Source organism: Streptomyces litchfieldiae (assembly GCF_031845365.1).
GTDB lineage: Bacteria > Actinomycetota > Actinomycetes > Streptomycetales > Streptomycetaceae > Streptomyces > Streptomyces litchfieldiae.
On the sequence record NZ_JAVREL010000013.1, the window covers coordinates 55,809 to 241,549 of the forward strand.

Below are 185,741 nucleotides of genomic sequence, written 5' to 3' on the forward strand. Positions count from 1 at the left end.
GCCGGCTGTCGTCGCAGACGCCCTGCGCCGCGATCGCCGCGTGGTACTGCCCGGTGCGCTCCCGGCCCTCCGTGACGCACAACTCGGCGGCGCCGGCGGGGTGGATGCGGCTGAGTCCGGTCGCCGGCGCGTCCTCGGGATCGACCTCCGGCAGCGAGACGGCACCGGGCGGGGCGTCGTCGGGCGGGTCGGAGGAGTCGCTGCCCAGCAGGACCCACGCGCCGCCCGCCAGCATCAGCAGCGCCGCCGCCAGGACGGCGGCCAGCCGCGCGGGCCGGCGCCACCACCGCGCCACCGCGCCGGGCCGCTCGTCCCCGCCGCCCGGCTCCGCGGCGGGACCGGCCGCGGCGATGGCGTCCCGGGCGGCCAGCCAGGCGTCCACCCGGTCGCCGTCCCCGCAGGCGCGGACGAACGCGGCCAGCAACTCCGGCCGGGGCAGCGCCGACCGGCGCAGCACATCCGCCACGGTGGACCGGGCCAGCACCTCGCCCCGGCTCTCGGCGGCCTCCTCCAACTGCCGGTAGGACAGCCCGGACCGGTCCTTCAGGCGCTGCATCAGTGCCACGAACTCGGCGGCCCCGGCTGCCTCTTCGGGCCGTATGTCTCTCGCACCCTCCATGGGGCACATCCTCACCGGCGTTCCGGCCGGACCACAACAGCCCTGCGGAGACAACGCCGCTCAGTCGGGGGTGTGGCCGCCGCGCACGGCGAACACCGCCAGGTGCACCCGGGTGGGGCAGCCCGTCTTCCGCAGCAGGCTCGCCACATGGGTCTTCACGGTGGTGAGCCCGACATGGATCCGGGCGGCGATCTCCGCGTTCGTCAGACCGGCGCCCACCAGCGCCAGCACCTCGCGCTCCCGGCCGGTCAGCTCCTTCACCGGCCCGCACGACGGCTCCCTGCTGGTCCAGGCGCGGGTGGCCTCGCCGACCAGCCGCCGGAGCACGTCGCCGCTGAACGGGCTGCCCCCGGCCGCGGCCTGCCGGACGGCGTCCAGCAGCTCCCCGGGGGCCGCGTCCTTGGCGAGGAAGCCGCAGGCCCCGGCGGCGAGGGCCGGATACAGGTGCTCGTCGTCGTCGAACGTGGTCAGCACCACGACGCGAGTGGCCGGCCGGGCCTGGAGGATGCGCCGGGTCGCGGTGGTGCCGTCCATGCCGGGCATGCGCAGGTCCATCAGCACCACGTCGGGCCGGGCGGCCTCGGCCCGGCGCACCGCCTCCGCGCCGGTGGCCGCCTCCCCCACGATCTCGATGTCCGTGGTCGACTCGCACAGCATCCGCAGCCCGGCGCGCACCAGTTGCTGGTCGTCGACCAGCAGCGTCGCGATCACGGGGCCGCCTCCGCCGGCGCCTCGGCCAGGGCGACGCGCGCGGGGAAGACGGCCAGCAGCCGCCAGCCCCGCCCGTGCGGCCCGGCGGTCAGCGTGCCGCCGACCAGGTCGACGCGCTCCCGCAGCCCCACCAGCCCATAGCCGGGCCCGGCCTGGGGATACGCTCCCCCGGCGTCGGCGGGCGCGCCCTCGTCGCGCACCTCGATCCGCACGTCACCGGCCACGATCGCGACCTCGACCCGGGCGCGCGCCCCGGCCCCGGCGTGCTTGACCGCGTTGGTCAGGCCCTCCTGGACGACGCGCAGCACGGCCAGGCCGCGCACGGCGTCCAGCCACACGATGTCCGGGTCGAGGTGACGCTCCACGACGAGCCCGGCCGCGACGCTGCGGTCCACCACCGTGGCGACGGCGGCGGGCAGTTCGGCCGGGTCCACCAGCAGCGAGCCGGTGGTGTCCTGAACGGCGGCCGGGTCGCGCAGCACGCCGACGAGGCGGCGCAGGTCGGTCAGGGTGGTGGTGGCGGAGGTGTGCACGTCGTCCAGCACCGCGGCGACCTTGGGCTCCAGGCCGGGCAGCACGGCGCGGGCCACCCCGACGCGCAGCGCCATAGACGCCACATGGTGCGCGACCAGGTCGTGCAACTCCCGGGCCAGCTCGGTCCGTTCGGCGAGCCGGGCGCCGCGCGCGACCAGCTCGCGGCGCTCCTCCGCCTCCCGGGCGCGGGCCCGGGCCTGCGCCAACGCCTGGCCGGCGGCCCGCAGATAGGCGCCGAGCAGCAGCGGCGCGGCGGTCACGCACACGATCCGGTAGCCGACGGCGAGCACTCCGGAGGCGGTCTCGTGCTCCTGGACGACGACCAGGTACGCCGCGATGAGCGCGGCGGTGCCCGGCACGGCGGCGCGCAGCGGGCGGCGCACGGCCAGCTCCAGCAGCGCCACGCTGGCAACGACCTTGGGGACCACGGGCGTTGCCTCGATGAACGGCTGCCCGGCGACGATGAGCGCGGCCTCGGCGCAGACGACGCCCAGCGGCCAGACGCCGCCCGCGAGGAACACCGCGCCCGCCGCGAGCGTCACCGCCCAGTCCCCGCTGGTCGGCTCGCTCCGCTGCACGAACAGCAGATATCCGGGGCCCAGCAGCAGCGGAAGCAGGCGCGCCGGACCGAACCGGTCACCGACCGCCCTGCTCAGCCACGTCATCAGCACGGGCCGACAGTAACCGCTGATGGCCGGGCGGCCGTACTCCGTGAGGAGGAGGCCGGTCTCCGCCCGGAGGCCGCCGGGTGCGGCCGGAGCGCGGATGCCCGGCCCCGGGCGGCGCGGTGATCGTGTGGGCAGGCCGGGCCGCGCCAGGGGTCCGGCGTTCGCCCCCTGTTGGAGACACTGATGCCCGAGCATTCCGAACGTGCCCTTTTCATACGGGAGTTCGCCCGCAGCCCGGTCCGGACGGCGTCGCTGCTGCCCAGTTCGCCGGCGCTGGCCGCGCGGATGGTGGCCGCCCTGCCGGAGCACGGCGACCCGGTCGTCGTCGAACTGGGCCCCGGCACGGGCGCGTTCACCGAGGCCATCCAGCGGCGGCTGGCCGGCCGGGGCCGCCATCTGGCGGTGGAGGTGAACGAGCGGATGTCCGCGCACCTCTTCCGCCGCTTCCCCGGCGTGGAGGTGGTGACCGCCGGGGCCGACGACCTGCCGGACCTGCTCGCGCGGCGCGGCATCCCGGCCGCCGACCTGATCGTCAGCGGGCTGCCGTGGACGGTGTACTTCGGCGGTCCCCGGCCGCTGGTGGAGACGATGGCGTCGGTGCTGGCGCCGGCCGGCGCGCTGACGCAGTTCACCTACGCGTGGACGAGCTGGACGCCGCCCGCCCGGCGCCAACGGGCGCAGTTGCGGGCGGCGTTCGAGGAGGTGGTGCTGAGCCGGACGGTGTGGCGCAACGTGCCGCCCGCGTTCGTCTATGTGGCGCGCCGGCCGCGGGTGTCCTCGGCGGCCACCGCCGCCGCGGTGCCGGTGGGCGGCTGAGCCGGGCCGCGCGCACGTCCGCGCCCGCGGTCCATCTCGCGCCACTCGGGGCGCAGCCCGGCCAGCACGATGGTGAGGAAGTACACCGTTCCGGCCGTGAGCAGGGCGGGCGCGAGGCCGAGACCGCTCACCGCGGCACCGGCGAGCAGCCCGCCGAAGGGCATGCACGACCAGGCCGCGGCGGTGGTCAGGCCCATGACCCGGCCGCGCAGCGCGCGCGGCACGCGTTCGAAGAGGAGCGCGCTCAGGATCGGGTTGAGGAAGCCGGCGCCGAACCCGCTGGCCCCGAAGATCACGATCACCGTCCACCGCGGCAGCCCCGACGCGGTGTCGCCGGCCAGGACGACGAACCGCGGCGCGCTCGCTATCAGGAAGCCTGCGAAGAACACCGGGCGGCGGCGCAGCCGGTGGGCCGTGGCCGTGGCGATCAGGCTGCCGCAGACGGCCGTCGCCCCGCCGACGGCCGTCAGCAGGCCGATGGCCGAGGGGCCCGCGCCGCTCTCCCGGGCCCAGACCGGCAGCAGCAGCGTGTTGAGCGCGGTGTCCAGCATGTTGGTGACGGCGACCATGAGGACGATGGTGAGCAGCAGCCGGTCGGCGCGCACGAACGCGAGGCCGTCGCCGAAGCGGCGCCAGTACCCGCCGCCTTCCGCCTCCCCCGTGCCGCCGGCCGCCCCGCGCCCCATGCCGACCGGCAGGGTCGCGGCGATGACGAGCGAACCGGTTACGAAGCAGAGGGCGTTGACGCCCAGGGTGGTCGGCGCGCCGAGCAGCGCCACCAGCGCGCCGCCCGCGGCCGGGCCGATCGTGGAGGCGAGGCGTTCGATGACGCCGGACAGCCCGGTGGCCCGCTCCAGCGGGACGCCGCCGCGCTCGGCGGCCTCCGGCACCATGATCTGCTTGGCCAGGTCGCCCGGGCCGCGGGCCGCGCCGACGAGCGCGACCAGCGGCAGCAGCAGCCCGAACGGCAGCAGTCCGGCCGCGTGCAGCAACGGGACCAGGCCGACGGCGGCGGCGCTGACCAGGTCGGTGGTCCAGGAGACGACGCGCGGCCCGAGCCGGTCCACCAGCGGCCCGGCCAGCGCCTTGACCAGCACATAGGGCGCGATCTCCGCGAACGCGACCAGGCCGGTGAGCACCGCGCTGCCGCTGCTCACCAGCACGAACCAGGGCAGCGCGATGGCCGCCAGCCCGGTCCCGGTGTTGGCGAGGACCAAGGCCGACAGCAGCCCGGCCAGCGCCCGGCGGCCGCCGGTGTCCGGTGCCGTCACGGTTCGTCCGCCGGTTCGGGCAGCACATGCGTCATGAGGCTGACCGGCCCGGCCCCGGCCGGGGCGCCGGCCGCCTCCTCGGGGACGTTCCGCCGGTAGCGGCCGACGACCTCCCAGATCTCCCGGTGCAGTTGGTCCGCCTCGTCGGGGGTCAGGAGCAGGCCCGTGTCGCTCAGGTTCAGGACGCGCCGCCAAGGGGCCGGCAGGGTCTCGGCCTCGTCCACCGCCTGCTGGACGCGCAGGGCGTAGGCGGTGGCGACCGACCGCAGATAGCCGAGGGCGGCCTCGGGTTCGCGCTCGACCAGCGCCGGATCGTTGAGCCGGGTCATCCGGTGCGCCGCGCGCCACCAGCGGTCGCGGGCGTTGCCCCGGGAGGTGTCCTCCTCGACAAAGCCGGCGGCGCCCAACTGCCGCAGGTGGTAGCTGGTCGCGCCGGAGGTGAGGCCCATCCGCTGGGCGAGCTGGGTGGCGGTGGCGGGCCCGTAGCGACGCAGCAGGCCGAGCACCTGCACGCGCACGGGGTGGGCCAGGGCACGCAAACCGCGTGCGTCGAGAACGACTTCGGGGGCGGGGTCGGATGACTGGCTCATAGCGGCACCCTAGACTCCCAAGACTTCTTTGCAAAGGATTTTTGCAAAGAAGTCTTGGGAGTTCTCCTGATATCGTTGCAAGGGCGGTACAAGAGGAGGCAGACATGGTGACGCGACGCACTCCGCTGCCCGGCGTCGGCACCCAGTACGACATCGCCACCCGGGAGGGGCGCCACATCTCCGTGGTGGCGCACGAGGACGGGCGGCGGTTCATCGGCTTCTACGACCCGGAGGATCCCGACGCCTGTCAGGGCACCGTTCCCCTGGAGGCGGAGGAGGCGGCCAAGCTGGCCTCGATCATCGCGCCGGACCGGGCCGAAAGCACGCTGCCCGACTGCGAGTTCGAGCTGAACCTGGTCACCGAGCGGATCCCCGTCGAGCCCGACTCCCCCTACCGGGGGCGGCCCATGGGCGACACCAAGGCCCGTACCCGCACCGGGGCCTCCATCGTCGCCGTGCTGCGCCGGACCGGGGCACACCCCTCCCCCGGCCCCGACTACCGCCTGGAGGCGGGCGACACGCTGCTGGTCGTAGGTACCCGCGAGGGCGTCGACGACCTGGCGGACATCATCGCCGGCGCGTGACGACCTGGCGGACATCATCGCCGGCGCGCAAGGAGCACCCGTCGAGACGCCCAGCACCGCACCGCCGCGGGAGCGACGGCGCCCGGGTTCGACCCACAGAAAGGTGCTGTGTTCGTGCACGACACCACGTCCATGCTCCTCGAGCTGGGGGCCATCGTCCTGGGCCTCGGGCTCGTCGGGCGGCTGGCCGGCCGGCTGGGGCTGTCCCCCATCCCGCTCTACCTGCTCTCCGGGCTCGCGTTCGGCCACGGCGGGCTGCTGCCGCTGTCCGCCACCGAGGGGTTCATCGAGGTCGGCGCCGAGATCGGCGTCATCCTGCTGCTGCTCATGCTGGGCCTGGAGTACACCGCCACCGAGCTGGTGGACAGCCTGCGCACCCAATATCCGTCCGGCGCGGTCGATCTGGTGCTCAACGCCACCCCCGGCGCGGTGGCCGGGCTGCTGCTCGGCTGGGGGCCGGTGGGCGCGCTGGCGCTGGCCGGCGTCACCTACATCTCGTCCTCGGGCGTCATCGCCAAGGTCCTCACCGACCTGAACCGGCTGGGCAACCGCGAGACCCCCGTCGTCCTCGGCATCCTGGTCATCGAGGACCTGACCATGGCCGTCTATCTGCCGATCCTGTCCACGGTGCTGGCCGGGGTGGGCCTGGCCAGCGGCAGCCTCACCCTCGCGATCGCCCTGGGCACCGCGGGCGTCGCGCTCTTCCTGGCGCTGCGGCACGGCCGCGTGATCAGCAAGGCCGTCTCCTCGGACAACCCGGAGATGCTGCTGCTGGTCGTGCTCGGGCTGACCCTCCTGGTGGCCGGCGTCGCCCAGCGCCTCCAGGTGTCCGCCGCGGTCGGCGCGTTCCTGGTGGGCATCGCGCTCTCCGGGGAGGTCGCACACAACACCCGGCGGCTGTTCACGCCGCTGCGGGACCTGTTCGCCGCCGTGTTCTTCGTCTTCTTCGGGCTGTCCACCGATCCGACCGAGATCCCGCCGGTGCTCCTGACCGCCCTGGCGCTGGCCCTCGTCACCACCGGGACCAAGATCGGCACCGGCTGGTACGCGGCGCGGCGGGCGGGGATCGGGCCACGCGGCCGGTTCCGGGCCGGTGGGGCGCTGGTGGCGCGCGGCGAGTTCTCCATCGTCATCGCGGGGCTGGCCGCCGCGAGCGAGCCACGGATCGCGCCCGTCGCCACCGCGTATGTCCTGATCCTGGTCATCCTGGGGCCGTTCGCCGCGCGCTGGACCGAGCCGGTCGCGCGGAAGCTGAGCGAACGCCGCCGGGCCCGCCGCGCGCCGGCCGCCGAGGTGGTGGCCGATGTCCGGCCGGCCGGGTCCGGAGTCCTGCCCGCGCCCGCTCCGGCCGGCACCTCCCCGGAACCGTCACAGGACTGATCGCGGACTGTCACGATGTGACCATATGGTCCGCAGGTCCGAATGGATGAGGCATCATCGGTTCTCATGGGATTGGTCGCCGGTCTTGACAGCTCGTCCGTATACACCCGCATCGTCGTCTGCGACTCGGAGACCGGGCAGGTCGTCCGGCACGGGCACGCGGACCATCCGGACGGCGAGGCGACCCCCGAGGCGTGGCTGCTGTCCCTCGGCGAGGCGGCGGACGGCGGCGTCCTGGAGGAGGTCACGGCCATCGGCGTGGCCGCCCAGCAGACCAGCGTGGTCGCCCTGAACGCCGAGGGCGCCCCCGTCCGGCCCGCGCTCACCGGCGACGAACGGGCACAGGCCGCCGCCCTCGGGCTCGTCGACGCCCTCGGCGGCCGGTCGGCCTGGGCCGAGGCCGTCGGCTGCGTGCCGCAGCCCGGCCAGCCCGTGTCCCAACTGCGCTGGCTCGCCCGCGAGGAGCCGGAGGCGGCGAAACGGGCCACCGCCGTGCTCCAGGCGCAGGACTGGCTCGTCTGGCAGTTGCTGGGCCGGCCCCGGCGCTGGACCACCGACCGGGGCGGCGCTTCCACCACCGGCTACTGGTCGGCCGTCTCCGAGTCCTGGCGGCACGAGCTCGCCGAGCTGGCCATCGGGCACCCCGTCGCGCTGCCCGACGTGCTCGGCCCGGCCGAGCCCGCTGGCCGCACCCCCGAGGGGCTGCTCATCTCCGCGGGCACCGGCGAGACAATGGCCGCCGCGTTCGGCCTGGGCGTCGGCCCCGGTGACGCGGTGATCTCGCTGGGCGCCTCCGGCTCCGTCTGCGCCGTGCACGACGAGGCGCTGACCGACCCGACCGGCACCATCACCTGCTACGCCGACGCCACCGGCCGCCATCTGCCCGTGGTCCGCACCCTCAACGCCACGCGCGTGCTGCGCGGCACCGCCGAACTGCTCGGCCGCGACCTGCCCGGCCTGTCCGAGCTGGCGCTCCAGTCCACGCCCGGCGCCCACGGCCTGGTCTTCTTGCCCTATCTGGCGGGCGAGCGCACCCCCGAACTCCCGCACACCGCGGGCACGCTGGCCGGGCTGCGCCGGGAGAGCATGAAGCCCGAGCACCTGGCGCGGGCCGCGTTCGAGGGCATGCTGTGCGGACTCGCCGACGCGGCGGAGGTGCTGCGCGGCCGGGGCGTGCGCATCGACCGGGTCTTCCTGCTCGGCGCCGCCGCCGATCTGCCCGCGGTCAAGGAGCTGGCCCCGGCCCTGTTCGGCGCCGAGGTCGTCATCCCCGCCCCGGCCGACTACACCGCGCTGGGCGCCGCCCGGCAGGCGGCCTGGGCCCAGGGCGTGGCGGACGGCACGCTCGGCGAGGACGAGCCGCCGGCCTGGCCGTCGGCGCCCGGCGAGACACTGCACCCGGGCGACGCGGCGGCGGTCGGCACGGCCGTCCACCAGCAGTACATCGCGGTGCGGGACGAGACCCACCCGGGGGCGTTCGACTGACGGGCCCGGGCGTTGCGGCGCGTGGTCAGAGCTGCCGCCAGCGCACGGCCAGCTGGGTGCGGCTCGCCGCGCCCGTCTTGGCCAGCGCGCGGGTGAGGTGCTTCTTGACCGTGCCGACCCCGATGAACAGCCGGCCCGCGATCTGCTGGTTGGTCATGCCCTGTGCCGCCAGCGCGGCCACCTCCCGCTCGCGGGCGGTCAGCCCCAGGTCGCGGCAGGCGGCGGCGGTGGCCCGGTCGGCGGCGAGCACGGCCTCGGCCGTCGGCGCCAACTGGCGGCGCAGCGCCCGCATCACGGCCACGTCCCGGGCCCCGACGACCTGCGCGCCGCGGACGACGACGCCGACGTAGAAGCAGCCCTCGGCCCCGGCGTCGATGATCATGCTTACCTTGTCGTGGATGCCGTTGGGCCGCAGGAACAGCTCGACGTACTCCCGCTGCTCGGGCACGCTCTCCGGGCGCAGCTCCCGCAACGTGACCACGCCGCGCTCGGCGAGCAGCCGGTGGGCGTGTCCGGTCATGAACGGGTCCGCTCCGATCCAGCGGCGGGCGTACTCGTCCAGGAACGCGCGCGAGTAGCCGCTCTTGATCCCGCGGCCGTCCAGCAGCGCGTCGCCGACCGTCGGGCCGTGCAGCACGGCGATCGTCGAGTAGCCGAACCACTCCTCCAGCGCGCGCAGCAGCCGCTCCCGGAACGCGGCCAGGTCCGGGGCGCGGTCCACCGCCTCGAAGACGCCGAACAGCCGGCGGTAGTCCTCCGGCGGCAGCGGCTCGCCGTCCGGCAGCCGCCGGGGCGTGCCGGGCACCGAGACGACGGCGTGGGCGGCGGCCCGGGGCCGGGGAGCGGAGGTCACCTCGTGTTTATAGGCGGGCGCCGGGCGGCCGGGCAAGGCGGTTCCACCTTCGGCCCATGCCGCGCGCCCGGCGCCCTGCGGCATCGTCGTGCGTGCCAGAACAACCAATGAGCAACAGGAGCAGGAAACGTTGAACACCACCCCCGCACCCGAGGCGCGCCGCTGGCTGATCACCGGCGCCAACAGCGGCTTCGGCGCCGCCTTCACCGCCGCCGCGCTGGCCGCCGGTGATCTGGTGGTGGCCGCGGTGCGCCGCCCGGAGACCCTGGCCGCCCTGGCCGCCGAGCACCCCGACCGGCTGACCGTCGTGCCGCTGGACGTCGCCGACGCCGAGCAGTGCCGGCTCGCCGTCCAGGCCGCCGAGGCCGCGTACGGCCACGTCGACGTGCTGGTCAACAACGCCGGCTTCGGCACAGTCGGCGCGGTCGAGGAGACCACCGAGGACGAGCTGCGGCACGCCATGGAGGTCATGTTCTTCGGGCCGATCCGGCTGACGCGGCTGGTGCTGCCGGGCATGCGCCGCCGCCGCGGCGGCACCATCGTGCAGCTCACCAGCATGGGCGGGCTGCTGGCGTTCTCCGGCGTGAGCAGCTACTGCGCGGCCAAGGGCGCGCTGGAGCAGGCGAGCGAGGCGCTGGCGGCGGAGGTCGCGCCGCTGGGCATCCGCGTGCTGATCGTCGAACCGGGCGCGTTCCGCACCGAGTTCAACGGCGCGCTGCAAACGGCCGCGCCCATCGCCGACTACGAGGCGACGGTCGGCGCGGTCCGCGAGAACCTGGCGGCGGACAACGGCAAGCAGCCCGGCGACCCGGCGAAGGCGGCGCGCGCCCTGCTGGCCGCGCTGGACCTGCCCGAGCCGCCGCTGCGGCTGGCGCTCGGCGACGACGCGGTGTCCGCCATCCGCGACAAGCTCGCCAGCGTGGCCGCCGACCTGGACGCCACGGCGCGTCTGGGCACCGGCGACGCGATCAACTTCGCCTGACGGAACCGGTTTCCCGCCACCTCCGTCCCACCGGCATGACTTCGGACTGGTGGAACGCGGTGGTGGCGGGGGTACTGGCGACGGTCGGCGGGCTGCTGACCGCCGGCTGCGCGGACGACGCCGCGGGGGCGGGCGGGGGCCGGCCCGCTGAGGGCACGATGGTCGAGGGGGCGGACTGGCGGGGCGTGCTGCTGACGTCGCGGCACGACGAGTTGAGCCTGCCGGGCCACCCCACGGTGGAGGCGGAGTCGCTGGTGCCGTACGAGGCGGACGTCGAGCGGTTCGAGGAGGCGCTGCCCGCCACGGAGGTCTTCGAGTACCCCGGCGGCGAACCGGAGACTGTCGACCTCTCCGAGCACACCCGCCAGTACACGGAACTGTCCGGCGGCGGCCTCCGCGAGTTGCTGGTGACCGGCTTCTGCGACCCGTCGTGGGTGGACGGCTGGGAGGAGGAGTGGATCCAAGTGGCCGACGGCGGCTCCTGCTTCTTTGACGCGTCGATGGACCTGGACAGCGGCGAGATCGTCTCGTTCACGTTCTATGGCATCGGCTGACCGGTCCGGGCACAGGATTTTCCGTTCATGTACGCCCTGTAGCATGATCAGCTCGATTATGTGAAGGGGCTTGGGCGAAGCGGCATCCCTGAAGCTCGCATTCCTGGAGCGTACTGTCACCACCTGCATCGACGGTGGCCAGGTCGTTCATGATCCGCCGGACAGGCCCTGGCCGGGGAGCGCCGGCCGCCGCGTCAAGCCACCGTGTAGCTGAGGTCCTTGGCGACCAGCGAGTCCGGCCGCAGCCGCAGCCAGATGGTGCCGATCCGCGCGGGGTCCTCGTACAGGTAGTGGCGGAAACGCTCGTCCCAGGCGTCCTCGTCCGGGCCGAGGTATCGGCTGAGCTTGCGCCGGCCGCGCGGGACGTCGAACGGCAGCACCTCCGCCCGGCCGTTCGCGATCACCTGCCGGACCAGGCCGGTGGCCGGCTCGCACACGTCGACGACCAGCGCGATCGCCGGGGCCGTTCGCACATGGCCGAGCAGTCGCGCCCAGGGGCCGGTCAGGATCCAGAACGCGCCGTCCTCCCAGAGGAACCACGTCGGCCGCACCGTCGGCCGCGGCCCGCCGGTCGCCACGCGGGCGGTGAGCGGCTGGGCCAGAAAGGCGTCCACATCGAACTTCCTTGCTGTCATGGGCCGATCCTCTCCCACGCCCCCATGACCGATCCCGGTACGCTGCCCGCCGGGAGGGTGAGCGCATGGACGCGGCGAGTATTGGGTTGCGGCTGGGGTCGAGCGCGGTCGCGCCGCTGGTGAAGAGGCTGTTCCGCACACAGCCGCCCGGCGCCGGCCTGGTGTCGCGACCGGTACGGCTCGACGCGCTGGTGGCGTTCGGGGGCGAGAAGCGGACGCTCGGAGCGGAGGACCTGGGGAAGCTCGCCGGGGAGCTGGTCGACCGCGCGATCAGAGCCATGGGCCCGGAAGGTTCCGCGTACTCCGAACACCGCGTGCGGGTCTGGGAATCACTGGCCATGAACCTGTGGACCCTGGGCGACCTCGACATGGACGATGTGCAGGCCGTCCAACTGGGCGCCGACGGGCTCGCGCGGGCGCTCGAAGCCCGGGACCGCCTGCTCCTTCACTTGCCCGCCGACGCCGAAGAGTTGCGCCGGTCGCTGCTGCGGCTCGCCTGCCTCCACATCATCGACTTCTTCACCAAACGCTCGACGTTCATCGCCCGGACGCTGGTGGAGCAGACCCGCCAGAACGAGCGGATGATCACCGTCCTGGACCTGCTGGTCGAACGCCTCCCCCCGCAGTCGGCCGTCGACGGCGCCTTCGAGGAGCGTTACCGGCGGTATGTCGCCGGACGGCACGGCCGGCTGACCATCTTCGGTCTCGATCTCGACGACGAATGGCCGCTGGACGACGCCTACATCCATCTGGAGACCACCCGAGGCACCCCCAGCGGCAACGACCAGCCGCTTCTCCCGCCCCAGCGCGCGGAGGTGGCACTCCGCGGAGCGAAACGGGTCCTGCTGCGCGGCGGCGCGGGTTCCGGCAAGACGACGCTGATGCAGTGGCTGGCCGTCACCACGGCCGAACACCGCCTGCCGGAGCCCCTGTTGCACCTGCTGGGCCAGGTCCCGTTCGTGCTGCCGCTGCGCACCCTGACCCGCGCCGGTCGCGAACTCCCCGCCCCGGACGGTTTCCTGGCCGCCGTCGGCTGCCCCCACACGCCACCGCCCGGCTGGGCGGAGCGCGTTCTGGCCGCCGGGCGCGGCCTGCTGCTGGTGGACGGCGTGGACGAGATACCCGAGGAGAGCCGCCCCGCCGCCCGCGCCTGGCTGCGGGAACTGCTCCGCGAGTTTCCCGGGAACGCGCTGCTGGTGACCGCCCGCCCGTCCGCCGTCGCCGAGGACTGGCTGGCCGCCGAGGACTTCGGGGAGCTGTCCCTCTCGCCGATGAGCAGGCAGGACGTGGCCACGTTCATCCACCGCTGGCACCGGGCGGCGCGGGCCGACGCGGACGACGTGAACGAGCTGCTCGAAGCGGTGCGCGGGCGCCGGGACTTGGCCCGCCTGGCCACCAACCCGCTGATGTGCGCGGTGATGTGTGCCCTGCACCGCGCCAGCCACGGCTACCTGCCGCACGGCCGCGCCGCCCTGTACGAGGCGGCGCTGCGCATGCTCCTAGAACGCCGCGACCGGCAGCGCAAGGTGCACCACGGCATCCGCCTCGACGCGCCGACGCAGACCCTGCTCCTCCAGGAGCTGGCCTACTGGCTGATCCGCAACGGGCATTCCGAGATGGACCGCTCCGACGCCGAGGCGCTGATCGAGAACGCACTTCCCTCCATGCCGCAGGCCGCCGAGCAGGGCAGCGCCCAGGACATCTACCGCCACCTCCTGGAGCGCTCCGGCCTGCTGCGCGAACCGGCCGAAGGGCTGGTCGACTTCGTCCACCGCACCTTCCAGGACTATCTGGCCGCCCGCCAGGCGATCGAGTCCCGCGACATCCCGCTGCTGGTGCGGAACGCGCATCGCGACCAGTGGGAGGACGTGATCCGGATGGCCGTCGCCCACGCCCGCCCCGAGGAACGCGCCCGTATCCTCAAGGCCCTGGTGAAACGCGGTGACGACGTCAAACGCGACCGCATCCGGCTCCACTTGCTGGCCACGGCCTGCCTGGAGCACGCCCCCCGGCTCGACCCCGACACCCGCCACCTGGTGACCTCCCGGGCCGCCCAACTCCTGCCGCCCCGAACCAGCCGGGAGGCCCATGCGCTCGCCGGTGCCGGGCGCGTCGTCCTGGAGCTGCTCCCGGGCCCCGAGGGGCTCGCCGACCACGAAGCCGCCGCGGTCGTGGACACCATCGGCTTCGTCGGCGATGACACCGGCCTGCCGCTGCTGGCCCGCTTCTGCTCGCCGGACGCCGGTGACGACCTGCGCTTGAGCCTCAAGAACACATGGCACTACTTCGACGCCGCCGCCTACGCGAAAACCGTTCTCCCCCACCTCCCCGGCGATCTGCGACTGGTCGCCACCACGCCCGACCAGTTCGGCGTCCTGGGCGCGGCCGGCCGTCCCTTCAACGCCATGAGCGCCACCCCGCACGACCTCATCGCCGCCGGAGCCGCGCGGACATGCGTGGGCATCAATATCGACGAGCCCTGCGACCTCGCCGACCTCCGGCACCTGACGGCCCTGGAGGGGCTGACCCTGATGCGCGGCGCGCAGGTCCGGGACGTCTCGTCCCTGGCCCAGTATGGGCTGAAGAGCATTAACGTCCAGCTCACCGCCGGGCAGTCGGCCCAGGGGCTGGAGCGACTGACGGCCGTCGAAGAGCTCATCGTCTTCACCAATGGCGTCGAGCAGCCGCTGGCCCTGCTGCCCCCCTACCCGCCGGTCACCTGGCTCCACTGGTCGGACCGGGTGCGTGGTCTCACGCCGCTGCGCTCCTGGCCACGCCTGCGGACGTTGGCCCTGGGCGGCACCCGGCCCAAGCTGGGGTGCGAGGACTGGGAAAGCGTCCACGCCGCCGGTGTCACCGCCCTGTTTCTGACAGCCCCCGTGGCACGCACGCTGCTGGCCTGCGAAATCACCTTGCCGCACGTCGTCTCCCTGACGGTATGGAACCCCGACCACGATTTCGATCTCGCCGGCCTGGCGGAAGCGACCCCCAACCTGGAGCGGCTCACCCTGACGAATCCCCCCACGGTAAAACTGCGCGAGCTCCGGCGCCTGGCGTCACTGCGCGAGGTCTTCGTCCGGAGCCCGGGGGACGTCACCGGCGCCGATGAGCTGAACGGCGTGACCGTCACCACGCGACCGAGACCCCGCTACGGAATGGGCACCGCGTCCTGATCCCGCCTGTGCGCCGTGCCGCCGCGCGGCATGAGCACCGCCGCGAGCACCAGCGCCACCGCGCCGAAGCAGGCGGCGGCCAGGAACGCGTCGTGGTTGGCCGCCGCGTGCGCCGCCCGGATCAGCGCCGGGTCACCGCCGGCCGCGGCCAGGTCTGCGGCCGAACCGCTGTACGCGATGGTCGTGATGACGGCCAGCCCCAGCGCGCCGCCGGCCTCCTGGCTGGTGTTGATCAACCCGGCGCCGACGCCCGCCTCCTCCTCGCCGATCCCGACGAACGCGGCGATCTGGAGCGTGACGAAGACCATGCCGCAGCCCAGCCCGAGCAGGACGAACGGCGCCAGCAGGTGCACCGCGTAGTCGCCGTCGGCCGGCGCCCGCCACAGCATCAGCAGCCCGGCGATCGAGCTGACCAGCCCGGCGATGAGCACGGGCCGCGCCGCCACCTTTGTGATCAGCCCCGAGGCGATCCCAGCGCCGGCCGCCACGGCGACGGCCAGCGGCACATAGGCGAACCCGGCCTTCAGCGGCGAGTAGCCGTGCACATGCTGCATGAAGAGGCTGGCGAAGTAGAACAGCGCGGCGAAGGTGCCGAAGACCAGGACAGCGGACAGGTTCGCGGTGCGCATCGTCCGCAGCCTCAGGATCCGCGGCGGCATGATCGGCTCACCGACGCGCGACTCGATCACCGCGAACGCCACCAGCAGGACCGCGACACCGGCCAGGCTGCCGAGCGTGCGAACGGTCGCCCAGCCCACGGTGGTCGCCTCGCCCAGGGTGAAGATCAGCAGCAGCAGCGCGGCCGTGAGCGTCAGCGCGCCGAACGTGTCGAACGGACGGCGGCGTTCGGCCGCGCGGCTCTCCGGCACGACGCGCGGGGCCAGCGCGGCGGCGCCCAGCCCGATCGGCACGTTGATCCAGAAGATCCACTCCCAGCCTGGCCCGTCGGCCAGCAGCCCGCCCAGGATCACGCCGGCGATCGAGGCGATCCCCGCCAGCGAACCCCAGACGCCCAGCGCCTTGTTGCGTTCCGGCCCCTCGGCGAAGGTGCCGGTCAGGATCGACAGGGCGGCCGGGGCGATCAGCGCGGAGCCCAGCCCCTGGAAGCCGCGCGCGGTGATCAGCGTCGCGCCGTTCTCCGCGAGGCCCGAGGCGAGCGACGCCAGCGCGAACACCACGAAGCCGGTCCGCAGCATCCGGCGGCGGCCGAACGTGTCGGCCAGCCGCCCGCCCAGCAGCAGGAAGCCGCCGAGCACGGTCGAGTACGCGGTGACGATGTAGCCGAGGCTCACCTCGGACATGCCGAGGCCGTCCTGGATGGACGGCAGGGCCAGGTTCACGATGGACACGTCGATGAAGACCATGAACTGGCCCAGGCACAGAAAGGCCAGGATCGCTCCGGCACTTGAACGGGCCGCCCTCAAGTCGGTGTGGGACATTGCGTTTCTCCTCAGCTCTGCTCAGCGTGGGATCCGAGTGCGGGCGCGCCCCTGTCACATCGACCCGGGTTCATACGTCAGACCCATGACGGAACGCGACGAGGGAATGTGACCGATGGCCGAACACGAATTTCTGGCGGAACGCTTCGAGGAACACCGCGCCCGGCTGCGGGCCGTGGCCTACCGCATGCTGGGGTCCCTCAGCGAGGCGGAGGACGCCGTGCAGGAGGCGTGGCTGCGGCTGAGCCGTTCCGACGCCGCCGCCGTGACGAACCTGGGCGGCTGGCTCACCACGGTCGTGGGCCGCGTCTGCCTGGACATGCTGCGTTCACGGACCTCGCGGAACGAACAGCCGCTGGACGCGCGGCTGCCCGACCCGGTCATCAGCCCCGAGGACGGCCTCGACCCCGAGCACGAGGTGCTGCTCGCGGACTCGGTGGGCCTGGCGCTGCTGGTCGTGCTGGAGACGCTGGCCCCGGCCGAGCGGCTGGCGTTCGTGCTGCACGACATGTTCGGCGTGCCGTTCGACGACATCGCGCCGGTCGTCGACCGCTCCCCCGCCGCCGCGCGGCAGCTCGCCAGCCGCGCCCGGCGCCGGGTGCGCGGCGCGGCCCCGGTGCCCGAGACCGACACGGCCCGGCAGCGCCAGGTCGTCGACGCCTTCCTCGCCGCGGCGCGCGGCGGCGACTTCGACGCGCTGCTCGCCGTCCTGGACCCCGACGTCGTCCTGCGTGCCGACACCGGCGCCATGCGGGTCGTCCACGGCGCGACCGCCGTCGCCGGACAGGCGATGCTCTTCCGGCGCCCCGACCGGTTCGCCATGCGGGCCCTCGTCAACGGCACGGCGGGCATGATCTCGTTCGCGGCCGACGGACCGGTGTCGGTCCTGGGGTTCACGATCAGCGGCGGCAAGATCGCCGCGATCGACATCCTCGCCGACCCGGAACGCCTCGCCCGCCTCGACCTGACGCTCCTCGACGGCTGACGGGCCACCCGTGCCATCGGCGTCGACCCGCCGGAACGGAGCCGCGATGAACGGCCTTTACCGACACCTCGGGGCAGAGAGGGCCATGCGAGAATCGCACACATGACTGATCTTTCCCCGCGTCCCGACCGGGAGTTGCTGGTCTCCGACGACGAGCGGGACCGCATGGCGCAGCGGTTGCGGGAGGGCCTCGCGCAGGGACGGATCGAGATGGCCGAGCTGGATCAGCGGCTCGCCGAGGTATACCGGGCCCGGACCCGCGCCGAGTTGGAGCTGGCCAGCCGGGGCCTCCCGGAGCCGGGCAGCAGGGACGCGCTCGTGGTGGACGAGCGGCCCACCTCCCGTTTCGCGCTGGGCGTCTTCAGCGGGTTCGAGCGCGACGGGCAGTGGGTCGTGCCCAGCACGTTCACCGCGTGGTCCATGTTCGGCGGCGGGCGGATCGACCTGAGCGAGGCCAGCTTCACCGGGCGGGAGACCCGGGTCCTGGCCGTCGCCCTGTGGGGCGGCACCGAGATCGTCGTCCCCGACGACGTCGAGGTCGTGGTCAAGGGCTTCGGCATCTTCGGCCTGTTCGGCAAGCACGGCCGCCGACCGGCCCGGCCCGGCGCCCCGCGCATCGTCATCCGCGGCGTCGCCCTGTTCGGCGCGGTCGTCACCAAGAGCAAGCCGCCGTGGCGAACTCCCTGGCGGTAGGCGGGCGTTGCCCCGGAGCATCCTCCCCGCGCGGGGCGTACGCCCCCCGGTAGCCCGGTGGGAGGGTCAACCGACCCCGGTCGGCGCGTCGTCATCTTCGACGAACCGCCGCAGGTCCATATTCTCCAGGACGTCGGCCTCGCCCACGCGCGCCGCCAGGTCCGCCAGCGTCTCGTAGTGGGCGCGGGTGAGCGACAGACCGAAGTGCTCGATTTCCATGCACAGGATGAGGACAACCATGTCCTTTTCGCGAGGAGCCAACTCCGGTAGCGAATCCAGGCTCTCAGCCGCCTCGCCACCGGGATTGCGCGCGACGATCTCCGAGACCAGGGAGGCGAACCGCGCAAGCCACTCGTTGTCCGGCTGTCGGGTCCTCCTGCGTAACCATCTCATCACCGGTCGGCGTCCCGCACGCGCTCGCTCTTCGCGGCCAGCTCAGTCATGCGCGTGATTCTCGCATGTTCCCCTTTCCCCCGGGCTGCCCCCAAAGGGCGTTGCCGCACGGCGCGTTTCGTGCCAGCACCTGCCCGGCGGGACAGGGAAGGATCCGCCGGGCAGGTCCCGAGGGGGTTCACCCGTCAAAAATGGACGGGCCGGGATCCGCTGGAATCGCCGAGGGGGTCAGCCGAGCCAGCCGAAGAACGAGTCGCGCACCGTCCTCAGCACCGCCTCGGCCGGCGCCGCGACCGGGGCCTGGGCGTGCGCCGAGTGGTCGGCGTGCTCGCCGTGAGCCGCGTGCTCCGAGTACTCCGCCTGCGCCGCCGCGTTCGTCGCCTCGGCCGCGTCGCTCGCCTCGGCGACCTCGTCGGCGCTCATCGTCTGCCCGTCACCGAAGGTGACCTGGCCGCTGCCGCCGTCGAAGACGATGTCCGAGCAGGAGTAGAAGTTCTCCTGGCTGTCGGACCGGATCCAGTGCACGAAGAGCAGGTGCTGGCCGGACCGGCTCGGAAGCTGGACGTTCCAGTAGTAGTGGTCGCTCCGCTGCGGCGGGTTGGTCACGGAGCTGATCTTCTCCAGGTTGCCCCAGCCGAGCTGCTGGGTCGGGGACCAGCCGCTCTTGGTGATGTAGACGTCGAACCGGCCGGGGTGGTGCGCCCAGTTGCTGTGCCGCAGCTCGATGGTCTGGCCCGAGGTGAGGTGCGTCTTCGGCCAGTCGCTGCGGGCCGCGTTGTACGCGGAGAAGTTGTACGGGCCCCGGTTTCCGCCGCTGCACAGCGTGCCGTCCGGGATGTAACCGGTCGTCCGGCCGCCGCCGTTGGAGTCGAGCACGGCGAACCAGTTGTACAGCGGGGTGGTACCGCTCTGCTGCACCGCGGCGCGGCACGCCGGGCTGTCGGGCATCTGGGTGCTGCTGTTCTCCAGCAGGTTCAGGTAGCACAGGTAGCTGCGCGAGCCCGGCATCATCGTGGCTCCGTGAGCCGCCGCCGGGGTCGGGATGGACGCCAACAGCAGAGCGAACAGCCCGGCTCCCAGGACGCCCAGGAGGCGGAACTTCCTGACCGGAGACTTTCTCCGGGCGGGGGGTTGATTGGACACGGGATCTCCTCTGGAAGAGTCGTCTTCCGCGCGGGCAGCCGAACAGCACCGGCCACAGACTCCGGTCGGTGCACCGACGGCCCGTCGCCGGTAGTACAGCCGCGCATGGGAGCGCTCCCGTGGGCAAGGTAGCGCCGACCAGATCATTGCGAAAGCACTTGTTCCAGCCGTAAAGCTTCCGGAGGCGACGAGGTTCGGCCATCTACCCGTGTCAAGTGGTCCGATCCCTTGTGCGGGGCGGCCGGGTGTGGCATGGCCGCCGCCCGACGGCCGCGTCCACCGCGGGTCGTCCCCGGCCGGCCCGCCGTCGCCGTTTGCTGGATGCCAACGCCCGCGCGCCTCGGCGCGCGGGCCCCGGCTTCACTGGCTTCTCCGAGGAAGGCCCGGCCTTCGGGCCGGGGGAGGAATCGGACTCCTGCGGAGCGGGGCAGGGGTGGCCGGATCGCCTTCGGGGTGATCCGGCGTTCACCGTCCATGGGCGTGCGGCAGCCTGCAGTGGTCAAGAGATCTCAACTGTCAGTCCTTCCGGATAGGTTCAGGGCTATGGCGACAGAAGCGGTCACGGAGGGTGCCGGGCATGCCCGGTACACCTATCGTGTGCGCCTGTCGTCCGCGGCGCGGCGCGCGCTCGAAGCGGAGTGGGACCGGTGCAGATGGGTCTGGAACGAGTGCGTGGCCGAGTCCATGGCCGTCCACGTCCGTAGTAGGGCCACGGGCGAGAAGGAGACGTGCGGGCCGGCGCAGCTCGACAGGATGCTGACGGAGGCCCGCGCACGCACGCCGTGGCTGCGTGCGGGCTCCTCGGTTGTCCAGCAGCAGGTCATCCGGGACTTCGGTAAGTCGCGCGCGAAGGCGTTGAAGGACATCAGGGCCCGGTTGCCGATGCGGCAGCGTGCCGGGATGCCCCGGTGGAAGAAGAAGCGTGACGCGTCCTTGAGCCTGAACTACACCCAGCGCGGCTTCCGCCTCAAGGACGGGCGCCTGCACCTGGCGGGCGGGATCGTCCTTACGGTGGTGTGGTCCCGTGATCTGCCCAGGCATCCTTCCAGCGTGCGCGTGTACCGCGACAGCCCCGGACACTGGTACGCCAGTTCCGTGACGGCCGTCGCGGTCGAGGAACTGCCCGCCACCGGCGCTGTGATCGGTATCGACTGGGTGTCAGGGAGACCGCCACCACCACCTCCGACACGCACGACCTTCCCCACCCCAGCATGGCAGGACGGCCGCGCGACGCCTCGCGAAGTACCAGCGGATGATGGCCCGGCGTAAGCCGAAGCGTGGCCAGGCGGCATCCGCCGGCTACCGCGAAGCGAAGCGGCAGACGGCGAAGGTCCACAAGAAGACGGCACGGCAGCGGCAGGACACCGGCCGCAAGTGGGCCAAGCGCGTGGTCCGCGACCATGACGCCCTGGCTGTGGAGGACTTCCGCCCGAAGTTCCTCGCGAAGTCGACCATGGCCCGCAAGGCGGCCGACGCGGCGATCGGCGCGACCAAGCGGACGCTGGTCGAGATGGGCCGCAAGCACGGCCGGACCGTGCACTTGGTGCACCCGGCTCACACCACCATGGAGTGCGCGGACTGCGGAGCGAGAACCAAGCACGCACTGCCGCTCTCAGAACGAACCTATACGTGCACCGCGTGCGGAGTCTCCCGCCCCAGGGACAAGAACTCCGCCCGCGTCATGCTCGTCCGGGCTGGTCTCTGTCCCGGCTAGGGCCTGTATCGAGTGCCCGGTCGGATCAGCCCGCGGCGTCAGACGCGGTGCATCGCAAGGCACCGGATCGCAGCTCATACCCGGCCGTATTCGCGCGATTCGGCTGGGGGCACCTCCCAGACGGAGTCTGGGGGAGCGGCGAGGTGCCGTGACTGGCGTCGCGGGCCCGGGCGGGAACTCGATACAGGCCCTAGCGCTGATCGTGCAAGACCTGCCGGACCGCCGGTCCGCAGGCAACGTGAGCTAGGAATCCCCTCCTCCAGGACTCCGTTGGGGAGTCCTGAAGGAGGGGAGGTTTCAACACCTGTAGTCGAGGAACTTGCCGTCGAAGGTGACCACGACGCGGTCCCCGTCGGGGTCCGGGCGACGGGAGATGTCCACCCGGAAGTTGATCGCGCTCATGATCCCGTCGCCGAACTCCTCGTGGATCAGCTCCTTGAGGGCCGGCCCGTACACCGACAGCGCCTCGACGAACCGGTAGATCGTCGGGTCGGCCAGTTGCGCCTGGTCGGCGCCGCGGTAGGGCTGGAGCTGGAGGCTCTCGGCGACGTCCTTGCCCAGTTCGAGGAGCCGGCAGACCTGCTGGGCCTGGGTCTGGGTCATCGGGTGCTGGCCGAGCAGGGCGGCCGTTGTCCACACGATCGGGGCGCCGATCTCCTCGGCGATCTTGGCCCAGGTCAGGCCCCGGCGTATCCGGGAGGCGACCACCAGGGCGGCGGCGTCTGACTTGCTCATGATCGGGGTCATGTCGAACTCCTTGAGATGGACGAGCAGCACTCAGGCTGTCGCCCGGTGCCGCGTCAGACCATCCGCGGGGCGCCCTGGACATCAACTCTTTACGCCGGAGACATGCCGATTGCCCCGGCGGGGGCACACCGTAACGCAGCCGAAACCCGGGAGGGGAGAGCGGCCCAAAGCTCGATGAGCGCGACGTGATCTGATGCTTTCCTCCTCGTCACAGAGATGAAATCTCCGGTGCTCAGGCTCAACCCGGCTGCCCCCTGCGAAAGAGCGACGCATGTCCTATCTGAACCCATCCGAGTTCGCCAAGAAGATGATCGACGCCGGCGAGGCGAAGGTCTTCATGTCCACGCGTGACACGCTGATCCGCGCGTTCATGGCCGGTGCCATCCTCGCCCTGGCCGCCGCGTTCGCGGTCACCGTCACGGTGGAGACGGGCCAGCCCATCGTCGGGGCCCTGCTCTTCCCGGTCGGGTTCTGCATGCTGTACCTGCTGGGGTTCGACCTGCTGACCGGCGTCTTCACGCTGACCCCGCTCGCACTGATCGACAAGCGGCCGGGTGTCACACCGCGATCGATTCTGCGCAACTGGGGCCTGGTCTTCGTCGGAAACTTCGCCGGCGCGATCCTCGTCGCGGTCATGATGGCCGTGATCTTCACCTACGCCTTCTCCGTGGACCCGAACGAGGTCGGCCAGCGGATCGGCACGATCGGCGAGGGCCGGACGGTGGGCTACTCCGACCACGGCGCCGCGGGAATGCTGACCCTCTTCATACGCGGCGTGCTGTGCAACTGGATGGTCTCCACCGGCGTCGTCGCCGCGATGATGTCAACGTCCGTGTCGGGCAAGGTGATCGCCATGTGGATGCCGATCCTGGTGTTCTTCTACATGGGCTTCGAGCACTCGATCGTCAACATGTTCCTGTTCCCGTCCGGCCTGATGCTCGGCGGTGACTTCTCGGTCATGGACTACGTGATGTGGAACGAGATCCCGACGGTCGTAGGCAATTTGGTGGGCGGCGTGACCTTTGTGGGGCTCACCCTGTATGCAACGCACGCCCGCACCGCCGAGACCCGGACCCGCCCGGACCCGCAGCCGGCCGACGCCCCGGCCAAGTGAGCGGGCGCCCCGCTCCGCCCCGGCCGGGCGGAGCGGGGCGGGGCGGGGCGGGGCGGAGCGGGGCGGAGCGGGGCGGAGCGGGGCGGGGCCGTTACCCCGGCACGCGGTCGGCACGCCGCCCGCGAACGGCGGCGGTCACCCCGGCCAGGTCCGAACCGGCCAGGAAGACACCCGCCCCGGGGCTGGCGTAGCCCGGGACGAGGTCCAGGGTGGCCCCATCGGCCCAGGGCAGACGGAACGCAGCGGCAGCGGGCTCTCGTCGGAGGCCACCAGGTCGGGCCGCCCGGGGCCGTCCACTCAGATACGTCCCATGAGCCGTGGGAAAGCCTTCCCCGCACCGGCGGGACCCGCACCGGCGGCGGGCGGGATCGGCGGATGCGGGTGGCGGACCGGGCGGGCAGGATGGCGTTCATGAGAAAGCGTCCCGAGCTGTGCCGGCGCCGCGCCTCCTCGGCCTCCCCGCTGTCCCTGTGGTCGCAGGACTCGGTGCTGTCCATCGGCTCCACGGGGTCCGTGCTCTCCATCGGGTCCGTCGGGTCCGTCCTGTCCGTCGGCTCGGTCGGCAGCGTCCTGTCGGCCGGCTCGATCGGCTCGGCGCTGTCGGTGATCTCGGCCGGTTCCTGGCTGAGCACGGGCTCGCTGTTCTCCGCCCAGTCCCGCTGGTCGGCCCTGTCCTGGCGCGGCTCCCGCGGCCTGCTGTCCGCCGGGGCGGTGACGGGCGCCGCGTTGCTGTGCCTCACTCGGGCCAGCTCTCGAACCAGTGGGCACGGGACGTGACCGGAAGGTGGAACGGGCTCGGGTGATTCAGCGGGGATCGGTGGCGAGGACGGAGTGGACGACGGAGTCCCGCCAGGCGCCGCGTACATGCACGTGGGCGCGGATGCGCCCCTCCTCGACCATGCCGACGCGGTCCAGGACGACGCGGGAGGCGGCGTTGTCGGGGGACCGCGCGGCCCAAATCCGGTGCAGCCCGAGGGAGTCGAAGCCCAGGGCCAGGAGTTCGCGGACGAGCTCGGTTCCGTAGCCGTCGCCCCAGACCTCGGGGTGGAGGGCGAATCCGATGGTCGCGGCCTGCTGGCCTTGGGCGTCCAGGGCCAGGCGCGCGTAGCCGATCAACTGCCCGCCGGTGAGTCGGCAGACGGCCAGGCAGTACTCCTGCCGGGGGATCGCGATGGCGGACACCATGGAACGGGCCACGATGTGCCCCACCTGGTCGCGGGTGCGCGGCTCGAACGAGAGGTGCTGGGTGGCCCGGGGGCTGCCGTAGATCGCGTGGACGGCGTCCACGTCGTCCACGGTCAACTCCCGAAGGGCCAGGCGCTCGGTGGTGTGGCTGACCGGATGCATGCCCGGACTGTAGTGTCAGCGATTCGTCGTGTGTGGCCGGACAGCACAACGGCCCCGCCGGTGGCCTGGAGGGGTGAGGCCGTTTGCTGTTCCCACGGGCTGTGACGGGGGTAGCGTTCCGATTGTCCAGATCAGGAACGGAGCCATACCGCCATGCCGGACACAATCGGCGACAGGCTGCGCAAAGCAAGGAAGCGCGTGGGCCTGAGCCAACGTGATCTCGCCCGCGAATCGGGCGTCTCCTACTCCCTCATCACCAAGATTGAGCAGGGCGAGCGGCAAGACGCCCGCCTGGAGACTCTGCACCGTTTAGCCCGGGTTCTCGATACGACCACGAGTGCCCTCGTCGCAGGAGATGCCTCCCAGGGTCCGGGAATCCCGGCCGCCGCGCCAACGGCTCAGTGGGACGGCGTTCGCGCCGCCCTTGCCGATACCGCCACCGACGTGGCCGAGGCTCCGACGGTGCGCGGAGTCCAAGCGGCGGTGGATGCCGTGACCCAGGGCTATCGGGGTGGAAACTTCACCGAGCTGGCCACTTTGCTCCCCGCCCTGATCCGGGACACGCACGCTCTGGCGGACTTTGCCCCAGAGGGGGCTGCGCTGCGCATGCGTGCCCTGACCATGACCGGCCGCCTGCTGACCCAGACTCGCCAATACGACCTGGCGGAACAAGCGCTCGACCGCGCGTTGCGGCATGCGCCGGACACACGTCACGCGGTCGCGTCCGCACCGGCCCCGGACGAGGCGCGCGAGCTTCTCGACCGTCTCGGCGCGGAACTGCTCGACGCCGACGCGTTCCTGTTCGCGGTGCCGATGTACAACTGGAATGTCCCGGCGCAGGTCAAGACCTGGCTCGACCTGATCCTGAATCACCCCCGGCTGGGGGTGCACGGTGACTGGCCGCTCAAGGGCAAGCCGGCGGTCCTGGTGTTGAGCCGGGGCGGCGGCTACGGGCCCGGCACCCCGAAGGAGGGCTGGGACTACGCCACGCCCTACCTGCGCAGGATCCTGGCCGAGGTCTTCGGCCTCGACCTGCACGTCGCCGAGGCGGAGCTGACCCACGCGTTCTGGAATCCGGAGATGGCGGAGCTGCGAGGGCTGGCCGAGGAGTCGCTGAGGGTGGGGCACGAGCAGGCCGCCGAGCACGGGCTGCGGGTCGCCCGGCTGTGCAGGGCCTGACCGCCGCGTACTCCGCCGGTCTCAGGCCGCTGCGGCCGCGCGGGACCGGGCATGAGCCGGGGTCGGACAGCCGCGGATCTGGCGGTGATGCTCGCCGATGGCGGCGAGACCGTCACGGATCTGACCGTGCTGGGATTCAGACCCGGTCCAGCGGCCGGTGCGGCTCGGCCGGGAGTTCTGCGCGGATCATGTCGCCGGGGCGGATCTCGCCGCCTTGAATCACGATGCTCATGATCCCGGCCTTCCGCACGACGTTGCCGGACTCGTCGCGGCCCACCACCTGCTTCAGCAAACCGTGCTGGAAGTTGTCGATCTGGTGGCAGGGGTTGCGCAGGCCGGTGACCTCCACGATCGCCGTGTCGCCGATGTGCAGCAGGGTGCCGGTGGGCAGGCCGAGGAGGTCGATGCCGCTCGTCGTGATGTTTTCTCCGAGCTGACCGGGCAGGACCTGGAATCCGGCCCGGCCGAGCTCGTCGAAGAGCTCTTGGTGCATGAGGTGGACCTGGCGCAGGTTCGGCTGGGTGGGGTCCTGTGCGACCCGTGAACGGTGCTTGACCGTGGCCCCGGCGTGGACGTCTCCCGCCACGCCGAGTCCGGCGAGCAGCGTGATGCTGTCCCGGTTCGGCTTGGTGAACGAGTACTCGCCGTTGCTGCTGACGGCCGTCACCGTTCCGCTCATGGCCACGCCCTCTCTTCCGTACTGTGTTCCTCAGTGAGCCTACGGCGCGGGCAAACGGGCGGAACGCCCCGGTCCGGTCGCATACTCGAAGAACGGTCGATCGTTGGGGGGATCCATGAGTCTCACGGGCGCGTATCTGGACATCGCGGCTCAAGCGGTGACCTCGCTGGGGGCGCCGGAGGTGGCCGCTTCCTGGGAACGGCCCAGTGCGCTCGCGGAGTTCACGGTCGCCGGGCTGGCCGGGCACCTCGCCTACCAGATTGTCAGCGTGGACCCCGCACTTCAGGATCCCGCCTCAACGGCCATGCCGATCCCGCTTCTTGAGCACTACGCCCGCGCCGCCTGGATCGGCGCGCCGCTCGACGGCGAGGTGAACGCCGGCATTCGGGCGAAGGGCGAGAACATCGCCTCGGACGGTGCGCCGGCCCTGCTGGAACGGGCCCGAACGGCGCTCGCCCGGCAGCGCGTTGACCTTCCGGCGGTCCCGGACGACTGGGTGGTGTTCATGCCCCAGACGGGGTGGGCGCTGAGCCTGGACGACTTCCTCGTGACCCGGATGATGGAACTCGCCGTGCATCTGGACGACTTGGCCGTCAGCGTGGGCATCGCGACGCCGGAAATCCCGGCCGCCGCGTTCGATCCCGTGCTGACGCTGCTGAGCCGACTCGCCGCCCGCCGGCATGGGCAGGCCGCGCTGCTGCGTACCCTGGCCCGGGCGGAACGCGCGCCCTCCGCCGTCAACGCGCTCTGAAACCGTTCGGGCCCCGAAACTTTCGGCGGGCGGATCCGGCACGAACGGCGCCCGGGACCATCAAGCACCAGGCCCCGCAGGGGTCTTGGCCTTCGAAAAGGTCGGAATCGGTCCACTACACTCGCGGCATGTGCCCCGCCGACGACACCCCAGACGGGCCGCTGACCTCCGCGCAGATCGCCGAGCGCGCCGGGGTCTCGGTCACGACGGTCTCCAAGGTGCTCAACGGCCGGGCGGACGTCGCGCCGGAGACCCGCGCCCTCATCGAGGGCGTCATCCACCGGCACGGCCATCTGCGGCAGAAGCGGCGGGCCGCCGCGCCGGCCGCCCTGCTGGAGCTCGTTTTCCGGCAGATGCGGGACACGTACGCCATAGAGATCATCAAGGGCGTCCAGCGGGTGGCGCGCGAACACCGGCTGGCCGTGGTGCTGTCCGAGCTCCAGGGCCAGGACACGCCCGGCCGGGGCTGGGTGGAGGAGGTGCTGGCGCGTCGGCCGACCGGCGTCATCTCGGTGTTCGCGGGGCTCACCGACGCGCAGAGCGGCCAACTCCGCAGCCGCGGCATCCCGTTCGTGCTCGTCGACCCCGGCGGGGAGCCGGCCCACGCGTCCCCGTCGGTCGGCGCGGGCAACTGGGGCGGCGGGCTGGCGGCCACCCGGCATCTGCTGGAGCTGGGTCACCGGCGCATCGCCGTGATCACCGGGCCGGAGAGCTCTCTGGCCAGCCGCGCCCGGCTGGACGGCCACCGCGCGGCGATGGACGCCGCAGGCGTTCCCATGGATCCGGCGCTCGTGCGCGTCGGGGACTTCCAGACCATGGGCGGCCTCACCCGCACGCGGGAACTGCTGGCCCTGCCCGACCCGCCCACCGCCGTGTTCGTCTGCAACGACGCGCAGGCGCTGGGCGTGTACCGGGCCGCCGCCGAGGCCGGGTTGCGCATCCCCGACGACCTGAGCGTGGTGGGGTTCGACGATCTGCCGCCGGCGCGGTGGACCATCCCGCCGCTGACCACGGTCCGCCAGCCGCTCACCGAGATGGCCGCCACCGCCGCCGCCATGGTGGTCACCCTGGCGGGGGGCGAACCGCTGCGTCAGACCCGGGTGGAACTCGCCACCGAACTGGTCGTCCGCGACAGCACCGCGCCCCCGCGCCGGGGTTGATCACGCGGGGTGCGGTCAGCGGCGGGCCCGGCGGCCGTCCGGTTGCGGGGGTGCGGCACCCGGCCGACGATGGCGGGCATGACGCCCCGCTGCACGCTGGCCCTGGCCGGCGACACCATGCTCGGCCGCGGTGTCGCCGAGGAGCTGCCGCGCACCGGGCCGAAGCCGCTGTTCGACAGCGGGGTCCGCGCGGCGGTCGCGGACGCCGACGCGTTCGTGCTCAACCTGGAGTGCTGCGTCTCGGCGCGGGGGGAGCCCATCCCCATCCCCGGCAAGCCGTTCCACTTCCGCGCGCCCCCGGTCGCCGCCGAGGCGCTGGCGGACCTGGGCGTCCGCGCGGTCACGCTGGCCAACAACCACGCCCTGGACTACGGCCCCGAGGCGCTGCTGGACACCCTGTCGCACCTCGCCGACGCGGGCATCGAGACGGTCGGCGCGGGGGCCGACCTGGACCAGGCCCGCGCCCCCGTCCTCCTTTCGGCGGGGGGCCTGCGGATCGGGCTGCTCGGCGTCACCGACCACCCGCCGGAGTACGCCGCGGGCCCCGGGAAGCCGGGCGTGGCCTTCGCCGACCTCGGGCAGGGGGTCCCCGACTGGCTCACCGAGCAGATCCGCGACCTGCGCGAACACACCGACATCGTGCTGGTCACCGTGCACTGGGGCCCCAACATAGTCGGCGAACCCGTGGACCACGTCCGCCGGGCCGCGCCCGCGCTGCTCGACGCCGGCGCCACCCTGATCGCGGGCCACTCCGCGCACGTCTTCCACGGCTACACCCGGCATGTGCTGTACGACCTGGGCGACTTCATCGACGACTACGCGATCCACCCGGCCCTGCGCAACGACCGCAGCCTGCTGTGGCTGGTCGCCCTCGACGAGAACGGCCCGCGGCGGACGGAGGCCGTTCCCCTCAGCCTCGACTACTGCCGGACGCGGCTCACCGACCCGGACACCCCCGACTGGGACTGGACGGCCCGCCGCCTCATCGACGTCTGCGCGCGGCTGGGCACCGACGTGGAACAGCGCGACGGCCGGGTCGCCACCGACTGGACGCGTTGACGGCACCGAGCCCGGAGAAACCGGGAACGTGCGCGGGTGTTAGCTTCCCTTCCCGTGATGGATCACCAGCAGGAGACCAGGGCGGCCTACGACGGGGTCGTCGAGCTGTACGCGTCGATGTTCGCTGATCGATTGGAGACGCACCCGTTCTCGCGGAACATGATCGGCACCTTCGCCGAGTTGGTGCGCGGGACGGGGAACCTGCGGGCAGCCGACGTCGGCTGCGGGCCCGGACATCTGACGGCCATGCTGCACGACCTCGGGCTGGACGCCTTCGGGCTCGACCTCTCCCCGGGCATGGTCGACCACGCCCGGCGGGCCCATCCGTCGCTGCGGTTCGACGAGGCGCGGATGGAGGCCCTGCCGGTCGAGGACGGCGCGCTCGGCGGCGTGCTGGCCCATTACTCGATGATCCACACCCCGCCTGGGGAATTGCCCGCGCTGCTCGCCGAGCAGGTACGTGTCCTGGCACCGGAGGGCCTGCTCCTGGTCTCGTTCTTCGCGACCGACGGACCGGAGCCGGTCCGCTTCGACCACAAGGTGACGCCCGCCTATAGCTGGCCGGTGGACCGGTTCGCCGAGCTGCTGGCCGGGGCCGGGCTCGTCACGTTCGCCCGGCTGCTCCACGACCCGGCCTCCGAGCGGGGCTTCCTCGACGCCCACTTGCTGGCCCGCCTTCCCTAGAGTCCTGGCCGGTCGCTGGAGTCAGGCCGTCAGGGGCAGGAGGTGTCCTCGGCCGGCAGCCGGCCGCCCGCCAGGTAGTCGTTGACGGCCTCGTCCACACAGGGGATGGGCGTCTTGCCCTCCGCGCCACGGCCGTAGACGCCATGGCTGCGGATGTCCGCCGTCACCAGCCGGGAACCGGTCAGGGCCTCGTGGAGCGCGACGCCGCCCGGGTAGGGGGTGTTGATGTCCCGCAGCGCGTGCAGCATCAGGACCGGGGTGTCGTTGGCGATCACGGTGCCCGGCTCACGGGGTTCGCCCGGCCAGAACGGACAGGGCCCGATGGCGTTGGCCAGCGGACCGAAGACGGGCTGTTCCGCGCGGCTTTCCCGGATGGCGTGCCAGTAGTCCTCCGGGGCATCGGGCCAGCCGCCGGCGGGCCAGCCACCGTCCGCGCAGAACGTGTAGGCCGGGGCGGCGAAGACCGGGTCGAGGTCGGGCGAGTTGAGCACCCGCAGCCACATGTCGAGCAACGGATCCGGCTCGACCTGGTGTCCGGCCGCCGCGTCCACCAGGTTTCGGACGGCGCGGGCCAGCGCCGCGTTGTCCTCCTGGTGCTGCACCAACTGCCGTAGGACCAGCCGTAGCTGGGTGGCATCCACCTGGTAGCCGCCGATGGCCACCGGACGCCGCTCCGCGCGGGCGACCAGCCGCTCGACGGTCGCCCGCACCTCGTGGGCCCTGCGGCCGAGCCGGTACTCCGCGTGGCGCGCCGCCGTCCAGCGGGCCCACTCGTCCAGGCCCGCCTCGGCGGCCGGGCCCGCGTCCTGGAAGAGCTGGTACTGGGTGCGCGAAGGGTCGGTCGAGCTGTCGAGAACGATGCGGTCGGCCCGCTCCGGAAACATCTGGGTGTAGACGGCACCCAGGTCGGCGCCGTAGGAGACGCCGTAGTAGGACAGGGCCGGCTCGCCGAGCGCGGCCCGGATCGAGTCCATGTCGCGGGCGACGTTCCGGGTCGAGGCGTGTGCCAGCAGCTCGGCGTTGCCCTCCGGCGTGGTGCAGCGCTCGGCGAGATCGGCGGCGCCGCGCACCGTCGCGTCGAAGATCTCGCGCGGCGAGCCCGTCATCGGTGCCCGGGGACCGGCCGGGGCGCAGGTGACGGGGGAGCTCTCACCGATGAAGCGGGGATCGAAGCCGATGAGGTCATAGCGGTCGGCGACGTCGCCAAGTGCGGGCCGCAGGGCGAGCGGGTAGTCCAGACCAGGTCCGCCCGGGCCGCCCGGGTTGGCCAGCAGGATCCCGCGCCGGTTCTCCTGATCCGCCGCGGGGATCCGTGAGATGGCGATCCCAACGGTGTCCCCTGCCGGGTTCGTGTAGTCCAACGGCACCGTGATGAGGGCGCATTGGGCTCCGGCGGCCGCCAGTTCCTCGTGGCCCTCGCCGCAGTCCTCCCAGCCGATGCCGGAAGGGCCGGTGGACGGCGGGGCGGCCGGGGCCGCGCCGGCCGCGGCGAGGCCCGCGACGCCGAGGCAGGCCGCGATCAGGGGGCGGAGGCGCATGGTGTGCTCCTTTGACGGCTCATCGGTTCAGGGGCAATCACCTGTGAACCTATGAACGCACCATGCGCCGCACCATCGGGCTTCCCGGTCGGCCACGGCGGGGGTTAACCCCACCGCGGCCGGGGTGAGCGTGTCAACGCGCGATGTAGCCCACGAACTCCCGCCAGGCGCCGGCCGGAACGACCAGCACCGGGCCCGGCGCCTTGCTGTCCCGCACCGGAACCACACCGGGGAAGCCATCGGCGACCTCGACGCACTCGCCGCCGTTGGGGTTGCTGTAGCTGGACTTCCGCCACCCGGCGGCACTCAGGTCGAGGGATCGCATGATCCGTGCTCCTCCATCATTTGGCCGATCAGCGCCGCCGATTCACGGGGCGACAGGGCGAACGCCCGCACGTCATCGTACAGTCGCTGCCACTTGCCGACCTGCTGCGAATCCTCGTAGAGACGGCTGGTCTCGTTGCCCTCCTCGTATGCCACATCACGGCTGTTGGGCAGCTTCAGCAGGGTCAGCGAACCGCCCAGCAGGGCATGCGCGCCATGCCCGAACGGCAGCACCTGAATCTTGGTGGTGCGGGTGTCAACCAGGGGCAGCAGCGCGGCCAACTGCTCGCGCATGGCCGCGGGACCGCCGATCGGCCGCCGGAGGGCGGCCTCGTCCAGCACCGTCCAGTGGAACGGCGGGCGCTCCGACGTCAGCCGCTCCTGTCGGCTCAGCCGGGCCCGCACCAGCGTCTCCACCTCGTCGTCCGGCGTCTCAGGGTCGCAGCTCAGCACTTCCCTGGCATACGCCTCGGTCTGCAACAGCCCCGGCACGATGTGCGCGGCGTAGAACGAGATGAACTCGGCCTCGGCCTCCAGCTTCATGAACTCCCGGTACTGGTCCGGGTGTTGCACCTCGTGCTTCATCAGGGCGTAGAGGCGCGTGAAGTGCCCGTCCGTGCCGAAGACCCGGTCGAACTCCTCCGACAGGCCCGGCGGGACCGTGGACTCGGCCGTTTCGATCCTGGCCAACTGGCTCTTGCTGCACGGCACCTCACCGGCCAGCTTCACCAGCGACCAGTCCCCGTTCGCGCGATGGCGGCGGAGATCGGCACCGTAGAAGTGCCGCACCGACCGATCGGGGGTCAACTCACTTGGTTCGAACGTCATATGTCTCCTCGTCCCGAACCCCCACATGGGACAGCGGCCTGCTGGCCGGTGCACTCACCGAGGGCGCATTCTTGTAGCGGGACGGTCACCATCAGCCACCACGTGACCTTACCGGACGGCGGAGGGAGACGGACGACAACGGAGGAAGACCCCTGGATCCGGGCCGGACCTGCACAGGCTGCCCCGGTGCTACGGTCGCGCGTATGGCGCTCTCGGCATCCGCGACTCGTGTCGTCGACCTGCGGGTTGAACCCGTTGATGAGGTTCTTGAACGTGTTGAGCGATCTCTTCAGGTGCGCCTCGACCGGGACACCGTGGTACGCAAGCGCCGCTCGGTTGGGGCGCGGACGGGCCGGGACACATGGGTACGCATCGAGAGACGAGGGCTCGACAAGATCGGCGTCCAAGGCTGGAACGGCACCGAGTGCGCCGCACGTCTGGAGGGCATCGCCCAGCCCGCATGGCAGGGATGTGTGGTCTGGCGGGACGCGGACGAGCCGGTGATGTGGAGGGCCGATGAGACCGAGGTCCTGCCAGGGACTCCCATCGGCACCGCCGTCCTGAGCCAGGACCCGAAGCTGCCGGATGAGTGGTGGCAGGCGTTCAACTCCTCAATGGACACGCTCGCGGCTCAGGACACGAGGCGCGCCGCCACGCCGGACGCCGTCACCATCACGCAGAATCTCGTCACCGAGTCCATCCGTGGCGCGTTCGCCAGTGATTTCGACACGGCCGTTGAGCGGTGGGTGCCGGCCCACGCGGATCTGAACTGGGCCAACATGACCGCGCCGACGTTCTGCCTATTCGACTGGGAGGACTGGGGAAACGCGCAGCGGGGTCTGGATTCCGTCTCGCTGTGGGGAAGCTCCCTCGCCGTCCCGGCTCTGGCCGATCGCGTACGGCACGAGCGGCGCCGTGACTTCTGAGAGCCGGGATGGCAAGCTGATGACCCTGTTCGTGTGCGCGAAGATCCTTGGGCCCGATGCCCATCCCGAGGACCCTCGACTTGAGCCCGCACGCCGCATGGCGGAGCAGGTCGTCGCGGAGCTTCAGACGGCCTGACCGCGCGACCGGTCCCGGAGGAGGCTCCGGTACCGGTGGATCGCCTGCTCGTCGATCTCGCCCGCCAAAGCGCCGATCAGTTCTGCCTAATGGGCGGGTTCATCGGTGCCCACGGCAAGGACATCGACCTCGGGGAGGTGGTGGGCGGCCAGGAAGGCCGCCTGTACGCGGGAGAGTCCGGCGCTGTCGCGGAGGAAGACTCGGGGGTCGATCCTGTCCCACACCGGCGCACTTGCGCTGCCCCCGAAGGAGCTCATGCGCTCAGTCCAGATAGCCGCGCAACTGTTCCGCGTAAGCGTGGTCCCGCAGCTTGCCCAGCGTCTTGTGCTCGATCTGCCGGATCCGCTCACGGGTGACGCCGAACAGGCGGCCGATCTCCTCCAGGGTGCGGGGGCGGCCGTCGACCAGGCCGTAGCGCAGCTCCACCACCCGGCGCTCGCGGTCGCCGAGCGTGGACAGCACCGCCTCCAACTGCTCGCGCAGCAGCAGGAACGCGGCCGACTCCGCCGGGGAGGGGATGTCGGCGTCCTCGATGAGATCGCCCAGGTTGACGTCGTCCTCGTCGCCGATCGGGGCCTGCAGGGAGACCGGGTCCTGGGCCAGCCGCAGGATCTCGCTGACCCGGGCCGGCGTCAGGCCCAGCAGGACCGCGACCTCCTCGGACGTCGGCTCGTAGCCGCGCTCCTGGAGGACCCGGCGCTGCACGCGGATGACCCGGTTGATCAGCTCGACGACGTGCACCGGCACCCGGATGGTCCGGGCCTGGTCGGCGATCGCCCGCGACATCGCCTGTCTGATCCACCACGTCGCGTACGTCGAGAACTTGAAGCCACGCGTGTAGTCGAACTTCTCCACCGCGCGGATCAGTCCCAGGTTCCCCTCCTGGACCAGGTCCAGCATGGTCAGGCCCCGGCCGATGTAGCGCTTGGCGACGGAGACGACCAACCGCAGGTTGGCCTCGATGAGGTGACGTTTCGCCAGTCGGCCGCGCACCACCAACCGGTCCAGATCCAGCGCCAGTTGCTCATCGATCCCGTCCGCGTTGAGCAGCCGCTCCTCCGCGAAGAGCCCCGCCTCGATCCGGCGGGCCAGCTCCACCTCGTCGGATGCCGTCAGCAGTGGTATACGACCGATCTCGCGCAGGTACTGCCGGAAGAGGTCGCTGGATGCCCCGTTGCCCTCGGGCCGTAGGGTGACCCCCGACTGCGGTGCCGGGGCCGTACTGGTGGCGGGGAGGGTCGGGGTTTGCACGGGAACGGCCTCCTGAGAATCGCGGCAGGTGGGGAGACGGAGACGGGGAGGAGGAGCGGCACCGCCCCCAGTGTGGGGTACGGCGAGCTCCGGCCACGAGATGCGTGCGGGGACTTTTTGCACAGCGGCGACTACACAGTGCCTTTGCCCAACTGCCTCGGCGTTACACAGAATCAACGTCCGACGGTCACGAACGCGCCCGCAAATCGCCCATAAGCGCCCCCACGCGCCTACGCACGCCTACGCCCGGTCCTACGAGTAGAGCGCAGCGACGCCCCGCTCCTTCAAGGCCGTGCGGTACTGCTCCAGGGCCCACAGCTCCTGGCGCACCTCGGCCGCCCGCGTGTTCCCGTGCTGGGCCTCGGCACGCCGCGCGGCCGACTCCAGCTCCCGGATGCGCCGGTCCACCGCGGCCAGCCGGACCTGGACCAGCCGCCGCCCGGCGTACACGTCGGCCTCCTGCTGCCGACGGCGCGGCATGTTCAACGGCTCGACGGCCAACTCCCTGATGAGCGTGCGCACTCCGTCGTCCGGCGCGGCCTCGGCCACCCGCTCCAGATAGCCGTCGTCGGCCGCCCCCGCGCCGCCCGCCTCCCCGATGGCGCGGCGGACCACCGCGTAGGGCGCCGCCGTGAACTCGTCCTCGCCATAGGCGTCGAACGCCGGTGAGACCAGCGCCGGGAACTGGAGCGCCAGCTTCAGCAGCTCGCGCTCCTCCAGGAACGCCGGGCTGCGCAGATTCAGCGGCGGCCCGGCGGGACGTGGCGCCGGCGCGCTCGGGGCGACGGGCGCTGCGGCGGACGACCGGACGCGGGTGCCGGCCGGCGCGGGCGCCCCGGCGGCGCGCTGCCGCTCCCGCCCCCACTGGTTCACCTGGCTGATCCGGCGCACGACGAAACCCTCGTCCAGGATGCCCAGCAGCCCGGCGAGCCGCACGGCGTAGTCGCGCCGGATGGAGGCGTCCTTGATCTGCGCGATGATCGGCGCCGCGAAGTCCAGCGCCGCCGAACGGCCCTCCGCCGTGTCCACGTTGTGCTGTCTGACGACCGACTCGATCGCGAACTGGAACAGCGGCGTCCGGGAATCGATCAGCTCGCGCACGGCCTCGTCGCCCTTGGCGATCCGCAGCTCGCACGGGTCCATCCCGCCCGGCGAGACCGCGATCCAGGTGCGGGCGACGAACTTCTGATCGTCCTCGAACGCCCGCAGCGCCGCCTTCTGCCCGGCGGAGTCGCCGTCAAAGGTGAAGACGACCTCGCCCGCGCTGTGCGAACTGGAGCTGTCCATCAGCACCCGGCGCAGGATTTTGACGTGCTCGCCGCCGAACGCGGTGCCGCAGGTCGCGATCGCGGTGGTCACGCCCGCGAGATGGCAGGCCATGACGTCGGTGTACCCCTCGACGACCACCGCCCGGTTGTCCTTGGCGATGTCGCGCTTGGCCAGGTCGATGCCGTACAGCACCTGGGACTTGCGGTAGATGGGCGTCTCGGGGGTGTTGAGATACTTCGGCCCGTTGTCGTCGTCGCGCAGCTTGCGGGCGCCGAAGCCGACGACCTCGCCCGTGATGTCCCGGATCGGCCAGATCAGCCGGCCGCGGAACCGGTCGATGGGCCCGCGCCGCCCGTCCTGCGCGATGCCCGAGGTCAGCAACTCCCGGTCGGTGAAGCCGCGTCCGCGCAGGAACCGCACCAGGTGATCCCACCCGGCCGGCGCGTACCCCACGGCGAACCGCTCGGCGGCGGCCTGGTCGAAGCCCCGGTCGGCCAGGAAGCGGCGCCCGATCTCGGCCTCCGGCGAGGCGAGCTGCTCGGCGTAGAACTGCGCGGCGACCTTGTGCGCCTCGATCAGCCGCGTCCGCTCACCCTGCAGCCGCCCCGGACTGTACCCGCCCTGCTCGTACCGCAGCGTGATCCCGGCCTGGGCGGCCAGCCGCTCCACGGCCTCGGAGAACGACAGGTGCTCCATCTTCATCACGAAGGCGAGGGTGTCCCCGCCCTCCTGGCAGCCGAAGCAGTTGCCCGTGAGGATGTTGTCCTCCAAGACGAAGGCGTGCCCCTGCTCCACAGTGGCGCAGAACACCTCCTCGACACGCTCCGTTTCCTCAACGGCTTTGACCACCCAGCCACGACGGGAGAAGCTCTTCCGGGCGTCCGCGAAGCGCTTACGGTGTTCGGTGTGGACGAAGAATTCCTCCGTCAGGTCCTCATTGACGAAGTGAACGCGGAAAAGAGAGCTGGGCTCCCGGCCAGGAAACCCTTCCCTTACCTGCTCGGTAATTCCGTAGGTGCCGATCCCCAGTCGTGTGCAGACGGTGCGTACGTATTCCAGCGTGTCCCGGTCGGCACTGTTCAGCATCACTGTCCCGTCCTTCGCCACATGGCCGTCGGCGGCGACATAGCCGGCCAGCCAGCCGTAGAGGTAGGGGACTGATTCGCTCAGTGGCGGCGGCGACTTGAAGAACTTGGGAAGGTGGTGGATGCGGATCTGCCGCTCGGTGTGCACCTGGTCGCTGAGATGGAAGTACTTCAACAGCTCGCCATCCTTGACCGGATCGAGCTGAGCCATCGATCCGGTGCCGTTCAGCGTACCGTCACCGAACGTGATGCCGTGCGCGATCCCGAAAGGCGAAGGCGTCGTCTGCTTGACGCGCGAACCAGGGAAAACATAACTCAGCCGGCGACCGGGCTTCAGTTCGCTGGTGACACACTCGCTGACCTTGTACCGGCTCCGTCCCGACCACACGAACCATCGATGCTCCGGCGTCGCGTGGATGATCTTCGTCTGATGATTCCGCCCGATCGTGATCTTCATCAAGCGCTGCACACCAAATGACCGGAACGGCGCCTCGTACCAGTTGCCATTGCGCGTAAGGACGCGATGGGTGCCACCGGCCAGCTCACGGATGGGCTTCACCCCCTCCCAGGTGAGCACACGCGTCTCCCCGGCCAGGCAGTGGTAGAGGCCCTTGCTCGGACTGACGTGGAACGAGGGCGACTTCTCGTCGTGGAACGGGCACAGCCCCTTGAGATTGCCCCCGCCCGCGGGGCGGAGCTGGAGGTACTCGGACACGACGGCGTCGATCGGGACCGCGTCCCGCACCGCCTTCACGTCCTCGTCGTTGATCCTGCCCGCCACGCCAGAAGTCTACGGCGGCCCCCCGACAGGCCCGCCGGGCGCTCACCCGGATCCGTCGGGCACCCGGTGCGGGTGTCCCGTGAAGGAGTCATGTCGGATTCGTTTACACGATGAAAGCCTGCCGGTACCCTCGCGGCTTGGGAGCGCTCCCACACCCCCATACTGTGTGGAGAGTGGATTGTGAGCCGTAATCCGTATCTGTCACTCCGAAGACGGCTGTCCGTCGTGGTCGGCGGCGTGCTCGTCCTGCTCGCGGGCGTGCTGACGCTGGCCCTGCCGCAGCAGGCCGCGGCCGATCTGCCGTCCGGGACCAGCTTCTACCGGGACCCGAACTCCCAGGTCGCGCGGTGGACGGCCGCGAACCAGGGCGACTCCCGGCACGCGGTGATCAGCCAGGTGATCGACAGCCGCCCGCAGGGCATCTGGTTCTCCAGCTACCGGCCGTCTACGGTCACCGCGGATGTGCGGGCGGTCACCGATCCGGCGGCGGCCGCCGGCCGGACCCCGGTGCTGGTGGTCTACCAGTTGCCGTACCGCGACTGCGGCGGCGCGTCCTCCGGTGGTGCCCCGGACCACGCCGCCTATGACCGCTGGATCGACGGCTTCGCCGCGGGGCTCGGCGACGACCCCGTCGTGGTCATCCTGGAGCCCGACTCGCTGGCGCTGACCACCTGCCTGGACAGCTCGCAGTTGGCCGGGCGCAACGCGTCGCTGTCCCGCGCCGGTTCCGTGATCCACGCCGCCAACCCCAACGCGCGGGTCTACTACGACGCCGGCCACTCCGCGTGGCACAGCCCGTCGGCCATGGCGAGCCGGCTGCGCGCGGCCGGGGTGACGACGAACGGCGACGGCATCGTCAGCAACGTGTCCAACTACCGGACCACCTCCGACGAGGTCGTTTACGCGAAGGCGGTGCTCGGGCAGTTGGGCGACGCCGACCTCGGCGCGGTGATCGACACCAGCCGCAACGGCCGGGGCCCGGCCGCGGACAGCGAGTGGTGCGACCCGCCGGGCCGCGGCCTGGGCCGGGCGCCCACCGCCAACACCGGCGACTCGCAGATCGACGCCTTCCTGTGGGTCAAGCCCCCGGGCGAGGCGGACGGCTGCGCCGCCGCGGCGGGCCAGTTCTCCGCGCAGGTCGCCTATGAGCTGGCGCTCAACGCGGGCGACGGCGGCGAGACGGACGGCGGCGCCACGGTCGGTGGCGAGACGGACGGCGGGACGACCGACGGCGGAGCAACGGACGGCGGCGCCACCATCGGCGGCAGCGCCGACGGCGGGACGACGGACGGCGGCACCGGCGGCGGCTGCACGGCCGAGTACCGCGTGATCAACGACTGGGGCAGCGGCTTCACGGGCGAGGTGACCATCACCTGTGACGGCGACTCGCTCAGCGGCTGGACCGTGAGCTGGACCTTCTCGGGCAACCAGCGGCTGAGCCAGGCGTGGAACTCCACCTGCACCCAGCAGGGCACCACGGTGACGTGTCGGGACAGCGGCTGGAACGGCACCGTTCCGGACGGCGGCTCGGTCACGTTCGGCTTCAACGCCACCTACACGGGCAGCAACCCGACCCCGGTCATCGTCCTCAACTGACGGTCCCGCCCCCACCGCCGGCCCACGGCCCCACCGCGGGCCGGCGGTTCTCACTCGGTCTCGAACCCGGGCGGCTCGAAGCCCGTGGTGTCCAACTCAAAACCGAACGGCTCGGGAATGGGCAACGCCTCCCCGAACGACACCGTGCGCCGGGCCCGGTAGCCGTTCGGGGACGGCCGCCAGAAGGCCGTGATCTCTTGAGTCTGCATGTCCACCAGCAGGTACACGGGCACGTTGCGACCGTAGACGGCGAGCTTGTCCTCCCAGTCGGCGTCCCTCGTGGATTCCGACGTCATCTCGGCGACCAACGACAGCGCGGCCCCGGCCACCGCGCCGCGCGTCTGCTCGAAGGCGGCCTCGTCGGCCACGTGCAGATCCGGGCCGAAAGCCCGCTTGGCGGCGGGAAAGGCGAAGAGAAACGGCCCGACGGACGCGTCGTGCCCCGCCGGGACATGCGGAGCGAGACGCTGCTGCAGCAGCTTCAGCGCGCGCTTGTAGTAAGGCCGCTGCCACGGCGACACGACGATCTTTCCCCCGATGATCTCGGCCTTGTAGCCGGCGGACGTGTTCATTTCCAGCAGCTCCCGGAGGAGATCCTCGAACTCCCCGGGGTTGGGGCCCTCTATCGTCGTCGGCCGCTCCATCGCCATCACGCTCACCGCGGTCTCCTGCGTGCCATAGATCGTCTGCTGTCCATCCTCACGCTAGCCCGGGTCGCTGTCACCCCCGGCCCCCTCGCCTCCGGCTCACCCGCGTGAGTGACCCGGGCGGGCGCAGGCTCCGGGCCCCGCTGTCACGGCCGGGGGACGTTGCGCAGGTTGGAACGGGCCATCTGGACCATGCGGCCGACGCCGCCCTCCAGGACCATCCGGCTGGCGGACAACGCGAAGCCCGTGACCATCTCGGCCTTGATCTTGGGCGGGATGGACAGCGCGTTGGGATCGGTGACGACGTCCACCAGCACCGGACCCCGGTGGCGGAACGCCTCGCGCAGCGCGCCGCGCAGGTCCTTCGGCTTCTCGACGCGGATGCCGTGCGCCCCGGCGGCGCGGGCGATGGCGGCGAAGTCGGAGTCGTGGTTGGTGGTGCCGTGGGCGGGCAGGCCCGAGACCAGCATCTCCAACTCCACCATCCCCATGGAGGAGTTGTTGAAGACGACGACCTTCACTGGCAGGTCGTACTGGACGAGGGTGAGGAAGTCGCCCATCAGCATGGCGAATCCGCCGTCGCCCGACATGGCGACGACCTGCCGGCCGCGGTCGGTGAACTGGGCGCCGATCGCCTGCGGCAGCGCGTTGGCCATCGAGCCGTGGCTGAACGAACCGATCACCCGGCGGCGGCCGTTGGGTGTGAGGTACCGCGCGGCCCAGACGTTGTTCATGCCGGTGTCCACGGTGAACACCGCGTCCTCGGCGGCCTCCTCGTCCAGCACCGCCGCGACGAACTCCGGGTGGATCGGCGTGCGCTTCTCCACCTTGCGGGTGTAGGCGTGGACGACGCCCTCCAGCGCGTCGGCGTGCTTCTTCAGCATCCGGTCCAGGAAGCGGCGGTCGGTCTTCTCGGTGACCAGCGGGGTCAGGCAGCGCAGCGTCTCGCGCACGTCGCCCCACACGGCGAGGTCGAGCTTGGAGCGGCGGCCGAGATGCTCGGGGCGGACGTCGACCTGGACGATGCTCACGTCGTCCGGCAGGAACGCGTTGTAGGGGAAGTCGGTGCCGAGCAGGATCAGCAGGTCGCACTCGTGGGTCGCGTCATAGGCGGCGCCATAGCCGAGCAGGCCGCTCATGCCGACGTCGAACGGGTTGTCGTACTGGATCCACTCCTTGCCGCGCAGGGCGTGACCGATGGGCGCCTTGACGCGTTCGGCGAAGCGCATGACCTCGGCGTGCGCCCCCGCCGTGCCGCTGCCGCAGAACAGCGTGACGCGTTTGGCGGTGTCCACCATCCGGGCCAGCTTCTCGATGTCGGAGTCCGAGGGCCGCACGGCCGGCCGCGTGGTGACCAGGGCGTGTTCCTCGGCGCGCTCGTGGATCTGCTGGGCGGCGATGTCGCCGGGCAGGGCGACGACGCTGACGCCGCCGCGGCCGATGGCGTGCTGGATGGCGGTCTGGAGCACGCGGGGCATCTGCTGGCGGTTGGAGATCAGCTCGCAGTAGTGGCTGCACTCCTGGAAGAGCTGGTCGGGGTGGGTCTCCTGGAAGTAGCCGCTGCCGATCTCGGAGCTGGGGATGTGGGAGGCCAGCGCGAGGACGGGCGCCATCGAACGGTGCGCGTCGTAGAGGCCGTTGATGAGGTGCAGATTGCCCGGACCGCAGGACCCCGCGCAGGCGGCGAGCCGGCCGGCGACCTGCGCCTCGGCCCCGGCGGCGAAGGCGGCCGTCTCCTCGTGCCGGACCTGGACCCACGCCATCTCGCGGTGCCGGCGGACGGCGTCCACGACGGGGTTGAGGCTGTCGCCGACGACCCCGTAGAGGCGGCGCACGCCGGACTTGGCAAGGATGTCGACGAACTGTTCCGCCACGGTCTGCTTGGCCATCGCTCAGTCACCTTCCTCGGCCCCCGGGGACGACATGAGCAATTTAGTCCCTTATAGGGAAATTTTCCGGGCGAAGACGTAGTGCGGCCCGACACCCTCGATCTGGAACTCCTCCCCCTGCACGGCGTAGCCCTGCCGCTCGTAGAAGCCCCGGGCCACCGACCGCCCGTTGCACCACATGAGCTCCGCCCCGCGCGCCGCCGCCTCGGCGGTGGCGGCCTCCAGCACGGCGGCGCCGAAGCCCCGCCCGCGGGCGCCCTCGGCGGTGGCCATGCCCCGGAAGCGGTAGGCGACGGCCCCCTCGGCACCGGTCATCAGGTCAGGGAAGACGGTGATGCAGCCCAGCGCCTCGGTGCCGTCGCCGTCATAGGCGGCCACATGGAACGTTTCCGGCCGGTCGTCCTCGGCGAACGCGGCGGATTCGAGCGGCAGTCCGGGGCGCAGAATCCGGTGCCGCAGCGCGACTATCTCGGACAGGGGAACGAGGGCGGTGCGGATGGTCATGCCGGCCAGGGTAGGCGGCGCCGGCGGCCCGGCCGGTCCGGGGGCGGCCCCGCTCACTCCACCTGAAGCACCTGGGCCACCGGGCGGCGGGGGGTGGCTGGGGCGCGGGGGCCGTAGCCCAGGCGGAGGACTACGTGGACCTGGCCCATCGGGGACATCGGATCGCGGTCCGCCCAGCGGGCGTCGGACCAGTCGACGGGGGCCGAGCTGAGGCCGGCCGAGACGCCGCGGCGGGTGGCCACCAGCAGGACCCGTTCCATCGCCTGGCCGGCCCGGAGCCAGTCGGTGGGGCGGTCCTCGGCGGTGCCCAGCAGCGCGAGCTGTGGCTCCTGTTCGAACGGGGATTCGCCGGGGGTGCGTTCGGCCGGGGTCATGCGGCCGGCGAAGTCGTGGCCGTCGGGGGTGCGTTCGGGATCGGTCCACTCGGCCAGTTCGGCGGCGCGGCCGGGGTCGGCGTGGTCGCGGCCCTCGGCGTCGTGGACCAGGTCCAGCACCGTGCGGACGTGCCAGGCGGAGGGGTAGTGCAACTGGGCGCCCTCGCTCTCGGCCGCCTCGCGCAGGGCGGCGCGGACCGGGTCGGCGACGCGTTTCTCGGAGAACGGCAGGCGGCTGGTGCGGCGGCGGCGGATCGCGGGGTGGAGGGCGGCCAGGTCGGGGTCGCCGTCGGCGCGTTCGAGGCGGACGGTGGCCAGCAGCCGGGGGTCGTGGGGGTCGGGCAGCAGCCGGGTGACCGGCCGCCAGCCGGCGTGGGCCGCGGCGACGCGCAGGTTGAGCAGGGCCGCGCCGCAGCCCATGTGGAGGGCGCGGCCGTGCGGGTCGGAGTGCGGCAGACAGCGGTCGAGGGCGGCGCGGATCTGGAAGAGGGCGCTGTCCCGGGTGTAGCGGAACCGCCAGGGCTGGGCGTTGTGCAGGGAGGGGGCAGCGGTGGCCGCGCGGACCAGGGCGGTCACGGTCTGCGGGCGCGGCTTGTCGGTCGGCACCTGGCTCCCTCCGGCTCCGGCTCGGCTGCCCCCGCACCCATCACCATAACGCGGACATATCGGGCAGGCGCTAGCTGGCGGCCGGAGTGGGCAGTGGGGTGCCTCGGTCGGCGAGCGCGTCGGGGTCCACGGGGGTGCCGGTCCTGACCAGGTGCTGGATGGCGTCGGTGACGTCCCAGACGTTCATGTTGAGGCCGGCGAGCACCCGGTTCTCCCGCAGCCAGAACGCGATGAACGCGCGCTTGGCGACGTCGCCCCGGAAGACCACGCGGTCGTAGGTGCCGGGCGGGGCCCAGCCGGAGTATTCGAGGCCGACGTCGTACTGGTCGGAGAAGAAGTACGGCACCCGGTCGTAGGAGATCTCCTGGCCCAGCATGGCGCGGGCGGCGGCCGGGCCGGAGTTCAGGGCGTTGGCCCAGTGCTCCACGCGGCGGCGGGCGCCGGTGTCCGGCGCGGCGACGGAGGCGACGTCCCCGGCGGCGAAGATCGCGGGGTCGCTGGTGCGCAGCGCGGAGTCCACCGCTATGCCGCCGGACGGGGCCAGGTCGAGGCCGGCGTGCTCGGCGAGCGCGGCGCGCGGCCGGGCGCCGATCGCGGCGAGCACGGCGCGGGCGGGGAGTTCGCGGCCGTCCTCGGTGCGCACGCCGGCGACCATGCCGTCCCGGCCGGTGATGGCGGCCAGCCGGGTGCCGAAGTGGAACGTGACGCCGTGCTCGTGGTGCAGCGCGGTGAACACCTCGCCCACCTCGGGGCCGAGCACCGCGTGCAGCGGAGTGGCCTCGGGCTCCACGACGACGACCTCGGTGCCCAGGGCGCGGGCCGCGGCGGCGACCTCCAGGCCGATCCAGCCGGCGCCGGCGATCACCAGCGGTTCGCCGGCCGGGGCGCGGCTGGTCAGCACGCCGCGCAGGTGGTCGGAGTGGGCGAGGCGGCGCAGGTGGTGAACGCCGGCCAGCTCGGTGCCGGGTATGCCCAGCCGGCGGGGCTCGGCGCCGGTGGCGAGCAGCAGCGCGTCGTAGGGGACGCGGGTGCCGTCGCCGAGCCGTACCTCGCGTCTGTCGCGGTCGACGGCCACGGCGGGCTGGCCGAGGTGCAGTTCGATGCGGTGGTGGGCGTACCAGGCGGGGTCGTGCACGAAGACGCTGTCGCGTTCGGCCCGGCCGGTCAGATAGTCCTTGGACAGCGGGGGGCGCTCGTAGGGCTGTTCGTGCTCGTCGCCGATGAGGATCACCCGGCCGGCGAAGCCCTCCTCGCGCAGGGTCTGGGCAGCTTTGGCCCCGGCCAGTCCGCCGCCGATGATGACGAACGTCCGGTGTGTGGCGTCCACGCAAGTCCTCCTGATCAGGTTCCCCGTCCGGAAGGAGCCTGCCCCACCGGGCGCCCGGCCGGAAGGGGGCAGGTCAACGCCGGGCAGGTCAACCTCTCGGCCGGTGGACGGGGACGAGGCGGGCATGCAGCGAGCGGGCCGCGGCGTCGGTGAGCGCGGCGAGCTGGTCGACGATCACCCGCAGCCGCGCGGCGTCGTCCGGCGCGGTCTCGAACAGCGCCCGGTACTGCGGGTCGAGCCCGTCGGGGGCGCGGGCGGCGAGCGCGTCGCCGAGCTCGGTCAGCATCGCGCGCTGCCGGGCGCGCAGCCGCTCCTGGTCGGGGCGCCGCACGACGTGGACGTGGGCGACGGCCTTGAGGACGTCGCACTCCAGCCGGGTCTCCGGCGGCAGCACCAGCTCGGCGGCGTACCGGCGCAGCGGGCCGGGCCCGAACCGTTCGCGGGTGGCGCGCTCGGCGGCCAGGCAGAACCGGCCGATGAGCTGGCTCGTGGCGTCCTTCAGCCGGGCCTGGGCGGGCGCGCCGCCGTCGTAGGTGTGCGGCCACCACTCCTGGGCGCGCAACCGGTCCAGGGCGGCGGCCAGTTCGGCGGGTCCGGTGCCGGGCGGCGCGTAGCGTTCGGCGGCGACGGCGAACACCTCCTCCCGCTCCGGGCCGGCCCGCAGCGCGGCCGGGTCCAGGTGGCCGGCGTGCAGCCCGTCCTCCAGGTCGTGCACGGAGTAGGCGACGTCGTCGGCCCAGTCCATGACCTGGGCCTCGAAGCAGCGGCGGGCGCCGGGCGCGTCCTGCCGCAGCCAGGTGAAGACGGGCATGTCGTCGGCGTAGACGCCGAACTTCGGGGAGGCGGGCTCGGTGGGGTGACCGCCGCGCGGCCAGGGGTATTTGGTGGCGGCGTCCAGGGTGGCGCGGGTCAGGTTGAGCCCGACGGACCGGCCGTCGGTGTGGGCGAAGCGCTTGGGCTCCAGGCGGGTGAGCAGCCGCAGCGACTGGGCGTTGCCCTCGAACCCGCCGCAGGGCTCGGCGATGACGGCCAGCACGCGTTCCCCGTTGTGGCCGAACGGCGGGTGGCCCAGGTCGTGGGCGAGGCAGGCGGCCTCCACGATGTCGGGGTCGCAGCCGAACGCGGCGCCGAGATCGCGGCCGATCTGGGCGCACTCCAGGGAGTGGGTCAGCCGGGTGCGGGGGGCGGCGTCGGCCGCCGGCGCGTCGGGGGTGACGACCTGCGTCTTGCCGGCCAGGCGGCGCAGCGCGGCGGAGTGCTGCACCCGGGCGCGGTCGCGCTGGAAGGCGGTGCGGCCGGGCCGCTTGTCGGGCTCGGGGTCGAAACGTTCTGCGGCGGCCTCGTCATGGCCGGCGGCGGCGTGCATGCCTCGACGATAGGACCCTGGCGCGAGAACCCCGGCGCCGGAACGTTACGCCGTGACGGCGAGGGCGGCGCCCGGGTAGGGCTGGGTGCGCACGCCCAGCGCCTGGTCGTAGCGGTGCAGCAGCAGCCGGGCGAGCGCCGGGTGGCTGCCCAGCGGGGCGGCCACCACACCGGGCGCGGCCTCGGCGCAGCGGGTGTGGAACAGTCCGGGGGCCACGAAGCACGAGGCCACGGATATCTCCCGGTGGCCGGCCTCGCGCAGGCCCTCGATGGCCTCCGGCACCGTGGGCCTGGCCGCCGAGGCGTAGGCGGGCAGCACGGGGACGCCGCCGAGCCGGGCGGAGAGCATGTTCGCGGTGTACTGGGTGCCGGCCGCCGACTCGGGGTCCAGCGAGCCGGCCGCGGCCAGCACGACGGCCGAGCCGCGCCGGTACCCGGCCTCGGCGAGGCGGCTGTGCAGCGCCTCGGCCAGCAGCGGGTGCGGGCCCAGGCAGCCGGCGGTCACCGCGTCCAGGTGCGGGGCGAAGCGGGCCAGTACGGACGGGATGTCGTGCTTCACGTGGTAGCCGCGGCTGAACAGCAGCGGCACCAGGACGGCCCGGCCGCGCAGCCCGGCGAGCGTGTCGGCCAGCAGCGGCTCGTCGGTCTCCAGGTGGCCCAGTTCCACGCGCAGCCCGGGCCGCAGGGCCCGGACGAGCCGGATCAGCGCGGTGACGGCCCCGGCGGCCCGGGGGTCGGGGGACCCGTGGGCGACGGCGACCAGCGTCGGGGCTGCGGTGGTGAGGGCTGCGCTCATGCGGCCAGCCTGCGCCCGGCGCGTTGCCACCGTGTTGCGCCGGTGTCACGTGTGGCCGCCCCGTTCCTCACGGGCCCGCTCGCGCCGGGTTGAGACCGCCGCCCCGGCCGGGTAACGCGGCGGGCCCCGTTGTGTAACACGCGCGAAGCATCATGGCCGCATGACCGCTGAGACCGCCGCCGCCACGGACACCCACTGCCCGTACTGCGCCCTGCAATGCGGGATGCGGCTGCGCCCGCTGCCGACCGCGCCCGGGGGCCTGGAGGTGGAGGAGCGCACCGCGTTCCCGGTCAACCGCGGCGCGCTGTGCGGCAAGGGCCGCACCGCCCCCGAGGTGCTGGCCGGCGGGGTGCGGCTGACCGAGCCGCTGGTCCGCCGGGACCGCTCGGGCGAGCTGGAGCCGGCGACCTGGGACGAGGCCCTGGACCGGATCGCCGCGGGCCTCAAATCCACCCGGGAGACCCACGGCCCGGACGCCGTCGGGGTGTTCGGCGGCGGCGGGCTGACCAACGAGAAGGCGTACACGCTCGGCAAGTTCACGCGCCTGGTGCTGGGCAGCTCGCAGATCGACTACAACGGCCGGTTCTGCATGTCCTCCGCCGCGGCGGCCGGCACCCGCGCGTTCGGACTGGACCGGGGGCTGCCGTTCCCGCTGGCCGACATCCCGCGCACCGGCTGTGTGATCCTCGTCGGCTCCAACCTCGCCGAGACCATGCCGCCCGCGCTGCGCTACTTCACCGAGCTGCGGGAGAACGGCGGCACGCTCATCGTCGTCGACCCGCGCCGCACCCGCACCGCCGAGCAGGCCGATCTGCACCTCGCGCCCCGGCCGGGCACCGACCTGGCGCTGGCGCTGGGCCTGCTGCACCTGGTGGTGGCGGAGGGCCGGGTGGACGAGGCGTTCGTCGCCGAGCGCACCACCGGCTGGGAGCAGGCCCGCGCCGCGGCCATGGCGCACTGGCCGGAGCTGGTCGAACGCGTCACCGGCGTGCCGGTGCCGCAGTTGCGCGCGGCCGTGCGGATGTTCTGCGAGCCGGAGGCGGCGATGGTGCTGACCGCGCGCGGCCCCGAGCAGCAGTCGAAGGGCACCGACACCGTCGGCGCCTGGATCAACCTGTGCCTGGCCACCGGCCGCGCCGGCCGCCCGCTGTCCGGCTACGGCTGCCTGACCGGGCAGGGCAACGGGCAGGGCGGGCGCGAGCACGGCCAGAAGGCGGACCAGTTGCCCGGCTACCGCATGCTGGCCGACCAGGCCGCGCGCGAGCACGTGGCCGGGGTGTGGGGCGTGGACCCCGAGGTGCTGCCGGGCCCGGGCCGCAGCGCCTACGAGCTGCTGGACGCGCTGGGCCGCGATACCCCGGACGGGGTACGGGCGTTGCTGCTGATGGCCTCCAATCCGGTGGTCTCCGCGCCGCGCGCCGCGCATGTCGAGGAACGCCTGCGGGCGCTGGACTTCCTCGCGGTCTGCGACGTGGTGCTGTCGGAGTCCGCCCGGCTCGCGGACGTGGTGCTGCCGGTGACGCAGTGGGCGGAGGAGACCGGCACCCTCACCAACCTGGAGGGGCGGGTGCTGCTGCGCCGCAAGGCCGTGGAGCCGCCCGCCGGCTGCCGCAGCGACCTGGCCGTGCTGAACGCGCTGGCCGCGCGGCTGGGCTGGGAGAAGGGCTTCCCCACCGACCCGGAGGAGGTCTTCGACGAGCTGCGCCGCGCCTCGGCGGGCGGCAAGGCCGACTACTCGGGCATCACCTACCGGCGGATAGCCGACGAGGACGGCGTGTTCTGGCCCTGCCCGGAGCCGCCGGTGCCGGCCGGGACGGCGGCGGCCGACGACGACCCGTCCAACGACCACTCGGCGCCGGTCCACCCCGGCACGCCCCGGCTGTTCCTCGACCGCTTCGCCACCCCGGACGGCCGGGCCCGGTTCATGCCGGTCAGCCACCGGCCGTCGGCGGAGGAGCCGACCGCGGACTACCCGGTGTACCTCACCACCGGCCGGGTCCTCGCGCAGTACCAGTCCGGCGCGCAGACCCGCCGTGTCGGGGAGCTGAACGCGGCGGCGCCCGGCCCGTTCGTCCAGCTCCACCCGCGGCTGGCCGAACGCCTCGGCGCCGCCGAGGGCGACCGGCTCGCGGTGATCTCGCGCCGCGGGCGGGCCGTGGCACCGGCCCGCATCAGCACGGACATCAGGCCCGACACGGTGTTCATGCCGTTCCACTGGCCGGGCGAGGGCCGCGCCAACAACCTCACCAACCCCGCGCTCGACCCGACGTCCCGCATGCCGGAGTTCAAGGTGTGCGCGGTGCGGGTCGAGCTGGCGGACCAGTAGTCGGGTTGCGGTCGGCTCCGCACCCGGCAGCATGGATGCCATGAACGACCTGACCCTGCTCGCCGAGCAGCACCTCGCCCTGGCCCGCCAGGCGGAACACGGCCGCAGCGCGCATCTCTTCCTGCACGACGGCCCGTTGCGGCAGAGCGTGATCGCCCTGGTCGGGGGCGCCGAGCTGGAGGAGCACAACGCGCCGCCCGCGGCCAGCCTGCACGTGCTGCGCGGCCGGGTCCGGCTGCGCTCGGCGGCCGGCGACATCGAGCTGGACGCCGGGCAGGTGATGCGGATCCCCCAGGCGCGGCACGGCCTGACGGCGCTGGACGACTCGGTCCTCGTCCTGACGTCCGTGACCGCGACCCCCGAACCGGTCGTCGTATACGACACGCGCCGGGTGCGCGACCCCGCGTAGTCAGGGGTGCGGCGGCTCAGCCGGAACGGTGCTCGCGCGGGCTGATCCCCCGCTCCCGTTTGAACGCGGTGCTCAGCGCGAACGCGGTGCTGTAGCCGACCCGGCGCGCCACCGACTCCACGGTGACGTCCGGCTCGCGCAACAGGTCGGCCGCCAAGTCCAGCCGCCAGCGCGTCAGATACGCCATCGGCGGCTCCCCGACCAGCGCGGCGAACCGGCGTGCCAGCGCCGCCCGCGAGACGCCCGCCTTCTCGGCCAGCGCGGAGACGGTCCAGGGGTGCCCGGGGTGGTCGTGGATCAGCCGCAGCGCCCGGCCCACCACGGGGTCGCCGTGCGCCCGGTACCAGGCGGGGGCCTCGGCCTCGGGCCGGGCGAACCAGGCGCGCAGCACCGAGATCAGCAGCAGGTCCAGCACGCGGTCCAGCACCACCTCCTGGCCCGGGTCGGCCCGGGCCATCTCGGCGGCGAAGACCGGCAGCAGGCCGCACTCCCAGTCGTCGGCGCGCAGCACGGCGACCGGCGGCAGCGCCCGGAACAGCCGCCCGCCCACCTCGTGCGGCAGCCGGTAGGTCCCGATCAGCAGCTCGGTGGGGCCCTCGGGATCGGTTCCCCAGGTGCGGACGCCCAGGTCCATGGCCTCGCACAGGTCGGTGCCGTCCGGGGCGAAGCCGCACCCGCCGGGCCGGATCTCCGCCTCCGGCTCGGTGGCCGGGTCGTCGGCCACGGTGTAGGGGTCGGGCCCGCGCACCACCGCGATGTCGCCGGGCGCCAGCGCGATCCGTTCCCCGTCGGCCGCGTCGGGCAGGATCCAGGCCGAGCCGCGCGTGGCGCACAGCACGGTCAGCGGCGCCTCGTCCCGGACCCGCACGGCCCAGGGCGGGGTGAGGATCGCGCGCAGCAGGAACGCGCCCCGGGCGCGGGGCCCGTCGAGCAGGCTGGTGAGAGCGTCCATGAGCGCGAGGGTAAACGCACGCGTAGACGCACGCGTATGCGCGTGCGCCGACCGGCGATGTGGCGCGCGTCCTGGGCCGGCCGCCCCGGGACTTCGGTGACTACGCCCGCGCGGCGGCGGCGTCCGGGGCCTGGGGCTGAACGCCCCCGGTGCTCAGCGGCGGGCCAGATCCGGTGCGGCCGGCCGGCCCGCCAACGGCTCACTGGGACGGGGTCCTGGGTCTCGGAGCCGGTCCCGCGCAGGTCGGTGCCGGACGTGACGGGGCTGAACGACACGACTCCGCGCTCAGCGACGGGCCAAGTAGCCCTGCATCGCCCGGTGCAGGGCCCGGTTCACCGCGCCGTTCAGCGGCAGCTCCCACTCGCCGAGCATCTCCACCACGTCCCCGCCGGTGCCCAGCTTCCAGCGGGTCAGCCCGAACGGCCGGTCGTCCGGGTCGAGCGTCTCCGGCACGCCGCGCATGTCGTACACCGACGCGCCCTCCTCGTGCGCGTCGCTGATCATGCGCCACTGAAGGGCGTTGCTCGGCCGCACCTGCCGCCGGTGGTCCGCCGAGCCGCCCGTCTGGTACCAGAAGCGGGCGCCGTCCGGGGAGCGCAGCAGAGTGTGCGCGGCGAGCACCTCGTCGTTCCAGGCGGCCGTATACAGCCGCATGGAGCCGCGCTCCTGGGCGTTCAGCATCTCGAACTGCCGCTGGTAGTACGCCAGGGAGCGGCCGAGCCGGAAGCCGTCGCGGCGTTCGGTGACGCCCAGCAGGGCGTGGAAGGCGGGGAGTTCGGCGGGGCCGGACAGGCTGGTGGCGACGCCCGCCCGGGCGGCGCGTCGGACGTTGCGCCGCCACTCCTGGCTGAGGCCGGCCCACAGTGCCTCCGGGGACCGGCCGGCCAGCGGGATCTCGAAGACGAACCGGGGCTGCGCGTCGCCGGCCGCGCCGCCGTCGTCCCCGCAGCGCCGCCAGCCCGCGTTCCGCAGCCGGTCGGCGACCGCCGCGCCCAGCGGCTCCACCAGATCGGGCAGCACGTCGCCCACCTTCCGGCCGGGTCCGGTCGCCGCCTTCAGGGTGGCCGCGTGCCAGCGGCGGTAGGCCAGCGGCGGGCCGAGCCGGACGGCGAACGCGCCCGCCTGGCGCAGCCGGTCCAGCAGCGGGGCCAGCCACCGGTCCAGGTCCGGGGCCGACCAGTCGATGACCGGCCCCTCGGGCAGGTAGGCGAACGACCGCCGCAGGCCCGGCAGCATCCGGTACAGCACCAGCGCGGCGCCGACCGGCGCGCCCGACTCGTCGAACCAGCCCAGGCTCTCGGCGGCCCAGCCGTGCTTCACCCGCCCCCAGGCGGGCGTCTGGAGGAAGCTCACCCGGCCCAGGCCGGCGTCGCTCCACGCCCGCCGGCCGCGCAGGAACGCCAGGTGCTCATCGGCGGACAGCACGCGCAACGCCGGGGCGGCGGGCTCAAGTTCACGGGGCCGCCGAAGCGGCGTCGGAGTCGTCAACGGGGACACTTCCCTCCGGGGGCCGGGGAGGGTCCGGACGGACCCACTCGCCTCCTGCACGCCCGGGACCCCCGGGAGGTGACGATGAGATTCGCGACAGGCCGCGCGGCTTCCCCGCGCGCCCGGCCAGCGGGCAGACTCCCCTGTTCGTGGAGCAGTTGAGGACCGGCGGCAACGCCGCCGGGGAACGGAGCGACCGCCCGGGCGGCGACGCGCCCGGCCGGGGCAGCGCGGTCATGGCCGCCGGGTCGCTGGTCTCGCGCGCCACCGGCTTCGTGCGCAGCGCCGTCGTGGTGGCCGCCCTGGGCACCACGCTGCTGGGCGACGCGTACCAGATCGCCAACACCGTTCCCAACATCGTCTACTTCCTGCTGCTCGGCGGCGCGCTCAACGCGGTCTTCGTGCCCGAGCTGGTGCGGGCCGCGCGGGAGCACCCGGACGGCGGCCGGGCGCACTCCGACCGGCTGCTCACCGTCTGCGCGGGCGGCCTGCTGGCGCTCACCGCCGTCGCCGTGCCGGCCGCGCCCTGGCTGGTGACGGCCTACGCGCCCGACTTCACCGGCGCGCAGCGGGACTTGACGGTGGCGCTGGCCCGGTACTGCCTGCCGCAGATCCTGGCCTACGGGCTGTTCACTCTGCTCGGCCAGAGCCTCACCGCGCGCGGCCGGTTCGGCGCGATGATGTGGGCGCCGGTGCTCAACAACCTCGTGATCATCGGGGTGTTCGGGCTCTACCTGGGGATCGCGGGGCAGGCGCGCGAGGCCGGGCAGGTGACCGACGGGCAGGCGCTGCTGCTGGGCCTGGGCAGCACGGCCGGGGTGGTGATCCAAGTGGCCGCGCTGATACCGGTGTTGCGGTCGGCCGGGGTCCGCTGGCGCCCGCGGTTCGACGTGCGCGGCGCGGGGCTGGGCGCGCCGCTGCGGGCGGGCGTGTGGACGGTGCTGCTGGTGCTGGTCAACCAGGCCGCGTACTGGGTGGTGACCAGCCTGGCCACCTCCGCCGGGGTGCGCGCCGCGGCGGCGGGCGCGGCGGCCGGCGTCGGCTTCGCCGCCTACACGGGCGCGTACCTGCTGTGGGTGGTGCCCCAGGGGGTGGTCACCGTCTCGCTGGGCACCGCCCTGCTGCCGCGGATGAGCGCCGCCGCCGCGCGGGACGACCTGGCGGCGGTGGGCCACGACCTGGCCTGGGGGCTGCGGCGCAACGCGGTCGCCGTGGTGCCCGCGACGGCCGCCTTCCTCGCGCTGGCCCCCCAACTGACCGGCGTGGTCTTCCAGTACGGCCAGACGGACGAGGCGGACACCCGCGCGCTGGCGTGGATCCTGATGGCGTTCGCCCCCGGGCTGCCCGCGTTCGCCGCGCAGTACCTGCTGGCCCGCGCGTTCTACGCGACCGGCGACACCCGCACGCCGTTCCTGCTGAACCTGGTCATCGCGGGCGTGGGCACCGGCCTGGTGCTGCTCGGCTACGCGGTGCTGCCGGCCAGGTGGGCGGTGGTCGGCATGGCCGGGGCCTACGCGGTGGCCTGCGCGGTGGGCCTGGCGTGCACGACAGCGGCGCTGGTCCGGCGGATCGGCCGCTGGCCGGGGACGTGCGGCGCGCATCTGCGGGTGCTGGCGGCGGTGGCGCCGGGCGCGCTGGCGAGCTGGGGCCTGGCGCGGTGGTGCGGGAACGCGCTGGGCGACGGGCCGGCCGGGGACGCGGCCGGGCTGGCACTGGGCGGCCTGGCGCTGGTGGTGTCGCTGGCCGCGCTCGCCCGGCCGCTGCGGGTGCCCGGGGTGCCGGCCGCGGTGCTGAACCGGCTGCCGGGGCGGGCCCGGTGAGCCCGGCCGAGGAGGCGTGGCGGGACTACGAGACGTTCTACGCGTCCACCGCCCGCCGCCTGGTCACCGCCGTCTACGCCCTGACCGGCGATCTCGCGGACGCCGAGGACGCGGTGCAGGAGGCGTTCGCCCGCGCCTGGCAGCGCTGGGACAAGCTGAGCGCCGAGGGCGACCCGGCGCCCTGGGTGCGGACCGTCGCCGTGCGGCTGGCCGTCAGCACCTGGCGCAAGGCCCGCAACCGGCTGCGCGCCCAGCTCCGGCACGGCCCGCCGCCGGCCGTGCCGTCACTGGCGCCCGACCATGTGGCGCTGGTCGCAGCTCTGCGGGAGCTGCCGGCCGAGCAGCGCGTGGCCGTGGTGCTGCACCATGTGCTGGACCTGCCCGTCGCCCAAGTGGCCCGGGAGACGGGCGTGTCGGAGCCGGCCGTGCGCACCCGGCTCAGCCGCGCCCGGAAGGCCCTGCGGGGCCGGCTCGACGACGACCGCGCGCCGCGCCGGCGCCCGGCGTTCCCCACGTCCCCCGAGGGGGTCTCACAGCCATGAGCGACCCGTTGGACGAGCGGCTGCGGGACTTCACCCACGAGGTGGACCCCGCGGTCACCCTGGCCGGCCCCGGCGACGCCCGGCGCCGGGCCGGGCGACGGCGCGCCCGGCGGCTCCGCGCGGGCGCCGCGGTGGCGCTGGTCGTCGCGGCGGCCGGGGTGTGGCGGTTCGCCCTCCCGGACGGAACGGACGGCGGCGAGGCGTCGCCCCCCGCGGGCGTCGTCGAAACCGAACCGGCGCCGCCGCCCCCCACCGCGCTGCCCTGGGACGAGAAGCTGCTCTGGGAGCCCGCCCACGCCGAGGCGGTGCAGCCGTCGATGGACGCCTGGTACACGCACTGCGGCTGGTTGGCGGCCACCACCGAGGCGAGCGGCGCGCGGGCCGAGGCGTCGTACTACACGGGCCGCGGCGGCGCGGTGGCCACCTTTGTGACGCTGGCGTTCGCCACCGCGGCGGAGGCGAAGTCGGCCGAGGAGCAGTTGCTGTCGGAGGGGAAGTGCGAGGGGCTGGTACCGGAGGAGTTCGCGGCCGTGCCGGAGGAGTACCCGGGCGCGTCGGAGGATCCGCTCGTCACCGTGCTCGACTACGGACCGGAGAGCGCTCTCCCGCTCAGCGACTCCCGGCTCTACGTGGGCCGCGAAGGCGAACGCCTGGACGTGCTGCGCGTGCTGACCGACTCCTCTCGCCAGGAGACCGAGGAGGCGGAATCGGTATGGCGCGGGGAGGACAACACCGCGACGTGCCTGCGGGAGCTGCTGGCGGAGGCCGCCGGCGCCTGCGAGGCGACGGCCCACCGCGCGCCGTGACGAACGGCCCGCGCCGCGCGCCTCACCACACGTCCCCGTCCCGCCAGTCGCAGACCAGTTCGCCCGCCGGGGCCAGGGAGGTGGTCACCGGGAGGACGTACACCCCGCCGTCGTCCTCCTCGGTGCGGGCTATGCCCAGCGGGGTCAGTGCGAACGTCGGGCCCTGCCAGGCCAGCCAGCCGCGTGCCGCGTACAGGCTCCGGCCGCCGTCGCTCGTGGACAGCGCGCCCAGGTCGTAGGCGCGGTGGATGACCCGTTCCACCGCGGTCATCAGCGCGGCGCCCAGGCCCCGGCGGCGGTGGGCGGGGTGGACCGCGACGCCCTCGACGTAGCCGGCGCGCAGCGCTCTCCCGGCGTGCAGCATCCGGCGCTGGACGACCGACGCGTGTCCGATCAGCTCGTCGCCGTCGAAGGCCAGCGCGTGTATGCCGCCGAGGGCGTGTTCCCAGTCGTGATCGGTGAGATCCCCTTCGAACGCGTCGTCCAGCAGGGTGTGCGCCGCGACCAGCGTGGCGGCGTCCAGGTCGGCGGTGTGGGCGGTACGCACCTCGTTCATACGATCATTCCTTGCTCTCACGCGGGCACGGGCGCAGCGTAGCGGGCTCACAGCGGCCGGGCCGGTGCGCTGAGGGCAGCGTTGCCTATGAGAAACGGCAGTGATGCGGACGGGTAACAGCCTCCCCGCACCCTCAGTGCATGGGATCGAAAAAGCGTGTGGTGGTCGTCGGCGGCGGGATGGCCGGCGCCCGGCTCGCCCAGCAGCTCGGCGCCGCGGACGGGCCCGCGGTCACCGTGCTCGGCGAGGAGCCGCACGCCGCGTACAACCGCGTTCTGCTGGCCGATGTGCTGGCCGGGCGGTACGCGCCCGAGGTGATCGAGCTGCCGCGCCCGGGTGACGCCGTCGCCTGGCGGGCCGGGATCAGGGTGGTGCGCGTGGACCGCGCCGAGCGCGTGGTCGTATGCGATGACGGCTCGCTGGAGCCCTACGACGCGCTGGTGCTGGCCACCGGGTCCAACCCGGTGCTGCCGCCGCTGCCCGGCCTGTTCCGGCCGGGCGAGGGCGAACTCCCGGACGGCGTCCACGCGTTCCGCACGCTGGACGACTGCCTGGCGCTGGCCGGCGCGGCCGCCGAGGGCACCCCGGCCGTCGTGATCGGCGGCGGGCTGCTCGGCGTCTCGGCGGCCCGGGCCCTGGCCCGGCGCGGCGCCCGGGTGGTGCTCGCCCACCAGGGCGAGCACCTGATGGAGCGCCAGCTCGACCCGGGCGCGGCGGCGCTGCTCCGGTCCCACCTGGGCGACCTGGGCGTCGAGACGCACACCGAGTGCCGGGTCCGCCGCGTGCGGACCGCGCCGGGCGGGCGCGTCGAGGGCGTCGAACTGGCCGACGGCTACCGGCTGGACGCCGAGCTCGTCGTGCTGGCCTGCGGGGTGCGGCCCCGCACCGGGCTGGCGCGGGCGGCGGGGCTCGGCATCGGCGCGCGGGGCGGGATCGTCGTGGACGACCGGCTGCGCTCCGCCGAGGACCCGCACGTGTACGCCCTCGGCGACTGCGCGGAGCACGACGGCGTGCTCTACGGCCTGGCCGGCGCGGCCCAGGACCAGGCCGATGTGCTGGCCCGGGTGCTCGCGGGCGACGACGGCGCGCGCTACCGGGGCACCCGCGCGCTGGTGCGGCTGACGCTGCACGCGAGCCCCGGGCCGCGTCCGCTGGACGTCGCCGCGTTCGGGCAGACGACGCCCGCGCCCGGCGACGACGTCGTGCAACTCGCCGACGCCACCACGGGCGCCTACCGGAAGATCGTCGTCCGCGGCGACCGGCTGCGGGGCGGGATCCTCGTCGGCGACCTCGGCAGCGTCGGCACCCTCGCCCGCGCCTGGGAGGGCGACGAACCGCTGCCCGCCACGCCTCTGCTCCACCTGCTGACCCACGACGGAGGGTACTGATGTCCACCGCCACCGAGACCATCGTCCTGATCGGCCACGGCATGGTCGGCCAGCGTTTCCTCGAGGAACTGGCCGACCGGGGGGTGACCGAGCGGGCCCGCGTCATCGTGCTGTGCGAGGAGCCGCGGCCCGCCTACGACCGGGTCCACCTCACCTCCTACTTCTCCGGCACCTCCCCGGAGGAGCTGTCCATGGTGCCGGCCGGGTTCACCGAACGGCACGGCATCGACCTCTACGTGGGCGACCCGGCCGTGGCGGTCGACCGGGAGGCGCGGACGGTGACCTCGCGGTCCGGGAAGACGTTCTCCTACGACACGCTCGTGCTGGCCACCGGCTCCTACCCGTTCGTGCCGCCGGTGCCCGGCAAGGACGCCACCGGCTGCTTCGTGTACCGCACGATCGAGGACGTGCTCGCCATCGAGGAGTACGCGAAGAACTCCGGCACCGGCCTCGTCGTCGGCGGCGGGCTGCTCGGCCTGGAGGCGGCCGGCGCGCTCAAGGGCCTGGGTCTTCAGACGCACATCGTCGAGTACAACCCGCGCCTGATGTCGATCCAGGTGGACGAGGGCGGCGGCGCCGCGCTGCGCCGCACCGTCGAGGACCTCGGGCTCATCGTGCACACCGGCGTCGGCGGGCAGGAGATCACCACCGGCGAGGACGGCACGGTCACCGGCATGGTGCTCTCGGACGGCTCCACGGTCGAGACGGACCTGGTGATCTTCTCGGCCGGCGTCCGGCCCCAGGACCAGTTGGCGCGCGAGAGCGGCCTGGAGATCGGCGAGCGCGGCGGCGTCGTCATCGACGAGCGGTGCCGCACCTCCGACCCGGCCGTCTACGCGATCGGCGAGTGCGCCCGCGCCGTGGACGGTATGGTCTACGGCCTGGTCGCGCCCGGCTACGAGATGGCCGCCACCGCCGCCGAGGCGATCGCGGGCGCGGGTGACGAGGGCGCGGCGGCGTTCACCTCGGCCGACACCTCCACCAAGCTGAAGCTGCTCGGCGTGGACGTGGCCTCGTTCGGCGACGCGCACGGCAAGGCGGACGGCTGCCTGGACGTCGTCTACTCCGACTCCCGCTCCGGCGTGTACAAGAAGCTGGTCATCGGGCAGGACGGCACGCTGCTGGGCGGTGTGCTGGTCGGCGACGCCGACTCCTACGGGCTGCTGCGCCCGCTCACCGGCAGCGTGCCGCCCGCCGCGCCGGAACAGCTCGTGCTGCCCGCCGGGCTCGCCCCGCCCACCGCGCTCGGCCCGTCCGCGCTGCCGGACGAAGCCGTCATCTGCAGTTGCCACAACGTCTCCAAGGGCACGATCCGCGCGGCCGTCACCGACCAGGGCTGCGCGACCGTGCCGGAGGTCAAGAAGTGCACCAAGGCCGGTACGGGCTGCGGCAGTTGCCTCAAGGTGCTGGGTCAGCTCGTCAACGACGAACTGGCGGCCGGCGGCGTCGAGGTGGACACCGGGCTGTGCGGCTGCTTCTCGCACACCCGGCAGGAGCTGTACGAGATCGTGCTGGCGCTGCGCATCACGTCCTACCGGCAGTTGCTGGACGACCACGGCCGCCCGGCGGCGCGCGGCGGGGACGGCTGCGAGATCTGCAAGCCGGCCGTCGCCTCGATCATCGCCTCGCTGGCGGCGTCGATCGGCGCCAACGGCTATGTGCTGGACGGCGAGCAGGCCGCGCTCCAGGACACCAACGACCACTTCCTCGCCAACCTCCAGAAGAACGGCTCCTATTCGGTGGTGCCCCGGGTGCCCGGCGGCGAGATCACCCCCGAGAAGCTGATCGTGATCGGCGAGGTGGCGCGGGACTTCGGCCTCTACACCAAGATCACCGGCGGCCAGCGCATCGACATGTTCGGCGCCCGGGTGGACCAGCTCCCGATGATCTGGGCCCGGCTGGTCGAGGCCGGCTTCGAGTCCGGGCACGCCTACGGCAAGTCGCTGCGCACGGTGAAGTCCTGCGTGGGCTCGACCTGGTGCCGCTACGGCGTGCAGGACAGCGTGCGGATGGCGATCGACCTGGAGCTGCGCTACCGGGGCCTGCGTTCCCCGCACAAGCTGAAGTCGGCGGTGTCCGGCTGCGCCCGCGAGTGCGCGGAGGCGATGGGCAAGGACTTCGGAGTGATCGCCACCGCCAACGGCTGGAACCTGTACGTCGGCGGCAACGGCGGCGCCACCCCGCGCCACGCCGACCTGCTCGCCCAGGACCTGTCCGACGCCGAACTGGTCCGGCTCATCGACCGGTTCCTGATGTTCTACATCCGCACCGCCGACCGCCTGGAGCGCACCTCGGTGTGGCTGGAGCGCATCGAGGGCGGCCTGGAGCACGTGAAGGACGTGGTGGTGCACGACTCGCTCGGCATCTGCGACGAGCTGGAGGCGCTGATGGCCGCGCACATCGCGAACTACCGCGACGAGTGGGCCGAGACGATCAACGACCCGGACAAGCTGCGGCGCTTCGTCTCGTTCGTCAACGCCCCCGAGGCACCCGACCCCACGGTCCGGTTCGTCGCCGAGCGCGACCAGATGAAGCCGGACCTGACGTTCCTGGCCGGCCCGGAGCTGCCGGTCCGCACCCTGGAAGGGAGCAACGCGCGATGAAGGTGGAAGTGGAAGCGGCCGGCGAGTGGATCCCGGTGTGCGGCCTGGCCGATCTGATCCCGGGCCGGGGGGTGGCGGTGCTGCTGCCGGACGGCGGGCAGGCGGCGCTGTTCCTCGACCGGCACGGCAAGACGTACGCCATCGGCAACCGTGACCCGTTCACCGGCGCCTATGTCCTCTCCCGGGGGCTGGTCGGGTCCACGGGCAACGAGGCCCCGTTCGTCGCCTCGCCCCTGCTGAAGCAGCGGTTCGACCTGGCGACGGGCACCTGCCTGGACGACCCGGACCCGGACAAGGCCGTGCCGGTGTACGCCACGCGGCGCCGGTAGCTCGGCCGAGCGACGGTCCGGGCGCGCATCGCCTCGCCGAGGAGCCGGAAACGCGGGACAGTGGACGTATAGACCCCCATATGTCCACTGTTCCGCTTTCGATCCGGATCCCGAGATCCCGAGGGGATGACCATGACTCGTCCCATCACCGCCGGCGTGGACGGCTCCCCCGAGGCCCGGGCCGCCGCGGACTGGGCGGCCGTCGAGGCCGAGCGGCGCGGGCTGCCGCTGCGGCTGGTGCACGCCTGGATCACCGAGCCGATCTTCGTGCCGCCCATGCCCGACGAGGAGGCGGCCCGCGCCCTGCTGGACGAGACCAGCGACGCGCTCGCGGCCACCCACCCGGGGCTCACCATCACCACCGAGATGGTGCCCGAGGTGGCCACCACCGGGCTGATCAACAAGGCCGCCGACTCGGAGATGCTGGTCCTGGGCTCGCGCGGCCACTCGGCCATCGTCGGCTTCCTGCTCGGCTCGGTCGGCCTGCCCGTGATCGCCCACACCCGGCGGCCGGTCGTGATGGTCCGCTCCGGCACCCGCGAACGCGCCGACGAGGGCGACGAGGTCGTCGTCGCGATCAAGGACGCGGGCCCGGCCGCCCAGCCGCTGCTGGACTTCGCCTTCACCGCCGCGGTGGCGCGCGGCGCCACCGTGCGCGCCGTCCGGGCGTGGGGCACGCCGTCCCTGTTCGGCGCCGAGGTGCCCGGCAGCGTGGAGGAGAACGCCGCTGCGGCCGTCGATCTGGAGGCCGTGGAGAGCGGGGTGCTGACGGACGTGCTCATGCCGTGGCGGGAGCGCTACCCGGACGTCCCGGTCGTCGAGCAGGCCCGGTTCGGGAACGCGGCCGAGGTGCTGCTCTCGGCCGCCGCGTTCCGGGCCGGGCTGGTCGTCGTCGGCCGCCGGCTGCACCGCCCGGTGCTGGGCATGCGCGTCGGCCCGGTCGTGCACGCGGCGCTGCACCACGCCCGTTCCCCGGTCGCGGTCGTGCCCTACGACAACGAGCAGGAGGGGCCCGGGGAGGAGTGAGCCGGCCCGGGCCGGCTCAGGCGTGCGGCAGCGGCAGCAGCCGCTCCTCGCCCGGCGCCACGAGCACGGTGTCCTCGGCGAGCACCACCCGCACGGGCGACTCCTCCGTGGGCGGCACCCCGATCCACAACTGCCCCGGCTTCATCCGCACCCGCACGCCCACGCCCCGGTGCCGGATGGAGAACCCGAACTCGGACAGCTCCGGCAGCGGCGCCGGGTTCAGCCAGAGCGAACCCTCCCGGGTCTCCAGCCCGGCCAGCCCCCGTTGCACCAGGTCCAGCGTGCCGGCCATGGCGCCCAGATGGATGCCCTCCGCCGTCGTGCCGCCCTGGAGGTCGGCCACGTCGCCGGCCAGCGCCTCCTTCACATGCGTCCAGGCCCGGCCGGGCCTGATCCGGGCCAGCACCCAGGCGTGCACGACGCCGCTGAGCGTGGAGCCGTGGCTGGTGCGCGCCAGGTAGTAGTCCACCGTCCGCCGCCACAGGTCGTCGTCCAGTGCGTAGCCGAGCCGCGCGAACATCTCCGCCAGCTCGCCCGGCGAGAACAGGTAGCCCAGCATCAGCACATCGGCCTGCTTGGACGCCTGGTAGCGGTTGACCGTGTCGCCCTCCGACTCCAGGATCCGGTCCAGCCGCCGGATGTCGCCGTACCGCTGCCGGTAGCCGTCCCAGTCCAGTTCCGCCAGCTCGCCATAGCCGTCGAACTGGCTGACCACTCCCCGGTGGAACGGCACCCGCAGCCGCCGCGACACCTCGTCCCACCGCTCCAGCTCCTCCGGGCCCAGCGCGATCCGTTCGAACAGCTCGCGCCGGCGCGCGGCGGGCAGCGTGCGGGCCAGGTCCAGCGCGCGGGCCAGCACCCAGGCCGCCGTCACATTGGTGTACGCGTTGTCGTCCAGGCCCGGCCCGGAGGCGTCCGGGTAGCCCTCGTGGTACTCGTCGGGACCCACCACGCCCTTGATCCGGTACCGCTCGTACGCGCCGTCGTACTCGGCCGTGCCCGCCCAGAACCGGGCGATCTGGAACAGCATCTCGGCGCCCCGGGAATGCGTGAACTCGGTGTCCCCGGTGGCCTGTCCGTACCGCCACACGTTGTACGCCACGGCCGAGCCGACATGGTGCTGGAGCCGGGAGTTGTCCGGCAGCCAGCGCCCGGAGCGCGGGTTCAGATGGACCTGTGGCGTCTCCTCCCGCCCGTCGCTGCCGCTCTGCCACGGGTACATCGCCCCCGGCCGGCCGGCCGCGCGCGCCGCCCGGCACGCCGCTGGCAGCCGCCGGTGCCGGTAGGACATCAGCGCCCGGGACAGATCCGGGAAGTGCAGGTTCAGATACGGCAGCACGAACAGCTCGTCCCAGAACACATGCCCCCGGTACGCCTCCCCGTGCAGCCCGCGCGCGGGCACCCCCACGTCCAGCTCGGTGGTGTGCCCGGGCGACAGCGTCTGGAGCAGATGGAACAGATGCAGCCGCAGCACCCGCCCCGCCTGCCCCGGCACCTCCAGCTCCGACCGCCGCCACAGCCGGTCCCAGGCGCCCGCGTGCGTGTCGAGCAGCCCCGCGAAGTCCGGTGCCTCCCGCGCCCGTTCGACCGCCGCCTCCAGCGGGCTGCCGATCGCCCGGTCCCGCGAGGTGTGCAGCGCGACGGTCTTCTCCACCGTCACCGGCCGCCCCGGCGCGATCGGCAGTGTCAGCCGGTGCCCGGCCCGGAAGTCCCCCAGCCGCGTGCGGACGTCCTCCGGCGCGCCTTCCGGCACGGACCGCGTCCGCGCCGCCAGCACGATCCGCACGTCCGAGACGCTGCTGCGGCACCGCAGCCACACGATGTCCGGCTCCGCGCTGCCCGTGCCCATCCGCGTCAGATGGCGGCTGGCCAGGTCCCGGTAACGCGCCACGCCCGTGTTGCCGACCATGCCGTCGATCGCCGAGTCCACCTCGATGGTGCCCGTCCAGTCCTCGGCGGTGAACGTCGTCCGCAGCGCCGCCAGATGCGGATCGGCCATGTGCACCAGCCGGGACTGCTCCACGCCCGTGTGCCGCCCGTGCCGGTCCCGGTACCGCAACCGCCGCGTCAGCGTGCCGCGCCGCAGGTCCAGCGCCTGCCGGTAGCGCAGCAGCCCGCCGATGTCGTGGTCCGGCGTGAACCACTCGCCGTCCGGCCCGTCCGCGGGGTGCGGCCGGAAGCCCAGGACGAGCCAGTTCGGCAGGTTCACCATCTCCTCGTGTTCCAGCCGCCGCCCGGCCAGCGAGGTGCCCAGCCGGTTGTACAGGCCGGCGGCGTAGGTGCCCGGGTAGTGCGCCGGGCCCGCCACGGTCTCGGGCGCCGCGCCGCGCGTGGCGAAGTAGCCGTTGCCCAGCGTGCACAGCGCCTCCCGCAGCCGCTCGGTGCGCGGGTCGTACCCCTCGTACTCCCACGTCCAGTCAGCCACGCCGCGCCTCACTCCCCACCAGCTCGCCCAGGTCGTCGACCACCACGTCCGCGCCGTGCTCGCGCAGGTCGTCGGCGCTCGTCGGCCCGGCCGCCCGGTCCACGCCCACCACCAGCCCGAACCCGCCGCGCCGCCCGGCCTCCACCCCGGCCAGCGCGTCCTCGACCACCGCCGCCTCGCCGGCCGGCACGCACAGCCGCCGCGCCGCCTCCAGGAACAGCCCCGGATCCGGCTTGCCCGAAAGCCCCAGCCGCGCCACGTCGTTGCCGTCCACGACCGTCTGGAGCAACGACCGCACCCCGGCGCGCGCCAGCAGGTCCCGGGCGTGCCGGGACGCGGAGACGGCGGCGCACCGCACGCCGGCGCCGTGCAGCGCGATGAGCAGCCGGACGGTACCGGGCCACACGTCCACGCCCTCCTCGCCGAGCATCCGGACGAAGGCGCGCTCCTTGCGGGCCGCGACCTCGCACACGGTGTCCGTGCCGGGCCCGTCGTCCGGGTCCCCGGCCGACAGCCGCAGGCCACGCGCGGCGAGGAAGGCGGTGGCGCCGTCCAGTCGCGACTTCCCGTCCACATAGCGCCGGTAGTCCTCGCGCACGTCGAACGGCGGGTCCACCCCGGGTACGGCGTCGAACGCCTCTTTCCAGGCGGCGGCGTGCACCCGGGCCGAATCGGTGATCACCCCGTCGGTGTCGAACACCACCGCGCGGCACGTCCATAGCTCGGGCACAACGACCACCACAGCCTCCCGGGGGTCTGTCGGGGCCACTCCCCTCCATGGGAACGCAGCCGCCGCCCGCCCGCAAACGGGTGGCCCTCGGGCGGGCCTCAGCCCAGGTGGACGCGCCGCCCGGTGACCCGCCCCGGGATCAGCCGCACCCACAGGTCGCGCTTGCCCGGCTCCCACTCCTCGCCGAGGCGCCCGGCGACCTCCCGGATCTCCGCCGGGTCGGTGATCCGCCGCGTCGCGCCGACGAGCAGCACGCTCCAGCCGACGCCCTGGGTCTCGTCCAGGTGGTCCACCTCGAACGCCGTCTCCCCCGCCTCGTCCGCGAACGACGGCCCGGCGGCGGGGTCCGTACGGAAGACGACGTCGCTCGCGACGAGCGCGTAGGTCACCGGCACGATCGCCGGCCCCTCCGCCGTCTCCAGCGAGACCCGCCCGACGCGGTGCTCGGCGGCCAGCGCGTAGCACTGGTCGGGGTCGAGCTCGACCATCTCCCCCCGCGGCGCGGCCCGCCCGGCCGCCGGGGGTGTCTCGGAGCCCGTCAGCTCCGCCACGCTCATGTTCAGCGCCCGTGCCACCCGGGTGAGCGAGGCCGGGCTGGGCGAGGCGGGCCGTTCCTCCAGATACCGCAGATACTGCGGCGCGATCCCGGCCCGCTCGGCCACCGCCTGCCGGCTCAGCCCGAGCTGCTCCCGCCGCTGCACGACCCGCCGCCCGATATCGCTGCGAGGATCCCGCGTCTCGCCGGCCACCGGCATCACCTCCGACCCAACCCCCAGGATCCCCGCACCGGGCCGAGACCGCTCGTCGGACACCGCGGCGCGCAGGCCCAAAGCCGGTACGGGTACCCGAACCGCGGATGCCGTAACGTCCCCAACTCCCGGGCGCGCACGCCCAGATAGCCGCCGCACAGCGCGCAGTGCATGCCCATGAGCTGGTACGGCCCCAGCCGCTCGAGCTCCGGCAGCGGTTCCTCGTTCACCATGCCCCACCCCCGGGCGAATCCAGCCATGTCCCGCACAGTGAATATCTGCCCACAGATCCCGTTCCGGACCCTTCCGGCGGGGGCGCGGTCGGGGTCGTTCAGCGCAGTACGGCACGGCGGCGCTCTTCCTCGGCATCGGCAACCAGGCATGGCCGGCCGCCCACGCGGCTCTCGTGGCCACGGTCGCCCACGGCCGGGAACGCGACGCCGCTCTCGCGGCGGGCCGCGCCCTGCGCAACGCCGGCCTGGGCGCGGGCGCGCTCCTCGCCACCGCGCTGCGGGCGCTGGCGGCCGTCGCCGGGCTCGCCTATCTCGTCGCGGCGGCCCTGGCGTGGCCGGTCCGCCTCCACGCACACCCGGCCGCCGCCACCCCGGCCGAGGACGGGAACGACGGGCCCGCACCCCGGATGCGCGCGCTGCTGGCCGCCAACGTGATCTACGTCTTCTGCCTCAACGTCCCCGAAATCGCGCTTCCCCTCGTCCTGGTAACGCAGTTGCACGCGTCCCCGGCGTGGTCGGCGGCCATCTTCGTGGCCAACACGGTGCTGGTGGCCACTCTCCAAGCCCCGGTCACCGCCCCGCTGTCCCGCTTCCCCCGGCGGACGGTGCTGGCTCTCGCCGGCGTGGTACTCACCGCTTCCTACCTCGGCTTCCTCGCGGCCACCTCACTGGGACACGGCCGGGGCCCCGCGGCCGTCGCCGCGGTGTCCGTGGTGTCCGTGGTGTGCGCCATCGGCGAGATCATCTACGCTGGCAGCGCCACCGCACTCGTCACGGCCCACGCACCCCACGGCCGCCAAGGCCGCCCGCAGGGCCGTTCAGCCGAGTGGCAACGACCCGAGTGGGCCGCCGGCTATGGAGTCGCGGCAGCGTTCGCAGTCCGTGTTGGCGCAGTGCGTGATCGTCTGGTCGGCGGCCATCGTGGCGGATGCCGTGGCCAGTGCCTCGTGGGCCGGGAAGGCCGTCCATGGCGACGAGCCGACGCGGGTGGTGCGGGCCAGGGGGCGCAGGTGGTCGGTGAGGCGGGGGAAGCCGTCGGAGCAGGAGCCGGCCTCGACCGGGGCGGTCCTGCCGTCCGCCGTCTTGGCCCAGCGGACGAACAGGCGGCGACCGGACTGCCGTTCGGCCAGGTGGAGGGCCGTCATCCGGTCGAGGCCGACGCCGATCAGCAGCACCGTGCCCCTTCGTTCCGCCAGGGCCCGGACGGGGCCGTACACGTCGGCGGGGCTCTGCGCCGCCGTGAGTTCGGCGGCCAGTGGGCCGAGTGCGGCGAACGAGTCGAGCGGGTGGTCGCCCCGGTGCGCGCCGGGGCGTGCGATCAGGGTGGCGGGCAGCGTTCCCATGCTGCGGTCGATCAGGCCGCAGTCGACGCTCCAGCCCCGGGGCACGGACGGCGGCGGATACGGGTGGTCGTAGTCGATGCCGTTGCGCTCCAGGCGGCGGTCCTTGGGCGCCGGCATCGAGAAGTGGCTCTCGGTGAACGAGGGGACCAGGACGGTGCAGCCGCGTTCGAGCAGCGCGTCCAGCACGCCGTCCGCGCCACCGTCCACCGGCTCGCCGAACGACCGCAGCGACGAATGCGTCATCACCGGCCGACCGGCCAGGTCCAACGCGTCGATGGCCGTGGCGAGTTGGGCTGCTGAGATCGCCATGGCGGCAACGTAGCCTGCCGGGATGAGCCATGTCGACGGGGTTGTCCTGCGCCCACTGGACGAGGAACTGCTGGAGGCGCTGCTTTCGGCGGCTGTCGCCGGGGCGGACCCGGCCGAGGTGATGCCGCCGGTGCCCGGCCCGGAGGGGTGGACGGCCGAACGGCGAGCGGCGTTCCGGCAGTTCCACCGGACGCGGTCGCTGTCGGCCGCGCCGGTGGAGCGCACCTGGGCCGTCGTGGTGGCCGCGCCGGAACGCGTCGTGGGCGCCGCCCGGCTGGCGCCGCTGCCGGACGGCGCGGTGGAGGCGGGTCTGTGGCTGGCCCGCGCGCACCGGGGCGCCGGGGTGGGCGGCGCGGTGCTGCGGCGCCTGGTGGAACTGGCCCGCGCCGCCGGCGCCGCCGCGCTCGTCGCGGAGACGACCGCGGACAACGCCGCGATGCGACGCATCCTGGCCGGCCTGGGCGCGACGGCGACCGTCCGGGGCGGCGCGGTGACGGCGCGCCTGCCGCTCAACGGCCGTGCCTAGCCGTGCCGTTCGCGCCAGGCGTCCAGGAGGCGGGCGGTCGAGCCGCCGATCGGGCCGACAGCGTCGGCCAGCGTGGCCGGGTCGGGCAGCCGGGCCTCGGCCACCGCGGCGACCGCCGCGCCCGGGTCGGTGATGGTGCTGGAGCAGACCGACAACAGGTAGTCGGGCACGGACAGTTCGGGGTCGGCGCAGCCGACCAGCGGGGTGCCGACCGCCGCGACCAGCGGGAAGACCGTGCCGGGGATGCCGATCGCGGCCTCGGCGCGGGCGGAGGCGGTGACGGACGGCACGGCGCTGATCTCGTAGCGGTCCCACAGCGAACGGTCCTCGCGCGGGTGCAGTCCGACGAGGATCCGCCGGCCCGCGGCGGCGAGCTTCTCCGCGCCGGCCAGCAGCAGTTCGGTGCCGGGGGCGGCGTCGCCCGTGGCGTCGGGGTGGGTGACGCTGGTGAGCACGAGCACCAGGCCCGGCTCGGGGCGGCGCGGCGGCAGGCCGTCGGTCTGTGGGGAGCCGACGACCCGCACCGGGCGGCGGGTGCCGAAGTAGGCGCTGAACGCCCGGCCCTCCGCCGCCGAGGAGGCGGTGAACAGGCGTATGCGACGGCGCAGTTCGCGGGCGCGCGGGGCCTCGATCGGCCGCTGGTAGGCCAGCGCGGACGCGATCAGCGGGAGCCGGCGGAAGTGCGCGGCGCAGTCGGCGGGCCAGTCGCCCGCGCCGGTGACGACGAGCAGGTCCGCCTCCGGCGCGTCGGCCGGCGTGGCGACGGGCACGGGGTCGCCGGGCGCGACGCCCGCGTAGTCGGGGACGAGTTGGGTGATCTGCCAGCGGCGCCGGGCGGCCTCGGCGAGCAGCGGCCTGACGTGGTAGGTGCCCCAGGGCTCGTTGGTGGCGACGAGAACCCTGAGCGGCCGGGCGGGGTGGGCGACGGCGGTTCCGCCGAGGGTGACGGCGGCGGTCCCGCCGAGGAGACCGCCGAGCACGGCGCGGCGTGAGAACGGGCCTTCGATCATGAACCGCACCGTAGTGGCCGGAATCGACCGGGGCGTTAACACCCGGGAACACCCCACCGGACGATGCGCCACCGAGTCCCGCAACCGGTCGCTGACCTGTGACAATTCGGCGGTTGAAGCGCGCACCGTCCCCCAACTACGGTCGGTTCGGCACATGAACGAGCCACGAACGAGCCACCACCACCGGATCGAGGGACGCATGGCCGGCCTGGCCGCCGAGCACCGCGGGGCGCCCGCCCCGCCCAAGCCCCCCGTACGGCCCGGGACCGGCGGCACCGACCCCGCCGCGGCGCGCGGCCTGGATCCGGCCACCGGGAGCGTGGTCCTCGGCGCGGTCGACATCGAGCTGCCCGGCGTGCTGCCCCTCGTTCTCGAACGGCACTTCCACGGCCGGCGCCGGTCCGGGCGGCGCTTCGGGAAGGCGTGGGCCTCGACGCTCGACCAGTGCCTGGTGCTGCGCCCGCGCGGCGTGCGCCTTCTCACCGAGGACGGCCGGGTGCTGGAGTACCCCGTGCCCCCGCCCGGCACGGCGGTGCTGCCGGTGACCGGGCCGCGCTGGCCGCTGGAGTGGGACGGGGCGCCCGGCGGGCCGATGACCGTGCGGCGGCCGGAGACCGGCCGCGCCCTGCGGTACGCACCGGTGCCGGGGGCGCCCGGCGCCGCGCTGCCGCTGATCGCCGTCGAGGACCGGAACGGCAATGGCGTCCGCGTCGAGTACGACGGGGACGGCCTGCCGTGCGCGGTCGCGGGCACCGACGGGCACCGCGTCGCCGTGGGCACCGAGGACGGCCGCGTCACCGGGCTGTGGCTGCCCGGCGAGCCGGGCGAGCCGCCGCTGCGCCGCTTCCACTACGACGCGGCCGGCCGGCTCTGCGCGGTGGAGGGGCCGAACGGCCCGGCGGCAAAGCTGAGTTACGACGCGAACGGGCGGCTGACCGGCTATGCGGACGGCACCGGCGAGGGCTGCCGCTACACCTACGGCGGCGACGGCCGCGTCACGGCGGTCGAGGGGCCGGACGGCCGGGGCACCGCCACGCCGGCGCACGACCCGGGTGAGCGCCGCACCAGCCTGACCGACTCGCTGGGCCACACGACGGTGTACGCGTACGACGAGCACCGCCGGATCGTGGCCGTCACCGATCCGCTCGGGCAAACGACGCGCTGGGAGTGGGACGAACTCGGCCGGCCCGTCGGCGTGATCGACCCGCTGGGCCGCGCCACGCGGTACGCCTACGGCGCGTCCGGCGGCGTCGCGTCCGTCACCCACCCGGACGGCACGGTCGTCCGGGCCGAGTACGACGCGCTGGGCCGGGTCACGGCCGTTGTCCAAGAGGACGGCGAACGCTGGGAGTTCACCCTGGACGAGCGGGGCAACCGGCGCTCGGAGCGCGCGCCGGACGGCACCGTCACCACCTTCGGGCTGGACGCGCGCGGGGCGCGCGTCGCGGTCACCGACGCGCTGGGCGGGGTGTGGCGGATCGAGCCGGACGCCGCCGGGCGGCCCGCCGCCGTCACCGATCCGACGGGCCGGACCACGCGCGCGGCGGCCGGACCGGCGCCCGCGCCACGGCCGGCGGACGACGTCGAACTGACCCGTGTCACCGACTCCGAGGGGCGGCCGACCTGCCTCACCGACGCGCGCGGTACCTCCTGGACCTACGCGTACGACCCGGCCGGCCGCCTGGTCGAGGAGTCCGACTCGACGGGCCACTCGGTGCGTTACCGCCATGACGCCGCCGGGCAGCCCGTGGGCTGGACCAACAGCGCGGGCCAGCGCGTCTCCCACACCTTCGACGGGCGCGGGCGGCTGGTCGAGCAGCGCTCGGACTCCGACATCGCCCGCTTCCGCTACGACGCGGCCGGCCGCCTGGTCTCGGCGGCCAACGGCGAGACCGAGGTGAGCTGGGAGCGGGACGCCGCGACGGGCGCGGTCCTCGCCGAAACGTGCAACGGCCGTACGGTGCGCTTCCGTTACGACGCGCTGGGGCGGCTGACCGAGCGGCAGGCGCCTTCGGGTGCGGTCGGCCGCTTCGAGTACGACGGCGCGGGGCGCCCGGCCTGCTTGCGCGCCGGTGAGCTGTGCCTGGAGTTCGCGTACGACGCCGGGGGGTGCGAGACCGAGCGCCGCCTGGGCGGAACGGAGGCGGCGCTGCGGCAGGAGTGGAACGCGGCGGGCCGGCTCGTCGCGCAGGTGCTGCCGACGGGGGCGCGCCGGGTCTTCCGGTACCGGGAGGACGGCCTGCCGGTCGCCGTGGAGGATCCGGCGGCGGGCACGCTGGCGCTCTCGCTGGACGCAGGCGGGCGGGTGCTGGCGGCCGAAGGGCCGGGCGGGCGCGTGGAGTTCACCCATGACCCGGACGGCGGCCTGGCCGGTGCCGGGTCCCGCACGGACGGCCAGGGCCGGGTGGTCCAGGCGGCGGGCGGGCGCGGCCTGAGCTGGGACGCGCTGGACCGGCTGACGGACGTGGTGACGCCCGAGGGGCAGCACTGGCACTACGTGTACGACCCGCTGGGGCGCCGCGTCGCCAAGCAACTGCTGGACGACTACGGCTCGGTGGTGGAGCAGACGGTCTTCGTGTGGGAGGGCGTCAAGCTGGCCGAGGAGATCGCGCCGGACGGCTCGGCGGTCGGCTGGCACTGGGCGCGCCGGGGGCACCGGCCACTGGCCCGGACCGAACACGGCGACGGCGGGCGGGACTTCGCGATCGTGACGGATGCGATCGGGACCCCGAGCGAGCTGGTGGACGCGGCGGGCGGGGTCGCCTGGCGCCGCCGGGCGTCGTTCTGGGGGGCGCCGGAGGGCGGGGCGGACGCGATGGCGCTGTGCCCGTTCGGCTTCCCGGGCCAGTATCTGGACGGCGAGACGGGGCTGTTCCACAACGGCCGCCGCTACTACGACCCGGCCGCCGCCCGTTATCTGTCCCCCGACCCGCGGGGCCTGGGCCCGGCGCCCTACGCCTATGTGACCCACCCGCTGGCCTTCGCCGCGCCCCTCGGCCTGCCCGGCGGAACGCCGGAGCGGGCGCCGGCGTTCACCCCGGGTGATGTGCCGGGGCCCGACCAGGTGCTCAGGGCTCGATGGTGACGCGGAAAACGGGGTGGTTCGGCGCGATGCGGCGCAGGTCCTCCTCCGGGGAGTCGGGGCCGACGCCGTTGAAGAAGACGCCGACCTCGGCCTTCCACCGCTTGAGGTAGGCGCGCAGCAGCTCCGGCTTCTCACTGTCGGCCACCTCCTCGGCGGTGAAGGTGTCGACCCGCTTGCCGAGGAGGAGCCGGCCGCCGCCGGCCGCCCGCATGTTGTGCGTCCACTGCACATGGCCGCGCGGGGCGACGAGATACTGACGGCCGTCCACCGTGAGCAGGTTGACCGGGGTGGTGCGCCATTCGCCGCTCTTCCGGCCGCGCACGGCGAGCACCCGGGAGCCCCAGACGCTCAGCCCGCGCCGGGTGAGGAAGGCGACGAACGGGTTGAAGACCTTGTTGGTGATCCAGCCGGGCTTCTTGACGTGGGCCTGGGCGCTCATGAGGGGCTCCTTCAACTGTGAGCAGTGCTCTCGGTTGCGAACAGCCTGCCGGAAGCGCCGCTCGAAAGCAAGAGCAGCGCTCTCGTTATTGTTCAGCGCTCCGGGCGAGTGGCAGACTGAGGGCATGACTGCGATCCAAGGGGCCAGGGAGCGGGCCAGGCGCGAAGTGACCGCGGCGATCAAGGAGGAGGCGCGGCGCAGGATCGCCGCGGAGGGCGCGGCCAAGCTGTCGCTGCGGGCCGTGGCCCGCGAGCTGGGCATGGCGTCCTCGGCTCTCTACCGGTACTTCCCGAGCCGTGACGACCTGCTGACCGCGCTGATCATCGACAGCTACGACGCCCTGGGCGAGGCCGCCGAGGCCGCGCTCGCCGCCGTGCCGCCGACCGAGCCGGCACGGCGGTGGACCGAGGTGTGCCGGGCCGTGCGCGCCTGGGCGCTGGCGCACCCCCACGAGTACGCGCTGATCCACGGCACGCCCGTGCCGGGCTACGCCGCGCCCGCGGACACCAACCGGGCGGGCGCGCGCGTGCCGTTGGCCCTGCTGACCGTCGCCAGGGACGCGCACGGCGCGGGCCTGCTCGGCACGCCGCCGGGCGAGCCGCTGCCGGAGCCGGTGCGGGCGGAGGCCGCGGAGCTGGCCGGGGAGTACGCGCCGGGGCTGCCGGCCGCGGTGACGGCGGCGGTGGCGGCGGCCTGGGCGCAGCTCATCGGGCTGGTCAGCTTCGAGGTGTTCGGGCAGTTCAACGGCGTGGTGGAGCGGTCCCGCCCGGACTTCTTCGCGCACACCGCGCGCGGCCTGGCCACCGCCGCCGGACTGCCCTAGGCCCGGACTTCGCGGGTCACCCGATCGTGAAGATCAAGCGGTCCGAGCTGATCGCTCGCCGGTCGGAACCGTAGCGGTGGTGGCGGTCCCGGTCCGGCCCGGTCGAGATCGGACGCCGGGAGAGCGCTGCGGCGAACCTATTCAGCGATCTGCGAAGTCCGGGGCTGGGGGAGGTTGGGGGAGCCATCCGCCACTCGCTGATCCCCCGCGAATCATCAGACTGGCCCTGGGCCGCCGGCTAGCACGCCTCCGCGCGCGGGCGCACCATGGAGGGGTGGCATCCGACGAGGCTCGGCCCGGGCCAGGACTCGGGTACGCCCCGAGGGGCGGCCCCGGGCCGCTTGAGGTGGCCAACGCCGCCACCGTCGTGATCGGCCCGGGCGGCACGATCCTGGGCTGGACCCGGGCCGCGGAAGAGCTGCTCGGCTATCCGGCGGCCGAGGTGGTGGGCCGCTCCGCCGCCATGCTGCTGACGGCGCCCGGTGACCGGCTGCGGGCGGCCGCCGTGGCCCGCCGGTGCCGCACGGGGGCGAGCTGGGCCGGCACGGCGACCGTCCGCACCAGGGACGGGCGACGCGTCGAGGCCCAGCTGCGGGTCTCCCCGCCCTTCTCCCTCGACGACCGGGAGTGCTTCCTCGTCTCCGCCGGCGAGCGCCAGCCGTCGCACACCGTGAGCGAGTCGGTGCTCGAGGGGCTCCTCACCCGGTCGCCGATCGGTATGGCCGTGATGGACACCGAGCTGCGCTACGTGTGGATGAACGACACCCTCGAACGCGCCGGCGGCGTGCCGCGCGAACAGCGTCTCGGGCGCCGGCTGAGCGACCTGCTGCCCGGCCTGGACGCCGAGCAGCTCGAGGCGCTGATGCGCGAGGTACGGGACACCCGCACGCCGGTGATCGACCACGAGTACACGGGCTGGAGCTGGGCCGATCCGCAGCGCCTGCACGCCTACTCCACCTCGTTCTTCCCACTTGTCGACGACGAGGACCGGGTGATGGGCGTGTGCTACCTGGTCATGGACGTCACCGACCGGTGGGAGGCGCGGCAGCGCCTGGGGTTGATCAACGAGGCGAGTGGGCGCATCGGGAGCACGCTGGACATCGAGCGCACCGCGCAGGAGCTCGCCGACGTCGCCGTCCCCTCGCTGGCCGACTTCGCCGCCGTCGACCTGCTGGAGCCGGTGCTGCACGGCGACGAGCCGGCCGTCCTGCCCGTCGACCCCCGGCCCCTGATGCGGCGCTGCGGCCTGCGGTCGGTGCACGAGGGCGCCCCGGAGGCGGTCGCCAGGCTCGGCGAGCAGGTCGGCTTCCTGCCGCCACACCACGACAGCCGGTACCTGGCGGACGAGGACGCCATGCTGATCCCCTCACTGGACCCCGACGACGAGGCGTGGGCGCGGGAGTACCCGGAGCGTGCGCGGACGATGCGCGAGTTCGGACTGCACTCCCTGCTCGCCGTCCCCCTGCGGGCCCGCGGCGTGGTGCTCGGGCAGGCGGTCTTCCTGCGGTCGCGCAATCCCGCCCCCTTCGTGCCCGACGACCTGCTGCTCGCCCGCGAGCTGGTGGACCGGGCGGCGGTGTGCGTGGACAACGCCCGCCGCTACAGCCGGGAACGGGCCGCCGCGCTCGCCCTGCAGCGCAGCATGCTGCCGCGGCATCTGACCGGTGGGATCGCGCTCGACGTGGCGTCCCGGTACCTGCCGGCCCGGATCCGCGAGGGGGGAGGAGGCGTGGGCGGCGACTGGTTCGACGTGATCCCGCTCTCCGGGGCCAGGGCAGCCCTGGTCGTCGGCGACGTGGTGGGCCACGGCGTCACCGCGGCCGTGACGATGGGCCGGCTGCGGACGGCGGTGCGGACCCTCGCCGACATGGAACTGCCGCCGGAGGAGCTGCTGGCCCACCTCGACGACTGGGCGATCCGCGTCATCGAGGAGGAGGCGGGTGACCAGGCCGCCGCCGCGACCGTGCTGGGTGCCACCTGCCTGTACGCCGTCTACGACCCGATCGCGCGGCGGTGCACGTTGGCGAGGGCGGGCCACCCGCCGCCCGCCGTTGTCACCCCCGACGGCGACGTCACCTTTCCCGAACTCCCGGCCGGGCCTCCGCTGGGTCTCGGCGGGCTGCCCTTCGAGCCGGCCGAGTTCGAGCTGCCCGAGGGGAGCCTGATCGCGCTCTACAGCGACGGACTCGTCGAATCCCCAGACCAGGACATCGACGCCGGGATGGCCCGTCTCGGGCGGGTTCTGGCCCGCCCCGGACTGTCGCTGGACGAGCTGTGCACAGCGGCGACCCAGAGCCTCGGGCCCGGCCCGCCGTTCGACGACGTCACGCTGCTGCTGGCCCGCACCCACGCGCTGACCGCCGAGCGGGTCGCCTCCTTCGAGTTCCCCTCGGATCCAGCCGTGGTGGCCCAGGCCCGCGCCAGGACCGGGGAGCAGCTGGCGCACTGGGGCCTGGAGAACCTGACCATGACGGTGGAGCTGCTGGTCAGCGAGCTGGTCACCAACGCCATCCGGTACGCGAGCGGGCCGGTCAGACTGCGGCTCATCCGGCAGTCCGTCCTCACCTGCGAGGTGGCGGACGCCAGTAGCACCTCGCCGCGGCTGCGGCACCCAAGGACGCTGGACGAGGGTGGTCGCGGCCTGTTCCTGGTGGCCCAGCTCGCCCGCCGCTGGGGCACGCGCTACGTCGGCGACGGCAAGATCATCTGGGCCGAGCTGGACGTCCGCCCGGCGCAGCCGGGTGACGACCGTCCCGCGCGGGAGCGGGTCGCGGCCTGAGCCACGCGTGACCGTCCGAGAGCCCGGGCCTAGCTAGGGTCCGTCTTCGAAGGGGGCGTCCGTCCGCCCGCGGCTCCCCCAGGCCCTTGGGGCCTGGGAGGTACCCCCAGGTGCGTGCGATCGCAAGGCGCCGGATCGCCACTCGTACGAATGGGGGCACCTCCCAGCCGCCAGGCTGGGGGACGTACTTGGGCGGGCAGGGCGGCCTCTTCGAAGACGGGCCCCAGCACGGGAGACGCCCGGCGGTGGCGGGGAGCCACCGCCGGGCGGCGGGGGGTGGGAGGGATTGGACAGTGACGGTCAGGCCGCCTCGCAGGCCGCCCCGTTCAGACTGACCACGGGGGCGCTGTACACCGCTCCGCTGTTGGTCTGGAAGCCGAAGCTCAGGGAGCCGCCGGCCGGAATGCTGCCGTTGTACGACGCGTTCCGGGCCGTGACCGTGGTGCCGCTCTGGGTGAGCTGCGTGTTCCAGGAGCTGGTGACCGACTCCCCGGCCGGCAGGCTGAAGGTGACGGTCCAGCCGCTGACCGCCTCGTCCACGGTGACGCCGACCTGGACCACCGATCCGGCGTTCCAGCGGCTGGTCACCTGGTAGCTGGCGAGGCAGCCCTCGACCGGGTCGGGGTCCGGGTCGGGGTCGGGGTCCGTCGTGCCGCCGAGCGCGGTGAGCACCCCGTTGTACGAGGGCTTGGCGTTGTAGTTGTCGTCGTAGAGGCAGGCCGCGCCCTGGCCCGGGAAGACGCCCGGGACCCAGGAGTCCGCGTCGCCGAAGCCCCAGACGGTGACGCCCTGGCAGGCCGAGACGGCCAGGCAGGCGCTCACGACATTGCCGAACTGCGTGGCCTGCCGCTGGAGTTCGGCGCTGTCGGCCGGCATGTTGATGCGGATGTCGAGCTCGGTGATGTTGACTTCGAGCCCGAGCGCGGCGAACCGCTGCATGTTCGCCTGGAGGGTGCTGGGGATCTGGTCGAGGATGAAGTGCGACTGGAGACCCACGCAGTCGATGGGCACGCCCTGGCCGAGCAGCGACTGCACGAGGTTGTAGAGACCGTCGCTCTTGGCGTTGTCGCCCTCGACGTTGTAGTCGTTGATGCACAGCTTGGCGTTCGGGTCCGCGGCGTCGGCGGCGCGGAAGGCGTTGGCTATGTAGCTCTGCCCGATCGTCTGCTGGAACACCGACTGGCGCAGCGTGCCGTCCTCGTTGAACACCTCGTTGACGACGTCCCAGTACTCGACGTCGCCCTCGTAGTGGTTCATGACCTCGGTGATATGGGTGGTCATGATCGTGTTCAGCTCGGTGGCGTTGAACCCGCCGTTGGACACCCAGCTCGGGAGCTGGCTGTGCCAGACGAGGGTGTGGCCGTAGACCTGCTGGCCGTTCGCCTGTGCGAAGTCCACCAGGCGGTCGCCGGCCGCGAAGTTGAACGAGCCGCGGGACGGCTGGATGCTGTCCCACTTCATCACGTTCTCGGCCGTGACGCTGTTGAACTCGTTGGCGGCGATGTTGTTGTAGCGCGAGTCGCTGAGCCGGTGGTCGGCGACGGCCGTCCCGATGAACTTCCCCTTGGCATCGGCCGCTTCACGGAGCGTGGCGGCCTGGGCCGAGACATCCTGGGCTTGCGCGCTGCCGTGCATCACGGCGCCGGAGAGCAAGGCCCCGGCCGCGACGACGACTGCGGCTCTGCGCACCAGGGATAGCATTTTGTACCCCTTTCCTTGTCATGCCCCCGCAGGCTGACGGGGTCCGTTCTATGACCGACCCCTGGAGGCGTCAAGCCTTCCGGAATAATGTTGAAAAACTTCCGGAGTGCGGAACCCGACTGAAGAGGTGCTCATGACCGAGGAACGCAAGGTGACCATCACCGCGATCGCCAGGGAGGCGGGGGTCTCCGTGCCCACCGTCTCGCGCGTGGTGAACGGGCGGTCCGACGTCGCACCCGAAACCCGCGCAAAGGTCGAGGAGCTGCTGCGACAGTACGGTTACCGCCGCCGCACGCAGGCGCCCGGCGACCGGGCGGCGCTGCTCGATCTGGTCTTCAACGACCTCGACAGCCCCTGGGCGGTGGAGATCATCCGGGGTGTGGAGGAAGTGGCGCACGCGTCGGGGGTCGGCACAGTGGTTTCGGCCATTCACGACCGCGCCGGAGCGGCCCGGCAGTGGATGACGAACCTGCGGGCGCGGGCCTCGGACGGTGTGATTTTGGTCACCTCTGCTCTGGAGCCGGTGTTGCACAAGGAGCTGCACCGGCTCGGCGTTCCGATCGTCGTGGTGGACCCCGCGGGGGCGCCGGCGCTGGACGCGCCGACCATTGGCGCGACCAACTGGGCGGGCGGTCTGGCCGCCACCGAGCATTTGCTCCAGCTCGGCCACCGGCGCATCGGCTTCATCGCCGGGCCGCCGCGGCTGCTGTGCAGCCGGGCCCGGATGGACGGCTACCGGCAGGCGCTGGAGGCGGCCGGCGTGGGCCTGGACGAGGCGCTGATCGCGCCGGGCGACTTCTACCACGAGGCCGGGTTCAACGGCTGCCGGCGGCTGATGGAGCTGGCCGAGCCGCCGACGGCGGTCTTTGCCGCCAGCGACCAGATGGCGATGGGCGCGATCGAGGCGCTGCGCCAGTTCGGGCTGCGGGTTCCGCAGGACGTCAGCGTGGTCGGTTTCGATGATCTTCCGGAAATGCGCTGGTCGGCGCCGCCGCTCACCACGGTCCGGCAGCCACTCGCGGAAATGGGCAAAGTCGCCGCCCGCACCGTGCTCCGTCAGGCGCGCGGCGAGGAAATCGACTCCCCCCGGCTGGAGTTGGCGACCGAGCTGGTGGTGCGGGCCTCGACGGCACCCCCGCCGGCCTCGGCCTGAGCGCCTGCCTTAACCGACTTGTTGCCGTCCGCCCCGTTGACGTGGCGCACACATGTCCGTAACTTCCATCGGCATCTGCCCGATAATTTTCGGCGAGTTTCCGGAAGGTGTGCGATGCGAAGCCCTAACCCCTGGCGTTCCCGGCGAACCAGAACGTTGGCGGCGGCGGCCGCGCTGGCGGCGGCCGCCCCCCTCCTCGCGGCCTGCGGCAGCGACGGGCCGAGGAGCGGCGGTGGCGGCGGTGAGGCTCTGGAGGTCTGGGTCTACCAGGACGGCTCGACGACGATCCAGGAGGAGTTCGTCGAGAAGTTCAACGAGACCTCCGACATCGACGTCAACCTGACGCAGATCGCGGGCGACAGCTACCAGGAGCGGGCCCGCACCGCCATGGGCACGCCCAACGCCCCGGACATCTTCTTCAACTGGGGCGGCGGCAGCATCAGCGACTTCGTCGCCGAGGACATGCTGGTCGACCTCACCGACATCGTGGCCGAGGAGCCGGAGCTCCGGGACGGCTTCCTGCCCACCATCATGGACGCCGGCGCGGTGGACGGCCGCTACTACGGCGTCCCGATGCGCGGTGTGCAGCCCGTGATCCTCTTCTACAACAAGACCCTCTTCGCCGACGCCGGCCTGGAGCCCCCGAGCACCTGGGAGGCGTTCACCACCGCGGTCGAGACGTTCCAGGAGCAGGACGTCACCCCGGTCGCGCTCGGCGGGGCCGACATCTGGCCGAACATGATGTGGCTGGAGTACCTGCTGGACCGCGAGGGCGGCTCCGAGGTCTTCGACCGGATCCGCAACGGCGACGCCAGCGCCTGGGGCGACCCGGCCATGCTCGCCGCGGCCGAGACCGTCACCCAGCTCCTGGACGACGGCGCCTTCGGCAACGACTTCCGCTCCGTCGCCTACACCAACGACGGTGCCCCCACGTTCTTCGCGCAGGGCGAGGCCGCCATGCACCTGATGGGGAGCTGGGAGTTCGCCAACCAGCTCACCAACCAGCCGGAGTTCGCCGAGAGCGACCTGGGCTGGACGACCTTCCCCGCCGTCGAGGGCGGCGCCGGTGACCCCAGCGCCGTGGTCGGCAACCCCACCAACTACTGGTCGGTCAACTCCCAGGTCGAGGGCGAGCGGCTGGACGCCGCCGTGGAGTTCCTCAAGCTGCACGCCAGCGAGGAGTACGCCCAGGCCCTGATCGACAACGGTGACATCCCCGCCACCACCAACGCCGAAGAGCTGATCGGCTCCGCCCCGAACCCGGAGTACGCGCAGTTCCAGTGGGACATGATCTCGGGCGCCTCCAGCTTCACCCTCTCCTGGGACCAGGCCCTGCCGGCCTCGCAGGCCACGCCGATGCTCGACAGCATCGACAAGCTGTTCGGCGGCCAGCTCACGCCCCAGGAGTTCGTCGACTCCATGCAGGATCTGTAGGACCCATCTCGTGAAGCAGCGCACTTCCACCAAGCCGCGCGCCGGACGCCCAGGCATCGCCTGGGCGGTTCCGGGCGTGCTTTTCTTCGTCTTCTTCGCCGCCGCCCCGATGGCGATCGTCGCCTATCTGTCCTTCACGGACTGGGACGGCCTCAGCAACCCCTCCTGGACGGGTCTCGACAACTGGTCGAAGCTCTGGGAGGACGACAGCATGCGCAACGCCGTCTGGCTCAGCCTGCTGCTGACGGCGTTCACCTGGCTCACGCAGACCCCCGTCACCCTGCTCCTCGGAGTCTGGGCCGCGGGCCGGCAGCGCAACCGGGCCGTCCTGTCCGCGATCTTCTTCCTGCCGCTGCTGGCGTCCTCCGTGGCGCTGGCCCTGCTGTGGCGGACGATCTTCGACCCGAACTTCGGGCTCGCGCCGGACATCGCCGACCTGTTCAACCTGGACAGCGCCGACCTGCTGGGCACCCCGCGCGGGGCGTTCGCCGCCATCCTGTTCGTCACCGGCTGGCAGTTCGTCCCGTTCCACATGCTCATCTACCAGGGCGGCGTCCGGCAGATCCCCAGGTCCTTCTACGACGCGGCGGCCATGGACGGCGCCGGGACCATCCGGCAGTTCTTCCACATCACGCTGCCCCAACTGCGCAACACCATCGTCACCTCCACCGTGCTGATGGTGGTGGGCGCCCTGACCTACTTCGACACCGTGCTCATCCTCACCAGGGGCGGCCCCGGCGACTCCACCGAGATCGTGCCCTTCCTGATGTACGACACCGGCTTCCAGGCGTTCGACCTCGGCTACGCCAGCGCGATCGCCTGCGCCCTGGTCGCCGTGGCCACGGCCGCCTCGCTGCTGCTGGTCCGCCTCACCGGGTTCACCAGGATGCGCAGCACCCGGGAGGGGTTGTGACCCAGATCCTCGACAAGCGGCAGTCCGGCCACCAGGACAGCGCGCCCGGCGCGCGCCGGCCCGCCAGGCGAACGTTCCGGCTGCCCCGCCGCGCCAACTACGCGGCCGGAGCCGGCGCGCTGGTCTGGCTGGTCATCGTCGTCGTGCCGCTCTACGTCCTGGTCGCCTCGACGCTCCAGGACCGGCAGTCGTACCTGGACAACGGCCCGCTGTCGCTGCCCACCGACCCCAACCTCGACGCCTACCAGACCGTTCTGGAGGGCGACTTCCCGCGCTACCTGCTCAACACGCTGATCGTCACGGCCGCCTGCGCGGCCATCGCGATCACGCTGGCGGTCACCATCAGCTACAGCGTGGTGCGCACCCGTTCGCGGCTGTCCCAGCGGGTGTTCCAGCTCTTCCTGCTGGGCCTGGCGATCCCCGCCCAGGCGGTGATCATCCCCGTCTACCTGATCATCACCGAACTCCAGCTCTACGACACGCTGCTGGCGATCATCCTGCCGACGGCGGCGTTCTCCCTCCCGGTGGGCGTGCTGATCCTCGTCGGCACCATGCGCGACATCGACGAGGAACTGTACGAGTCGATGGCTCTCGACGGCGCGAGCCAGACCCGGATCCTGCTCCAGCTCGTGGTGCCGGTCTCCCGGGCGGGTATCTCCACGGTAGGGGTGTTCTCCGCCCTGTCCGCGTGGAACGGCTTCCTCTTCCCCCTGATCCTCACCCAGTCACCGGAGACGCGGGTGCTCACGCTCGGCCTGTACGACTTCGTCGGCGAATTCCGCATCGACATCCCGGCGCTGCTCGCCGCCGTCGTCCTGTCGATCGTGCCCATCTTCACTGCCTACCTGTTCGCCCGCCGTCAGCTGATCAACGGCCTGATGGGCGTCGGCGGCCGGTAACCATGGCCGCCCAGACAAGGAGCCTTATGCACCGCCCCTGGCAGGACACATCGCTTCCGGCCGAGACCCGCGCCGGTGAACTGCTGTCCCTGATGACTCTTGAGGAGAAGCTCGCGCAGCTCGTCGCCATCTGGCCGGGCTCGGAGACCGACGGTGACGAGGACGGCGGCGTCGCGCCGATGCAGGACGAGGTCAACGCCCTGCCGCCCGACCTCCAGGCGCTGCTCACAGTCGGCCTCGGCCAGCTCACCCGGCCGTTCGGCACCAACCCGGTGGAGCCCGCCGAGAAGGCGCGGGCGCTCGCCGACGACCAGCGCCGGATCGCCGCCGCGAACCGGTTCGCGATCCCGGCCCTGGCCCACGAGGAGTGCCTGACCGGCTTCGCCGCCTGGCAGGCCACCATCTTCCCCACCCCGCTGGCCTGGGGCGCCTCGTTCGACCCGGACCTGGTGGAGCACGCGGCCCGGCTCATCGGCGACTCGATGCGCTCGGTCGGCATCCACCAGGGCCTGTCCCCGGTGCTGGACGTGGTGCGCGACCCGCGCTGGGGGCGCACCGAGGAGAGCATCGGAGAGGACCCCTATCTGGTGGCCACCATCGCCACGGGCTATGTGCGCGGTCTTGAGGCGGCCGGCATCGTGTCCACGCTCAAGCACTTCGCGGGGCACGCCGGCTCGCGCGGCGCCCGCAACCACGCCCCCGTCTCCATAGGCCCGCGCGAGCTGGCGGAGATCGTGCTGCCGCCGTTCGAGATGGCCCTGCGCGAGGGCGGCGCCCGTTCCGTCATGGCCGCCTACAACGACCTCGACGGAATGCCGGCCACCGGCGACGCCGGGCTGCTGACCGAACTGCTGCGGGACCGCTGGGGGTTCACCGGCACGCTCGTGTCCGACTACTTCGCCATCTCCTTCCTCGAACTCACCCACCGCGTCGCCGGCTCCCCCGCCGAGGCCGCCGCGCAGGCCCTGGCCGCCGGCGTCGACGTCGAGCTGCCCGCGCAGCGCTGCTACGGCGACCCGCTGCTGAAGGCCGTGCAGTCCGGCGACGCCCCGGAGGAGCTGGTCGACCGCGCGGTGCTGCGCGTGCTCACCCAGAAGGCCGAGCTCGGCCTGCTCGACGCCGACTGGTCCCCCGAGCCGCCGGCCCTGGCCGACGGCGACGGGATCGACCTCGACCCGCCCGCCATGCGGGAGGTGGCCCGGCGCCTGGCCGAGGAGTCCGTGGTGCTCCTGGCCAACGGCAACGGCGCCCTGCCGCTGGCCCCGACCGCCCGCATCGCGGTCGCCGGCCCGCTGGCCGACGACGTCGCGCCGCTGATGGGCTGCTACACCTTCCCCCGCCACGTCGGCGTCAAGCACGCCGACCTCCCCGTCGGGGTGGAGATGGCCACGCCGCTGGCCGCGCTGCGCGACGAACTGCCGGACGCCGAGATCACCCTCGTCACCGAACCCGCCCAGGCCGCCGGCGCGGATGTCTGCGTCCTGTTCGCCGCCGACCGCTCCGGGCTCTTCGGCCGCGGCACCTCGGGCGAGGGCTGCGACGCCACCGACCTGGACCTCCCCGACGGTCAGGGGGAGTTGCTGGAGGAGCTGCTGGCCACCGGGACCCCCGTGGTGCTGGTGCTGCTGACCGGACGGCCCTACGCCCTGGGCCGTTACGCGGACCGCCTCGCCGCCGCCGTACAGGCGTTCTTCCCCGGCGAGGAGGGCGGGGGCGCGGTCGCCGGCGTGCTCTCCGGACGGATCAACCCCTCCGGACGACTGCCCGTCGGCGTCCCGCGCCTCCCCGGCGCCCAGCCCGCGCCCTACCTGGCGCCGCCGCTCGGCCAGAAGGGCGACGCCAGCAACATCGACCCGACGCCGCTCTACCCGTTCGGCCACGGCCTGTCCTACACGGCCTTCTCCTGGGAGGCGGCGGGCAGCGACGCCACCGCGCTGGAGACGGACGGCGAGACGACGATCCGGCTGACGGTGACCAACACCGGCGACCGGGCCGGGACCGAGGTCGTCCAGCTCTACCTGCACGACCCCGTCGCCCGGATCGCCCGGCCGGTGAACCGGCTCATCGGCTACGCCCGGGTCGACCTGGAGGCGGGCGCCTCGGCCGAGGTGCGGTTCGCCTTCCACGCCGACCTCGCGGCCTATCCGCTGGACCGGGACCGGCGCCTCGTCGAGCCCGGCGCGCTGGAGCTCCGCCTCGGCGCCTCCGTCGGGGACATCCGGCACACCCTGCCGGTGACCCTGACCGGCGCCGAACGGATCATCGGTTACGACCGCCGTATGCGCTGCTCCGCCACCGTGGACCCGCGGCAGCACCCGAGCCCATACGGAAAGTAACCGTCTCGCCACTCGCCGCGGTGCGGGCCTACCCTGGGGACATGGGCTGGACCGTACGCGACATCCCCGATCTCAAGGGCCGCACCGCGGTGGTGACCGGCGCCAACAGCGGTCTCGGCTTCGTGACGGCCCGCGAGCTGGCCCGCCGTGGGGCGCGCGTGGTGCTGGCCTGCCACAGCCAGCAGCGCGGGCAGGCCGCGCTGGAGCGGCTGCTCGACGAAGTGCCGGAGGCCAGGGCCGAGTTGAAGCTACTGGATCTGGCGGACCTGGCGTCGGTGCGGTCGTTCGCCGCCGACTGGGGCGAACGCCGCCTCGACCTGCTGATCAACAACGCCGGGCTGATGGCCGTTCCGCACGCCCGGACGGCCGACGGCTTCGAGATGCAGTTCGGCGTGAACCACCTGGGCCACTTCGCGCTCACCGGACTCCTGGTCCACCGGCTGCTGGCCAGCCCCGGCGCCCGGGTCGTCACCGTCTCCAGCCTGCTGCACCTCCTCGCCAACATCGACCTGGACGACCTCAACTCCCAGCGCCGCTACCGTCGCTGGGTCGCCTACGGCCGCTCCAAGACGGCGAACCTGCTGTTCACCCACGAGCTCGCGCGCCGGCTGCGCGGCCGACAGGTGGTGGCCGCGGCCGTGCACCCCGGCTACGCCGATACCGCCCTGCACACCCGCGGCGCCCGGCTGGCGGGCAGCGCCTGGCAGGAGCGGCTCGCCGCGCTGGGCAGCCGGCTGCTGGCCGCCCCGCCCGAGATCGGCGCGACGCCGTCCCTGTACGCCGCCACCGCGCCCCGGGTCTCCCCCGACTCCTTCACCGGGCCCTCGGTGCTCGGCGCCCGCACCCTCCGCGGCGGCCCGGGCGGCCCCTGGCGCGCGCCCTGGACGCGGAACGACGTGACCGCCGCCCGGCTGTGGCACGCCTCCGAGGAGCTGACCGGGGTGTACTGGGACGCGCTGAAGTCGGCCGACTGACGGTGAACGCGGCCTGCTACGCGAGCAGTTCGGTGCCCAGCGGGGTGAGGGTGTGCACCACCTCGCTGCCGTGCCGGACCGAACGCACCAGGCCCGCGTCCCGCAGCACCCGCGCGTGCTGGCTGGCCGAGGCCGGTGACACCCCGGCGCGGTGGGCCAGTTCGCCCGTGGTGGTGCCGTGCTCGATGGCGCGCAGTACGCGCGCCCGGGTGCCGCCGAGCAGCTTGGCCAGCGCCGTCGGGTTCGGCGGCGGGGGCGGCGCGTGCTCTATCGGGTAGACCAGGACAGGCGTAAGGGTGTCGTCGGCGTAGGTGACGGGCAGCCGGCCGCAGAAGTAGGACGGCACCAGCAGCAGCCCCCGGCCGCCGGGCCGCAGCTCGCGGGCCACCGGGTAATCGGCCTCCAGGACGGGCGGGTTCCAGCGGAGCACCGGGCGCAGCCCGGTCAGCAGCCCCTCGGTGCCGCCCGCCAGCAGATGCCGCAGGCGCACCGCGCGATCGGCGGCCACCCCGGCCTGGACCCGCGTCCACACCGCGTCGCCCAGCAGCGCGGCGCGGTAGTAGCGCTCCAGGTCGGTGACCAGCCGGACCACCGCCGACCGGTCGCCGTCGGCCAGCGACCGCACCCAGCCGGGCACCGGCTGCCCGGTCTCCAGCAGCGCGATGTCGGCGGCCAGCCGCCGCCGGGGCGTGCCGCGCAGCGCCTCGATGGCGCTCTCCCAACTCTCCTGGGACTCGGGCGGGTTGAGGAAGTCGGGGAAGTAGCCGGTGAGCGGGATCAGGGCGCGCAGGGTGGGCGGCGGGGCCCCGATGCGCCGGCGGACGCCCTCCCGCCAGGCGCCGTACGCGTGCCGCCCGCGCCGGTCGCGGAAGCGGTGACAGCTCAGGACGGTCTCCCACAGGGGGTCCGGTCGCTCCGCGACGCGGACGCGGGCCAGATCCTCGCCGGTGAGGTGGATCCGCAGCACCGTGCAACCTCCCTTGCATCGCCGCACCGCGTTGACCATGGATTTTCAGCCTACGCCGAAATGGTTCGCATGATCGGCCCGCTGTCCGTCAGGGTGGGCGAAGACCGGCACCCCCTCGGGGGCCGGACGGGGGGATCCCGAGGGGAAGCCGGCCCGCACGCACAGGTGTTGGGGGCGGCGCCACCGCACCGGCGCCGCCCCCGGGGGATCCCCGCGCCGGCCGCCGGGCCCCGTCCGCCGGTGAGGGTGCCGGGGAGGGGAGTTGAGGCCCGGACGGGCCGACGGCGGCGTGGGCTACGCCGCCGCTGCCGCCCGGCCGGCCTCCAGCCGGGCGACGGGGATGCGGAACGGCGAGCAGGACACGTAGTCCAGGCCCGCCGCGTGGAAGAAGTGCACCGACTCCGGGTCGCCGCCGTGCTCGCCGCAGACGCCGAGCTTGAGGTCGGGACGGGTGGCCCGGCCGGCCGCCGCGGCGGCCCGGACCAGGGAGCCGACGCCGTCGGCGTCTATGGTCTCGAACGGGGAGACGCCGAAGATCCCCTTCTCCAGGTACGCGGCGAAGAAGCTGGCCTCGACGTCGTCGCGGGAGAAGCCCCAGACGGTCTGGGTGAGATCGTTGGTGCCGAAGGAGAAGAAGTCGGCCGACTCGGCTATCTGACCGGCCGTCAGCGCGGCCCGGGGCAGCTCGATCATGGTGCCCAGCGGGATGGCCAGCCGCACGCCGCGCGCCCGCTCGACCTCGGCGACGACCGCCTCCGCCTCGTCCCGCACGAGCTCCAGCTCCTGCACCGTGCCGACCAGCGGGATCATGATCTCCGGCAGGGGGTCGCCGCCCGCCAGCCGGCGTTCGCTGGCGGCCTCGGCGATGGCCCGCACCTGCATGGCGAACAGCCCCGGCACCACCAGGCCCAGGCGCACCCCGCGCAGGCCCAGCATCGGGTTCTGCTCGTGCAGCCGCCGCACGGCCGCCAGCAGCCGGACGTCGGCCTCGTTCCGCTCCAGCGCCACGCGCACCGACAGCTCGGTGAGGTCCGGCAGGAACTCGTGCAGCGGCGGGTCCAGCAGCCGCACCGTCACCGGCAGGCCGTCCATCGCCAGGAACAGCTCGCGGAAGTCGGCCCGTTGCAACGGCAGCAGCGCGTCCAGCACCGCCCGTCGCTCCTCGTCGTCCGCCCCGGCCAGGATCAACCGCTCGACCAGCTCGCGCCGTTCGCCCAGGAACATGTGCTCGGTGCGGCACAGGCCGACGCCGGTCGCGCCGAAGCGGCGGGCGCGGGCGGCGTCCAGCGCGGTGTCGGCGTTGGCCCGCACGCCCAGCCGCCGGGCGGCGTCCGCGTAGCCCATGATCCGGTGCACGGCCGCCACCAGGTCGTCGGCGTCGGGCGGCGCGGTGCCCTCGAAGTACTCCATGACGGCGGACGGGACGACCGGTACCTCGCCCCGGTACACCCTGCCGGTGGTGCCGTCCAGTGACAGCACCTCGCCCTCGGTGACCACCGTGCCGTCGGCGGTGGTCAGTTCGCGCCGGGCGGCGTCCACCCGCAGCTCCTCGGCGCCGCACACGCAGGTCTTTCCCATGCCGCGGGCGACGACGGCGGCGTGCGAGGTCTTGCCGCCGCGCGCGGTGAGGACGCCCTGCGCGGCGAGCATGCCGTCCAGGTCGTCGGGGTTGGTCTCGCGCCGCACCAGCACGACCCGCTCCCCCGCGGCGGCGCGGGCCACCGCGGTGGCCGAGTCGAAGACGGCCGCGCCGACCGCCGCGCCCGGCGAGGCGGCGATGCCCGTGGCCAGGTGGCCGGCCGCGGCGCCGGCGTCGAAGCGCGGGAACATCAGCGTCGCCAACTGCCCGCCGGTGACCCGCCGCAGCGCCTCCCGCTCGTCGATCAGCCCCTGGTCGACGAGCTGCGCGGCGATCCGGAACGCGGCCGCCGCGGTGCGCTTGCCCACGCGCGTCTGGAGCATCCACAGCGTGCCGCGCTCGATGGTGAACTCGATGTCGCACAGGTCCCGGTAGTGGTTCTCCAGGATCTCCATGATGCGCAGCAGCTCGTCGTAGGAGTGCCGGTCCAGCCGCGCCAGCTCGGCCAGCGGCACCGTGTTGCGGATGCCGGCCACCACGTCCTCGCCCTGGGCGTTCGGCAAGTAGTCGCCGTACACGCCCTGGTGGCCGGTGGCCGGGTCGCGGGTGAACGCCACGCCGGTGCCGGAGTCCGGGCCGAGGTTGCCGAAGACCATGGCGCAGACGCTGACGGCCGTGCCCAGATCGTGCGGGATGCGCTCCTGGCGGCGGTAGAGCCGGGCGCGGTCGCCGTTCCAGGAGTCGAAGACGGCGCGGACGGCCAGGTCGAGCTGCTCGCGCGGGTCCTGAGGGAAGCCGCGGCCGGTGCGCTCGCGCACGATGTCCTTGAAGTCCTCGGTGAGGCGACGCAGTTCGCCCGCCGTGAGCTCGACGTCGGTGGCCACGCCGGCGAGGCGCCGGGCCTCCTCCAGCCGGTCCTCGAAGAGGTCGCCGCCGATGCCCAGCACCGTCCTGCCGAACATCTGGATGAGCCGCCGGTAGGAGTCCCAGGCGAACCGCTCGTCCCCGGCCTGCGCGGCGAGCGCGGTCACGGAGTCGTCGGTGAGGCCGATGTTGAGGACGGTGTCCATCATCCCGGGCATGGAGAACTTGGCGCCCGAACGGACCGACACCAGCAGCGGATCGGCGCCCCGGCCCAGCTTCCGGCCCATGCGCCGCTCCAGCGCGTCGAGGTGCGCACTCACCTCGTCGCGCAGGGCGGGCGGTTCGGCGCCTGAGGCGAGGTACTCCCGGCACGCCTCGGTGGTGATCGTGAAGCCCGGCGGCACGGGGAGGCCGAGCCTGGTCATCTCGGCCAGGTTGGCGCCCTTGCCGCCCAGCAGGTCCTTGAGCTCCCGGCGGCCCTCGCCGAAGTCGTACACGTACTTCACGGAGGGGGCGACGGCTATGAAAGGTGGTGGTGCGATGAGGGATGGAACGTGCGTATCCGGCACGGGACTCGACTCCTCGTGAACGGCTGCCCTGACAGCGGGAGGCTACCCCGCCGACCGCTCATCTGAGCGTTTACATCATCATACGTGGCGGGCATCACGCGCACAAAAGGAACAAGTGCCCCAAATAACCAGGAAAGCCGGGGCGTTGGCCCGGACGTCACTCGCGGGGCGCGCCCGCCGCCAGCCGGGAGTCCGCGCGGTCCGGCGCGTACAGCGACTCCACCACCATGGCCCCGGCTCCGGCCAGGCCCGCGCGGTCACCCAACCGCGAGGTGACGACCTGGAGGTAGGCCGTCGTCCGCGGCATGGCCCGCTGATACAGCAGCTCCCGCACCCCGGTCAGGAACGGCGGACCGCTCAGATCGCCCGCGATCATCAGCACCCCCGGGTTGAGCAGGGTGACCACCGTCGCCAGCACCCCGCCCACCAACTGCCCGGCCTCCCGCGCCAGCCGCACCGCGTCCGGCTGCCCGATCGCCAACTGGTCGCGCACCCCCGAGCCGGACGCCGTCGGGACGCCCGCCGCGGTGAGCTGCTCGGCCAGCGCCCGCCCGCTCGCCACGGCGGCCAGACAGCCGTAGGACCCGCAGCGGCACAGGGCGTGCGGATGGTCGCTGAGCCGTATGTGACCTATGTCGCCCGCCGCGCCGTCGATCCCCCGGTACATCTCGCCGTCCACCACAACGCCGGCGCCTATCCCCGTGGACACCTTGACCAGCAGGAACGCCGAGCAGTCCGGGTAGCCGAGCCGCTGCTCCGCATAGGCCATCAGATTGGCGTCGTTCTCCACCAGGACGGGGATCTCCGGCCCGCCGCCGCTCACATGAGCCGCGAACGCCCGGCGCATCCGGTCCGGCATCGGGTAGCGGTCCCAGCCCGGCATGATCGGCGGCTGGACGACCTGCCCGGACACCACGTCCACCGGACCCGGCACCGAGAGACCTATGCCACACACCGCGTCGCCCGTAAGGCCCACCTTCTCCAGCAGCAGGGCGAACCACTGCGCCAGCCGGTCCAGCACCTCGTCCGGCCCCTGGTTGATCATCAGTGACCCCGAGTGCTCGGCGAGCATCGCGCCGCCGAGGTCGAGCACGGCGGCGCGCGCGTGCCGGGTCTCCAGGTCGGCGACCAGGACGACCGCGTGCGAGGCGTCGAACTCCAGCCGCAGGGAAGGGCGTCCACCGGTCGGGGCGTCCACCGGGTCGCCCGCCGTCTCCCGGATCCAGCCGGCGCGGAAGAGCTGGTCGAGGCGGTGCGCGACGGTGGACCGGGACAGCCCGGTGACCCGCTGAAGCTCACCGCGCGTAGTCGCCGTGCCGTTGCGGATCAGCTGCAGGAGGTGCCCCGCGCTCGCCTGATTCATGACTGCCTTCCCGGCCGCCGGTACGGTTTTTCTCCCCCTTCAGCTTGTGAAGTAGATATTACAGCGGTACTTTTGCGTGTTAAGTAGACGTAACTCTACGGTACCTTCGACAAAACAACCGGTGCAGCCGCATGACGGCGGCGAAGCCAACGTCCTCGGAGCCCACGTGGAACGCGCTGACCAGCCCTCCAGTCTGTCCTCGATCGCATACAACGGCGCACGCCGCGTACTCGGCGGCAACTGGACCGGAGGCTCCACGGTCCCGTCCCGCACGCTCTACCCGCACCAGTGGAGCTGGGACTCCGGCTTCATCGCGATCGGCCTGCGCCATCTGTCGCCCGAGCGGGCCCAGCGCGAGCTGGAGACGCTGCTGGGCGCCCAGTGGGCCGACGGACGCGTTCCGCACATCGTCTTCAACCCGGCCGTGCCGCTCACCGCGTACTTCCCGAGCCCCGACTTCTGGCGCTCCTCGGCCGCGGGCCACCGCGCCGGGGCGCCGGAGGCCGTCGAGACCTCCGGGATCGTGCAGCCGCCCATCCACGCGGTGGCCGCCTGGCTGGTGCACCGGGCCGACCCCGCCGCCTCCGCCCACCGGGGCTTCCTCCGCCGCGTCTACCCGCGCCTCGTCGCCTGGCAGCGGTACCTGACCGAGCGCCGGGACTTCGGCGGCCGGGGCCTCGCGTCAATCGTGCACCCCTGGGAGTCCGGCATGGACAACAGTCCGTGCTGGGACCCGCCGCTGTCCCGGATCGAGCCGGCCGCCACCGCCTCGTTCCACCGCGCCGACCTCGACCACGGCTGCCCGTCCGACCGGCCCACCGACCTGGACTACGGGCGTTATGTCCGGCTTGCCGAGCACTACCGGGACCAGGGCTACGCCGACGAGGTCGACGGGCACCGGTTCGCCGTGGAGGACCCGGGGTTCAACGCGCTGCTCATCGCCTCCGAGCACGCCCTCGCCGACATCGCCGCCGCGCTCGGCGCCGACCCCTCCGACCACCAGGTTCGCGCCGAGGAGCTGACCACCACGCTGCTGAAGCGGCTGTGGAGCCAGGACGACGGGCTGTTCCTCGCCCAGGACGTGATCGGCGGCGAGCCCGTGCCCGAGCGCAGCGCGGCCGGGCTGCTGCCGCTGATACTGCCGGGCCTGCCGGAGGACGTGACGAGCACGCTGCTGCGCACCGCCGGCGGCGAGCACTTCGGCCTGGGCGGCGCCACCCGCCTGGTTCCCAGCTACGACCTGACGGGCCACGCCTTCGATCCGGCGCGATACTGGCGCGGTCCCGCCTGGTTCAACGTCAACTGGCTGCTGGAACGTGGCCTGCGGCGACACGGCGCGACCGGCCGGGCCGACGCGCTGCGCACCACCCTGCTCCAGGCCGCGGTCGCGTCCGGCTTCGCCGAGTACGTCGACCCGTTCACCGGCGAAGCGCGCGGCACCCGCGACTTCAGTTGGACCGCGGCACTGACCATCGACCTGCTCGCGGAGGTAGCGCGTTGATCACGCCCAGCCACTGTCTGCTCGTCCGTGACGGCACGTTCGCCACGGTCGGCCCGTCCGGCGACATCACGGCGGAACGCGGCACCCAGCCGCACGGGCTGTTCGCGCGCGACGCCCGGCACGTCAGCCGCTGGCAGCTCACCGTGGACGGCTCGACCCCGACCGTTCTCCAGCCGGCCACCGCCGACGGCCCCTCGGCCACCGTGGTGCTGACCCCGCCGGCCAGCCGGGCCGAGGCGCCGGCGCTCACCGTCTTCCGCGAGCAGCGCGTGGCCGACGGCGCCCTGGTGGAGCGCATCCGGCTCAGCAGCAACCGCGGAGCGGCCTGCGCCGTGCTCGTCGCGCTGCTCGTGGACGCGGACTTCGCCGATCAGTTCGAGCTGCGGTCCGACCACCGCTGGTACGAGAAGCCGCACGCGGTGCGCACCCGCACGGCGCTGCCGGACGGCGTCGAGTTCGGCTACCGGCGCCGCGAGTGGCACTCGCGGACCGTGATCACCGCGCAGCCCGCGCCGGACGCGGTGGAGGAGACCGGCAGCGGCGCCCGCCGGCTGTGCTGGCAGCTCGAACTGCCCCCGCACGGCTCGGCCGAGCTGTCGCTGCGCGCCGAGGCGCACCCGCACGGCGTGCCGGAGCCGGCCGCCGAGGCGGCGGATGTCTTCCCGGCCGCCCCGGCGGTCCTGCCGGCCGCCCCCGAGGACTGGCCGGAGCTGGACCGGGCCTGCGCGCAGGGGCTGGCCGACCTGTCGGGGCTGCGGGTGGCCGCCACCGGGCCGGACGGCGAGGCACTCCGGGTGCCGGCCGCGGGTGTGCCGTGGTTCCTGACGCTGCTGGGCCGGCACGCGGCGATCACCTCGCTGTTCGTGCTGCCCGGCCGGCCGGAGCCGGCCGCCGCCACCCTGCTGGCGCTGGCCGCCGCGCAGGCGACGGCCCAGGACGCCGACCGCCTCGCGCAGCCCGGCAAGATCGTGCACGAGCTGCGCCACGGGGAGCTGGCGTACTTCGGACAGGTGCCCTACGGCCGGTACTTCGGCTCGGTGGACAGCACCCCGCTGTTCCTGATGCTGCTCGGCGCGCACGCCGAGGCGACCGGGGACGACAAGCTGGCGCACCGCCTGGAGCGGCACGCGCGGGCCGCGGTGGACTGGATGTTCCACGACGGCGGCCTGGCCGACCACGGCTATCTGCTGTACCGGCCGGACGACGGCGGCCTGGCCAACCAGAGCTGGAAGGACTCCGCCGGCGCGATCTGCTTCGCCGACGGCACCCCGGCCCGGGGCGTGATCCGCGCCGCGGCGGCCCAGGGGTACGCGTACGACGCGCTGCGCCGCACGGCCCGGCTGGCCCGGAGCGCCTGGGGCGACGCGCGGTACGGCGAGCGGCTGGAGACGGCGGCCGGTGAGCTGCGGGACCGTTTCCTGGCCGACTTCTGGCTGCCCGGACAGGACTTCCCCGCGCTGGCCCTGGACGGCGCGGGCCGCCGGGCGGACGCGCTGGCCTCGGACGCCGGGCACCTGCTGTGGACCGGGATCCTGGACCAGGAGCACGGCGAACGCGTGGCCGACCGGCTGCTGTCGCCCGAGTTCTTCACCGGCTGGGGCATCCGGACGCTGGCGGCCGGGCAGGACGCGTACCACCCGCTGTCGTACCACCGGGGCAGCGTCTGGCCGCACGACAGCGCCATCGCGGCGCTGGGCCTGGCGCGTTACGGACTGCACGACCAGGCCCGCACGCTGGCCCGCGGGCTGCTGGACATGGCGGCCCGGCACGGCTTCCGCATGCCGGAGGTGATCGCGGGCTACGCGCGCGCCGAGCACCCCGAGCCGGTGCCCTACCCGCACGCCTGCTCGCCCCAGGCGTGGTCGGCCGCCGCGCCGTTCGCGCTGCTGACGGCGGTCACCGCCGGGACCTGAGCCGCCCGGCTCAGTCAGCCGCCCGAGGTGTCGGCCTCCGCCTCCTCGGGCGGCGTCACGTCCTCGTACGGGTCGCGCAGCCAGCCGTCGGGCAGGACGACGCGGCTCTTGCCGGAGGTCCGCCCGCGCGGGCCGTCGGCGCCCGCCGGCCAGGGCTGGTCCAGGTCCAGCTCGGCCAGCAGCCCCTCCAGCTCGGCCAGGGAGGTGGCCACGGCCAGCCGCTGGCGCGCCTGGGAGCCGACCGAGAAGCCCTTGGTGTACCAGGCGACGTGCTTGCGGAAGTCGATGACGCCGCGCGCCTCGTCGCCCAGCCACTCGCCGAGCAGCCGGGCGTGCCGCAGCATCACGGCGGCCACCTCGCGCAGCGACGGCCGCGCGTAGCCCTCGGGCCCGGTGCCGTCGAACGCGGCGACCAGGTCGCCGAACAGCCAGGGCCGCCCGAGGCACCCGCGGCCCACGACCACGCCGTCGCAGCCGGTCTCCCGCATCATGCGGACCGCGTCGCCGGCGGACCAGATGTCGCCGTTGCCCAGAACGGGGATCTCGGGCACGTGCTCCCGCAGCCGGGCGATGGCCGACCAGTCGGCCTGTCCCCCGTAGTGCTGGGCGGCTGTGCGGCCGTGCAGCGCGATGGCCGTCACGCCCTCCTCGACGGCGATGCGACCGGCGTCCAGATACGTCAGATGGTCGTCGTCGATGCCCTTGCGCATCTTCATGGTCACCGGCAGCCCGCCCGCGTTGCCGACGGCGGCGCGCAGGATGGCGCGCAGCAGCGGGCGCTTGAACGGCAGCGCGGAGCCGCCGCCGCGCCGGGTGACCTTGGGGACGGGACAGCCGAAGTTGAGGTCGACGTGGTCGGCCATGTCCTCGTCGGCGATCATGCGGACGGCCCGGCCGACCGTGTCCGGGTCGACGCCGTAGAGCTGGATGGACCGGGGCTTCTCCGCCGCGTCGAAGTGGATGAGCCGCATGGTCTTGTCGTTGCGCTCGACCAGCGCCCGCGTGGTGATCATCTCGCTCACGAACAGGCCCGCGCCGCCGGTGAATTCGCGGCACAGGGTGCGGAACGGCGCGTTGGTGATGCCCGCCATGGGCGCGAGCACCACGGGCGGGGACACCGTGTGCGGTCCGATCTGGAGCGGGGACGGCGGCTGGGTCATGACGTCCATTCTCCCCGCTCGTCGGCGAGCGCCAGCGCGTGCAGCCTCGCCAGCCGTTCGCGGGACTCCTCGTCGGCGGGCACGTAGGCGACCAGCCGGGAGCCGGCCTGCGGGGCGAGCCACAGCCGGGTGCCGTCCAGGTGCAGCAGGCCGACGTCCGCGTTGCGGAAGCGCTTGACCTTGCCGCTGTGGCTGCGGACCACCTCGTGGCGATCCCACAGCTCGCAGAACTCGGCCGACTCGCGCTGGAGCCGCTTGAGCATGTGCTTCCAGGCGGGCTCGGCGATGTGCTCGGCCATGTACGCGCGGAAGTTGGCCGTCATCAGGCGGATGGTCTCCTCGCGGTCCACCAGGGCCGCCTGCCAGTGGGGGTCGGTGAAGGCGAGCAGCATGCAGTTGCGGTTCTCGGCGGGGACGTCGTCGAGCGGGCAGAGCAGCCGGCCGTAGGTGCGGTTGTAGGCGAGGATGTCGTAGCGGCCGTTCTGGACGCAGGCGGGGAGGGGCTCGAGCTGGCGCAGCATCTCGCGCAGCGCCGCGGGGACCTGGGCGGAATCGGCGTCGGGCGTGGGGTCGGCGACGCCGGCCAGGGTGAACAGGTGCGAGCGTTCGCCCGCGTCGAGGAGCAGCGTGCGGGCGATGGCGTCCAGCACCCCCGCGGAGACCTGGATGTCACGGGCCTGCTCCAGCCACGTGTACCAGGTGACGCCCACGCTGGACAGGTGCGCGACCTCCTCGCGGCGCAGCCCGGGGGTGCGGCGGCGCCGGCCGCGGGAGAGGCCGACCCGTTCGGGGGGAATGCGCTCGCGGCGGCTGCGCAGGAACGCCGCCAGCTCGCGGCGGCGGATGTCCGCGCCGGTTTCCTCCACGGTTGCCATGCCACCAGCATGCCATCGCGTCAGCCGGTTGCCAGGTAGTGGGTGTACCAGGATAAAGACACTCTGGTACCAGGCTTATGGGCGGCGCACCGTCGGACGTGTGACTGATTCCACGACACGAACCCTGCCCGGGAGCCCGTCGGTTCCGGCCGCGCCCCGGCCGGCCGCCGCGCTGAGCCCGCTGGGGCTGTTCACGGTGCTGTTCGGCGCCGCGCTGCCGACGATCGACTTCTTCATCGTCAACGTCGCCCTGCCCACCATCGCCCGCGACCTGGACGCGGGTCCGGCGCTGCTGGAGCTGGTGGTGGCCGGCTATGGCGTCGCCTACGCCGTGCTGCTGGTGCTGGGCGGCCGGCTCGGCGACATGTTCGGCCGCCGCCGGCTGTTCCAGACCGGCCTGGTGGCGTTCGGTGTGACCTCGCTGGCCTGCGGCCTGGCGCCGGACGCCTGGTCGCTGGTCGCCGCCCGGGTGGCGCAGGGCGCCGCCTCGGCGCTGATGCTGCCGCAGGTGCTGGCGACGATCCAGGCCACCACCTCGGGGCCGCGCCGGGCGCGGGCGCTCGGGCTGTACGGCGCGACGGCGGGTCTGGCGATGGTGGCCGGGCAGATCCTGGGCGGCGTGCTGGTCGCCGCGGACGTCGCGGGCACCGGCTGGCGCTCGGTCTTCCTGGTGAACGTGCCGGCCGTGGTGGTCGGCCTGGTGCTGGTGGCCCGTTCGCTCCCGGAGACCAGGTCGGAGCGCCCGGCGCCCATCGATGTGCCGGGCACCGCGCTGCTGGCCGTGGCGCTGGTGACGCTGCTGGTGCCGCTGACCGAGGGGCGGGCGGCCGGGTGGCCGGCCTGGACCTGGGTGCTGCTCGGCCTGTTCCCGGTGGCGGCCTGGGCGTTCTTCGCGGTGGAGCGCCGCGCCGAGCGGTCCGGCCGGGCGCTGCCGCTGGTGCCGCCGGCGCTGCTCGCGCTGGGCGGGATGCGGCGGGCGCTGCCGCTGCTGATGCTGAGCGTGGCGGGGTTCGGCGGGTTCATGTTCGTGCTGGCGGTGGCCTTCCAGGACGGGCTGGGCTTCGGGCCGGTGCGGGCGGGGACGGCGCTGGTGCCGTACGCGGCGGCGTTCTTCGCGGCGTCGCTGGCCGGGCCCCGGCTCACCGCCCGTCACGGCACCCGGGTGGTGACCGCGGGAGCGGCCCTCCAGGCGCTGGGCCTGGCCGTGCTGGTGGCGACGGTGCTGCGGTCCTGGCCGGAGCTGGACTTCCCGGCGCTGACGCCGGGACTGACCGTGGCCGGGTTCGGCCAGGGGCTCTACCTGCCGGTGCTGCTCCGGTACGTGCTGGCCGACGTGCCCCCGCCGCAGGCCGGCGTGGGCGGCGGCGTGATGGCCACCGCGCAGCAGTCGTCGATCGCGCTGGGGGTGGCGCTCCAGGGCGCCCTGTTCCTCACGCTCACCTCCACGGAGGGGATGCGGGACGCGCTGGCCGCCTCGCTGAGCACGCAACTGGCGGCGGTGCTGGTGACGGGGGCCCTGAGCCTGCGACTGCCGGGCGGACAGAACAGCGACTGACAGATATTGAAATCTGTCAGTCCATATGGCACGCTGGGCGGCATGACGACTTCGACATCGCATTCCGCCGCCCTCCCCACCCGCACCCTGGGCACCCCCGGCCTCGCCGTCTCCGCGCTCGGCCTGGGCACCATGGGCATGTCCGCGTTCTACGGAGACTCCGACCGGGCGGAGTCCATCGCGACCATCCATGCCGCGCTGGACGCCGGGGTCACACTCCTGGACACCGGCGACTTCTACGGCATGGGGCACAACGAGATGCTGATCAACGAGGCGCTGCGCACCGCCTCCCCGGCCGCTCGTGAGCGGGCCCTGATCAGCGTGAAGTTCGGTTCGCTGCGCACGGTGGAGGGCGGCTTCACCGGATTCGACGGCCGCCCCCTCGCCGTGAAGAACTTCGTGGCGTACTCGCTCCAGCGGCTCGGCGTGGACCACATCGACATCTACCGGATGGCCCGGGTCGATCCCGATGTCCCGGTGGAGGAGACCGTCGGCGCCATCGCCGAGCTGGTGGAGGCCGGGCACGTGCGGCACATCGGACTGTCGGAGGCCGGCGCGGACACCATCCGCCGGGCCGCCGCCACGGCGCCCATCGCGGATCTCCAGATCGAGTACGCGCTGATCTCCCGGGGCATCGAGCGGGAGATCCTGCCCACGCTGCGCGAGCTGGGGATCGGCGTCACCGCCTACGGGGTCCTCTCCCGGGGCCTGATCAGCGGCCACTGGAGCGCCGACCGCACCCTCGCGGCGAACGACTTCCGCGGCATGAGCCCTCGCTTCTCCGGCGAGAACCTGCGGCACAATCTGGGCCTGGTGGAGACGCTGCGGGAGCTGGCGGAGTCCAAGGACGCCACCGTCGCGCAGCTCGCCATCGCCTGGGTGCTCGCCCAGGGCGAGGACATCGTCCCGCTCATCGGGGCGCGGACCAGGGGGCGGCTGACCGAGTCGCTGGGCGCGCTGCGCGTTAGTCTCGACGCCGACGATCTGGCCGCCATCGAGAAGGCCGTCCCGGCCGACTCGGCCGCGGGCGAGCGGTACCCGGCGGCGCAGATGGCCTACCTGGACAGCGAGAAATAGCAGAAACAGAGGCGATATGACCGAGGCGCTGACTCCCGAGCGCATCCTCGAAGCCACCGAGGAGGTGCTGCGGCGCTACGGCCCGGCGAAGGCCACCGTGGTGGACGTGGCCCGGGCGCTCGGGGTCAGCCACGGCACGGTGTACCGGCACTTCCGCACCAAGTCGGCGCTGCGCGAGGCGGTCACCAAGCGCTGGCTGGACCGCACCAGCGAGCAGTTGGCGGCGTGCGCCGAGGACCCGGGCCCGGCGGGCGAGCGGCTGGAGCGCTGGCTGACGGACCTGTTCAGCGCCAAGCGGCACAAGGCGGGCGACGATCCCGAGCTGTTCGCCACCTACACGGTGCTCACCCGCGAGCACAGCGGCGTCGTCGACGAGCACATCAGCGAGCTGGAGGGCCAGCTCGCCCGGATCATCGAGGACGGCCGGTCCCAGGGGATATTCACCGGGGCCGGCACCGACGCCGCCGCGACGGCCCGCGCCGTCTTCCAGGCCACGGCCCGATTCCACGACCCGGCGTACGCCCCCCAGTGGTCCCGCCCCGAGGTGGACGCCGACTTCACGGCGGTCACCGAGCTGCTGCTCCGGGGACTGACCGCCTGACCGGGAAGCTTCACTGTCAGTGACCGTTCATACACTGGGCGCGTGACTGGATCAGCCGCCCGAGGAGGCGCATCATGACAGTGATGATGGAACGACCGAGCACGATAAGCACCCCCGAGCAGACAGAGTTCGAGAAGCTCTGCCGAACGCTGGAGCAGTTGGACGTGCCGGTGGGGTACCGGGCGGAAATCATCGGGGGAAGTATCGTCATGACGCCGTGGTCCCAAGGGTTCTACCTGGATGTCATGGAGTCTCTGGCCGATCAGCTCAGGCCGCACGCGCCGAAGGGCCACCGGGTCAGCGTCGCACCCTGCCTGTACGTCTTCCCCCAGTGGGAGCGCGGATTCGGGCCGGACCTGCACGTCGCGGACGCCGGGGCGACGCGCGTTCGCAGCATCCGCCTTCCCGGTGAAGCCCTTTCCCTCGTGGCCGAGTTGACCTCGGAGTCGACGGCCGAGCGGGACCGTTCGGACAAGGTCGAGCGGTATGGGAAGGCCGGCGTCCCGGTGTATGTCCTGGTGGACATGCTCACGTTCCGGGTCGTCGTCTTCTCCCGGCCGGGCGAGGACGGCTACCGGACCCACAACGAGTTCAAGTTCGGCGAGACGGTGCGCATCCCGGAGCCGTTCGACTGCAAGTTGGACACCTCGGGCTGGGAAAGCTGAACGCCTCGGCCCGGCCGCTCCATCCGGGGCGGCCGGGCCGGGGTCGTTACGGGGTGGTCAGCAGCCGATGAGGCGGGTGGCCAGGTAGGACTCGATCTGGTCCAGGGAGACGCGCTCCTGCTTCATGGAGTCGCGCTCGCGCACGGTCACCGCGTTGTCCTCGAGGGTGTCGAAGTCGATCGTCACGCAGAACGGCGTGCCGATCTCGTCCTGGCGGCGGTAGCGGCGGCCGATCGCGCCCGCGTCGTCGAACTCGATGTTCCAGTTCCGCCGCAGGGCCGCAGCCAGGTCCCGGGCCTTCGGCGAGAGCTGCGGGTTGCGCGAGAGCGGGAGCACGGCGACCTTGACCGGCGCCAGCCGCGGGTCCAGGCCCAGCACGACGCGCTTCTCCATCTTGCCCTTGGCGTTGGGCGCCTCGTCCTCACGGTAGGCGTCCAGCATGAACGCCAGCATCGTGCGGCCCACGCCCGCGGCCGGCTCGATGACGAACGGCGTCCAGCGCTCGCCCGCCTCCTGGTCGAAGTAGCTGAGGTCCTGGCCGGACGCCTTGGAGTGGGCGTTCAGGTCGTAGTCGGTGCGGTTGGCGACGCCCTCCAGCTCGCCCCACTCCGAGCCGGCGAAGTTGAACCGGTACTCGATGTCCGCCGTGCGCTTCGAGTAGTGGGACAGCTTCTCCTTCGGGTGCTCGTACCACCGCATGTTGGCCTCGGACATGCCCAGATCGCGGTACCAGTTCCAGCGCTGGTCCATCCAGTAGCCGTGCCACTCCTCGTCCTCGCCCGGCTTGACGAAGAACTCCATCTCCATCTGCTCGAACTCGCGCGTGCGGAAGATGAAGTTGCCCGGGGTGATCTCGTTCCGGAAGGACTTGCCCATCTGCGCGATGCCGAACGGCGGCTTACGGCGCGAGGTCTGCTGCACGGCGGCGAAGTTGGTGAAGATGCCCTGCGCGGTCTCGGGGCGCAGATACGCCACCGAGCCCGAGTCCTGGGTGGGGCCCAGGTGCGTGGCCAGCAGCCCGGAGAACTGCTTGGGCTCGGTAAAGGTGCCCTTGTTGCCGCAGTTCGGGCAGTTGAGATCGGCGAGGCCGCCCGTCGGCAGATGACCGTGCTTGGCCTCGTACGCCTCCTCCAGGTGGTCGGCGCGGAAGCGCTTGTGGCAGGAGGTGCATTCGGTCAGCGGGTCGGTGAACGTGGCGACGTGCCCCGACGCCTCCCAGACCTCGGTGGCCAGGATCACCGAGGAGTCGATCCCGACGACATCGTCGCGCGAGGTGACCATGGCGCGCCACCACTGCCGCTTGATGTTCTCCTTCAGCTCCACGCCCAGCGGTCCGTAGTCCCAGGCGGCACGCTGCCCGCCGTAGATCTCGCTGCAGGGGTAGACGAAGCCACGGCGCTTGCTGAGGCTGACGATAGTGTCGATCTTGTCGGCGGCCACGGTGCTCTCTTCAGGACGAAGGACGACATGGAATTGCCTCAGGTTACCGGCGTACAAGGGGGCCGCAGCAAATCGGTGAGGGGGATTCCCGGCGCCCCCGCCGTGTCCCCCTGGAGGAGGCGCCGATCACATCACTGTTGACACATTTGACAATGATTTCCAAATGACTTGAAAATGGCTGTCATGACCGCAAGACGCCGCTCACGCTCCCGAATATCCGCCACCGCCCTGGCCGCCGGCGCCACGGCGCTGAGCCTCCTCACCGTCGCCGGCTGCGGCTCGGACGACGACGGTGGCGGCGGCGGGAGCGCGGACGGGAAGCTCGACGTGATCGCGTCGTTCTACCCCATGGAGTTCCTGGCCGAGCGGATCGGCGGCGAGCACGTCTCCGTCAGCACCCTGGCCGAGCCGGGCGCCGAGCCGCACGACCTGGACATCAGCCCGCGCCAGACCGCCGAGCTGACCGAGGCCGACCTCGTGGTCTACCTCGCGGGCCTCCAGCCCGCCGTCGACGAGGCCATCGAGCAGTCCGGGGTGGAGCACGTCGCCGAGGCCACCTCGTTCACCACGCTGCGCGACCAGACGGAGCACGAGGAGCACGAGGAAGAGGGCCACGAGGAAGAGAGTCATGAGGAGGAGGGCCACGAACACGACCACAGTGGCCAGGACCCGCACCTCTGGCTCGACCCGGCCAAGTACGCCGAGGTCGCCGAGGGCGTCGGCGCCGCGCTGGCCGAGGCCGACCCGGACCACGCCGCCGACTACGAGCGGAACACCGACGAGCTGACCGCCGAACTCACGGCCCTGGACGAGGAGTTCACCGAGGGCCTGGCGACGGCCACGACCGGCACGTTCATCACGACCCACGCCGCGTTCGGCTACCTCGCCGACCGCTACGGCCTGCACGAGGAGTCCATCGCCGGCCTCGACCCGGAGTCCGAGCCGAGCGCGGAGCGCATGCGGGAGCTCCAGGACATCGCCGAGGCCGACGACGTGAGCACCGTGTTCTTCGAGACACTGGTCAGCGACGAGACGGCGCGCACGCTCGCCGGCGACCTCGGCCTGGAGACGGCCGTGCTGGACCCCGTCGAGGGAATCACGGAGGACTCCCCCGGCGCTGACTACTTCGAGGTGATGCGCGCCAACCTCCAGGCCCTGCGCCAGGCGCTGGGCGCGTCCTGAACGAACCACGGAAGCGGTGACCCATGGAGCCCGTCATATCCCTGACCGGCGTGACCGCCGAGCTCGGCGGCCGGCCGGTGCTGCGCGGCATCGACTTCGACGTGCGCCCGGGCGAGGTGGTGGCCCTGCTCGGCGCCAACGGGTCGGGCAAGTCGACGGCGGTCCGGGCCACGGTCGGGCAGGTGCCGGTCACCGGCGGTGAGCTGAGGCTGTTCGGCACCCCGGTGCGCCGCTTCCGCGACTGGGCCCGGCTCGGCTACGTTCCGCAGCGCTCCACCGCCGCCGGCGGGGTCCCCGCGACCGTTCGCGAGATCGTCTCCGCCGGCCGGCTGGCCCGGCGCGGGCTGCGCCCGCTGGGGCGCGCCGACCGGGCCGCGGTGGACCGCGCGCTGGACCTGATCGGCCTTGCCGACCGGGCCGGGGACTCGGTGAACGCCCTCTCCGGCGGCCAGCACCAGCGGGTGCTGATCGCCCGCGCGCTCACCGGCGAGCCGGACGTGCTGATCATGGACGAGCCGCTGGCGGGCGTGGACCTGGCCAGCCAGCGCGTGCTGGCCGAAACGCTCCGGGCGCAGATCGCGGGCGGCACCGCGGTGCTGCTGGTGCTGCACGAGCTGGGCCCGCTGGAGCCGTTGATCGACCGGGCCGTGGTGCTGGCCCATGGCCGGGTGGAGCGCACCGTCGAGCACCCCGCCCAGCTCCCCGAGGCCCACGCCTGCCATCCGGAGGACGAGCTCGAACCGTCCGCCGTGGCCAAGCTCCAGACCGGGATCCTGTGATGTTCTTCTTCGAGGTGCTCGACTACCCCTTCATGCAGCGGGCGCTGCTGGCCGCGGTGCTGATCGGCGTGGCCGCCCCGGCCGTCGGCATCTACCTCGTGCAGCGCCGGCAGGCGCTGATGGGCGACGGCATCGGCCATGTCGCGCTGACCGGCGTGGCGCTCGGCTTCCTGCTGAACACCAACCCGGTGTGGATGGCGGTGGCGGTCTCCGCGCTGGGCGCGGTGATCATGGAGCTGCTGCGCTCCTGGGGCCGGGCGCGCGGCGACATCGCGCTGGCCATGCTGTTCTACGGGGGCATGGCGGGCGGCGTCATGATCATCAACCTCGCGCCGGGCGGCTCGACCGCGAACCTCACCTCCTACCTGTGGGGCTCGGTCACCACCGTCTCGCCCGGGGACATCACCGCGATCCTGTGGCTGTCGGGGTTCGTCCTGCTGATCTGCCTGGGCCTGCGCCGCCAGCTCTTCGCCGTGTGCCAGGACGAGGAGTTCGCCCGGGTCACCGGCCTGCCGGTCCGCACGCTGAACCTCCTGCTCGCCGTCACCGCCGCGGCCACCGTGACCGTCGCCATGCGGGTCGTCGGCCTGCTGCTGGTCAGCGCGCTGATGGTGATCCCGGTGGTGGCCGCCCAGCAGGTCACGCGGAGCTTCGCGATGACGCTGGGCGCCGCCGCCTTCATCGGCGTCCTCGTCTCGGTCTCCGGAACGGTCACCTCGTACTACCAGGACGTCCCGCCGGGGGCCACGATCGTGCTGATCGCGCTGGGCCTGTTCGTCACGGTCTCCCTGCTCGCCCTGCCCCTGGCCCGCCGCCGCGCCCGGCGCGCGGCGGAGCGCGAAACCGTCGCCGCCCCGGCGCCCGTTCCGGCGGCCCGCCCGTGAGTGCCGGGAAAGCCGCTACCCTGGCCGGGGCAGGGACGGCAAACGCAGGGAGGCGACTCGTGGGGACGGCAGAGCCACCGGTGCGCGGCAGGTCCACACGCCAGCGCGCGGCGGTCGCCGCGGCGCTCGCGGAGGTGGACGAGTTCCGCAGCGCCCAGGAGCTGCACGACATGCTCAAGCACCGGGGCGACTCGGTGGGACTGACGACCGTCTACCGCACGCTCCAGTCCCTCGCCGACGCCGGCGAGGTCGACGTCCTGCGCACGACGGACGGCGAGGCGGTCTACCGCCGGTGCAGCACGGACGGCCACCACCACCATCTGGTCTGCCGCTCCTGCGGCAAGGCGGTGGAGGTGGCCGGCCCGGCCGTGGAGAAGTGGGCGGACGCGATCGCCCGCGAGCACGGCTTCGTGGACGTCGATCACACGGTGGAGATCTTCGGCACCTGCGGCGACTGCGCGAAGTAACGGCCCGCGGCTCAGGGTTCGGCCAGGACGTCCGAGGCCAGGTGGGCGTAGAGCACCCGGCCGCAGGGTGTGTTGCCCGTGCAGGACGGGTCGGTGATGTTGGCGCGGTGTTCGGAGACCGACCACAGGCGCGGGGCGCGGCCGGTGCCCGTGCCGTGCTCGTAACCGAGGTCCTCGGGGCCCACCGCCGTGCGGATCTCCCCGCCGTTCAGGGCGAGTTGGCCGCTGGTGACGCGGGCGCGCCAGAGGCTGCCGTTGCTGTAGCGGTGGCTCTGGTTGATGAACCAGTCGCCGTTGTAGCGGGCCACGCCCTGGACCTGGTGGGTGGGCAGGAAGTACGTCGAGCCCGAGGCCGCGGCGACCGTGCCCGTGGTGGCGGCCAGCGCGGCCACCGGGTAGGCGCCGACGCGGCCGGTGGACGGCTGGGCGGCCGACGGCTGGCAGTACTCGCCGAGCAGCAGCTGGTCGGTACCGCTGCGGTCCAGGGAGAGGTAGGAGGCGCGGGGGGCGCCGGTGTCCGCGCAGGAGGACGAGGAGCCGGAGTTGTACTGGGTGGAGCTGAACGTCCACGAGGCGACCTGCGGCATCACATAGCGGTAGCCGTAGCTGTACCAGACGCCGCTCTGCCGGCCGACCTTCCGGTTGTCGCGGACGTTGCTGGTGAGACCGTCCGGGGTCGGGTCGTCGCGGGCGGCGTCCTGGTCGGGGTTGAGGTCCATGATGTAGCGCATGTCGAAGACCCGGATGCCGTTGAACGTGTCGGCGACGTACAGGTAGTTGCCGTACCAGACCATGCCGCCGGCGTGGATGCCGTTCTGCCGCGGGTTCTCGCTGGCGTGGACGGCGTCGAAGGAGATGTTGCCGTAGCTGTTGTAGTACGGCCACACCAGCAGGACGTGCCGGTAGGTGCGGGTCGCCGGGTCCACGAACGAGACGCGGACGCCCTTCTCGTTGCAGGCGTCGGACTCGGCGGCGGTGCAGCCGTCGTCGCGGCCGGGGTTGGTGCTGTCGTACCAGCCCGTGAGCACGGGGCGCGCGGACTCTCCCCAGGTCTCGTCGGCCTGGGCGTCCCAGACGCCGGTGACGGCCTGCGGTATCCACTCCTGGCTGAGCGAGTCGTCGCTCTCGAAGCAGTAGAGCTCGACGGGGGCGAGCGGCGGCTTCAGGGTGGGGTCGGTGCCGGAGACGGGGTCGCCCGCGCCGAACGGGTCGGCGCAGGCCGAGCCGGTGCCGAGGGTCCGGTTGGCCTGGGCGAGCAGGTTCTGCACGCCCTGCTTGGGCAGGGCGGCGTCGAGGTCGGCGATGCGGCCGCTCAGATCGCTGCCGGCCCGCAGGGCGAACTCGCCCACCGGGGCGGGCCGTCCGGGGCCAGGGAAGGCGAGCGGGGCGGCGTCCCGGGTGCCGCGTTCGGCCAGGGGCTCCTGGGAGCCGGAGCCGGGTGGGGGGCCGGGGCTGGGCGCGCCGTGCGCGGGTGAGACGGACATACCGGCCAGCAGGGCGAGCGTCGCGGTCAGGGCCAGACCGGCGGCTCGCAGAGATCGTCGGTTCAACGTGCGCCTCTCGTGGGGGAGTTGTCGCCGACGAGAGGGTGGCATGTTCGCGACAGAGACGGAAGGGCGCCTCGGGGCGCGCGCGTCAGCAGGGTGTGCGCGTCAGAAAACGAAGGCGTGCCGCGTCAGGAAGACGGCGGCGGCGGCAGCTCGTTGGGCAGCGCCCCGCCGAAGCGCCGGTCGCGGGAGGCGTACTCGACGCAGGCGTCCCACAGGTTCCGCCGGTCGAAGTCCGGCCACAGGACGTCCTGGTAGACCATCTCCGCGTAGGCGCTCTGCCAGATCAGGTAGTTGGACGTGCGCTGCTCCCCCGACGGCCGCAGAAACAGGTCCACATCCGGCATATCCGGGAAGTACAGGTACTGGGACAGCATCTTCTCGTTGACCTTCTCCGGCGCTATCCGGCCCGCGCGGACATCCGCCGCCAGCCGGGCCGCCGCGTCCGCGATCTCCGCCCGGCCGCCGTAGTTGACGCACATGTACAGCGTCATCGCGTCGTTGTCCCGGGTGCGCTCCTCGGCGGTCTGGAGCTTGCGGATCACCGACTTCCACAGCTTCGGCTCGCGCCCCGCCCAGCGGATCCGCACGCCCAGCGCGTCCAGCTCGTCGGTGCGGCGGTCGATGACGTCGCGGTTGAAGCCCATGAGGAAACGCACCTCGTCCGGGGAGCGCTTCCAGTTCTCCGTGGAGAACGCGTACAGCGACAAGTTCCGCACGCCGAGCTCCAGGCAGCCCTTGACCACGTCGAGCACGACCTGCTCGCCGATCTTGTGCCCCTCGGTGCGCGGCAGTCCGCGCTGCTTGGCCCAGCGGCCGTTGCCGTCCATCACGATCGCCACATGCCGCGGGATCAGCTCGCCCGGCAGCTTGGGCGGGCGGGCGCCCGAGGGGTGCGGGTCGGGGACGCGGTACTCGCGACGCTGCCGGGTCGACAGCATTCCGCGGCGGGCCATAGGAGAACTCCGTACGTCGTTGCGATCGAGTCCGAGGGTATCCCGGTCAGCCCTTCTCGACGAACCGCAGAGACCGCAGCCCTCGTTCCAGATGCCAGTGGAGATAGGCGGAGACCAGCCCGCTGCCCTCCCGCACGTGCCGGGCCTGCGCGGCGTCGGCCGTCACCCAGTCCCCCGCGAGCAGGGCGCCGAGCAGCCGCAGCGCCTCGGGGGACGGCACGACGCTGCCCGGCACCCGGCAGTCCACGCACACCGAACCGCCGGCCGCCACCGAGAAGAACCGATTCGGCCCGGGCAGCCCGCACTTGGCGCAGTCGCCGAAGCTCGGCGCGTACCCGCCGACGGCCAGCGAGCGCAGCAGGAACGCGTCCAGCACCAGGCCCGGCGCGTGCGCGGCGGCGGCGAGCGTCCGCAGGCCGCCCACCAGCAGCAGATACTGCTGGACGTTCGGCTCACCCTCGTGGTCGGTGAACCGCTCCGCCGTCTCCAGCATCGCCGTCCCGGCGGTGTACCGGCCGTAGTCGTCGACGATGTGCCGGCCGTAGGGCGCGATCGTCTCGGTCTGGGTGCACAGCGGCAGCCCGCGCCCGACGAGCGCGCTGCCCCGCGCGAAGAACTGCACGTCCACGTGCGAGAACGGCTCCAGCCGCGCGCCGAACTTCGACTTGGTGCGCCGCACCCCGCGCGCCACCGCGCGCACCCGGCCCTGGGTCCGGGTGAGCAGCGTGATGATCCGGTCCGCCTCGCCCAGCTTCTGGGTGCGCAGCACGATGCCGTCGTCGCGGAACAGGCTCATGCGAGTCATTCTCACCCATCCGCCGTTCGGCCCACCCCCGCCGGGCACGGCCGGTCCGGCTCCCGGATGGTGGACGCGTGGACCCCACGAGGACGCCCCGCCGCCCGGGGTGGCGCCGCCGGCTCCTGATCCGGCAGGAACCGGGCCTGCGCATCGGCCGCTGGAACGTCTCCTGGCTGCTGCCCGCGGCGGTGCTGGCCGCCATCGCGATCGGGGACTGGAACTCCTCGGGGGACTTCCGCATCGCCACCTGGATCGTGCTGGTGCCGGGGCTGGCGGCGGCCCTGTGCGGGGTGCTGACCACCGCGCTCTTCGGCGTCGCGGCGGCCGTCGTCTACTGGCTGCTGGACAGCGCCTGGGGATACCAGTACCAGAAGGGCGCGGCGGACTTCGTGCTGGTGATCGGGGGCGGGGTGCTGGCCGTGCTGTCCTCCTGGCTGCGCGGCTGGGCGCGCGGCTACCTCAGGCGGGTGGAGAGCGCGGCCGACGCGATCCGGCTGGCGGTGCTGCGCCCGATCCCGCCGGGCGACGGGGGGCTGGACTCGGCGAGCAGCTATCTCACGGCGGACGTCGAGACCCGGGTCGGCGGCGACTTCTTCGAGATCCAGCCCTCGCCGCACGGCGCCCGGGTGCTGCTGGGCGATGTGCAGGGCAAGGGCACCTCCGCGGTGGACGCGGCGGCGGCGGTGCTCGGCGCGTTCCGGGAGGCCGCGTACTACGAGCGGGACCTGGCGGTGGTGGCCGAGCGGCTGGAGAACCGGATGCGGCGGCACAACGAGTACGCCGCCACGCTGGGGCAGACCGACGAGCGCTTCGCGACGGCCGTGCTCGTCGGGTTTCCGGAAACGGACACCGGCTGGGTGAAGCTGGTCAACTTCGGTCACAGCGGGCCGCTGGTCATCGGCCCGGCCGGGGTGCGCGCGCTGCCGGAGGGAACCGGTCCCCCGCTGGGGCTGACCGGGCTGACCGGCGAACGGCCGCCGGTGGTGCGGGTGCCGTTCGCGGCCGAGGAGACGCTGCTGATGGTGACCGACGGGGTGACCGAGGCCCGGGACCGCACGGGCGCGTTCCTGCCGCTGGAGGACCACCTGGCGCGGGGGTGCGACGATCCCGCGCCGCGCCAGGTGGTGAACTTCGTGGTGAACGCGGTGCTCGACCACACGCGCGGCCGGCTGGCGGACGACACGGCGCTGCTGGCCGTGCGGCGCATGCCGGCCACCCCGGCGGACCTGGCGAAAGACGAGGCCGACTAGGGCCTGTATCGAGTTCCCGCCCGGGCCCGCGACGCCAGTCACGGCACCTCGCCGCTCCCCCAGACTCCGTCTGGGAGGTGCCCCCAGCCGAATCGCGCGAATACGGCCGGGTATGAGCTGCGATCCGGTGCCTTGCGATGCACCGCGTCTGACGCCGCGGGCTGATCCGACCGGGAACTCGATACAGGCCCTAGGGCGTCCCGCCCGGGGTGACCAGGCCCGACTCATAGGCGGCGATGACCAGTTGGGCCCGGTCGCGGACGGCCAGCTTGCCCATGATGCGGCTCACGTGCGTCTTCGCGGTGAGCGGGGAGAGCCCCAGGACCTCGGCTATCTCCGCGTTGTTCAGGCCGCGCGCCACCAAGGCCAGGACCTGCCGCTCGCGGTCGGAGAGGCAGTCCAGCCCGGGTGGCACGGCCAGCGGCTCGGGCACGTTCAGGGCGCGGGCGATCAGGCGGGCGGTGGGGCCGGGCGAGAGCAGCGCGTCGCCGGCGGCCACGACGCGGATCGCGTCGAGCAGGTCGGCGGGGCGGGTGTCCTTCACCAGGAAGCCCGAGGCCCCGGCGCGCAGCGCCTCCACCACGTGCTCGTCGGTGTCGTAGGTGGTGAGCACGAGCACCTTCACGCCCGCCAGATCCTCGTCGGCGGCGATGAGGCGGGTGGCCTCGATGCCGTCCAGGTCGGGCATCCGGATGTCCATCACGACCAGGTCGGCGCGGGTGGCGCGGGCCAGCTCCACGGCCTGGCGGCCGGTGCCGGCCTGGCCGACCACCGCCATGTCGGGCGCCGACTCGATCAGCATCGCGAACGCCGAGCGGACCAGCGTCTGGTCGTCGGCAAGCAGGACCCTGATCGACTCGCGGTCTGTCATCGGACGGCCTCCTCGGCGGGCAGTTCGGCGGTGACGACGAAGCCCGGCGCGTCGCTCCGCGGCCGGGCGGCGAGCGAGCCGCCGATGCTGGTGGCGCGCTCGCGCATCCCGGCGATGCCGTAGCCGGGCGGCCCGGCCGGGTCGGCGGGCGCGCCGGCCCGGGGCCCGCCGTCGTCGGCGACGCGGATGCTCAGTGTGGGGCCGTCCCGCCGGACGGCCACCCGTATCCCCACCTGGGGGCCGGCGTGCCGGACGGCGTTGGTCAGCGCCTCCTGCACGATCCGGTACGCGGCGGCGCTGACCACCGGCGGCAGCGTGTCGTCGGCGTCGACGGACAGCTCGACGCGGGCGCCGGCCGTCTCGGCCGCCCGGGCCAGGTCCAGCAGGCCGGCCAGGCCCGGCAGCGGCCCGCTGCCCGGCTGGTCGTCGCCGCGCAGCACCTGGAGCGTGGTGCGCAGGTCGGCGCGCGCGTCGCGGCAGGTCGCGGAGATGCTCTCCAGCGCCTCGGCCACCGCGTCCCGGTCCAGCCGGCCGGGGTCGGTGACCAGCAGGTGCGCGGCGACGGAGGCCCGCACGCCGATCAGCGTGATGCTGTGGGCGAGCAGGTCGTGCAGGTCGCGGGCGATGCGCACCCGCTCCTCGGCCACCCGCCGGGCGGCCTCCTGCTCCCGGGTGCGCTCGGCGCGTTCGGCCCGCTCCCGCATGGCCGCCAGGTACTGGTGGTGCAGCCGCACGGCCTCGCCGAACGCGATGACCGCCAGGATCCAGCCGGAGGACTGGAGCATGTCCCGGCCGGCGACCGGGGTGGCCTGCGTCCACACGACGGCGATGACGGCCATCACCACGCCGGCCATGGCGAGGGTGCGCCGGCGCGGCCCGACCGCCGCGACCGTGTAGACGGCCAGAGCCGAGGCGAGGAACGGCGCCACGTGGTTGTAGTCCATGCGGTGGTAGGTCGCGGCGAACGCGAGTCCCACGATCAGCACCGGCATCGGCCGCAGCCGCCGCCAGGCGAGCGGGACCACCGTGCCGGCCAGCAGCAGCCAGCCGAGCGGGTCCAGCGCGTTCCCGTCGTGCTCGACCGCCGCCCCGAGGAACGCGCACAACGCGCCGACGCCCAGGGCGATATACGTGTCCCGGCGGAGAATCCGGTGTTCCGGTTCCTCCGACCGCAGCAACTCCCTCACAGTGAGCACGCGCTCATCATGCGGCATGCCCCTCGCGGCGAACCGGGGCCCCCGGTGTCCGCGCTGATGGCCCCCATCGCCCGCCTCCTCGGTCCGCCCGCACATCGGCCGACCTCCAGCCTTCCGGCGGGCGGGGGCCGTTTCGTCGCCCGCGTGACCGAGGTCGGGGGTACTGCGGGCGGCGGCCCGGCGGGCCCGTTACTCCCGGGGGAGTACATGTGGCATACGTCTCGGATGCTGATACGGCGGGGGCCGGTGACGCCCGGGAGGTTAGGCTTGGCCCGCGATGCGATTCGGGATTCTTCTCCTTAGCCGCCGCGGCGAGGGTCTGTAGTTCATACGGCCGACCCCCTCCCCGCGGAGTTCGGCCCTGCCGTCGGCCCTCACCAGCCATCGCCCAGGGAGATCCACGCATCATGAGCAAGCCGACTCCGCTGACCGCCGCGACCGTGCGGCAGCAACCCTCCGGGATGCCGATCCACAAGTACCGCCCCTACGAGGCGGTGGACATCCCCGACCGCATCTGGCCGAACAACCGGATCACCGCCGCCCCCCGCTGGCTGTCCACCGATCTGCGCGACGGCAACCAGGCCCTGATCGACCCGATGTCCCCGGCCCGCAAGCGCGCGATGTTCGACCTGCTGGTGCGCATGGGCTACAAGGAGATCGAGGTCGGCTTCCCGTCCTCCGGCCAGACCGACTTCGACTTCGTGCGCTCCATCATCGAGGAGGACGCGATCCCGGAGGACGTGACCATCTCCGTGCTGACGCAGGCCCGCGAGGAGCTGATCCAGCGCACGGTCGAGTCCCTGGTCGGCGCCCGCAACGCGACCGTCCACCTGTACAACGCCACCGCCCCCACGTTCCGCCGCGTGGTCTTCCGCGGCGGCCGGGACGAGGTCCGGCAGATCGCCGTGGACGGCACCCGGCTGGTGATGGAGTACGCCGAGAAGCTGCTGGACGACCGGACCGTGTTCGGGTACCAGTACAGCCCGGAGATCTTCACCGACACGGAGCTGGACTTCGCGCTGGAGGTCTGCGAGTCGGTGATGGACGTCTGGCAGCCCGCCGAGGGCCGCGAGATCATCCTCAACCTGCCGGCCACCGTGGAGCGTTCGACGCCCTCCACGCACGCCGACCGCTTCGAGTGGATGTCGCGGCACCTGTCCCGCCGCGAGTTCGTCTGTCTGTCCGTGCACCCGCACAACGACCGGGGCACCGCCGTGGCCGCCGCCGAGCTGGCGCTGATGGCCGGCGCCGACCGGGTGGAGGGCTGCCTGTTCGGGCAGGGCGAGCGCACCGGCAACGTCGACCTGGTCACCCTCGGGATGAACCTGTTCTCCCAGGGCGTCGACCCCCGCATCGACTTCTCCCGGATCGACGAGATCCGCCGCACCTGGGAGTACTGCAACCAGATGGAGGTCCACCCGCGCCACCCGTACGTCGGGGACCTCGTCTACACCGCCTTCTCCGGCTCCCACCAGGACGCCATCAAGAAGGGCTTCGAGGCGATGGCCGAGGCGACCGACGACGTGTGGGACGTGCCGTACCTGCCGATCGACCCCAAGGACGTCGGCCGCAGCTACGAGGCGGTCATCCGGGTCAACTCGCAGTCCGGCAAGGGCGGCGTGGCCTATGTGCTGAAGAACGACCACCACCTGGACCTGCCGCGCCGCATGCAGGTCGAGTTCTCCCGGATCATCCAGGAGAAGACCGACGCGGAGGGCGGCGAGGTCACCCCGGCGGGGATCTGGGACGTCTTCACCGACGAGTACCTGCCGGCGCCGGGCTCCAACTGGGGCCGGATCGCGCTGCGCGAGGCGCAGACCTCGACGACCAGCGAGGGCGAGGACGCGCTGACCGTGGAGGCGGTCGTGGACGGCGAGGACACCGTGCTGACCGGCACGGGCAACGGGCCGCTCGCCGCGTTCTTCGACGCCCTGGCCACGGCCGGGGTGGTCGGCGAGGAGGTCCGGCTGCTGGACTACGTCGAGCACACGATGAGCGAGGGCGCCGGGTCGCAGGCCGCCGCCTACATCGAGTGCGCGATCGGCGACCGTGTGCTGTGGGGCGTCGGCATCGACGCCAACATCGTGCGCGCCTCGCTCAAGGCGGTCGTCTCCGCCGTGAACCGCGCCGCGCGGTAGGGCGGTCGGCGAGGTCGCCGTCGTCCGTTTGTGCGTACGCCCTACTGACGTGGAGGGCGGAGTGTGGTTAACATCACGCCCACGGCAGAGTTGCCAGCGGGTAACGGAGGTACGGCGTGGTGCACTCCCGGTTGGCGGGCGTCCGCACGGTCTGGCGTGTGGAGGACGACGGCGACTTCTTCTGCGCCGCCTGCGGCGGCGACCGCTGCTATCAGCGGCTCGGCGGGCGGCGCCGGCTGACCGTGCTCGGCCTGCCCGTGCTGCCCCGGGGCGCCGCGGAGCCCGTCGTCCAGTGCGTGTCGTGCCGCGGCCGGTTCCCGCTCGGCGCGCTGGACCGGCCGACCACCACGCGGCTGACGGCGCTGCTGCGGGACGGGGTGCATACGATCGCGCTGGCGCTGCTGGCCGCGGGCGGCGGCGACTCGCCGGTCGCCCGCCGGACCGCGGTGGAGGTCGTGCGGTCGGCCGGCTTCACCGACTGCACCGAGGAGCGGCTGCTGACGCTCCAGGCCGCGCTGGGCGCGGGGAGCCTGCCCGCGCTGGACCGCGAGGTGCGCGACACGCTGGCCGCGCTGACCCCGCACCTGGCCGCGCCGGGCCGGGAGAGCCTGCTGCTGCGCGGGGCGCGCATCGCCTTAGCGGACGGCCCGTACCACGCCGGTGAGCGCGCGATGCTCACCGCCGTCGGCGAGGCGCTGCACCTGCCGCCCGCCGACACCGAACGGCTGCTGGCCGAGGCGCTGTCCGCGTAACGGCATCAGGCGGTACCGCGTCACGCGGTGCGGCGGCGCAGGGTGACCGCGCCCAGGGCCAGCACGCCCAGCGCGACGCACAGCACGACGACGACATCGCGCCAGAAGTCGCCGGTGACCTCCGGGTTGCCCAGCACCTCGGTCATCGCGTCCACCGAGTAGGACATGGGCAGCACGTTGGAGGCGTACTCCAGCACGGGCTGCATGCTGTCGCGCGGCGCGAACAGCCCGCACAGCAGGATCTGCGGAAAGACCAGCGCGGGCATGAACTGCACCGCCTGGAACTCCGAGGCGGCGAACGCCGACACGAACAGGCCCAGCGCGATCCCCAGCAGCGCGGTGAGCAGCGCCGCGACCAGCAGCAGCCAGGGCGAGCCGGCGATGTCCAGATCCAGGAACCACAGCGCGACGGCGGTCGCCAGCCCCGCCTGGAGCACGGCGAACGCCCCGAAGGCCAGCGCGTAGCCCAGGATCAGGTCGCCCTTGCCGATCGGCATGGTCAGCAGCCGCTCCAGCGTTCCGGAGGTCCGCTCCCGCAGCGTGGCGATCGAGGTGACCAGGAACATCGTGATGAGCGGGAAGACGCCGAGCAACGAGGAGCCCACCCGGTCGAACAGCCCGGGGTCCGCCTCGAAGACGTAGTGCAGCAGCACCAGCAGGAACAGCGGGATCCCCAGCAGCAGCGCGATGGTGCGCGGGTCGTGGCCCAACTGGCGCAGCACGCGCCGGGCGGTGGCGAGGGTACGGGCCGCGCTCATGCCGTTCACGCCTCCTCCTCGCGCCGCTGGTCGTCGGCCACCAGGCGCAGGAACGCGTCCTCGATCGTGTCGGTGCCGGTGCGTTCACGCAGTTCGGCCGGGGAGCCCTCGGCGAGGACGCGGCCGGTCCGCATCAGCATGAGCCGCTGGCAGCGGTCGGCCTCGTCCATCACATGCGAGGAGATCAGCAGCGTCGCGCCGCGCTCGGCGGCCAGCCGGTGGAAGAGATCCCACAGGCTGCGGCGCAGCACCGGGTCCAGCCCGACCGTTGGCTCGTCCAGCACCAGCAGCTCCGGGGTGCCCAGCAGCGCCACGGCCAGCGAGGCGCGGGCCCGTTGCCCGCCGGAGAGCGTGCCGCCCAGCGCGTCGGCGTGCGAGCCGAGGTCGACGTCGTCCAGCACCGCGCCCACCGCCGCGCGCCGGTCGGCGCGCCCGATGCCGAGCACGGCCGCGTAGTAGGCCAGGTTCTGCCGGACGGTCAGGTCCAGATAGACCGAGGGGGACTGGGTGAGATAGCCCAGCCGGTGCCGCAGCTCCGCGCCGCCCGCCGGGCGGCCGAGCACCTCCAGCGTGCCGGTGACCCGGGCCTGGGCGCCGACAATGGCGCGCATCAGCGTCGTCTTCCCGCACCCCGACGGGCCCAGCAGCCCGGTGACGCTGCCGCGCGGCACCGCGAAGTCCAGCCCCTTCAGCACCTCTGCGCCGCCGCGCACCACGCGCAGCCCGTGCGCGAGGACGGCGGCCTTCGCGTCGTTCATCCCTCCATTGGACCCGCCGCGGCGCGATCCCGCGCGCCGAGGGGACTTGTGGGGGTCAGAAGCCCAGCCGGCGAAGCTGCTTGGGGTCGCGCTGCCAGTCCTTGGCGACCTTCACATGCAGGTCCAGGAAGACCGGCGTGCCCAGCAGGGCCTCGATGTGCTGCCTGGCCTTGGTGCCGACCTCCTTGAGCCGCTGGCCCTTGGGCCCGATGACGATGCCCTTCTGGCTGGGCCGCTCGATGAAGAGGTTGGCGTGGATGTCCAGCAGCGGCCGGTCGGCCGGCCGGTCCTCGCGCGGCAGCATCTCCTCGACCACCACGGCGATGGAGTGCGGCAGTTCGTCCCGCACGCCCTCCAGCGCTGCCTCCCGGATCAGCTCGGCGATCATGACCTGCTCGGGCTCGTCCGTGAGGTCGCCCTCCGGATACAGCGGCGGCCCCTCGGGCAGCAGCGGCACCAGCAGGTCGGCCAGCAGGTCCACCTGCTTCCCGGCCACGGCCGACACGGGAACGATCTCCGCCCACTCGAAGCCGGACTCCTTGCCCAGTCGGTCCACGGCGATGAGCTGCTCGGCCAGCCCGTCGCCCGCCACCAGGTCGGTCTTGGTGACGATCGCGACCTTGGGCGTCCGGGTGATCTGGGCCAGCTCCTTGGCGATGAAACGGTCGCCGGGGCCGATCTTCTCGTTGGCGGGCAGACAGAAGCCGATCACGTCGACCTCGGCCCACGTGGTGCGCACCACGTCGTTGAGCCGCTGGCCGAGCAGGGTGCGCGGCTTGTGCAGCCCGGGGGTGTCCACCAGCACGAGCTGGGCGTCGGGCCGGTGCACGATGCCGCGCACGGTGTGCCGCGTCGTCTGCGGGCGGGTGGAGGTGATGGCGACCTTCGTGCCCACCAGGGCGTTGGTCAGCGTGGACTTGCCCGCGTTGGGACGGCCGACGAAACAGGCGAATCCGGAGCGGTGGGCGGAAGATGCGGTGCTCATGACGCGGCGATCGTCGCACGGAGCCGGCCGTCGGGGCCAGCCAGCAGGACCGGAACGCCGGCCCCGCCGAGGTCGCGCACCGCGGCCAGGTCCTCCGGCGGCAGCGAGTCGGCCTCGGTCACCACGGCGGCGGCTTCCAGGGAGGCGGCGCCGCTGGCCACGGCCATCGCCACGGCGGTCCGCAGGGCGCTCAGCCGCAGCGAGTCGAGGGTGACCGTGGCGGCCGCGTAGGTGCGGCCGGTCTCGTCCCGCACCGAGGCCCCCTCCGGGACCCCGATGCGGGCGCGGGCGCTGCGCGCCAGCGTGATGATCTTGCGGTCCTCGGGGTCAACGGCGTCAGTCATGCCCTTGAGCTTATGCGCTGTTCGGGGGTCACAGTTCCGTGGTGCCCGGCTGGTCGGGGCGGGGGGCGGGGGTGCCGCCCGCGGCGACCTGGCGCAGCTTCTCCACGGCGCGTTCGGCGATGCCGCTCACGCTGCCGGTGGACTCGTCGTCGCGCCCGGCCTGGGCGATCCGGACGGTCTGCGCGCCGACCCGGGCGATCACCAGATCCGTGACGACGGGGGTGGCGGTCGTCTCGCCCTCCACCCGGCGGTGGAAGCGGATCGCCACGCTCTCGTCGCCGAGCTGGTCGGCCGTCTCCAGGAGCTCGGCGTCATAGGCGACCATGACGCCGCCGCCCTCCGGCCCCTCCAGGGTGCGGACCGTGGCGCAGTCGTCCTCGACCGCCTCCCGGACCGCCGCCAGGTCCCCGTGGGCGGCGGCGTCGTCCCGGTGGGCGGCGGCGACGGTGGTGACGAACGGGCCGCTGCGGGTGCGGGCGAACCCGGCCCGGACGGCGCCGTCCCGTTCGCTGTCGAACAGCCCGTCGCAGGCGGGCTCGGTGGGCCGGGGCACGCCGAAGCCGCGTTCGGCCGCGGACCGTTCGCTGTCGCTGGCCCAGCCCTCGGGGAAGTCCACGGCGTCCAGCAGCGCCTCGCGCAGTTGCTGCTCGCTGAGCGCGTCGGCGACGGCCGGCCGGCCCGGTGCCAGGGCCAGGCTCAGCGCGGCGATGCTCGCTATGGCGGCTGTGCGTAGGTGCGCGTACATGCCTTCCATGGCGCCAGCCGAACGCTCGTACGGCCACCGACGCACCCCCATTGGAGTGAGCCCCACCGAGGGAGCCCGCGTCAGTCCCGCTCCTCCTCCTCCGCGCGCAGCGGCTGGACGAGCACGCGGTCGATACGGTTGCGCCGGCCGGCCGGCGATTCCGCGGTCAGCCGCAGTCCGGCCAGCGGGGGCACGGTGCGGTCCCGGCCCTGCTCGGGCGTGATCTCCACGACCGCGCTCGCGCCGGCCAGCGGCACCCGGCCCAGCGCCTTGGCGAGCATGCCGCCCACCGTCTCGACGTCCTCGTCCTCCAGCCGGAGCCCGTACAGCTCGCCCAGCGCGCCGAGGTCGAGCCGGGCGGTGACGCGGTAGGAGTCGTCGCCCAGCTCCTCCACCGGCGGCAGCTCGGTGTCGTACTCATCGGTGATCTCGCCGACGATCTCCTCCAGGATGTCCTCGATCGTCACCAGCCCGGCCGTGCCGCCGTACTCGTCGATGACGACGGCGAGATGGATGTGGTCCCGCTGCATCTCGCGCAGCAGGTCCCCGGCGTTCTTCGTGTCGGGCACGAACGTCGCCGGCCGCATCACCGCCTCCACCGGCTCGGCCTCCGCCTCGCGGCTGACGTGCACCTTCCGCGCCAGGTCCTTGAGGTAGGCGATGCCGACGATGTCGTCGTCGCTCTCGCCGGTGACCGGGATCCGCGAGAAGCCCGAGCGCAGCGCGAGCGTGAGCGAGCCGCGGACCGTCTCGTGCCGGCCGATGGAGACCAGGTCGGTGCGCGGCACCATCACCTCGCGGACCAGGGTGTCGCCGAGCTCGAAGACGGAGTGCACCATGCGGCGTTCCTCGTCCTCGATCAGCGACTCCCGCTCGGCCAGGTCCACCATCGCGCGCAGCTCGGCCTCCGAGGCGAACGGGCCCTTGCGGAAGCCCCGGCCGGGGGTCAGCGCGTTGCCCAGGATGATCAGGCCCTGGGTGAGCGGGCCCAGCACCCGGGCCAGCGGCACCAGCACATAGGCCGCCGCGGTCGTGGTGGCCAGCGGGTGCTGGCGGCCGATGGTGCGCGGCGAGACGCCGGCGGCGACGAACGACAGCAGCACCATCACGCCGAACGCGACGGTCAGCGCCTGCCAGACCTCGTCGAACTCCTTGAGGCAGGCGTACACCACCAGCACCCCCGCGCCCATCTCGCCGGCGACGCGCAGCAGCAGCGCCAGGTTGAGATAGCGGGTGGGGTCGGCGGCCACCACCGACAGCCGCGCCGCGCCGCGCCGCCCGGCGCGGACGGCCTCCTCGGCGCGGTAGCCCGTGATGACCGCGAGCCCGGCCTCCGCGCAGGACGAGAGCCAGGCCAGGCAGAGCAGCCCCAGCACCGCGACCAGCAGCGAACCGGTCATGTCGTGGTGGGGGCCGGGGACGGACCGGACAGGCCGCGCTCGGCGCGCCAGCCGTCGACGATGGCCTTCTGGAGGCCGAACATCTCGGCCTTCTCGACGGGCTCCTCGTGGTCGTACCCGAGGAGGTGCAGCACGCCGTGCACCGTCAGCAACTGGAGCTCGGCGTCCATGGAGTGCTTCGTCGGCGCCTGCTCACCCTGGCGGCGGGCCACCTCGGGGCACAGCACCACGTCCCCGAGGAGGCCCTGGACGGGCTCCTCCTCGTCGCGGGAGGGCGGCCGCAGCTCGTCCATGGGGAACGACATGACGTCCGTCGGCCCGGGCAGCTCCATCCACTGGAGATGGAGCTGCTCCATGGCCGCCTCGTCCACCGCGATCACCGAGAGCTCGGAGAGCGCGTGGATCCGCATCCGCGTCAGGGCGTAGCGCGCGATGTCCAGGATGGCCCGTTCGTCGATCTCCACGCCGGATTCGTTGTTGACCTCGATCGCCATGGGCGGGGCGGCTACTTTCGGGTCCGGTCGTCGAAGCGGTCGTAGGCGTCCACGATGCGGCCGACCAGCTTGTGCCGGACCACGTCCTGGCTGGTGAGCCGAGAGAAGTGAACGTCCTCGACGCCGTCCAGGATCTCCTGCACCTGGCGCAGGCCGCTCTTCGTGCCGCCGGGCAGGTCGACCTGGGTGACGTCGCCCGTGATCACGATCTTGGACTCGAACCCGAGCCGGGTGAGGAACATCTTCATCTGTTCCGGGTTCGTGTTCTGCGCCTCGTCCAGGATGATGAAGGCGTCGTTCAGGGTGCGGCCCCGCATGTACGCCAGCGGCGCGACCTCGATCGTGCCCGCGCTGAGCAGCCGCGGGATGGAGTCGGGGTCGAGCATGTCGTGCAGCGCGTCGTAGAGGGGACGCAGGTAGGGGTCGATCTTCTCGTAGAGGGTGCCCGGCAGGAAGCCCAGCCGCTCCCCCGCCTCGACCGCCGGCCGGGTCAGGATGATGCGGGTGACCTGCTTGGACTGGAGGGCCTGCACGGCCTTGGCCATCGCCAGATACGTCTTGCCCGTGCCCGCGGGGCCGATGCCGAAGACGATGGTGTGCCGGTCGATGGCGTCGACGTAGTGCTTCTGGTTCAGCGTCTTGGGCCGGATCGTCTTGCCGCGGTTGGACAGGATGTTCTGCGTGAGGACCTGCGCCGGGCTGGCCCCGCCGTTCCCCTCGGTGCCCCGCAGCATCGAGATCGACCGCTCGACGGCGTCCTCCGTCAGCGGCTGGCCGGTGCGCAGGACGAGCATCATCTCGTCGAAGAGACGCTGCACGAGCTGCACTTCGGCCTGCTCGCCGGTGGCGCTGATCTCGTTGCCCCGGACGTGGATGTCGGTACCGGGGAAGGCCCGCTCGATGACGCGCAGCAGCGCGTCGCCGGAACCCAGCACCGTCACCATCGGATGCTTGGCCGGCACGGTGAACCGGGCGGTCGCCTCAGCAGTCGGGGCTGCTGGCTGGTGTGTGGGTGTTTGTGTCATGGGCGGCCCGCTGCGGACCTGCTCATCCCTCTCTGCGCTGAAGTACCGGGAATCCCAGGGTACGACGCGGAACCGACAGACCCGTAGGAAATTACCCAGTGCGATCGGCCCTGTTCGCCGTGGTCTTGACACGGGTGGCCGCCGCGCCGGTGACCGCCGTCGCGAGCATGACGGCGCCGCCCGCCAGCAGCGCCCAGCCCGCGTTCAGCCTGATCAGCGCGGCCCCGGCGGCGGCGCCGGCGGCCAGCAGGCCGATCGCGCCGGCCCGCCGGGGCCAGGGTCCGCCGGTGCCGTCGGCGGCCAGGCCGGTGAGGGTGGACGTCACCACGACGGTGGTCACGTCCTTGACGGCCAATTGCCGGGCGGCCGCCGCCTGGAGGCCCATGCCCAGGGCCAGCACCCCGGCGACCAGCGGCTCGGCGGGCCGGCCCAGCGGCTCCTCGCCGGCGAACAGGACCGGGGCGGCGCCGGCCGTCAGCAGCGCGACACCGCCGATGAGCGCGGTGTGCCGGGCGCCCCAGGCCGGTGGCGCGGCGGCGAGCAGCCGGCCGGCCAGCGCGGCACCGGCCGCGTAGGCGGCGAGGGTGACGGCCGGGCCGAGGGTGGGCAGGTGGCCGGCGCCGGTGAGGGCGGCGCCGAGGATGATGACGTTGCCGGTCATGTTCCCGGCGAAGACGCCGCCGAGGGACAGATAGCTGACGGCGTCGACGACACCGGTGGCGAACGTGAGGGCGAGCAGCAGACCCAGGGGCAGCCGGGCACTTCGGCGGTCGGTCGGGCGCATCACCCAGCACTACCACGCCGGGGGCCCGCGGGCCCGGTCACAGGACGGCCGTCAGGGCAGCGCGCGAAAGCCGAGCGTGGGCACCGCCCGGCGGCGCGGCCAGGGGTGGGCGGGCTCGGGCAGCAGCCCGGAGAGGAAGCCGTAACGGTCCAGGCTCGCGGCCAGCCGCCCGTCCGCCGGTGTCAGGTCCCGCACCCGCCGCCACCAGGCCGCCACCTCGTCCCAGCCGGGCGCGGACAGCGAACCCCCGAACTCCTGCACCGACAGCGCGGCGGTCAGCCCGGCCAGCGCCAGCCGGTCGCCCAGCGGCCAGCCGGCCAGCGTGCCGGTGACGAAGCCCGCCACGAACACGTCCCCGGCGCCCGTGGTGTCCAGCGCCTCCACCAGGATCGCGGGCACCTCGGCGGTCTCCCCGGTGCGGCCGTCCGCCGCGTACGCGCCCTCCGCGCCCATGGTCACCACGGCCAGCGGCACGATCTCGGTGAGCGCGCGGGCGGCGGCCCGCGGGTTGTCGGTGCGGGTGTAGCGCATCGCCTCGGCCGCGTTCGGCAGGAACGCCTCGCAGTGCGCGAGATCCGGCAGCGCGGCCAGGTCCCAGGCGCCGGTGTCGTCCCAGCCGGTGTCCGCGAAGACGCGGCTCCCGGCGCGGGCCGCCGCCGCGATCCACTCCTGGGGCGCGCCCGCGCGCAGCGAGGCGACGCAGGACCTGGCCGGCGGCGGGCCGGGCAGTGCCTCGGACACGGGGGCCTCGTGGCCGTGGGAGACCATGGTCCGCTCGCCCTCGTACGCCATGGAGACGGTGACCGGCGAGTGCCAGCCCGGCACGGTGCGGGACAGCGACAGGTCGATGCCCTCGCCGCGCTCCAGCGTCTCCCAGCAGTACTCGCCGTACTTGTCGTCGCCGAAGGCGGCGGCCAGGCTGGTGCGCAGGCCGAGCCGGGCCAGCGCGGTGGCCATGTTGGCCACGCCGCCCGGGCTGGAGCCCATCCCCCGCGCCCAGGACTCGGTGCCGCGCACCGGCGCGGAATCCAGCCCGGTGAAGATGATGTCCAGGAAGACGGTCCCCGTCAGATACACATCGCAGGCCGGGTCGCCGGGCGCGCGCACCCCGGCCAGTGGGTCAACGTTCTCGGTGGTCACAGGGCTCCCGGTCATGGTGACGTTCACTTCTACGGTACGTTCCGGGCCATGAGGCTCACGATCATCGGCGGCGGTGGGTTCCGTGTCCCCCTGGTATACCGGGCACTGCTGTCGGACGCCGCCCGCGAGGCACCCGATCGGTGTACGGAGGTAACACTGTTCGACACGGATCCGGCCCGGGTCCGGGTGATCGCCTCGGTGCTGGCCGGGCAGGCGTCGGGGGTGGCGGGGGCGCCCGCGGTGCGCGTCGCCGAGTCGCTGGACGAGGCCGTGCGCGGCACCGACTTCGTGTTCTGCGCGGTGCGCGTGGGCGGCACCGCCGGCCGGGTGCGGGACGAGAGAGTCCCGCTGGACGAGGGCGTGCTCGGCCAGGAGACGGTCGGCGCGGGCGGCGTGCTGTACGGGTTGCGCACGATCCCGGTGGCGCTGGAGATCGCGGCCCGGGTCCGGACGCTGGCGCCGGACGCCTGGCTGATCAACTTCACCAACCCGGCCGGCATGGTGACCGAGGCGATGTCCACCGAGCTGGGCCACCGGGTGATCGGCATCTGCGACTCGCCGGTCGCGCTGGTGCGGCGGGCGGCGCGCGCGGCGGGGGTCGATCCGGCGGCCGTCGGCTACGGCTATCTGGGGCTCAACCACCTGGGCTGGCTGCGGTCGTTGACCCATCGCGGCCGGGACCTGCTGCCCGGCCTGCTGGCGGACGACGCCGCGCTGGCGACGTTCGAGGAGGGCCGGCTCTTCGGCGGCGACTGGCTGCGGGCGCTGGGCGCGCTGCCCAACGAGTATCTGCACTACTACTACTTCGGCCGCGAGACGCTGGCCGCGTCCCGCGCCACGGCCCGCACCCGCGGCGAGTATCTGAACCGCCAGCAGAGCGCGTTCTTCGCGGCGGCGGAGCGCGACCCCGGCCGAGCGCCGGCGCTGTGGGAACGCGCGCGCCAGGAGCGGGAGTCCACCTACGGCGCCGAAGGGCGCGCGGCGGCCGGCGGCTGGCAGCGCGACGGCCAGGACATGGCGGGCGGCGGCTATGAGCGGGTGGCGCTGGACCTGATGCGGGCGATCGCCGAGGACCGGCGCACCCGGCTGATCCTCAACGTCCGCAACGGCGGGGCCGTGCCGGCGATGCCCCACGACGCGATCATCGAGACGGTGTGCGAGGCGGACGCCCAGGGCGCCCACCCGGTGCCCTGTCTGTCCCCCGGGCTGGCCGAACTGGGCCTGATGCTCCAGGTCAAGGCGGTCGAACGCGCCACCATCGAGGCCGCCGCCACCGGCTCCCGCCGCGCGGCGCTGCGCGCCCTGGCCCTGCACCCGCTGGTGGACTCCCCCGCGGTGGCCGCGCGGATCCTGGCCGCGCACGACTGACGGTCAGCGCCGCCGGGGCACGGGGATCCGCATCAGGTCCTCGGCCACCGTCAACTCGCCCCCGAAACCGGCCTCCCGCGCCTGGTGGGCGAACGGTTCCGGCTCCGGGTAGCGCTGCGAGAAGTGCGTCAGCACCAGATGGCGCACCCCGGACTCGGCGGCGACGCGCCCGGCCTGGCCGGCGGTGAGGTGGCCGAACTCGGTGGCCAGCGCGGCGTCCCGGTCCAGGAAGGTGGACTCGATGACCAGCATGTCGCACCCCTGCGCCAGCGCCCACACGCCGTCGCACAGCCGGGTGTCCATGACGAACGCGAAGCGCTGCCCGGGCCGTTCGACGCTGACGTCCGCCAGCGACACGTTCCCCAGCCGCCCCTCGCGGGCCAGTTGGCCCACGTCCGGGCCGGCGATCCCGTGGGCGGCCAGCCGGTCGGGCAGCATCCGGCGGCCGTCCGGCTCCGCCAGCCGGTAGCCGAACGCCTCGACCGGGTGGGACAGCCGGCACGCGCTGAGCGTGAACTCCGGGGTCTCCACGAGCACGCCCTCGCCGGTGACCGGGCGCTCCAGCACCTCGGTGGTCGCCCGGTAGGGGGTGGCCTGCCGCAGCCGGTCGTAGAACTCCTGCCCGCCGGCCGGGTAGTGGGCCGTGATCGGATGCGGCACCCGGTCCAGGCTGATGCGCTGGAACACCCCGGCGAGGCCCAGCGCGTGGTCGCCGTGGAAGTGCGTGACGCAGATCCGGGTGAGGTCGTGCGCGCTCACCCCGGCCAGCAGCATCTGCCGCTGGGTGCCCTCGCCGGGGTCGAAGAGCAGGCCCTCGGTGTCCCAGCGCAGCACATAGCCGTTGTGGTTGCGGTGCCGGGTCGGCACCTGGCTGGCCGTGCCGAGCACGACCAGCTCGCGTGCGGACACGCCGTCAGCCGGGGGGCCACTGGAGGCCGCGGCCGCCCAGCACATGGGCGTGCGCGTGGAAGACGGTCTGCCCCGCGCCCGTCCCGGTGTTGAAGACGACGCGGTAGCCGGTGTCCGCCACCTTGCACTGCGCCGCGACCTCACCCGCCTCGCGCAGCACGTCCGCCGCCAGGGCCGGCTCGGCGGTGGCCAGCGCCGCGGCGTCGTGGTAGTGCGCCCGCGGAATCACCAGCACATGGCAGGGCGCCTGCGGGTTGATGTCCTGGAACGCGACGGTCGTCTCCGTCTCCCGGACAATCGTCGCCGGCACGTCACCCGCCACGATCTTGCAGAACAGGCAGTCGGCCTGCGCTTCTCCCGCCATCGCCTGGGGCCCTCCTCGGGCGTCGTCGCCTCGTCCGGTACGCGTACGCACGGGATGCTACCGGGCGGCCTCCGGCCGAAGGGGGTTCGGCGGGCGGGGGAACGGGTAGCCGGGCGGCCGTTACCGGCGCCGCCGGGTCGAGAACGGCTGAACCGACTGGTAACGTGCGCCGGGCTCGTATACAAAAGGATCGCAAACAAGGACGCTCGACCATGGCTCAAGAGCCGCAACGGGAACAATGGGGAACCCGCGCGGGATTCCTGATGGCCGCCATCGGCTCGGCCATCGGACTCGGCAACATCTGGCGCTTCCCAGCCGTCACTTATGAAAACGGCGGCGGCGCGTTCATGGTGCCGTATCTGCTGGCGCTGCTCACGGCCGGCATTCCGCTGCTCATCCTCGAATACACCCTCGGCCGCAAGTACCGGTCCTCACCACCCGGCGCCACCCGGCTGCTGGCGCGCCCCGCCGAGGCCATCGGCTGGTGGCAGGTGGCCATCTGCTTCGTCATCGCCACCTACTACGCCGCCATCCTCGCGTGGGCCGTGCGCTATGTGGGCTTCTCCTTTGACCAGTCCTGGGGCGACGACCCCGAGGGCTTCCTGTTCGGGGAGTTCCTGAAGGTCTCCGACGACCCGGGGTCGATCTCCACGTTCGTGCCCGGGGTGGCCTGGCCGCTGATCGCCGTGTGGGTGGCCGTGCTGGTGATCCTGGTGCTGGGCGTGCGGCGCGGCATCGAACGCGCCAACACGATCTTCATCCCGCTGCTGGTCGCGTTCTTCCTGGTGCTGGTGGTCCGGGCGCTCACGCTGGACGGCGCCGAACTCGGCCTGGACGCCCTGTTCGCGCCGGACTGGGGAGCGCTGGACAACGGCAGCGTGTGGGTCGCCGCCTACGGGCAGATCTTCTTCTCCCTGTCCGTGGGCTTCGGCATCATGATCACCTACGCGTCGTACCTGCACCGCAAGTCCGACCTCACCGGGTCGGCGCTGGTCGCGGGCTTCGCCAACAGCTCCTTCGAAGTCCTCGCCGGCATCGCGGTGTTCGCGACGCTCGGCTTCATGGCGCAGGACGCCGGGGTCGGGGTCGACGAGGTCACCAGCAGCGGCGTCGGCCTGGCGTTCGTGGCGTTCCCGCAGATCATCTCCCAGATGCCGATGGGCGCCCTCTTCGGCGTCCTCTTCTTCAGCTCGCTGGTGATCGCCGGGCTCACCTCGCTGATCAGCATCGTCCAGGTGATCGTCGCCGCGGTCGAGGACCGGACCGGCATGCGCCGCGTCCCGGCCGTGCTGACCGTCGGCGGCGCGGTGGCCGTTGTCTCCGTCCTGCTCTTCTCCTCCGACAGCGGGCTGCACTTCCTCGACGTCTCCGACCACTTCATCAACCAGTACGGCATCGTGCTCGCCGGCCTGGCCCTGGTGGTCACCGTGAGCTGGGTGCTCCGCAAGCTGCCCGCCCTCCAGGAGAACGCCGACGCCACCTCGGCGATCCGTCTGGGCATCTGGTGGCGCGTCTGCCTGGGCATCGTCACGCCGCTGGTCCTCACCTGGATGATGATCGACAGCCTGACCGACGAGTTCGACCAGAACTACGGCGACTACGAGACGTCGTTCCTGCTCTGGTCCGGCTGGGGCGTCGCCGGCGCGGCGCTGGCGGTGGGCGTCGTCCTGTCGCTGGTGCGGTGGCGGCGGAACCCGGTGCTCCCCGAGGAAGTCGCCGACACGACCGACACGACGGAAGACAGGAGCCGCTGATGTCCGCCGGAGCCATCGTCATGATGATCGTCGCCATGGTCGTCGTCTGGGGCGGCCTGATCGCCGCGATCCTCAAGCTGCGCGGTCACCCCGACGAACTGACGCCGAACTGACGCGGTAACGGCCCGGGGACCGGTCCCCCTCCGACAGCGATATCCTCCAACCACCTGCGGATCACCGTGTCCTTGGCCACACTGGGACCGGACCGCGGCGGGGTGGCCGGGGAGACGGCTTGTCGGAGGGGGAACGGCACATGCAGGGCGGGCACGTCATCCGCGGCTACCGCTTCACCCTGAACCCGGACCCCGACACCGAACTGCCCACGGCCACGCGGCTCGCCGGCCCGGAACCCGCGCCCGACGCACCGCTGGAGCCGCTGATCGCGGCGGCGGCGCCGGCCCCCGGGGACTCCCTCGCCTTCGCCCGGCTGCCGGAGAACGGCGGCGCGGTGGTGTGCCACACGCCGCGCGCCGGCCTGGTGCACGCGCTGCACCTGCCGGGCGGCGCGGCCGGGCTGCCGCGGATGTGGCCCATCGACCTGTGGCGCTCCCCCACCTGGGGCGCCGACTGGGCCGACGGCGGGACCGCCGTCGGCCCCGAGCCCGGGACCGAGTTCACCGAGGAGGGGCTCGCCGACTTCGCGCGGGCGCGCGCCGACCGGCTGGTGCCGTTCCTGACGGATGTGCGCCGCCTGTTCGGCGACCCGGCCGGGCGCCAGATCGTGGTCGCCGAGGCCGAACAGGCCACCGTGGCCTGGTGGATCGCGCTGGCCTGCCGGTTCCTCGACGGCTGCGGGGACACCGCGCACGCCCGCGCGCTGACGTTCACCACGGGCACCCACCACCCGCGCCGGGCACCCCAGCAGATCCTGGGCATCGGCCCGGACGCCGACTTCGACCGCGGTGACCCGGACCTGCTGCGGCACCGCTACCGGGTGCACGACGGCGTCGGCGGCGAGGGCAGCCCGCCGGAGCACGCCCCGGAGGCGGTCCGCGCGGTGCGCGACTGGCTCGGCCGGTTCACCGGCGAGCGCCCGCCGCCGTTACCCCCGGCCCCGCCCGCCCCGCCGCTCGACCTGCGCGCCCGGCTGACCCGCGCCGCGGCGGAGCTGCGCCAGCCGCCGCGCGAACGGCGCGACGCCGCGCTCTACCGCAGCCTGCTGGGCCTGCTGCCGGACGGGCAGCCCTTCGACGCCGACCTGCTCACGCTCCTCTACGAGCTGGTCTGGCACAAGGCCGATCCCGGCCCGCCGGGCGCCCTGGAGCTGGCCCGCACCTTCCCGCCCGCGGTGCTGGTGGCCACCCGCGTCCATCTGCGGCTCACCAACCTGCTCACCAGCTCCGGCGTCATCAACCGCGACCGGTGCGCCCTCGCCCGTGAACTCCTGGCCCACCACGAGACGTTCGGCCTCGACTCCGTCAAACGGACGGCGGCCGAGCTGCTGGTCCGCGGCCAGGACGTCACCGCCGGCGGCCCGGCCGGCGCCGCCGCCGCACACTTCCTGCGCACCGAACTCAACCGGCAGGACTCGCTGCTCCGCCCCGAGCTGCTGGCCTGGGCGCGGCACCAACTGCGCAGCTACGAACTCAGCGCGGGCCTGCCGCCGCCGCCCGAGCGGCCACCGCACTACTTCCCGCCGTCCAACCGTTTCTGACTCGTCCCCCCTCCGGAGAGGTTTCCCCGTGAGCGACATTCCCGGTGGCCCCATGGCCAATCGCCCCCTCCACTTCATCTGGCTGCTCGACTGTTCGGGCTCCATGGGGGTCAACGGAAAGATCACCCAGCTCAACTACGCGATCCGGGAGGCCATTCCGGAGATGCGCAAGGCCGCCGAGGACAACCCCGGCGCCGAACTCCTCGTGCGCGCCATCACGTTCAGCGCCGGCGCCACCTGGCACCTGGCCGCGCCGACCCCGGTCCGCGACTTCGACTGGGACGACGTGTACGCCACCAGCACCACGGACCTGGGCGCCGCCCTGCGGCTGGTCTCCGAGGCGCTGAAGACGCCCCCGATGCCGGGCCGCGCGCTGCGCCCGGTGCTGGCGCTGGTCTCCGACGGCCTGCCGACGGACGACTGGCGGTCCGGGCTGCGGGCCGTGGACGCCACCCCGTGGGGCAAGCGCGCGGTGCGGGTGGCGATCGGCATCGGCGAGGACGCCGACAAGGCGATGCTCAAGGAGTTCCTGGCCAACCCCGAACAGGAGCCGCTGCGGGTGAAGAACCCGAAGCAGCTCGTCGCCGCCATCCGCTGGGCCTCGACCGTGGCGGTGGCCACGGCGTCCACCCCGGTGGTGGGCGGGGAGCGGCACCTCACCACGCCCCTGGACCGTTCGCCCACGCTGACCGTCCAGGACGACGGCGACGACGTCTGGTGAGCGACGGACGCGCGGCCGCCGGGCCGCAGACGACGATGAGACCTTGCCGTCGCCGCGCGGCCGGAGAAGCTCACGAGGAGGCCCAGTGAGCGGGGCGGTGAACGGGGGCTGGTATCTGCTGCACCAGGCCGTCACCGGCTGCGGCAAGGCGTTCTGCCAGGACCACCACGTGGCGTTCACGGCGGCCGGCGGCCGGGCGGCCGTGCTCGCGGTGGCCGACGGGCACGGGTCCGCCCCCCACTTCCGCAGCGACCTCGGCGCGCGCTGGGCGGCCGAGGAATTCGCCGCGTGCGCCCGGTGCTTCGTGCGGCGCGCCGAGGGCGGCCCGGGCGCGAACGACAAGCCCGCGTCGTTGCCCACGCTGCGCGCGCTGGCCCGCGAGCTGCCGCGCCAGCTCGTGCGCGGCTGGCGGCAGCGCGTCGCGCTGCACGAGGCCAACGCGCCCGCGCACGGCCGCCGCCCGGAGACGCCCGCGTTCGACGTGTACGGCACCACGCTGCTCGGCGCGGTGATCACCGGTGAGCTGCTGGTGTGCTGGCAGCTCGGCGACGGCGACATCGTCCTGGTGGACACGGCGGGCCGGACGGACACCCCGCTGGACGCCGGGCCCGACCTCGGCGACGAGACCGAGTCGCTGTGCCTGCCCGAGGCGTGGCTGCGGGCCCGCCTGCACTGGCAGCCGCTCACCGGCGGTCCGCCGCCCGCCGTGCTGCTGTCCACCGACGGCCTGTCCAAGAGCTTCACGGACCGCGGCGGCTTCCTCGCGTTCGCCCGGGGCGTGCGCGAACGCGCCGGGCAGGAGGGCCCGGACCAGGTGCAGGGCAAGCTCGCCGACTGGCTGGGCCACGCGGCGACACACTCGGGAGACGACACCACCCTCGTGGGGGCCATCCCCGTCTCCCCGGCAGGCTCCGACGAAGGACAACAGCAGTGACAAGGGGGACGAACGCCATGAACGGCGCGTACGGCATGCTCACCGAGGGGGCGCGGCTGACGACCGAGCGGGGGGACGCCATCACGGTGCGCCACCTGCTCGGCTCCGGCGGGCAAGGCGAGGTCTACGAGGTGGACACCCCGGCCGGCACCCAGGCGCTGAAGTGGTACTTCCCGCAGCTCGCCGACGCCCAGCGGTGGCGGATCCTGGAGACGCTGGTGGACCGGGCCTGGGGCGACGACCGTTTCCTGTGGCCGCGGACCATCGTCGCGGAGCCCTCGCTGACCAGCTTCGGCTATGTGATGGGCCTGCGCCCGGACCACTTCCACGACCTGCCCGCACTGCTGCGCCGCGACCCCGCGGTGTCCGCCGCCACCCCGCGCTCGCTCATCACCACCGCGCTCAACACGGTCGAGGCGTATCTCTCCCTGCACTCGCAGGGCATCGCCTACCGCGACATCAGTTGGGGCAACGTCTTCTTCAACCCGGTCAACGGCGACGTCCTCGTGTGCGACAACGACAACGCGGTCGTGGAGGGCGAGTCCGCGGGCATCGCCGGCACGATGAACTTCATGGCGCCCGAACTGGTCCGCGGCGACCCGGGCGCGGCGCCCGGCATCCAGACCGACCTGCACTCGCTCGCGGTGCTGCTCTTCTACCTCCTGATGAACCACCATCCGCTGGACGGCGCCCAGGAGCTGAAGATCCACTGCATGGACGACAAGGCGCAGCGCAAGCTGTACGGCGTCGATCCGGTGTTCATCTACGACCCGGCCGAGACCCGCAACCGGCCCGTTCCCGGCGAGCAGGACACGGTCATAGCGACCTGGGGCGCGCTGCCGCCGGTGCTGCGGGAGCTGTTCACGCGGACGTTCACCGAGGGGCTGGCCAGCCCCTCGCGCCGGGTGCGCGAGACGGAGTGGCGCGACGCGCTGAGCGCCGTGCGCGACGCCATCGTGCCATGCCACGGCTGCGGCAAGCAGAACCTGGCCGAGCCGAACGGGCCCGCGCCGCGCTGCTGGAAGTGCGGGCGCACGGTGGACCTGCCGCTGCGCCTGGAACTGACCTGTGGCAAGAGCAGCCGCCGCACGCGCCGCGACATCCGGCTGAACGAGGGCGCCGAGGTGTACGCGCACCATCTCGTCGAGGACCCGGAGCGGCACGACTTCGCCGCCGCGGTGGGCGAGGTGACCGCGCACCCGAGGACGCCGGGGCGGCTCGGGCTGACCAACCGCTCGCCCGTCTCCTGGCGGGTGCGGCGCGCGGACGGCGGCGAGGTGGAGGTCCCCCCGGGACGCACGGCCGCGCTGCGCCCGGGCGTCCTGCTGGAACTGGGCGACGGCGCGGAGGCGGTGGTCCGGGAGCGCTGACCCCGGGGCCCTAGGGCCTGTATCGAGTTCCCGGTCGGATCAGCCCGCGGCGTCAGACGCGGTGCCCCCCCAGGCCCTTGGGGGCCTGGGAGGTACCCCCAGCAAGGCACCGGATCGCAGCTCATACCCGGCCGTATTCGCGCGATTCGGCTGGGGGCACCTCCCAGACGGAGTCTGGGGGAGCGGCGAGGTGCCGTGACTGGCGTCGCGGGCCCGGGCGGGAACTCGATACAGGCCCTAGGGTCTTGCGATCGGGCGGCGGGCGCGGGACGCCGCCCGGCGGGCCAGTTCCACGGCCCGGCGGGCGTGGTGCAGCGCCAGGCGCGGCAGCGGCAGGGCGGGCAGCCGGGTCGCGACCGCCGTGCCGAAGGCCAGCGTCGCGTCGGGGCGCGCCACCGGGGCCGCGCTGATCACCTGCTCGCCCCGGCCGACCGGGATCTCGACGGGGCCCGCGCGGTGCTGGCTGCGGGAGACGCGGCGCTCCCGCCGGCCGCCGGCGCCCTCCCAGGCCACCAGGACCAGCACGGCGGGCTCCGGCCAGCGGAAGGCGACCTCGGCCCGGCCTGGCGCCAGCCGGCGCGCGGTCAACCCCTCGATCTCGCCGGGGCGTTCGAGCAGGACGCTGGGTCCGGCCACGGCACGTTCACCCAGCACGCTGACGGCGGTCAGCCGCAGCGCGCCGTGCGGCGGCGGCAGCACGGTGGCGGTGCGCCCGCCGGGGCCGTCGCCGCTGACCGCGGAGAGCCGGCCGAGCGCGGCGGAGAGGTCGTCGCCCGGCGCGGGCGGGCGGCCGCGCCACACCACGAGGCGGGCCTCGCCGCGTTCCGGCGCGGGCCAGCTCAGGGTGACCCGGCCGTCCGGCCCGGCGGGGTGGACGGCGACCTCGGGCACCTGGTCGGGCCAGTCCTCGGCGGTGCCGGTGATCCGCTCGCCGTCCGACCACGCCCACTCGCCCTCGGCCCGGCCGGGGTAGCCGCAGCTCACGCGGTAGACGTGCGCGCCCGGCGGCAGCGGCCGGTCGGTGAGCCCGGTGGCGCCGCAGGGCACCTCGGTGTCGCCGTCCGCGGTCACCCGCCACGCCCGGAACGCGGTCGCCGACGGGTGCGCCCGCCAGGTCAGCGCCAGCCCGCCGGGCACCGCGCGCGCACCGGCGCCGGTCACCTCCGGGGTGACCAGGACGCGCGCGCTGGCCCGGGCGGTGCCGGCGACGCGGTCGCCGTCCCGGGGCAGCACGGCGTAACGCACCGGACGGCCGGTGGGCGGGTCGGCGTCCAGCGCGGCCGTGCCCCCGGCGGCCAGGGGCACCTCGGTGGCCCCGTTCGGCTCGTCCTCGAAGAACCGGACCACCTGGACCGGCACCGGGCGCCGCGGCGCGGGCCAGGTCAGCCGGACCGTGCCGTCGGTGACGGCGGCGGTGATCAGCGGCTGTTCGCCGAGGTCCCCGGCGCGCACGGCGGCGGTCAGCAGTCCCTCCAGGGCCGCGGGGTCGTCGGCGGCCCGGCGCAGGGCCCGCAGACAGCCGGTGGCGGCGGCCCGGTGCGAACCGGCCGCCGCGAGCGCGGCGGCCTCCTCCACCTCCCGGTCGACGGCGGCCAGTTCGGTGCGCAGGGTGGTGAGCAGCCGGGCCAGGCCAGGGTCGGCCGGCCCCGGCGGCAGCGCCCGGGCCAGGTCGGCGGCGGCCCGCAGCCGCCGCTCCTCCCAGGCGTCGGTGATCAGCTCCGCCGCCTCCCGGGCCGCGCCGGCGGCCGGGAACCCGGCCGCGACGGCGGCGGCGAGCACCGGCGCCTCGCCGTCGGCCACGCCGAGCGCGACGGCCGCCGCCGCGGTGGGGCCGCCCTCGGCGTCGGCAAGCAGACAGGACAACTGGTAGAGGACCAGGCGGCGCACGGCCATCGGGTCGGCGTCCGCCAGCGCGCCCAGCCGGTCCAGCACCGCGCCGGCCGCGTCCGCGCGCTGATCCCCGGCCTTCCGCCAGCGCGCCGCGGCCTCCCGGCACAGGACCGCGTCTGCGTGCCGCATGCCGCTGCCGCGCTCCGGGGGCAACCACAGCCCGTCCAGGATCAGGAAGCCACCGGCCGCCGGGCCGCCGGGGCCCAACACGGCGGCGCGGTAGGCGGATTCGGCGGTGGCCGGCGCCAGCAGCGCCTCGGCGGCGTGCCGGAAGCCGCCCGCGGCCAGTGCCTCGCACAGCGCCGCGTAGTCGCGAACGGCCGGGTAGAGCGGCAGGGCGGGCGGCGGCGGGCCGGCGCCGTCGCCGGGCGGCAGACCGGGATGCCACGTGCCCGTGGCGGTGACGGTCACGGCGGTCACCTCGGCGCGGTGTAGAAGTACACCCACAGGCGGGCGGTGTTGGCGGGCTCGCCCAGGTCGTGGAAGTCCTCGCGGGTGATGTCCTCGGCGAACATGTCCGGACGCGCCTGGTGCAGCAGCGCGTTGACGCGGCCGGCGTACTGCGTGCCGCCCGAACTGCCGCCGAAGGTCAGCACGAATGCGGCCTCCCGCCCGGCCCAGCGCTCGGTCTCCGCCGCTATCTGCTCGGCGAGCCAGGCCGTGTCGGTGCCGCGCACGCCGAACTCCACGGGCTCGCGCTCCACGCCGCGCGGGCCCTCGGGTTCGGGTTCGGGCGGCTCGGGCGTGGGGGTGGGGGTGGGGGTGGCGGACTGCCCGGGCTCCGGGGCGGCGAGCGGGTCGGGCTGACCGCTCATCGAGACGAGGGCGAGGACCAGCAGCAGGTCGGCGAACAGCCAGCCCGCCAGCGCCATCAGCCCCACGCGCCGCCGCCGGGCGGGCGGGCGCGCGGCGGTCACCGGACCGGCCCCTGCGGGCCCGGCACCCCGACGAACCCGGGCGCGTAGCCCGTGAGGTTCCGCGTCTTCTCCTCGACCTGGTGCGCGGCGTTCTCCCAGTGAGCCGCCGCGGCGTCCCACCGGTCCGTGGCGTCCCGCATGCCGCGCACGGCCTCGTCGGTGGCCTCCGCGCTCTGCACGACGGCCTCGGCGGCGCGGTCGGTGGCCGCCACCACATCGCGGGAGGTGGTGAGCAACTCGCGCTGCACCGTGGTGAGTTCGTTGAGGGCCGTCTCGATCTGCCGGCCCATCCCGGTGATACGGTCGCCGACGCCGCGCACCTCGGCGGCGTTCGCGGAGGCCAGCCGCGCGTTCTCCGCCTGCCCGGCCTGCACCGCCGCCTCCAGCCGGGCGGTGGCCGCGCCCAGCGGGGCGACCGCGGCGGACAGCCGGTCGGCCGCCGTGCCCAGTCCGTCGGTGGCCCGCTGCGTGGCGTCGGCGGCCCGGCTCAGCGCGCGCTGGCCGTCGGTGGCCTTCCGCAGCAGCGTCTCCAGCTTGCCCGCCGCCTTCGCCAGCTCGCCGGTGAACCGCATGGGCGCGGCCAACCGCTGGTCGGCCAGGGCCAGTTGGGTGCGGGTGAGCACGGAGGTCAGCCGGCCCAGCAGATGCTCGCGCTCCGTCTCCCGCTCCGCCCGCTCCCGGTCGGCCCGGCCACGGACCCGGGCGTGCCAGACGGCGGTCAGCACGATGAGGGCGATGAGGAGAACGGCCATCAGCGCCACGTTGTCGAACCGCCCCAGCGCGGACACCCGCCCGCCGAACCCCGACTGCCACAACTGGAGGAACGGGCGCGTGGCCTGCTCCGGGTCCTCCTCGCTCAGCTCGTGATAGGCGCGGCTGGCCTCGCGCAGCCCGAACCAGGTCACCAGCAGCGGCACGAACACCAGCACGCCGAGCGCGGCCTCCAGCAGCTCGTCGCGCACCCGGACCCGCCGGGCGCCGGCCACCGCGGCGTTCAGCACCTCGCGCGGCGTCCGGCCGCGCCAGGCCCGGCCGCGCACGACGCGAACCAGCCTCCGTAACAACCCCTCCCGGGACGTCACCGGCGCCGGCGCCGCCAGGCTCTCCGGCCGGGCGAACGCGGCCACCAGATCGAGCTCGGCCCACTCGGCGAGCCGGTTGCCGGCGCGCAGATCGGCCGCGAGGCCCTGGAGCTCGGCGCTTCTGAGCGCCAGCTCCTCCCGGCCGGCCAGCTCGTCCAGCTCCTTGGCCAGCTCGGCCGTGTCCGTCAGGGTCGGTTGCTGCACCGTCAGTTCCCCCCTGTGCCCGAAAGTAGCCAGGACCCTACCCCACCACGCGGGGGACCGGTCCCCGCATGCCACGACGCGGCAACGCGGAGCGGCGGTTGCGGCAGGACTGGGCCTGTTAGCTCCAGCGGCCGGACCGGCCCAGCAGCAGGGCCGCGGCGGCGGTGCCGGCGGTGGAGGTGCGCAGCACCGTGGGGCCCAGCCGGTAGGCGCGTGCCCCGGCGTCCTCGAACGCGGCCAGTTCCTCGGGGGCCACCCCGCCCTCGGGGCCGACGATCAGCACGATCTCGCCCTCGGCGGGCAGCGGTGCGGCGGCCAGCGGCTCGGCGGCCGACTCGTGCAGCACGGCGGCGAAGGCGGCCCCGGCGGCGAGGTTCCCGGCCAGTTCCCGGGTGGTGACCGGCTCCGCGATCGCCGGGAACCGCACGCGGCGCGCCTGCTTGCCCGCCTCCCGCGCGGTGGCGCGCCACTTGGCGAGGGACTTGGCGCCGCGCTCGCCGCGCCACTGGGTGACGCAACGGGCCGCCGTCCAGGGGACGATGGCGTCCACGCCGGTCTCGGTCATGGTCTCCACGGCCAGCTCGCCGCGGTCCCCCTTGGGCAACGCCTGCACCACGGTCAGCCGGGGCCGCGGCCACGGCTCCTCCCAGACCTCGGCGACGGTGACGTCCAGCGTGTCCCTGCCCTCGACGGCCGCCACGGTGCCGGCCGCGCCGACGCCCTCGCCATCGGTGAGGACCAGCGCCTCGCCCACCCGCAGCCGGCGCACCGAGACGGCGTGCCGCCCCTCGGGGCCGGTCAGCCGCAGGGTGGTGCCGGGCCGCGCGCCCGTCAGCGACTCGCACACGAAGACAGGCGCGGTGGCCATGGTGATGTCGTTCCGCTCGTTCCGCTCGCTGCGCTCGTTCTAACGGCCGTTGAAGGCGTCCTTCAGGCGGGAGAACAGCCCCTGCTGCCCCGGCTGGAACTGGCCCATCGGCCGCTCCTCGCCGCGCAGCTCCGACAGGCGGCGCAGCAGCTCCTCCTGCTCCGGGTCCAGCTTCTGCGGGGTCTGCACCTCGACGTGCACGACGAGGTCGCCCCGGCCGTTGCTGCGCAGGTGCGAGACGCCGCGGCCATGCAGGGGGATCGACTGGCCGGACTGGGTGCCGGGCCGGATGTCGACCTCCTCCATGCCGTCCAGCGTCTCCAGCGGCACCTTGGTGCCGAGCGCGGCGGCCGTCATGGGGATGGTGACCGTGCAGTGCAGGTCGTCCCCGCGGCGCTGGAACACCGGGTGCGGCTGCTCGCGGATCTCCACGTAGAGGTCGCCGGCCGGGCCGCCGCCGGGGCCGACCTCGCCCTCGCCGGCGAGCTGGATCCGGGTGCCGTTGTCCACGCCGGCGGGGATCTTCACCGTCAGCGTGCGCCGGGTGCGGACCCGGCCGTCGCCCGCGCACTCCGGGCACGGGGTCGGCACCACGGTGCCGAAGCCCTGGCACTGCGGGCAGGGCCGGGAGGTCATGACCTGACCCAGGAACGAGCGCGTGACCTGGGAGACCTCGCCGCGGCCGCGGCACATGTCACAGGTCTGCGCGGAGGTGCCGGGGGCCGCGCCCTCGCCGTTGCACGTGGTGCAGACGGTGGCGGTGTCGACCTGGATCTCCTTGGTGGTGCCGAACGCGGCCTCGTTGAGGTCGATCTCCAGGCGGATCATGGCGTCCTGGCCGCGCCGCGTGCGCGACTTCGGGCCGCGCTGCGAGGCGGTCCCGAAGAAGGCGTCCATGATGTCCGAGAAGTTCCCGAAGCCGGCGCCGAAGCCGGCGCCCGGGCCCGCCGAGGCGCCGCCCATCGGGTCGCCGCCCAAGTCGTACATCTGCTTCTTCTGCGGGTCGGAGAGCACCTCGTAGGCGGTGTTGATCTCCTTGAACCGCTCCTGGGTCTTCGGGTCCGGGTTCACGTCCGGGTGCAGCTCGCGCGCCAGCCTGCGAAAGGCCTTCTTGATCTCCTCCTGCGAGGCATCGCGCTGCACGCCAAGGATCGCGTAGTAGTCCGCCGCCACTTAGTTCTCCGCGAGGATCTGTCCGACGTACCGTGCCACTGCGCGCACCGCTCCCATCGTTCCGGGGTAGTCCATGCGGGTCGGTCCGACCACGCCGAGCTTCGCGACCGCCTCGTCTCCTGAACCGTAGCCGACGGAGACGACCGATGTGGATGTCAGGCCCTCGTGAGCGTTCTCATGACCGATGCGCACGGTCATGCCCGAGTCCTTGGCCTCCCCCAGCAGCTTGAGCAGCACCACCTGCTCCTCCAGCGCCTCCAGCACCGGGCGGATGGTGAGGGGGAAGTCCTGTCCGAAACGCGTGAGATTCGCGGTGCCGCCGATCATCAGCCGCTCCTCGGTCTCCTCGACCAGGGTCTCCAGGAGCGTGGACAGCACCGTCGAGACGGTGCCCCGCTCCTCCAGGTCGAACGACTCCGGGAGGTCCGCCACCAGGCCGGGCACCTCGGAGAAGCGCTGGCCGACGATGCGGCTGTTGAGCCGGGCGCGCAGGTCGGCGAGCGAGGTCTCGCCGAACGGCGCCGGGCAGTCGACGACGCGCTGCTCGACACGCCCAGTGTCCGTGATCAGCACGAGCATCAGCCGGGCCGGGGCCAGCGACAGCAGCTCGACGTGCCGGACGGTGGAGCGGCTGAGCGAGGGGTACTGCACAACGGCGACCTGCCGCGTGAGCTGGGCGAGCAGGCGGACCGTGCGGCCCACGACGTCGTCGAGGTCGACGGCGCCGTCCAGGAAGTTCTGAATGGCACGGCGCTCGGGGGCCGACAGCGGCTTGACATCGGCGAGCTTGTCGACGAAGAGCCGGTAGCCCTTGTCGGTCGGCACCCGCCCGGCGCTGGTGTGCGGCTGGGCGATGTACCCCTCCTCCTCCAGCGCGGCCATGTCGTTGCGCACGGTGGCCGGCGACACCTGGAGGTTGTGCCGCTCGGTCAGCGCCTTGGAGCCGACCGGCTCCTCGGTGCCGACATAGTCCTGGACGATGGCTCGCAACACTTCCAGCCTGCGCTCACTGAGCATGTCGCACACCTCCCGTCCGGCTGTCCTACCTGGCTGCCGCCCTGGCACTCCTTCCTGGCGAGTGCCAAGCCCTGCTCCAGTGTACGGCCGGGTAGTACGACCAGGGAACGAGCGGCCGGAGAGAACCTACCCACCGCCGCTAAGGTCACGGCATGGCAAGTGCTTGGGAGGAGCTGGGCCCCGGAACGGTCCGCCGGCGGCTGCCCGGCTGGGACGAGACGCTGGGGGCGGTCGCCGGGCCCGACGGGGTGCTGCTGGTGGACGCCGGGCCGTCCCGGTCGGCCGGTGGGGAGGCCGCGCGGGAGCTGGCCGGGCTCCTCGGCCGGCCGGTGACCCGGGTGGTGATCACGCACCCGCACTTCGACCATGTGCTGGGCCTGGCCGCCTTGCCGGACGCGGAGGCGTACGGCGGCGAGGGGCTGGCCGGGTTCCTGGCGGCCGGGGGCCGCGCGGAGGTGGGCCGGGACGCCGAGCGGTACGGGCTGGAGAGCGGGTCGGCGGACGCCGCCGCCCTGCCGGAGTCCTGGCACGAGGTGCCGGCCGGGGGAACGCTGGACGTGGACCTGGGCGGCGGGCGGCGGGCCGTTCTCATCGGCCTGGGCGCGGCGCACTCGGGGCACGATGTCGCCGTGCTGGTCCCGGGTCCGGTCCCGGTGATGTTCTGCGGGGACCTGGTCGAGGAGTCCGGGCAGCCGCAGGCAGGGCCGGACGCCGAGCCGGAACGCTGGCCGGCCGCCCTGGACCGGCTGCTGGAGCTGGGCGGCCCCGGCGCGCGGTACGTGCCGGGCCATGGCGCGGTGGTGGACGCGGCGTTCGTGCGGGCCCAACGCGCGGCGCTGGCCCGTCGCTTCGGCGTCGCGCCGTGATCGAATGAGGGGCATGCGCAGCAGACAGTACGGTCCCGATCTGACGCCGCCGTGGAAGCGGCGCAAGCTCGTTCCCGAGGTGCCGGCCGATCCGGAGCTGGTCGTCGAGGAGGTCACCACCGGCTTCTGCGGCGCGGTGATCCGCTGCGACAAGACGACCGTGACGCTGGAGGACCGTTTCGGCGCCCACCGGGTCTTCCCGCTCGCGCCGCGCGGCTTCCTGCTGGAGGGCGAGGTCGTCACCCTGGTCCGGCCGCGGCCGGCGGCGGCCGGAGGGCCGGCCAGGACCGCGTCCGGCTCGATCGCGGTGCCGGGCGCTCGCGCCCGGGTGGCGCGCGCCGGGCGCATCTATGTGGAGGGGCGCCACGACGCGGAGCTGGTCGAGAAGGTGTGGGGCGACGATCTGCGCATCGAGGGCGTGGTCGTGGAGTACCTGGCCGGGATCGACGACCTCCCGGAGATCGTCCGCGCCTTCGGCCCGGGCCCGGACGCCCGGCTCGGCGTGCTGGTGGACCACCTGGTGCCCGGTTCCAAGGAGTCCCGCATCGCGGCGGAGATCGACGACCCGCACGTGCTCGTCGTCGGGCACCCGTTCATCGACATCTGGGCCGCGGTCAAGCCGTCGGCCGTCGGGATCGCCGCGTGGCCGCGGGTGCCGCGCGGCGAGGACTGGAAGACGGGCGTGTGCCGGGCGCTCGGCTGGCCGGAGCACACGGGCGCGGCCTGGCGCCGTGTGCTGGGCGCGGTGCGCGACTTCCGGGACCTGGAGCCCGGGCTGCTGGGACCGGTCGAGCACCTGATCGATCATGTGACGGTGGGCACCTCCGGGTGACGGACAATGGGGACATGCCCTCCGCACTCCCCGACGGCGAGCCCGTCCCGGCGGACGGCGCGCTGCCCGCCGCCGCCCTGGCCGGGGCCGCCGACCGGCCGCTGGCGTTCTACCTGCACGTCCCGTACTGCGCGACGCGTTGCGGGTACTGCGACTTCAACACCTACACCGCCGACGAGCTGCGCGGCTCGGGCGGCGCCGCGGCCTCCCGGGAGAACTACGCGGGGCTCGTGGAGCAGGAGATCCGCCTGGCCCGCAAGGTGCTGGGCGACGACCCGCGCCCGGCGAGCACGGTCTTCGTCGGCGGGGGCACACCGACCCTGCTGCCGCCCGGGGACCTGGGCCGGATGCTGGACGCGGTGCGCGCCGAGTTCGGCCTCGCCGAGGACGCGGAGATCACCACCGAGGCGAACCCGGACTCGGTGGACCCCGCCTCGCTGGCCGCGCTGCGCGAGGCCGGGTTCAACCGGATCTCGTTCGGCATGCAGAGCGCGCGCCGGCATGTGCTGGCCGTGCTGGAGCGCACCCATACGCCGGGCCGCCCGGAGGCCTGTGTGGCGGAGGCGCGCGCGGCGGGGTTCGCGCACGTCAACCTGGATCTGATCTACGGCACCCCCGGCGAGAGCGACGCGGACTGGCGCGCCTCCCTGGAGGCGGCGATCGGCGCGGGCCCGGACCATGTCTCGGCGTACTCGCTGATCGTGGAGGAGGGCACGCGGCTGGCCGCGCGGGTGCGCCGCGGCGAGGTGCCGATGACGGACGACGACGTGCACGCCGACCGTTATCTGATCGCGGAGGAGGCGCTGTCGGCGGCCGACTTCGCCTGGTACGAGGTGTCGAACTGGGCCACCTCGCCGACCGCCCGCTGCCGGCACAACGAGCTGTACTGGACCGGCGCCGACTGGTGGGGCGCGGGCCCGGGGGCGCACAGCCACGTGGGCGGCGTGCGCTGGTGGAACGCGAAGCACCCCGGCGCGTACGCCCAGGCCCTCACCGAGGGCCGTTCCCCCGGCGCGGGCCGGGAGGTGCTGGCGGCGGAGGACCGCCGGGTGGAGCGCGTTCTGCTGGAGCTGCGCCGCTCGGCCGGCTGCGAGCTGTCCCTGCTGCGCCCCGCCGGCCTCGCGGCGGCACGGCGCGCGGCGACCGACGGCCTGCTCTCCCCGGCGGCCCTGACCGACGGCCGCGCGGTTCTCACCCTCCGGGGCCGCCTCCTGGCCGACGCCCTGACCCGCGACCTGGTCGACTGAGGCCCCCACCCCTCGACCCACCCACCGCGAAAGGGGCGGGCGGGTAGGCGAAACCCCGGCGCGAAGCGCCGAGGCGCGCCCCGCGCAAGCTACTCGTACATCCCCTCGATCAGCTCCCCGAACTCCCGCTCCACGACCGGCCGCTTCAGCTTCAGGCTCGGCGTCAGATCACCGTGCTCCACATCCAGCTCACGCGGCAGCAGCTCGAACTTCTTGATCGTCTGCCACCGCTGCAACCCGTCGTTCAGCGTCCGCACATACCCGTCGATCAGCTCCCGCGTCCGCTCCGAGGCCACCACCTCGGCGTAGCCGCCGGGCACGCCCGCCTCCTTGGCCCAGCCGAGCAGCGCCGCCTCGTCCAGCGCGATCAGCGCCGAGCAGAACTTCCGGCCCGCCCCGATGACGACCATCGTCGAGGCGTACGGGCACACCGCCTTGAACCGGCCCTCGATCTCCGTGGGCGCCACGTACTTGCCGCCCGACGTCTTGAACAGGTCCTTCTTCCGGTCGGTGATCCGCAGATACCCGTCGTCCGACAGCTCGCCGATGTCGCCGGTGTGGAACCAGCCGTCCGGTTCCAGGACCTCCTCGGTCTGCTCCGGCAGCCCGTGGTAGCCCTGCATGATGCCGGGGCCGCGCAGCAGGATCTCGCCGTCCTCGGCGATCCGCACCTCGTTGCCGGGCAGCGCCTTGCCGACCGTGCCCGTGCGGTACGCGGCGCGCGGGTTGACGAAGCTGGCCGCCGCCGACTCGGTCAGGCCGTAGCCCTCCAGGATCGGGATGCCGGCGCCGCAGAAGAAGTACCCGATGTCCGGGGTCAGCGCGGCCGAGCCCGAGACGCAGGCCCGCATCCGCCCGCCGAACGCCGTGCGCAGCTTCTTGTAGACCAGCCGGTCGGCCACCGCGTGCTTGGCGGCGAGCCCGGCGGGCACGGCCGGCTTGCCGGTGCGGCGGAAGTTCTCCTGGGAGGTGCGGGCGTACTCGCGCGCCACGTCGGCGGCCCAGGTGAAGATGCGGTGGCGCAGCGCGCCGCCCGCGCGGGCCTTCGCCGCGGCCCCGTTGTAGACGCGCTCGAAGATGCGCGGCACCCCGCACATGACGGTGGGGGTCACCACCGGCAGGTTCTCCACGATCTTGTCGATGCGGCCGTCGACGGTCATCACGTGCCCGACCCGAATGTGCCCGGCCAGCAGCACCTTGCCGAAGACGTGCGCCAGCGGCAGCCACAGGTACTGGTTGTCGTCGCGGCGGACCAGGTCGATGGCCTCGATGGCCAGCCCCATGTAGGACCAGGTGTCCTGGCTGAGCCGCACGCCCTTGGGGCGGCCGGTGGTGCCCGAGGTGTAGATGAGGGTGGCCAACTGGTCGCCGCGCAGGGCGGCGATGCTGTCCCGCACGCAGTCCGGGTTCTTCTCCAGATGCGCGGCGCCGCGCTCGGCGAGGTCGGCCAGGGAGAGCACCCAGCCCTCCGGGTCGTCGTCCGCGGGCACCGCGTCGGCCGCGTCGATGACCACGACATGGGCCAACTCCGGGAGCTCGGCGCGGCGTTCGCGGACCTTGGCGAGCTGGCCGGCGTCCTCGGCGATCAGCACGCGGCAGCCGGAGTCGGCGAGGATGAACGCGGTCTCCTCCGCGTTCGTCTGCGGGTAGACGGTCGTGGTCGCCGCGCCCGCGCAGATGATGCCGATGTCGGCGAGGATCCAGTCGACGCGGGTGGTCGAGGCTATCGCCACCCGCTCCTCCGGCCGTACGCCGAGGTCCATCAGCCCCGCGGCTATCGCGTACACCCGCTGGGCCGCCTGGGCCCACGTGTAGTGGCCCCAGTCGTCCGGGCCGTCCCCCGCCGAGGCGACCGGGTACCGGTACGCCTCCTGGTCGGGGGTGGCGTCGACGCGGTCCAGGAACAGGTGCGCCACGGACGGCGGCCGGTCGCTGAGCGAGTGGGTCGGATGCTGCTTATCCGTCACGACTTCCTCCGGGTGCCGCGCTGCAACGGGGGTAACTCACGGGTAACCGTGGAGTGGCGATCAGACTAAAGCCCCGGGCCCGTGCGCGTAAGGGCCTATTTCTTGCTCTTGCCCTCGCCGCCTTCGGAATCGGAGGAGAGCGCGGCAATGAACGCTTCCTGGGGGACCTCCACGCGTCCCACCATCTTCATGCGCTTCTTGCCTTCCTTCTGCTTCTCCAGCAGCTTCCGCTTTCGCGAGATGTCACCGCCGTAGCACTTGGAGAGCACGTCCTTGCGCATGGCCCGCACGGTCTCCCGGGCGATGACGCGGGCGCCGATCGCGGCCTGGATCGGCACCTCGAACTGCTGCCGCGGAATGAGCTCGCGCAGCTTTCCCGCCATCTTCACGCCGTAGGCGTACGCCTTGTCCTTGTGCACGATCGCGGAGAACGCGTCCACCTTGTCGCCGTGCAGCAGGATGTCCACCTTGACCAGCGCGCCGGCCTGCTCGCCGGTCGGCTCGTAATCCAGGGAGGCGTAACCGCGCGTCTTGGACTTCAGCGCGTCGAAGAAGTCGAAGACGATCTCGGCCAGCGGCAGTGTGTACCGCAGCTCGACCCGTTCCTCCGAGAGGTAGTCCATGCCCTGCATGGTGCCGCGCCGCGTCTGGCACAGCTCCATGATCGCGCCGATGAACTCGCTGGGGGCGATGAGCGTCGCGCGCACCACCGGCTCGCGGACCTCGGCGATCTTCCCGGTCGGGAACTCGCTCGGGTTGGTCACGGTGTGCTCGGTACCGTCCTCCATGGTCACCTGGTAGACCACGTTGGGCGCGGTGGCGATCAGGTCCAGGCCGAACTCCCGCTCCAGCCGCTCCCGGACGACCTCCAGGTGCAGCAGCCCGAGGAAGCCGACGCGGAAGCCGAAGCCCAGCGCGGCGGAGGTCTCCGGCTCGTAGACCAGGGCGGCGTCGTTGAGCTGGAGCTTCTCCAGGGCGTCGCGCAGCGCGGGGTAGTCCGAGCCGTCGATCGGGTACAGCCCGGAGAACACCATGGGCTTGGGGTCCTTGTAGCCGCCCAGCGGGACGGTCGCGCCGTGGCGCTGGAGCGTGACGGTGTCGCCGACCTTGGACTGCCGGACGTCCTTCACACCCGTGATCAGATAGCCGACCTCGCCGACCGCGAGCCCGTCGGAGGGGGTCATCTCCGGGGAGTTGACGCCGATCTCCAGCAGCTCGTGGGTGGCGCCGGTGGACATCATCTGGATGCGCTCGCGCCGGCCGAGCTTGCCGTCGACGACCTTCACATAGGTGACCACGCCGCGGTACGCGTCGTAGACCGAGTCGAAGATCATCGCGCGGGCGGGCGCGTCCGCGTCCCCGACCGGCGCGGGCACCTGGCGGACCACCTCGTCCAGCAGCTCGGCGACGCCCTCGCCGGTCTTGGCGGAGACGCGCAGCACGTCGCCCGGGTCGCAGCCGATGAGGTGGGCCAGCTCGCCGGCGAACTTGTCGGGCTGCGCGGCCGGCAGGTCGATCTTGTTGAGCACGGGGATGATCGTGAGGTCGTTCTCCATCGCCAGGTACAGGTTGGCGAGGGTCTGGGCCTCGATGCCCTGGGCCGCGTCGACGAGCAGGATGCAGCCCTCACAGGCGGCGAGGGAACGGGACACCTCATAGGTGAAGTCGACGTGCCCGGGGGTGTCGATCATGTTGAGCACGTGCGGGGTGTCCCCGGCCGCCCACGGCATCCGCACCGCCTGGGACTTGATCGTGATCCCCCGCTCACGCTCGATGTCCATGCGGTCGAGATACTGGGCGCGCATCTGCCGCTGCTCGACCACGCCGGTGAGCTGGAGCATCCGGTCGGCGAGGGTCGACTTGCCGTGGTCGATGTGCGCGATGATGCAGAAGTTGCGGAGGAGAGCCGGGTCGGTGCGGCTCGGCTCCGGCGCGTTCGAAGAGATCGCGGGCACGCGGGGTCCTGTCGGGTATGGCGGTGGGTCGCTTGGTCGTCCCCATCGTCCCATGCTGGCGGGGCCACCACGGATTGGGAGCCGGGCGGGGGCCGCTGGTACGCTGGCCCACTGTGTCCCATTCGGGCACACCACATCTCAACCGAACCTGTGAAGGCTCATTTCGTGGCGAACATCAAGTCCCAGATCAAGCGGATCAAGACGAACGAGAAGGCCCGCCTGCGCAACCAGGCCGTCCGGTCCGAGGTCAAGACCGCCGTCCGCAAGGCGCGCGAGGCCGTGGCCGAGGGCAACTACGAGAAGGCCGAGGCCGCGCGCCGCGTCGCCTCCCGCAAGCTGGACAAGGCCGTGAGCAAGGGCGTGCTGCACAAGAACAACGCGGCCAACAAGAAGTCCGCGCTCGCCGCCCAGGTCAACGCGCTCCAGGGCTGACCCCTCGGCCCGTCACCGGTCCGGCTCCGGCGGCCCCTCTCTCCGCCCCGGCCGGTGCGCCGTGCGAGCCCCGCGCTGATCCCAGACGTTCGCCACGCGGGTGCGGTGCTCCTCACCACGGCAACGACGTGCTCCAGGCCCCAGGCCGCCTCCCCGGCGGCCGGGGCCTTTGTCGTTCGCGTGCCCCCGGTTGGCCGTGGTCCCGGCGGCCCGAATCCGGTGACCGAGAACGAGGGAAATCGCGCTGGGGAGTTGGCCCCGGACGGGGTACGTTCCCGGTATGTCGATACCGGGGGGGGCATCGAACCCTTATCAGCAGCCGCCCGGAGCGTCCGGGCCGTATTCCTACGGCCCGTCTCCCGCCGGCTACGGATACACCCAGGGGCCGTCCGGTTACGGTCCGCTGGTCGCGGCGTCACCGCCGTCGCCGCCGGGGGGCCGGGGGGGCACCGGCCCGGCTGCTGGGGATGGGCGGGGCGCTCATCGCCTCGGCGGCCTGGGGCGGCGTGCTGTTCGCCACCGGCGTCCTCGGCGGCGAGGAGAGCGCGGACCTCGCCGGCTACCGGTTCGTGGCGGACCTGTGCGCCACGGCCGACACCACCGCCTTCGAGACGGACTACATCCAGGACGGGGACGCTCCGAGCGGGCAGTCGGCGGAGGACGAGGCGCTGGATCTCAGCACCTGCGAGTTCGGCCTGATGCCGGCCGACTCCGCGGCCGACGAATACTCCAGCATCTGGATCACGTACGAGGTGACCTGGCACAAGGCGACGGACCCGGAGGGCGAATTCGCCGCCGCCGCGCACGCGTTCGAGCAGTACAACGAGAGCGAGGACGGCTACTACGAGTACCGCACCGAGACGCTGCCGGGCCTCGGGGACGAGGCGTACATCATCTACGGCGAGGACTCGACCAGCGGGGAACTGAGCCTGGCCACCGTCACCGTGCGGGACGGCTGGGTCGAGTACTCGCTCTCCTGGAACGCCTACTTCGACGGCGGCTCCACCCCGCTGAGCGACCACGACCGGGTTCGGGAGACGCTGGTGGACGCCACCGAGAACACGCTCGCCGCGCTCAAGGAGGACGCCCCGGCGCCCAATTCGGTGTGAACGCGTGGCCGTGCGCCCCGGTCAGCGGGAGCGCGCGGCCCCCGCGATGGCGACCACCGCCTTCTCCAGCGCGTACGCCGGGTCGTCGCCGCCGCCCTTGACCGCGGCGTCCGCGTCGGCCACCGCGGTGAGGGCGAGGGCCACGCCGTTCGCCGACCAGCCGCGCATCTGCTGCCGCACCCGGTCGATCTTCCAGGGCGGCATGCCCAGCTCGCGGGCCAGGTCGGCGGGCCGCATGCCGCCGGGCGCGGAGGCGAGCTTGCCGATGGCCCGCACCCCCTGCGCCAGCGCGCTGGTGACCAGCACGGGCGCGACACCGGTGGCCAGCGCCCAGCGCAGCGCCTCCAGGGCCTCGGCGGTCCGGCCCTCCACGGCCCGGTCGGCGACGGTGAAGCTGGACGCCTCGGCCCGGCCCGTGTAGTAGCGGGCGACGACCTCCTCGTCGATGGTGCCCGGCACATCGGCGGCGAGCTGGGAGCAGGCGGAGGCCAGCTCGCGCAGATCGCTGCCGATGGCGTCCACCAGGGCCTGGCAGGCGGCGGGCGTGGCGCTGCGCCCGGCCGCGCGGAACTCGGCGCGCACGAACGCCAGCCGGTCGGCCGGCTTGGTCATCTTGGGGCAGGCGATCTCGGTGGCCTTGGCCTTGCGGGCGGCGTCGAGCAGTGCCTTGCCCTTGGCGCCGCCGGCGTGCAGGAGCACCAGGGTGATCTCCTCGGCGGGCGCGGCCAGATACCCCTTGATGTCCTTGACGACGTCGGCGGCGAGGTCCTGTGCCTGCCGGACGACCACGACCTTGCGCTCGGCGAACAGCGACGGGCTGGTGACCTCGGCCAGCGTGCCGGGCTGGAGGTCGCCGGCGGCGAGGTCGCGCACATCGGTGTCGGGGTCGGCGGCGCGCGCGGCGGCGACCACCTGCTGCACGGCGCGGTCGAGCAGCAGTTCCTCCTGCCCCACGGCGAGGGTGAGCGCCCCGGGGCCAAGGGGGCCGGTGGGGGCGGCGGTGTCGGACCTGGCGGTTCTGGCGGCCATGCGGCCCAGCATCCCACGCGCCTCGGACAGCCGGGAGAATGGCCTGGTGACCCACTTGCGACACGTTCTGGTGCTGCCCGACCGCGACGCCGCGGCGGATGTGGCGGCGAAGCTCACCGACCGGCTCGACCTGCCCGAGGAGCCCCGGCCGGTCCGAGAGGCGCTGGCCGGCGACGACGACGCGGAGGACGCCCAGTGGCTGGTGGTCCTGGACGACCCGGAGGGCTCGCTGGACACCGCGCTGCTGGCCGCGCTCGCCGAGGAGCACGAGGGCTGGGTGGAGTGGGACGAGGGCTAGGGCCCTGTCCGGCCGGTCTTGCCGGGCCCGCGCCGCCAGCTACGGCACCTCGCTGCTCCCCCAGACTTCGTCCGGGAGGTGCCCCCAGTCGCATCGCGCGAGTACGGCCAAGTACGAGCTGCGATACTCCGCCTTGCGATGCACCGCGTCGTGGGGGTACCTCCCAGGCCCCCGAGGGCCTGGGGGAGCCAAGGGCTCATCATCCGACAAGACCGACCGGACAGGACCCAACACTTGTCAGTGCCCGGCGCTTTACTGTCCCTCGTCGATGAGAGGACCAACCCGGACGGGGGTCGAGAGGCCATGGTGAGTGAGGTCACTCCGCCGCGCGAGGCGGCGCAGCGCAAGCGGGACGTGCTGCGGCGGCTGCGGGAGGACGTGGACGCCTGGGTGTCCACCGCGAGCCCGGACGGTGTGCCGTGCCTGGTGCCGCTGGCGTTCCTGTGGCACGAGGGAACGCTGGTGATGACCACGCGCGCGACCAATCCGACGGCGGTCAACGCGCGGAAGACCGGCCGGGCGACGCTCTCGCTGGGCCACACCCGCGATGTGGTGCTGATCGAGACGGAGGTCGACGTCATCGCGAACGAGGCCGTCACCGCCGCCGAGGGGGACGCCTTCGCCGCCAAGCACCAGTGGGACACCCGCGGCCGGCCGGAGTGGGCGTTCCTGCGCTTCCGGCCGGTGACGATCCGCGCCTGGCGCGAGGAGAACGAGCTGGCGGGCCGCCATCTGATGAAGGACGGAGTCTGGCTGGTGTGAGCCGGCCGGGGGCGGCGGGCCACGGCCGGCTCAGTCCGCGGCGACCACCGCCCCGGAGGGCTCGGGCATCTCCCGCAGGCGCGGGATCGGCGAGGGCAGGATCCACAGCACGCACAGCACGGCGCCCGCGGTGCCGATCCACAGGCCGGCGCCGAGGCCGAGGGTGGAGCCGAGCGCGCCGCCGGCCAGCGCGCCCAGCGGGCGGAAGCCGTGGTTGAGCATGCGGTAGGCGCCGGTGACCCGCGAGCGCAGGGCGTGCGGGATCAGGGCCGCCTGGAGCGCCCCGCCGGCGATGTCCACGAGCATCACGCCGACGCAGGAGAGGAATTCGGCCAGGCACAGCACGCCCATCACCAGCGGCGTCGGCCCGCCGGCCAGCGGGATGAGCAGGAGCGGCACGGTGAACCCCGCGTAGCCGAGCAGGACGGTGCGGCCGACGCCCAGCCGACGCACCACGGCGCCGGTGAGCGCCGCGCCGAGCAGCCCGCCGAGCGCGCCGACGCCGAGCGCGATGCCCAACAGGCCGGGGCCGAGGCCGAGTTCGGTGGTGGCGTAGAGGACGAAGAGGGTGTGGAAGATGAAGTTGAAGAACTGGAGCGTGCCGGACGCGGCGAACATGACCCGCATATAGGGATTGGCCAGCACCCAGCGCAGGCCCTCGGTGAAGTAGCCCTTGGCGGGCGCCGCGGGCGGGGGCTCGGCCGGGGCGACGCGGGTCAGGTACCCGGCGGAGAGCAGATAGGTCAGGCCGGTGGCCAGGAGGGCGAACGGCGCGGTGAGGAGCTGCACGAGGAAGCCGCCCGCGCCGGGGCCGCCGATGTTGGCGATGGCGCGGCTGCCGTTGAGCAGTGCCTGTCCCGGCACGAACTGGCCGGTGGGGACGAGCGAGACGAACAGCGTCGCGTTGCAGACGTCGAAGAGCACGGTCAGCGCGCCGATGGCGAGGGCGACGGCGTAGAGCTGGGCGAGGGTGAGCACGCCCAGGGCGTGGGCGAGGGGGATGGACGCGATCAGCAGGGCGCGGCCGATGTCGGTGGCGATCATGACGTGCCGCCTGCGGGCACGGCGGTCGGCCCAGGCGCCGGCGGGGAGGGAGAGCAGCAGCGCGGGCAGCAGCTCGGCGGTCTTCAGCAGGCCCATCTGCGCGGCGTCGGCGTCGAGGATGAGGACGGCGGCCAGCGGCAGCGCGATCAGCGATATCTGGTCGCCAGCCAGCGACACCGACTGGCCGGTCCAGTAACGGCGGAACGGCTTCTCCCGCAGCAGGACGGGAACGCGCGCGGCCAACCGGTTCACGCCGGCTCGCCCCGCTCCCCCGGCAGCGGGGCCTCGCGGGACACGAAGGCGACGCGCAGCACATGGACCGGCCGCGCGCCCTCCGGCCGCAGCGAGGCGTCGGCCGCCCGGTCCGCGTACCGGTCGACCAGCGCCCGGATCCCCTCGCGCAGTTCGATCAGCTCCTCGGGGGTGAGGTGGACCAGGTCGTCGCCGAACTCCTCCGCCTGCTGCCAGGCGGCCGGCAGCTCCGCACGGGTCTCGATGGCCCGGGTGACCCGCGCGAACCACCCCTCGGCCGCGACCGTGCTCAGCGCCGCGGCGGCCTCCGCGACCGCCGGGTCGTCGGAGTGGTCCGGCCAGGAGGTGTAACGCGCGGTGGCGCGCCACGGCTTCTCCCGCCCGGCGCCGCCCTCGGCCTGCTCGACCAGGCCGTACTTGGCGAGCATGCGCAGGTGGTAGGAGCAGCTCGCCACGGACTCGCCGACGAGCTCGGCGGCCTGGGTGGCGGTCAGCGGCCCGCCCTGGCGCAGCAGCCCGACCAGCCGCATGCGGGTGGGGTGGGCGTAGGCCCGCAGGGCCCGGGGATCCGTCAGATGCTTCTCGCGTTCGATCACGCGAGTAAAGGTATCTTTATAAAGTTTCCTTTAGCAAGACTCCTTTCTCAACGTTTCTTGTGCAAGTGCCTTGACGGTCAGGTCCCTTGGGCGGGACGTCGCCGGCCGCCCCTCAGCCACCACCTCCCCTTACGATGCCGCGCGGCCCCTCCGGCGTGGCGGCCACGGCCAGCGCGCCCTGCGCGTCCGTCCGCAGCACCGCGGCCCCCGCCGCCTCCAGGGCGGCCAGCGTGCGGGGAGCCGGATGCCCATACCGGTTGTCCGCCCCGCAACTGATGAGCGCGAGCCGGGGCCGCAGCCGGTCCAGCAGCGGCGGATGCTGCGCGGCCGAGCCGTGGTGGGCGACCTTCAGCACATCCACCGGCGGCAGCCCCGGGCGCGCCGCCAGCAGCCGCTCCTGGGCGGGCGGCTCCAGGTCGCCGGGGAGGAACACTGTCAGCGGCCCGGCCCGCACCAGCAGCGTGACGCTGGAGTCGTTGGGCCCCAGGCCGGCCGCCGCCGCGCCCGCCGGCGGCCACAGCACCTCCCAGCTCAGCTCGCCGCCGACGCGCCGCCGCTCCCCGGGCACCGCCACGCCCACCGGGACACCGGCGTCCGCCGCCACCCGGTCCACGAACTCCGCCTGCTCCGGGGTGTCCCGCACCGCCGAGGTCTGGATCGCCCCGACCGTCCGGCCGCGCAACGCGCCGGACAGACCGCCGACATGGTCGGCGTGGAAGTGGGTGAGCACCAGCAGGGGGATGTGCCGCACGTCCAGCTCCCGCAGACACCGGTCGACGGCCGCCGGCTCGGGACCGGTGTCCACGACCAACGCCTGGTGCGCCCCGGCGGCGATCACCAGCGCGTCGCCCTGCCCGACGTCGCACGCCACCAGGCTCCAGTCCGGCGGCGGCCAGCCGGTCAGGATCCGCACCAGCGGCGGCGGCCGCAGCACCGCCACCAGCAGGAGCAGCGCGCAGCAGGCGGCCAGCCAGGGGCGGCGCGGCAGCCGCCGGGCCAGCACCAGCACCGCCGGGGTGACGGCGGCCAGCAGCGCCGCGCCCCACCAGCCGCCCGGCCAGGCCAGCTCGGCGCCCGGCAGCTCCGCCCCGGTGCGGGCCACGGCGGCGATCCAGCGCGCGGGCCAGCCCGCCACCCAGACCAGGGCGGTGGCCCCGCCCGGCGCCAGGGGCGCGAGGACCATGGCGGCCCAGCCCAGGACGATGACCGGGGCGACGGCCAATCCGGCCAGCAGGTTGCACGGGATGGCCACCAGGCTGGTGCCCGCGGCGAACACCGTGATCACCGGCGCGCACACCACATGGGCGGCCCCCGCCGCGGCCAGCGCCTCGGCCGGCCGTTCCGGCACCCCGCGGCGGCGCAGCGCCAGGGCCCAGACCGGAGCCAGTGTCAGCAGCGCGCCGGTCGCCAGCACGGACAGCAGGAAGCCGAGCGAACGCGCCAGCGCGGGGTCGAGGAGGATCAGCACCAGCACGGCGGCGGCCAGCGCGGGCAGCAGCGACCGGCGACGGCCGGTGGCCAGGGCGAGCAGCGCGATCCCGGCGCAGGCGGCGGCGCGCAGCACGCTCGGCTCGGGGCGGCAGACCAGCACGAACGCCAGGACGAGCACGCCGCCGAGCACCGCGGTGGTGCGCAGCGGTATGCCCAGCCGGGCCGCCAGCCCGCGCCGCTCGGCCCGGGCGGCGGTCCCCGGGCTGCCCATGAACAGGCCCAGTACGATGGCCACTTGGCTGCCGGAGACCACGATGAGATGCGTCAGCCCGGTGTCCTGGACCGCCTCGTCCAGCTCCGGGGAGATGCCCGAGTCGTCGCCGATCACCAGCGCCGGCAGCAGGGCCCCGGCGTCGCCCGGCAGCGTCCCGGCCGCCTCCCGCAGCCCCGACCGGAGCCGGCCGGCGAAGCGCTGCCGGGCGCTGGGCCCGGCGGTGACGACCGGCGGCCCGGCCTCCGCCACCCGCAGCACGGCCGCGAGCTCCCACGCCCGCCCGGGCATCGGCCGCCCGACCCGGGCCTGGACCCGCAGCCGGGTGGAGGGCAGCAACGCCAGCCAGTCCCGGGCCCGTTCGGCCTCGACGATCACCAGCACCGAGCCGGCGAGCACGAACTCACCGCCGTCGCCGGTCACCACACGGGTCGCCTCGGCGGCCAGCAGCACGGGCCGCGGTCTCCGCCCGGCCGCGCCCGGGTCCGCCCGGGCCCGCGCCGGGTCGCCGGTGACCGTGATCTCCGCGGTCACCCGCTGCCCGGCGAGCCCCGGCAGCGGCCCGCCCCGCTCGACCGCCCCGCGCAGCCCCGCCACCGCGGCCCCGGCCGCCGCGCACAGCAGTGCCATGGCCAGCCCGACGGCTACCGCCCGGGCCGGTCCCCGCCCCGGCCGCCGCCGGGGCCACGCCAGGACCCCGGCCGCCACCAGGCAACAGGCCAGCACGCCGAGCGCCACCGCCGCGGGCGGGGCGTCCAGCGCCCAGGCAGCCGCCGCCCACGCCCCGGCGGCGGGCAGCACGAGCCGCAGATCGGCCGGGCCCTCCGGACGCGGCGAGCCCGGCTCCGGCCTGCCGCCCGGCCCCGCGCGCGCCGGGCGCCGAGCGCCGCCGGGGCGCTCAGAGGGTGACACGGTCCCTCAGATCCGCCAGCCGCCGCTCCCCGATGCCGGTGACCTCGCCGAGCTGGTCGATGGAGGTGAAGGGGCCGTGCTCCGTGCGGTAGGTGACGATGTGTCCGGCCAGAACCGGGCCGATCCCGGGCAGGGTGCCCAACTCCTCGGCGGTGGCGGCGTTCAGACTGACCGGACCGGCCGTCGCCCCCGGCGGACCGCCGGGCACCGGCGCGCGGGCCGGCTCGCCGCCGACCACGATCTGCTCGCCGTCCACCAGCACCCGGGCGCGGTTGAGCCCCCCGGTGTCCGCACCCGGCTCCCCGCCGCCCGCCGCCTCGATGGCGTCGGCCACTCGGGCACCGGACGGCAGCGTGTAGATGCCGGGCTCCACCACGTCCCCGGCCACATCGACGACGACTGTCGCCCCGCCGCCCGCCCCCGACGGGGACGCGGACGGGGACGGCTCCGCCCCGGGCACCGCGGCGGGCACCTCCGCCTCGGCCGACGCCCGCTCGGCGGCCGGCACCGCCCGGGGCCGCCCCGTCCAGTAGTGGTGCACGGCGAACCCGGCCGCGACCACCAGCACCAGGCACAGCGCGGCCAGCGTCCTTGGCTCCACCCCGCACCGCGGCCGGGCCCAGGCGGGCAGCCGCTCGGCCAGCGCCAGCCTGGCCCGCCGCAGCGGCGGCAACCGCCGCCCGCCCCCGGCACCCGGCTCGGCCGCCGGCTCACCGGGTGGCGCGCCCCCGGCCCCCGGCTCCACCAGCCGGGGCACGACCCGCCACCCCGTGACGCTCAACGCGCCGGTGGTGCAGCTCAGTTCGGCCGGGAACAGGGCCGCCGCACGCCGGCGCGCCGCCGCGCCCGACGCCGCGGCCCCGCCACGAGCGCTCCCACGACGAACGGTCCCACCACGACCGCCCCCGGCGTGGGCGTTCCCGCCGTGCACGGAACGGCCTCGGCCGGCCCGGCGGCCCGGCCCGGTACTCCCCCGGCCGACGGGTGCCCGGCCGGCCCTTGGCATGCGAACTCGCGTGATCTCCATGGCTCATGACCGTAGAAGCCGGACATGTTTCGGAACGACCCCCGCCCGAATCTGTGGATAACCGGCCTCCTGTGGACAACTCGGTCACCCACACGAGCAAGCACCGCACTCACCCGCCACAGCGGCACCACCACCCGGGTCGGCCCGGACCGCGTCAGCGCGGCGCGACCACCGCGCCCAGCAGCCCCGGCCCCGTGTGCGCCCCCAGCACCGCCCCCACCTCGCTGACGTGCAGCTCCACCAGCCCCGGCAGCCGCCCGCGCAACCGCTCACCGAGCTGCGCGGCGCGTTCCCCCGCCGCCAGGTGGTGCACGGCCACATCCACCGGCCCGCCGCCCGCGTGGTCCACGGCCAGCTCCTCCAGCCGCGCGATCGCCCGCGACGCGGTCCGCACCCGCTCCCGGGGCTCGATCCGCCCCTCGGCCAGCTCCAGCAGCGGCTTCACCGCCAGGGCCGAGCCGAGCAGCGCCTGCGCCGCCCCGATCCGCCCGCCGCGCCGCAGATGCTCCAGGGTGTCCACATAGAAATAGGCGCGGGTGGACTCCGCGCGCTTCACCGCCGCCGCCACCGCCTCGTCCGGGTCGCCGCCCGCCGCCGCGGCCTCCGCGGCGGCCAGCACGCTGAACCCCAGCGCCATCGCGATCATCCCGCTGTCCACGACCCGCACCGGCACCGGCGCCGTCCGGGCCGCCACCACGGCCGCGTCGTGCGTGCCGGAGATCTCGGAGGACAGGTGCAGCGAGACGATGCCGCCCGCCCCCGCCTCGGCCGCCGCCCGGTAGGCCGCGGCAAACATCTCCGGGCCGGGCCGCGACGTCGTCACCGGCAGCCGCTGGTTCAGCGCCTGCGTCAGCCGCCGCGCCGCCTCACCGGTGCCGTCCAGCAGCGCCTCCCCGCCGAGCACCACCGTCAGCGGCACCACGGTGATGCCGTGCCGCTCCACCGCCTCCCGCGGCAGATAGGCCGTGGAATCGGTGACGATGGCGACGGAACGGGGCATGCCACGGAGACTAGCGGAGCGCACGGAACGCGTCGGCCACGGCCGGATACCGGATGGCCGGCGGCCCGATACCGGACACCCGGCCTACTCCGTTCCCTCCGCGTCCGGCTTGCGCAGCCCCGGGATCGGGCGCGACGCCCCGGGCCCGGGCGGCTCCACGGCCTCGCCCGCCGCGCGCCCCGGCTCCCCGGCCGCGCCGTCCGCCGCGTCCACCGGCGCCCAGTGCCGCAGCGCGCTCGCCTCCATGTCGATCTGCCGCTGCAGCGCCTCGAGTTCCTCCGCGCCGTGCCGCCGGGCCCGGTCCTGCGCGGCGAGCCGCAGCGCGTCGGCCGATTGCCGGATCCGCTCCGCCCGGCCGCGCAGCTCCGGCAGCCGCGCGGCGATCCGCGAACGGTCCGGCTCCCCCGACATCAACGCGCCCAACTCGCCGTCCAACTGCCGGAAATGCCCGTCCAACTGATCGAACAGCGCCAGCGCCTCGCCCAGCGCCGGGTCCTCGGCCGAGCCCTGCCGCAGCGCGCCGCGCGTGCTGTCGACACTCGCTCGCAGCTCCTTCCGGGTGCGCGCGACCTCGCCCACCACACCCGGCTGGGCGGCCCGCGCCGTCAGCGCGGCATCGCTCAGCGAACGGCGCACCTCCCGCCCGGCACGCTCGATACGGCACTTGGCGGCCCGCACCCCGCGCACCACCAGCGCCACGAACACCGCGAACATCACCAGGGACAGCGCGAGCAGGGCGAAAGCTATCTCCATGAACCCAGAGTAGGACCCCGGGGGCTCATGTCACCGAAAACGGCCGCGCGCCACCCCGGACCTCGACGCGATCAGTCCGGGGGGCACAACGCGATCAGGCCGGAACGATATTGACCAGCTTCGGCGCCCGCACGATCACCTTGCGGATCTCCGCACCGCCCAGCGCCTCCACGATCGCCGGCTCGGCCAGGGCCCGGGCCTCCAGGTCCGCCTCCGTCACCGTCGGCGCCACCTCCAGCCGGGCCCGCACCTTGCCCCGGACCTGGACCACGCACGTCACCGTCTCGTCCACGGCGTAGGCCGGGTCGGCGACCGGGAAGTCCCGGGTCGTCACGCTGTCCTCGTGCCCCAGCCTGTGCCACAGCTCCTCGGCCAGGTGCGGCGCCAGCGGGGCGACCAGCAGGACCAGGGTCTCCGCCGCCGCCCGCGGCACCGGACTGACCTTGGTGACGTGGTTGTTCAGCTCGGTGATCTTGGCGATGGCCGTGTTGAAGCGCAGCGCCTCCAGATCCTGCGTCACCCCGTCGATGGCCTTGTGCATCGCGCGCAGCGTGGCCTCGTCCGGCTCCTCCTCGACGACCGCCAGCTCACCGGTCGCCTCGTCCAGCACGTTCCGCCACAGCCGCTGCAGCAGCCGGTACTGGCCGACGACCGCCCGCGTCTCCCACGGCCGGGAGACGTCCAGCGGGCCCATCGCCATCTCGTACAGCCGCAGCGTGTCCGCGCCGTACGCGGCGAAGATCTCGTCCGGCGAGACGACGTTCTTCAGGGACTTGCCGATCTTGCCCAGCTCGCGGCTGACCGGCTGCCCCTGGTACGTCCAGCCGCCGGACTCGGTCTCCTCGACCTCCGCCGCGGGCACCGGGAAGCCGCGCTCGTCGCGGTAGACGTACGCCTGGATCATGCCCTGGTTGAACAGCTTGTGGTACGGCTCCGCCGACGAGACGTGCCCCAGGTCGAACAGCACCTTCTGCCAGAACCGCGCGTACAGCAGGTGCAGCACCGCGTGCTCCGAGCCGCCGACGTACAGGTCCACGCCGCCGGTGGACATGCCCTCGCGCGGGCCCATCCAGTACCGCTCGACCTCGGGGTCGACCAGCTTCTCGTCGTTGTGCGGGTCCAGATAGCGCAGTTGGTACCAGCACGAACCGGCCCAGTTCGGCATGGTGTTGGTCTCGCGCCGATACCGCCGCGGCCCGTCGCCCAGGTCCAGAGTGACGTTCACCCACTCCTCGTTGCGGGACAGCGGCGTCTCCGGCTGCGTGTCCGCGTCGTCCGGGTCGAACGTGCGCGGCGCGTAGTCGTCGACCTCCGGCAGCTCCAGCGGCAGCATCGACTCGGGCAGCGGATGCGCCACGCCGTCCTCGTCGTAGACGATCGGGAACGGCTCGCCCCAGTACCGCTGGCGGCTGAACAGCCAGTCCCGCAGGCGGAAGTTGACCGTGCCCTCACCCACGCCGCGCTCCTCCAGCCAGGCGTTCATCCGCGCCTTGGCCTCCGGAACGGTCAGCCCGTCCAGGGAGATGGAGTCGCCGGTGGAGTTGACCAGGCGGGCGTCGCTCGCGTTGAACGAGTCGTCCCACTCCGCCGGGTCCGTGCCGCGCCCGTCGATCGGCTCGACGACACAGCGCATCGGCAGCTCGAAGGCGCGCGCGAACGCGAAGTCGCGGCTGTCGTGCGCCGGAACGGCCATGATCGCGCCGGTGCCATAGCCCAGCAGCACGTAGTCGGCGATGAAGACGGGGATCCGCTCTCCGTTGACCGGGTTGACGGCGAAGGCGCCGGTGAAGACGCCCGTCTTCTCCCTGGCCTCGGCCTGCCGCTCCACATCCGACTTGGCCGCGGCCTGCTTGCGGTACGCCGCGACCGCCTCGGCCGGGGTGGCGTGCCCCCCGGTCCACACCGTGTGCGTGCCCTCCGGCCAGACGGCCGGAACGATCGTGTCGATCAGCTCGTGCTCGGGCGCCAGCACCATGTAGGTCGCGCCGAACAGCGTGTCCTGGCGGGTGGTGAAGACGGTGACCGTGCCACCGTCGCCCTCATCCCCCACGCGGAAGTCCAGCCGGGCGCCCTCCGAGCGGCCGATCCAGTTCCGCTGCTGCAGCTTGATGGCCTCCGGCCAGTCGACCGTGTCCAGATCGTCCAGCAGCCGGTCGGCGTAGGCGGTGATCCGCATGTTCCACTGGCGCAGCTTGGCCTTGAACACCGGGAAGTTGCCCCGCTCGGAGCGGCCGTCCGCGGTGACCTCCTCGTTGGCCAGCACGGTGCCCAGCCCCGGGCACCAGTTGACCGGCGCGTCCGAGGCGTAGGCCAGCCGGTGGCCGCTCAGCACGTCGGCGCGCTCGGCGGCGGACAGCTCACTCCAGGGGCGCCCGTCGGGAGTCGAGCGCTCCCCGCTCTCGAACTGCGCGACCAGCTCCGCGATCGGTCGCGCCCGGCCGGCCTCGCGGTCGTACCAGGCGTTGAAGATCTGCAGGAAGATCCACTGGGTCCAGCGGTAGTAGTCCGGGTCGATGGTGGCGAACGAACGCCGCATGTCGTAGCCCAGCCCCAGCCGGCGGAGCTGCGTCCGGTAGGTACGGATGTTCGCCTCGGTGGACACCCGGGGGTGGGTGCCGGTCTGCACCGCGTACTGCTCGGCCGGCAGCCCGAACGCGTCGAAGCCCAGGGTGTGCAGGACGTTGTGCCCGGTCATCCGCTGGAAGCGGGCGTACACGTCGGTGGCGATGTAGCCCAGCGGGTGGCCCACGTGCAGCCCCGCCCCCGAGGGGTAGGGGAACATGTCCATGATGAACTTCTTGGGCCGGGCCGCCGTCTCCGGGTCGTCCGCCAGGTCCCCGCTCGGGTTCGGCGTCTGGTACGTGCCGTGCCGCTCCCAGTAGTCCTGCCAGCGTGCTTCGATCTCCGCGGCCAGGGCGGCGTCGTACTTGTGTGTCTCGCTCATCGTCTTCGAAGCTCCATCAGTCGTCATCCGCCACGCCATGAAAAAACCCCTCGCACAGGAGGGGTCGGCCGCGCTGATGTCGTGTCCGTGATCAGCGCGGCCGCGTAAGCAGAAGGCGTACGGCACGCATGGCCTCAGGGTAGCGCACCCGCCGCGGCCGTCGCGGGCGGAATCCCTTGGGCGACCGGCCCGCCGGGCACGCTAGGGTGGCGCCTCCCCGGGGCGTCCCGGCCGTGCCGCCGGTCCCCCACACCGGCCCGGGGGGAGGCTGATCCGCCCTGAACCGCGTCGCCGTCCACGTCCGCCGCCGCCTGCCGCTCGTCCTCGCGCTGTGCGCGGCCGTCGCCACCCTCGCGGCGGCGGCCCCGTTCGGTCCCCCGCCGGACCGGGGCCCCACGCCGCTGGCCCGGGACGCGGAGGCCGTGGTGGCCGCCGGTGCCGAGGGGGTCGCGGCCGTGCTCACCACCCCGGACGGCGCGGAGGCGACCGATACGCGCCTGTCCGCCGGCGCGCACTACCGCGCGGGGAGCACCACCAAGGCGTTCCTCGCCACGGTCGTGCTCCAACTCGTCGGCGAGGGACGGCTGTCGCTGGCGGACCCGGTGTGCGAGCCGCTGCCCGGCGTGGTCACCGGCAACGGCCACGACGGCTGCCGCGTCACCCTGCGCCAGCTCCTCCAGCACACCAGCGGCCTGCCCGACTACACGGCCGTCCCCGGCGCCTTCCCCGTCGCGCGCTCCCCCGAGTCCTATCGCGCGCACCGCTTCGACCACCGCGACCCGGCCGGTCTGGTCGCCGCCGCGCTCACCCGCCCGCCCGCGTTCGCGCCCGGCACCGGCTTCGCGTACTCCAACACCAACTACCTGCTGGCCGGCATGATCGTCGAACGGGTCACCGGCCGCTCCTGGCGCGCGGAGGTCACCGACCGCGTCATCCGCCCGCTGGGCCTGACCGGAACGTTCCTGCCGGGCGACGACCCCGCCCTGCCCGCCCCGTACGCCCGGGGCCGGGAGACGTTCCCCGGCGGCGACCGGCCGACCGACACGACGCTGCTCAACGGCACGGCCGCGGGCGCCGCCGGCGAGCTGGTCACCACCGCGCGCGACCTCAATCGCTTCCTCACCGCACTGCTCGGCGGGGAGCTGCTGGCCCCGGCCGAGCTGGCCGCGATGCGGGACACCCGGCCCGTTCCCGGCGCCCCGGGCCATGGCTACGGCCTCGGCCTCGCCGCCGCCCCGCTGAGCTGCGGCGGCTCCTACTGGCACCACGACGGCACCACCCTCGGCTTCACCGGCGCCAACGGGGTCACCGCCGACGGCACCCGCGCCGTCACCGTCTGGACCAACGGCCACGACAGCGCCGACCCCGCCCGGCAGGCCCGGGTGGAGGCGGCGATGAGGGCCCTCGTCGATCACGCTCTGTGCGGAGACTGACCCTGCATATACCCCATATGCCCGATATGCTCGGTTCAGCCGTTATGCCCGTCTGACCTGACCGCGTCACACGGTGATCGGGACCGGGCCAGACCGAGGCCGACTTCTCGTCATGTCGGGCCGCCAGCCTCGCGGGGATCCACCGACGAAACCGCGGAGGCCGAAGTGAAGACGGTGAGGAACGTGAGCAACGTGAGCAACTGGCGTACCACGGCGATGGGGGCGGCGCTCGGCTGCCTGGTCCTGGTGCTGACGCAGACCGTGGCACACGCGGACGAGGGGCCGGACGTCATCGCGCACCGCGGCTCCTCGGGCATGGCGCCGGAGAACACCGCCGCCGCGATCAACCTGGCCATCCGGCAGGACGCCGACTTCGTCGAGATCGACGTGCAGCGCACGCGCGACGGCCGGCTGGTCAACTTCCACGACTGCACCATGGAGCGGACGACCAACGTCGAGGAGGTCTTCCCCGGCCGCGACAGCTACCGCGTCTCCGACTTCACCTGGGCGGAGCTGCGCCAACTGGACGCCGGGTCCTGGTTCCACGAGAAGTACGCGGGCGAGCGGCTCATCACCGTCGAGGACGTGATCTCCCGGGTCGACGGCCGCACCGGCCTGCTCGCCGAGCTCAGCCCCTGCGCCCACTACGAGGGCCTGGCCGAGGACTTCGCCGAGACCCTGGAGGACAGGCCGCGCTACCTCCGCCGGGCCCTGGCCGCCGGCGAGCTCGGCGTCCAGTCCTTCCAGCTCGACGACGCCACCGACTTCCACACGCTGCTGCCCGAGGTCCCGATCGGCTTCCTCGACGCCGACCGCCCGACCGACGACGAACTGCGCACCCTGAGCACCTGGGCCGACCAGGTGAACCCGCAGTTCACCGTCACCGACCAGGCGCTGGTGGACCGCGTCCACGAGCTGGGCATGTCCATCAACGTCTGGACAGTGAACGAGCCCGGCGCCATGCGCAGGATGGCCGGCCTCGGCGTCGACGGCATCATCACCGACTTCCCGCAGTCCCTCACCCAGTCTTAAGCCCTCCAGTTCTCGGTGGCGCGCCGATCACCCGGCATCGGTCTCGGGCGCAAGCTGACCGAGTGGGGCTCGCAGCCCGTTAAGGATCTGATCGATGTGCCGCTCGGCCTCCCGCGGGTCGAGCGGCAGGTGGCCGACGAGGAGTCGGTACCAGTAGGGGCCGAAGAGCAGGTCGACCGCGTGCTCCAGGTCCAGGTCGGGGCGCAGTTCGCCGCGGTCGCGCCCCCGGCCGAGGATGGCCGCGACGACCTGGCGGCGCGTGGCGACCCAGGCGCGGAAGGGCCGCTCGAAGCCGGGGTCGAGCTGGGCCTCGGCCATCAGTCCGCGCAGCGCGCGGACCCGCAGCGGGTGGTTGACAACGTCGTAGAGCTCGGCGGTGTAGGCGACGAGGTCGTCGCGGACGCTGCCGGTGTCGGGTTCGGGCATGCGCTGGGCCACGGTGTGCGTGTACGCGTCCATGACCAGCTCGGCCTTGGAGTCCCACCAGCGGTAGATGGTCGTCTTGGCGGCGCCCGAGCGCCGGGCGATGCCCTCGATCGTCACGCCTTGATAGCCGTGTTCCTCCAGGATGTCGGCGGCGGCGGTCAGAACCGCCTGCCGCGCTTCCCGACCCCGCGGCGCCCAGCCCCGGCCCTTGGCACAAGGCCCTGACCGCCGAGATCACCGACCCCGCCGACACCGTCCTCGTCGGTCACAGCCTCGGCGGCGACGCCATCCTCGGGCTCCTCCAGCACCACGACCACGAGCGGGAAGCCCCCTTCGCGGGCGCGCTGCCGGTGACCACCCCCGCCGTCGAGGTGGGCTATGACGCACTCGCCCCGTTCTTCGACGGCGGGTTCGTCTGGGAGGGCGTTCGGCTCACCGCCCGGCAGTTCCGCGCCCTGATCGCCGTCGACGACCCGGTGCTGACCCCCGACCCGATCGATCACGCGCGTCTCTACACCTCGAAGCTGGGCGCGAAGGTCCTGCTCACCCCCGAATGCGTCCACTTCAGCCGCTTGCGGAACCGCACCGAACTGCACGAGGCCGTCACCCTGGTCAACGAGATCCTGCCGGACGCCCGATGACCACACCTCGCCGCTGGAAGCTCTGGCTGACCACCCTCGTCGCCCTTTACGTCCTCCTCCTCGCCCTGACCACCCTGACCCGCCCCCTCCTCGCCCCCCTCCCCAAACCCCTCGCCCTGGCCCTCCTCCTGCCCGTCCTCACCTCCCTCATGACGTGGATCGTCATGCCCCGCCTCACTCAGGTGCTCGCCCCCTGGCTCCACCGCTGACCATCCGCGCGGCGACGAACGCCCCGGCGCCGCTCACGGGTGAACGCGGCCGGCCAGACGGGTTGACGCGCGATGGCTCCCGCGGACGACGCCTCGACGGTGGCCCTCGACCCGCGAGCCGCCGTGCACGGCGCGGTCTCCATGCGGGTCAACCAGCCCGATCAGCACTGGCCCCCGCTGGAGGAGCAGGTCGATCGCTTCCTTCGCAAGCTCGTGGGGACATCACCGGCTCTCGACGACACAACGGGCGAGTAGTCACATGCCCGGGCCGGCGGCCACGTGGTGCGCACAGGCTTTGTGCCGGCTACGCCCATCGCGGGTTCACCCGGCAGTTGGTGTGGAGGTATCGGGCACTGCCGTTCGTGAAGTCGTAGAGCGCGACCGTCTGGGTGTCCTCCAACGAATCCGCCGGCGGCATCAGGAAATGCGTCTCGCTCACCGGAAGCAACTCATATCCGATGCGATCCGGCTTCCGGAGGAACTGAGCCTGCGTCGGGTCGAGGACCAGGGTCAGGTACAGCTTTCCGCCCTCGGCCGACACCTCGTACCGTGCGCCGGGGCGCCCGTAGGCGCCCACGTATCTGGACGGGTCGAGTTCCAGCGTCGTATCCGGTGCGGGCAGGTCCGGGATGGTGACCGTGCCGAGGTCGGTGAGGATCTCGTTGAACACCTGACGGTAGAAGCTTTCCCGCGGTCCGCCGTTCGTCAGCATCGTGATGGCGGTATTGGAGTCCGGCAGGAGCCGCAGCCGGGCGTTCTGGCCGATCGTGCTGCCGTCGGTCGCGAAGACGGTTTCGCCGTGCCAGTCGCACACGATGAGGCCGAGCGCCCACTGCGGCCCGAACATGTATGGATCCGGCACGGGCACCCGCGAACGCATCATCTCTCGAACGCTTTCGGCCGAGACAATTCGCCTTCCGCCCGGCGCCGTGCCCTCGTTGAGCAGAACGTGCGCCATCGTGAGCACATCCCGGGTCGTCGAGGTGATGTTGCCGCCGGGGCCGAAGGCACGCGGCAGGTGGTCCACCGGTGTGACGATGGGGCCCTCCTCCGGGGACCGGATCAGGTGCCCGGTCGCGGCCCGGGTTTGGTCCACCCGCTCGCGCCAACTGCTCGTGCTGGTCAGGCCCATGGGATCGAAAAGACGGTCCCGCATGACGTCGTCCCAGCGTTTGCCGTCGTACACCTCCAGGATCCGCGCGAGAATCGCGTAACCCAGCGCCGCGCTGTAGCCGTGGGTATGGCCCAGCGGGAAAACCTGGGGCGCGTCCGCGATGTTCTCGACCATGCGCTCGTAGACGTCGTCGTCTTCCCCGGGATCGCCGTAGGCCTCCTCAATACCGTTTGTGTGGTCCAGGAGCTGACGAGGGGTGACCTTGGCGCCTGCCTCGGAATCGGCCACCGTGAAACCGGGCAGGTAGGTCCGCACCGGCTCGTCCAGATCGACTTTCCCCTCGTCGACGAGCTGCATGAACGCCAGCGCGGTCCACGTCTTGGTCATGGAGCCGCACTGGTAAACGGTGTCGGGCGTGGCGGGTGCCCGCGTTTCCACGTTGGTGACACCGACCGCGAACTCCGCCAGCTCTCCGTCGTGGAGAACCCCGATCGCGGCACTCGGGATCCCGCACGTCGCCAGGAGTTCGGCGACCCGGGCCCGGAGCCGCGGTATGTCGATCCTCGTCACGGGAGACCGACCGCGTTCGCGGCATCCGCCTCGAAGTACTCCGTCGTGGCATGGGCACCGGCGTGCGCCTCGAAGAAGTCCCGAACACCGTCGATGGACTCGTGGGCGATGATGTTCACCGCCCTGGCCCCGTCCTTGCTCGCGACCGCCAGCTTCCACGTGGCGCCCCTGGGGAGCTTGGCGTGCGCCTTCTTCAGGCCGCTCCAGAACTTGCCTTCGTCCGAGACGGTCGACACGGCCATCACATGCATCGTCGCTTCCTCTCTCTTTCCGGATGAGAAAAAGCTACGTTGCGTTTCAGGCAGCGTCAACGAAATGCAGCCACAAAACACGAGCTAGACAGCAATCGTTGCAACAAGATTGTGGCTAAATGCAACTACGTCAACCGGGCCGTTGCAATGTACTGTTGATGAACGCAAGGAGAGGAGGCGCGCCGGTGCCAGGAGGCAGGCTGACCCACGAGGACCGCCGGCGGATCGCGGCGTGGCTGGCCGACGGGCTCGGGTACGCCGAGATCGGCCGACGGCTCGGCCGGCCGACGTCCACGATCAGCCGCGAGGTCGCACGCAACGGCGCACCCGGCGACTACCTGGCCGACCACGCGCAGCAGGCCGCCGACCACCGTGCCCACCGGCGCAAGCCGGCCCGGCCCGCCCGGCCGACGGCCGACGAGCAGCGCACCGAGGAGGAGCGCGACTTCGTGGACGCGTTCGCGAATCAACTCGCCGCGACCGGCCTGCCCCGGATGACCGCCCGGGTGTTCGTCTGCCTGCTCACCGCTGACGCCGGCGGCCTGACCGCCAGCGACCTGGTGCGCCGACTCCAGGTCAGCGCGGCGTCGGTATCCAAGTCCATCGCCGCCCTCGAAGCCATGGAACTGGTGCTGCGCCAGCCCGATCCCGGCGGGCGCCGCGAGCGGTACGTCATCGACGACGACGTCTGGCTCCGGGCGTGGCAGGCCGACACCGGAGCACACGGCGAGATCGCGACCGCCGCCGCGCGAGGCATCGAGATCTTCGGCGCCGAAACGACCGCCGGCACCCGGCTCGGCAAGATGGGCCAGTTCTTCGCCCAGCTCAGCGAGCAGATGAGCGGCAGCACCCTCGCCGAGACCGTCGTGTACGACGCGCTGACGGTGCTCGCCGCCCTCGTGCACGCCGGTCGACCGCTCACACTGGGCGCGCTGGCCACCGGGCTCGACTGGCCCCGGGACCGGGCCGCCGCCGCCCTGGACGCGATCCAGCGTCAACCGGCCATCGCCGATCCCCTCGCCCTGCGGGCCATCGGGCCCGAGACGTACACCGTCACCACGAGACCGGACCGCCTGAGCCCGGCGCAACGCGAGGCGCTCAGAAGTGAGTCCGTCAGGTGACCGACGCGAACGCCCTCACGTACCGCTCCGGGCCGAGGACCACACGCCGAACCACTGCTCGGCGCCGTACTCGTCGAACCGCTCCACCTCGGTGAACCCCAGCTTCGCCGCGAGGCGCATCGCACGGTCGAGCGCCACCGATATGGGTGCCCACCTCCGGCGATGCGAACAACTCGATGAACGCCGCCCGGTCCCGGGCCTCGGACTCGCGGAGCACGAGCCGCTCGGTCCTTGTCGGGGCGGGTGGCCAGGCGACGGGTCCGAGTTCAGCCATGGCCGACAACCTATCCGCACGAGGTGTCCGGGGGGCCCGGACACCTCGGCCTCTTGCGGCGCGCTGGTCCGGCAGCGAACGCTTGCACCTGAAAGCAGGGAGGAACTCCATGCGCGTCCGGCATGCCCGATGCCGGATCGGACGGCAAGACGAGAGGGCTACCGGGGGTGGCTGTGCTGGTGACCGAGTTGAGTACCGAGTTCGTACCGGCGGCGGAACGGTTCGAGCTCTACGAGGACATCGCGGCGCGGTCCCATCCGCGCAACCGGCTGCGCAGTGACCACCGCGACGACTTCCGGGCCCGGATACGCGTCCTCGACCTCAGGGATGTGCAGTTATCCGTCCTGAGCCACCCCCACCTGGAGGTGGTGCGCACCGCGAAGCTGATACGGCAGTCCCCACCGAGCACTTCACACCACCGCGGACAAGGTGTCCTCGTTCGTTCTCCACATCCCCCGGGCGCTGCTGCCCCTGCCCGACCGGACGCTCCAGCGGCTGACCGCCGTCCCCTTCCCCGCCCGCCAGGGCATGGCCGGGGTCCTGTCCCGATGGCTCAACGACCTCAACGCCCGTGCCCACGAGCTCACTCCGGCCGACGTCCCCACCCTGGCCTCCATCACCACCGACCTCCTCGCCTCCCTCCTCGGCCGCCTCCTCCACACCGAGAACCTCCTCCCGCCCGAGGCCCGCAGACGCGCCCTCCAGGCGCAGATCCGCGACTTCATCCGCGAACACCTCGCCGACCCCGCACCGCGCACACGAGCCGTCCAGGCCATCGCCACCCGGTGGGGCCTCACCGACGCCGCCCACTTCAGCAGACTGTTCCGCGCCACCTTCGGCATGCCGCCCAGGCACTACCGGCACCAGGCCATCGGGGTCAACGCCCTGCCGGGGTCAACGGGCGACACGAGGAAGCGATGACCGCGGACGGTTGATCTCGTTCCCGCGCGCGTGCGGTGGCTCAAGGCCGTTACGTGTCCTGCCCGTTGCCGGGGGTGTCGCACAGCGCGTGGTCGACGAGGTCACTGGCGGCTCGCTCCTGTCGGAGTGTGTTGTCGGGCGAGTCGCTCAGGGCGGTGGACATGGAAACGGTGACGGTGCGGCTGCCGTCGCCGGTGGCGCCGTTCAGGGTGATGTAGCCGCCCTCGCCGCCCTCGTGGCTCCAGTAGCTGCCGCCGCAGGACAGGGGCCGGCTGACCAGGCCGAGGCCGTAGCGCCCGTCCGGCCAGTACACCTGGAGCTCCTCGTTGACCGGGACGGTGTCCTGCATCTCGGCCAGTCGTGCCGGGGACAGCAGCTCGCCGCCGAGCAGAGCCTGGAAGAAGCGGTTGATGTCCGCGGTGGTGGAGACGTAGCCGCCGGGGTCGGGGATGATCTCCTCGGTGACGTCGACCCGTTCGCCGGAGGGGAAGACCTGGTAGCCGTTGGCGTGCGGGCGGCGGAGTGTGGGAGTGCTGCCCGCCAGATAGGTGCGGTCCATGCCGAGCGGTTTCAGGATCCGGTCCTCGATCTCCTGGTGCCACGGGCGACCCGTGATCTTCTCGACGATCATGTCGAGCAGGACATAGCCGGTGTTGGAGTAGCTCCACCCCGTGCCGGGCGGGAAGTCCGGGCGGTGCCTCATCGCCTGTTCGACGATCTGCTCGGGTGTGTAGGTGTCGTACCGGCGCTCGTAGTACTCCTGCGGGGTGGTGAAGCCGGGGATGTCGTCGTGGATTCCGCTGGTGTGCTGGAGGAGTTGGCGGATGGTGATCCGGCGTCCGTCGTTGCCGTTGCCGTCCACCAAGCCGGGCAGCCAGTGGTCCACCGTGTCGTCGAGCGCCAGCCTGCCCTCGTCGACCAGTTGCAGGACCACGGTGGCCACCAGCGCCTTGCCGGTGCTGGCCATCCGGAAGTAGCCGTTGCGGGGCACCGGACGGTCCGTGCCCACCTCGGCGACGCCGCTGGTGGCGACCAGGTCCCGGCCGGCGCCGGTGGTCACCCGTGCCTGGACGCCGGTGATCCCCAGCGCGTGGATGGCGTCGGTGTCCCGGCGCAGGTCGTCCTGCCCGTACCCGGGCGCGGGCGCTTCGTGCGCGCCGGCCGGCAGTTGGATGGCAGCTGCCACGCCGGCGGTGACGAGGGCGGCGGCCAGCCACCGTTTGCCGGGCAGCGGAGCGACGATCGGGTTGGTGAATGTCATGCCGCCCACGCTAGGTAAGCGCCGGGTCGCGGATCGCTGCCACGGGCTCCCGAAGGAAAGCTACAGCTACCTGTAGTGCCGCGGAATCGTCCGATACCTAGGGTGAATCGCGTGGGGCCTCCCACAACCTCCTTGTACGACAGAGGAAAGCGGGACAAGTGCTCGGCGTTGCGCGTGCGTGGTGGCTCAGGATGTGGCGCGGTGGGCGTTACCTGCTGGGCACCTTGGTGACCGCGGCGGTGACGCTCGCCGCGGCGCCCCTGCTGTGCGTTCCGTCGCTGGCACAGCCCTGGGCGGAGCGGCATCGCCGGCGCGCCGGGGCGCTGCTGGGACGGCCGGTCGAGCCGCGTCCGCGCGCCGCCCGCCGCAACCTTGTGTGGTTCCTGACGCACGTGGTCACCGGTCTGCCGGCGGGCGCCCTGGCCCTGCTCTTCCTGGGCACCCTGCTACTCACCCCCGTCATCACGGTGTTGTGGTGGGCCTTTCCCTCGGCGCCGTGGCTGCCCCTGTTCAGCGTTCGCATCACCGGCTGGGGCACCGCGTTGTCGCTCGGCCTGGTGAACGTCGTGTTCCTGGCGGCACTGGCCGCCCTCGCCCTCCCGCCGCTCGCCCGAGCGCACGCCCGGTGCTGCCTCGCGGTCCTGGCGCCATCGCCCGCGGAGCAACTGGTCGAACGAGTCACCGAACTCGCCCGGACGCGCACAGACGTCCTCCAGGCGCACAGCGCGGAACTCCGCCGGATCGAACGAGACCTGCACGACGGCACCCAGGCCCGGCTCGTGGCCATCGCGATGCGGCTCGCCGTGGCCGGCGAAAGCCTCTCCAACGACCCCGACGCGGCCGCCGTTCTGGTCCGGCAGGCCCACGCCGAGACCGAGGACGCGATGACCGAGCTGCGCTCCGTCATCCGCACCATCTATCCCCCGGTGCTGGCCGACCAGGGCCTCTCCGGCGCGCTCAGCACCCTGGCCACCAGGGCCGGGGTGCCGACCCGCATCGACATCGGCCCGCTCGGTGAGATCCCCGCGGCGGTCGAAGCGGTCGCCTACTTCGCCGTCACCGAGGCACTGGCGAACATCGCCCGGCACAGCCGGGCCACCAGGGCCTCGGTTCGCGTCACCCGCGACGGCGCGCTGCTCCGCGCGGAGATCGCCGACAACGGGACCGGCGGAGCGGACCCCGCCCGCGGATCCGGCCTGGACGGAATGCGCCGCCGCGCCGCCGCTCTGGACGGCACCATGGAGATCAGCAGCCCGCCGGGCGGGCCGACCGTCATCACCGTGGAGCTGCCGTGCGCGTAGCGATCATCGAGGACAACGTCCTGCTGTCCTCCGGGCTGGAGCTCCTGCTCAACTCCCAGGGCTTCGAGGTCGTCGCGATCGCGGCCGACGCCCCCGGCTTCCTCACCGCCGTCGAGACCCACCGACCGGACGTCACCATCGTGGACGTGCGGCTGCCCCCGACCTTCCGCGACGAGGGCATCCGGGCCGCGGTCCAAGCCCGCCGCGACCACCCCGGGCTTCCGGTCCTGGTCCTGTCGCAGTACGTGGAGCAGGAATACGCGGGCCGCCTCCTCGCCGACGCCCGGGGCGGCATCGGGTACTTGCTCAAGGACCGGGTGAGCCGCGTCGCGGAGTTCACCGACGCACTGCGCCGCGTGGCCGGCGGCGGCACCGCCATGGACCCCGAGGTCATCGCCCAACTCCTCGCACGCGGCGACCCCGTCGACGCCCTGACCGCACGCGAGCGCGAGGTCCTCGCGCTGATGGCCGAGGGCCACGACAACGCGACCATCGCCCAACGGCTCGTCGTCACCGAGAACGCGGTCCACAAGCACATCGGCAACGTCTTCCTCAAACTCGGCCTGTCGGCGGGCGACAGCGGCCACCGCCGCGTCCGCGCGGTACTGGCCTACCTTCGCCGCCACGGCGGCACCGCGCTGGACCCGACGGCACCGCACCCACTGGCCTGAACGGCGCACCATGAGGTCAGGCCGCGGCTGTCGCCGGAGCCGATGTACATGCCGGGGCGCTTGCGCACGGCCTCAAGTCCTTCGGGGACCATCAGGTGCTGCGCGGTGTCGTCGGGGCCGTCCGCGCGATCAGATGTCGAGGAAGCGCACGTCCTTGGCGTTGCGCTGGATGAAGGTGCGCCGGGCCTCGACGTCCTCGCCCATCAGGACGGAGAAGAGGGCGTCGGCAACGGCCGCGTCGTCGAGGGTGACCTGGCCCAGGACACGGTGGTCCTGGTCCATGGTCGTGGTGCGCAGTTCCTCGGCGTTCATTTCGCCCAGGCCCTTGAACCGCTGGACGGAGTCGTCCTTGACCCGGCGGCCGTCCCGCCGGCCCCGTTCCAGCAGTACGTCGCGTTCGCGGTCGGAGTAGGCGTACTCCACGTGGTCCCGGCCCCACTTGATCTTGTAGAGGGGCGGGCGGGAGAGGTAGATGTGCCCGTGCTCGATCAGCGGCCGCATGAAGCGGAACAGGAAGGTCAGCAGCAGGGTGTTGATGTGCTGGCCGTCGACATCGGCGTCCGCCATCAGAATGATCTTGTGGTACCGGAGCTTCGCGATGTCGAAGTCCTCGTGAACGCCCGTGCCGAACGCGGAGATCATCGACTGGACCTCCTGGTTGTGCAGGATCTTGTCGATACGGGCCTTCTCGACGTTGAGGATCTTGCCGCGGATGGGCAGGATCGCCTGGTACCGCGGGTCGCGGCCGGACTTGGCCGAGCCGCCGGCGGAGTCGCCCTCGACGATGAAGATCTCGCACCGCGCCGGATCGCTGGACTGGCAGTCGGACAGCTTGCCCGGCAGGGCCGCTGATTCGAGCAGGCCCTTGCGGCGGGTCAGGTCCCGTGCCTTGCGGGCCGCCAGCCGGGCGGTGGCCGCCTGCGTCGCCTTGCGGACGATGTCGGCCGCCTCGTTGGGGTTGCTGTCGAACCAGTCCGTCAGGTGCTCGTGCACCACCTTCTGCACGAACGTCCTGGCCTCGCTGTTGCCCAGCTTGGTCTTGGTCTGGCCCTCGAACTGCGGCTCACCCAGCTTGACCGAGATAATCGCGGTCAGCCCCTCGCGGATGTCCTCACCCGTGAGGTTGCCGTCCTTCTCGCGCAGCAGCTTCCTCTCGCGCGCGTACCGGTTGACGACCGTGGTCAGCGCCGTGCGGAAGCCCTCCTCGTGGGTGCCGCCCTCGTGGGTGTGGATCGCGTTGGCGTAGGAGTAGACGCTGTCGGCGAACTGGCTGTTCCACTGCAGCGCGACCTCCACCGACAACAGCCGCTCGGTGTCTTGGGCGGCGATGGAGACGACGGAGGGGTGGACCGGCTCCCCCTTGCGGGTATTGAGGTAGGCGACGAAGTCGCTGATGCCGCCGTCGTAGCGGTAGGAGACCGTCTTCGCCGCCTGCTCCCCGGCGGTGTCCGGACCCGCTTCGTCGGCCGCGGCCGTCGCGCGGGCCGACTCGCGCTCATCGGTGAGAGTCAGGGTCAGCCCCCGGTTGAGGAAGGCCATCTCCTGAAACCGCCGGGCCAGCGTCTCGAAGGAGTACTCGGTGGTCTCGAAAATGCCGCCGTCCGCCCAGAACGTCAGAGACGTGCCCGTCTTCGAGGTGGCCTCGTGGCGGGCCAGCGGCGCGGTCGGCATCCCGTCCTTATACTCCTGGGTCCACCGGTGGCCGTCGGTCCAGATCTCCGCCGACAGCCTCGCCGAGAGCGCATTGACCACCGACAGACCCACACCGTGCAGACCGCCGGACACGGCGTACCCGCCACCCCCGAACTTACCGCCCGCGTGCAGCACCGTCAGCACCACCTCGACGGCCGGCCTCTTCTCCAGCGGATGCATGCCGACCGGGATGCCGCGCCCGTTGTCGATCACGCGCACGCCGCCATCGGCCAGGATCGTCACATCGATCCGGTCGGCCACTCCGGCCAGCGCCTCGTCGACCGAGTTGTCCACGATCTCCTGCACCAGATGGTGCAGACCCCGCTCACCCGTGGAGCCGATGTACATACCGGGCCGCTTGCGTACCGCGTCCAGCCCGTCCAGGACGGTGATCGCGGCGGCGTCATACGCGGCAGACCCGGCATGGCCGTTCTGCTCGGCGCCGGAACTCTCGGGGGCGGCGTGAGTGCCGGAAGTAGTCACAAAGCTCTCTTTTCGGGCACGGCAAACCAGGCTCCCACGCACCACGGCGCGAGAGCGGTCGGATCGCTGGACGGAAAACCTGGCGCGGGCAGGCCGAAGAAGACCCTCGTAACCCGCGGATCCCGGCGCCGAGGAGGCGGCGAGACGCTCCCCAGGATACCGAAAGCCCCGCGTGGATCTGGGGCAAGATGCCCATCAGGTGCCCACCTCGCCGCCGTTGAGTCTGACGGTCAATCCCCCCTGCTCGATCGGCGGGAAAATCCCGGAGAGAGGCACACGAGGGCTTTCTGAGCGTTCCGGGCGCCGGGCTACAGGAGCTTTCTCGAGCGTTGGTGGAACGAGACCGGCGCGACGGGCCCCGTCGCGGTGGCGGACGCCGCGCCGCTGCACCCGGCCACGCACTGCGCCGTCTTGGCGTCACCCCTGGAGCGGCTCGGGTTCCGGCGGGCTCACCGACGTGTGCCCATCGGTGAGCCGAGGCAGGAGGACCCGGAAGGTGGCGCCCTGGCCGGGGGACGAGTCGACCTTCACCTCGCCCGCGTGCGCGGTGACGAGGGAGTGGACGATGGCCAGGCCGAGGCCGGCGCCGCCGGTGGCGCGGGTGCGGGAGGTGTCGGCGCGGTAGAAGCGTTCGAAGATACGGCCGCTCTGTTCCGGGGTGAGGCCGGGGCCCTGGTCGGTGACCTCCAGAACGGCGTGGTCGCCGACCGTGCCGACGCCGATGCGGATGGGCGCGCCGGGGGGTGTGTGGGTGACGGCGTTTCCGACCAGATTGGTGACGACCTGGCGCAGGCGGGCCTCGTCGGCGAGGGCCGGCGCCGAGGCGGGCGGGCCGTCGCCGGTCGGGCCGCTGAGGGTGACAGTGCGGGTCGGGTCGAGGGCTGTCACGTCGTGGAGGGCGTCGGCGGCAAGAGTGCGGAGGTCGGTGGGGGCGAGGTCGAGGCCGGACGGGAAGCCCGGCGCCGCGGCCTTCAGCGCGTGCTCGTCGAGGCGGGCCAACAGAAGCATGTCGTTGACGAGCCGGGTGAGACGTTCGGACTCGCGGGCGATGCGGGACATCGTGGCGTCGGTGTCCTCGCGTCCCGCGAGGACACCCATGCGGTGGAGGTCGGTCAGGCCCTTGATGCCGGCGAGCGGGGTGCGCAACTCGTGGCTGGCGTCGGCGACGAACCGGCTCATCCGCACCTCGGACTCGGCGCGGGCGGCGAAGGCGATTTCCAACTGCCCGAGCATGCCGTTCAGCGCCGCGGCCAGGCGGCCCATCTCCGTACTCGGGCCGGCCAGTTCGGGGACCCGGCGGGAGAGGTCGCCGCCGGCGATCTCGGCGGCGGTCTGTTCGATGCGGGCCAGGGGGCGCAGCCCGGACCGGACCGCGAACCAGCCGGCCACGGCGAGGAGCGCGAGCAGGCCGAGGCCGGCGCTCTGGTAGATCCGCCACATGCGGCCCACCGTGCCGTCCACGTCGGCCATCGACATCGACACGACCACGCTGCCGGGGGCGGATCCGGAGACCCTGGGCACGGCGATTACCCGCCAGCGCGTGTCGCCCATCGTGCTGCCGACGGTGAACGGGCGGCCGTCGCGGTCGATGACCGCGACAATCCACAAATGGGTCAGTATTGACACGCCGCCAAAGGGTCAGACTTCAACCGTCGCCGAGAGGCCCCTGGCCTGTGGAGCCAAGGAGAATTGAACTCCTGACCTCTTGCGTGCCATGCAAGCACAATCGCGGCGAAGCCTGCCCCTGCCGTGATGGTCGCTGCTGCTGCCGCCCATCTATGGAGTTGCACCGCTGCCCCCTCCTGGTTCTGCGTCCTGCTGTCGCTCTCCATCCGTTGTGACCGGGCTCCCCGGCCCCGTCGCGCAACCGGTGTGAGCGCGCCTGCGGGGCGGCCGCCCGGGTGAGCACGTCGGCCGTCCGTCCCGAGCCCGAGAGGGTGGCCGTCCGCAGGCGGATGCCAGCCGCTGCCCAGGCGTCGGGTGGCCGGCCCGGCGGTGGTCGGGGTGGCCTGGACGTCCCGTCCTCGGGTCATGTGGGCCGCCCGCCGGACTGCCCGTTGTGCACTTCGATGTCGGCACGTGCCGTGCCCGGGGCTCGAGCCCGGACCAGCGCCGCCGCGCCCAGCCGGGTGGTGCCGTTGTCGGACAGCGGCGGGCCGTAGGCGATCGGCTCACAGGGGCAGATCACGCCGTGTCGGGTGTGTCGAGGGGCTGTGCGGGGTCGGGGAACCGGATCTCGACGGTGAGTCCGCCGGCCGCCATCGGATGGGCGTTCAGGACCGCGTCATGTGTGTGCGCGATCGCGGTCACGATGGGCAGGCCGAGGCCGAGGCCGGTGTGCCCCGTGGTGCGTTCCCGGTTGAGCCGCTGGAAGGGCTGAAACAGCCGGGCGAGGTCTTCGGGCGGGATGAGGGGGCCGGAGTTACGCACGCGCAGCACCGCTTGCCCGGCTGAGGTGCCGGTCATCACCTCGACCATGCCGCACGCGGTGTTGTGACGCACCGCGTTGTCGAGGAGGTTGGCCGCCAGCCGTTCGAGGAGGCGGGCGTCGCCCAGCGCGGTGGCCGGCGCGAGGTCTGCCCGGAGCCGTATCCCTTGGTGCTCGGCCTCGTTCCGGCGCGCGGTGACGGCGTCGTCGGCCAGTGCCTGGAGGTCGATGGGGGTGCGCCGGTCGAGTCCGCGCTCGCTGCGTGCCAGCGTGAGCAGGGCCTCGATGAGCCGCTCCTGCTGCTCGCCGGTCACGAGAACGCGCCGGCATGCGTGGCGTAGCGATGTGACGGTGGGCTGTGGGTCGGCCAGGGCGACTTCGATCAGGGTGCGCTGTCGCGCCAGAGGTGTGCGCAGTTCATGTGAGGCGTTTGCCACGAACTGGCGCTGGGCGGCGAAGGACGCCTCCAGCCGGGCCAGCAGGGCGTTGAACGTGTCGCCCAGCTGCGTCAGCTCGTCTTTGGGGCCGGGCAGTGCCAGCCGCTCGTGCAGGCTGTGAGCCGAGATCCGGCGGGCCGCGGCGTTGATCGTGCGGAGGGGACGCAGCACCCTCCCGGCCACCAGCCAGCCGAGGCATAGCGCGGCGGCGGTCATGGTGATCAGCATGAGACCCGAGCCGGCCAGCAGACGGTCGAGGGTCTGGGCACGCTGGTGGTCGACCAGCGCCCGCGCGGCCTGGTCGCACCGGTGGATGGCCTCTGTGTCGGGCGCCGGGCCGTCCAGTCCGGCGCAGAGCCGGACGAGGTTCCCCTCGCCCGGCCCCTCGTTGACGTAGGCGCGGGGAAACCCGCGTGCGATCACGATGGTGACGAGTAACAGGACGGCGCCGAAGACGAAGAACAGCGCCCCGTACAGCAGGGTGAGTCGTAGCCGGACGGTCGGGTCGGGCAGCCGGATCCAGCGGCGTGTTCTCGTGGGGCGGAGCGGGGGGCGCATGGTGTTCAGCCGGGGATGCGGTAGCCGGCCTGGGCCACGGTCTCGATGACCGGTGGGTCGCCCAGCTTCCGGCGCAGGCGGCTGACGGTGACCTTCACCGCCCCGGTGAACGGGTCGGTCATCCGGTCCCAGACGCGTTCGAGCAGTTCCTCTGTGGACACCACGCGGCCGCCGGCGGCGAGCAGCAACTCCAGCACCCCGAACTCCTTGGGCCCGAGGTCGAGTGGCCGGCCACCTCGTGAAGCCGCCCGCCGTGCCGGGTCGAGCACAACTCCACCACGGCTGAGCACCGGCGGGATGGCGGGCTGCGCACGTCGGATCAGTGCCCGGATGCGGGCGACCAGCTCGGCGAAGGCGAAGGGTTTGGGCAGGTAGTCGTCAGCGCCCAGGCCGAGCCCGTCCACCCGGTCGTCGATCGTGGCGGCGGCGGTCAGCATCAGGACGCGGCCGCGGTGGCCACCGGCCGCGAGCGTGGCGCATACCTGGTCGCCGTGGAGCCCGGGCAGGTCGCGGTCGAGCACGACCACGTCGTAGTCGTGCACGCAGGCGTGCTCCAGCCCTGATGAGCCGTCGAACGCCACGTCGACGGCCATCTGTTCACGGCGGAGGCCGACAGCGATCGCCTCGGCCAGCTCGACGTCGTCCTCGACCACCAGTATCCGCATCATGTCCTTCCCGACCGGCCGGCGTGAGCCTGCCGCATCCCGGGTTTCACGGTGGTTACACCTCAGCCCGTCGGGTCCACGTCCCCGTTCCCGGCCGCCGGGTGGAGAGGCGTAACCGCCGCGCAACCGGCCAGCGGATACATCTTGCGTCGTCCCTCCCACCACGTCGCGCTCCGAAAGGGGAAACGCGGTGCTCCACCATTCGTCGTCCACCAGCCGGCCCACCCGGCGGTCGGCGCTCCGTCTGCTGACGGCAGCGCCCCTGGCCGCAGGCTTTTCGGCCGCCTCGATGACCAGTCAAGCTCAGGCGGTGGCCCCGGCCGGCCTGGAGGCCAGCATCCACGAGATCACGGGACGGCCCGAGTTCTCAAACGCCCGCTGGGGCATGCGGTTCCACGCGGTGGACACCGGCGAGTCCCTCTACGAGCGGAATCCGGACCAGCCCTTCATCGCGGCGTCCGCGGCCAAGGTGTTCACCCAGGGCACGGTGTTCGACTCCCTAGGTCCCGACCACCGTTTCCGGACCCGGGTCTACCGCACCGGCCCGGTGGCCGGTGCGGTCCTGGCCGGCGATCTCGTGATCGTGGCGAGCGGTGATCTCGTGCTGGGAGGCCGGATCCAGGCCGACGGCACCGTTGCCGCGCCCATCCCGGATCACTCCTACGGCTCGGGGCCGCCCGCGCCCGGCGATCCCCTGGAGGTGATCAGGCAGTTGAGCCGTCAGGTGGCGGAGCACGGCATCCGCCGCGTCACGGGGCGGGTCCGGGTCGACGCCTCACTCTTCCGGGAGGGGCGGGAGGACATCGGCGTGGGCGGCCGGCGGATCCCGGTGTCGGCGATGATGATCAACGACAACATCATCGACGTCACGGTGTCGCCGGGCGCGACGGCTGGTGCGCCGGCGGTGGTCCGAACCTCCCCGGACACCGGCTACCTGACCCTCGTCAACGAGGTCCGCACGGTCGCCGCCCGGGCCCAGGCCGCCACCCCGCTCGCCTTCACGGAAGACGTGGAGAACGCGGACGGCACACGCACAGTGCGCCTGTCCGGTGAGGTGCCGCTCGCGGACGGGCCGCCCCGATCTGCCTTCCTGTCCTACTACGTGCCGGAGCCGGTGCGGTTCGCGCAGATCGTGTTCGCCGAGGCGCTGCGCGAAGCGGGCGTTTCGGTGGAACCGGGAGAGCGGGATGCCGCGTCCGACGCCCCGCCCACCCGACCGCGGGACCTGGTGGCCGAACATGTGTCGCCGCCGGTGTCGGAGCAGGCGAAAGTCATGCTCCAGGCCGGCTCCAACATCCACACGGTCACGTTTCCCTACCTGGTGGGAAGCATCGCCGGCGGAGAGCGGGAACACCCCCGGCAGGTCTACGAGGAGTTCCGGAGCCGGTTGTTCGCGCAGGCCGGCGTGGACCCGGACGTCGGCGACGACCCCGGATACACCCCGGACTTCTTCACCACGTTCCTCGCGCACATGGCGGCCCGGGAGTTCTTCCCCGCCTACCGCGCGGCACTGCCCGTGCTGGGCGAAGAAGGGGCCCTGGAAGACATCGAGGCGGACTCGCCCGCCGCCGGCCACGTCCACGCCAAGACCGGCGGAAGCACGGCCCGGGACGACCGAACACCGGTCAGTAAGGCGCTCGCCGGTTTCATCGAGCTTCCCGACCGGCGTCTGATCGCCTTCGCCGAGTTCGTCGAGCTGACCGGAGCCTCCGCGGAGGTGCTGGAGCAGGCCCGGCACGCGCTGGGAGAGATCGTGACGGCCGTCTACGTCTCGTGCGGGCAGGAGGCTGGTTCGCGATGAGGCGGAAGGTGACCACGTTCCGCCGGTCGTGGCGGCGACGCTGGCCGCGCCCGGTCGTGACCGCCGTCCTGGTGATTGCGATCTCGGGATCGGCCCTGACCCCGGTGCGGGCCGGGTCCTGGCCGGCCGAGCAGGACAGCGACAGGCCGGCGCCGTGCGTGCCGGCGTCCCAGAATCCGCCGCCGCTCACCCCCACCACCGTCGGGACGGTGCGGCAGGCCTACTACTGCATCCTCGACGAGTACGCGGACGGTACGACGCTGGACCACCGCGAGCTGCTGGCCGCGGCGTTCAGCGGGTTCGCCGGGGAACTGCACCGGCAGGGGCAGGACCTCGCCGCCGCCACGCTGCCGGCGTTCACCGGAGACCGGGACGAAGACCTCGCCGCGTTCAGCGAGGTCTACCAGCGGGTGACCGATCACCTGCCGGACGATCCCGCGCTGCGCCAGGCACTGGGCGAAGCCACGATCCACGGCATGGTGACCAGCCTGCACGACAACCACGCCGCCTTCAGCCGGTCCGTTCGGCTGCCGAACGCCGCCGAGGGCGAGGTCTTCGGGCTGGGCTTCGCGACTTCCCCCACACAGCACCTGGCCGCCACGGCCCCGGATGAGACGACGCCGCCCGTGTTCGTCACGGAGGTGTTTGGCGGCCCGGCCGCAGCAGCCGGCCTGCGGCCGGGGGACGTGATTCTTTCGGTCAACGGCTCCGCGCCGTTCGCCGGCGACACGCTCTCCCCAGGAGTCATGGACCTGCTGTATCCGTCCTACCCGAGCCAGGACGCGGTGGAGCTCACCGTGCGGCGGCCGGCGACCGGAACGACCTGGGCCGTCACTCTGCGGCCGGATCGGTACCGCCCCGACCCGGCCACGACCCAGCCGGTCACCTCCCGCCTGCTGCCGGGCGGCGTCGCCTACCTGGAGGTGCGGGACTTCCGGGTCCCCGGCACTGCGGACCGAGCCATCGAAGCGATCACCGACCTGGGTGCCGGGGCAGAGCTCCACGGGGTCGTCATCGACGTGCGCGGAGCCGGCGGCGGACGGCCCGACGAGGTGGCCCGGCTGCTCAGCGCCTTCGTTCATGACGAGACCCTCGGCTACACCTGTGATCAGGACTACGGAGACTGCGAGCCGCTGCGGACCGACGACGACGTCGCACTGCTCGGTCTGCCACTGGCCGTGCTGACCGATCGCAACTGCCCGTCGGCCTGCGACATGTTCAGCGCCGCCGTGCAGGATCTGGACATCGGCACTCTGGTCGGCACCCGCACCTCCGGCCTGGTCTCCGGGGGCGGCCGGGTCTACCAACTCGACGACGGCAGCCAGCTCATGCTGCCGAAACAGCGGGTGCTGGGCCCTCTCGGAGAGATGATCAACGAGATCGGGGTGGCCCCCGACCACCACGTCCCGCTCGTCCCCGAGGACTTGTCCACCGGGCGGGACCCCGCGCTGGACAGGGCGGTGGAGTCGCTGCTGGCCGAGGCTGGGTAACACCTGACAGGCCGCATCGCCGACTGGTCATCCCGGCCGGTTCACGGCGTGACGCGCGCCACCAGCACGCAGGCGTCGTCCTCCCGCCCCGTCTCGCCGCAGGAGGCCACGATGAGCTCCAGGCACTCCTCGGCGCTGTCGGCGGCGCCCAGCCCCTCGCCCAGGGCGGTCAGCCGTTCCTCCCCGCCGACCGCCGACGACGGGCCGTCGGCGGTCGGCGGGATGGCCGGAAACAGCCCATGGGTGTAGAGCGCCAGCACGTCGCCCGGCTCCAGCGGCTCGGCCCGCTGGCGTACTCCGGGTCACGTCATCGCGCCCAGACAAGATCGCGCCCCTCGTCGGCCACACCAGCACATCCACCACGGAGAGGATTTATCGAAAGCAGATCCGGCCTGTCGTCCAGACCGGCGCCACCGCCATGGACCGCATCTTCCCAGCGGAACCGCACCGGTAGTCACTCACGTACGACAAAGGGGCCGCTTCCCTTTCGGGAAGCGGCCCCTGACCTGTGGAGCTAAGGAGAATTGAACTCCTGACCTCTTGCATGCCATGCAAATCCGCCCCGCCTCCCCGGCTCACACACAGCCACCGACCTGCATGAACGGTCCCCGAGGGTCCACTGACGTCCACAGCCGCACACGGCGGTTGTCACTCAGTTAGTCACTCAGCACACTCTCGGCCGCCCCGGCTCACCAGCAGTGCGGACCCGCAGACGATCACCAAGCGCGCCGGCCAGCACACGAAACCCCACGAGGCAAAATGGAAGTAGGGCGCATTCACCTGTCAGGCCTTCGACTCAACGAAAACGACCCGACCTGCGTGTTCCCGTCACTGCAGGGGTGCACCGCTCCTCCGGGGGACAGAAGCGACAACGCCGAGCGATCCGAACCGGTCATGAGACCTCCAGTCCCGACGTCCCCTATGCCCAGTACCGACTCATCCCCCACGTGAAATCTCCACCAGCATTTCCCGCCCAAGGCCCGATGGCCCAGGGTTGGGACAACCACTCGGGTAACCATGTGCCCGCCAGCACGCATGAGTTGGCCGCCTCCGGAGGCTGGCCGGCCATCTTTCCACCTGTCGCACCCGACCTCAACCTCGTCGAAGACGCTTAGCGCCGCTGCCACACTGACTGCCCAAGGCTGGTTCAGCACCCCGAGCCCATCCGGCTGATCCGACACGGTCCACGCGCCGCCCAGTACGGCGGCGACCCCATCGACGGCCGCCTCACCGAGACGCCGACCAGTCGGTCTGGTCAAGTTCCACACGTGACGAGCTCAAATCTCAACGGCAGAACTGATGCTCTATGAGGGTCCGCAGCACACGCCCATATGCAGCATAATGGCCGCATGAACATTTTCGCACCGGTGGACAGAGAGAGCCTCCCCAGATTCCTGAGCGAATGGTATGGCGACGCCGCGTCGCCCGAAATTGAGTTGAGCGAGGAGCATGGGGCACCAAAGGAACTCCTCCGGTGGCACAAATTCTACGCCCAATGGAACGGGGTTCTCGCTTCGCACAATTACCCAATCCCACTGCAGGACCTAAGAGAAGAGGATGGAAAGATCCCATTTTGGGTCGAAAATCAGGGGACCTGGGTATGGGGTTTCGACACATCCCATCAAGAGAATCCAGTTTATGAACGAGAGCCCTCCGATGAACGGCGCCCCTGGATGCCCGTCGGCGAGACTCTGGCAGATTTCTTGGTTCACGCAACCCTCTTGGAAGCCATTTTGGGAGCCCCAAACAAGATGGTGACCAACCAAGGCGATGTGCAGACGATAATGAGCAGAGACGACTGCCACCTCCAAGAATTTCCGACATGGAGATGGCCAGCTCCTGGATCCCAAATCCTGGTGGGCCAGAGTTGGCTCGCCCTCGCCCACCCTATCGGAAAGTCCGAATTTAGCCACATCACGATCGCAGCGACATCACCAGACCACCTGGCCTGGGTCGAGAGTAACCAGAACGCATCCTGGCAACATCAACGTGCCGACCTTAACTGTGACACCAACGAGCCACCGCCGTGCCCACGCTAATCAGGCATTCCGGCAAAACGTTCGGTGCGCCGCAGAGAGATCACCCATAACTGAGCTCCCTCCGGAAGCGCCGCAGGCATGGTGCTCCTACACATGGAACAAATGCTGGTCGGACGATCAGCCTCACCCTTCACGAGACCATGTCGGCTTCCAGAGCAGCGGTAAGCGCATGAAGGCGTTCATCCGCAGCTCGTAAACACCAGGTTCATCAGCAAGATCGTTCGATTGTGAGCCGGTGTTCATTTGAACTCGCTTGCGGTACTGGTGAGTCGATTCGCCCTCCACCGCGATCAGGAAAAATTACCCGGAATTTCCCATCCGGCACATTCAGCGAGCGTTATTCAGGCGGCGTAATCGGGTCAACGTAAGACAACGACCCCGACCGAGTAAGATCGTTTTCCTTCCACAGAACACGACTTACAGGCGGAGCCGTTGCGTTACGAGTCTACTACTACTCCAGCCGTAGATCGTGATCTTGCTGGTCGGGGCCGGTGCGGAGACGGTTGCGGCCACCGTTGATCATCGTGAGTTGTGTCGACAAACGAAGATCAGGCGGTGGCCGCGGGTCACAGCGTAGTGCCTGCCCGGTGGCGGGCGATGTTCGATCAGTTGATGGGCCGCGTCGCCGGCCGGTTCGCGCGGGTTGAACCCCGCCGCCGCGCAACGGCGTTGGTGCTGGGCCTGCTCGCGGACCTGCCAAGAAAGAACTGCTGGACCCTGGCCGAACACGCGGGCGACGCCAGCCCGGACGGCATGCAGCACCTGCTCCACCGCGCGAAGTGGGACGCCGACGCGGTCCGCGACGACGTGCGCGCCTACGTGGTCGAGCACCTCGCCGACGACGCGGCGGTACTCGTGGTTGATGAGACCGGCGACCTGAAGAAGGGCACCGCGACGGTCGGCGTCCAACGCCAGTACACCGGCACCGCCGGGCGGATCGAGAACTCCCAGGTCGCCGTCTACCTCGTCTACTCCGCCGCACGTGGCCATGCCGCGATCGACCGGGCCCTGTACGTGCCGCGCTCGTGGACCGACGACCCCGACCGGTGCCAGGCCGCAGGCATCCCCGACGACCTCACCTTCGCGACCAAGCCCCAACTGGCCACCCGAATGATCCTCCGGGCGCTGGACGCGGGCACGCCCGCCCGCTGGATCGCAGGCGACGAGGTCTACGGCGACAACCCGCACCTGCGGGCCGCGCTGGAAACCCGCCCCATCGGCTACGTGCTGGCCATCTCCAGCACCCACCACATCATCACGCGCCGGAAAGTTCCAGGCGAAGGCACTGACCGCGCGCATCCCGAAGCGGGCCTGGCAGCGGCTGTCGGCCGGAGCGGGCGCCAAGGGCGAGCGGTACTACCACTGGGCCCAGGTCGACATCATCGGCCCAGCCGGACGGCCCGGGCACCGGTGGCTGCTGGTCCGCCGCAACCGGCGAACCGGCGAACTCGCCTTCTACCGCTGCTTCTCACCGCACCCGGTCCCGCTGTCCGAGCTGGTACGCGTCGCCGGACGACGCTGGACGGTCGAGGAGACCTTCCAGGCCGGCAAGGGCCTGACGGGCCTCGACGAGCACCAGGTCCGCCGCTGGACCTCCTGGCACCGCTGGGTCACCCTCGCCATGCTCGCCCACGCCTTCCTCGCCGTCACCGCAGCCACCGAACGCCACGACCATCCCACACCCGACGACCTGATCCCCTTGACCGCCAACGAGATCCAGCACCTGTTCACCGCGCTGATCAGCCCGGTTCACGCCCTCCGGCACCGACTCCGCTGGTCGCAGTGGCGACGCCGACACCAAGCCCGCGCCCGCAACTCACACTACCGACGGCAGGCAGCCACACAGCCATGAAGATCACGATCTACGGCTGGAGTACTACAGGGCTTGCTGCTGACCAGGCGGGACTGTAAAACGAACGGTGTATCCCGATCATGGAAGATGCACCTGTGACCAGTGAGAACACGTCCGCTACCGGTCCCATCGAGGCGGCTGAGCGGCAGCCGTCGGTGGCGGTGGAACAGCGGTTGATCGACCAGCTCGTCGATCGTGCCCAGGCCGAGGGCCTGAAGCTGACCGGTGAGGGTGGGCTGCTCCAGCAGCTGACCAAGCGGCTGCTGGAGTCCGCGCTTGAGGGCGAGATGACCGATCACCTCGGCTACGACAAGCACGACGCGGCCGGCAGGAACGGCGAGAACAGCCGCAACGGCACCCGCTCCAAGACCGTGCTGACCGATGTCGGCCCGGTGGAGATATCCGTGCCCCGCGACCGGGAGGGCTCCTTCGAGCCGAGGATCGTCAAGAAGCGGCAGAAGCGCCTGACCGGGGTGGACGAGATCGTCATCTCCCTGGCCGCGAAGGGCCTGACGACCGGAGAGGTCCAGGCCCACCTGGCCGAGGTCTACGGCGCCGAGGTGTCCCGTCAGACGATCTCCACGATCACCGACAAGGTCATGGACGGCATGACCGAGTGGCAAAACCGTCCTCTCGACCCGGTCTACCCGGTGGTCTTCATCGACGCCATCCACGTGAAGATCCGCGACGGCGCCGTGGCGAACCGTCCGATCTACGTGGCGCTGGCCGTCACGAGCGAGGGCACCCGGGACATCCTCGGGCTGTGGGCCGGCGATGGTGGTGAGGGCGCCAAGCACTGGCTGGCGATCCTCACCGAGCTGAAGAACCGCGGCGTCAACGACGTACTGATGCTCGTCTGTGACGGGCTCAAGGGCCTGCCCGACGCCGTGGGCACGGTCTGGCCGGCCACCATCGTGCAGACCTGCGTGGTCCACCTCCTGCGGGCCTCCTTCCGCTACGCGGCCCGACAGGACTGGGAGAAGATGGCCAAAGCACTCAAGCCCGTCTACACCGCCCCCACCGAGGACGCCGCACTCGAGCGGTTCACCGAGTTCGCCGACACCTGGGGCGGCAAATATCCAGCCGTCGTGCGGTTGTGGGAGAACGCGTGGGAGGAGTTCACCCCGTTCCTGCGGTTCGACGCCGAGATCCGCCGCATCGTCTGCACCACCAACGCCATCGAGAGCGTGAACGCCCGTATCCGCCGAGCGGTCAAGGCCCGCGGCCACTTCCCCAACGAGCAAGCCGCCCTGAAGTGCGTCTACATGGCCGTCATGTCCCTCGACCCCACCGGCACCGGCCGCAAGCGCTGGACCCAACGCTGGTTGAGTCGGCCCGGAGCGCGGTGCCGGTGTTCCCACCGGTCCGTTTCTCCGGGCCGCTCGCCGAACCCGGCGTGCGCCTCTCGACGCACCGGGCTCTCCACGGACTCTGCCGTCAGACGTG

The 185,741-nt window shown here is 72.9% G+C and carries 162 protein-coding genes, 1 tRNA gene and 6 pseudogenes (1 of these 169 only partly in view); 80 read left to right on the plus strand and 89 right to left on the minus strand.

Annotated elements, in window-relative coordinates; all coding sequences use genetic code 11:
• The 3 genes in view from RM590_RS21580 to RM590_RS21590 are tightly spaced (at most 60 nt apart) and all read right to left on the minus strand, a layout consistent with a single transcriptional unit that may run on beyond the window.
• Positions 1 to 619 carry the 5' portion of an RICIN domain-containing protein gene (locus RM590_RS21580; RefSeq protein ID WP_311706307.1) on the minus strand. It extends 347 nt beyond the left edge of the window, so the window shows 619 of its 966 coding nt (coding positions 1-619); it begins with the start codon at positions 617 to 619; its stop codon lies beyond the left edge, outside the window.
• A gap of 60 nt (positions 620 to 679) precedes the next feature.
• Complete coding sequence (locus RM590_RS21585; RefSeq protein WP_311706308.1) at positions 680 to 1,330, minus strand: response regulator transcription factor; 651 nt, start codon at positions 1,328 to 1,330, stop codon at positions 680 to 682.
• Positions 1,327 to 2,529 (minus strand): sensor histidine kinase, encoded by a 1,203-nt coding sequence (locus RM590_RS21590; protein WP_311706453.1) that lies wholly within the window; start codon positions 2,527 to 2,529, stop codon positions 1,327 to 1,329. The genes RM590_RS21585 and RM590_RS21590 overlap by 4 nt, the downstream gene beginning before the upstream one ends.
• A gap of 186 nt (positions 2,530 to 2,715) precedes the next feature.
• On the opposite strand from RM590_RS21590, the gene RM590_RS21595 reads away from it, so the two are divergent.
• A complete protein-coding gene (locus RM590_RS21595; RefSeq protein WP_311706309.1) occupies positions 2,716 to 3,348 on the plus strand; it encodes a class I SAM-dependent methyltransferase in 633 nt (210 codons plus the stop codon).
• Here the strand turns inward: RM590_RS21595 and RM590_RS21600 are convergent.
• Positions 3,282 to 4,619 carry an MFS transporter gene (locus RM590_RS21600; RefSeq protein WP_311706310.1) on the minus strand — a complete coding sequence of 446 codons (1,338 nt, stop codon included), beginning with the start codon at positions 4,617 to 4,619 and terminating at the stop codon, positions 3,282 to 3,284. The two genes, RM590_RS21595 and RM590_RS21600, sit on opposite strands and share 67 nt — an antisense overlap.
• Positions 4,616 to 5,209: an ArsR/SmtB family transcription factor gene (locus RM590_RS21605; protein WP_311706311.1), complete on the minus strand. Its 594-nt coding sequence runs from the start codon at positions 5,207 to 5,209 to the stop codon at positions 4,616 to 4,618. Before RM590_RS21605 ends, RM590_RS21600 begins: the two co-directional genes overlap by 4 nt.
• 104 nt (positions 5,210 to 5,313) lie before the next feature.
• On the opposite strand from RM590_RS21605, the gene RM590_RS21610 reads away from it, so the two are divergent.
• The 3 genes from RM590_RS21610 to RM590_RS21620 all read left to right on the plus strand — a co-directional run bounded on the left by RM590_RS21610 (position 5,314) and on the right by RM590_RS21620 (position 8,658).
• Positions 5,314 to 5,793 carry a cation:proton antiporter regulatory subunit gene (locus RM590_RS21610; RefSeq protein ID WP_311706312.1) on the plus strand — a complete coding sequence of 160 codons (480 nt, stop codon included), beginning with the start codon at positions 5,314 to 5,316 and terminating at the stop codon, positions 5,791 to 5,793.
• 114 nt (positions 5,794 to 5,907) lie between these two features.
• Positions 5,908 to 7,173 carry a cation:proton antiporter gene (locus RM590_RS21615; protein ID WP_311706313.1) on the plus strand — a complete coding sequence of 422 codons (1,266 nt, stop codon included), beginning with the start codon at positions 5,908 to 5,910 and terminating at the stop codon, positions 7,171 to 7,173.
• Positions 7,174 to 7,239: 66 nt separating this feature from the next.
• Complete coding sequence (locus RM590_RS21620; RefSeq protein ID WP_311706314.1) at positions 7,240 to 8,658, plus strand: FGGY family carbohydrate kinase; 1,419 nt, start codon at positions 7,240 to 7,242, stop codon at positions 8,656 to 8,658.
• A gap of 25 nt (positions 8,659 to 8,683) precedes the next feature.
• Here RM590_RS21620 and RM590_RS21625 read toward each other — a convergent pair whose 3' ends face one another.
• Positions 8,684 to 9,511, minus strand: a complete 828-nt coding sequence (locus RM590_RS21625) for a helix-turn-helix transcriptional regulator (protein ID WP_311706315.1) — start codon at positions 9,509 to 9,511, stop codon at positions 8,684 to 8,686.
• A 130-nt stretch (positions 9,512 to 9,641) separates the two neighbouring features.
• Here RM590_RS21625 and RM590_RS21630 point away from each other — a divergent pair, with 130 nt between their 5' ends.
• Both RM590_RS21630 and RM590_RS21635 read left to right on the plus strand, forming a co-directional pair.
• Positions 9,642 to 10,493, plus strand: a complete 852-nt coding sequence (locus RM590_RS21630; protein WP_311706316.1) for an oxidoreductase — start codon at positions 9,642 to 9,644, stop codon at positions 10,491 to 10,493.
• 35 nt (positions 10,494 to 10,528) lie between these two features.
• The gene (locus RM590_RS21635; protein WP_311706317.1) at positions 10,529 to 11,047 is read left to right on the plus strand and encodes a hypothetical protein; all 519 of its coding nucleotides are present in this window, start codon (positions 10,529 to 10,531) and stop codon (positions 11,045 to 11,047) included.
• 194 nt (positions 11,048 to 11,241) lie between these two features.
• Here the strand turns inward: RM590_RS21635 and RM590_RS21640 are convergent, their stop codons facing one another.
• The gene (locus RM590_RS21640) at positions 11,242 to 11,682 is read right to left on the minus strand and encodes a pyridoxamine 5'-phosphate oxidase family protein (RefSeq protein WP_311706318.1); all 441 of its coding nucleotides are present in this window, start codon (positions 11,680 to 11,682) and stop codon (positions 11,242 to 11,244) included.
• 65 nt (positions 11,683 to 11,747) lie between these two features.
• Between RM590_RS21640 and RM590_RS21645 the strand changes: the two genes are divergently transcribed.
• Positions 11,748 to 14,855: an NACHT domain-containing protein gene (locus RM590_RS21645; protein WP_311706319.1), complete on the plus strand. Its 3,108-nt coding sequence runs from the start codon at positions 11,748 to 11,750 to the stop codon at positions 14,853 to 14,855.
• Here the strand turns inward: RM590_RS21645 and RM590_RS21650 are convergent.
• Positions 14,831 to 16,294 (minus strand): MFS transporter, encoded by a 1,464-nt coding sequence (locus tag RM590_RS21650; RefSeq protein WP_311706320.1) that lies wholly within the window; start codon positions 16,292 to 16,294, stop codon positions 14,831 to 14,833. The two genes, RM590_RS21645 and RM590_RS21650, sit on opposite strands and share 25 nt — an antisense overlap.
• 115 nt (positions 16,295 to 16,409) lie before the next feature.
• On the opposite strand from RM590_RS21650, the gene sigJ reads away from it, so the two are divergent.
• Both sigJ and RM590_RS21660 read left to right on the plus strand, forming a co-directional pair.
• Positions 16,410 to 17,279, plus strand: coding sequence for an RNA polymerase sigma factor SigJ (gene sigJ / locus RM590_RS21655; protein ID WP_311706321.1), 870 nt, complete (start codon positions 16,410 to 16,412; stop codon positions 17,277 to 17,279).
• Positions 17,280 to 17,381: 102 nt separating this feature from the next.
• A complete protein-coding gene (locus RM590_RS21660) occupies positions 17,382 to 17,972 on the plus strand; it encodes a DUF1707 SHOCT-like domain-containing protein (protein WP_311706322.1) in 591 nt (196 codons plus the stop codon).
• Positions 17,973 to 18,038: 66 nt separating this feature from the next.
• Here the strand turns inward: RM590_RS21660 and RM590_RS21665 are convergent, their stop codons facing one another.
• Both RM590_RS21665 and RM590_RS21670 read right to left on the minus strand, forming a co-directional pair.
• Positions 18,039 to 18,212, minus strand: coding sequence for a hypothetical protein (locus RM590_RS21665; protein WP_311706323.1), 174 nt, complete (start codon positions 18,210 to 18,212; stop codon positions 18,039 to 18,041).
• A 381-nt stretch (positions 18,213 to 18,593) separates the two neighbouring features.
• Positions 18,594 to 19,508 (minus strand): lytic polysaccharide monooxygenase auxiliary activity family 9 protein, encoded by a 915-nt coding sequence (locus RM590_RS21670; protein ID WP_394813928.1) that lies wholly within the window; start codon positions 19,506 to 19,508, stop codon positions 18,594 to 18,596.
• Positions 19,509 to 20,051: 543 nt separating this feature from the next.
• Here RM590_RS21670 and RM590_RS21675 point away from each other — a divergent pair.
• A pseudogene (locus RM590_RS21675) lies at positions 20,052 to 21,222 on the plus strand (RNA-guided endonuclease InsQ/TnpB family protein).
• Positions 21,223 to 21,519: 297 nt separating this feature from the next.
• Here RM590_RS21675 and cynS read toward each other — a convergent pair.
• A complete protein-coding gene (gene cynS / locus RM590_RS21680; RefSeq protein ID WP_311706324.1) occupies positions 21,520 to 21,969 on the minus strand; it encodes a cyanase in 450 nt (149 codons plus the stop codon).
• A gap of 271 nt (positions 21,970 to 22,240) precedes the next feature.
• Between cynS and RM590_RS21685 the strand changes: the two genes are divergently transcribed.
• Both RM590_RS21685 and RM590_RS21690 read left to right on the plus strand, forming a co-directional pair.
• On the plus strand, positions 22,241 to 23,083 hold the full coding sequence (locus RM590_RS21685; RefSeq protein ID WP_311706325.1) for a formate/nitrite transporter family protein: 843 nt from the start codon (positions 22,241 to 22,243) through the stop codon (positions 23,081 to 23,083).
• Positions 23,084 to 23,494: 411 nt separating this feature from the next.
• A complete protein-coding gene (locus tag RM590_RS21690) occupies positions 23,495 to 23,860 on the plus strand; it encodes a hypothetical protein (RefSeq protein WP_311706326.1) in 366 nt (121 codons plus the stop codon).
• Positions 23,861 to 23,887: 27 nt separating this feature from the next.
• Here the strand turns inward: RM590_RS21690 and RM590_RS21695 are convergent, their stop codons facing one another.
• Positions 23,888 to 24,430: a GNAT family N-acetyltransferase gene (locus tag RM590_RS21695; RefSeq protein ID WP_311706327.1), complete on the minus strand. Its 543-nt coding sequence runs from the start codon at positions 24,428 to 24,430 to the stop codon at positions 23,888 to 23,890.
• Between the two features lie 153 nt (positions 24,431 to 24,583).
• Here RM590_RS21695 and RM590_RS21700 point away from each other — a divergent pair, with 153 nt between their 5' ends.
• A complete protein-coding gene (locus tag RM590_RS21700) occupies positions 24,584 to 25,609 on the plus strand; it encodes an NAD(P)H-dependent oxidoreductase (protein WP_311706328.1) in 1,026 nt (341 codons plus the stop codon).
• Between the two features lie 136 nt (positions 25,610 to 25,745).
• On the opposite strand, the gene RM590_RS21705 is transcribed toward RM590_RS21700, so the two are convergent.
• Positions 25,746 to 26,288 carry an MOSC domain-containing protein gene (locus RM590_RS21705; RefSeq protein WP_311706329.1) on the minus strand — a complete coding sequence of 181 codons (543 nt, stop codon included), beginning with the start codon at positions 26,286 to 26,288 and terminating at the stop codon, positions 25,746 to 25,748.
• A gap of 115 nt (positions 26,289 to 26,403) precedes the next feature.
• Here RM590_RS21705 and RM590_RS21710 point away from each other — a divergent pair, with 115 nt between their 5' ends.
• The 4 genes from RM590_RS21710 (at position 26,404) to RM590_RS21725 (ending at position 29,942) form a co-directional block, all read left to right on the plus strand.
• Positions 26,404 to 27,039, plus strand: coding sequence for a maleylpyruvate isomerase N-terminal domain-containing protein (locus tag RM590_RS21710; protein WP_311706330.1), 636 nt, complete (start codon positions 26,404 to 26,406; stop codon positions 27,037 to 27,039).
• A gap of 128 nt (positions 27,040 to 27,167) precedes the next feature.
• On the plus strand, positions 27,168 to 28,199 hold the full coding sequence (locus RM590_RS21715) for a LacI family DNA-binding transcriptional regulator (protein WP_311706331.1): 1,032 nt from the start codon (positions 27,168 to 27,170) through the stop codon (positions 28,197 to 28,199).
• Between the two features lie 78 nt (positions 28,200 to 28,277).
• Entirely contained in the window at positions 28,278 to 29,258 is a 981-nt protein-coding gene (locus RM590_RS21720; protein ID WP_311706332.1) for a CapA family protein, read from the plus strand.
• Positions 29,259 to 29,312: 54 nt separating this feature from the next.
• The gene (locus tag RM590_RS21725; RefSeq protein ID WP_311706333.1) at positions 29,313 to 29,942 is read left to right on the plus strand and encodes a class I SAM-dependent methyltransferase; all 630 of its coding nucleotides are present in this window, start codon (positions 29,313 to 29,315) and stop codon (positions 29,940 to 29,942) included.
• A 29-nt stretch (positions 29,943 to 29,971) separates the two neighbouring features.
• Here RM590_RS21725 and RM590_RS21730 read toward each other — a convergent pair whose 3' ends face one another.
• From RM590_RS21730 to RM590_RS21740, 3 genes are all read right to left on the minus strand, one after another.
• Positions 29,972 to 31,480 (minus strand): alpha/beta hydrolase, encoded by a 1,509-nt coding sequence (locus RM590_RS21730; RefSeq protein ID WP_311706334.1) that lies wholly within the window; start codon positions 31,478 to 31,480, stop codon positions 29,972 to 29,974.
• Positions 31,481 to 31,613: 133 nt separating this feature from the next.
• Complete coding sequence (locus RM590_RS21735; RefSeq protein WP_311706335.1) at positions 31,614 to 31,805, minus strand: DUF397 domain-containing protein; 192 nt, start codon at positions 31,803 to 31,805, stop codon at positions 31,614 to 31,616.
• Positions 31,787 to 32,632 carry a helix-turn-helix domain-containing protein gene (locus tag RM590_RS21740; protein ID WP_311706336.1) on the minus strand — a complete coding sequence of 282 codons (846 nt, stop codon included), beginning with the start codon at positions 32,630 to 32,632 and terminating at the stop codon, positions 31,787 to 31,789. The genes RM590_RS21735 and RM590_RS21740 overlap by 19 nt, the downstream gene beginning before the upstream one ends.
• A gap of 203 nt (positions 32,633 to 32,835) precedes the next feature.
• Between RM590_RS21740 and RM590_RS21745 the strand changes: the two are divergent.
• Positions 32,836 to 33,694, plus strand: a pseudogene (locus RM590_RS21745) (hypothetical protein).
• Between the two features lie 86 nt (positions 33,695 to 33,780).
• Here the strand turns inward: RM590_RS21745 and RM590_RS21750 are convergent.
• The 3 genes from RM590_RS21750 to dnaG form a co-directional block, all read right to left on the minus strand.
• Positions 33,781 to 33,951 (minus strand): hypothetical protein, encoded by a 171-nt coding sequence (locus RM590_RS21750; RefSeq protein ID WP_311706337.1) that lies wholly within the window; start codon positions 33,949 to 33,951, stop codon positions 33,781 to 33,783.
• Between the two features lie 4 nt (positions 33,952 to 33,955).
• Positions 33,956 to 35,047, minus strand: coding sequence for an RNA polymerase sigma factor (locus RM590_RS21755; RefSeq protein WP_394813936.1), 1,092 nt, complete (start codon positions 35,045 to 35,047; stop codon positions 33,956 to 33,958).
• Positions 35,048 to 35,197: 150 nt separating this feature from the next.
• The gene (gene dnaG, locus RM590_RS21760) at positions 35,198 to 38,080 is read right to left on the minus strand and encodes a DNA primase (RefSeq protein ID WP_311706339.1); all 2,883 of its coding nucleotides are present in this window, start codon (positions 38,078 to 38,080) and stop codon (positions 35,198 to 35,200) included.
• Between the two features lie 180 nt (positions 38,081 to 38,260).
• On the opposite strand from dnaG, the gene RM590_RS21765 reads away from it, so the two are divergent.
• The gene (locus tag RM590_RS21765; protein ID WP_311706340.1) at positions 38,261 to 39,676 is read left to right on the plus strand and encodes a glycoside hydrolase family 6 protein; all 1,416 of its coding nucleotides are present in this window, start codon (positions 38,261 to 38,263) and stop codon (positions 39,674 to 39,676) included.
• A gap of 50 nt (positions 39,677 to 39,726) precedes the next feature.
• Here RM590_RS21765 and RM590_RS21770 read toward each other — a convergent pair whose 3' ends face one another.
• From RM590_RS21770 to RM590_RS21800, 7 genes are all read right to left on the minus strand, one after another.
• The gene (locus RM590_RS21770) at positions 39,727 to 40,326 is read right to left on the minus strand and encodes a Uma2 family endonuclease (RefSeq protein WP_311706455.1); all 600 of its coding nucleotides are present in this window, start codon (positions 40,324 to 40,326) and stop codon (positions 39,727 to 39,729) included.
• A gap of 143 nt (positions 40,327 to 40,469) precedes the next feature.
• Entirely contained in the window at positions 40,470 to 42,212 is a 1,743-nt protein-coding gene (locus RM590_RS21775) for a pyruvate dehydrogenase (protein WP_311706341.1), read from the minus strand.
• A gap of 51 nt (positions 42,213 to 42,263) precedes the next feature.
• Positions 42,264 to 42,716: a GNAT family N-acetyltransferase gene (locus tag RM590_RS21780; protein WP_311706342.1), complete on the minus strand. Its 453-nt coding sequence runs from the start codon at positions 42,714 to 42,716 to the stop codon at positions 42,264 to 42,266.
• A 53-nt stretch (positions 42,717 to 42,769) separates the two neighbouring features.
• The gene (locus RM590_RS21785; protein WP_311706343.1) at positions 42,770 to 43,696 is read right to left on the minus strand and encodes an Acg family FMN-binding oxidoreductase; all 927 of its coding nucleotides are present in this window, start codon (positions 43,694 to 43,696) and stop codon (positions 42,770 to 42,772) included.
• A 70-nt stretch (positions 43,697 to 43,766) separates the two neighbouring features.
• Positions 43,767 to 45,023 (minus strand): NAD(P)/FAD-dependent oxidoreductase, encoded by a 1,257-nt coding sequence (locus RM590_RS21790; RefSeq protein ID WP_311706344.1) that lies wholly within the window; start codon positions 45,021 to 45,023, stop codon positions 43,767 to 43,769.
• An 88-nt stretch (positions 45,024 to 45,111) separates the two neighbouring features.
• Entirely contained in the window at positions 45,112 to 46,389 is a 1,278-nt protein-coding gene (locus tag RM590_RS21795) for a deoxyguanosinetriphosphate triphosphohydrolase (protein WP_311706345.1), read from the minus strand.
• 45 nt (positions 46,390 to 46,434) lie between these two features.
• Positions 46,435 to 47,184 carry a sirohydrochlorin chelatase gene (locus RM590_RS21800; protein ID WP_311706346.1) on the minus strand — a complete coding sequence of 250 codons (750 nt, stop codon included), beginning with the start codon at positions 47,182 to 47,184 and terminating at the stop codon, positions 46,435 to 46,437.
• Positions 47,185 to 47,344: 160 nt separating this feature from the next.
• Between RM590_RS21800 and RM590_RS21805 the strand changes: the two genes are divergently transcribed.
• A complete protein-coding gene (locus tag RM590_RS21805) occupies positions 47,345 to 49,510 on the plus strand; it encodes a molybdopterin oxidoreductase family protein (protein WP_311706347.1) in 2,166 nt (721 codons plus the stop codon).
• Positions 49,511 to 49,541: 31 nt separating this feature from the next.
• On the plus strand, positions 49,542 to 49,919 hold the full coding sequence (locus tag RM590_RS21810; RefSeq protein WP_311706348.1) for a cupin domain-containing protein: 378 nt from the start codon (positions 49,542 to 49,544) through the stop codon (positions 49,917 to 49,919).
• Between the two features lie 16 nt (positions 49,920 to 49,935).
• Here RM590_RS21810 and RM590_RS21815 read toward each other — a convergent pair whose 3' ends face one another.
• Together RM590_RS21815 and RM590_RS21820 are read right to left on the minus strand one after the other, a co-directional pair.
• Positions 49,936 to 50,871, minus strand: a complete 936-nt coding sequence (locus RM590_RS21815) for an AraC family transcriptional regulator (protein WP_311706349.1) — start codon at positions 50,869 to 50,871, stop codon at positions 49,936 to 49,938.
• Between the two features lie 285 nt (positions 50,872 to 51,156).
• The gene (locus RM590_RS21820; protein ID WP_394813929.1) at positions 51,157 to 52,368 is read right to left on the minus strand and encodes a lipid II:glycine glycyltransferase FemX; all 1,212 of its coding nucleotides are present in this window, start codon (positions 52,366 to 52,368) and stop codon (positions 51,157 to 51,159) included.
• A gap of 227 nt (positions 52,369 to 52,595) precedes the next feature.
• On the opposite strand from RM590_RS21820, the gene murJ reads away from it, so the two are divergent.
• Genes murJ through RM590_RS21835 form a run of 3 tightly spaced genes read left to right on the plus strand, consistent with a single transcriptional unit; the run spans position 52,596 to position 55,527 of the window.
• Positions 52,596 to 54,179 carry a murein biosynthesis integral membrane protein MurJ gene (gene murJ / locus RM590_RS21825; protein ID WP_311706457.1) on the plus strand — a complete coding sequence of 528 codons (1,584 nt, stop codon included), beginning with the start codon at positions 52,596 to 52,598 and terminating at the stop codon, positions 54,177 to 54,179.
• Complete coding sequence (locus RM590_RS21830; RefSeq protein ID WP_311706350.1) at positions 54,176 to 54,721, plus strand: SigE family RNA polymerase sigma factor; 546 nt, start codon at positions 54,176 to 54,178, stop codon at positions 54,719 to 54,721. Before murJ ends, RM590_RS21830 begins: the two co-directional genes overlap by 4 nt.
• Positions 54,718 to 55,527 carry a hypothetical protein gene (locus tag RM590_RS21835; RefSeq protein WP_311706351.1) on the plus strand — a complete coding sequence of 270 codons (810 nt, stop codon included), beginning with the start codon at positions 54,718 to 54,720 and terminating at the stop codon, positions 55,525 to 55,527. Before RM590_RS21830 ends, RM590_RS21835 begins: the two co-directional genes overlap by 4 nt.
• 22 nt (positions 55,528 to 55,549) lie before the next feature.
• On the opposite strand, the gene RM590_RS21840 is transcribed toward RM590_RS21835, so the two are convergent.
• A complete protein-coding gene (locus RM590_RS21840; RefSeq protein WP_311706352.1) occupies positions 55,550 to 56,083 on the minus strand; it encodes a GNAT family N-acetyltransferase in 534 nt (177 codons plus the stop codon).
• A gap of 140 nt (positions 56,084 to 56,223) precedes the next feature.
• Between RM590_RS21840 and RM590_RS21845 the strand changes: the two genes are divergently transcribed.
• From RM590_RS21845 to RM590_RS21860, 4 genes are all read left to right on the plus strand, one after another.
• Positions 56,224 to 57,471 (plus strand): NAD(P)/FAD-dependent oxidoreductase, encoded by a 1,248-nt coding sequence (locus RM590_RS21845; RefSeq protein WP_311706353.1) that lies wholly within the window; start codon positions 56,224 to 56,226, stop codon positions 57,469 to 57,471.
• Entirely contained in the window at positions 57,471 to 60,074 is a 2,604-nt protein-coding gene (gene nirB, locus RM590_RS21850) for a nitrite reductase large subunit NirB (RefSeq protein ID WP_311706354.1), read from the plus strand. Before RM590_RS21845 ends, nirB begins: the two co-directional genes overlap by 1 nt.
• Complete coding sequence (locus RM590_RS21855) at positions 60,071 to 60,403, plus strand: nitrite reductase (NAD(P)H) small subunit (RefSeq protein ID WP_311706355.1); 333 nt, start codon at positions 60,071 to 60,073, stop codon at positions 60,401 to 60,403. Before nirB ends, RM590_RS21855 begins: the two co-directional genes overlap by 4 nt.
• A gap of 132 nt (positions 60,404 to 60,535) precedes the next feature.
• Positions 60,536 to 61,429 (plus strand): universal stress protein, encoded by an 894-nt coding sequence (locus RM590_RS21860; protein WP_311706356.1) that lies wholly within the window; start codon positions 60,536 to 60,538, stop codon positions 61,427 to 61,429.
• A gap of 16 nt (positions 61,430 to 61,445) precedes the next feature.
• Here the strand turns inward: RM590_RS21860 and RM590_RS21865 are convergent, their stop codons facing one another.
• From RM590_RS21865 to RM590_RS21875, 3 genes are all read right to left on the minus strand, one after another.
• Positions 61,446 to 63,854: a glycoside hydrolase family 65 protein gene (locus RM590_RS21865; protein ID WP_311706357.1), complete on the minus strand. Its 2,409-nt coding sequence runs from the start codon at positions 63,852 to 63,854 to the stop codon at positions 61,446 to 61,448.
• Positions 63,847 to 64,593 (minus strand): HAD family hydrolase, encoded by a 747-nt coding sequence (locus tag RM590_RS21870; RefSeq protein WP_311706358.1) that lies wholly within the window; start codon positions 64,591 to 64,593, stop codon positions 63,847 to 63,849. Before RM590_RS21870 ends, RM590_RS21865 begins: the two co-directional genes overlap by 8 nt.
• 89 nt (positions 64,594 to 64,682) lie before the next feature.
• Positions 64,683 to 65,339, minus strand: coding sequence for a helix-turn-helix domain-containing protein (locus RM590_RS21875; RefSeq protein ID WP_394813930.1), 657 nt, complete (start codon positions 65,337 to 65,339; stop codon positions 64,683 to 64,685).
• Positions 65,340 to 65,673: 334 nt separating this feature from the next.
• Here RM590_RS21875 and RM590_RS21880 point away from each other — a divergent pair.
• Positions 65,674 to 66,355 (plus strand): annotated as a pseudogene (locus RM590_RS21880) (MFS transporter); the annotation flags it as partial.
• Between the two features lie 29 nt (positions 66,356 to 66,384).
• Here the strand turns inward: RM590_RS21880 and RM590_RS21885 are convergent.
• The gene (locus tag RM590_RS21885) at positions 66,385 to 67,218 is read right to left on the minus strand and encodes an AAC(3) family N-acetyltransferase (RefSeq protein ID WP_311706360.1); all 834 of its coding nucleotides are present in this window, start codon (positions 67,216 to 67,218) and stop codon (positions 66,385 to 66,387) included.
• A 22-nt stretch (positions 67,219 to 67,240) separates the two neighbouring features.
• Here RM590_RS21885 and RM590_RS21890 point away from each other — a divergent pair, with 22 nt between their 5' ends.
• On the plus strand, positions 67,241 to 67,744 hold the full coding sequence (locus RM590_RS21890; RefSeq protein WP_311706361.1) for a GNAT family N-acetyltransferase: 504 nt from the start codon (positions 67,241 to 67,243) through the stop codon (positions 67,742 to 67,744).
• On the opposite strand, the gene RM590_RS21895 is transcribed toward RM590_RS21890, so the two are convergent.
• On the minus strand, positions 67,741 to 68,754 hold the full coding sequence (locus RM590_RS21895; protein ID WP_311706362.1) for a hypothetical protein: 1,014 nt from the start codon (positions 68,752 to 68,754) through the stop codon (positions 67,741 to 67,743). The two genes, RM590_RS21890 and RM590_RS21895, sit on opposite strands and share 4 nt — an antisense overlap.
• Before the next feature lie 154 nt (positions 68,755 to 68,908).
• On the opposite strand from RM590_RS21895, the gene RM590_RS21900 reads away from it, so the two are divergent.
• Entirely contained in the window at positions 68,909 to 71,839 is a 2,931-nt protein-coding gene (locus RM590_RS21900; RefSeq protein WP_311706363.1) for an RHS repeat-associated core domain-containing protein, read from the plus strand.
• Here the strand turns inward: RM590_RS21900 and RM590_RS21905 are convergent.
• A complete protein-coding gene (locus RM590_RS21905; RefSeq protein ID WP_311706364.1) occupies positions 71,823 to 72,278 on the minus strand; it encodes a nitroreductase family deazaflavin-dependent oxidoreductase in 456 nt (151 codons plus the stop codon). The two genes, RM590_RS21900 and RM590_RS21905, sit on opposite strands and share 17 nt — an antisense overlap.
• Positions 72,279 to 72,402: 124 nt before the next feature.
• Here RM590_RS21905 and RM590_RS21910 point away from each other — a divergent pair, with 124 nt between their 5' ends.
• Positions 72,403 to 73,101: a TetR/AcrR family transcriptional regulator gene (locus RM590_RS21910; protein ID WP_311706365.1), complete on the plus strand. Its 699-nt coding sequence runs from the start codon at positions 72,403 to 72,405 to the stop codon at positions 73,099 to 73,101.
• Positions 73,102 to 73,375: 274 nt separating this feature from the next.
• Positions 73,376 to 75,880 carry a SpoIIE family protein phosphatase gene (locus RM590_RS21915; protein WP_394813931.1) on the plus strand — a complete coding sequence of 835 codons (2,505 nt, stop codon included), beginning with the start codon at positions 73,376 to 73,378 and terminating at the stop codon, positions 75,878 to 75,880.
• Positions 75,881 to 76,180: 300 nt separating this feature from the next.
• On the opposite strand, the gene RM590_RS21920 is transcribed toward RM590_RS21915, so the two are convergent.
• The gene (locus RM590_RS21920) at positions 76,181 to 77,569 is read right to left on the minus strand and encodes an endo-1,4-beta-xylanase (RefSeq protein WP_311706366.1); all 1,389 of its coding nucleotides are present in this window, start codon (positions 77,567 to 77,569) and stop codon (positions 76,181 to 76,183) included.
• Between the two features lie 145 nt (positions 77,570 to 77,714).
• Between RM590_RS21920 and RM590_RS21925 the strand changes: the two genes are divergently transcribed.
• The 6 genes from RM590_RS21925 to RM590_RS21950 all read left to right on the plus strand — a co-directional run bounded on the left by RM590_RS21925 (position 77,715) and on the right by RM590_RS21950 (position 85,290).
• A complete protein-coding gene (locus RM590_RS21925) occupies positions 77,715 to 78,734 on the plus strand; it encodes a LacI family DNA-binding transcriptional regulator (RefSeq protein WP_311706367.1) in 1,020 nt (339 codons plus the stop codon).
• A gap of 114 nt (positions 78,735 to 78,848) precedes the next feature.
• Positions 78,849 to 80,168 carry an extracellular solute-binding protein gene (locus RM590_RS21930; protein WP_311706368.1) on the plus strand — a complete coding sequence of 440 codons (1,320 nt, stop codon included), beginning with the start codon at positions 78,849 to 78,851 and terminating at the stop codon, positions 80,166 to 80,168.
• A gap of 10 nt (positions 80,169 to 80,178) precedes the next feature.
• Positions 80,179 to 81,081 carry a carbohydrate ABC transporter permease gene (locus tag RM590_RS21935; protein ID WP_311706369.1) on the plus strand — a complete coding sequence of 301 codons (903 nt, stop codon included), beginning with the start codon at positions 80,179 to 80,181 and terminating at the stop codon, positions 81,079 to 81,081.
• Positions 81,078 to 81,980, plus strand: a complete 903-nt coding sequence (locus RM590_RS21940; RefSeq protein WP_394813932.1) for a carbohydrate ABC transporter permease — start codon at positions 81,078 to 81,080, stop codon at positions 81,978 to 81,980. The genes RM590_RS21935 and RM590_RS21940 overlap by 4 nt, the downstream gene beginning before the upstream one ends.
• Before the next feature lie 26 nt (positions 81,981 to 82,006).
• Positions 82,007 to 84,316 carry a beta-xylosidase/alpha-l-arabinosidase gene (locus tag RM590_RS21945; RefSeq protein WP_311706370.1) on the plus strand — a complete coding sequence of 770 codons (2,310 nt, stop codon included), beginning with the start codon at positions 82,007 to 82,009 and terminating at the stop codon, positions 84,314 to 84,316.
• A 41-nt stretch (positions 84,317 to 84,357) separates the two neighbouring features.
• The gene (locus tag RM590_RS21950) at positions 84,358 to 85,290 is read left to right on the plus strand and encodes an oxidoreductase (RefSeq protein WP_311706371.1); all 933 of its coding nucleotides are present in this window, start codon (positions 84,358 to 84,360) and stop codon (positions 85,288 to 85,290) included.
• A 16-nt stretch (positions 85,291 to 85,306) separates the two neighbouring features.
• On the opposite strand, the gene RM590_RS21955 is transcribed toward RM590_RS21950, so the two are convergent.
• The 3 genes from RM590_RS21955 to RM590_RS21965 all read right to left on the minus strand — a co-directional run bounded on the left by RM590_RS21955 (position 85,307) and on the right by RM590_RS21965 (position 90,632).
• A complete protein-coding gene (locus tag RM590_RS21955; RefSeq protein ID WP_311706372.1) occupies positions 85,307 to 86,257 on the minus strand; it encodes an ArsR/SmtB family transcription factor in 951 nt (316 codons plus the stop codon).
• Positions 86,258 to 86,551: 294 nt separating this feature from the next.
• On the minus strand, positions 86,552 to 89,206 hold the full coding sequence (gene ppdK, locus RM590_RS21960; protein WP_311706460.1) for a pyruvate, phosphate dikinase: 2,655 nt from the start codon (positions 89,204 to 89,206) through the stop codon (positions 86,552 to 86,554).
• Between the two features lie 220 nt (positions 89,207 to 89,426).
• Complete coding sequence (locus tag RM590_RS21965) at positions 89,427 to 90,632, minus strand: ROK family transcriptional regulator (RefSeq protein WP_311706373.1); 1,206 nt, start codon at positions 90,630 to 90,632, stop codon at positions 89,427 to 89,429.
• A 166-nt stretch (positions 90,633 to 90,798) separates the two neighbouring features.
• Here RM590_RS21965 and RM590_RS21970 point away from each other — a divergent pair, with 166 nt between their 5' ends.
• Positions 90,799 to 92,133, plus strand: coding sequence for an MGH1-like glycoside hydrolase domain-containing protein (locus RM590_RS21970; protein ID WP_311706374.1), 1,335 nt, complete (start codon positions 90,799 to 90,801; stop codon positions 92,131 to 92,133).
• Positions 92,133 to 94,046 carry an amylo-alpha-1,6-glucosidase gene (locus tag RM590_RS21975; protein WP_311706461.1) on the plus strand — a complete coding sequence of 638 codons (1,914 nt, stop codon included), beginning with the start codon at positions 92,133 to 92,135 and terminating at the stop codon, positions 94,044 to 94,046. The genes RM590_RS21970 and RM590_RS21975 overlap by 1 nt, the downstream gene beginning before the upstream one ends.
• Positions 94,047 to 94,060: 14 nt before the next feature.
• On the opposite strand, the gene dusB is transcribed toward RM590_RS21975, so the two are convergent.
• Both dusB and RM590_RS21985 read right to left on the minus strand, forming a co-directional pair.
• Positions 94,061 to 95,206 (minus strand): tRNA dihydrouridine synthase DusB, encoded by a 1,146-nt coding sequence (dusB, locus tag RM590_RS21980; RefSeq protein ID WP_311706375.1) that lies wholly within the window; start codon positions 95,204 to 95,206, stop codon positions 94,061 to 94,063.
• The gene (locus RM590_RS21985) at positions 95,203 to 96,081 is read right to left on the minus strand and encodes a helix-turn-helix transcriptional regulator (RefSeq protein WP_311706376.1); all 879 of its coding nucleotides are present in this window, start codon (positions 96,079 to 96,081) and stop codon (positions 95,203 to 95,205) included. Before RM590_RS21985 ends, dusB begins: the two co-directional genes overlap by 4 nt.
• Positions 96,082 to 96,181: 100 nt before the next feature.
• Between RM590_RS21985 and RM590_RS21990 the strand changes: the two genes are divergently transcribed.
• The 4 genes from RM590_RS21990 (at position 96,182) to RM590_RS22005 (ending at position 99,979) form a co-directional block, all read left to right on the plus strand.
• A complete protein-coding gene (locus RM590_RS21990) occupies positions 96,182 to 97,636 on the plus strand; it encodes an MFS transporter (protein ID WP_394813933.1) in 1,455 nt (484 codons plus the stop codon).
• Positions 97,637 to 97,678: 42 nt separating this feature from the next.
• Complete coding sequence (locus tag RM590_RS21995) at positions 97,679 to 98,713, plus strand: aldo/keto reductase (protein WP_311706378.1); 1,035 nt, start codon at positions 97,679 to 97,681, stop codon at positions 98,711 to 98,713.
• A 16-nt stretch (positions 98,714 to 98,729) separates the two neighbouring features.
• Positions 98,730 to 99,314, plus strand: coding sequence for a TetR/AcrR family transcriptional regulator (locus RM590_RS22000; protein WP_311706379.1), 585 nt, complete (start codon positions 98,730 to 98,732; stop codon positions 99,312 to 99,314).
• A gap of 74 nt (positions 99,315 to 99,388) precedes the next feature.
• Positions 99,389 to 99,979, plus strand: coding sequence for a Uma2 family endonuclease (locus RM590_RS22005; RefSeq protein WP_311706380.1), 591 nt, complete (start codon positions 99,389 to 99,391; stop codon positions 99,977 to 99,979).
• Positions 99,980 to 100,036: 57 nt separating this feature from the next.
• Here RM590_RS22005 and RM590_RS22010 read toward each other — a convergent pair whose 3' ends face one another.
• On the minus strand, positions 100,037 to 101,419 hold the full coding sequence (locus RM590_RS22010; RefSeq protein WP_311706381.1) for a glycine--tRNA ligase: 1,383 nt from the start codon (positions 101,417 to 101,419) through the stop codon (positions 100,037 to 100,039).
• Between the two features lie 174 nt (positions 101,420 to 101,593).
• On the opposite strand from RM590_RS22010, the gene RM590_RS22015 reads away from it, so the two are divergent.
• Genes RM590_RS22015 through RM590_RS22030 form a run of 4 tightly spaced genes read left to right on the plus strand, consistent with a single transcriptional unit; the run spans position 101,594 to position 104,731 of the window.
• Positions 101,594 to 102,601, plus strand: coding sequence for a metal ABC transporter substrate-binding protein (locus tag RM590_RS22015; RefSeq protein ID WP_311706382.1), 1,008 nt, complete (start codon positions 101,594 to 101,596; stop codon positions 102,599 to 102,601).
• Positions 102,602 to 102,624: 23 nt separating this feature from the next.
• Positions 102,625 to 103,380 (plus strand): metal ABC transporter ATP-binding protein, encoded by a 756-nt coding sequence (locus RM590_RS22020; protein WP_311706383.1) that lies wholly within the window; start codon positions 102,625 to 102,627, stop codon positions 103,378 to 103,380.
• Positions 103,380 to 104,264, plus strand: a complete 885-nt coding sequence (locus RM590_RS22025; protein WP_311706384.1) for a metal ABC transporter permease — start codon at positions 103,380 to 103,382, stop codon at positions 104,262 to 104,264. The genes RM590_RS22020 and RM590_RS22025 overlap by 1 nt, the downstream gene beginning before the upstream one ends.
• A gap of 59 nt (positions 104,265 to 104,323) precedes the next feature.
• The gene (locus tag RM590_RS22030) at positions 104,324 to 104,731 is read left to right on the plus strand and encodes a Fur family transcriptional regulator (RefSeq protein WP_311706385.1); all 408 of its coding nucleotides are present in this window, start codon (positions 104,324 to 104,326) and stop codon (positions 104,729 to 104,731) included.
• Positions 104,732 to 104,742: 11 nt separating this feature from the next.
• Here RM590_RS22030 and RM590_RS22035 read toward each other — a convergent pair whose 3' ends face one another.
• From RM590_RS22035 to recO, 3 genes are all read right to left on the minus strand, one after another.
• A complete protein-coding gene (locus tag RM590_RS22035; RefSeq protein WP_311706386.1) occupies positions 104,743 to 106,281 on the minus strand; it encodes a hypothetical protein in 1,539 nt (512 codons plus the stop codon).
• Positions 106,282 to 106,406: 125 nt separating this feature from the next.
• A complete protein-coding gene (locus tag RM590_RS22040) occupies positions 106,407 to 107,234 on the minus strand; it encodes an isoprenyl transferase (protein ID WP_311706387.1) in 828 nt (275 codons plus the stop codon).
• A gap of 46 nt (positions 107,235 to 107,280) precedes the next feature.
• Positions 107,281 to 108,030, minus strand: a complete 750-nt coding sequence (gene recO / locus RM590_RS22045; RefSeq protein ID WP_311706388.1) for a DNA repair protein RecO — start codon at positions 108,028 to 108,030, stop codon at positions 107,281 to 107,283.
• 77 nt (positions 108,031 to 108,107) lie between these two features.
• On the opposite strand from recO, the gene RM590_RS22050 reads away from it, so the two are divergent.
• Positions 108,108 to 109,283 (plus strand): PP2C family protein-serine/threonine phosphatase, encoded by a 1,176-nt coding sequence (locus tag RM590_RS22050; RefSeq protein WP_311706389.1) that lies wholly within the window; start codon positions 108,108 to 108,110, stop codon positions 109,281 to 109,283.
• 190 nt (positions 109,284 to 109,473) lie between these two features.
• Here RM590_RS22050 and RM590_RS22055 read toward each other — a convergent pair whose 3' ends face one another.
• Positions 109,474 to 110,154: a response regulator transcription factor gene (locus RM590_RS22055; RefSeq protein ID WP_311706390.1), complete on the minus strand. Its 681-nt coding sequence runs from the start codon at positions 110,152 to 110,154 to the stop codon at positions 109,474 to 109,476.
• Complete coding sequence (locus RM590_RS22060) at positions 110,151 to 111,350, minus strand: sensor histidine kinase (RefSeq protein ID WP_311706391.1); 1,200 nt, start codon at positions 111,348 to 111,350, stop codon at positions 110,151 to 110,153. The genes RM590_RS22055 and RM590_RS22060 overlap by 4 nt, the downstream gene beginning before the upstream one ends.
• 407 nt (positions 111,351 to 111,757) lie before the next feature.
• On the opposite strand from RM590_RS22060, the gene leuA reads away from it, so the two are divergent.
• Positions 111,758 to 113,488, plus strand: coding sequence for a 2-isopropylmalate synthase (gene leuA, locus RM590_RS22065; protein WP_311706392.1), 1,731 nt, complete (start codon positions 111,758 to 111,760; stop codon positions 113,486 to 113,488).
• Positions 113,489 to 113,604: 116 nt separating this feature from the next.
• Positions 113,605 to 114,240 carry a TerB family tellurite resistance protein gene (locus RM590_RS22070; protein ID WP_311706393.1) on the plus strand — a complete coding sequence of 212 codons (636 nt, stop codon included), beginning with the start codon at positions 113,605 to 113,607 and terminating at the stop codon, positions 114,238 to 114,240.
• A 20-nt stretch (positions 114,241 to 114,260) separates the two neighbouring features.
• Here RM590_RS22070 and RM590_RS22075 read toward each other — a convergent pair whose 3' ends face one another.
• The 10 genes from RM590_RS22075 to RM590_RS22120 form a co-directional block, all read right to left on the minus strand.
• Complete coding sequence (locus tag RM590_RS22075; RefSeq protein WP_311706394.1) at positions 114,261 to 114,998, minus strand: ABC transporter permease; 738 nt, start codon at positions 114,996 to 114,998, stop codon at positions 114,261 to 114,263.
• Between the two features lie 5 nt (positions 114,999 to 115,003).
• Positions 115,004 to 115,756: an ABC transporter ATP-binding protein gene (locus RM590_RS22080; protein ID WP_311706395.1), complete on the minus strand. Its 753-nt coding sequence runs from the start codon at positions 115,754 to 115,756 to the stop codon at positions 115,004 to 115,006.
• A gap of 55 nt (positions 115,757 to 115,811) precedes the next feature.
• The gene (gene era / locus RM590_RS22085) at positions 115,812 to 116,741 is read right to left on the minus strand and encodes a GTPase Era (protein WP_311706396.1); all 930 of its coding nucleotides are present in this window, start codon (positions 116,739 to 116,741) and stop codon (positions 115,812 to 115,814) included.
• Positions 116,738 to 117,085 (minus strand): cytidine deaminase, encoded by a 348-nt coding sequence (locus tag RM590_RS22090; RefSeq protein WP_311706397.1) that lies wholly within the window; start codon positions 117,083 to 117,085, stop codon positions 116,738 to 116,740. The genes era and RM590_RS22090 overlap by 4 nt, the downstream gene beginning before the upstream one ends.
• A 28-nt stretch (positions 117,086 to 117,113) precedes the next feature.
• Positions 117,114 to 117,830, minus strand: a complete 717-nt coding sequence (locus tag RM590_RS22095; protein WP_311706398.1) for a hypothetical protein — start codon at positions 117,828 to 117,830, stop codon at positions 117,114 to 117,116.
• An 80-nt stretch (positions 117,831 to 117,910) separates the two neighbouring features.
• On the minus strand, positions 117,911 to 119,230 hold the full coding sequence (locus RM590_RS22100; RefSeq protein ID WP_311706399.1) for a hemolysin family protein: 1,320 nt from the start codon (positions 119,228 to 119,230) through the stop codon (positions 117,911 to 117,913).
• Positions 119,227 to 119,724 (minus strand): rRNA maturation RNase YbeY, encoded by a 498-nt coding sequence (ybeY, locus tag RM590_RS22105; RefSeq protein WP_311706400.1) that lies wholly within the window; start codon positions 119,722 to 119,724, stop codon positions 119,227 to 119,229. The genes RM590_RS22100 and ybeY overlap by 4 nt, the downstream gene beginning before the upstream one ends.
• A gap of 11 nt (positions 119,725 to 119,735) precedes the next feature.
• The gene (locus RM590_RS22110; RefSeq protein WP_311706401.1) at positions 119,736 to 120,749 is read right to left on the minus strand and encodes a PhoH family protein; all 1,014 of its coding nucleotides are present in this window, start codon (positions 120,747 to 120,749) and stop codon (positions 119,736 to 119,738) included.
• A gap of 91 nt (positions 120,750 to 120,840) precedes the next feature.
• Positions 120,841 to 121,533 carry a DUF1275 family protein gene (locus RM590_RS22115; protein ID WP_311706402.1) on the minus strand — a complete coding sequence of 231 codons (693 nt, stop codon included), beginning with the start codon at positions 121,531 to 121,533 and terminating at the stop codon, positions 120,841 to 120,843.
• 51 nt (positions 121,534 to 121,584) lie between these two features.
• Positions 121,585 to 122,688: a carbohydrate kinase family protein gene (locus RM590_RS22120; RefSeq protein ID WP_311706403.1), complete on the minus strand. Its 1,104-nt coding sequence runs from the start codon at positions 122,686 to 122,688 to the stop codon at positions 121,585 to 121,587.
• Positions 122,689 to 122,721: 33 nt separating this feature from the next.
• Here RM590_RS22120 and RM590_RS22125 point away from each other — a divergent pair, with 33 nt between their 5' ends.
• The gene (locus tag RM590_RS22125) at positions 122,722 to 124,041 is read left to right on the plus strand and encodes a family 4 glycosyl hydrolase (protein ID WP_311706404.1); all 1,320 of its coding nucleotides are present in this window, start codon (positions 122,722 to 122,724) and stop codon (positions 124,039 to 124,041) included.
• 3 nt (positions 124,042 to 124,044) lie between these two features.
• Here the strand turns inward: RM590_RS22125 and RM590_RS22130 are convergent, their stop codons facing one another.
• Together RM590_RS22130 and RM590_RS22135 are read right to left on the minus strand one after the other, a co-directional pair.
• On the minus strand, positions 124,045 to 124,950 hold the full coding sequence (locus tag RM590_RS22130) for a ribonuclease Z (protein WP_311706405.1): 906 nt from the start codon (positions 124,948 to 124,950) through the stop codon (positions 124,045 to 124,047).
• A gap of 4 nt (positions 124,951 to 124,954) precedes the next feature.
• The gene (locus tag RM590_RS22135) at positions 124,955 to 125,314 is read right to left on the minus strand and encodes a histidine triad nucleotide-binding protein (protein ID WP_311706406.1); all 360 of its coding nucleotides are present in this window, start codon (positions 125,312 to 125,314) and stop codon (positions 124,955 to 124,957) included.
• Positions 125,315 to 125,526: 212 nt separating this feature from the next.
• On the opposite strand from RM590_RS22135, the gene RM590_RS22140 reads away from it, so the two are divergent.
• The 6 genes from RM590_RS22140 to RM590_RS22165 all read left to right on the plus strand — a co-directional run bounded on the left by RM590_RS22140 (position 125,527) and on the right by RM590_RS22165 (position 131,747).
• Positions 125,527 to 127,068: a sodium-dependent transporter gene (locus RM590_RS22140; RefSeq protein WP_311706407.1), complete on the plus strand. Its 1,542-nt coding sequence runs from the start codon at positions 125,527 to 125,529 to the stop codon at positions 127,066 to 127,068.
• Positions 127,068 to 127,181: a methionine/alanine import family NSS transporter small subunit gene (locus tag RM590_RS22145; protein ID WP_311706408.1), complete on the plus strand. Its 114-nt coding sequence runs from the start codon at positions 127,068 to 127,070 to the stop codon at positions 127,179 to 127,181. The genes RM590_RS22140 and RM590_RS22145 overlap by 1 nt, the downstream gene beginning before the upstream one ends.
• A gap of 119 nt (positions 127,182 to 127,300) precedes the next feature.
• Positions 127,301 to 128,722 (plus strand): GAP1-M domain-containing protein, encoded by a 1,422-nt coding sequence (locus RM590_RS22150; protein ID WP_311706409.1) that lies wholly within the window; start codon positions 127,301 to 127,303, stop codon positions 128,720 to 128,722.
• Positions 128,723 to 128,774: 52 nt separating this feature from the next.
• A complete protein-coding gene (locus RM590_RS22155; RefSeq protein ID WP_311706410.1) occupies positions 128,775 to 129,443 on the plus strand; it encodes a vWA domain-containing protein in 669 nt (222 codons plus the stop codon).
• An 85-nt stretch (positions 129,444 to 129,528) separates the two neighbouring features.
• On the plus strand, positions 129,529 to 130,377 hold the full coding sequence (locus tag RM590_RS22160; RefSeq protein WP_311706411.1) for a PP2C family serine/threonine-protein phosphatase: 849 nt from the start codon (positions 129,529 to 129,531) through the stop codon (positions 130,375 to 130,377).
• Complete coding sequence (locus tag RM590_RS22165) at positions 130,374 to 131,747, plus strand: protein kinase domain-containing protein (RefSeq protein ID WP_311706412.1); 1,374 nt, start codon at positions 130,374 to 130,376, stop codon at positions 131,745 to 131,747. The genes RM590_RS22160 and RM590_RS22165 overlap by 4 nt, the downstream gene beginning before the upstream one ends.
• Positions 131,748 to 131,984: 237 nt before the next feature.
• On the opposite strand, the gene RM590_RS22170 is transcribed toward RM590_RS22165, so the two are convergent.
• The 6 genes from RM590_RS22170 to hrcA form a co-directional block, all read right to left on the minus strand.
• The gene (locus RM590_RS22170; protein WP_311706413.1) at positions 131,985 to 134,048 is read right to left on the minus strand and encodes a hypothetical protein; all 2,064 of its coding nucleotides are present in this window, start codon (positions 134,046 to 134,048) and stop codon (positions 131,985 to 131,987) included.
• A 5-nt stretch (positions 134,049 to 134,053) separates the two neighbouring features.
• Positions 134,054 to 134,554: a hypothetical protein gene (locus RM590_RS22175; RefSeq protein ID WP_311706414.1), complete on the minus strand. Its 501-nt coding sequence runs from the start codon at positions 134,552 to 134,554 to the stop codon at positions 134,054 to 134,056.
• A complete protein-coding gene (locus RM590_RS22180) occupies positions 134,551 to 135,840 on the minus strand; it encodes a hypothetical protein (RefSeq protein ID WP_311706415.1) in 1,290 nt (429 codons plus the stop codon). The genes RM590_RS22175 and RM590_RS22180 overlap by 4 nt, the downstream gene beginning before the upstream one ends.
• 118 nt (positions 135,841 to 135,958) lie before the next feature.
• Positions 135,959 to 136,708, minus strand: coding sequence for a 16S rRNA (uracil(1498)-N(3))-methyltransferase (locus tag RM590_RS22185; RefSeq protein WP_311706416.1), 750 nt, complete (start codon positions 136,706 to 136,708; stop codon positions 135,959 to 135,961).
• A gap of 39 nt (positions 136,709 to 136,747) precedes the next feature.
• Positions 136,748 to 137,881: a molecular chaperone DnaJ gene (gene dnaJ / locus RM590_RS22190; RefSeq protein ID WP_311706417.1), complete on the minus strand. Its 1,134-nt coding sequence runs from the start codon at positions 137,879 to 137,881 to the stop codon at positions 136,748 to 136,750.
• Positions 137,882 to 138,898 (minus strand): heat-inducible transcriptional repressor HrcA, encoded by a 1,017-nt coding sequence (hrcA, locus tag RM590_RS22195; protein WP_311706418.1) that lies wholly within the window; start codon positions 138,896 to 138,898, stop codon positions 137,882 to 137,884.
• A 152-nt stretch (positions 138,899 to 139,050) separates the two neighbouring features.
• Between hrcA and RM590_RS22200 the strand changes: the two genes are divergently transcribed.
• From RM590_RS22200 to hemW, 3 genes are read left to right on the plus strand one after another with little or no spacing between them, the layout of a single operon-like run.
• On the plus strand, positions 139,051 to 139,764 hold the full coding sequence (locus tag RM590_RS22200; RefSeq protein ID WP_311706419.1) for an MBL fold metallo-hydrolase: 714 nt from the start codon (positions 139,051 to 139,053) through the stop codon (positions 139,762 to 139,764).
• Positions 139,765 to 139,777: 13 nt separating this feature from the next.
• Positions 139,778 to 140,596: a DUF3097 domain-containing protein gene (locus RM590_RS22205; RefSeq protein ID WP_311706420.1), complete on the plus strand. Its 819-nt coding sequence runs from the start codon at positions 139,778 to 139,780 to the stop codon at positions 140,594 to 140,596.
• A 14-nt stretch (positions 140,597 to 140,610) separates the two neighbouring features.
• A complete protein-coding gene (hemW, locus tag RM590_RS22210; protein ID WP_311706421.1) occupies positions 140,611 to 141,843 on the plus strand; it encodes a radical SAM family heme chaperone HemW in 1,233 nt (410 codons plus the stop codon).
• An 89-nt stretch (positions 141,844 to 141,932) separates the two neighbouring features.
• Here the strand turns inward: hemW and RM590_RS22215 are convergent, their stop codons facing one another.
• Together RM590_RS22215 and lepA are read right to left on the minus strand one after the other, a co-directional pair.
• The gene (locus RM590_RS22215) at positions 141,933 to 143,810 is read right to left on the minus strand and encodes an AMP-dependent synthetase/ligase (protein ID WP_311706422.1); all 1,878 of its coding nucleotides are present in this window, start codon (positions 143,808 to 143,810) and stop codon (positions 141,933 to 141,935) included.
• Between the two features lie 95 nt (positions 143,811 to 143,905).
• Positions 143,906 to 145,765, minus strand: a complete 1,860-nt coding sequence (lepA, locus tag RM590_RS22220) for a translation elongation factor 4 (RefSeq protein ID WP_311706423.1) — start codon at positions 145,763 to 145,765, stop codon at positions 143,906 to 143,908.
• Between the two features lie 165 nt (positions 145,766 to 145,930).
• On the opposite strand from lepA, the gene rpsT reads away from it, so the two are divergent.
• Complete coding sequence (gene rpsT / locus RM590_RS22225) at positions 145,931 to 146,197, plus strand: 30S ribosomal protein S20 (RefSeq protein WP_311706424.1); 267 nt, start codon at positions 145,931 to 145,933, stop codon at positions 146,195 to 146,197.
• A 467-nt stretch (positions 146,198 to 146,664) separates the two neighbouring features.
• Positions 146,665 to 147,306 (plus strand): hypothetical protein, encoded by a 642-nt coding sequence (locus RM590_RS22230; protein WP_311706425.1) that lies wholly within the window; start codon positions 146,665 to 146,667, stop codon positions 147,304 to 147,306.
• A gap of 21 nt (positions 147,307 to 147,327) precedes the next feature.
• Here the strand turns inward: RM590_RS22230 and holA are convergent, their stop codons facing one another.
• Complete coding sequence (gene holA / locus RM590_RS22235; protein WP_311706426.1) at positions 147,328 to 148,335, minus strand: DNA polymerase III subunit delta; 1,008 nt, start codon at positions 148,333 to 148,335, stop codon at positions 147,328 to 147,330.
• A 46-nt stretch (positions 148,336 to 148,381) separates the two neighbouring features.
• Between holA and RM590_RS22240 the strand changes: the two genes are divergently transcribed.
• Positions 148,382 to 148,633 carry a hypothetical protein gene (locus tag RM590_RS22240; RefSeq protein WP_311706427.1) on the plus strand — a complete coding sequence of 84 codons (252 nt, stop codon included), beginning with the start codon at positions 148,382 to 148,384 and terminating at the stop codon, positions 148,631 to 148,633.
• 303 nt (positions 148,634 to 148,936) lie between these two features.
• Entirely contained in the window at positions 148,937 to 149,395 is a 459-nt protein-coding gene (locus RM590_RS22245; RefSeq protein WP_311706428.1) for a pyridoxamine 5'-phosphate oxidase family protein, read from the plus strand.
• Positions 149,396 to 149,425: 30 nt separating this feature from the next.
• Here RM590_RS22245 and RM590_RS22250 read toward each other — a convergent pair whose 3' ends face one another.
• The 7 genes from RM590_RS22250 to leuS form a co-directional block, all read right to left on the minus strand.
• The gene (locus tag RM590_RS22250) at positions 149,426 to 150,691 is read right to left on the minus strand and encodes an MFS transporter (RefSeq protein ID WP_311706429.1); all 1,266 of its coding nucleotides are present in this window, start codon (positions 150,689 to 150,691) and stop codon (positions 149,426 to 149,428) included.
• Positions 150,688 to 151,287, minus strand: a complete 600-nt coding sequence (locus tag RM590_RS22255; protein WP_311706430.1) for a winged helix-turn-helix domain-containing protein — start codon at positions 151,285 to 151,287, stop codon at positions 150,688 to 150,690. Before RM590_RS22255 ends, RM590_RS22250 begins: the two co-directional genes overlap by 4 nt.
• 112 nt (positions 151,288 to 151,399) lie before the next feature.
• Positions 151,400 to 153,619 carry a ComEC/Rec2 family competence protein gene (locus RM590_RS22260; RefSeq protein ID WP_311706462.1) on the minus strand — a complete coding sequence of 740 codons (2,220 nt, stop codon included), beginning with the start codon at positions 153,617 to 153,619 and terminating at the stop codon, positions 151,400 to 151,402.
• A gap of 268 nt (positions 153,620 to 153,887) precedes the next feature.
• The gene (locus RM590_RS22265; RefSeq protein WP_311706431.1) at positions 153,888 to 154,682 is read right to left on the minus strand and encodes a ComEA family DNA-binding protein; all 795 of its coding nucleotides are present in this window, start codon (positions 154,680 to 154,682) and stop codon (positions 153,888 to 153,890) included.
• 400 nt (positions 154,683 to 155,082) lie between these two features.
• Positions 155,083 to 155,928 carry a DegV family protein gene (locus RM590_RS22270; RefSeq protein ID WP_311706432.1) on the minus strand — a complete coding sequence of 282 codons (846 nt, stop codon included), beginning with the start codon at positions 155,926 to 155,928 and terminating at the stop codon, positions 155,083 to 155,085.
• 84 nt (positions 155,929 to 156,012) lie between these two features.
• Complete coding sequence (locus RM590_RS22275) at positions 156,013 to 156,681, minus strand: hypothetical protein (protein ID WP_311706433.1); 669 nt, start codon at positions 156,679 to 156,681, stop codon at positions 156,013 to 156,015.
• Between the two features lie 94 nt (positions 156,682 to 156,775).
• Positions 156,776 to 159,625 carry a leucine--tRNA ligase gene (leuS, locus tag RM590_RS22280; protein WP_394813934.1) on the minus strand — a complete coding sequence of 950 codons (2,850 nt, stop codon included), beginning with the start codon at positions 159,623 to 159,625 and terminating at the stop codon, positions 156,776 to 156,778.
• A 425-nt stretch (positions 159,626 to 160,050) separates the two neighbouring features.
• Between leuS and RM590_RS22285 the strand changes: the two genes are divergently transcribed.
• Together RM590_RS22285 and RM590_RS22290 are read left to right on the plus strand one after the other, a co-directional pair.
• Complete coding sequence (locus RM590_RS22285) at positions 160,051 to 161,058, plus strand: serine hydrolase domain-containing protein (RefSeq protein WP_311706435.1); 1,008 nt, start codon at positions 160,051 to 160,053, stop codon at positions 161,056 to 161,058.
• A 192-nt stretch (positions 161,059 to 161,250) separates the two neighbouring features.
• On the plus strand, positions 161,251 to 162,090 hold the full coding sequence (locus RM590_RS22290; protein ID WP_311706436.1) for a glycerophosphodiester phosphodiesterase: 840 nt from the start codon (positions 161,251 to 161,253) through the stop codon (positions 162,088 to 162,090).
• A gap of 27 nt (positions 162,091 to 162,117) precedes the next feature.
• Here RM590_RS22290 and RM590_RS22295 read toward each other — a convergent pair whose 3' ends face one another.
• Positions 162,118 to 162,678 (minus strand): TetR/AcrR family transcriptional regulator, encoded by a 561-nt coding sequence (locus RM590_RS22295; protein ID WP_311706463.1) that lies wholly within the window; start codon positions 162,676 to 162,678, stop codon positions 162,118 to 162,120.
• 188 nt (positions 162,679 to 162,866) lie between these two features.
• Between RM590_RS22295 and RM590_RS22300 the strand changes: the two genes are divergently transcribed.
• The 3 genes from RM590_RS22300 (at position 162,867) to RM590_RS22310 (ending at position 163,621) form a co-directional block, all read left to right on the plus strand.
• Positions 162,867 to 163,157 (plus strand): hypothetical protein, encoded by a 291-nt coding sequence (locus RM590_RS22300; RefSeq protein WP_394813935.1) that lies wholly within the window; start codon positions 162,867 to 162,869, stop codon positions 163,155 to 163,157.
• On the plus strand, positions 163,154 to 163,366 hold the full coding sequence (locus RM590_RS22305; protein ID WP_311706437.1) for a hypothetical protein: 213 nt from the start codon (positions 163,154 to 163,156) through the stop codon (positions 163,364 to 163,366). The genes RM590_RS22300 and RM590_RS22305 overlap by 4 nt, the downstream gene beginning before the upstream one ends.
• A gap of 72 nt (positions 163,367 to 163,438) precedes the next feature.
• The gene (locus RM590_RS22310; RefSeq protein ID WP_311706438.1) at positions 163,439 to 163,621 is read left to right on the plus strand and encodes a hypothetical protein; all 183 of its coding nucleotides are present in this window, start codon (positions 163,439 to 163,441) and stop codon (positions 163,619 to 163,621) included.
• Between the two features lie 49 nt (positions 163,622 to 163,670).
• Here the strand turns inward: RM590_RS22310 and RM590_RS22315 are convergent, their stop codons facing one another.
• A complete protein-coding gene (locus RM590_RS22315; RefSeq protein WP_311706439.1) occupies positions 163,671 to 165,050 on the minus strand; it encodes a serine hydrolase domain-containing protein in 1,380 nt (459 codons plus the stop codon).
• On the minus strand, positions 165,047 to 165,292 hold the full coding sequence (locus RM590_RS22320) for a hypothetical protein (RefSeq protein WP_311706440.1): 246 nt from the start codon (positions 165,290 to 165,292) through the stop codon (positions 165,047 to 165,049). The genes RM590_RS22315 and RM590_RS22320 overlap by 4 nt, the downstream gene beginning before the upstream one ends.
• A 194-nt stretch (positions 165,293 to 165,486) precedes the next feature.
• Between RM590_RS22320 and RM590_RS22325 the strand changes: the two genes are divergently transcribed.
• Positions 165,487 to 166,422, plus strand: a complete 936-nt coding sequence (locus RM590_RS22325; protein ID WP_311706441.1) for a MarR family transcriptional regulator — start codon at positions 165,487 to 165,489, stop codon at positions 166,420 to 166,422.
• Positions 166,423 to 166,437: 15 nt separating this feature from the next.
• On the opposite strand, the gene RM590_RS36040 is transcribed toward RM590_RS22325, so the two are convergent.
• Positions 166,438 to 166,560: a hypothetical protein gene (locus tag RM590_RS36040; protein WP_394813938.1), complete on the minus strand. Its 123-nt coding sequence runs from the start codon at positions 166,558 to 166,560 to the stop codon at positions 166,438 to 166,440.
• Positions 166,541 to 166,696, minus strand: a pseudogene (locus RM590_RS36045) (GNAT family N-acetyltransferase); the annotation flags it as partial. The pseudogene RM590_RS36045 and the gene RM590_RS36040, both read right to left, overlap by 20 nt.
• A gap of 429 nt (positions 166,697 to 167,125) precedes the next feature.
• On the opposite strand from RM590_RS36045, the gene RM590_RS22335 reads away from it, so the two are divergent.
• Positions 167,126 to 167,617, plus strand: a complete 492-nt coding sequence (locus RM590_RS22335) for a helix-turn-helix domain-containing protein (protein ID WP_311706442.1) — start codon at positions 167,126 to 167,128, stop codon at positions 167,615 to 167,617.
• 49 nt (positions 167,618 to 167,666) lie between these two features.
• Here the strand turns inward: RM590_RS22335 and RM590_RS22340 are convergent, their stop codons facing one another.
• Positions 167,667 to 168,878, minus strand: coding sequence for a serine hydrolase domain-containing protein (locus tag RM590_RS22340; RefSeq protein WP_311706443.1), 1,212 nt, complete (start codon positions 168,876 to 168,878; stop codon positions 167,667 to 167,669).
• A 191-nt stretch (positions 168,879 to 169,069) separates the two neighbouring features.
• On the opposite strand from RM590_RS22340, the gene RM590_RS22345 reads away from it, so the two are divergent.
• Both RM590_RS22345 and RM590_RS22350 read left to right on the plus strand, forming a co-directional pair.
• Positions 169,070 to 170,179 (plus strand): sensor histidine kinase, encoded by a 1,110-nt coding sequence (locus RM590_RS22345; protein ID WP_311706444.1) that lies wholly within the window; start codon positions 169,070 to 169,072, stop codon positions 170,177 to 170,179.
• Complete coding sequence (locus tag RM590_RS22350; RefSeq protein WP_311706445.1) at positions 170,170 to 170,850, plus strand: response regulator transcription factor; 681 nt, start codon at positions 170,170 to 170,172, stop codon at positions 170,848 to 170,850. Before RM590_RS22345 ends, RM590_RS22350 begins: the two co-directional genes overlap by 10 nt.
• 129 nt (positions 170,851 to 170,979) lie before the next feature.
• On the opposite strand, the gene gyrB is transcribed toward RM590_RS22350, so the two are convergent.
• From gyrB to RM590_RS22375, 5 genes are all read right to left on the minus strand, one after another.
• Complete coding sequence (gene gyrB, locus RM590_RS22355) at positions 170,980 to 173,025, minus strand: DNA topoisomerase (ATP-hydrolyzing) subunit B (protein WP_311706446.1); 2,046 nt, start codon at positions 173,023 to 173,025, stop codon at positions 170,980 to 170,982.
• Positions 173,026 to 173,442: 417 nt separating this feature from the next.
• Entirely contained in the window at positions 173,443 to 174,651 is a 1,209-nt protein-coding gene (locus RM590_RS22360; protein WP_311706447.1) for a sensor histidine kinase, read from the minus strand.
• 403 nt (positions 174,652 to 175,054) lie between these two features.
• Complete coding sequence (locus RM590_RS22365; RefSeq protein ID WP_311706466.1) at positions 175,055 to 175,213, minus strand: hypothetical protein; 159 nt, start codon at positions 175,211 to 175,213, stop codon at positions 175,055 to 175,057.
• Positions 175,210 to 176,448 (minus strand): sensor histidine kinase, encoded by a 1,239-nt coding sequence (locus RM590_RS22370; protein ID WP_311706448.1) that lies wholly within the window; start codon positions 176,446 to 176,448, stop codon positions 175,210 to 175,212. Before RM590_RS22370 ends, RM590_RS22365 begins: the two co-directional genes overlap by 4 nt.
• 5 nt (positions 176,449 to 176,453) lie before the next feature.
• On the minus strand, positions 176,454 to 177,113 hold the full coding sequence (locus tag RM590_RS22375) for a response regulator transcription factor (RefSeq protein ID WP_311706464.1): 660 nt from the start codon (positions 177,111 to 177,113) through the stop codon (positions 176,454 to 176,456).
• Positions 177,114 to 177,402: 289 nt separating this feature from the next.
• Between RM590_RS22375 and dacB the strand changes: the two genes are divergently transcribed.
• Entirely contained in the window at positions 177,403 to 178,914 is a 1,512-nt protein-coding gene (dacB, locus tag RM590_RS22380) for a D-alanyl-D-alanine carboxypeptidase/D-alanyl-D-alanine endopeptidase (RefSeq protein ID WP_311706449.1), read from the plus strand.
• Entirely contained in the window at positions 178,911 to 180,404 is a 1,494-nt protein-coding gene (locus RM590_RS22385; RefSeq protein WP_311706450.1) for a S41 family peptidase, read from the plus strand. The genes dacB and RM590_RS22385 overlap by 4 nt, the downstream gene beginning before the upstream one ends.
• 41 nt (positions 180,405 to 180,445) lie before the next feature.
• On the opposite strand, the pseudogene RM590_RS22390 reads toward RM590_RS22385, so the two are convergent.
• Positions 180,446 to 180,685, minus strand: a pseudogene (locus RM590_RS22390) (SpoIIE family protein phosphatase); the annotation flags it as partial.
• A gap of 228 nt (positions 180,686 to 180,913) precedes the next feature.
• A tRNA-Leu gene (locus tag RM590_RS22395) sits at positions 180,914 to 180,993 on the minus strand.
• A gap of 2,062 nt (positions 180,994 to 183,055) precedes the next feature.
• On the opposite strand from RM590_RS22395, the pseudogene RM590_RS36245 reads away from it, so the two are divergent.
• Positions 183,056 to 183,853 (plus strand): annotated as a pseudogene (locus tag RM590_RS36245) (IS701 family transposase); the annotation flags it as partial.
• 58 nt (positions 183,854 to 183,911) lie between these two features.
• On the opposite strand, the gene RM590_RS36250 reads toward RM590_RS36245, so the two are convergent.
• Positions 183,912 to 184,046: a hypothetical protein gene (locus tag RM590_RS36250; protein WP_449657248.1), complete on the minus strand. Its 135-nt coding sequence runs from the start codon at positions 184,044 to 184,046 to the stop codon at positions 183,912 to 183,914.
• An 18-nt stretch (positions 184,047 to 184,064) separates the two neighbouring features.
• Here RM590_RS36250 and RM590_RS36255 point away from each other — a divergent pair, with 18 nt between their 5' ends.
• Positions 184,065 to 184,295: a hypothetical protein gene (locus RM590_RS36255; RefSeq protein ID WP_449657249.1), complete on the plus strand. Its 231-nt coding sequence runs from the start codon at positions 184,065 to 184,067 to the stop codon at positions 184,293 to 184,295.
• 80 nt (positions 184,296 to 184,375) lie between these two features.
• Positions 184,376 to 185,741, plus strand: a 1,366-nt coding sequence (locus RM590_RS22405) for an IS256 family transposase (protein WP_449657247.1), incomplete at its 3' end; no start/stop codon positions are given.

What these genes read in the sequence shown, in the direction of transcription:
- RM590_RS21590 (WP_311706453.1), bottom strand. Translation starts at nt 2,529, where the DNA reads ATGACGTGGCTGAGCAGGGCGGTCGGTGACCGGTTCGGTCCGGCGCGC.
- RM590_RS21595 (WP_311706309.1), top strand. Translation starts at nt 2,716, where the DNA reads ATGCCCGAGCATTCCGAACGTGCCCTTTTCATACGGGAGTTCGCCCGC.
- RM590_RS21605 (WP_311706311.1), bottom strand. Translation starts at nt 5,209, where the DNA reads ATGAGCCAGTCATCCGACCCCGCCCCCGAAGTCGTTCTCGACGCACGC.
- RM590_RS21610 (WP_311706312.1), top strand. Translation starts at nt 5,314, where the DNA reads ATGGTGACGCGACGCACTCCGCTGCCCGGCGTCGGCACCCAGTACGAC.
- RM590_RS21620 (WP_311706314.1), top strand. Translation starts at nt 7,240, where the DNA reads ATGGGATTGGTCGCCGGTCTTGACAGCTCGTCCGTATACACCCGCATC.
- RM590_RS21635 (WP_311706317.1), top strand. Translation starts at nt 10,529, where the DNA reads ATGACTTCGGACTGGTGGAACGCGGTGGTGGCGGGGGTACTGGCGACG.
- RM590_RS21640 (WP_311706318.1), bottom strand. Translation starts at nt 11,682, where the DNA reads ATGACAGCAAGGAAGTTCGATGTGGACGCCTTTCTGGCCCAGCCGCTC.
- RM590_RS21645 (WP_311706319.1), top strand. Translation starts at nt 11,748, where the DNA reads ATGGACGCGGCGAGTATTGGGTTGCGGCTGGGGTCGAGCGCGGTCGCG.
- RM590_RS21650 (WP_311706320.1), bottom strand. Translation starts at nt 16,294, where the DNA reads ATGTCCCACACCGACTTGAGGGCGGCCCGTTCAAGTGCCGGAGCGATC.
- sigJ (WP_311706321.1), top strand. Translation starts at nt 16,410, where the DNA reads ATGGCCGAACACGAATTTCTGGCGGAACGCTTCGAGGAACACCGCGCC.
- RM590_RS21660 (WP_311706322.1), top strand. Translation starts at nt 17,382, where the DNA reads ATGACTGATCTTTCCCCGCGTCCCGACCGGGAGTTGCTGGTCTCCGAC.
- RM590_RS21665 (WP_311706323.1), bottom strand. Translation starts at nt 18,212, where the DNA reads ATGGTTGTCCTCATCCTGTGCATGGAAATCGAGCACTTCGGTCTGTCG.
- cynS (WP_311706324.1), bottom strand. Translation starts at nt 21,969, where the DNA reads ATGACCCCGATCATGAGCAAGTCAGACGCCGCCGCCCTGGTGGTCGCC.
- RM590_RS21685 (WP_311706325.1), top strand. Translation starts at nt 22,241, where the DNA reads ATGTCCTATCTGAACCCATCCGAGTTCGCCAAGAAGATGATCGACGCC.
- RM590_RS21690 (WP_311706326.1), top strand. Translation starts at nt 23,495, where the DNA reads ATGAGAAAGCGTCCCGAGCTGTGCCGGCGCCGCGCCTCCTCGGCCTCC.
- RM590_RS21695 (WP_311706327.1), bottom strand. Translation starts at nt 24,430, where the DNA reads ATGCATCCGGTCAGCCACACCACCGAGCGCCTGGCCCTTCGGGAGTTG.
- RM590_RS21700 (WP_311706328.1), top strand. Translation starts at nt 24,584, where the DNA reads ATGCCGGACACAATCGGCGACAGGCTGCGCAAAGCAAGGAAGCGCGTG.
- RM590_RS21705 (WP_311706329.1), bottom strand. Translation starts at nt 26,288, where the DNA reads ATGAGCGGAACGGTGACGGCCGTCAGCAGCAACGGCGAGTACTCGTTC.
- RM590_RS21710 (WP_311706330.1), top strand. Translation starts at nt 26,404, where the DNA reads ATGAGTCTCACGGGCGCGTATCTGGACATCGCGGCTCAAGCGGTGACC.
- RM590_RS21715 (WP_311706331.1), top strand. Translation starts at nt 27,168, where the DNA reads ATGTGCCCCGCCGACGACACCCCAGACGGGCCGCTGACCTCCGCGCAG.
- RM590_RS21720 (WP_311706332.1), top strand. Translation starts at nt 28,278, where the DNA reads ATGACGCCCCGCTGCACGCTGGCCCTGGCCGGCGACACCATGCTCGGC.
- RM590_RS21730 (WP_311706334.1), bottom strand. Translation starts at nt 31,480, where the DNA reads ATGCGCCTCCGCCCCCTGATCGCGGCCTGCCTCGGCGTCGCGGGCCTC.
- RM590_RS21735 (WP_311706335.1), bottom strand. Translation starts at nt 31,805, where the DNA reads ATGCGATCCCTCGACCTGAGTGCCGCCGGGTGGCGGAAGTCCAGCTAC.
- RM590_RS21740 (WP_311706336.1), bottom strand. Translation starts at nt 32,632, where the DNA reads ATGACGTTCGAACCAAGTGAGTTGACCCCCGATCGGTCGGTGCGGCAC.
- RM590_RS21750 (WP_311706337.1), bottom strand. Translation starts at nt 33,951, where the DNA reads ATGAGCTCCTTCGGGGGCAGCGCAAGTGCGCCGGTGTGGGACAGGATC.
- RM590_RS21770 (WP_311706455.1), bottom strand. Translation starts at nt 40,326, where the DNA reads ATGGCGATGGAGCGGCCGACGACGATAGAGGGCCCCAACCCCGGGGAG.
- RM590_RS21775 (WP_311706341.1), bottom strand. Translation starts at nt 42,212, where the DNA reads ATGGCCAAGCAGACCGTGGCGGAACAGTTCGTCGACATCCTTGCCAAG.
- RM590_RS21780 (WP_311706342.1), bottom strand. Translation starts at nt 42,716, where the DNA reads ATGACCATCCGCACCGCCCTCGTTCCCCTGTCCGAGATAGTCGCGCTG.
- RM590_RS21795 (WP_311706345.1), bottom strand. Translation starts at nt 46,389, where the DNA reads ATGCACGCCGCCGCCGGCCATGACGAGGCCGCCGCAGAACGTTTCGAC.
- RM590_RS21800 (WP_311706346.1), bottom strand. Translation starts at nt 47,184, where the DNA reads ATGAGCGCAGCCCTCACCACCGCAGCCCCGACGCTGGTCGCCGTCGCC.
- RM590_RS21805 (WP_311706347.1), top strand. Translation starts at nt 47,345, where the DNA reads ATGACCGCTGAGACCGCCGCCGCCACGGACACCCACTGCCCGTACTGC.
- RM590_RS21810 (WP_311706348.1), top strand. Translation starts at nt 49,542, where the DNA reads ATGGATGCCATGAACGACCTGACCCTGCTCGCCGAGCAGCACCTCGCC.
- RM590_RS21815 (WP_311706349.1), bottom strand. Translation starts at nt 50,871, where the DNA reads ATGGACGCTCTCACCAGCCTGCTCGACGGGCCCCGCGCCCGGGGCGCG.
- murJ (WP_311706457.1), top strand. Translation starts at nt 52,596, where the DNA reads ATGGCCGCCGGGTCGCTGGTCTCGCGCGCCACCGGCTTCGTGCGCAGC.
- RM590_RS21835 (WP_311706351.1), top strand. Translation starts at nt 54,718, where the DNA reads ATGAGCGACCCGTTGGACGAGCGGCTGCGGGACTTCACCCACGAGGTG.
- RM590_RS21840 (WP_311706352.1), bottom strand. Translation starts at nt 56,083, where the DNA reads ATGAACGAGGTGCGTACCGCCCACACCGCCGACCTGGACGCCGCCACG.
- RM590_RS21845 (WP_311706353.1), top strand. Translation starts at nt 56,224, where the DNA reads ATGGGATCGAAAAAGCGTGTGGTGGTCGTCGGCGGCGGGATGGCCGGC.
- nirB (WP_311706354.1), top strand. Translation starts at nt 57,471, where the DNA reads ATGTCCACCGCCACCGAGACCATCGTCCTGATCGGCCACGGCATGGTC.
- RM590_RS21855 (WP_311706355.1), top strand. Translation starts at nt 60,071, where the DNA reads ATGAAGGTGGAAGTGGAAGCGGCCGGCGAGTGGATCCCGGTGTGCGGC.
- RM590_RS21860 (WP_311706356.1), top strand. Translation starts at nt 60,536, where the DNA reads ATGACTCGTCCCATCACCGCCGGCGTGGACGGCTCCCCCGAGGCCCGG.
- RM590_RS21875 (WP_394813930.1), bottom strand. Translation starts at nt 65,339, where the DNA reads ATGCCGGTGGCCGGCGAGACGCGGGATCCTCGCAGCGATATCGGGCGG.
- RM590_RS21885 (WP_311706360.1), bottom strand. Translation starts at nt 67,218, where the DNA reads ATGGCGATCTCAGCAGCCCAACTCGCCACGGCCATCGACGCGTTGGAC.
- RM590_RS21890 (WP_311706361.1), top strand. Translation starts at nt 67,241, where the DNA reads ATGAGCCATGTCGACGGGGTTGTCCTGCGCCCACTGGACGAGGAACTG.
- RM590_RS21895 (WP_311706362.1), bottom strand. Translation starts at nt 68,754, where the DNA reads ATGATCGAAGGCCCGTTCTCACGCCGCGCCGTGCTCGGCGGTCTCCTC.
- RM590_RS21900 (WP_311706363.1), top strand. Translation starts at nt 68,909, where the DNA reads ATGAACGAGCCACGAACGAGCCACCACCACCGGATCGAGGGACGCATG.
- RM590_RS21905 (WP_311706364.1), bottom strand. Translation starts at nt 72,278, where the DNA reads ATGAGCGCCCAGGCCCACGTCAAGAAGCCCGGCTGGATCACCAACAAG.
- RM590_RS21910 (WP_311706365.1), top strand. Translation starts at nt 72,403, where the DNA reads ATGACTGCGATCCAAGGGGCCAGGGAGCGGGCCAGGCGCGAAGTGACC.
- RM590_RS21925 (WP_311706367.1), top strand. Translation starts at nt 77,715, where the DNA reads ATGACCGAGGAACGCAAGGTGACCATCACCGCGATCGCCAGGGAGGCG.
- RM590_RS21930 (WP_311706368.1), top strand. Translation starts at nt 78,849, where the DNA reads ATGCGAAGCCCTAACCCCTGGCGTTCCCGGCGAACCAGAACGTTGGCG.
- RM590_RS21945 (WP_311706370.1), top strand. Translation starts at nt 82,007, where the DNA reads ATGCACCGCCCCTGGCAGGACACATCGCTTCCGGCCGAGACCCGCGCC.
- RM590_RS21950 (WP_311706371.1), top strand. Translation starts at nt 84,358, where the DNA reads ATGGGCTGGACCGTACGCGACATCCCCGATCTCAAGGGCCGCACCGCG.
- RM590_RS21965 (WP_311706373.1), bottom strand. Translation starts at nt 90,632, where the DNA reads ATGAATCAGGCGAGCGCGGGGCACCTCCTGCAGCTGATCCGCAACGGC.
- dusB (WP_311706375.1), bottom strand. Translation starts at nt 95,206, where the DNA reads ATGACCCAGCCGCCGTCCCCGCTCCAGATCGGACCGCACACGGTGTCC.
- RM590_RS21985 (WP_311706376.1), bottom strand. Translation starts at nt 96,081, where the DNA reads ATGGCAACCGTGGAGGAAACCGGCGCGGACATCCGCCGCCGCGAGCTG.
- RM590_RS21995 (WP_311706378.1), top strand. Translation starts at nt 97,679, where the DNA reads ATGACGACTTCGACATCGCATTCCGCCGCCCTCCCCACCCGCACCCTG.
- RM590_RS22000 (WP_311706379.1), top strand. Translation starts at nt 98,730, where the DNA reads ATGACCGAGGCGCTGACTCCCGAGCGCATCCTCGAAGCCACCGAGGAG.
- RM590_RS22005 (WP_311706380.1), top strand. Translation starts at nt 99,389, where the DNA reads ATGACAGTGATGATGGAACGACCGAGCACGATAAGCACCCCCGAGCAG.
- RM590_RS22015 (WP_311706382.1), top strand. Translation starts at nt 101,594, where the DNA reads ATGGCTGTCATGACCGCAAGACGCCGCTCACGCTCCCGAATATCCGCC.
- RM590_RS22020 (WP_311706383.1), top strand. Translation starts at nt 102,625, where the DNA reads ATGGAGCCCGTCATATCCCTGACCGGCGTGACCGCCGAGCTCGGCGGC.
- RM590_RS22025 (WP_311706384.1), top strand. Translation starts at nt 103,380, where the DNA reads ATGTTCTTCTTCGAGGTGCTCGACTACCCCTTCATGCAGCGGGCGCTG.
- RM590_RS22040 (WP_311706387.1), bottom strand. Translation starts at nt 107,234, where the DNA reads ATGGCCCGCCGCGGAATGCTGTCGACCCGGCAGCGTCGCGAGTACCGC.
- recO (WP_311706388.1), bottom strand. Translation starts at nt 108,030, where the DNA reads ATGAGCCTGTTCCGCGACGACGGCATCGTGCTGCGCACCCAGAAGCTG.
- RM590_RS22055 (WP_311706390.1), bottom strand. Translation starts at nt 110,154, where the DNA reads ATGACAGACCGCGAGTCGATCAGGGTCCTGCTTGCCGACGACCAGACG.
- leuA (WP_311706392.1), top strand. Translation starts at nt 111,758, where the DNA reads ATGAGCAAGCCGACTCCGCTGACCGCCGCGACCGTGCGGCAGCAACCC.
- RM590_RS22075 (WP_311706394.1), bottom strand. Translation starts at nt 114,998, where the DNA reads ATGAGCGCGGCCCGTACCCTCGCCACCGCCCGGCGCGTGCTGCGCCAG.
- RM590_RS22080 (WP_311706395.1), bottom strand. Translation starts at nt 115,756, where the DNA reads ATGAACGACGCGAAGGCCGCCGTCCTCGCGCACGGGCTGCGCGTGGTG.
- era (WP_311706396.1), bottom strand. Translation starts at nt 116,741, where the DNA reads ATGAGCACCGCATCTTCCGCCCACCGCTCCGGATTCGCCTGTTTCGTC.
- RM590_RS22090 (WP_311706397.1), bottom strand. Translation starts at nt 117,085, where the DNA reads ATGACTGACGCCGTTGACCCCGAGGACCGCAAGATCATCACGCTGGCG.
- RM590_RS22095 (WP_311706398.1), bottom strand. Translation starts at nt 117,830, where the DNA reads ATGTACGCGCACCTACGCACAGCCGCCATAGCGAGCATCGCCGCGCTG.
- RM590_RS22100 (WP_311706399.1), bottom strand. Translation starts at nt 119,230, where the DNA reads ATGACCGGTTCGCTGCTGGTCGCGGTGCTGGGGCTGCTCTGCCTGGCC.
- ybeY (WP_311706400.1), bottom strand. Translation starts at nt 119,724, where the DNA reads ATGGCGATCGAGGTCAACAACGAATCCGGCGTGGAGATCGACGAACGG.
- RM590_RS22110 (WP_311706401.1), bottom strand. Translation starts at nt 120,749, where the DNA reads ATGACACAAACACCCACACACCAGCCAGCAGCCCCGACTGCTGAGGCG.
- RM590_RS22115 (WP_311706402.1), bottom strand. Translation starts at nt 121,533, where the DNA reads ATGCGCCCGACCGACCGCCGAAGTGCCCGGCTGCCCCTGGGTCTGCTG.
- RM590_RS22120 (WP_311706403.1), bottom strand. Translation starts at nt 122,688, where the DNA reads ATGACCGGGAGCCCTGTGACCACCGAGAACGTTGACCCACTGGCCGGG.
- RM590_RS22125 (WP_311706404.1), top strand. Translation starts at nt 122,722, where the DNA reads ATGAGGCTCACGATCATCGGCGGCGGTGGGTTCCGTGTCCCCCTGGTA.
- RM590_RS22135 (WP_311706406.1), bottom strand. Translation starts at nt 125,314, where the DNA reads ATGGCGGGAGAAGCGCAGGCCGACTGCCTGTTCTGCAAGATCGTGGCG.
- RM590_RS22140 (WP_311706407.1), top strand. Translation starts at nt 125,527, where the DNA reads ATGGCTCAAGAGCCGCAACGGGAACAATGGGGAACCCGCGCGGGATTC.
- RM590_RS22145 (WP_311706408.1), top strand. Translation starts at nt 127,068, where the DNA reads ATGTCCGCCGGAGCCATCGTCATGATGATCGTCGCCATGGTCGTCGTC.
- RM590_RS22155 (WP_311706410.1), top strand. Translation starts at nt 128,775, where the DNA reads ATGGCCAATCGCCCCCTCCACTTCATCTGGCTGCTCGACTGTTCGGGC.
- RM590_RS22185 (WP_311706416.1), bottom strand. Translation starts at nt 136,708, where the DNA reads ATGGCCACCGCGCCTGTCTTCGTGTGCGAGTCGCTGACGGGCGCGCGG.
- hrcA (WP_311706418.1), bottom strand. Translation starts at nt 138,898, where the DNA reads ATGCTCAGTGAGCGCAGGCTGGAAGTGTTGCGAGCCATCGTCCAGGAC.
- RM590_RS22200 (WP_311706419.1), top strand. Translation starts at nt 139,051, where the DNA reads ATGGCAAGTGCTTGGGAGGAGCTGGGCCCCGGAACGGTCCGCCGGCGG.
- RM590_RS22205 (WP_311706420.1), top strand. Translation starts at nt 139,778, where the DNA reads ATGCGCAGCAGACAGTACGGTCCCGATCTGACGCCGCCGTGGAAGCGG.
- hemW (WP_311706421.1), top strand. Translation starts at nt 140,611, where the DNA reads ATGCCCTCCGCACTCCCCGACGGCGAGCCCGTCCCGGCGGACGGCGCG.
- RM590_RS22230 (WP_311706425.1), top strand. Translation starts at nt 146,665, where the DNA reads ATGGGCGGGGCGCTCATCGCCTCGGCGGCCTGGGGCGGCGTGCTGTTC.
- holA (WP_311706426.1), bottom strand. Translation starts at nt 148,335, where the DNA reads ATGGCCGCCAGAACCGCCAGGTCCGACACCGCCGCCCCCACCGGCCCC.
- RM590_RS22245 (WP_311706428.1), top strand. Translation starts at nt 148,937, where the DNA reads ATGGTGAGTGAGGTCACTCCGCCGCGCGAGGCGGCGCAGCGCAAGCGG.
- RM590_RS22260 (WP_311706462.1), bottom strand. Translation starts at nt 153,619, where the DNA reads ATGGCACTGCTGTGCGCGGCGGCCGGGGCCGCGGTGGCGGGGCTGCGC.
- RM590_RS22270 (WP_311706432.1), bottom strand. Translation starts at nt 155,928, where the DNA reads ATGCCCCGTTCCGTCGCCATCGTCACCGATTCCACGGCCTATCTGCCG.
- RM590_RS22275 (WP_311706433.1), bottom strand. Translation starts at nt 156,681, where the DNA reads ATGGAGATAGCTTTCGCCCTGCTCGCGCTGTCCCTGGTGATGTTCGCG.
- leuS (WP_394813934.1), bottom strand. Translation starts at nt 159,625, where the DNA reads ATGAGCGAGACACACAAGTACGACGCCGCCCTGGCCGCGGAGATCGAA.
- RM590_RS22305 (WP_311706437.1), top strand. Translation starts at nt 163,154, where the DNA reads ATGACCACACCTCGCCGCTGGAAGCTCTGGCTGACCACCCTCGTCGCC.
- RM590_RS22310 (WP_311706438.1), top strand. Translation starts at nt 163,439, where the DNA reads ATGGCTCCCGCGGACGACGCCTCGACGGTGGCCCTCGACCCGCGAGCC.
- RM590_RS22320 (WP_311706440.1), bottom strand. Translation starts at nt 165,292, where the DNA reads ATGGCCGTGTCGACCGTCTCGGACGAAGGCAAGTTCTGGAGCGGCCTG.
- RM590_RS22340 (WP_311706443.1), bottom strand. Translation starts at nt 168,878, where the DNA reads ATGACATTCACCAACCCGATCGTCGCTCCGCTGCCCGGCAAACGGTGG.
- RM590_RS22345 (WP_311706444.1), top strand. Translation starts at nt 169,070, where the DNA reads ATGTGGCGCGGTGGGCGTTACCTGCTGGGCACCTTGGTGACCGCGGCG.
- RM590_RS22370 (WP_311706448.1), bottom strand. Translation starts at nt 176,448, where the DNA reads ATGCGCCCCCCGCTCCGCCCCACGAGAACACGCCGCTGGATCCGGCTG.
- RM590_RS22375 (WP_311706464.1), bottom strand. Translation starts at nt 177,113, where the DNA reads ATGCGGATACTGGTGGTCGAGGACGACGTCGAGCTGGCCGAGGCGATC.
- dacB (WP_311706449.1), top strand. Translation starts at nt 177,403, where the DNA reads ATGACCAGTCAAGCTCAGGCGGTGGCCCCGGCCGGCCTGGAGGCCAGC.
- RM590_RS22385 (WP_311706450.1), top strand. Translation starts at nt 178,911, where the DNA reads ATGAGGCGGAAGGTGACCACGTTCCGCCGGTCGTGGCGGCGACGCTGG.
- RM590_RS36255 (WP_449657249.1), top strand. Translation starts at nt 184,065, where the DNA reads ATGCTCGCCCACGCCTTCCTCGCCGTCACCGCAGCCACCGAACGCCAC.